Origin of the sequence: Rhodoferax potami, assembly GCF_032193805.1 — a bacterium.
In the GTDB taxonomy this organism is placed as follows: Bacteria; Pseudomonadota; Gammaproteobacteria; order Burkholderiales; family Burkholderiaceae_C; genus Allorhodoferax; species Allorhodoferax potami_A.
On sequence record NZ_JAVBIK010000001.1, the window covers coordinates 2,008,633 to 2,236,719 of the forward strand.

The 228,087-nt window shown below is 59.2% G+C and carries 202 protein-coding genes and 5 pseudogenes (2 of these 207 cut by a window edge); 116 read left to right on the plus strand and 91 right to left on the minus strand.

Features of this window, described 5'->3' with window-relative positions; all coding sequences use genetic code 11:
* Both RAE19_RS09615 and RAE19_RS09620 read left to right on the plus strand, forming a co-directional pair.
* Window positions 1-705, plus strand: partial view of an XRE family transcriptional regulator gene (locus RAE19_RS09615; RefSeq protein ID WP_313874677.1) — the 3' portion only. 417 nt of this gene lie to the left of the window's left edge; the window shows 705 of its 1,122 coding nt (coding positions 418-1,122); its start codon lies off the left edge, out of view; it ends in the stop codon at window positions 703-705.
* Window positions 702-1,295 carry a hypothetical protein gene (locus RAE19_RS09620; RefSeq protein ID WP_313874678.1) on the plus strand — a complete coding sequence of 198 codons (594 nt, stop codon included), beginning with the start codon at window positions 702-704 and terminating at the stop codon, window positions 1,293-1,295. The genes RAE19_RS09615 and RAE19_RS09620 overlap by 4 nt, the downstream gene beginning before the upstream one ends.
* A 26-nt stretch (window positions 1,296-1,321) precedes the next feature.
* On the opposite strand, the gene RAE19_RS09625 is transcribed toward RAE19_RS09620, so the two are convergent.
* The 7 genes from RAE19_RS09625 to dnaA all read right to left on the minus strand — a co-directional run bounded on the left by RAE19_RS09625 (window position 1,322) and on the right by dnaA (window position 10,496).
* Window positions 1,322-1,975, minus strand: a complete 654-nt coding sequence (locus RAE19_RS09625; RefSeq protein WP_313874679.1) for a DUF2894 domain-containing protein — start codon at window positions 1,973-1,975, stop codon at window positions 1,322-1,324.
* Complete coding sequence (locus RAE19_RS09630) at window positions 1,968-2,612, minus strand: OmpA family protein (RefSeq protein WP_313874680.1); 645 nt, start codon at window positions 2,610-2,612, stop codon at window positions 1,968-1,970. Before RAE19_RS09630 ends, RAE19_RS09625 begins: the two co-directional genes overlap by 8 nt.
* A complete protein-coding gene (locus RAE19_RS09635; protein ID WP_313874681.1) occupies window positions 2,609-4,495 on the minus strand; it encodes a hypothetical protein in 1,887 nt (628 codons plus the stop codon). The genes RAE19_RS09630 and RAE19_RS09635 overlap by 4 nt, the downstream gene beginning before the upstream one ends.
* A 6-nt stretch (window positions 4,496-4,501) precedes the next feature.
* Complete coding sequence (locus RAE19_RS09640; RefSeq protein WP_313874682.1) at window positions 4,502-5,185, minus strand: DUF3348 family protein; 684 nt, start codon at window positions 5,183-5,185, stop codon at window positions 4,502-4,504.
* Window positions 5,185-7,788, minus strand: coding sequence for a DNA topoisomerase (ATP-hydrolyzing) subunit B (gene gyrB / locus RAE19_RS09645; RefSeq protein ID WP_313874683.1), 2,604 nt, complete (start codon window positions 7,786-7,788; stop codon window positions 5,185-5,187). Before gyrB ends, RAE19_RS09640 begins: the two co-directional genes overlap by 1 nt.
* Before the next feature lie 95 nt (window positions 7,789-7,883).
* Window positions 7,884-8,990 carry a DNA polymerase III subunit beta gene (gene dnaN, locus RAE19_RS09650; protein WP_087495810.1) on the minus strand — a complete coding sequence of 369 codons (1,107 nt, stop codon included), beginning with the start codon at window positions 8,988-8,990 and terminating at the stop codon, window positions 7,884-7,886.
* A 93-nt stretch (window positions 8,991-9,083) separates the two neighbouring features.
* Entirely contained in the window at window positions 9,084-10,496 is a 1,413-nt protein-coding gene (dnaA, locus tag RAE19_RS09655; protein WP_313874684.1) for a chromosomal replication initiator protein DnaA, read from the minus strand.
* Window positions 10,497-10,770: 274 nt separating this feature from the next.
* Between dnaA and rpmH the strand changes: the two genes are divergently transcribed.
* The 6 genes from rpmH to RAE19_RS09685 all read left to right on the plus strand — a co-directional run bounded on the left by rpmH (window position 10,771) and on the right by RAE19_RS09685 (window position 15,493).
* Window positions 10,771-10,905 carry a 50S ribosomal protein L34 gene (gene rpmH, locus RAE19_RS09660; protein WP_006299042.1) on the plus strand — a complete coding sequence of 45 codons (135 nt, stop codon included), beginning with the start codon at window positions 10,771-10,773 and terminating at the stop codon, window positions 10,903-10,905.
* Between the two features lie 33 nt (window positions 10,906-10,938).
* Entirely contained in the window at window positions 10,939-11,403 is a 465-nt protein-coding gene (locus tag RAE19_RS09665; protein ID WP_313876212.1) for a ribonuclease P protein component, read from the plus strand.
* Window positions 11,400-11,672 (plus strand): membrane protein insertion efficiency factor YidD, encoded by a 273-nt coding sequence (gene yidD / locus RAE19_RS09670; protein WP_313874685.1) that lies wholly within the window; start codon window positions 11,400-11,402, stop codon window positions 11,670-11,672. Before RAE19_RS09665 ends, yidD begins: the two co-directional genes overlap by 4 nt.
* Window positions 11,669-13,366 carry a membrane protein insertase YidC gene (gene yidC, locus RAE19_RS09675; protein ID WP_313874686.1) on the plus strand — a complete coding sequence of 566 codons (1,698 nt, stop codon included), beginning with the start codon at window positions 11,669-11,671 and terminating at the stop codon, window positions 13,364-13,366. Before yidD ends, yidC begins: the two co-directional genes overlap by 4 nt.
* 15 nt (window positions 13,367-13,381) lie before the next feature.
* Window positions 13,382-14,788, plus strand: coding sequence for a tRNA uridine-5-carboxymethylaminomethyl(34) synthesis GTPase MnmE (mnmE, locus tag RAE19_RS09680; protein ID WP_313874687.1), 1,407 nt, complete (start codon window positions 13,382-13,384; stop codon window positions 14,786-14,788).
* A gap of 207 nt (window positions 14,789-14,995) precedes the next feature.
* Window positions 14,996-15,493 (plus strand): hypothetical protein, encoded by a 498-nt coding sequence (locus RAE19_RS09685; protein ID WP_313874688.1) that lies wholly within the window; start codon window positions 14,996-14,998, stop codon window positions 15,491-15,493.
* A 32-nt stretch (window positions 15,494-15,525) separates the two neighbouring features.
* Here RAE19_RS09685 and RAE19_RS09690 read toward each other — a convergent pair whose 3' ends face one another.
* Together RAE19_RS09690 and RAE19_RS09695 are read right to left on the minus strand one after the other, a co-directional pair.
* Window positions 15,526-16,080, minus strand: coding sequence for an adenine phosphoribosyltransferase (locus tag RAE19_RS09690; RefSeq protein ID WP_313874689.1), 555 nt, complete (start codon window positions 16,078-16,080; stop codon window positions 15,526-15,528).
* Between the two features lie 64 nt (window positions 16,081-16,144).
* Window positions 16,145-18,133: a cation:proton antiporter gene (locus RAE19_RS09695; protein ID WP_313874690.1), complete on the minus strand. Its 1,989-nt coding sequence runs from the start codon at window positions 18,131-18,133 to the stop codon at window positions 16,145-16,147.
* A gap of 43 nt (window positions 18,134-18,176) precedes the next feature.
* Here RAE19_RS09695 and RAE19_RS09700 point away from each other — a divergent pair, with 43 nt between their 5' ends.
* Genes RAE19_RS09700 through RAE19_RS09715 form a run of 4 tightly spaced genes read left to right on the plus strand, consistent with a single transcriptional unit; the run spans window position 18,177 to window position 21,141 of the window.
* Entirely contained in the window at window positions 18,177-19,178 is a 1,002-nt protein-coding gene (locus RAE19_RS09700) for a KpsF/GutQ family sugar-phosphate isomerase (protein ID WP_313874691.1), read from the plus strand.
* Complete coding sequence (locus RAE19_RS09705) at window positions 19,178-19,723, plus strand: KdsC family phosphatase (protein ID WP_313874692.1); 546 nt, start codon at window positions 19,178-19,180, stop codon at window positions 19,721-19,723. The genes RAE19_RS09700 and RAE19_RS09705 overlap by 1 nt, the downstream gene beginning before the upstream one ends.
* A gap of 32 nt (window positions 19,724-19,755) precedes the next feature.
* Window positions 19,756-20,337 carry an LPS export ABC transporter periplasmic protein LptC gene (gene lptC / locus RAE19_RS09710; RefSeq protein ID WP_313874693.1) on the plus strand — a complete coding sequence of 194 codons (582 nt, stop codon included), beginning with the start codon at window positions 19,756-19,758 and terminating at the stop codon, window positions 20,335-20,337.
* Between the two features lie 27 nt (window positions 20,338-20,364).
* Window positions 20,365-21,141 carry an SDR family oxidoreductase gene (locus RAE19_RS09715; RefSeq protein WP_313874694.1) on the plus strand — a complete coding sequence of 259 codons (777 nt, stop codon included), beginning with the start codon at window positions 20,365-20,367 and terminating at the stop codon, window positions 21,139-21,141.
* Window positions 21,142-21,209: 68 nt separating this feature from the next.
* On the opposite strand, the gene RAE19_RS09720 is transcribed toward RAE19_RS09715, so the two are convergent.
* From RAE19_RS09720 to RAE19_RS09730, 3 genes are all read right to left on the minus strand, one after another.
* Complete coding sequence (locus RAE19_RS09720; RefSeq protein WP_313874695.1) at window positions 21,210-21,668, minus strand: RNA recognition motif domain-containing protein; 459 nt, start codon at window positions 21,666-21,668, stop codon at window positions 21,210-21,212.
* Between the two features lie 185 nt (window positions 21,669-21,853).
* A complete protein-coding gene (locus RAE19_RS09725) occupies window positions 21,854-22,066 on the minus strand; it encodes a zf-HC2 domain-containing protein (RefSeq protein WP_313874696.1) in 213 nt (70 codons plus the stop codon).
* The gene (locus RAE19_RS09730; protein WP_313874697.1) at window positions 22,063-22,632 is read right to left on the minus strand and encodes a sigma-70 family RNA polymerase sigma factor; all 570 of its coding nucleotides are present in this window, start codon (window positions 22,630-22,632) and stop codon (window positions 22,063-22,065) included. Before RAE19_RS09730 ends, RAE19_RS09725 begins: the two co-directional genes overlap by 4 nt.
* A gap of 180 nt (window positions 22,633-22,812) precedes the next feature.
* Between RAE19_RS09730 and RAE19_RS09735 the strand changes: the two genes are divergently transcribed.
* The 5 genes from RAE19_RS09735 to RAE19_RS09755 are packed head-to-tail and all read left to right on the plus strand — an operon-like array spanning window position 22,813 to window position 27,507.
* The gene (locus tag RAE19_RS09735) at window positions 22,813-23,070 is read left to right on the plus strand and encodes a BufA1 family periplasmic bufferin-type metallophore (protein WP_313874698.1); all 258 of its coding nucleotides are present in this window, start codon (window positions 22,813-22,815) and stop codon (window positions 23,068-23,070) included.
* Between the two features lie 36 nt (window positions 23,071-23,106).
* Window positions 23,107-24,048 (plus strand): MNIO family bufferin maturase, encoded by a 942-nt coding sequence (gene bufB / locus RAE19_RS09740; RefSeq protein ID WP_313874699.1) that lies wholly within the window; start codon window positions 23,107-23,109, stop codon window positions 24,046-24,048.
* On the plus strand, window positions 24,045-24,836 hold the full coding sequence (locus RAE19_RS09745; protein ID WP_313874700.1) for an HvfC/BufC family peptide modification chaperone: 792 nt from the start codon (window positions 24,045-24,047) through the stop codon (window positions 24,834-24,836). The genes bufB and RAE19_RS09745 overlap by 4 nt, the downstream gene beginning before the upstream one ends.
* Before the next feature lie 29 nt (window positions 24,837-24,865).
* On the plus strand, window positions 24,866-25,360 hold the full coding sequence (locus tag RAE19_RS09750) for a DoxX family protein (RefSeq protein ID WP_430962524.1): 495 nt from the start codon (window positions 24,866-24,868) through the stop codon (window positions 25,358-25,360).
* A gap of 8 nt (window positions 25,361-25,368) precedes the next feature.
* Window positions 25,369-27,507 carry a putative bifunctional diguanylate cyclase/phosphodiesterase gene (locus tag RAE19_RS09755; protein WP_313874701.1) on the plus strand — a complete coding sequence of 713 codons (2,139 nt, stop codon included), beginning with the start codon at window positions 25,369-25,371 and terminating at the stop codon, window positions 27,505-27,507.
* A 136-nt stretch (window positions 27,508-27,643) separates the two neighbouring features.
* Here the strand turns inward: RAE19_RS09755 and RAE19_RS09760 are convergent, their stop codons facing one another.
* Window positions 27,644-28,846: an ammonium transporter gene (locus RAE19_RS09760; protein WP_313874702.1), complete on the minus strand. Its 1,203-nt coding sequence runs from the start codon at window positions 28,844-28,846 to the stop codon at window positions 27,644-27,646.
* 134 nt (window positions 28,847-28,980) lie between these two features.
* On the opposite strand from RAE19_RS09760, the gene RAE19_RS09765 reads away from it, so the two are divergent.
* The 5 genes from RAE19_RS09765 to RAE19_RS09785 all read left to right on the plus strand — a co-directional run bounded on the left by RAE19_RS09765 (window position 28,981) and on the right by RAE19_RS09785 (window position 33,824).
* The gene (locus tag RAE19_RS09765) at window positions 28,981-31,086 is read left to right on the plus strand and encodes a type I restriction-modification system subunit M (protein ID WP_313874703.1); all 2,106 of its coding nucleotides are present in this window, start codon (window positions 28,981-28,983) and stop codon (window positions 31,084-31,086) included.
* A complete protein-coding gene (locus RAE19_RS09770; protein WP_313874704.1) occupies window positions 31,083-32,360 on the plus strand; it encodes a restriction endonuclease subunit S in 1,278 nt (425 codons plus the stop codon). Before RAE19_RS09765 ends, RAE19_RS09770 begins: the two co-directional genes overlap by 4 nt.
* 156 nt (window positions 32,361-32,516) lie before the next feature.
* Window positions 32,517-32,939, plus strand: coding sequence for a type II toxin-antitoxin system RelE/ParE family toxin (locus RAE19_RS09775; RefSeq protein WP_313874705.1), 423 nt, complete (start codon window positions 32,517-32,519; stop codon window positions 32,937-32,939).
* Complete coding sequence (locus RAE19_RS09780; RefSeq protein WP_313874706.1) at window positions 32,921-33,352, plus strand: helix-turn-helix domain-containing protein; 432 nt, start codon at window positions 32,921-32,923, stop codon at window positions 33,350-33,352. Before RAE19_RS09775 ends, RAE19_RS09780 begins: the two co-directional genes overlap by 19 nt.
* On the plus strand, window positions 33,327-33,824 hold the full coding sequence (locus tag RAE19_RS09785) for a hypothetical protein (RefSeq protein ID WP_313874707.1): 498 nt from the start codon (window positions 33,327-33,329) through the stop codon (window positions 33,822-33,824). The genes RAE19_RS09780 and RAE19_RS09785 overlap by 26 nt, the downstream gene beginning before the upstream one ends.
* Before the next feature lie 202 nt (window positions 33,825-34,026).
* On the opposite strand, the gene RAE19_RS09790 is transcribed toward RAE19_RS09785, so the two are convergent.
* Window positions 34,027-34,380 carry a hypothetical protein gene (locus RAE19_RS09790; protein WP_313874708.1) on the minus strand — a complete coding sequence of 118 codons (354 nt, stop codon included), beginning with the start codon at window positions 34,378-34,380 and terminating at the stop codon, window positions 34,027-34,029.
* A gap of 335 nt (window positions 34,381-34,715) precedes the next feature.
* Here RAE19_RS09790 and RAE19_RS09795 point away from each other — a divergent pair, with 335 nt between their 5' ends.
* The 9 genes from RAE19_RS09795 (at window position 34,716) to RAE19_RS09835 (ending at window position 45,638) form a co-directional block, all read left to right on the plus strand.
* On the plus strand, window positions 34,716-35,030 hold the full coding sequence (locus tag RAE19_RS09795; RefSeq protein ID WP_430962525.1) for a type II toxin-antitoxin system RelB/DinJ family antitoxin: 315 nt from the start codon (window positions 34,716-34,718) through the stop codon (window positions 35,028-35,030).
* Window positions 34,972-35,295, plus strand: coding sequence for a type II toxin-antitoxin system YafQ family toxin (locus RAE19_RS09800; RefSeq protein WP_313874710.1), 324 nt, complete (start codon window positions 34,972-34,974; stop codon window positions 35,293-35,295). The genes RAE19_RS09795 and RAE19_RS09800 overlap by 59 nt, the downstream gene beginning before the upstream one ends.
* Window positions 35,296-35,343: 48 nt before the next feature.
* Window positions 35,344-38,610, plus strand: a complete 3,267-nt coding sequence (locus RAE19_RS09805) for a type I restriction endonuclease subunit R (RefSeq protein ID WP_313874711.1) — start codon at window positions 35,344-35,346, stop codon at window positions 38,608-38,610.
* A gap of 146 nt (window positions 38,611-38,756) precedes the next feature.
* Window positions 38,757-39,905 (plus strand): homoserine O-succinyltransferase MetX, encoded by a 1,149-nt coding sequence (metX, locus tag RAE19_RS09810; RefSeq protein ID WP_313874712.1) that lies wholly within the window; start codon window positions 38,757-38,759, stop codon window positions 39,903-39,905.
* Window positions 39,902-40,483 carry a methionine biosynthesis protein MetW gene (metW, locus tag RAE19_RS09815; RefSeq protein ID WP_313874713.1) on the plus strand — a complete coding sequence of 194 codons (582 nt, stop codon included), beginning with the start codon at window positions 39,902-39,904 and terminating at the stop codon, window positions 40,481-40,483. The genes metX and metW overlap by 4 nt, the downstream gene beginning before the upstream one ends.
* A gap of 87 nt (window positions 40,484-40,570) precedes the next feature.
* Complete coding sequence (locus RAE19_RS09820) at window positions 40,571-42,049, plus strand: M20/M25/M40 family metallo-hydrolase (RefSeq protein ID WP_313874714.1); 1,479 nt, start codon at window positions 40,571-40,573, stop codon at window positions 42,047-42,049.
* Window positions 42,050-42,063: 14 nt separating this feature from the next.
* Window positions 42,064-42,906, plus strand: coding sequence for an alpha/beta hydrolase (locus RAE19_RS09825; protein ID WP_313874715.1), 843 nt, complete (start codon window positions 42,064-42,066; stop codon window positions 42,904-42,906).
* A gap of 47 nt (window positions 42,907-42,953) precedes the next feature.
* Window positions 42,954-45,011 carry a putative bifunctional diguanylate cyclase/phosphodiesterase gene (locus RAE19_RS09830; protein ID WP_313874716.1) on the plus strand — a complete coding sequence of 686 codons (2,058 nt, stop codon included), beginning with the start codon at window positions 42,954-42,956 and terminating at the stop codon, window positions 45,009-45,011.
* Between the two features lie 21 nt (window positions 45,012-45,032).
* A complete protein-coding gene (locus RAE19_RS09835; RefSeq protein ID WP_313874717.1) occupies window positions 45,033-45,638 on the plus strand; it encodes a chalcone isomerase family protein in 606 nt (201 codons plus the stop codon).
* On the opposite strand, the gene RAE19_RS09840 is transcribed toward RAE19_RS09835, so the two are convergent.
* From RAE19_RS09840 to RAE19_RS09850, 3 genes are all read right to left on the minus strand, one after another.
* Window positions 45,613-46,782: an MFS transporter gene (locus tag RAE19_RS09840; RefSeq protein WP_313874718.1), complete on the minus strand. Its 1,170-nt coding sequence runs from the start codon at window positions 46,780-46,782 to the stop codon at window positions 45,613-45,615. The two genes, RAE19_RS09835 and RAE19_RS09840, sit on opposite strands and share 26 nt — an antisense overlap.
* Window positions 46,779-47,504: a 16S rRNA (uracil(1498)-N(3))-methyltransferase gene (locus RAE19_RS09845; RefSeq protein WP_313874719.1), complete on the minus strand. Its 726-nt coding sequence runs from the start codon at window positions 47,502-47,504 to the stop codon at window positions 46,779-46,781. The genes RAE19_RS09840 and RAE19_RS09845 overlap by 4 nt, the downstream gene beginning before the upstream one ends.
* 61 nt (window positions 47,505-47,565) lie before the next feature.
* Complete coding sequence (locus tag RAE19_RS09850) at window positions 47,566-48,690, minus strand: aminoglycoside phosphotransferase family protein (protein ID WP_313874720.1); 1,125 nt, start codon at window positions 48,688-48,690, stop codon at window positions 47,566-47,568.
* A 102-nt stretch (window positions 48,691-48,792) separates the two neighbouring features.
* Between RAE19_RS09850 and RAE19_RS09855 the strand changes: the two genes are divergently transcribed.
* From RAE19_RS09855 to rsmA, 3 genes are read left to right on the plus strand one after another with little or no spacing between them, the layout of a single operon-like run.
* On the plus strand, window positions 48,793-51,156 hold the full coding sequence (locus RAE19_RS09855; protein WP_313874721.1) for an LPS-assembly protein LptD: 2,364 nt from the start codon (window positions 48,793-48,795) through the stop codon (window positions 51,154-51,156).
* 5 nt (window positions 51,157-51,161) lie between these two features.
* The gene (locus tag RAE19_RS09860; protein WP_313874722.1) at window positions 51,162-52,472 is read left to right on the plus strand and encodes a peptidylprolyl isomerase; all 1,311 of its coding nucleotides are present in this window, start codon (window positions 51,162-51,164) and stop codon (window positions 52,470-52,472) included.
* Window positions 52,469-53,260 carry a 16S rRNA (adenine(1518)-N(6)/adenine(1519)-N(6))-dimethyltransferase RsmA gene (rsmA, locus tag RAE19_RS09865; RefSeq protein WP_313874723.1) on the plus strand — a complete coding sequence of 264 codons (792 nt, stop codon included), beginning with the start codon at window positions 52,469-52,471 and terminating at the stop codon, window positions 53,258-53,260. Before RAE19_RS09860 ends, rsmA begins: the two co-directional genes overlap by 4 nt.
* A gap of 287 nt (window positions 53,261-53,547) precedes the next feature.
* Here rsmA and RAE19_RS09870 read toward each other — a convergent pair whose 3' ends face one another.
* From RAE19_RS09870 to RAE19_RS09900, 7 genes are all read right to left on the minus strand, one after another.
* A complete protein-coding gene (locus tag RAE19_RS09870; protein WP_313874724.1) occupies window positions 53,548-53,949 on the minus strand; it encodes a barstar family protein in 402 nt (133 codons plus the stop codon).
* A gap of 34 nt (window positions 53,950-53,983) precedes the next feature.
* Window positions 53,984-54,304, minus strand: a complete 321-nt coding sequence (locus RAE19_RS09875; protein WP_428984070.1) for a ribonuclease domain-containing protein — start codon at window positions 54,302-54,304, stop codon at window positions 53,984-53,986.
* Between the two features lie 221 nt (window positions 54,305-54,525).
* Window positions 54,526-56,886: an NADP-dependent malic enzyme gene (locus RAE19_RS09880; RefSeq protein WP_313874725.1), complete on the minus strand. Its 2,361-nt coding sequence runs from the start codon at window positions 56,884-56,886 to the stop codon at window positions 54,526-54,528.
* A gap of 143 nt (window positions 56,887-57,029) precedes the next feature.
* Complete coding sequence (locus RAE19_RS09885) at window positions 57,030-58,217, minus strand: FAD-dependent oxidoreductase (RefSeq protein ID WP_313874726.1); 1,188 nt, start codon at window positions 58,215-58,217, stop codon at window positions 57,030-57,032.
* Window positions 58,214-58,453 (minus strand): DUF2061 domain-containing protein, encoded by a 240-nt coding sequence (locus RAE19_RS09890; RefSeq protein WP_313874727.1) that lies wholly within the window; start codon window positions 58,451-58,453, stop codon window positions 58,214-58,216. The genes RAE19_RS09885 and RAE19_RS09890 overlap by 4 nt, the downstream gene beginning before the upstream one ends.
* Window positions 58,454-58,637: 184 nt before the next feature.
* A complete protein-coding gene (locus tag RAE19_RS09895; RefSeq protein ID WP_313874728.1) occupies window positions 58,638-59,990 on the minus strand; it encodes an ATP-binding protein in 1,353 nt (450 codons plus the stop codon).
* A 4-nt stretch (window positions 59,991-59,994) separates the two neighbouring features.
* Window positions 59,995-60,528, minus strand: a complete 534-nt coding sequence (locus tag RAE19_RS09900; RefSeq protein WP_313874729.1) for a heme NO-binding domain-containing protein — start codon at window positions 60,526-60,528, stop codon at window positions 59,995-59,997.
* Window positions 60,529-60,655: 127 nt separating this feature from the next.
* Here RAE19_RS09900 and RAE19_RS09905 point away from each other — a divergent pair, with 127 nt between their 5' ends.
* Together RAE19_RS09905 and ypfH are read left to right on the plus strand one after the other, a co-directional pair.
* Window positions 60,656-61,849, plus strand: coding sequence for a multidrug effflux MFS transporter (locus RAE19_RS09905; protein ID WP_313874730.1), 1,194 nt, complete (start codon window positions 60,656-60,658; stop codon window positions 61,847-61,849).
* A gap of 41 nt (window positions 61,850-61,890) precedes the next feature.
* Complete coding sequence (ypfH, locus tag RAE19_RS09910; protein WP_313874731.1) at window positions 61,891-62,574, plus strand: esterase; 684 nt, start codon at window positions 61,891-61,893, stop codon at window positions 62,572-62,574.
* An 18-nt stretch (window positions 62,575-62,592) separates the two neighbouring features.
* Here the strand turns inward: ypfH and RAE19_RS09915 are convergent, their stop codons facing one another.
* From RAE19_RS09915 to RAE19_RS09925, 3 genes are read right to left on the minus strand one after another with little or no spacing between them, the layout of a single operon-like run.
* Entirely contained in the window at window positions 62,593-63,996 is a 1,404-nt protein-coding gene (locus tag RAE19_RS09915) for an aminopeptidase P N-terminal domain-containing protein (RefSeq protein ID WP_313874732.1), read from the minus strand.
* Window positions 63,993-64,829 (minus strand): nucleotidyltransferase family protein, encoded by an 837-nt coding sequence (locus RAE19_RS09920; RefSeq protein WP_313874733.1) that lies wholly within the window; start codon window positions 64,827-64,829, stop codon window positions 63,993-63,995. Before RAE19_RS09920 ends, RAE19_RS09915 begins: the two co-directional genes overlap by 4 nt.
* A gap of 35 nt (window positions 64,830-64,864) precedes the next feature.
* Window positions 64,865-66,124, minus strand: a complete 1,260-nt coding sequence (locus RAE19_RS09925; RefSeq protein ID WP_313874734.1) for a sensor domain-containing phosphodiesterase — start codon at window positions 66,122-66,124, stop codon at window positions 64,865-64,867.
* A gap of 237 nt (window positions 66,125-66,361) precedes the next feature.
* Here RAE19_RS09925 and RAE19_RS09930 point away from each other — a divergent pair, with 237 nt between their 5' ends.
* From RAE19_RS09930 to RAE19_RS09940, 3 genes are all read left to right on the plus strand, one after another.
* Window positions 66,362-67,156, plus strand: coding sequence for a ParA family protein (locus tag RAE19_RS09930; protein ID WP_313874735.1), 795 nt, complete (start codon window positions 66,362-66,364; stop codon window positions 67,154-67,156).
* A 107-nt stretch (window positions 67,157-67,263) separates the two neighbouring features.
* Window positions 67,264-69,552 (plus strand): penicillin-binding protein 1A, encoded by a 2,289-nt coding sequence (locus tag RAE19_RS09935; RefSeq protein WP_313874736.1) that lies wholly within the window; start codon window positions 67,264-67,266, stop codon window positions 69,550-69,552.
* 115 nt (window positions 69,553-69,667) lie between these two features.
* A complete protein-coding gene (locus tag RAE19_RS09940) occupies window positions 69,668-70,300 on the plus strand; it encodes a PEP-CTERM sorting domain-containing protein (RefSeq protein WP_313874737.1) in 633 nt (210 codons plus the stop codon).
* A gap of 62 nt (window positions 70,301-70,362) precedes the next feature.
* On the opposite strand, the gene RAE19_RS09945 is transcribed toward RAE19_RS09940, so the two are convergent.
* Window positions 70,363-71,484: an NADH:flavin oxidoreductase/NADH oxidase gene (locus tag RAE19_RS09945; RefSeq protein ID WP_313874738.1), complete on the minus strand. Its 1,122-nt coding sequence runs from the start codon at window positions 71,482-71,484 to the stop codon at window positions 70,363-70,365.
* A gap of 132 nt (window positions 71,485-71,616) precedes the next feature.
* On the opposite strand from RAE19_RS09945, the gene tkt reads away from it, so the two are divergent.
* Both tkt and gap read left to right on the plus strand, forming a co-directional pair.
* On the plus strand, window positions 71,617-73,689 hold the full coding sequence (gene tkt / locus RAE19_RS09950) for a transketolase (RefSeq protein ID WP_313874739.1): 2,073 nt from the start codon (window positions 71,617-71,619) through the stop codon (window positions 73,687-73,689).
* Between the two features lie 50 nt (window positions 73,690-73,739).
* Window positions 73,740-74,738: a type I glyceraldehyde-3-phosphate dehydrogenase gene (gene gap, locus RAE19_RS09955; RefSeq protein ID WP_313874740.1), complete on the plus strand. Its 999-nt coding sequence runs from the start codon at window positions 73,740-73,742 to the stop codon at window positions 74,736-74,738.
* A gap of 67 nt (window positions 74,739-74,805) precedes the next feature.
* Here the strand turns inward: gap and RAE19_RS09960 are convergent, their stop codons facing one another.
* Window positions 74,806-75,510 carry a Crp/Fnr family transcriptional regulator gene (locus RAE19_RS09960; RefSeq protein WP_313874741.1) on the minus strand — a complete coding sequence of 235 codons (705 nt, stop codon included), beginning with the start codon at window positions 75,508-75,510 and terminating at the stop codon, window positions 74,806-74,808.
* Window positions 75,511-75,616: 106 nt separating this feature from the next.
* On the opposite strand from RAE19_RS09960, the gene RAE19_RS09965 reads away from it, so the two are divergent.
* The 3 genes from RAE19_RS09965 to rarD are packed head-to-tail and all read left to right on the plus strand — an operon-like array spanning window position 75,617 to window position 77,904.
* Window positions 75,617-76,138 (plus strand): DUF962 domain-containing protein, encoded by a 522-nt coding sequence (locus RAE19_RS09965; protein ID WP_313874742.1) that lies wholly within the window; start codon window positions 75,617-75,619, stop codon window positions 76,136-76,138.
* A complete protein-coding gene (locus RAE19_RS09970) occupies window positions 76,135-76,992 on the plus strand; it encodes a bile acid:sodium symporter family protein (RefSeq protein ID WP_313874743.1) in 858 nt (285 codons plus the stop codon). The genes RAE19_RS09965 and RAE19_RS09970 overlap by 4 nt, the downstream gene beginning before the upstream one ends.
* A gap of 9 nt (window positions 76,993-77,001) precedes the next feature.
* The gene (gene rarD / locus RAE19_RS09975) at window positions 77,002-77,904 is read left to right on the plus strand and encodes an EamA family transporter RarD (RefSeq protein WP_313874744.1); all 903 of its coding nucleotides are present in this window, start codon (window positions 77,002-77,004) and stop codon (window positions 77,902-77,904) included.
* On the opposite strand, the gene RAE19_RS09980 is transcribed toward rarD, so the two are convergent.
* From RAE19_RS09980 to RAE19_RS10000, 5 genes are all read right to left on the minus strand, one after another.
* Window positions 77,889-78,617, minus strand: coding sequence for a PglL family O-oligosaccharyltransferase (locus RAE19_RS09980; RefSeq protein WP_313876215.1), 729 nt, complete (start codon window positions 78,615-78,617; stop codon window positions 77,889-77,891). The two genes, rarD and RAE19_RS09980, sit on opposite strands and share 16 nt — an antisense overlap.
* Window positions 78,599-79,438, minus strand: coding sequence for a pilin glycosylation ligase domain-containing protein (locus tag RAE19_RS09985; protein ID WP_313874745.1), 840 nt, complete (start codon window positions 79,436-79,438; stop codon window positions 78,599-78,601). The genes RAE19_RS09980 and RAE19_RS09985 overlap by 19 nt, the downstream gene beginning before the upstream one ends.
* A gap of 3 nt (window positions 79,439-79,441) precedes the next feature.
* Window positions 79,442-79,846, minus strand: a complete 405-nt coding sequence (locus tag RAE19_RS09990; protein WP_313874746.1) for a 5-carboxymethyl-2-hydroxymuconate isomerase — start codon at window positions 79,844-79,846, stop codon at window positions 79,442-79,444.
* 83 nt (window positions 79,847-79,929) lie between these two features.
* The gene (locus RAE19_RS09995) at window positions 79,930-80,718 is read right to left on the minus strand and encodes a tRNA-uridine aminocarboxypropyltransferase (RefSeq protein ID WP_313874747.1); all 789 of its coding nucleotides are present in this window, start codon (window positions 80,716-80,718) and stop codon (window positions 79,930-79,932) included.
* Window positions 80,711-81,208 carry a MarR family winged helix-turn-helix transcriptional regulator gene (locus RAE19_RS10000; protein WP_313874748.1) on the minus strand — a complete coding sequence of 166 codons (498 nt, stop codon included), beginning with the start codon at window positions 81,206-81,208 and terminating at the stop codon, window positions 80,711-80,713. The genes RAE19_RS09995 and RAE19_RS10000 overlap by 8 nt, the downstream gene beginning before the upstream one ends.
* Window positions 81,209-81,277: 69 nt before the next feature.
* Between RAE19_RS10000 and RAE19_RS10005 the strand changes: the two genes are divergently transcribed.
* From RAE19_RS10005 to RAE19_RS10015, 3 genes are all read left to right on the plus strand, one after another.
* The gene (locus tag RAE19_RS10005) at window positions 81,278-81,727 is read left to right on the plus strand and encodes a DUF2798 domain-containing protein (protein WP_313874749.1); all 450 of its coding nucleotides are present in this window, start codon (window positions 81,278-81,280) and stop codon (window positions 81,725-81,727) included.
* A gap of 50 nt (window positions 81,728-81,777) precedes the next feature.
* Window positions 81,778-83,763: an ATP-binding protein gene (locus RAE19_RS10010; protein WP_313874750.1), complete on the plus strand. Its 1,986-nt coding sequence runs from the start codon at window positions 81,778-81,780 to the stop codon at window positions 83,761-83,763.
* A gap of 70 nt (window positions 83,764-83,833) precedes the next feature.
* Window positions 83,834-84,526, plus strand: coding sequence for a dienelactone hydrolase family protein (locus RAE19_RS10015; protein ID WP_313874751.1), 693 nt, complete (start codon window positions 83,834-83,836; stop codon window positions 84,524-84,526).
* A gap of 25 nt (window positions 84,527-84,551) precedes the next feature.
* On the opposite strand, the gene RAE19_RS10020 is transcribed toward RAE19_RS10015, so the two are convergent.
* The 3 genes from RAE19_RS10020 to RAE19_RS10030 all read right to left on the minus strand — a co-directional run bounded on the left by RAE19_RS10020 (window position 84,552) and on the right by RAE19_RS10030 (window position 86,420).
* Window positions 84,552-85,100, minus strand: coding sequence for a restriction endonuclease (locus RAE19_RS10020; RefSeq protein WP_313874752.1), 549 nt, complete (start codon window positions 85,098-85,100; stop codon window positions 84,552-84,554).
* A 141-nt stretch (window positions 85,101-85,241) separates the two neighbouring features.
* Window positions 85,242-86,081 carry a PA4780 family RIO1-like protein kinase gene (locus RAE19_RS10025; protein ID WP_430962526.1) on the minus strand — a complete coding sequence of 280 codons (840 nt, stop codon included), beginning with the start codon at window positions 86,079-86,081 and terminating at the stop codon, window positions 85,242-85,244.
* Between the two features lie 87 nt (window positions 86,082-86,168).
* Window positions 86,169-86,420, minus strand: a complete 252-nt coding sequence (locus RAE19_RS10030) for a hypothetical protein (protein ID WP_313874753.1) — start codon at window positions 86,418-86,420, stop codon at window positions 86,169-86,171.
* A 137-nt stretch (window positions 86,421-86,557) separates the two neighbouring features.
* Here RAE19_RS10030 and yjjJ point away from each other — a divergent pair, with 137 nt between their 5' ends.
* From yjjJ to RAE19_RS10055, 5 genes are all read left to right on the plus strand, one after another.
* On the plus strand, window positions 86,558-87,946 hold the full coding sequence (gene yjjJ, locus RAE19_RS10035) for a type II toxin-antitoxin system HipA family toxin YjjJ (RefSeq protein WP_313874754.1): 1,389 nt from the start codon (window positions 86,558-86,560) through the stop codon (window positions 87,944-87,946).
* Window positions 87,947-87,990: 44 nt separating this feature from the next.
* Window positions 87,991-89,853 (plus strand): M48 family metallopeptidase, encoded by a 1,863-nt coding sequence (locus RAE19_RS10040; protein ID WP_313874755.1) that lies wholly within the window; start codon window positions 87,991-87,993, stop codon window positions 89,851-89,853.
* Between the two features lie 248 nt (window positions 89,854-90,101).
* Window positions 90,102-91,484, plus strand: coding sequence for a homoserine dehydrogenase (locus RAE19_RS10045; RefSeq protein ID WP_313874756.1), 1,383 nt, complete (start codon window positions 90,102-90,104; stop codon window positions 91,482-91,484).
* 121 nt (window positions 91,485-91,605) lie between these two features.
* Window positions 91,606-92,115 (plus strand): GyrI-like domain-containing protein, encoded by a 510-nt coding sequence (locus RAE19_RS10050; RefSeq protein WP_313874757.1) that lies wholly within the window; start codon window positions 91,606-91,608, stop codon window positions 92,113-92,115.
* Window positions 92,116-92,119: 4 nt separating this feature from the next.
* Window positions 92,120-92,962 carry an AraC family transcriptional regulator gene (locus RAE19_RS10055; protein WP_313874758.1) on the plus strand — a complete coding sequence of 281 codons (843 nt, stop codon included), beginning with the start codon at window positions 92,120-92,122 and terminating at the stop codon, window positions 92,960-92,962.
* Here RAE19_RS10055 and RAE19_RS10060 read toward each other — a convergent pair.
* From RAE19_RS10060 to RAE19_RS10080, 5 genes are all read right to left on the minus strand, one after another.
* Window positions 92,941-93,075, minus strand: coding sequence for a hypothetical protein (locus RAE19_RS10060; RefSeq protein ID WP_313874759.1), 135 nt, complete (start codon window positions 93,073-93,075; stop codon window positions 92,941-92,943). The genes RAE19_RS10055 and RAE19_RS10060 overlap by 22 nt on opposite strands.
* 125 nt (window positions 93,076-93,200) lie before the next feature.
* Window positions 93,201-93,494: a PaeR7I family type II restriction endonuclease gene (locus RAE19_RS10065; RefSeq protein ID WP_313876216.1), complete on the minus strand. Its 294-nt coding sequence runs from the start codon at window positions 93,492-93,494 to the stop codon at window positions 93,201-93,203.
* An 11-nt stretch (window positions 93,495-93,505) separates the two neighbouring features.
* Window positions 93,506-94,735: a Fic family protein gene (locus RAE19_RS10070; protein ID WP_313874760.1), complete on the minus strand. Its 1,230-nt coding sequence runs from the start codon at window positions 94,733-94,735 to the stop codon at window positions 93,506-93,508.
* Between the two features lie 50 nt (window positions 94,736-94,785).
* Entirely contained in the window at window positions 94,786-95,181 is a 396-nt protein-coding gene (locus RAE19_RS10075) for a VOC family protein (protein ID WP_313874761.1), read from the minus strand.
* A 104-nt stretch (window positions 95,182-95,285) separates the two neighbouring features.
* Entirely contained in the window at window positions 95,286-95,579 is a 294-nt protein-coding gene (locus tag RAE19_RS10080; RefSeq protein ID WP_313874762.1) for a DUF2834 domain-containing protein, read from the minus strand.
* A gap of 128 nt (window positions 95,580-95,707) precedes the next feature.
* Between RAE19_RS10080 and RAE19_RS10085 the strand changes: the two genes are divergently transcribed.
* A complete protein-coding gene (locus tag RAE19_RS10085; RefSeq protein ID WP_313874763.1) occupies window positions 95,708-96,547 on the plus strand; it encodes a helix-turn-helix transcriptional regulator in 840 nt (279 codons plus the stop codon).
* A 67-nt stretch (window positions 96,548-96,614) separates the two neighbouring features.
* Here RAE19_RS10085 and RAE19_RS10090 read toward each other — a convergent pair whose 3' ends face one another.
* The gene (locus RAE19_RS10090) at window positions 96,615-96,995 is read right to left on the minus strand and encodes a VOC family protein (protein ID WP_313874764.1); all 381 of its coding nucleotides are present in this window, start codon (window positions 96,993-96,995) and stop codon (window positions 96,615-96,617) included.
* 71 nt (window positions 96,996-97,066) lie between these two features.
* On the opposite strand from RAE19_RS10090, the gene RAE19_RS10095 reads away from it, so the two are divergent.
* The 3 genes and pseudogenes from RAE19_RS10095 to RAE19_RS10105 form a co-directional block, all read left to right on the plus strand.
* A complete protein-coding gene (locus RAE19_RS10095; protein WP_313874765.1) occupies window positions 97,067-97,396 on the plus strand; it encodes a CreA family protein in 330 nt (109 codons plus the stop codon).
* Window positions 97,371-98,458, plus strand: a protein-coding gene (locus tag RAE19_RS10100) for an IS3 family transposase (RefSeq protein ID WP_313873731.1) whose coding sequence is annotated in 2 segments (ribosomal slippage) — window positions 97,371-97,632 and window positions 97,632-98,458 — 1,089 coding nt in all. Because the reading frame shifts where the segments join, the coding sequence is not laid out codon by codon here. The genes RAE19_RS10095 and RAE19_RS10100 overlap by 26 nt, the downstream gene beginning before the upstream one ends.
* 42 nt (window positions 98,459-98,500) lie before the next feature.
* Window positions 98,501-98,728: pseudogene (locus RAE19_RS10105) on the plus strand (CreA family protein); the annotation flags it as partial.
* 379 nt (window positions 98,729-99,107) lie between these two features.
* Here the strand turns inward: RAE19_RS10105 and RAE19_RS10110 are convergent.
* The 4 genes from RAE19_RS10110 to RAE19_RS10125 form a co-directional block, all read right to left on the minus strand.
* A complete protein-coding gene (locus tag RAE19_RS10110) occupies window positions 99,108-100,523 on the minus strand; it encodes a DUF2130 domain-containing protein (RefSeq protein WP_313874766.1) in 1,416 nt (471 codons plus the stop codon).
* Window positions 100,524-100,651: 128 nt separating this feature from the next.
* A complete protein-coding gene (locus RAE19_RS10115) occupies window positions 100,652-101,731 on the minus strand; it encodes a hypothetical protein (protein WP_313874767.1) in 1,080 nt (359 codons plus the stop codon).
* Window positions 101,731-103,149, minus strand: a complete 1,419-nt coding sequence (locus RAE19_RS10120; protein WP_313874768.1) for a DNA methyltransferase — start codon at window positions 103,147-103,149, stop codon at window positions 101,731-101,733. The genes RAE19_RS10115 and RAE19_RS10120 overlap by 1 nt, the downstream gene beginning before the upstream one ends.
* Before the next feature lie 127 nt (window positions 103,150-103,276).
* A complete protein-coding gene (locus RAE19_RS10125) occupies window positions 103,277-105,064 on the minus strand; it encodes a DEAD/DEAH box helicase (protein WP_313874769.1) in 1,788 nt (595 codons plus the stop codon).
* A gap of 239 nt (window positions 105,065-105,303) precedes the next feature.
* Here RAE19_RS10125 and RAE19_RS10130 point away from each other — a divergent pair, with 239 nt between their 5' ends.
* Window positions 105,304-107,106: a sensor domain-containing diguanylate cyclase gene (locus RAE19_RS10130; RefSeq protein WP_313874770.1), complete on the plus strand. Its 1,803-nt coding sequence runs from the start codon at window positions 105,304-105,306 to the stop codon at window positions 107,104-107,106.
* Window positions 107,107-107,150: 44 nt separating this feature from the next.
* Here RAE19_RS10130 and RAE19_RS10135 read toward each other — a convergent pair whose 3' ends face one another.
* Window positions 107,151-107,459, minus strand: coding sequence for a hypothetical protein (locus RAE19_RS10135; protein ID WP_313874771.1), 309 nt, complete (start codon window positions 107,457-107,459; stop codon window positions 107,151-107,153).
* A gap of 31 nt (window positions 107,460-107,490) precedes the next feature.
* The gene (locus RAE19_RS10140) at window positions 107,491-107,682 is read right to left on the minus strand and encodes a CsbD family protein (RefSeq protein WP_428984042.1); all 192 of its coding nucleotides are present in this window, start codon (window positions 107,680-107,682) and stop codon (window positions 107,491-107,493) included.
* Window positions 107,683-108,045: 363 nt separating this feature from the next.
* Between RAE19_RS10140 and RAE19_RS10145 the strand changes: the two genes are divergently transcribed.
* The 6 genes from RAE19_RS10145 to RAE19_RS10170 all read left to right on the plus strand — a co-directional run bounded on the left by RAE19_RS10145 (window position 108,046) and on the right by RAE19_RS10170 (window position 112,742).
* Window positions 108,046-108,285, plus strand: a complete 240-nt coding sequence (locus tag RAE19_RS10145; protein ID WP_313874772.1) for a hypothetical protein — start codon at window positions 108,046-108,048, stop codon at window positions 108,283-108,285.
* A gap of 111 nt (window positions 108,286-108,396) precedes the next feature.
* Entirely contained in the window at window positions 108,397-108,693 is a 297-nt protein-coding gene (locus RAE19_RS10150) for an RNA recognition motif domain-containing protein (protein ID WP_313874773.1), read from the plus strand.
* A 121-nt stretch (window positions 108,694-108,814) separates the two neighbouring features.
* On the plus strand, window positions 108,815-109,609 hold the full coding sequence (locus tag RAE19_RS10155; RefSeq protein WP_313874774.1) for a D-hexose-6-phosphate mutarotase: 795 nt from the start codon (window positions 108,815-108,817) through the stop codon (window positions 109,607-109,609).
* A 66-nt stretch (window positions 109,610-109,675) separates the two neighbouring features.
* Window positions 109,676-110,284: a TIGR00645 family protein gene (locus tag RAE19_RS10160; RefSeq protein ID WP_313874775.1), complete on the plus strand. Its 609-nt coding sequence runs from the start codon at window positions 109,676-109,678 to the stop codon at window positions 110,282-110,284.
* 143 nt (window positions 110,285-110,427) lie between these two features.
* Complete coding sequence (locus tag RAE19_RS10165; protein ID WP_313874776.1) at window positions 110,428-111,375, plus strand: ABC transporter ATP-binding protein; 948 nt, start codon at window positions 110,428-110,430, stop codon at window positions 111,373-111,375.
* Entirely contained in the window at window positions 111,372-112,742 is a 1,371-nt protein-coding gene (locus RAE19_RS10170) for a hypothetical protein (RefSeq protein WP_313874777.1), read from the plus strand. Before RAE19_RS10165 ends, RAE19_RS10170 begins: the two co-directional genes overlap by 4 nt.
* On the opposite strand, the gene RAE19_RS10175 is transcribed toward RAE19_RS10170, so the two are convergent.
* Together RAE19_RS10175 and RAE19_RS10180 are read right to left on the minus strand one after the other, a co-directional pair.
* A complete protein-coding gene (locus tag RAE19_RS10175) occupies window positions 112,739-113,674 on the minus strand; it encodes a cation diffusion facilitator family transporter (RefSeq protein WP_313874778.1) in 936 nt (311 codons plus the stop codon). The genes RAE19_RS10170 and RAE19_RS10175 overlap by 4 nt on opposite strands.
* 35 nt (window positions 113,675-113,709) lie before the next feature.
* Window positions 113,710-116,657 (minus strand): annotated as a pseudogene (locus tag RAE19_RS10180) (DNA topoisomerase III).
* Window positions 116,658-116,774: 117 nt separating this feature from the next.
* Between RAE19_RS10180 and RAE19_RS10185 the strand changes: the two are divergent.
* The 3 genes and pseudogenes from RAE19_RS10185 to RAE19_RS10195 form a co-directional block, all read left to right on the plus strand.
* Window positions 116,775-117,263: pseudogene (locus tag RAE19_RS10185) on the plus strand (SET domain-containing protein); the annotation flags it as partial.
* Window positions 117,263-118,051 (plus strand): biotin--[acetyl-CoA-carboxylase] ligase, encoded by a 789-nt coding sequence (locus tag RAE19_RS10190; protein ID WP_313876218.1) that lies wholly within the window; start codon window positions 117,263-117,265, stop codon window positions 118,049-118,051. The pseudogene RAE19_RS10185 and the gene RAE19_RS10190, both read left to right, overlap by 1 nt.
* Before the next feature lie 5 nt (window positions 118,052-118,056).
* Window positions 118,057-118,716, plus strand: a complete 660-nt coding sequence (locus tag RAE19_RS10195) for an SPOR domain-containing protein (RefSeq protein WP_313874779.1) — start codon at window positions 118,057-118,059, stop codon at window positions 118,714-118,716.
* Here RAE19_RS10195 and RAE19_RS10200 read toward each other — a convergent pair.
* The 3 genes from RAE19_RS10200 to RAE19_RS10210 form a co-directional block, all read right to left on the minus strand.
* Entirely contained in the window at window positions 118,713-120,173 is a 1,461-nt protein-coding gene (locus RAE19_RS10200) for a sensor histidine kinase (protein WP_313874780.1), read from the minus strand. The genes RAE19_RS10195 and RAE19_RS10200 overlap by 4 nt on opposite strands.
* Window positions 120,170-120,844, minus strand: a complete 675-nt coding sequence (locus RAE19_RS10205) for a response regulator (protein WP_029706776.1) — start codon at window positions 120,842-120,844, stop codon at window positions 120,170-120,172. The genes RAE19_RS10200 and RAE19_RS10205 overlap by 4 nt, the downstream gene beginning before the upstream one ends.
* Before the next feature lie 89 nt (window positions 120,845-120,933).
* Entirely contained in the window at window positions 120,934-121,410 is a 477-nt protein-coding gene (locus tag RAE19_RS10210; RefSeq protein WP_313874781.1) for a MarR family winged helix-turn-helix transcriptional regulator, read from the minus strand.
* A 143-nt stretch (window positions 121,411-121,553) separates the two neighbouring features.
* On the opposite strand from RAE19_RS10210, the gene recA reads away from it, so the two are divergent.
* Window positions 121,554-122,639 (plus strand): recombinase RecA, encoded by a 1,086-nt coding sequence (recA, locus tag RAE19_RS10215; RefSeq protein WP_313874782.1) that lies wholly within the window; start codon window positions 121,554-121,556, stop codon window positions 122,637-122,639.
* 80 nt (window positions 122,640-122,719) lie between these two features.
* Window positions 122,720-123,178: a recombination regulator RecX gene (gene recX / locus RAE19_RS10220; protein WP_313874783.1), complete on the plus strand. Its 459-nt coding sequence runs from the start codon at window positions 122,720-122,722 to the stop codon at window positions 123,176-123,178.
* A gap of 3 nt (window positions 123,179-123,181) precedes the next feature.
* On the opposite strand, the gene argC is transcribed toward recX, so the two are convergent.
* Entirely contained in the window at window positions 123,182-124,117 is a 936-nt protein-coding gene (argC, locus tag RAE19_RS10225; RefSeq protein WP_313874784.1) for an N-acetyl-gamma-glutamyl-phosphate reductase, read from the minus strand.
* Between the two features lie 203 nt (window positions 124,118-124,320).
* Here argC and sucC point away from each other — a divergent pair, with 203 nt between their 5' ends.
* From sucC to RAE19_RS10275, 10 genes are all read left to right on the plus strand, one after another.
* The gene (gene sucC / locus RAE19_RS10230) at window positions 124,321-125,487 is read left to right on the plus strand and encodes an ADP-forming succinate--CoA ligase subunit beta (protein WP_313874785.1); all 1,167 of its coding nucleotides are present in this window, start codon (window positions 124,321-124,323) and stop codon (window positions 125,485-125,487) included.
* Window positions 125,488-125,496: 9 nt separating this feature from the next.
* The gene (sucD, locus tag RAE19_RS10235; protein WP_296510162.1) at window positions 125,497-126,390 is read left to right on the plus strand and encodes a succinate--CoA ligase subunit alpha; all 894 of its coding nucleotides are present in this window, start codon (window positions 125,497-125,499) and stop codon (window positions 126,388-126,390) included.
* Window positions 126,391-126,588: 198 nt separating this feature from the next.
* Complete coding sequence (locus tag RAE19_RS10240) at window positions 126,589-129,195, plus strand: CHASE2 domain-containing serine/threonine-protein kinase (protein ID WP_313874786.1); 2,607 nt, start codon at window positions 126,589-126,591, stop codon at window positions 129,193-129,195.
* A gap of 6 nt (window positions 129,196-129,201) precedes the next feature.
* A complete protein-coding gene (locus tag RAE19_RS10245; RefSeq protein WP_313874787.1) occupies window positions 129,202-129,987 on the plus strand; it encodes a Stp1/IreP family PP2C-type Ser/Thr phosphatase in 786 nt (261 codons plus the stop codon).
* 45 nt (window positions 129,988-130,032) lie between these two features.
* Complete coding sequence (locus RAE19_RS10250) at window positions 130,033-130,698, plus strand: FHA domain-containing protein (RefSeq protein ID WP_313874788.1); 666 nt, start codon at window positions 130,033-130,035, stop codon at window positions 130,696-130,698.
* A gap of 45 nt (window positions 130,699-130,743) precedes the next feature.
* Entirely contained in the window at window positions 130,744-132,993 is a 2,250-nt protein-coding gene (locus tag RAE19_RS10255) for a CHASE2 domain-containing protein (RefSeq protein ID WP_313874789.1), read from the plus strand.
* 82 nt (window positions 132,994-133,075) lie between these two features.
* A complete protein-coding gene (locus RAE19_RS10260) occupies window positions 133,076-135,496 on the plus strand; it encodes an ATPase, T2SS/T4P/T4SS family (protein WP_313874790.1) in 2,421 nt (806 codons plus the stop codon).
* A 164-nt stretch (window positions 135,497-135,660) separates the two neighbouring features.
* A complete protein-coding gene (locus RAE19_RS10265) occupies window positions 135,661-136,113 on the plus strand; it encodes a pilin (RefSeq protein ID WP_313874791.1) in 453 nt (150 codons plus the stop codon).
* Window positions 136,114-136,207: 94 nt separating this feature from the next.
* The gene (locus RAE19_RS10270; RefSeq protein WP_313876219.1) at window positions 136,208-137,779 is read left to right on the plus strand and encodes a PglL family O-oligosaccharyltransferase; all 1,572 of its coding nucleotides are present in this window, start codon (window positions 136,208-136,210) and stop codon (window positions 137,777-137,779) included.
* A 20-nt stretch (window positions 137,780-137,799) separates the two neighbouring features.
* Window positions 137,800-139,338, plus strand: a complete 1,539-nt coding sequence (locus RAE19_RS10275; protein WP_313874792.1) for a M48 family metalloprotease — start codon at window positions 137,800-137,802, stop codon at window positions 139,336-139,338.
* Here the strand turns inward: RAE19_RS10275 and RAE19_RS10280 are convergent.
* Both RAE19_RS10280 and RAE19_RS10285 read right to left on the minus strand, forming a co-directional pair.
* Window positions 139,309-139,659, minus strand: coding sequence for a phage holin family protein (locus RAE19_RS10280; protein ID WP_313874793.1), 351 nt, complete (start codon window positions 139,657-139,659; stop codon window positions 139,309-139,311). The genes RAE19_RS10275 and RAE19_RS10280 overlap by 30 nt on opposite strands.
* 36 nt (window positions 139,660-139,695) lie before the next feature.
* Window positions 139,696-140,403 (minus strand): TerC family protein, encoded by a 708-nt coding sequence (locus RAE19_RS10285; RefSeq protein ID WP_313874794.1) that lies wholly within the window; start codon window positions 140,401-140,403, stop codon window positions 139,696-139,698.
* 371 nt (window positions 140,404-140,774) lie between these two features.
* Between RAE19_RS10285 and RAE19_RS10290 the strand changes: the two genes are divergently transcribed.
* A complete protein-coding gene (locus RAE19_RS10290; protein ID WP_313874795.1) occupies window positions 140,775-141,203 on the plus strand; it encodes a DUF3717 domain-containing protein in 429 nt (142 codons plus the stop codon).
* Between the two features lie 61 nt (window positions 141,204-141,264).
* On the opposite strand, the gene RAE19_RS10295 is transcribed toward RAE19_RS10290, so the two are convergent.
* Window positions 141,265-141,825 carry a YaeQ family protein gene (locus tag RAE19_RS10295; protein WP_313874796.1) on the minus strand — a complete coding sequence of 187 codons (561 nt, stop codon included), beginning with the start codon at window positions 141,823-141,825 and terminating at the stop codon, window positions 141,265-141,267.
* Window positions 141,826-141,933: 108 nt separating this feature from the next.
* Window positions 141,934-143,313 carry an adenylosuccinate lyase gene (gene purB / locus RAE19_RS10300; protein ID WP_313874797.1) on the minus strand — a complete coding sequence of 460 codons (1,380 nt, stop codon included), beginning with the start codon at window positions 143,311-143,313 and terminating at the stop codon, window positions 141,934-141,936.
* A 96-nt stretch (window positions 143,314-143,409) separates the two neighbouring features.
* On the opposite strand from purB, the gene RAE19_RS10305 reads away from it, so the two are divergent.
* Together RAE19_RS10305 and RAE19_RS10310 are read left to right on the plus strand one after the other, a co-directional pair.
* Window positions 143,410-144,024 (plus strand): glutathione S-transferase N-terminal domain-containing protein, encoded by a 615-nt coding sequence (locus RAE19_RS10305; RefSeq protein ID WP_313874798.1) that lies wholly within the window; start codon window positions 143,410-143,412, stop codon window positions 144,022-144,024.
* Between the two features lie 108 nt (window positions 144,025-144,132).
* A complete protein-coding gene (locus RAE19_RS10310; protein WP_313874799.1) occupies window positions 144,133-144,354 on the plus strand; it encodes a hypothetical protein in 222 nt (73 codons plus the stop codon).
* 6 nt (window positions 144,355-144,360) lie between these two features.
* Here the strand turns inward: RAE19_RS10310 and RAE19_RS10315 are convergent, their stop codons facing one another.
* The 8 genes and pseudogenes from RAE19_RS10315 to RAE19_RS10350 all read right to left on the minus strand — a co-directional run bounded on the left by RAE19_RS10315 (window position 144,361) and on the right by RAE19_RS10350 (window position 151,437).
* Complete coding sequence (locus RAE19_RS10315) at window positions 144,361-144,819, minus strand: nuclear transport factor 2 family protein (RefSeq protein WP_313874800.1); 459 nt, start codon at window positions 144,817-144,819, stop codon at window positions 144,361-144,363.
* Window positions 144,816-145,566, minus strand: a pseudogene (locus RAE19_RS10320) (SDR family NAD(P)-dependent oxidoreductase). Before RAE19_RS10320 ends, RAE19_RS10315 begins: the two are co-directional and overlap by 4 nt.
* A 105-nt stretch (window positions 145,567-145,671) precedes the next feature.
* Window positions 145,672-146,205: a DUF3833 domain-containing protein gene (locus RAE19_RS10325; protein WP_313874801.1), complete on the minus strand. Its 534-nt coding sequence runs from the start codon at window positions 146,203-146,205 to the stop codon at window positions 145,672-145,674.
* On the minus strand, window positions 146,202-147,476 hold the full coding sequence (locus tag RAE19_RS10330; RefSeq protein WP_313874802.1) for an MFS transporter: 1,275 nt from the start codon (window positions 147,474-147,476) through the stop codon (window positions 146,202-146,204). The genes RAE19_RS10325 and RAE19_RS10330 overlap by 4 nt, the downstream gene beginning before the upstream one ends.
* Complete coding sequence (locus RAE19_RS10335) at window positions 147,473-148,030, minus strand: chalcone isomerase family protein (RefSeq protein ID WP_313874803.1); 558 nt, start codon at window positions 148,028-148,030, stop codon at window positions 147,473-147,475. The genes RAE19_RS10330 and RAE19_RS10335 overlap by 4 nt, the downstream gene beginning before the upstream one ends.
* A 21-nt stretch (window positions 148,031-148,051) precedes the next feature.
* Entirely contained in the window at window positions 148,052-149,302 is a 1,251-nt protein-coding gene (locus RAE19_RS10340) for a cyclopropane-fatty-acyl-phospholipid synthase family protein (RefSeq protein WP_313876220.1), read from the minus strand.
* 41 nt (window positions 149,303-149,343) lie between these two features.
* Window positions 149,344-150,138, minus strand: coding sequence for a DUF1365 domain-containing protein (locus RAE19_RS10345; RefSeq protein ID WP_313874804.1), 795 nt, complete (start codon window positions 150,136-150,138; stop codon window positions 149,344-149,346).
* A 6-nt stretch (window positions 150,139-150,144) separates the two neighbouring features.
* Window positions 150,145-151,437, minus strand: a complete 1,293-nt coding sequence (locus tag RAE19_RS10350) for an NAD(P)/FAD-dependent oxidoreductase (protein WP_313874805.1) — start codon at window positions 151,435-151,437, stop codon at window positions 150,145-150,147.
* A gap of 182 nt (window positions 151,438-151,619) precedes the next feature.
* Here RAE19_RS10350 and RAE19_RS10355 point away from each other — a divergent pair, with 182 nt between their 5' ends.
* Complete coding sequence (locus RAE19_RS10355) at window positions 151,620-152,483, plus strand: ferritin-like domain-containing protein (protein WP_313874806.1); 864 nt, start codon at window positions 151,620-151,622, stop codon at window positions 152,481-152,483.
* Here the strand turns inward: RAE19_RS10355 and RAE19_RS10360 are convergent.
* Window positions 152,466-153,695 (minus strand): HD-GYP domain-containing protein, encoded by a 1,230-nt coding sequence (locus RAE19_RS10360; RefSeq protein WP_313874807.1) that lies wholly within the window; start codon window positions 153,693-153,695, stop codon window positions 152,466-152,468. The two genes, RAE19_RS10355 and RAE19_RS10360, sit on opposite strands and share 18 nt — an antisense overlap.
* Window positions 153,696-153,786: 91 nt before the next feature.
* On the opposite strand from RAE19_RS10360, the gene RAE19_RS10365 reads away from it, so the two are divergent.
* A complete protein-coding gene (locus RAE19_RS10365) occupies window positions 153,787-154,287 on the plus strand; it encodes an adenylyltransferase/cytidyltransferase family protein (RefSeq protein WP_313874808.1) in 501 nt (166 codons plus the stop codon).
* Between the two features lie 20 nt (window positions 154,288-154,307).
* Here RAE19_RS10365 and glnE read toward each other — a convergent pair whose 3' ends face one another.
* Entirely contained in the window at window positions 154,308-157,013 is a 2,706-nt protein-coding gene (glnE, locus tag RAE19_RS10370) for a bifunctional [glutamate--ammonia ligase]-adenylyl-L-tyrosine phosphorylase/[glutamate--ammonia-ligase] adenylyltransferase (RefSeq protein ID WP_313874809.1), read from the minus strand.
* A gap of 26 nt (window positions 157,014-157,039) precedes the next feature.
* Here glnE and RAE19_RS10375 point away from each other — a divergent pair, with 26 nt between their 5' ends.
* Together RAE19_RS10375 and RAE19_RS10380 are read left to right on the plus strand one after the other, a co-directional pair.
* Window positions 157,040-161,092 (plus strand): YhdP family protein, encoded by a 4,053-nt coding sequence (locus RAE19_RS10375; protein ID WP_313874810.1) that lies wholly within the window; start codon window positions 157,040-157,042, stop codon window positions 161,090-161,092.
* 31 nt (window positions 161,093-161,123) lie between these two features.
* Window positions 161,124-161,942 carry a carbon-nitrogen hydrolase family protein gene (locus tag RAE19_RS10380; RefSeq protein ID WP_313874811.1) on the plus strand — a complete coding sequence of 273 codons (819 nt, stop codon included), beginning with the start codon at window positions 161,124-161,126 and terminating at the stop codon, window positions 161,940-161,942.
* A 42-nt stretch (window positions 161,943-161,984) separates the two neighbouring features.
* Here the strand turns inward: RAE19_RS10380 and RAE19_RS10385 are convergent, their stop codons facing one another.
* Window positions 161,985-162,116 carry a hypothetical protein gene (locus tag RAE19_RS10385; RefSeq protein ID WP_313874812.1) on the minus strand — a complete coding sequence of 44 codons (132 nt, stop codon included), beginning with the start codon at window positions 162,114-162,116 and terminating at the stop codon, window positions 161,985-161,987.
* Here RAE19_RS10385 and mltA point away from each other — a divergent pair.
* Both mltA and RAE19_RS10395 read left to right on the plus strand, forming a co-directional pair.
* Entirely contained in the window at window positions 162,061-163,257 is a 1,197-nt protein-coding gene (gene mltA / locus RAE19_RS10390) for a murein transglycosylase A (RefSeq protein WP_430962527.1), read from the plus strand. The genes RAE19_RS10385 and mltA overlap by 56 nt on opposite strands.
* Before the next feature lie 61 nt (window positions 163,258-163,318).
* Window positions 163,319-164,269, plus strand: a complete 951-nt coding sequence (locus tag RAE19_RS10395; protein ID WP_313874814.1) for a chemotaxis protein — start codon at window positions 163,319-163,321, stop codon at window positions 164,267-164,269.
* A 42-nt stretch (window positions 164,270-164,311) separates the two neighbouring features.
* On the opposite strand, the gene RAE19_RS10400 is transcribed toward RAE19_RS10395, so the two are convergent.
* Both RAE19_RS10400 and RAE19_RS10405 read right to left on the minus strand, forming a co-directional pair.
* Window positions 164,312-164,959 carry a hypothetical protein gene (locus tag RAE19_RS10400; RefSeq protein WP_313874815.1) on the minus strand — a complete coding sequence of 216 codons (648 nt, stop codon included), beginning with the start codon at window positions 164,957-164,959 and terminating at the stop codon, window positions 164,312-164,314.
* The gene (locus RAE19_RS10405) at window positions 164,956-165,465 is read right to left on the minus strand and encodes an Lrp/AsnC family transcriptional regulator (protein WP_313874816.1); all 510 of its coding nucleotides are present in this window, start codon (window positions 165,463-165,465) and stop codon (window positions 164,956-164,958) included. Before RAE19_RS10405 ends, RAE19_RS10400 begins: the two co-directional genes overlap by 4 nt.
* A 118-nt stretch (window positions 165,466-165,583) precedes the next feature.
* On the opposite strand from RAE19_RS10405, the gene RAE19_RS10410 reads away from it, so the two are divergent.
* From RAE19_RS10410 to RAE19_RS10430, 5 genes are all read left to right on the plus strand, one after another.
* Window positions 165,584-169,213 (plus strand): indolepyruvate ferredoxin oxidoreductase family protein, encoded by a 3,630-nt coding sequence (locus RAE19_RS10410; RefSeq protein ID WP_313874817.1) that lies wholly within the window; start codon window positions 165,584-165,586, stop codon window positions 169,211-169,213.
* A 139-nt stretch (window positions 169,214-169,352) separates the two neighbouring features.
* On the plus strand, window positions 169,353-169,682 hold the full coding sequence (gene yajC, locus RAE19_RS10415) for a preprotein translocase subunit YajC (protein WP_313874818.1): 330 nt from the start codon (window positions 169,353-169,355) through the stop codon (window positions 169,680-169,682).
* A 32-nt stretch (window positions 169,683-169,714) separates the two neighbouring features.
* A complete protein-coding gene (gene secD, locus RAE19_RS10420; protein ID WP_313874819.1) occupies window positions 169,715-171,595 on the plus strand; it encodes a protein translocase subunit SecD in 1,881 nt (626 codons plus the stop codon).
* Window positions 171,596-171,604: 9 nt separating this feature from the next.
* Window positions 171,605-172,558, plus strand: a complete 954-nt coding sequence (gene secF, locus RAE19_RS10425) for a protein translocase subunit SecF (protein ID WP_313874820.1) — start codon at window positions 171,605-171,607, stop codon at window positions 172,556-172,558.
* Window positions 172,559-172,576: 18 nt separating this feature from the next.
* On the plus strand, window positions 172,577-175,141 hold the full coding sequence (locus RAE19_RS10430; RefSeq protein WP_313874821.1) for a DUF1631 family protein: 2,565 nt from the start codon (window positions 172,577-172,579) through the stop codon (window positions 175,139-175,141).
* A gap of 16 nt (window positions 175,142-175,157) precedes the next feature.
* Here the strand turns inward: RAE19_RS10430 and RAE19_RS10435 are convergent, their stop codons facing one another.
* From RAE19_RS10435 to RAE19_RS10445, 3 genes are all read right to left on the minus strand, one after another.
* Window positions 175,158-175,655 carry a DUF494 family protein gene (locus tag RAE19_RS10435; RefSeq protein WP_313874822.1) on the minus strand — a complete coding sequence of 166 codons (498 nt, stop codon included), beginning with the start codon at window positions 175,653-175,655 and terminating at the stop codon, window positions 175,158-175,160.
* An 89-nt stretch (window positions 175,656-175,744) separates the two neighbouring features.
* Window positions 175,745-176,914, minus strand: a complete 1,170-nt coding sequence (gene dprA / locus RAE19_RS10440; protein ID WP_313874823.1) for a DNA-processing protein DprA — start codon at window positions 176,912-176,914, stop codon at window positions 175,745-175,747.
* Between the two features lie 20 nt (window positions 176,915-176,934).
* Window positions 176,935-178,152, minus strand: coding sequence for a LysM peptidoglycan-binding domain-containing protein (locus RAE19_RS10445; RefSeq protein WP_313874824.1), 1,218 nt, complete (start codon window positions 178,150-178,152; stop codon window positions 176,935-176,937).
* Window positions 178,153-178,293: 141 nt separating this feature from the next.
* On the opposite strand from RAE19_RS10445, the gene def reads away from it, so the two are divergent.
* From def to RAE19_RS10470, 5 genes are all read left to right on the plus strand, one after another.
* A complete protein-coding gene (gene def / locus RAE19_RS10450; RefSeq protein ID WP_313874825.1) occupies window positions 178,294-178,803 on the plus strand; it encodes a peptide deformylase in 510 nt (169 codons plus the stop codon).
* Window positions 178,804-179,817 (plus strand): methionyl-tRNA formyltransferase, encoded by a 1,014-nt coding sequence (fmt, locus tag RAE19_RS10455; RefSeq protein WP_313874826.1) that lies wholly within the window; start codon window positions 178,804-178,806, stop codon window positions 179,815-179,817.
* Between the two features lie 14 nt (window positions 179,818-179,831).
* Entirely contained in the window at window positions 179,832-180,572 is a 741-nt protein-coding gene (locus RAE19_RS10460) for an AzlC family ABC transporter permease (RefSeq protein ID WP_313874827.1), read from the plus strand.
* A complete protein-coding gene (locus tag RAE19_RS10465) occupies window positions 180,569-180,925 on the plus strand; it encodes an AzlD domain-containing protein (protein ID WP_313874828.1) in 357 nt (118 codons plus the stop codon). Before RAE19_RS10460 ends, RAE19_RS10465 begins: the two co-directional genes overlap by 4 nt.
* A 120-nt stretch (window positions 180,926-181,045) precedes the next feature.
* Window positions 181,046-182,239, plus strand: coding sequence for a phosphoglycerate kinase (locus RAE19_RS10470; protein WP_313874829.1), 1,194 nt, complete (start codon window positions 181,046-181,048; stop codon window positions 182,237-182,239).
* A 100-nt stretch (window positions 182,240-182,339) separates the two neighbouring features.
* Here RAE19_RS10470 and RAE19_RS10475 read toward each other — a convergent pair whose 3' ends face one another.
* Window positions 182,340-183,311 (minus strand): diguanylate cyclase domain-containing protein, encoded by a 972-nt coding sequence (locus RAE19_RS10475; protein ID WP_313874830.1) that lies wholly within the window; start codon window positions 183,309-183,311, stop codon window positions 182,340-182,342.
* Window positions 183,312-183,475: 164 nt separating this feature from the next.
* On the opposite strand from RAE19_RS10475, the gene pyk reads away from it, so the two are divergent.
* The 4 genes from pyk (at window position 183,476) to RAE19_RS10495 (ending at window position 187,945) form a co-directional block, all read left to right on the plus strand.
* Window positions 183,476-184,909, plus strand: a complete 1,434-nt coding sequence (pyk, locus tag RAE19_RS10480; protein ID WP_313874831.1) for a pyruvate kinase — start codon at window positions 183,476-183,478, stop codon at window positions 184,907-184,909.
* 166 nt (window positions 184,910-185,075) lie between these two features.
* Window positions 185,076-186,155 (plus strand): class II fructose-bisphosphate aldolase, encoded by a 1,080-nt coding sequence (gene fba / locus RAE19_RS10485; RefSeq protein ID WP_313874832.1) that lies wholly within the window; start codon window positions 185,076-185,078, stop codon window positions 186,153-186,155.
* 22 nt (window positions 186,156-186,177) lie between these two features.
* Complete coding sequence (locus RAE19_RS10490; protein WP_313874833.1) at window positions 186,178-186,951, plus strand: hypothetical protein; 774 nt, start codon at window positions 186,178-186,180, stop codon at window positions 186,949-186,951.
* An 88-nt stretch (window positions 186,952-187,039) separates the two neighbouring features.
* Window positions 187,040-187,945 (plus strand): phosphoribosylaminoimidazolesuccinocarboxamide synthase, encoded by a 906-nt coding sequence (locus RAE19_RS10495; RefSeq protein WP_313874834.1) that lies wholly within the window; start codon window positions 187,040-187,042, stop codon window positions 187,943-187,945.
* Between the two features lie 7 nt (window positions 187,946-187,952).
* Here RAE19_RS10495 and RAE19_RS10500 read toward each other — a convergent pair whose 3' ends face one another.
* The 7 genes from RAE19_RS10500 to trxA all read right to left on the minus strand — a co-directional run bounded on the left by RAE19_RS10500 (window position 187,953) and on the right by trxA (window position 196,218).
* The gene (locus RAE19_RS10500; protein WP_313874835.1) at window positions 187,953-188,999 is read right to left on the minus strand and encodes an ABC transporter ATP-binding protein; all 1,047 of its coding nucleotides are present in this window, start codon (window positions 188,997-188,999) and stop codon (window positions 187,953-187,955) included.
* 23 nt (window positions 189,000-189,022) lie between these two features.
* On the minus strand, window positions 189,023-191,224 hold the full coding sequence (locus RAE19_RS10505; RefSeq protein ID WP_313874836.1) for an ABC transporter permease: 2,202 nt from the start codon (window positions 191,222-191,224) through the stop codon (window positions 189,023-189,025).
* Between the two features lie 72 nt (window positions 191,225-191,296).
* Entirely contained in the window at window positions 191,297-192,268 is a 972-nt protein-coding gene (locus RAE19_RS10510) for an ABC transporter substrate-binding protein (RefSeq protein WP_313874837.1), read from the minus strand.
* Window positions 192,269-192,279: 11 nt separating this feature from the next.
* Window positions 192,280-193,356 (minus strand): ABC transporter ATP-binding protein, encoded by a 1,077-nt coding sequence (locus RAE19_RS10515; RefSeq protein ID WP_313874838.1) that lies wholly within the window; start codon window positions 193,354-193,356, stop codon window positions 192,280-192,282.
* On the minus strand, window positions 193,353-194,420 hold the full coding sequence (locus tag RAE19_RS10520; RefSeq protein WP_313874839.1) for a sensor histidine kinase: 1,068 nt from the start codon (window positions 194,418-194,420) through the stop codon (window positions 193,353-193,355). Before RAE19_RS10520 ends, RAE19_RS10515 begins: the two co-directional genes overlap by 4 nt.
* Window positions 194,417-195,103, minus strand: a complete 687-nt coding sequence (locus RAE19_RS10525) for a response regulator (RefSeq protein ID WP_313874840.1) — start codon at window positions 195,101-195,103, stop codon at window positions 194,417-194,419. The genes RAE19_RS10520 and RAE19_RS10525 overlap by 4 nt, the downstream gene beginning before the upstream one ends.
* Window positions 195,104-195,261: 158 nt before the next feature.
* Window positions 195,262-196,218: a thioredoxin gene (trxA, locus tag RAE19_RS10530; RefSeq protein WP_313874841.1), complete on the minus strand. Its 957-nt coding sequence runs from the start codon at window positions 196,216-196,218 to the stop codon at window positions 195,262-195,264.
* Window positions 196,219-196,255: 37 nt separating this feature from the next.
* Between trxA and purE the strand changes: the two genes are divergently transcribed.
* From purE to RAE19_RS10545, 3 genes are read left to right on the plus strand one after another with little or no spacing between them, the layout of a single operon-like run.
* A complete protein-coding gene (gene purE / locus RAE19_RS10535) occupies window positions 196,256-196,759 on the plus strand; it encodes a 5-(carboxyamino)imidazole ribonucleotide mutase (RefSeq protein ID WP_313874842.1) in 504 nt (167 codons plus the stop codon).
* 8 nt (window positions 196,760-196,767) lie between these two features.
* Complete coding sequence (locus tag RAE19_RS10540) at window positions 196,768-197,973, plus strand: 5-(carboxyamino)imidazole ribonucleotide synthase (RefSeq protein WP_313874843.1); 1,206 nt, start codon at window positions 196,768-196,770, stop codon at window positions 197,971-197,973.
* Window positions 197,974-197,999: 26 nt separating this feature from the next.
* A complete protein-coding gene (locus RAE19_RS10545) occupies window positions 198,000-199,061 on the plus strand; it encodes an L-threonylcarbamoyladenylate synthase (RefSeq protein ID WP_313874844.1) in 1,062 nt (353 codons plus the stop codon).
* Window positions 199,062-199,082: 21 nt separating this feature from the next.
* Here the strand turns inward: RAE19_RS10545 and dacB are convergent, their stop codons facing one another.
* Together dacB and RAE19_RS10555 are read right to left on the minus strand one after the other, a co-directional pair.
* Window positions 199,083-200,564 (minus strand): D-alanyl-D-alanine carboxypeptidase/D-alanyl-D-alanine endopeptidase, encoded by a 1,482-nt coding sequence (gene dacB / locus RAE19_RS10550; RefSeq protein ID WP_313874845.1) that lies wholly within the window; start codon window positions 200,562-200,564, stop codon window positions 199,083-199,085.
* A 19-nt stretch (window positions 200,565-200,583) separates the two neighbouring features.
* Window positions 200,584-204,243 (minus strand): NACHT domain-containing protein, encoded by a 3,660-nt coding sequence (locus tag RAE19_RS10555; protein ID WP_313874846.1) that lies wholly within the window; start codon window positions 204,241-204,243, stop codon window positions 200,584-200,586.
* Between the two features lie 6 nt (window positions 204,244-204,249).
* Between RAE19_RS10555 and RAE19_RS10560 the strand changes: the two genes are divergently transcribed.
* Window positions 204,250-204,531: a hypothetical protein gene (locus tag RAE19_RS10560; protein ID WP_313874847.1), complete on the plus strand. Its 282-nt coding sequence runs from the start codon at window positions 204,250-204,252 to the stop codon at window positions 204,529-204,531.
* 98 nt (window positions 204,532-204,629) lie between these two features.
* Here the strand turns inward: RAE19_RS10560 and RAE19_RS10565 are convergent, their stop codons facing one another.
* On the minus strand, window positions 204,630-205,907 hold the full coding sequence (locus tag RAE19_RS10565) for an ATP-binding protein (protein WP_313874848.1): 1,278 nt from the start codon (window positions 205,905-205,907) through the stop codon (window positions 204,630-204,632).
* 137 nt (window positions 205,908-206,044) lie between these two features.
* On the opposite strand from RAE19_RS10565, the gene tsaB reads away from it, so the two are divergent.
* From tsaB to RAE19_RS10595, 6 genes are all read left to right on the plus strand, one after another.
* On the plus strand, window positions 206,045-206,791 hold the full coding sequence (gene tsaB, locus RAE19_RS10570; RefSeq protein ID WP_313874849.1) for a tRNA (adenosine(37)-N6)-threonylcarbamoyltransferase complex dimerization subunit type 1 TsaB: 747 nt from the start codon (window positions 206,045-206,047) through the stop codon (window positions 206,789-206,791).
* The gene (gene rimI / locus RAE19_RS10575; RefSeq protein WP_430962528.1) at window positions 206,788-207,279 is read left to right on the plus strand and encodes a ribosomal protein S18-alanine N-acetyltransferase; all 492 of its coding nucleotides are present in this window, start codon (window positions 206,788-206,790) and stop codon (window positions 207,277-207,279) included. Before tsaB ends, rimI begins: the two co-directional genes overlap by 4 nt.
* 5 nt (window positions 207,280-207,284) lie before the next feature.
* Window positions 207,285-208,103, plus strand: a complete 819-nt coding sequence (locus RAE19_RS10580; protein WP_313874850.1) for a uracil-DNA glycosylase — start codon at window positions 207,285-207,287, stop codon at window positions 208,101-208,103.
* An 11-nt stretch (window positions 208,104-208,114) separates the two neighbouring features.
* Window positions 208,115-208,957, plus strand: coding sequence for an orotidine-5'-phosphate decarboxylase (pyrF, locus tag RAE19_RS10585; protein ID WP_313874851.1), 843 nt, complete (start codon window positions 208,115-208,117; stop codon window positions 208,955-208,957).
* Between the two features lie 115 nt (window positions 208,958-209,072).
* Window positions 209,073-210,884: a DUF1800 domain-containing protein gene (locus RAE19_RS10590; RefSeq protein WP_313874852.1), complete on the plus strand. Its 1,812-nt coding sequence runs from the start codon at window positions 209,073-209,075 to the stop codon at window positions 210,882-210,884.
* Window positions 210,885-210,895: 11 nt separating this feature from the next.
* Window positions 210,896-212,398, plus strand: a complete 1,503-nt coding sequence (locus RAE19_RS10595; RefSeq protein WP_313874853.1) for a DUF1501 domain-containing protein — start codon at window positions 210,896-210,898, stop codon at window positions 212,396-212,398.
* 64 nt (window positions 212,399-212,462) lie between these two features.
* Here the strand turns inward: RAE19_RS10595 and RAE19_RS10600 are convergent, their stop codons facing one another.
* Both RAE19_RS10600 and exaC read right to left on the minus strand, forming a co-directional pair.
* Entirely contained in the window at window positions 212,463-212,837 is a 375-nt protein-coding gene (locus RAE19_RS10600) for a DUF779 domain-containing protein (RefSeq protein WP_313874854.1), read from the minus strand.
* A 181-nt stretch (window positions 212,838-213,018) separates the two neighbouring features.
* Entirely contained in the window at window positions 213,019-214,542 is a 1,524-nt protein-coding gene (gene exaC / locus RAE19_RS10605) for an acetaldehyde dehydrogenase ExaC (protein WP_313874855.1), read from the minus strand.
* A 304-nt stretch (window positions 214,543-214,846) separates the two neighbouring features.
* Here exaC and RAE19_RS10610 point away from each other — a divergent pair, with 304 nt between their 5' ends.
* Window positions 214,847-216,832: a sigma-54-dependent Fis family transcriptional regulator gene (locus RAE19_RS10610; RefSeq protein ID WP_313874856.1), complete on the plus strand. Its 1,986-nt coding sequence runs from the start codon at window positions 214,847-214,849 to the stop codon at window positions 216,830-216,832.
* A 98-nt stretch (window positions 216,833-216,930) separates the two neighbouring features.
* Here RAE19_RS10610 and uvrA read toward each other — a convergent pair whose 3' ends face one another.
* Window positions 216,931-219,927, minus strand: coding sequence for an excinuclease ABC subunit UvrA (uvrA, locus tag RAE19_RS10615; RefSeq protein ID WP_313874857.1), 2,997 nt, complete (start codon window positions 219,925-219,927; stop codon window positions 216,931-216,933).
* Window positions 219,928-220,058: 131 nt separating this feature from the next.
* Between uvrA and RAE19_RS10620 the strand changes: the two genes are divergently transcribed.
* Window positions 220,059-221,246 carry an MFS transporter gene (locus RAE19_RS10620; protein ID WP_313876222.1) on the plus strand — a complete coding sequence of 396 codons (1,188 nt, stop codon included), beginning with the start codon at window positions 220,059-220,061 and terminating at the stop codon, window positions 221,244-221,246.
* 24 nt (window positions 221,247-221,270) lie between these two features.
* Window positions 221,271-221,770: pseudogene (gene ssb / locus RAE19_RS10625) on the plus strand (single-stranded DNA-binding protein).
* 102 nt (window positions 221,771-221,872) lie between these two features.
* On the opposite strand, the gene RAE19_RS10630 reads toward ssb, so the two are convergent.
* Window positions 221,873-223,714, minus strand: coding sequence for a TolC family outer membrane protein (locus RAE19_RS10630; protein ID WP_313874858.1), 1,842 nt, complete (start codon window positions 223,712-223,714; stop codon window positions 221,873-221,875).
* Window positions 223,715-223,977: 263 nt separating this feature from the next.
* Here RAE19_RS10630 and RAE19_RS10635 point away from each other — a divergent pair, with 263 nt between their 5' ends.
* Window positions 223,978-224,589 carry a transglutaminase-like cysteine peptidase gene (locus RAE19_RS10635; RefSeq protein ID WP_313874859.1) on the plus strand — a complete coding sequence of 204 codons (612 nt, stop codon included), beginning with the start codon at window positions 223,978-223,980 and terminating at the stop codon, window positions 224,587-224,589.
* A gap of 23 nt (window positions 224,590-224,612) precedes the next feature.
* Window positions 224,613-226,538, plus strand: a complete 1,926-nt coding sequence (locus RAE19_RS10640) for a bifunctional diguanylate cyclase/phosphodiesterase (protein ID WP_313874860.1) — start codon at window positions 224,613-224,615, stop codon at window positions 226,536-226,538.
* A gap of 373 nt (window positions 226,539-226,911) precedes the next feature.
* Here the strand turns inward: RAE19_RS10640 and RAE19_RS10645 are convergent, their stop codons facing one another.
* Window positions 226,912-228,087, minus strand: partial view of a type I secretion C-terminal target domain-containing protein gene (locus tag RAE19_RS10645; protein WP_313874861.1) — the 3' portion only. Its footprint extends 147 nt past the window's final position; the window shows 1,176 of its 1,323 coding nt (coding positions 148-1,323); its start codon lies beyond the right edge, outside the window — the gene reads right to left on this strand; it ends in the stop codon at window positions 226,912-226,914.

Here is a 228,087-nt window from a genome sequence, read left to right on the forward strand (position 1 = left end):
TTGGGTGAGGGCGGCGTGCTTCACTACGAGCAGCTGCTGAGCGAGTTTGCCGACAATGGCGCAGTGGTTGTTCCCGTTATGTGGGGGGCTTTGCAAAACCACAAAAACGCGTTGCATATCCTTTTGCCAGAGGAGCGGGTGACCTTCATCTTCCTGAATTTAGACACCTATTTGGAGGATTTCAAATTTTGGATGGCGCATGAACTTGCCCATGTGTTTACGCCGCAGTTAGCAGGTAAAGAGGAAGGCGAAGATTTTGCAGATGCCTTTGCTGGTGCTTTGCTGTTCCCCAGGGAACTGGCTCGCACGGTGTACACCCAGGTGGCTGGGCAGTCCAAGGCGCAAGAGGCCGCTGTATTACAAAAATTTGCGCAGGAGCATGGCATTTCGCTGAATACAGTTTTCCAGCAGGTGAATGGCTTTGCCAAATCACAGGGACTAACACCCCTGAAGCACGCAGAGCTCGATATCCACAAACTGCGAAATATGCAGCGCGGTAAGTTGGTGAGTGAGACTTTGTTTGCGCCATTGCCCCCGTCGCCCTCCGCTTACATCGCATCGGCTGAACGTCAGTTTCATAGCGATTTCTTTCATGCCCTGCGTCGTATGGTGCAAGCAAAGCAAACGGGCGCAGGCTATGTCCAGCAGGTGATGGACATTCCCATGCAAGATGCGTTGGCACTGCATGGGGAACTAACGCGGTGACTACCGAAGTCCTGCTGGACACCAATACCTACCTTCGCTTAGCAAAGCGAATTCGTCCTGCGGTCGGGCGTGAGTTTGGGCAAGTGCCCTATGTTGTAGTCATTTTGAAAGCGGTGGAGGAAGAGGTCCATCGCAGCGCCAAGTTGCTATTCAAAAACCCTTGGTTTGACGAGCCGGAGTTTGCGGAGGAACGAATCGCCAAACAAACCAGGCTAAGTGCAGCAGACAAGCAGGAAATGAAGCTAGTGCAGGACATCCTGATGGGCACCGTTCAGCTTGACATTGACAAGTACACCTCTCACGGGCGTTCACCACCGGGGCCTACCGATTGCTGGTTGCTGGCGTATGGCAAGGTCAAGAATGCAATCGTTGTGACGGATGACTTGGGGATGCACACTTTGGCCGCTGAGGTGGGATTGAAGGTCTGGCACGGGTTTGAGCTGCTTGCCAAACTCAAAACTGCCAAAGTCGTTGACAACGATCTCGTGCGTGAAATCTATGATGCGTTGGATCGAAATGGTGATTTGACGGATACATGGCGTAGAGCACAACATGAGGTGTTTTCCAGAGTCTTTGGCCCGGCACCTTGACTGTTGATTGCTATAGCCCGGTAAAACTAGCTTTTGTCTTTAGTTTTTGATTTACGTGCGGACGCTTTTGCCGACTTGGCTGCTTTAGGTGCTTGCGGCAGCGTCAAGGCATCCAGCTGCAGCAGGGTGTCCAGGTGGCTCATGAAGTGGTGCAAATAGGCCGGCGAGAGGTCTTGCATCAGGCCCAGGGTGCGAAGCACCAGCCGGTGCGAGTTGAGCGGGCCGGCATTGGCAGGGCCTTGGGTGAGGGCGTGTCCGACTTGGTCTTGCACTTTCATGCGGCCCCAGGCTTGCTTGAACTGTTGAACGCTCTTCATTTCTGGCACGCCGCGTGCGGGTGTTGGGGCCGCGCCGTGTGGCGCACCCGCTTGCGGCACACGAAGCTGCGTGTTGAGCGCTTTCAAGCTGTTCAGGCCCGCTCGCCGCAAGGGCGCGCGGCCAGGCGCGGCCGGGCTCGACAGTCGGGCCGGGGCTATCGCCCAGCGGCGCTCAAAATCTGCCAGCGCGTTACCCAAGGCGGTACACAGATGGTGTTGCACTGCGCCTGATTGCGTGGGCAGCCGTTGTGCCAGTGTCTCTAGGTAGCGAAAGCGCACCGGGTCGAGTGCCTGCCGGCCGGCAGAGCGCAACGCGTCCAAGGTGGCCAGCAGTTGATCTGCTGGGGCTGCCGCCTCAGTCATGCGCAGGGGCACCCTTGGGGACGGGCGCCATTTCGACCCGGCGGTTGAGCGCCCGGCCACTGTCGTTTTGGTTGGAGGCCACCGGCTGTTCGGCACCGAAGGCGGCGGCAAATACGCGGGAGGCGGGCATACCCTCTTCGATCAATGCTCGGGTAACAGTGAGGGAGCGCTGGGCCGAGAGCTCGAGGTTGTCCGCAAACCGCCGGTTGCTGCCGGAGACGGGTTGGTCGTCAGTAAAGCCGCTGACCATCAGCATTTCATTGCGCTCACCCAGGTACACCTGCAGCGGTGGCACCAGGCTTTTGAGGAGCTGCCGCCCATCGGGGCGCAGCTGGTCGGAGCTGACGGCAAACAGCACACTGCCGCTGATGCCGATGCGGCCGTTATTGAGGGTGACCCGCCCCGATTGCAGCGGTATGGCCAATGCTTTTTCGAGGGCCATGCGGCGCTGCTCTTCCTGCTGGCGCTTTTTGACTTCGGCTTCCAAGTTCGCCACCAGGTCCATCTGCACCACCAGCACGCCCACCAGGATCAGCACAAACGCGCCGAGCAGCCCTGCCATCAGGTCGCCAAAGACGGCCCATACCGGTGCGGTCTCCAGACCGCCTTCGTCGGCGATGTCGGTATCGCCGGTCATGCCTGGCCTTGGGCGGTGGTTGCGGGCTGGTTGCGCAGTTTGCGCAGGTCTTCGACCACGGATTTTTGCGCGCTCAGGCTCAGGTCAATGACCTCGCGGGCCTGGGTCACGTAGTAGGCCAGTTGCTCGTCGCTGCGCTCGACCGATTGGCTCACAGCGGCTTCAATGCCTTGGAGGCTGCGCACCAAGGCGTCGTTGCTGCCCACAAACAGTTCCACCGCATGTTGGAAGCTGCTGCTCAAACTGGTGAGCTCCACGGCGCTGCCTTGCACATGGGCGGCAAGCTGCTCGGCCTTGTCGCCTTGCAGCGCCAGGGTTTGGGCAAACTGCGCTTGCACCTGGGCCAGTGTGCTGCCGGCGGTGGCAACCAAGGTGTCAATCGCGGCGCGCTGCCCTTGGGTGGTGGCTTCTGCAGATTGCAGCAGCCCGCTGAGTCGCTCCATGAGCTGATGGCGCTCTTGCAGGGTCTGTGTGTCGCGCTCGTCGAGGCGCGTCATTTCAGTGCGCAAGCGGGTGGTGAGTTCACTGAGTCGGGCACTGGCGGCCTCGCCACGGGCGGCTTCTTCAGTGCGCAGTGCGGCCAACTCGGTCCGCCACAGGGCGGCGAGCGCGTCCATGCGACTTTGTTGTTGCGCGGCCCATGCGGCTTCGCTGTGGTGGTGGGCGTCGAACAGCGCTTCCGACCGGGCCAGCACTTGCGTAACCCCGCCCAAAGCGGCGGCTGCCTGCTCGGTGGTGCGGGTAGTGATGGTGGCAGCACTGGTCTCGAGTGCGGCGCACACGGCTTGTTGCTGGGCGAGGGCTTGCGCCCCGGCGTTTTGCCATTCGGTTTGCAGGGTTTGGGTGCTTTGGCCCAGGGCCCGCGCCCAGTCCGAGGTCAGGGCCTGTGTGCTCTCGCGGAAGCCGGCCAGCATGTCTTGCAATTGGGTGTGCAGGGTGTTGCTGGTCCGGTCGTGCTGGGCGCGGGACTCTGCGGCCAGCTGCTGCATGGCGGTTTCCACCACTGGCACGATGGTTTCGCCGGCATGGCGGGCGCCTGCCAACAAGCTGTCTTGCAAGGATTGGCCTACTGCCGCTGCCAGGGTGGTGTACGCGCGGTTAACGTCTTCGTGGAAGGCGTGCTGGCGGCTTTCGAGTTGGGTGCTGAGCGTGTCGTGGCGCTGCTCCATCTGGGTCATCAGGCGTTGCAGTTGCTCGGCCACCGCGGGCAAGGCATGTGACTGTTGTTGCAGGGCCAACAGGCTGGCTTCGCGCTGGTGCGCCAGCGAGAAAGGCCGCAACACACCGGCAATGCGCTGGTCCAGCAAGCGGCCGGTGTGCAAGCGATCGCGCCGGCTGAGCGCCGACACCAGCCCGAGCATGGCCGAACTGGCCACACCAGCCACCGAGGTGCCGAAAGACAGGCCCAGGCCTTTGATGGGGGCCGCCAGTGCAGAGCGGATGGCTTGCAGGTCGGTAGAGCCTTCGAGCGCAAACACCGCGCCCTTGAAGGTCAGCACCATGCCGAGAAAGGTGCCCAACATGCCGAGCATGACCAGCAGGCCGACCAGATACGGCGTGAGTGCCGGGCCGGGCAGCGCCACGCGCTCGCCCTCAATCCGCAAGCGCACGCTGTGCTGCAGTGGGGCTGGCACTTGTTCGAGCCACGGCGCCAGCGTGTCCATCGCGGGCGGAATATTCGAGAGTGCCGCATGCAGCCCCCGGGTGCCGGCGCGGTAGTGGTGGAGCTCGCGCAGGCCTGCTGCGTAGACGGCGGCGATCACCAAGGTCATGACCAGTGCCAAGGGGCTGGTGCTCACAAAACCCGCAGCGATCCAGACCAGCGCCAGGGCACCGAGGGCCGAGGCGGCAGGGATGAAAAACCGGTTCAAATCTTTGTTCATATCGTCTCAAGCACCAGTGCGCCAGGCCTCTACTAGGCCGGTGACTGGTTCCAATCTAAAGTGCAGTTCTGCTACCAGGGCAGCTTGAAAATCCTGCTCAAAATCTGCCATCGGCAGGCTCTCGTCCTGGCGGTAGCGGTGAAAGCGTCGCTCCAACAAGACTGCTAGGGTCGCGAGCAACGCCTGGGTGCGGGGCATCAGCATGGTCTCCAGCGCGGCATCGAGTTGTGCCAACTGACGCAGCCGGGGGCTGGCCTGTGACAGCACCTGCCGGCAGTGTTGGCGCAAAGGGTCTATGCGCAGCTCGAAGCGCCGCTGAATATCGAGGTAGCGTTGCCGGTAGCTGCCGTAATCCTCTTCCACCACCGGCTCTGTCACGGCTTGCGGCATCGGGACCGAGCGCAGACTGGGGCGTTGCGGGGCTGGTATCAGGCGGACAGAGCGGGTCAGGTCGTCTTGCAGCTGTTGCAGCAGCTCGCCGACATCTAACGCCTGCTTTTTGCCGGCCTCCGGGGCAGCCATTCCCGCATTGCGGATCTCGGGCAGCGCCGTACTGAGCGCGATCGCATCCAAGGGGCCCAGCCACGCGCTCCAGTGCTCTGCCCAGTCTTGCCGCGGGGCGCGGGTATCAACCGCGGCCCATGTTTCCAGCAGGCCGACGAGCCCCGAGGGGCTGGAACGGCCCTGCATCAAACGTCGATATTGCCTGCGCGCAGTGCGTTGGTTTCAATAAAGTCGCGGCGCGGCTCCACTTCGTCGCCCATCAGCATGGTGAACACGCGATCGGCTTCGATGGCGTCGTCGATCTGTACGCGCAGCAGGCGGCGCACGGTCGGGTCCATGGTGGTTTCCCACAACTGGGCCGGGTTCATTTCGCCCAGTCCTTTGTAGCGCTGGCGGCTGGTGGTGCGCTCGGCTTCGGTGATCAACCATGCCATGGCTTCGCGGAAGTCAGAGACTTTTTCTTCCTTCTGCTTTTCGCCTTCGCCGCGCATGACACGGGCGCCTTCACTGAGCAGGTTGCGGAAGGTGTTGGCGGCTTCAGCCAGGGCGGCGTAGTCCGCGCCGTGCACAAAGTCCTGGGTGAGCACGCTGCTCTTCACGTTACCGTGGTGGCGGCGGCTGATGCGCAGGATGGGCTTGTCGGTGCGGGCATCGAATTCGCCGGCCACTTCAGCGTCAGGCAACTTGGCTTGCAGGGCGGCGGCAGAGGCTTCCGCATCGGCCACGGTGTCGAGGTTGAGCACCACGCCATCGGCCACGGAACGCAGGGCTTCGGCATCCATGAAGTTTTTCAGGCGGGCTATCACGGCCTGGGCCAGCTGGTGTTTGCGGGCCAGTTCGGCCAGCGTGTCGCCGTTCAGGGTGGTGCCGTTGGGGCCACCGGTGTAGACCGATGCATTCACCAAGGCGATGCGGAGCAAGTAGCCGTCTAGCTCGGCGGGGCCTTGCAGGTACAACTCTTCCTTACCGGACTTCACTTTGTAAAGCGGGGGCTGGGCAATGTAAATGTGACCGCGCTCGACCAGCTCAGGCATCTGGCGGTAGAAGAAGGTCAAGAGCAGCGTGCGGATGTGCGCACCGTCCACGTCCGCGTCGGTCATGATGATGATGCGGTGGTAGCGCAGCTTGGCAACGTTGAAGTCGTCGTTGCCTGTCGTGCCACCGGCCTTGCCGATGCCGGTGCCCAGAGCGGTGATCAGCGTCAAAATTTCGTTGCTGGTGAGCAGCTTCTCGTAGCGGGCTTTTTCCACGTTCAGGATCTTGCCGCGCAGGGGCAGGATGGCCTGGAACTTCCGGTCGCGGCCCTGCTTGGCGGAGCCGCCGGCGGAGTCACCCTCGACGATGTAGATTTCGCAGCCGGCGGGGTCTTTTTCCTGGCAGTCGGCCAGTTTGCCGGGCAGGCCCATGCCGTCCAGCACGCCCTTGCGGCGTGTCATGTCGCGGGCTTTGCGGGCGGCTTCACGGGCACGGGCGGCCTCGATGATTTTGCCGACGATGATCTTGGCATCGTTGGGGCGCTCTTCCAGGTAGTCAGCGAGCAGCTTGCCCACGATGTCTTCCACCGGGCCGCGCACTTCGCTGGAGACCAGCTTGTCTTTGGTCTGGCTGGAGAACTTGGGCTCAGGCACCTTGACCGACAGCACGCAGCACAGGCCTTCGCGCATGTCGTCACCGGTGACTTCGACCTTGGCCTTCTTGGCCATTTCGTTTTGTTCGATGTACTTGCTGATGACGCGGGTCATCGCGGCGCGCAGGCCGGTCAAGTGGGTGCCACCGTCACGCTGGGGGATGTTGTTGGTGAAACACAGCACTTGCTCGTTGAAGCCGCTGTTCCATTGCATGGCCACTTCGACGCCGATGTTGGTGCCCTGGTCGCTCTGGCGGTCGCCCATTGCGTGGAACACGTTGGGGTGCAGAACCGTCTTGCCCTTGTTGACGTAGTTCACAAAACCTTGCACGCCACCGGCGCCGGCAAAGTCGTCTTCCTTGCCGCTGCGCTCGTCCTTGAGGCGGATGCGCACGCCGTTGTTCAGGAAGCTGAGTTCGCGCAGGCGCTTGCTCAAGATTTCGTAGTGGAAATCGTTGTTTTCCTTGAAGATTTCGGTGTCGGGCAGGAAGTGCACTTCGGTGCCACGCTTTTCGGTGTCGCCGATGATCTTCATGGGCGAGACTTCGATGCCGTTTTGCGTCTCGACGATGCGGTTCTGCACAAAGCCTTTGCTGAATTCCAGCGTGTGGACTTTGCCGTCACGGCGGATGGTCAGGCGCAGCATCTTGGACAGCGCGTTCACGCAGGACACACCCACGCCGTGCAGACCGCCGGACACCTTGTAGCTGTTCTGGTTGAACTTGCCGCCGGCGTGCAATTCGGTCAGCGCGATTTCTGCCGCGGAGCGCTTGGGTTCGTGCTTGTCGTCGAGCTTGATGCCGGTCGGAATGCCACGGCCGTTGTCGACCACGCTGATGGAGTTGTCGGAGTGGATGGTGACTAGGATGTCGTCGCAATGGCCGGCCAGCGATTCGTCAATGGAGTTGTCCACCACTTCGAACACCAGATGGTGCAAGCCGGTGCCATCGGACGTGTCGCCGATGTACATGCCGGGGCGTTTGCGCACGGCTTCCAGGCCTTCAAGAATCTGGATCGAGCCTTCGCCATAGGCCTCGGTCGCACCGGCTTGGTTGGTGTCGATGGTGGGCTGGAAGTTGGAACTGTCGGCTCCGCCCTCGCCCGTGTGCACAGCGCCATCGGCGTTTTCAGGGGTGGAAACCGACTTGTTTTCTTCAGTCATGGCTAACTTCTCTTCGAAAAATCTCAAACTCTTGAATGACCAAACCCCCGGTGAGCGGGGGTTTGATTGCGCGGGTAGCTACTATTTTTGTAGCGTCAGATTCTCATGGGCATCACGACGTACTTGAAGGTCGTGTTGTCGGGGATAGTGATCAGGGCTGAACTGTTGCCGTCTGACAGCTCCACTTTCACCATGTCCTGGCTCATATTGCTCAGGGCATCAATCAGGTAGGTGACGTTGAAGCCAATTTCGATGCTGTCACCGCCGTAGTCGATGTCCAACTCGTCCACCGCTTCTTCCTGCTCGGCGTTGTTGGATGCCACACGCAGGCTGCCGGGATCGATGTTCAGGCGAACGCCCTTGAACTTGTCGCTGGTCAGGATGGCGGTGCGTTGCAGCGTTTTGAGCAGCGCTTCGCGGCCCAAAGTGATGCTGTTCTTGTGGTTCTTGGGGATGACGCGGTTGTAGTCAGGGAACTTGCCTTCGACCAGCTTGGTCACGAATTCCATGCCGTCGAAAGTGAACTTGGCCTGGTTGTTGGCGAATTGCATCTCGATGGCGCCTTCGGCGTCAGATAGCAAGCGTTGCAATTCGATGACCGTTTTGCGCGGCAGGATGACTTCCTGCTTGGGCACTTCCACGTCGAGGGTGGCGGAGGCAAAAGCCAGGCGGTGGCCGTCGGTGGCGACCAGGCTGAGTTGCTTGCCTTCGGCTACAAACAGAATGCCGTTGAGGTAGTAGCGGATGTCGTGGACCGCCATGGCGAAGGACACCTGGCTCAGCAGGTCCTTCAGGGTTTTTTGCGGCACGCTGAACACGGGGCCAAAGCTGGCGCTTTCTTGCACCAGAGGAAAGTCTTCCGCCTGCATGGTCTGCAGCGTGAACTTGCTCTTGCCGCCTTTGAGGATGATTTTGCTTTGGCTGGATTCGAGGGACACGGTCTGGTCACCGGGCATGGTGCGCAGAATGTCGATCAGCTTGCGCGCACCGATGGTGGTGGTGAAGTTGCCGGTGTCGCCGCCCAGTTCTGCCGTGGTGCGGATCTGGATTTCGAGGTCGCTGGTGGTGAGTTGCAGGGAGGTGCCGGTCTTGCGCAGCAGTACGTTGGCAAGAATGGGCAAGGTGTGGCGGCGCTCGACAATACCGGCCACCGATTGCAGAACCGATAAGACCTTGTCTTGCGTTGCCTTCAATACGATCATGTCAACCTCTTTGTGAATCTCTGCCAAACAAACAATCCCGCCATTTTCTCTGTTTTTTCAGTGAGTTACGGGGGCTTGCCTCTGTTTTTACCCTTAACCTTTGAGCGTTTGCTCCAGAACGTGTAACTGCTGGTTCAGTTCGGTCAGTTGCTGGCGCTCGCCGCCGATTTTTCGCACGGCGTGCAACACTGTCGTGTGATCGCGCCCACCGAATAGCTCGCCGATTTCCGGCAGGCTCTTTTGGGTCAGTTCTTTCGCCAAATACATCGCAATCTGGCGCGGCCGTGCAATGCTCGCCGGACGCTTCTTGGAATACATGTCCGCGACCTTGATCTTGTAGTAGTCGGCCACGGTTTTTTGGATGTTTTCCACCGAGATCTGCCGGTTCTGGATCGACAGCAAGTCGCGCAGGGCTTCGCGGGCCAGCTGGATGGAGATTTCCTTCTGGTTAAAGCGCGAATACGCCAGGATTTTGCGCAGCGCGCCTTCGAGCTCGCGGACGTTGGAGCGCACGTTTTTCGCTACAAAAAACGCCACTTCTTCGGGCATTTCAGACCCCTCGGCATGCGCTTTGTTGATCAGAATCGCCACCCGCATTTCGAGCTCCGGCGGCTCGATGGCCACCGTCAAGCCGGAGTCAAAACGGGACACCAAACGCTCGTGAATATCGGCCAGACCCTTGGGATAAGTGTCGCTGGTCATCACGATGTGGGATTTCTTGGCCAGCAGGGCTTCGAAGGCGTTGAAAAACTCTTCCTGGGTGCGGTCTTTGTTGGCAAAGAACTGCACATCGTCAATCAAGAGCAGGTCCAGGGAGTGGTAACGCTCCTTGAATTCGTCAAAAGTTTTGCGCTGATAGGCCTTGACGACATCTGACACAAATTGTTCTGCGTGGATGTAAAGCACCTTGGATCCGGGCTTATCCACAAGCAGGCGGTTCCCTACGGCGTGCATCAAGTGGGTTTTGCCCAAGCCTACGCCACCATAGATAAACAGGGGGTTGTACAAGTGCCCAGGCATGGTAGCCACATGCATGGCGGCTGCACGCGCCATGCGGTTTGCAGTGCCTTCCACCAGGCTCTCGAAGGTGAGCATGCTGTTGAGGCGGCTTTTGGGGACGCCGGCGAAGCGGTCTTCGCCTACTTCGACTTCTTCGATGGCTGCAGGCACCTCCGCGGCACGGGGAGCCGCTGTCGGGCGCACCGGTGCTTCTCGCGGAGTGATCACTAACTCAACGGCTACAGCTTGCCCGTAAAGCTTTTCAAGCATTCCTGCAATGCGCTGGCTGTACTGGGCGCGAACCCAGTCGAGTTTGAAGCGATTGGCAACGAACACCGTAATTTTGGACATGTCCTCGTGAACGAGGGCGGTGAGCGGCTTGATCCAGGTGTTGAATTGCTGCTCGGGAAGCTCTTGGGCGAGCTGATCGACGCAACTCTGCCAAAGGCTTTGCCCGAGTTCAAAGTTGGAGCCGTCGTGGGGGGAAGGGAGGGAGCCCTGGGTCATTGTGCGGGTCAGCTTCTGTGGATAGTTGTTGTTTGCTGCGAAGCGCATTCTAATTTATCAATACTTTATCCACATTGTCGACCGGGGCGGCCGCAGTTCGTGCAAAAGAATCTGATTGCCGCCTAAGGTGTTGCCCTGCTTGGGAAAATTTGCGATAATCCGCGGTTCCCCTGATTGTGTTCGGGGCGATAAGACCGAAATCTGCGTTATCGAGTCCCTGGTGAGTAGCACTGGCGGGCTACGCAGATACCACTGAGCCTGTTAGGAAAATTTCATGAAACGCACATACCAACCTTCCAAAATCCGTCGCGCACGTACCCACGGCTTCCTGGTCCGCATGAAGACTCGCGGCGGCCGCGCTGTGATCAATGCACGCCGCGCCAAAGGCCGCAAGCGTCTGGCTGTCTAAGACGGCTTCGCAAACCAGAGCTTTTGGCTTTTGGTGATAGCGGAACCGCACATCGGCAGGCTGCCTGCCGTTAAGCGCCTTCAAACGCGCGCCCAGTTCCAAGCGGTTCTGGGTGGCTCTACGGTTTCAAAAACAGCGCACTTTGCTTTGCATTGCTGCGCTGTTGGTGTTTCTGGCTTAGATACAAATCCTTCCGTTTTTCCTGAGCCGGGCCTATGGCTCGGAGCGATGGCGCCCAAGCGCTGGGCCAAACGGGCGGTGACCCGCAATACGATCAAGCGCCAGGTGTACAGCTTGGGGGCTGAATTCGCTCCATTGCTGAAAGAAAAAGCCCACTTGATCCGCTTGCGGCGCGACTTTGATCGCAAAGTCTTTGTGAGCGCCACGTCGGATGCCCTGAAAGCGGCGGTGCGCAGCGAACTGATGGAGCTTTTCGGTCAAATTGTGGGCCCATTGCCCGGCAAGGTGGGTTCCGATCCGTCACAGGTGAGGCCATGATGAAGTGGATCCTGATGGGTTTGGTGCGTGGCTATCGCTTGATGCTGAGCCCCTGGCTAGGATCCGCTTGCCGCTTTAACCCCACATGTTCTGTGTATGCGCTTGAAGCCCTCGAACGGCACGGTGCGACAATAGGCAGCTATTTGACGGTTGCGCGTCTTGCGCGCTGTCACCCGTGGTGCGCGGGTGGGCACGATCCCGTGCCTGAGAATGCGCCGCGACTGTTCAGTCGCTTGATTCAATCCCCCTCTGAGAAAAAGTCTTCATGAACGATATTCGCCGCACCATTTTGTGGGTGATCTTTGGGTTCTCCATGGTCCTGTTGTGGGATCAGTGGCAGATCCACAACGGAAAGCAAGCCACTTTCTTCCCTAATCCGACACAAAAAGCAGCGTCGGCTCCTGCCCCTGCAGTGAGTGCATCCGCGGGTGTGCCCGTTGCACCAGCGGTCGCAGGGCAAGCACCAGTGGCCGGGTCTGCGGTAGCCGTGGCGTCTGAGCGTTTTGAGGTCAGCACAGATGTGCTCAAAATGACGTTTGACACCCAAGGTGGCGCGTTGGTGCGGACTGAGTTTTTGCAGTATTTGGACTCCAACGACAAGACACGCAATTTCGTTTTGTTGGACGACACCAAGGATCGTTATTACCAAGCCCAGACCGGATTGATCGGCGGCGTGGCGCCGGACAGCTTCCCGACCCACAAGTCGGTGATGGCGGTGAGTGGTGACAAGGCGCTCAAAGACGGACAAGACGAGCTCAAAATTGTTTTCACCTCGCAAGACACGGGCGGTATCAAGCTTGTAAAGACCTACACACTGCGTCGTGGTGCATACGATATTGCTGTTAAGCATGAGGTGATCAACACCGGAGCGACCGCCCTGAACCCCCAGTTGTATCTGCAGTTGGTGCGTGACGGTAACAAACCTGCCGGTGAGTCTTCTTTCTACTCCACTTTCACAGGCCCTGCGGTTTACACCGACCTCAAGAAGTACCAAAAGGTCGAGTTCAGTGACATCAAAAAAGGCAAGGCCGATTTTGAGAAGGAAAGCACCAACGGCTATATCGCCATGGTGCAGCACTACTTCGCCAGCGCGTGGATCTTGCCTGCGGATGTGAAACGCACTTTCTCTCTGGATGCGCGAGATGTGGGTGCAACGGTTGCTGATTGCTGCTACCGAGCCACCATGATTACGCCGCTGGAAACAGTGGCCCCCGGTCAAACCAAGGCGGTGGAAGCCAAACTGTTTGTGGGCCCCCAAGAGGAGAAAAAGCTCGAAGCTTTGGCTCCCGGCATGGAGCTGGTGAAAGACTATGGCTGGCTGACCATTCTCGCCAAGCCTTTGTACTGGCTGCTCGACAAGCTGCACAGCTTCATCCAGAACTGGGGATGGTCTATCGTAGCCTTGGTGCTGTTGCTGAAGATTGCGTTCTACTGGCTCAATGCCAAGGCGTATGCCAGCATGGCCAAGATGAAGGCGGTGAACCCCCGCATCATGGAAATGCGCGAACGTCTCAAGGACAACCCGCAGCAGATGCAACAGGAGATGATGCGTATCTACCGTGAAGAGAAGGTGAACCCCATGGGTGGGTGCTTCCCGATCATGGTGCAGATCCCGGTTTTCATTGCGCTCTACTGGGTGTTGTTGTCCAGCGTAGAAATGCGCAACGCGCCGTGGATTTTGTGGATCCAGGATTTGTCTTCGCCTGATCCATTCTTTATCCTGCCCGTGGTCATGACCTTGACGACCCTGCTGCAAACTGCGCTGAATCCGGCACCTCCGGATCCTTTGCAAGCCAAGATGATGTGGTTCATGCCACTGGCGTTCAGCGTGATGTTCTTTTTCTTCCCGTCCGGTTTGGTGCTGTACTGGATCACCAATAACATTCTGTCGATTGCACAGCAGTGGATCATCAACACCCGCATGGGCGTGCCACCGCAGTTCAATCTGCCGAAGTTCAAGTAATCGGGCCGGGACGAGGTGCTGTCACGGCATACGGACCCGATTGCCGCCATCGCTACGGCCTCTGGCCGTGGCGCAGTCGGTATCGTGAGGGTAAGCGGCAAATCGCTGCTTGCGTTCACCGAAGCGTTCTTCGGGCGCACACTGGTGCCGCGCGAAGCGACTTACCTTCCCTTCCCCGACGCGCAAGGCCAGCCCATTGACCATGGACTGGCTCTGTTTTTTCCGGGACCCCGTTCATTCACCGGCGAAGATGTTCTTGAGCTTCAAGCGCATGGTGGGCCAGTTGTTTTGCAGCTTCTGGTCGCCCGTTGCCTCGAGATTGCTGCGCAGCCCGGGCCCGGCGGTGAAGGTGCGGTTTTGCCTGCCTTGCGCTTGGCGGATCCCGGTGAATTCACCCAACGTGCGTTTCTGAACAACAAGCTCGATCTCGCGCAAGCGGAAGCGATTGCAGACTTGATCGATGCCAGTACCGAAGCCGCTGCACGCAGTGCCAGCCAGTCTCTCTCGGGTGTTTTTTCAAAACAGGTCGCCTCCTTGCGCGATGCCCTGATTCACCTGCGCATGCTGGTCGAGGCGACGCTGGATTTCCCCGAAGAGGAAATTGATTTCCTTGAAAAAGCGGATGCTGTGGGCCAGTTGCAGCGCTTGCAAACCGCGTTGCTCGCGGTGCAAGCCAAAGCTGCACAAGGCGCGCTACTGCGTGAGGGCATGAAGGTGGTGATTGCAGGGCAGCCGAATGCCGGTAAATCATCCTTGCTCAACGCACTGGCGGGCGCCGAACTCGCCATCGTGACGCCGATCGCCGGGACCACCCGCGACAAAGTGCAGGAAACCATCCAGATCGAGGGCGTGCCACTGCACATCATCGACACGGCGGGTCTGCGCGAAAGCGACGATGCCGTGGAGCAAATCGGCATTGCGCGTGCTTGGGAGGCCATCACTGCCGCAGATGCGGTCGTGTTTTTGCACGACCTAACCCGTTGCAGCGCTCCTGATTACATAGCAGCTGACGCAGATATAGCGGCCACGATAGCCCAAAAACTGCCACAAAAGGTGCCGATCATCCATGTCTGGAACAAAGCCGATGCACAACCATTGGCTTCTTCTGACGAGGGGCTTGTGCTTTCTGCGAAGACAGGTGCAGGCCTCGACACCCTGCGCTCACGTCTTTTGGAGGCGGCGGGTTGGCAGCCTGCCCAAGGGGGCACCTTTATCGCACGCCAGCGCCATTTGCAAGCGTTGAAGGAAGTAGCCGACCATTTGGCGCACGCTTCTGATTTGCTGGCGAATGGCAGTGACGCCTTGGACCTGCTCGCCGAAGAGCTGCGTTTGGGTCAAAATGCGCTCAACCGAATCACTGGTGAATTCGGTGCAGATGACTTGCTAGGCGTCATTTTTTCGAAGTTTTGTATTGGCAAATAGTCGGGTGCCGTGCTTTCAAGGGAAGGACTAGTTCTGATGTCTTTTTTCAAATGGTTTAGCCGTTCGGCAGACACCACACATCCTGCAGCGCCTGGCGCACCATCGGGTCGGAGTGCCGGCACACGTTCTCGTACGAAAAGAGCGCTTTCCGCAGACGCGCAAGAGCCGCACGGGCGTAAGGCAGAACGCAATGAGCGCCGAGAGTCTTTGTATGCCGTTGTCCGTGAGTCGATGACCGGTGCAGGGCTCCTCTCCGGCAGCTATAAGTTCAAAGTTTTGTCTCTGGACTCGCGGGGACGCCAGTATTTGATCATGGTGGATTTGGCTGAGCACAATGTGCGCGATGCCAAGTTGCTGCTTGGCATAGAAAGCCGCGTTGGGAAAATTGCGAAGAATCGCCATGACTTGCTGGTGACCGCCATGTACTGGCGCATCAACGAGCAACTCGGCACAGCGGAACAGCCGCCGCCTGTTCATTCAAATACCAGTGCTCGCCAAGCAGAACGATTTGAGCCGCTTCAACCTTCAGAGATTGAGGCCTTCAAGCGTGCACTTTCGTCAGTGCCCGCTGCGCCGGCCTTGTCTGCGCCGGGAGAGATCATCAAGTCCGCAAAGCGCAATCCTGCTCCCGTTCGCTTCAGTGATACAGAGTTGAACGAGCGCTTGTTTCCTTTGAGTACGACGCAGTACGGCGAACTAAACTGAATCGGTTCGGTCCGCCGTTAACGGTGCTGCTTTCAGTGGCCGGAAAAGTCCACCAAGGTGAACAGCGGCAGGCCCGAATCACGCAGCTTCTGAGAGCCACCCAACTCCGGCAGGTCTACGATGGCAGCGCCTTCCATCACATGGGCTCCTTGGCGCTCCAATAGCTTTCTCCCCGCCATCATGGTGCCCCCGGTCGCGATCAGGTCGTCGATCAAAAGGACTCGGTCCCCCGGCTTGACCGCATCGGTATGGAGCTCCACCGTTGCGCTGCCGTATTCCAACTCGTAGGTCTCTTCGACGGTGGTGAAGGGCAGTTTGCCCTTTTTCCGGATCGGCACAAAGCCGATGTTGAGCTCATAGGCCACCACGGCACCCAAAATAAAGCCACGTGCATCCAGCCCTGCGACGACATCAGGTCGCATAGAGGGATCCATATAGCGGTGCACAAAGGCGTCGATCAAGACCCGGAATACCTTGGCATCTTGCAGCAAAGGCGTGATGTCGCGGAACTGCACTCCTGGCGTCGGCCAATCGGGAACTGTCCGGATGTGGTCACGAAGGTACTGATTAATGCTCAGATGTTGCATAGAAAACTCATGAAAAAAGCGCCAATGTGGCGCGGGGCTATTGTGCGCCCAAGTTCGGCAGACCTTATAGGCCTTTCAGCAGTTTTTGTTCAGCGGTCGCCAACTCGACGACTTTGCCACTGAGTACCAGTGTGTCCCCACCTTGGATGCAGACCGACTCATCCACGGTGACCTGTGCACCGTTGGCGCGCCGCAGACTGACCAACCGAACCCCGAGGCGATCGAGTTGAAAAGCCGCGACCGGTTGTCCACTGGACTTGAATGCCGCAGGAAGGCTGACAGTGGCAAGCCGCTCGTTCTGCAACTCATCGACGGAGTTGTCGTCCGCTCCATGAAAGAAGCCTTTGAGCAGGTTGTAACGCGCATCGCGCTGTTCCTGCACGATGCGGATAACGCGTCGCATCGGCACCCCCACCAGCGCCAATGCGTGACTAGCCAGCATCAGGGAGCCTTCGATGGCTTCCGGGACCACTTCGGTCGCACCAGCCTCTTGGAGCTTTTCCAGATTTTGATCATCCTGGGTGCGCACAATCACTGGCACCTGGGGTGCATGGGACCGGGTGTTGGCCAAAACCTTGAGTGCGCCGGGTACATCCAAATAAGTAATTACCACAGCGCTTGCACGCGCCAGGCCAGCTGCCATCAGCGCTTGCAGGCGGGCAGCATCTCCGAATACCACCGAGTCACCGGCTGCGGCCGCGTGCCGCACCCGATCGGGGTCCAGGTCAAGGGCCATATAGGGGATCCCTTCCCGTTCCAACATGCGCGCCAAGTTCTGGCCACAACGCCCATAGCCGCAAATGATCACGTGCCGGTTGGCGTTGATCGATTTGCGTGCAATCGAGGTCATTTGCAGCGATTGTTGCAACCACTCACTGCTCACCAGTTTCATCACAATCCGGTTGGTGTTCATCACGATAAAAGGCGTGATCAACATCGACAGCACCATGGCTGCCAGTATCGGGTTCAGCAGCTCTGGCGGAACCAATGCGTTCTTTTGCGCCAAGGTCAGCAAGACAAAACCGAACTCGCCCGCCTGTGCAAGATAAAGCCCGGTACGGATCGAAACCCCCGCCGTTGAGCCCAGAACTCGGGCAATAGCGGCAACCAAGGCCGCTTTGAACACGGTGGGCACCACCACCAGCAGCAGCAACAGCGGCCATCGTTCCAAGACCAATCTCCAGTCCAGAAGCATTCCGATGCTGATGAAAAACAAGCCAAGGAGCACATCGTGGAAGGGGCGGATATCGGTCTCCACCTGGTGCTTGTACTCTGTCTCGGAAATCAGCATGCCGGCGATAAACGCGCCCAGCGCCAAGCTCAGCCCAGCCAGCTCGGTCAACCAGGCCAGTCCGAGCGTGATGAGCAACAAATTGAGAACAAACAGCTCGTCGCTCTTGCGCCTTACGACGATGGTGAGCCAACGCCGCATCAAATGCTGGCCACCCACCAGCAACACCGTTACCAGCACGGTGGCTTTTACGGCCGCCCACGCCAGTGCTTCAAATAAAGCTTCACCCGAAGCGCTGAGCGCGGGTATTAACACCAGCAGGGGTACCACCGCCAAGTCTTGAAACAGTAAAACGCCCATCACCCGTTTGCCGTGTTCAGACTCCAGCTCTAATCTCTCAATCATGAGCTTCACGACGATTGCTGTGCTGCTCATTGCCAACGCACTTGACAGGGCCAAAGCGGCTTGCCATCCGAGGTTCCATGCACCGGACAGCCAGATGGATAGCCCCAGAGTCAAACCTGTTGCTAGCAAAATGGTGAGCGTCACTTGCAACAGCCCGAGGCCGAAAACATGCTGTCGCATTGCGCGCAGACGCGGCAGGTTGAACTCCAGCCCGATGACGAACATCAAAAAAACGACGCCAAATTCCCCAAGGTGCCTTACCGCTTCCGAGTTCTGCGAGAGTGCCAAAGCGTTTGGTCCAATCACCACGCCGACCGCCAGATATCCCAACATGGGGGGGAGCTTCAGCGAGCGGCACACCACAACGCCGAGCACAGCGGCCAACAGGTAGAGCAGAGTAATTTCTAAACCGGACATGCATGGATACTAGCAAGAGACATGCGCTCTATAAAATGACGGGATGACAGCATCCACTGCAGCGGCTCCCGCTTTCAATGCCCAGCGGGCCATTGACCTCGCCCATGAAACATTTGATATCGAGGCTGCGGCCATACAAGGGCTGAAAGCCCGCGTAGGACAGGGCTTTACCCGGGCAGTTGAAGCCATCTTGCAGATCCCGGGCCGTGTCGTTGTCATGGGCATGGGCAAGAGCGGACATGTCGGTCGCAAGATAGCTGCAACCCTGGCCTCTACCGGTACCCCGGCGATGTTTGTGCATCCGGGTGAAGCCAGTCACGGCGATCTGGGCATGGTCACCACCTCCGATTTGGTGCTCATGATTTCCAATAGCGGAGAGTCCCAAGAGGTGGCTGCGATCCTGCCGGTGCTCAAGCGCCTCGGAATCCCCTTGGTCGCCATGACGGGCAATAGCCAAAGCACGATGGCGCTGCATGCCACCCTCTGGATTGATACCGCAGTCAGCAAAGAGGCATGCCCTTTGAATTTGGCGCCCACTGCAAGCACCACGGCCCAACTCGCGATGGGAGATGCATTGGCGGTGGCGCTGTTGGATGCACGTGGGTTCCGGGCGGAGGACTTTGCCCGTTCGCACCCGGGCGGAGCCTTGGGGCGCAAGTTGCTGACGCATGTGTCGGATGTTATGCGCAGTGGCGATGCCGTGCCCCGCGTTTTGCCCGGTGCAAACTTCAGCGAGCTAATGCGCGAAATGAGCAGCAAAGGCTTGGGCGCTACGGCTGTCGTGTCAGAGGCCGGTGATGTCTTGGGCATTTTTACCGACGGTGACTTGCGTCGCTTGGTGGAGCAAGGCGCCGACTTGCGGGGCAAAACAGCAGCCGAAGTCATGCACGCTGCCCCCTGCACTATTGGTGCGCACGCGTTGGCCGTCGATGCTGCGGATCTCATGGAGGCGCGCCGTATTACCAGCGTCCTGGTGGTCGACGAAGCCGGTCGCTTGTGCGGCGCAGTCAACAGCAACGATTTGATGCGGGCCAAGGTCATTTGATGACACCTCTTCTCAACTTTCCCGCAGAGCTACTGCTCAAAGCGCAAGACATTCGCATTCTGTTTCTCGACGTCGACGGCGTATTGACGGACGGTGGCCTGCATTTCACTGCGGAGGGTGAAACCAGCAAGCGCTTCAATACCTTGGACGGCCACGGACTGAAGCTGCTGCAAAAAGCGGGCATCACGCCTGCCGTGGTGACCGGGCGAGACTCGCCCGCGCTGCGAGTGCGTCTCCAGGCGCTGGGCGTCCACCATGCGCGTTTCGGAACCGAGGACAAACAACCGGCCGCTGAAGAAATTCTGACCGAATTGGGGCTTACTTGGGACCATGCCGCAGCGATGGGTGATGACTGGCCTGATCTGCCCATGATGGAGCGCGCTCGTTTTGCGTGTGCTCCGGTAAATGCCCATCCGGAAGTGAGTGGTCGCGCCCATTACGTAACCCGTGCTGCAGGCGGTCATGGGGCCGTGCGTGAGGTGTGTGACGTCTTGTTGGTTGCCAGTGGTCGCTACGCGGGGCTCCTGAAGCCTTACTTGCGGTGAAAGGCATTTTGTACGCCGCGTGGGAGCGGCTCATGCTGTACCTCCCTGTGTTGGTGATGGGAGTACTGGCTCTGGGCACCTATTGGTTGGTGCGGAGCACGCCTGTATCTGGGCCTCAAGTGCCGGAGCGGGTGCGCGGGCACGAGCCCGACTATTTCATGCATGGTTTCAAGGTGAAAACCTTTGATGCAACAGGCCGCTTGCGATCTGAGGTGGCGGGCGATGTCGCCAAACACTACCCGGACACGAAGTGGATGGAAATTGATGCCATCCGCATCCGATCTTTTGACGCCAGTGGTCGCTTGACGACGGCGACGGCCAACAAAGGCTTGGCCAACGAAGATGGCTCAGAGGTACAGCTCATGGGCAACGCGGTGGTCGTTCGAGAGGCGGTAACTGCGGCAGGTTCGGCGCCCGCACAGCCCCGCGCTGAATACCGCGGAGAATTTTTGCATGCCTTTATGGACACTGAGCAAGTAAAGTCCCACAAGCCTGTGGAGCTGCGTCGCGGTCAAGATGTCTTCACCGCGGACAGCTTGGACTTTGACAATGTGCAGCAAACCATGCTTCTGCAAGGTCGGGTGCGTGGCACGTTGATTCCGAGCAAGCGCTGACTCCAACAGCATTCAAAGAATGACCATATGCCTCTACTGATTTTCATCACAGGCGCCTCCAGCGGCATCGGCCAAGCGCTTGCCAAGCGGTTCTATGACGCGGGCTATTCGCTTGCACTGGCTGCTCGCCGTACGGCGGAGATTCACACATGGGCGCAAGCCGAGAAGCTGGATCCCCAACGTTTCCAAGTTTACAGCGCCGATGTGTCTGATATCGAGAGCATCGTCGCTGCCGGGCAGCAATGTATTCAGGCGCAAGGTCTGCCCGATGTGGTGGTGGCCAATGCGGGCATCAGTATTGGAATGGATACCGGTGTGCGGACTGATCTGGACGTCATGCAGCGCACTTTCGCCACCAACAACCTCGGATTGGCAGCCACTTTCCACCCTTTTGTGCGGGCGATGGAGCAGAGGGGTTCCGGTCGTTTGGTAGGGATTGGCAGCGTGGCCGGTATTCGTGGATTACCCGGGCACGGGGCGTATTGCGCGAGCAAAGCAGCCGTTATTGCCTATTGCGAATCGTTGCGCGGCGAGCTGCGTGCAAGTGGTGTGCAGGTCGTGACGATTTGCCCCGGTTATATCGACACTCCCCTGACTCGACAGAATCGGTACTCCATGCCATTCTTGATGCGGCCGGAGGTTTTTGCAGATAAGGCTTTTGACGCGGTGCAACGCGGTGATCGCTACCGCGTGATTCCATGGCAAATGGGTTGGGTCGCGAAGATGCTGCGGGCCTTGCCTGATGCATGGTTTGACCGTGTTTTGGCGGGGCGTCCGCGTAAACGCAGGGTAGACGAGGCCTGAAAGTAAAGGCCACCATGCAAAAAGGGACCCGAGGGTCCCTTTTCAGTTCTGCAGAAGCAGTTCCTGGCTTAGTAGCTGGAACGGCCACCGCCGTAGCCGCCGCCACCGGAACGGTCACCGCCGCCACCGTAGCCGCCGCCACCGGAACGGCCACCGCCGCCGTAGCCGCCGCCACCGGAGCGGTCACCGCCGCCACCGAAGCCGCCGCCACCGGAGCGTCCGCCACCACCGTAGCCGCCACCACCGCCGCCGAAGCCGCCGGAACGTGGAGGACGTGGCTCCATCGGACGTGCTTCGTTCACCACGAGACCGCGGCCACCGAATTGCTGACCGTTCATTGCGTTGATAGCGGTTTGTGCTTCAGCATCGCTGCCCATTTCCACAAAGCCGAAACCCTTGGAGCGACCTGTGTCGCGTTCCATCATGACTTTGGCGCTGGAAACAGAACCGTGTGCTGCAAACGCTTGTTGCAGGTCTTCGTCACGGAAAGAATAAGGCAGGTTGCCCACGTAAAGTTTGTTGCCCATGGAGGGACTCCTCAAAATAACTCAAAACGCGATGGAGTCCTTAACCGCAATCAACAAACCATTGAAGACTTAGAGCAGACGCGAAACTGACACTTCACCGCAAACTTGCACACCGATATTTCGGCAATGCCAGACCATTATGCGTTACTTTGTTGCTGAAACCTAATTTTTCTTGTTTTTTCAGGCTAGCCGGCAGAATCGATATCGTTTTCGCGGTAATGCCGCCATTGCTGCATGCTGTTTCGCAAAGTCAGAAGCTGTTTTTCAAAGCGCGGGCAGGCTTTGCATGCGAGTAAATGGAAGTACAGCGCGACCCGATCGTTAAGGGGCAAAGCACGGTCTTCTCGTGCGACCAAGAGGGCGGCGGTTTCTTTGCAGGTGCGGCGTAAGAGTTTCATGGAGCCACTGCTTTCTGGAACCAGTTCATTTCAAGGCACTCCCTCAAGCGCAGACGCGCACGGTGAAGTTGGACGTACAAGTTCGTCGGCGTCAGATTTAACTCCTTACAGATTTCTTCGCTGGAGAGCTCCAGCCACTCCCGCATCAAAAACAAACGCCCTTGGGTGGCCGGCAGTTTGTCCGCGCAGGCTTCCAGCACTTCGAAAAACTGGCGGCTCTGTGTTTGTTGCTCCGGATTGCCCCAGTCGGCCGGTGCCTCTGAAAAGTGGCCATCGGTCTTGAAGCTCAAATAATCCAGAGGGTCGGTGTCTTCATCCTCAGTGGCACCGGCGCCGGTGATTTCCCGGCCATGGTGCCGAAGCGCGTCGACGACTTTGTGTTTCAAGATTCCCACCAACCAGGTTTTGAGTTGGCTGCGTTGTTCAAAAGCTTGGGGTTTGGCGAGTGCTGCCAACATGGTTTCAGAGACCGCATCCTCTGCCCATGCATCATTGCGGAGCTGCAGGCGTGCGAATTTGTAGAGGTAGCTCCGGTGGTCGGCGACCTGTTGTTCGTAGCGGGTCATGGGCGTCTCGGTGAGTGGGCGGCCAGTGTACGGGGCGCAAAGGAAATTTTTTTGAAGGGCCGCGTAAGGAACGCGAAGCTCGCCAGACTAAAACACAACCAGCGCCCTGAGGCATGAGGCCACAGATGTCGGCTGGTTGATTTTCTTGCGACCCAACTTGTTTTGTTAAGGAGTTACGACATGAACCAACGCGCTCTGCTCGCCGCCACGGCCGCCACTTTGATGACTATGGCCCTGGCCTCCGCACCGGCTGCTGCCCAGCAAAAAGAAAAGTGCTACGGCATTGCCAAAGCCGGTCAAAACGACTGTGCCAACGCATCCGGCAGCCACTCTTGCGCGGGCCAAGCCAAAGTCGATATGGACAAGGGCGAGTGGAAATATGTGGCCAAAGGCACTTGCGAAAGCATGAAGGGCAGCGTCAAAGCGCCCAAGATGTAATCTGGCGTTTCACGCTGTTTGAAAGCCCGACCACCCATGAAGCGAACCGAGCCAGCACCGCCCTTGCAGCGTGCGCAAGTGCCGGTCGGCATAGGGTGGCGGCATCCTCATTACGCGGAGCTGCTTCAGCAGCAGCCTGCGGTGGACTTTCTGGAGGTCCACTCTGAAAACTTCTTCGCTGCAGGTGGCGCTGCTCTCGCGGTCTTGGAGCAGGGCCGGGCGCTGTACCCCGTGAGTTTGCATGGGGTGGGCTTGTCGCTGGGCTCTGCCGCCGGGCTCGACCCGTGGCATCTGGATCAGCTGGCCCGGCTGGTAGATCGGATCGACCCGGTGCGGGTGAGTGACCACGCCTCCTTTGCCCGCGCGCCTTATGGCCCCGGCGCCGAGGCCTTGATGGTGCATGCTTCGGATTTGTTGCCCCTGCCCTTTACCGACGAAGCGCTCAATGTGTTGTGCACCCACGTGCAGCAAGTGCAAGAGCGCCTGCAACGCCAGTTCATGGTGGAAAACCTGTCGGCCTACCTGAGCTGGCGTGTGCCCGTGGGGATGCGTGAATGGGAGGAACCTGCGTTCCTGGCCGCGCTAGCCGAGCGCACGGGCTGCGCGCTGTTGGTTGACGTCAACAACATCTATGTGAACGCCTTGAATGCGCAGCTCCGGGGTCTGGTGCAAGACCCGATCGCAGCCTGTCGGCAGTGGTTGGACGCTCTACCTGCGCACTGTGTCGATGAGCTGCACCTAGCGGGGCATTGCGAGGTGAACGATGCGCATGGTCACATCGTGATCGACGATCACGGGAGCCGCGTGGCTGAATCCGTGTGGGACTTGTACCGCCATGCGCTGGAGCGTTTCGGCCCTGTGCCGACCTTGATCGAGTGGGATACCGATGTTCCTGCCCTCGATGTACTGTTGCAAGAAGCTGCGCGCGCTCGCGCGATCAGCGGGACCCTGGCTCCACATATACAGGTGGTGACATGAATCCATTGATCGCCCAGCAGCAAGCTCTGATTCGGGCCCTGTTCGACTCGTCATCGCATGATGCTATGAAAATAATAGCTGACTGTGCAATTGATACGGGCGCTAGAGGCCTGAAAGCTTATCAAGCGAACGGGCATGCCCTGGCCCGTCGCGCCTTGCACGCGGCGTATCCGGTGCTGAGCCAGTTGATCGGCCTGGAGGGCATGGACGACCTCGCGCCTGCACTCTGGCACGCGCACCCGCCGCAGGCTGGCGATCTGGCCTTGTGGGGCAGCGATCTGGCTGATTTCGTGGCCGCGAGTCCGCAGCTCCGTGATACCCCGTTTTTGCCGGACGTTGCCCGCTTGGAATGGGCCTTGCACCATGCCGCCGGCGCTTTGGATGCGCCGCCCGATACGGCAACACTCGCCCTGCTCAGCACCGAAGACCCCGACCTGTTGCAACTCGAATTGGCGCCCGGCGCTGCCTTGTTGTGCAGTCCGTGGCCGGTGGTCGCCATCTGGGCGGCTCACCAATCGGAGTCTGCGGGGTTTGATGAGGTGAATCGCCTGCTGCAAGCCGGCACCGGTGAAAACGCGGTGGTCTGGCGTCAAGGGTTCAAGCCGCAAGTGCGAGCAGCGCTCGAGGGTGAGGCCGATGCGCTGGCAGTGCTGCTCCAGCACGGCACCTTGGGCGCTGCCTTGGATGCGGCTCCGGGCCTTGATGTGGCGGTTTGGTTGCCGCTCGCGGTGCAGACCGGCCTGCTATTGGCGGTGCGGGTTGTGGTGCCCGCCGCCCTGTCGCGCTGAGTGACATTTCTTTTTAAACAAGGCTTTGTGTGAAACCTCCTGTCCCCGTGTACTTTCCCCGCACCCGTTTTGCGGGTTGGGCGGCTGGCGAACGTATCGTGAACCTCGCCCATGGTGCGCTGGATGCGCTGCAAGCTCCCGCAGCCTTGCTGGCCCGTCTGTATGTGGCCTATGTGTTTTCTTTCTCGGGGCTCACCAAACTGCGTGACTGGGAGACCACCCTGGCGCTTTTCATGGACGAATACCACGTACCCCTGCTGTCTCCGGAGGTCGCTGCCTGGATGGGCACGGCCGGTGAGTTGGTGTTGCCGGTTCTCCTCGTTTTCGGGCTGGCGGGTCGCTTCGCCGCTTTGGGCTTGAGTGTGGTGAACGTGGTGGCCGTATGGTCCTTGAGTGAGATTGCTGCGGCAGCCTTGCAGCAGCACATCACGTGGGGCGTGTTGTTGGCTGCGCTGGCTTTGTACAGCTGCGGTGCGTGGTCGGTAGATCGTTGGATCTATCGGCGCCGCTTGGCTGGGGTTTAATCCGGTGCATGGCGCACGCTCACCAGACTGACTCTGCCCACTGGCTGGCGTGGCTGCGCCCGCGAAGTATTGCTGCGCGTCTGGCATGGGCTTTGGGCGGGCTGGTTTTGATGCTGCTTTTGGTCCTGGGTCAAGGCGCTTGGCAGCTGCGCATGGTGACCGAGCTGACCCGCCACTTCGCCACCGGCGACATGCAACGCTTGTTGCGGGTGCAAACCCTGTCGCAACAAATCGAGGGCGCAGGCAGTGCCCTGGTGCGGTTGGTACATGCGCCCCGTGCGGACCGGGTCCGGGAATATGCGGTTGTCGACGAACGCAACCGGGTGTTGGATGGCATCGTCGAGTCCCTGTCGGAAGATCTGATGGATGCCACCCAAGAAGCGACGCTCGCACGCCTCGTGGCCTCCCGCAAGCAATACGCAGAGGCCTTCATCAACACGGTAGACGAAGTTGAGGCCGAGAACCTGCCCGCGGCAGTGCAGATGCTCAATGAACAGGTCAATCCGGCTTTGAAGGCCCTGTTGCAAGAGTCCCAAGCACTCTTGCAAAGAGAGCGCCAGCGCGTGGAGGCACAGCTTGACAGTGCCTTGGATTTGCTGGAGCGGGTCATGTGGTGGCTGACAGCGCTCTCGGTGCTCGCCATGGTGTTGGCCATTTACGTGGCCTGGCGCACTGCCCGCCGCGTGGTCGGGCCTTTGCTGCAACTGGAAACCGTGGCGAACACTATTGCCGAGGGAGACTACGCCCACCGCATGGCGCTCACCGGCACGCGCGAGGTCGACCGGGTTGGCAGCGCCCTCAACACCATGGCCGAAGCCGTGGCACAGCGTGAGCAACAAATCGTGCGCCTCGCCTACCAAGACAGCTTGACCGGCCTGCCCAATCGCACTGCACTATTAACGCCACTCCAACCGCCCCCTGCCGGACTGAACACGCTGGTTTTGATGGACTTGGCGCGGCTGAAGGGTGTGAACGAAACTCTGGGTTACACCACCGGTGACACCTTGATCCGGGAAATGGCAGTCCGCGCCCACAAAACGCTGGCAGCTGCCGCTCTGGATGGCTGTATCGGCGCGGAGTTCGTGCTGGCTCGCCTATCGGGCGGCACTATGGCGGCTGCGGTGCAGGTGCCTGACCGCGCCGCAGTGGAGCGGCTGCACGTCTTGTGGGAGCGCGCCATGGCACACGGCGTGTCGTGCAGCGGCCACCAGGTGGATTTGAGCTTGGCCTATGGGTGTGCAGATGCGGGCAGCGATCCCGCTGCACCCGTTCCTCCTGTGGCAACACTGTTGCGCAATGCCGAGGTGGCCTTGCACTCCGCCAAACGCGCTGCCGGTAGCTTTGCCTGGTACAGCGAAGCGCAAGAGGCTGCTCGGCTTGACCACCTCAGCTTGGTGTCTGATCTGCGTGTGGCGGTGGCCCAGTCGCAGCTGCAAATGTGGTTGCAGCCCAAGCTCAGTCTGCGCGATGGCCGCCCGGTCGGTGCGGAGGCCTTGGTACGGTGGGCGCACCCTGAGCGGGGCATGGTGTCTCCGGCCGACTTTGTGCCGTTTGCGGAGCAGACCGGCTACATCACCCTGGTCACCGACTGGATGTTGGCCGAGGCCTTGCGCACCTTGCAAACATGGCAGCGCAGTCACCCCGACTTGAGCATTGCCGTGAACCTGAGCACCCGGGACCTGCAGGACCCCGGTTTTGCCCCGCGGCTCGCACAGCGGGTCGCCGCCAGCGGTGTGGACCCGCAGCGGTTGCGCCTGGAGATCACGGAAAGTGGTCTGATGGATGACCCCGCCAAAAGTGTTGCCTTGCTGCATGCCTTGCGCGCTGCGGGCATGCCCTTGTCGATTGACGATTTCGGTACCGGTTACTCGTCGTTGGCCTACTTGCAAAAGTTACCGGTGAGCGAGCTCAAAATTGATCGCAGCTTTGTAGACGGGTTAGACGCCGCGCCCGCCACCCAACGCCTGGTCAAGGCCATGATTGAGATGGGCCACGGCCTGAACCTAATGGTGACGGCTGAAGGTGTTGAGACACCTGCAGAGCGCGATACCTTGAAGGCGTTGGGTTGCGATGTCATGCAAGGCTACCTTGGTAGCCGTCCCCTGCACGGTGAGAAGCTGGATGCCTGGTTGTTATCGAGCACATAGCGCTGTGTGCAGGTAGTTGGCACTGAACCGGGCTGTTGGTGTCATGCCGCGCATTTCAATAAAAAACGGGCGCTAGCGCCCGTTTTACTTGCGCAAGTAGCTATGATTTTTGTAGCTACCTGTTTCTGCTCTAGAGTTACCAGTTGGCTTCCCGTTCGGGGCTGGCGCTGATTTTGTGGATCGAGAGGTCGGCGCCGTCGTATTCCTCTTCCTGGCTCATGCGCAGGCCCATGGTGGCTTTGAGCAGGCCGTACACCACGAACCCGGCCGCAGCCGCCCATGCCACGCCCATGGCGGTGCCGATGAGTTGCGCTGCGAGGTTCACGCCGCCCAGGCCGCCGAACGTAGTGCTGCCAAAAATGCCGGCAGCAATGCCGCCCCAGGTGCCGCACAGGCCGTGCAGCGGCCAGACGCCCAGCACGTCGTCAATCTTCCATTTGTTTTGGGTCAGGGTGAACATCACCACAAAGATGGCGCCCGCCACACCGCCCACTACCAGTGCACCCAGCGGATGCATCAGGTCAGAGCCGGCGCACACGGCCACCAGACCAGCAAGTGGGCCGTTGTGCACAAAGCCGGGGTCGTTCTTGCCCATGAGCAATGCCACCAGCGTGCCGCCCACCATGGCCATCAGCGAGTTCACCGCTACTAGGCCGGACATTTTGTCGAGCAGCTGTGCGCTCATCACATTGAAGCCGAACCAACCCACGATCAAAATCCAAGCGCCCAATGCGAGGAAAGGGATGCTGCTGGGTGGGTGGGCCGACATGGCGCCATCTTTGCGGTAGCGGTTGCTACGTGCGCCGAGCAAGAGCACGGCACCCAAAGCGATCCAGCCGCCTACGGCGTGGACCACCACGCTGCCTGCAAAGTCGTGAAATTCGTCGCCGGTCAGCGCCTTGATCCAGGCCTGCACGCCAAAGTGCTGGTTCCAGACAATGCCTTCAAAGAAGGGGTAAATCACGCCCACGATGACGGCGGTGGCAATCAACTGCGGCCAGAACTTGGCCCGCTCTGCAATGCCGCCTGAAATGATGGCGGGAATAGCGGCGGCAAAGGTCAGCAAGAAGAAGAACTTCACCAGCGCATAACCGTTTTGCGCGGCCAACTGCTCGGCGCCGATAAAGAAGTGCGTGCCATACGCCACGCTGTAGCCCACGGCGAAATACACCACGGTGGACACCGAGAAGTCCACCAGGATCTTGACCAGCGCGTTCACCTGGTTCTTGCGGCGCACGGTGCCGAGTTCCAGAAAGGCAAAACCGGCGTGCATGGCAAGCACCATGATTGCGCCCAACAAAATGAACAAAGCGTCCGCGCCCTGTTTTAGTGCTTCCATACGAGTCCTTTGGTCGTTAAATGCTTGTGCTTGGTGCAAAAGCAGCTCAAAACCGCTTTGCGCACCAAAATCAAGCAAAAAACACGCCAGGGCGTCCAAAGCGGTGCGTCCAAACTCAGGCAATATCGCAACCCATGAATAAAGACCAGTTCAAAAAGCTTGAATCCGACCTCTGGCGCGCTGCAGACAGCCTGCGCGCCAACTCCGATCTCAAGGCCAGCGAATACTCCACGCCCGTGCTGGGCCTCATCTTCCTCAAGTTCGCCGACAACAAATACCGCCAGCATGAAGCGGCCATATTGGCCGAGTACCAAAAGCTCAAAGGCAGCCGCATAGAGAAGAAGCTTTCAGACATCGCCATCGAGCGCTGCGGTTTCTACTTGCCCGACCATGCCCGCTACAGCCACCTGCTGGCCTTGCCTGAGAGAGAAGACATTGCCAACGCCCTCAAGAAGGCCATGCTGGCTATTGAGGAATACAAGCCCGAGCTGGAAGGCGTGCTGCCGCACGACGAGTACTTTCGCCTCACCCGCTCCGCACAAAACAGCGGCCTAGCCCAGCGCCTGCTCAAAATCTTTGCAGACATCCCGGCCGATGCAGGGGGAGACCTGTTCGGCAAAATTTACGAATACTTCCTGTCCAATTTCGCGCTGAGCGAGGGCCAAGGCGGCGGCGAGTTTTTTACGCCGCGCTCAGTCGTCAAACTCATGGTCGAAATCATTGAGCCGCATGGCGGCAAAGTGTTTGACCCGGCCTGTGGCTCGGGCGGCATGTTTGTGCAAAGTGCAGAGTTCATTGCCGCCCATCGTGCTGACGCCGCTGCCCAAAACAAAGCCGAAGACAGCATCTACGTCTACGGCCAAGAGAAAACGCTAGAGACCGTCAAGCTCGCCAAGATGAACTTAGCCGTTAACGGCCTGCGCGGCACCGTCATCCAGGCCAACACCTACACCGAAGACCCCCACGGCAGCCTGGGCCAGTTTGACTACGTGATGGCCAACCCGCCCTTTAATGTGGACGACGTGTCGGTCGCTGCCGTAGAGGGCGACCCGCGCTTCAATACCTACGGCATACCGCGCAACAAAACCAAGCTCAAAAAGGCGGACGAGGGTAAAGAAACCGTGCCCAACGCCAACTACCTGTGGATCAACCTGTTTGCCACCTCGCTCAAGCCCAACGGCCGCGCCGCCCTGGTCATGGCCAACAGCGCCAGCGACGCCAGGCACTCGGAGGCAGACATCCGCCAAGCGCTGATTGAGGCCAACCTCATCTACGGCATGCTCACCATGCCCAGCAACATGTTCTACACCGTGACGCTACCCGCCACGCTGTGGTTCTTTGACAAGGGCAAGACCGACGAGCGCATCTTGTTCATCGACGCGCGCAATGTCTTTACCCAGATAGACCGCGCCCACCGCGAATTCAGCGACGAGCAGGTGGCCAACATCGCCATCATTAGCCAGCTGCACAAAGGCCAGCGCGCCAACTTTGTGGCGCTGGTAGACCACTACTTTGCGCAAGGCGTGGCCAGCCTGCACGCCCACCAAGCCAGTGTGGACGCCCTGTGCGCCCAGCTCTTCGAAGCGCTGGAAGACACCGCCGCCCGCCAAACCGTGACGGACCTGAAGACACAGTGGACGGGCCTGGCCAAGCTCGAAGACCGCTACGCCACCTACATGGACAGCGTGGCTGCCGTTCAGGCTGAGCCTGTCGAAGCCAAAGCGCTAGACGCCCACAACACCGCCCAGCACAAACTGCACGCCGCCTTTGCGCCCTTCTTTACCGCCCTGCACGCCAGCCTCAAAGCGCTAGACAAAACCCTGCGCCAGCTGGAAAAGCAGCAGGCCGATGCCGCCCAAGCCCAAGGCAAACGCGGCAGCACAGACCGCACCACCAAAGCTCTGAAGACTGCACTGGAAGCCCTGCACACCGAAGTGAAAGAGTCCGAAAGCTGGTTTGCCCACATCGCCTGGCTGCAAGCGCGCTTTCCCAAAGCGCAGTACGGAGACGTCACTGGCCTGTGCAAACTGGCCACCCGCCAAGAGGTGGCAGAGCAAGACTGGTCCCTCAACCCCGGCCGCTACGTGGGCGTGGTGATTGAGGAAGACGGCAAGACCGAAGAAGAATTCATCACCGGCCTGCTGGAGATGAACGCCGAGCTGACCCGCCTGAACGCGGAGGCGCGGGTGCTGGAAGATGTGATTGCGGGGAATGTGGCTTTGTTGGCGGGGGAGGAATGACCGCTAGAGACAAAGTGCCATTTGGCGACTTGCTGCTAGATAGCAAAGATGGCGAGTGGGGTGAGGGCGCTCCTGGCGTTGGCCTTGTTGCCGCAGACATGATTCGTGGTACTGACTTTGCAGAATTGAACAGTCCAGCAAAAGTTTTGCCTCGGCGGTACGTCAATGAGAAACATGCGATGCGAAAGCGTTTGCAAGTTGGTGACATCGTTTTTGAAATGGCTGGCGGTACTGCCAAACAGTCCACTGGCAGAAGTGCACTGATTACAAAAGCCTTTCTCGACCAGCGTGGTGATACGACGGTTTTGTGCGCGAGCTTTTGTCGTCACCTCCGACTTGACCAATCGAAGTACGACCCGCAATACGTTTCATATGTTTTGCAGGCGCTCTACGGTGCGGGCTATATGGCCGTTTTTAACGTCCAGCACACAGGCGTTTCACGTTTCCAATACACGAGCTTCAAAAAGCACACGGTGTTGGTGATGCCGTCGTTGGCAGTGCAGCAAAAAATCGCTGCCATCCTCTCCGCCTACGACGACCTAATCGCCAACAACCAGCGCCGCATCACCCTGCTGGAGCGCATGGCCGAAGATATCTACCGCGAATGGTTCGTCCGCCTGCGCTTTCCCGGTCATGAGAACGTCAAGATTGAAAAGGGTGTGCCGCAGGGGTGGGAGCTTGCATCACTCGCCAGCCTGGGTACCTATCTCAATGGCTACGCATTTGACCCAACAGAGTGGTTTGAAGAGGGGATACCGATTATCAAAATTCGGGAGATGACATCGGGCATCACTGCTGAGACACCAAGAAATCCTGGTCAAGCGATACCTTCACGCTATCACTTTGGCAACGATGAAATCATCTTCTCGTGGTCAGCGACGCTACTCGTCAAAATTTGGGACCAGGGACCAGGCCTGCTGAATCAGCACTTGTTTAAGGTGACGCCCGCAAACGGGGTCTCGAAGAGCTTCTTATTCTTTTCGATCAAATTTAGCTTGCCCATTTTTGAGTCGCTGACGACCGGGTCAACAATGAAGCACATCAAGCGCAAAGAGCTAGAGACAGTCAAAGTCATGAGGCCTGTACCGGACTTGATTGAACGGTTTGATAGCGTCGTTGAACCCATCCTGGCGCAAGTACTTCAGCTAACAAAGGCGAATAGAGAGCTGATCGCTACCCGCGACGCCCTGCTCCCCCGCCTGATCTCCGGCAAGCTGTCCGTGGATGCGCTGGACATCCGCTTTCCGCCGGGAATGGCGAGTGTGAATGCGTAGTTCACTATGGTTTTGATAGCAATTTACGCATATTCCATGGGGGCTAGAGGCTAATTTTATGAAAATAATGGATAAAACATCAGTGATTTAGAACCCACGCCGATAGAATGCCTTTACTCAATTACCCTCAAATTTATTAACCTTTGGGTTAACATCTTGAAAATCCTGTCAATTCAACAAGCCAAGTTCCATGTCGGGGCCGTTGTCCAAGAAAAGGGTGATGGCACGCTGACATGTGATTTGCTGGACGATTTCAACGATATCGAGGCCACCTATGAAGCATCCAGAAACCGCATATTGGAATATTTCAAGCAGGTGGCAGCAGGTGGTCCGCAAGCGCTGAATACAGCGCAGTGCCATCAGGTAGATGCAAACAACAAGATTTACGAATTCATCGCAGGTAAGTTACGCGTATTGTTTTTCCAGAGTGCCAAAGGCAATTTGGTCATATGCACACACATGTTCTTGAAGAAGACACAGAAAACGCCACCTAAAGACGTGAACAAGGCCATCAGGGCCAAGAAAGAATACGAGAAAGCCGAGAATTCGGGCCTCGTTGATTGGAGAAAACAAATATGAGTAAGAGTTTTGGTCAGTTGTATGCAAAAGTGGAGTCCACACCGGCCTATCAAGCAGAAAAACTGGCTGTGTCCTTTCTCGCCGAACTCAATGCATTTATGCAAGCGCACGGGTTGACTAACGCGGACTTGGCGCGACGGGTGGGCGTGTCCCCGGCGTATATCACCAAGGTGTTTCGTGGGCCTTCCAACATGTCAATTGAAACTCTGACCAAGCTGGCAGACGCGGTTGGTTGCAAGGTGCACCTGCACTTGGCCAACCATAGCGCCGATGTGCGCTGGTTCGACGTTTTCCAGCAACGCACTGTGAATCGTGGAATTGATCCACAGGCTGCAGATTTCATGCGTGTCATGAATGAGCTTCAACCGATTAGCGAGGCTGAGAATGATGAGAAATTCGCCTTTGCGGCTTAAGGAGCTGTTTTTCCCAAAGGTGTCGGTTACGGCCCTAGTTCCAAAAAGTCCCGAGTCTGCAAGTCGTGAAATTGATATTGACGATTTGGAGATCAGCTTCGGCCTAGATTTCAAAGCAGATGGGACGCTAGCCAGTGCTGGTTTGAAGGTTGGCAGTAAGAAGGCGAGTGCTGAAGACGTAAGCTTTTATGACATTGAGATTGAAGCGTTTGCCAACTTTGAAGTGAATGGTCCAGAGCATCAAGACGCGATGGCTGTCTATTTGCGCAAGTTTGCGGCAGCTGCGGCGTTAATTGGGGCGGCACGAGAGCAGGTTGCGTTAATGACCGCACGCGGACCCTGGGGTGTCGTGATGTTGCCCATCATCAGCATGGACCGGGTTGTTGGCGCCCCGCCAAAGAAGGCAGCTTTGCCCGAGGTGGAGTCCAAGAAAACCACCAAGGCCAAAAAGTTACCTGCCAAGCCGGCATAGCCTGATTTCCAGCAAGCTGTTCGCAGATGCGCTGAGTATCCGCTTTACGCCGGGGATGACGGACGCGGATGTGCAATTCACTATGAATTTGATAGTTGCTCGCGCACATTTCATAAGGGCTATTGGCATATTTGATCTGTAAATGAAGCCGCAGAAACAAGAAAACCCGCCTAGGCGGGTTTTTTGTTTGGGCATCGCCTACTTATGCGCCCTTCTTCTGCCGATCTCGTGTGGCAGGCGCAGCTGGGGCTTCTTCGGCTTTGGCGCGCTGTAATTGCTCCGCATAGTCGTGCGCAATTATCTTCAGCTCGCTCGCAGCAAAGCTCTGGAGCACTTGGCGCATCAGGGTTTGGTAGCCCATGCCGCCGTTGATGGTGGCAATGTTCTTGAAGTCTTCAATCAGCGAGCCTGGAAGGCGGATGGAGATGAGCTTTAAGCCCAGGGCGTCATCCACAGCTCTATCTGCGTTTGGTTCTGCCGTGGCTACTGATCGCGCATCAGTGCCCAGCAGTCGCTCGTCCCATGCTTCGGAGGTACCCCTAATTTTTTTGGTCATTTTCACTTACTTGTATCAACAGACTGAGTCCAGTCAAAAGTGGTTGAACTTCTCAAAATCGCTCATTTAAGCGTGAGTAGTTGGAAAGAAATTATCGAAAAGACTCAGAATTCTAAAGATTTCCATCAGTTTTTGTATATACAAAATGTAAGGTCTGCTATCTCCAGCGGCCCCTATGAAATTTGCTTTGCTGATGAAATCGCGTTTGTAGCTACAATGTGGCTACGTACTGCAAAAAACTTCAAATCTAAATTCAATCAAACGCAATACTCAAAAACTAAACGACTAAACGACTAAACGACTAAACGACTAAACGACTAAACGACTAAACGACTATGCAAGCAGCAACGTATGGAAAGTCAGCCGAAGTCCGTTCGCGGATTGAGCCTGACTTGAAGAAACAATCTACCGAAGTGCTCGCCGATTTGGGTCTTGACCTGAGCGGTGCTATCCGGTTGTTTCTGCGGCAGGTGGTGGAAGTGGGGGGCTTGCCTTTCGAGGTACGCAAACCCACGCCAGAAACGGTTGCGGCAATGATGGAGGCCCGCGCTATGTCGGCGGCGCGATACGGCTCTTCGAAAGAACTTTTTGATGGTCTCGACAAACAAGCCGGCAAAGGCAAAGCGCGCGCCTCTGCCAAGAAAGGCTGATTACACGCGGCAATTTGGCAAAGATTGGGAGAAGCTGACCCACTCAGGTAAACAGGATATGAGGCGTCTCAAAGACGTCATGCTGCTCTTGATTGCCAATGAAGGGGCGCTACCAGCGGAGTGGTTAGACCACGAGCTGATCGGCGAATGGGCTGACCACCGTGAATGCCATGCCAAGGGTGATTTGCTATTGATATACAAATTGGAGGCAGACAGCGTGATTTTTGTTCGCGCTGGAACGCACTCTGAGTTGTTTGGCCGCTAGTCAGGAGAGCCCGCTTCGGCGGGCTTTTTTGCGTCTTATCATCAATCCATGCCCAACTTCATCACCGAAGATCAGATAGAGCAGGCGCTACTGCAGCGTTTGCAGCATGTGTGTGGCTTTGACGTGCTGGAGTGCTACACGCTCGACCCCGCCGACCTGAACGACGGCTCGGGCCGCCTGGACAAGCGCGATGTGCTGCTGCCGCAGCGGCTGCGCGAGGCAGCCATACGCCTGAACCCCGATGTGCCAGAGGCCACGGTGGACGCAGCATTGGCGCAACTGGCCGACCGGCGCCAGGCCATGAGCCTGGTGGCGGCCAACCGTGAGGTGGACAACCTGCTGCGCAACGGTATATCGGTGCGCTTTGATGATGCGCAAGGCCGCCCGCAACAGCAACAGCTGCGCCTGATCGACTTTGGGCCGGACGGCGCCACAACCAACAAGTTTTTGGCGGTAACGCAGTTGTGGATCAAGTGCACCAGCCCCACCGCATTGGCGGACTACCGCCGCCCCGATGTGCTGCTGTATGTGAATGGCATTCCGCTGGTGTTTGTGGAGCTGAAGAACTCCAACGTGAAGCTGAAAACGGCCTACACCGACAACCTGACCAACTACAAGCACGATATTCCGCAGCTCTTCATCACCAATGCCTTGTGCGTGTTATCCAACGCAGTAGAAACCCGCGTGGGCAGCTTGACGGGCCAGTGGGAGCATTTCTTTGGCTGGCTGCGAGTGAATGACGAAAAAGAGAAGGTAGACCGTGCGGCCATTGCCGAAGGCGGCACCAGCCTGGAGCGGCTGGTGGAGGGCTTGTTTTTGCGGCACCGCCTGCTGGACTATGTGGAAAACTTTGTGCTCTTCCACCGGGAAACCAACAAGATCATTGCGCAGAATCACCAATTCATTGGTGTGAACCATGCGCTGGCACAGTTTGAAGAGCGCAACGCCAAGCCTGCAGGCCAGAAAGGAAAACTGGGCGTGTTTTGGCACACGCAGGGCTCGGGCAAGAGCTTTTCGATGGTGTTTTATGTGCGCAAGATTTTCCGCAAGCTCACGGGCAACTTCACCTTTGTGGTGGTGACGGACCGCGACGACTTGGATGGCCAGATTTACCGTAATTTCTTGAACACCGGCACGGTAAAAGCAGCAGACGCGGCACAACCTACCGACAGCGAAGACCTGCGCAAGTTTTTGGGCAAAAACAAGCGACTGGTGTTCACGCTGATTCAGAAGTTTCGCTACGCCAAGGGGGCCAAGTACCCGGTGTTGTCCGAGCGCGATGACATTGTGGTGATCGTGGACGAAGCGCACCGCACGCAATACAAAAGCCTGGCCGAGAACATGCGCGCCGGTCTGCCTAACGCCAGCTACCTGGCCTTTACCGGCACGCCGCTCTTGGGGCGCGACCGCAAGACCAACGAGTGGTTTGGCGACTATGTGTCGGAGTACACCTTTCAACAGTCCATGGAAGACGGTGCAACGGTGCCGCTTTTCTACCAAAAGCGTGTGCCTGAAATGCTGGTGCAGAACGAAGACCTGAGCGAGGAGTTTTGCCAGATCGTTGAAGAGGAAAACCTGGACGAAGCGCAGCAAGAGAAGCTGGAAAAGCGCTTTGCCACCGAGATGCAGGTCATTACCCGCGATGACCGGCTGGAGACGATTGCCAAGGACATCGTTTTCCACTTTCCTCGCCGGGGCTACCTGGGCAAGGGCATGGTGGTGTCGGTGGATAAGTTCACCGCTGTCAAGATGTATGACAAGTTGCAGCATTACTGGAAGGCAGAAATCAAAGCACTGCTGGGCCGCATTACCCAGACCGCCAATGATGTGGAAAAGCAGCGCCTGAAGAAGACGGTGGAGTGGATGCGCCGCGTGGAGATGGCGGTGGTGGTGAGCGAGGAAGCGGGGGAGGAAGAAAAATTTGCCAACCGCAAGCTCAACATCAAGCCCCACCGGGACCGCATGGCCCGCCTAGACGCGCAGGGCCACGATATTGAATACAACTTCAAGGACGAAGGCGACCCCCTGCAGCTGGTGTTTGTGTGCGCCATGTGGCTTACCGGCTTTGATGCGCCCACTGTCTCTACGCTGTACCTCGACAAGCCAATGAAAGACCACACCCTGATGCAAACCATTGCACGGGCCAACCGGGTGTCGCCGTATGCCATTGGCGGGGTGGAAAAGAAGAACGGCGAAATCGTTGATTACTACAACGTGTTTCGCAATATGAAGAAGGCGCTGAAAGACTACGCGCAAGGCGAAGAGGGGCTGGACGAGCCGCCCGTAAAAGACAAAGACGCTTTGTTTACCTTGCTGGACGACGCTGTGGAGCAAGCACTGGCTTACTGCAGTGCGATTGGTATTGGTCTGCGTGACGTGTTGGCCACCGAAGACGTCTTTTCCAAGGTGGGCATGTTCAATGGGTTTGCGGATGTGTTGCTGCGCAACGATGAGTCACGCCGCAGCTTCTATGTGTATGAAAACACCGTGTCGGCCTTGTACGAGGCTTGCAAGCCGGAGGTACTGGGCCGCAACAAGGCGCGGGTGGTTGCTGCGCTGGCCTATCTCCGTGGGGTGACAGAGGCGCTGGTAGAGCAGCAAGACATAGACAAGGTGGCGCAGCGGGTTGCAGACCTGCTGGACGAAAGCGTGGTGGTTAACAACGCAGACGGATTCAAGGCCAAGGAGTTTGAAGCACAGTACCAAATCATCAAACGTGGGCGGACGTGGGACTTGAGCCGCATTGACTTTGACAAACTGCGTGAAGACTTTGGCGCAGCGATCTACAAGAACATTGAGATTGCGGATTTGCGTGGTTTTATCGCCCACAAGTTGGAACTGATGCTGGCCCAGAACAGCACACGAAGCCCGTTTGCACAGCGGTTTCAGGCCATCATTGACAAGTACAACGCGGGCGGCTCATCGACAGAGCAGTACTTTGAAGACTTGGTGCAATACAGCCAAGATTTGGCGGCTGAGGCAGAGCGACATGTGCGAGAGGGGTTGACCGAAGATGAGTTGGAAATTTTCGACTTGTTGCGCAAAGATGCCATGACGCAAGCGGAGACGCAAAAGGTAAAGCTCGCTGCCAAGGCGCTTCTGCATAGGCTAAAAGACGAACAGCCAAATGTGTTGGTGCAAGACTGGTACAAAACAGACCAAACGCGGCGGCGAGTTCGCTCTGCGGTTGCAGAGGTGTTGAACCGCGAGCTACCAGAAGAGGGTTATGACCGCGCCCAGTTTCAGTCGACCTGCGACAACGTGTTTCACTTGGTATTGGACTACGCGGCACAGGGTAAAAAGTGGGCTGTTTAGCCTCAAATCCCTGTCCGTTGCTATACTTCTGGCACACAGCGCCAATTTGCTCCAGCTTGCGGGCGCTTAATAAATTCAGCTAAACACGGACCCGCCTTCAGGCATTGCAACCCGGCCCGCGTTTAGCGTTGCCGGGTTTTGTTTTTATGCTGATTGCCACACCCCAGACCATGCGCTTTGATGCCCCTTTGCAGTTGCAAAGCGGGGCGTGCATCCACGGCTATTCCTTGAGTTACGAGACTTACGGCACGCTCAATGCCGACAAGTCCAATGCGGTGCTGGTGTGCCACGCCCTGAACGCCTCGCACCATGTGGCGGGTGTTTATGAAGGTCAAGACAAGTCCGAAGGCTGGTGGGACAACATGATCGGCCCGGGCAAGTCGGTCGATACGAATAAGTTCTTTGTCATCGGCATCAACAACCTGGGCTCTTGTTTTGGCTCTACCGGGCCGATGCATACCCACCCTGACACGGGCAAGGTCTATGGCGCGGACTTTCCAGTGGTTACCGTGGAAGACTGGGTGAATGCCCAAGCCCTGCTGCTCGACGCGTTGGGCATCCAGACGCTAGCTGCGGTCTTGGGCGGCAGCTTGGGCGGCATGCAGGCCCTGAGCTGGACGCTGCAATACCCTGAGCGCATGCGCCACGCGGTGGTGGTGGCCAGTGCGCCCAACCTGAATGCCGAAAACATTGCCTTCAATGAAGTAGCGCGCCGCGCCATCGTGACTGATCCCGACTTCCATGGCGGGCACTTTTATGAGCACGGTGTGATCCCCAAGCGTGGCTTGCGCATTGCCCGCATGATCGGCCACATCACCTACCTGAGCGACGATGTGATGAACGCCAAGTTCGGCCGCGAGCTCAAAGACAAAGTGCTGGCCAGTGCCAACGGCTACAAGTACAGCACGCAGGAGGTGGAGTTCCAGATCGAGAGCTACCTGCGCTACCAGGGCGACAAGTTTGCCGAGTACTTTGACGCCAACACCTACCTGCTGATCACCCGCGCGCTCGATTACTTTGACCCGGCCAAAGCCTATGGCGGCGACCTGAGCCAGGCCCTGGCTCGGACGCGCGCGAAGTTCTTGCTGGTGAGCTTCACGACCGATTGGCGCTTCAGCCCTCAACGCAGCCGCGAGGTAGTGAAGGCCCTCTTGGACAACAAGCGTGACGTGAGCTACGCCGAAATCGACGCACCCCACGGTCATGATGCCTTTTTGCTCGATGACGCCCGTTACATGAGCGTGATGCGCTCTTATTTCGATAGCATTTCCACGGGTTTGGAGGTGGCAGCATGACCGACTTGAATACCTTACATGCGATTGCCAGCTTGGTGCCTGAAGGCTCGCGCGTGCTGGACCTCGGTTGCGGCGACGGCGCCCTGCTGGACCACCTGCAGCGCGAGCGCGGCTGCAGCGGTTACGGCGTGGAGCTGGACGATGCCAATGTGCTGGCCTGCGTGAAGCGCGGCGTGAATGTGCTGCAGCTCAACCTTGACCAAGGCCTCACCGTGTTTGAGGACGCCAGCTTCGATGTAGTGCTGCAGATCGACACCCTGCAACACCTGCGCAACGCCGAGACCATGTTGCGTGAAACCGCTCGCGTGGGGCGGGTCGGTATCGTGGCATTTCCCAACTTTGCCCATTGGCCCAACCGCCTGAGCATCTTGCAGGGGCGTATGCCGGTGACCAAGCGCCTGCCTTACCAGTGGTACGACACGCCCAACATTCGCGTGGGCACCCATGCGGACCTCGAGGTATTGGCAGCGCGCAATGGATTGCGCGTGTTGGATAGTTTTGGCTTGCAGGACGGTCGCACGGTGCGTTGGTTGCCGAACTTGCGGGCCGGCACTTCGGTGTACAAATTGGCGCGTTAGTGCGACGTTTTGCGGGTAAGCCAGCGGCTGTAGGGGGCGGCGCGCATGGCATGATGGATGCTTGGCTTAATTTGCAGCAGGAGCTCCATGAACGCCCGCGTTCCCTCGTCCGTTTTCGATACCGCCCAAGCCCTTGACCACGTCAGCGCGGCTTGGGATCAGGACATCGTCCACCGCCTGACCGATTACATCCGCATCCCGGCCAAGTCGCCGATGTTTGACCCCGACTGGGCTTCGGCAGGCTTGCTCGATACCGTAGTGCGCAACACCGCCCAGTGGATCGAAGCCCAGAAAGTACCCGGCCTGACGCTGGAAGTCATCCGCCTCGAGGGCCGCACGCCGGTCCTGTTTTTCGAAGTCGAGGCCAGTGGTGGCGAAGCCGGCGAACAGCCGGCCTCCGGCCAGACAGTGCTGATGTATGGCCATTTGGACAAGCAGCCCGAGTTCTCCGGCTGGCGCAACGACCTCGGACCTTGGACACCCAAATATGAGAACGGTAAGCTCTATGGCCGTGGTGGCGCGGACGATGGCTATGCCGCGTATGCCGCCATTGCCGCCCTGCAAGCGCTCAAGGCCCAAAAACTGCGCCACCCGCGCATCGTGGGTTTGATTGAGACCTGCGAAGAAAGCGGTTCTTACGACCTGCTGCACTATGTGGATGCGCTCAAGCCCCGGTTGGGCGAGGTCGGGCTGGTGGTCTGCCTGGACTCCGGTGCCGGCAATTACGACCAGCTCTGGCTGACCAACAGTCTGCGCGGCATGGCCAGCGGGGTGTTGAAAGTGGAAATACTGACCGAGGGCATTCACTCGGGGGATGCCAGTGGTTTGGTGCCGTCCAGCTTCCGCATCCTGCGCCAGGTGCTGGACCGGTTGGAAGACAGCAAGACCGGTCATCTGCTGCCCTCCAACTTCCATTGCGAGGTGCCTGTGCAGCGGATGCAGCAGGCCCAAGCAACCGCAGCAATATTGGGTGACGAGCTCTTCAAGCGTTTTCCGTGGGCCCACTACGATTGCGGCGGCGCCACCACGTTCGCGCTGCCCACGACCTCCGACCCGTTGGAAGCCCTGCTCAAGCGCACCTGGCAGCCAACTCTGAGCGTGACTGGCGCCGATGGTTTTCCGGATATTCAGAATGCAGGCAATGTGCTGCGGCCCTACACCGCGTTCAAGCTGAGTCTGCGGCTGCCACCCTTGGTGGAAGCTTCTGCTGCGGTCCAAGAACTCAAGGCGCTCTTGGAAGACAACGCGCCCTACCAGGCCAAGGTGACTTTTGAAGGTCTGTCCAGCGCAACTGGCTGGAATGCGCCGGATACCGCTCCCTGGTTTGACGCAGCACTGAACGATGCTTCGAATGCGCATTTCGGTGCGCCTTGCGGCCACATCGGTCAGGGCGGCACGATCCCGTTGATGAACATGCTCTCCAAGGGCTTTCCCAAGGCGCAGATGATGGTCTGCGGCGTACTGGGACCCAAGAGTAACGCCCATGGTCCCAACGAGTTTTTGCATGTACCCTACGCCAAAAAACTCACAGCAGCGGTAGCGCAAGTGATCTCCCGATTCCCTTGAACAGGCAGGAATGCATGGCCTCTGATTCGACTCTCAGCACATTTACCGCCAATGACGGTGACAACCTGGCCGTGCAGGACTGGCCGCTGGAGCCCGGTGTTCCAGTGCGCGGTGTGGTCCTCATCGTGCATGGCTTGGGCGAACATGCGGGCCGCTACCAGCATGTAGCGGAGCAGCTGAATCAATGGGGCTTTGCGGTTCGCGGCTATGACCAATGCGGCCATGGTGAAAGCTCCGGCCTTCCTGGTAGCTTGCGGTCGGATACACGGCTTCTGGATGATTTGGCCGATCTCGTGGACTCCACGAGGGCACGCTTCAAACCCGGCACGCCTTTGATTGTGCTGGGACACAGCATGGGCGGCTTGGTCGCAGGCCGCTTTGTCTCGCTGGGGCTGCGCAAGATCGATGCCTTGGTGCTGTCTTCGCCGGCCTTCAATCCCGGCATGAATGCCTTCCAAAAATTTCTGGTCTCGGTATTGCCCAAGATCGTGCCCAACTTGCGTGTGGGCAATGGCCTGAATGCGGCGCACATCTCGCACGACCCTGCTGTGGTCCGCGCGTACCTCGAAGACCGGCTGGTGCATGACCGGATTTCGGCGCGTCTGGCGCAATTCATTGCGACGCAGGGCGAGGCGACCTTGCAGGCAGCCCCTTCATGGACCGTGCCCACGCTCTTGATGTATGCCGGGGATGATCGTTTGGTCAACCCCCAAGGTAGCCGCGACTTTGCCGCTGCAGCCCCCGCCTCGTTGGTGAAGTCAGTCTGTTTTGACGGTTTTTTCCATGAGATTTTCAATGAGCCCGATGCCACGCCGGTTTTTAATACCTTGCGTGATTGGCTGGACAAGCGCTTTTGACGTGCAGGGACCGTGTTGATCGCGTGGCTTTTTAACCCCTCCGTCGGATGAACTTTTTTCTCACACGGTGGCGGCGTTTGCGTTTGCGCGTGCGCAAAGGCATGCCTTTGCGCTACACCATGATGGTCGTGGTGGTGGTGGGTGTCTTGCTGCCAGCGCTCTTGCTCTTGGCGTTAGAGCAGCGGATTTCAGAAAAGTCCCAGCAGGCGCTTTTGACCCAGAGCGAAACAGCGCTGATGAAAATCGGCAGCGTGTCTATCGCGGAACCGATGTGGGTCGTTGACCGGGTGGCACTAGATGCTGCGGCCGTGCGCTTGCTGGAGAGTCCGCAGATCGTGGCGGTCCGCATTGAAGACGGCCTTGCCAACACTCCGGTTCTGGAGCGGGTGCGTGCCGACTTCACCGGTGACCTGGATCGCGATACCGCCGGTGCCCGGTTAAGCCGCCGTGCGCAAGCAGTGATGCGCAACGGCGAGTCCCTGGGGACGCTGGTGCTGTGGTTTGACGCCGATTACGGGCGAGGTCTGCTGCAGGCGCGGCGCGACCAGATGTTGGTTTTGGTGTTGCTCCAGACCCTAGCGATTTTGGCGGTGCTGATGCCGATTCTGGTCACCCGGGTGTTGCGTCCTATCGAGCGCTTGAAAGAGCATGCCAGTGCCTTGCTGGAGCACAACCTCGACGCTCCGGCCGCTCAACTTTTTGTTTGGCGTAGGCACGATGAGCTCGGTTTGCTGGGCCGGCATTTGGGTCGGGTGCAAGAGGAGTTGCGCGAGCTGTTCATGCAGTTGGGCAAGAAAAATGCGCAGCTGCAGCAAATGGCGTTTTACGACCAGCTGACGGGTCTGCCCAACCGCTCGCTGTTTATTGACTTGGTGCAGCGCGAAATGCTGGCGGCAGAGCGCAATGGCCAGCACTTCGGCATTTTCTTTATCGACCTGGATCGCTTCAAGGCGGTCAACGATTCCATGGGGCATGCCGCGGGCGATGCCTTGCTGATCGAAGTCGCGCGCCGGTTGCGCGAGGTGCTGCGCGAAGTCGATGTGGTATGCCGCCAGAGCGGAGACGAATTCCTGGTGCTGGTGCGGGATATCGACCACTGGGAGTCGCTGGGAGAGCTGGCACAGCGCATCTTGCGTGTGGTGGAAGCGCCGGTGGTTTTGGCACAGATACCGGTCAAGGTGTCGGCCAGTATGGGGATTGCCCTGTTTCCTGAGGATGGCCGGGATTTTGAAACGCTAGTCAAAAATGCGGATATCGCGGTCTACCAAGCCAAGACACTGGGCCGGGCCCGCTACAGCTTTTATCACTCGGAGTTGAACTCGCGATTGCTCGCCAATCTGGAACTCGAGCAAGAGCTTGCCTATGCGATCGACCATAACCAGCTGGTGCTGCACTACCAACCGCAAGTAGATGCTTCCGGCGGTCAACTGGTTGCGGTGGAAGCCCTGGTCCGTTGGCAGCACCCTACCCGCGGCCTCTTGTATCCGGCCCAATTTATCGGTTTGGCCGAGGAGTCCGGACAGATTGCGGAAATGGGTGTTTGGACCTTGCGCGAGGCCTGCCGCCAACTCGCAGACTGGACCGCGCGTGGAATCATGGTCGGCAACATGGCGGTGAACGTGTCGGCGCTGGAGTTCCGCGATCACCGTTTGCTGGACAGTTTGCAAGCCGCTTTGGAAGCCAGCGGCGTGCCGCCGCAGCGCCTGGAGATCGAGATCACCGAAAGCGTCTTGATGGCGGAGACGGAAACCAGCCAACGCATCATTGAGCGTTTGCGGCAGATCGGTGTCGGCATTGCGATTGATGACTTCGGCACGGGTTACTCGTCGTTGGCTTACCTCAAGCGTTTGCGCCCCCACCAACTCAAAATTGACCGTTCATTCGTGAATGACACCGAAACCGACAGCGACTCGCGTGCCATCGTGAAGGGCGTCATAGGGCTTGCGAACGCCTTGGGGCTGAATGTAGTGGCCGAAGGGGTGGAAACCGCCGAGCAGCAGCAGTTCTTGATCGAGGCGGGCTGCCACACCTTACAGGGGTATTTCATTGCCAAGCCTTTGAGTGTGGACGCTTTGGAGGACTGGCTTCGCAAGCGCACAGCATAAATTTACACAGGGAGAAACAGGATGAATACATTAACCAAAACATCCGCAGACACATCGTTTGTTTTTACAGCACTCGTGCTGGCCGCACTCAGTGCGTCGCCATCGGCATTGCATGCGGCGGGTACGGTGAACAGTACGTTTGAAGCCCGACCCGTGGTGCAAGGGGTGCCCTTGCAGCTCAACGGTGCGGGTACTCGCTACCGTGCGATTTTCAAGGTCTATGACATGGCTTTGTACACCCCCGCCAAGGTGAACACGCCGGAGTCCTTGATTGCCATGCAGGGCCCCAAGCGCTTGAGTTTTGTTGCCTTGCGCGATTTGCCGGGGACTGATTTGGGCTTGGCCTTCATCAAAGGCTTGACCAATAACTCACCGGCAGAACTGGTTCAAAAACACACCGCTTCGAGCACCCGGTTGATTGAGATTTTCTCGGGCAAGGCGAAGCTGTCGGCGGGTGACACCTTTGCGATGGAGTTCGTACCGGGCAAAGGAACGACCTTTTATATTCAAGGACAAGCGCAGGGTGCACCGATCGGCGATGCCGAGTTCTTCAGCATGGTGCTCAGAATCTGGATCGGCCCGGTGCCAGCGGACTTCAAACTCAAGGACGCCCTGCTCGGCCTTTGAGCTGTAGCCAGAGCAAACCGGCTGCCGTGAGCAGCAGCGGGGGGATGGATCCGATGTTGAGCCAGGCCCACCCCTGCGTGATCACCAGTGCGCCGGACGTGAGCGAGCTCAGGGCCATGACTGCAAAAACGCAGAAGTTGATCGCGGCTTGCGCACGGTCTTTCTCTTCCGGCCGGTAGGCGCTGAGTGCCAAGGTGGTGCTGCCGGTGAACAGGAAGTTCCAACCCACACCCAGCAAAAACAGCGACACGACAAACTGCTGCAGCTCCAAGCCGCTCAGCGCAATTGCCACACACAGCAGGTTCAGGGCCAGTCCGACGGCCATCACTGGCAACGTGCCAAAACGCTTGATCAGGTGGCCGGTGAAGAAGCCGGGCGCAAACATGCCGATCACGTGCCACTCCAGCACCAGCGCGGCATCGTCAAAGCTGAGGCCGCATTGCTGCATCGCCAGTGGGGTTGCCGCCATTAGCAGGTTCATCACGCCATAGCCCATGGATGCGCTCAGGCAGGCCACCAGAAATGCCGGTTGCCGTGCAATCTCTGCCAGGGAGCGACCGGTGTGCACCTGGCTCGTGGGAGGCTGGTGGGGTGGAAACTGCACCCAGGCCATGAGCACCATCGCCAGCAATGCGACGCCAGCCAACACGATATAGGCCCCGGTAAATGGCACCTCCATCAGAGTGCGGGTTTGGGCGGCAAGGTTAGGTCCGGCAATGGCGCCCAGGAGACCGCCCGCCAGCACCAGCGAGACCGCCTTTTCACGAAAGGCCGGCAGTGCCAACTCGGCAGCTGCAAACCGGTACAACTGCCCGTTCGCGCTGTAATAGCCGGCCACCACTGTCGCCGCGACCAGGCCCCAAAACTGGTGGTGTGCCACGCACCAGGCGCCCGCCAGCGCCGATACCACGGCGACTGCCAAGCCAATCTGGAACGAGGTCCGGCGCCCGAAGCGCGCTTGTGTAGCAGCCACCAGCGGGGTGGCCAAAGCGCCGCCCACGACGTAGCCCATGACGGGTAGCGTCGCCATCCAGCCATAGGGGGCCAAGCTCAAGCCCACCAGCCCATTGATAGCAATGAAGGTGACGTTGTTGGTGAGAAACAGCCCCTGGCATAGAGCGAGCAGCCAAAGGCTCCGGTTCATGCTTGGGTCAGCAAAGTGAGTGCTGCAAGCGCTGCGGTTTCGGCCCGCAGCACGCGCGGCCCCAGAGACGCGGGTGCAAAGCCGGCCACGATGGCTAACTCCTCTTCTGCTTGGCTCAGGCCGCCCTCAGGGCCTGAAAGAAACCAGGCGGGCCCGGCTTGTACCGGCAAGCGCGCAACCGGCGTGCTGCCAGCGCGCAAGGACAGTAGCAAACGCTGGTGGTCGGCTTGCCCGGCGGCCGGTGTTTTCAGCCACTGGCTCAGGCTTTGCATCGGGTGGATGACGGGCACCAGGTTGCCGCCACATTGCTCGCACGCCGAGATGGCCACGCTTTGCCAATGGGCGATTTTCTTATCAGCACGCTCGCCGCTGAGTTTGAGCACACTGCGTTCGGTCATCAGTGGCTGAACGCTGGCAACTCCGAGCTCGGTGGCTTTTTCAATCAGCCAGTCCATGCGGTCGTTAGCCGGCATGCCGACGGCGAGGTGGATCTGTCGTGCGGGTTCACGGGCCATGCTGCGGGCTGCGCCCACACGCACTTGAACATCGCTGCGGCCCATGCGGGTGACGGTGGCATCGTATTCGTCCTGGCTGCGCCCATCGAACAGGGTGATGGCATCCCCCGGTTGCAGCCGCAGCACCTGGACGTGCCGGGCGGCCCCCGCAGGCAAGTCGAGTTCCGTGTCGCTCACCAGAGGGGCAGCGCAGTAAAAGCGTGGCATATATTGCTATGAATTCAGTAGCGCTAGGCGCAAGTAATAAGAGCGCTAGCGTTGTTTTTGACTATGAACGGCCGAACGCGAAGACATTCGGCACTTCAATGCCATCCACCTTTTCCACCAAGCGCAACAATGGCTTGAGCTGGATATAGCGGCTGCAGGTGCTGCGGATGTAGTCAATAAAGCGGGGCGTGTCCGCAAGGTACTTGGGCTTGCCATCACGCAAGGTCAGGCGCGCAAAGATACCGGCGATTTTGAGATGGCGCTGCAGCCCCATCCACTCCACGCCGCGGTAGAACTCACCGAAATCATCCCCCACGGGCAGGCCCGCCTTGCGGGCTTTTTCCCAGTAGCGGATCGTCACGTCGAGGCAGAAGTCTTCTTCCCACGTCAAGAACGCGTCACGCATCAGGCTGGCAATGTCATAGGTGATGGGGCCGTACACCGCATCTTGAAAGTCGAGCACGCCCAGGTACCGTGGGTCGGTCTGGCCGGGCACCGCGAGGTCATCGGGCACCATCAGGTTGCGGGGCATGAAATCGCGGTGGACATAGACGCTGGGCCACGACAGGTTGTTTTGTATCAGCAGCGCGAAGGTGTCATCCAGCGTTTTGCGCATGGCCGGGTCGATGGTGACCTGGCGGTGTGCGCCGATGTACCACTCGGGAAACAACTCCAGCTCGCGGCGCAGCAGCGCCTCGTCGTAAGGCGGTAGCACTTGGGGGGCTGACGAGAGTTGCCACTGGACCAGGGTATCCACCGCATTCAGGTACAAATTCAAAGGGGGCTGCGCCGGGTCTATGGTTTGCATCATGGTCCGGGTGCCCAGGTCCGTGAGCAGCATGAAGCCATTGCCTTCGTCCCACGCCAGGATCCTCGGGGCGCGCAAGCCCGCATGGTTAAGCAAGGCGGCAATGTCCACAAAGGGCTTGCAGTTCTCTTTTTCCGGGGGGGCATCCATGATCACCAGGCTTCCGCGGTTGCTTTGCACCCGGAAGTAACGGCGAAAACTGGCGTCGGCAGAGGCCAGCCCCAGGGTGTCGGGCACAAAGCCGAAACCCGCTTGTTGGCTATCAAACCAGGCTTGAAAACGCTGTTGTCGTTCCGTATCAGCCCATGGAATGGGTTGCAAGGACGAGGTGGGGGGAGTGGATGTGGCGGACGGCACAGGGTGAGAGCTTGGGGTCATGGATAATCCATTCTACAAAGCCATGCCGCCGCGCCCTGTGGGCAGTGTGCTGGTGCCTTTCTCCCATAACGTGGTTTCTGCCTTCCGCCCATGCGTTTTTCTATGTGCGCTCTGCCCGTCGGGGCGCCTGATTGCCGGCCGCCGTTGATCCGCCTTGTGGCTTTGGTGGCGTTGGCTTGTGTCCAGATGTCTGCACAAGCGCAACAGGAAGCCGATCAAAGCCCGTTAAAGCTGATCGCCACTCCCAAGTTGCAAGAGGGGCTCGAGGCGACCCAGCTGGAGTCTGCGCCGACCTTCTTGTTTGGTGACACTCTGACCGGCCGTACCGATCTTGAAACCATCGTGCAAGGGAACGCTGAAATGCGCAAACCCGGCACAGTGATCAAAGCAGACCGCCTCGAGTACTACGCCCCTGATGATCTGGCGCGTGCGACCGGCAATGTGCGGATCAATCGCAATGGCAATGTATTTGAAGGGCCTGCGCTGGAGCTCAAGGTCGAGGCCTTTGAAGGCACTTTTGAGTCGCCCCAATACCGCTTTCTCCAAAACGGCGCGCACGGGGATGCCTCGAAAGCGGTTTTCCTGGATGAAAGCCGTACTGTGGTGTACGGCGCAACCTACACCACCTGCCGCCGCAAACCCGGGCCTGATTGGGTCCCCGAATGGGTGCTCCGCGCAGCAGACATTGAGTTCGACAGTGGCGAGGACGTTGGCATTGCGCATGGCGCGTATCTGCATTTCATGGATGTGCCCATCCTGCCGGTTCCGGCTATCAGCTTTCCGCTGAGCGATGCCCGCAAATCCGGGGTCATGCCGCCCACCATTGGCTTAGGGGATGTGAACGGTACCGAAGTCAGTGTTCCCTACTACTGGAATATCGCGCCCAACCGGGATGCCACGGTCACCCCGACCGTGATGACCGCGCGTGGCGTGACCGTGGCGGGCGAGTTCCGCTACCTCGAGCCCACCTACTCCGGCGTTGTGCGGGGCAATTACATGCCCGCTGACAAACTGCGCAGCGCAGACCGCTGGGGCGCCACACTGAACCAAACGGGCACTCTCGGCGCGGACTTGGGAAATGCAGCGTACGCGCTCAATCTGAACCGGGTCAGCGATGACAACTACTGGAGCGATTTCGCCAGTATTGGTGCCCTGACCTCGCGAACATTGGCCAACGATGCGGTGACGACCTGGTCCCGCTCTGGCTATACGGTGACGGGTCGGGCGTTGCGGTGGCAGACCTTGCAGTCTTCCACATCGGTGATCACCCCTCCCTATGACCTGACCCAGCTCAATGTGCTGCGCAGCCAGCTCAATGATCGTGGCTTCGATTGGTCTGTGCAGGGCGATCTGTCGCAGTTTGAGTCGGATCGTGCACTCACGCTTCAGCCGAATGCCCAGCGGATGTACGGCTTGGCCCAGGTGAGCCGGCCTTTTATTGCGCCTGAGGGCTTTGTGACCCCCAAGCTTCAGCTGCACACATCGGTCTATCAGTTCGATTCTGCTATTTCTACCGGCAACCGGTCGGCCGACAGTACCGTGCCCACGTTCAGCCTTGATAGTGGCTTGGTGTTTGAGCGCGACACCGGGTGGAATGGGCGTGCAATGACCCAAACCTTGGAGCCGCGGCTGTTTTATGTCCGGACCCCTTACCGCAACCAGAGCTACCTCCCTAACTACGATACCGCTGCGAGCGACTTCAACTTTGCCAGCATCTTTACCGAAAATGCCTACGTCGGGCACGACAAGATTTCAGACAACAATCTGGCGACCTTCGGTCTGACGACCCGCTTTTTGGATGCGCAAACCGGTGAGCAATTGGCGCGTTTCGGCGTTGCGCAACGTTACCGTTTTGAAGACCAACGGGTGACCTTGAGCCCCGCGGCCGAACCCGCGTTGGCCGGTTGGAGCGACATTCTGCTCGGGGCCGGGGTCAACGTGTCGCGTCAATGGGGATTTGATTCGACGGTGCAATACAACCCCTTGACCTCGCAGTCGAGCCGTGCAACCGTCGGCGCCCGCTATACGCCTTCGCCCTATCGTGTGCTGAATGCGGCTTATCGGTTCCAGCGGAGTGTGAGCGAGCAAATTGACGTGAGTTGGCAGTGGCCCCTGAATGATCTCTGGGGCGATGCAGGCAGCGCAGCAGTTCCCGGCGGTGGCTTGGGTGAGGGCCGCTACTACGGAGTGGGGCGCTTGAACTACAGCTTGAATGAGAACCGTATGGTCGATACCCTGTTGGGTGTCGAGTACGATGCCGGCTGTTGGCTTGCCCGTGTCGTGATCGGGCGGGTGCAGACGAGCGCCAGTTCGTCGACTAGCAGCATCAAATTTGAACTGGAGTTTGTGGGATTTACCCGTGTCGGGGTAAGCCCGCTCCAGGCCTTGAAATCGAATATTTCGCGTTACCAGAACTTGCGGGAACCAGGCGGCTCCAAGAACAGCCGCTTTAGTAACTACGAATGAAAACCATGAATTTTTGTGTAAGGGCGTTGGCCCTGGCCTGCATGCTGACCGTGTCGGTACCTGCATCGATGGCGCAGACCAGTCAAGCCGCAGACTACATCGTGGCAGTCGTGAACTCTGAGCCGATCACCTTTCAAGAGATGAACCTTGAAGTCCGTCGTGTCGGGCAGCGACTGGCGCAGCAGGGGCGCCCTGTGCCCGGGGCTGACGAATTGCGTCGTTTGGTCTTGGACAGGCTGATCAATGACCGGGCCCAGCTGCAACTGGCGCGGGAGCAGGGTATCCGGATTGATTCGGTTGCCATCGACCGGGCCGAGCAAAACATCGCGAGCCAGAATGGCTTGGACGTGGATGCGCTTCGCCAAAAGGCCGCCAATGACGGGTTTTCGGTCACCAGCTTCCGTAACAATTTGCGGGATCAGCTGATTTTGAACCGGCTCCACGAACGGGAAGTGGAGTCGTCTATCCGTATTTCGGATGTGGATGTCGATCGGGCGATCCAAGAACAGCAAGCGACGAATACGGACCCGTTTGCCCAGGAAATCAACCTCGCCCAGATTTTGTTGGTGCTGCCCGAGAAGGCCAGCGGCGAAGAAGCAGCGGCCTTGCTATTGAAAGCCCAAAAACTGATGCAGCGTGCCCGCAACGGTGAAGACTTCAATGCTCTGGTCCAGGAATTTTCGGCGGCGGATCGCCGAAATGGTGGGCAAATCGGCTTGCGTCGTGGGGACCGTTTGCCCCCCGCTTTTGTGACCGCGACCCAGGGCCTGCAGCCGGGTCAGGTTTCTGACGTGGTGCGCACCGGCGCAGGCTTTCACATTTTGAAACTGATAGAACGCAAAGCGCCGGAACGCTTGGTGGTGACGATGGTGCAGACCCGTGCACGGCATATTTTGTTGCGCGCTAATGCTCAAATGACGCAAGCACAGGCGATCGCGAGATTGACCGATGCACGCAAACAGATTGTCAGTGGCCAAGCGGACTTCGCCAGCATGGCGCGCAAGATGTCGCAAGACACTTCTGCCGAGCAGGGTGGCGATTTGGGCTGGGCCTCCCCGGGGATGTTCGTGCCCGAGTTTGAGGAAGCCATGGGCCGTTTGCAAGAAGAGGGTGCGGTCAGCCCACCCGTGGTGTCGCGGTTTGGTGTGCACTTGATTCAACTGAATGATCGTCGCCGTGTGGAACTGAGTCCCCAACAGGTTCGCGAGTCGGTGCGTGCTCAATTGCGACAAAGCCGCTACGAAGAGGCGTACACCGCCTGGGCGCGTGATGTCCGCGCCCGGGCTTTTGTTGAGCTGCGCGAGGCACCGCTATGAAACATTTGGCGCGTAAACGCTTTGGGCAGCATTTTCTGTCGGATGCCGGCATCATTGACGCCATCGTGCAGGCGATTAATCCCCAACCCGGTCAACCCGTGGTGGAAATCGGGCCCGGCCTTGCCGCTTTGACCCAGCCTCTGGTGGAGCGTTTGGGGCACTTGACGGTGATCGAACTGGACCGCGACCTCGCCAAGCGGCTACGCAGTCACCCGCAACTCACGGTGATTGAGTCAGACGTCTTGAATGTGGATTTCAGTGCCATTGAGATCGCTCCGGCGGTCCTGGAGTCCGGTGCCAAGACCGGATCTGGCAAGCTCCGTGTGGTGGGTAACTTACCCTACAACATCTCGACACCGATTCTTTTTCACCTGTTGGATCACGTAGACCGCATCGAAGACCAGCACTTTATGCTGCAAAAAGAGGTGATCGACAGGATGGTGGCGGCACCCGATAGCTCCGATTTCAGTCGCTTGAGCGTGATGCTGCAGTGGCGCTACGCCATGGAAGATGTCTTGTTTGTTCCGCCCGAGTGCTTTGACCCGCCTCCGCGTGTCAATAGCGCGGTCGTGCGGATGGTGCCCTTGGAGCAGCCGCCGGTGCTCGATATCGCCTTGTTTTCAGAAATGGTGCAAGTCGCCTTCAGCCAGCGCCGCAAACTGCTGCGCCACACCTTGGGTGCATGGTTGGAGCAAAAAGGCTTTACCGGGCAGTTTGATGCCCAGCGCCGCGCGCAAGAGGTGCCTGTGGAGGAATACGTCGCATTGGTGCAGGCTATCAAAACTTGATCAGACCCTGTCTGAAGTCCCTGAACAGAAAACTCAGGGGCCAAAAAAAGGCCTGTCATCGACAGGCCTTTTTTATCGCTCTATGCGTGGTCTTTAAGCGGCTGCCAGCCAATAACCTGCATTGAAAGGGCTGCTCATGCGCAGCGCCAAAGGTGATACGTCCAATAACTTGTCAGTGGGCATTTTTTCACCACTCTCGGTTATGGGCTCTGCGATGGCCAATTCGGCCACTGCATCGCTGCTTGCCTCGTTCGCCCGTTCTGCTTGGCTGGTTTGTGCAGAACGGGCTACAGAAAAGAATAGAAGCATCGGAATGGAATTTTCCGGTCTCCCCAGTAATCTGCAGTGTCACGGAAGATGTCGAGCAATTGCTCGCGAGCTTCCTTGTCGAATTTCACGTTGGCCGGAATGTGCTCCAGCACAGCCACAAAACCGGGCTGTGGGCCTGATTTGTGGACGGGATCCGTCAGGTTGTCGTACAGCGCATCAAAGTTCTTGCTGACAGTCGTAGGCAACATGAATTGCTGTCCGATCATGTCCAAAACATCTTGTTTGGTTTGCGCGTCCGCCAAATTGGCGTACAAAAAGTGGTGGCCCAGACCCTGAGCGGCTTCTTGTAAGTCCGACACGCGAAAAGCGCGAATCGACTGAACGATATTCGTTCTAACAGTTCGAAGTGGCATATCCATCCCCGATTCTCTTTCTCAAAGTACAAAATTCGATTCAGGGCACGATCTTGCGAAAGCTCGCATAGTGATCGGCCGTGTAGTAACAAGCTTGTGGCGCTGTGATCTGGCGCCCACCACACACAATTCTTCGAGCACCACGGTTGGAGGCGCCAGGGGTTTTGACGGTGTATTCACGGTAGAAGCCGCGTGTTTGCAGGGGGAGTAATCGCTCCCGGTTACCGAAAACACTGCCGTCTTTGTCGTAGGGAAATGGGCCCCCTTGCAGTACCAGTTGGTAGGTCGTGCGCGCTTGGGGCGGCAGGCTGTTGAGTGAGACGACGCTGTCTGTTGCGAAGCCCGGTGTCTCTTTGGCAATTACATGCCCAGAGGTCAGCGCTACCGATAAAAACAAGCCAGTGAGTACTAACTTGATGACTCCCTTGTGCACCCAGAATCCTTTGCGACTACTGCGGGTTAACCCGAAAAACTAAGCCACTAGTGTCGCGGAAACAGCACAAAAAAGCAAGGGCTTGCTCAATAAATAAGCAAGCCCTTACACAAGATTTACAGATTTTGAGGGGTTAGCCCCCTCCGTTTTCAGCGCGTTGCGTTGGCGTCAGCCACTGTCAACGCTGTCATATTCACAATGCGCCGGACCGTGGTGCTGGCAGTCAACACGTGCACCGGTTTGGCAGCGCCTAACAACACTGGCCCGATAGCAATGTTGCCGCCCGCCGCTGTTTTGAGCAGGTTGTAGGCAATATTGGCAGCATCGATGTTGGGCAGAACTAAGAGGTTTGCATCGCCATGCAAGGTGCTGTTGGGCATCAGGGCTTTGCGGGCAGCGCTGTCCAGCGCGACATCGCCGTGCATTTCCCCGTCGACTTCCAGCCACGGCGCTTGTTCACGCAATAACTCCAAGGCGCGACGCATCTTGATAGCGCTGGGTTCGTTGCTGCTGCCGAAGTTGGAGTGGCTCAGCAACGCTGCCTTTGGCTTGAAGCCGAAACGCATCATTTCTTCCGCAGCCATGACCGTGATTTCGCAAAGCTCTTCTGCGCTTGGGTCGTAATTCACATGCGTGTCGACCAAAAACACTTGGCGGTTAGGCAGCATCAGGCCGTTCATGCACGCATAAATCTGGACATCTTGGGGGGTGCTGGGGCTGCCGCCCTGGCGTTTACCGATCACCTGGTCGATGTACTGCAAGTGGGTTGCGGTGGTGCCCCAGGTACCGCAGATCAAGCCATCGACATCACCCTTGTGGAGCAACATCGAGCCGATCAGGGTCAAGCGGCGGCGCATTTCGATCTTGGCCATCTGCACCGTCACGCCCTTGCGTTCGGTCATCTGGTGGTAGGTCTGCCAGAAGTCCCGGTAGCGGTGGTCCTGCTCGACGTTGACTACGTTGTAATCCACGTTCTCTTTCAAGCGGAGCCCGAATTTTTCAATCCGCTCAGCAATCACTGCAGGGCGACCAATCAGGGTCGGGAGCGCCAAACGCTCGTCCACCACAATTTGCGCAGCGCGCAGCACACGCTCGTCTTCGCCTTCCGCGTAGGCCACGCGCTTCTTCAGTGCCTTTTTGGCGGCATTGAATATCGGCTTCATCGTGGTGCCGGATGCGTAGACAAAGCTTTGCAGCTTGTCGCGGTAGGCATCCATGTCTTGGATTGGGCGCAAAGCTACGCCGCTGTCTGCCGCAGCTTGGGCAACTGCGGGAGCAATCTTCATCATCAATCGCGGGTCAAACGGCTTGGGAATCAGATACTCAGGTCCGAACGCCAGTTGCTCGCCCACATAGGCGGCAGCCACCACTTCGCTTTGCTCCGCTTGGGCAAGCTCTGCAATGGCGTGTACCGCAGCGATTTCCATTTCCAGGGTGATAGTGGAAGCACCTGCATCCAGCGCTCCTCGGAAGATGTAGGGGAAACACAGGACGTTGTTGACCTGGTTGGGGTAGTCGGTACGTCCGGTGGCCATGATGGCGTCGTCACGTACCGCTTTGACTTCTTCAGGCAGGATTTCCGGGGTGGGGTTGGCCAGAGCGAAAATCAAAGGGCGCGCCGCCATCAATTTCACCATGTCCGCCTTTAGCACGCCGCCCGCGGACAAGCCTAAGAAAATATCGGCACCGGCAATGACTTCACGCAAAGTGCGTGCGTCGGTTTTTTGGGCGAACTGGATCTTGTCTTCGTCCATCAGTTCGGTGCGACCTTCATAGACCACGCCTGCCAGGTCAGTCACGAAAATGTTTTCGCGTGGAATGCCCAGCTTCACCAACAAGCCCAAGCAGGCCAATGCAGCGGCACCCGCGCCGGACGTCACCAGTTTGACCGATTTGGGGTCTTTACCTGCAACTTTCAGGCCGTTCAAAATGGCGGCGCCCACGCAAATGGCCGTGCCATGCTGGTCATCGTGGAACACCGGGATCTTCATCCGCTCGCGCAGCTTGCGCTCCACGTAGAAGCAGTCAGGCGCCTTGATGTCTTCAAGGTTGATGCCACCAAAGGTGGGCTCCAGCGAGGCGATGATGTCAACCAGCTTGTCGAGGTCGTTCTTTTCATCGATTTCGATGTCGAACACATCGATGCCGGCGAACTTCTTGAACAAGACGCCTTTGCCTTCCATGACCGGCTTGGAGGCCAAGGGGCCGATGTCACCCAGGCCCAGCACTGCGGTTCCGTTGGTGATCACTGCAACCAGGTTACCCCGGCTGGTGTATTTGAAAGCGTTGTTGGGGTCTTTAACGATTTCTTCGCAGGGAGCCGCCACGCCTGGCGAATACGCCAGCGCCAGATCGTGTTGGTTGATCAGCTGTTTGGTCGGCGCAATTGCCACTTTGCCCGGGGTCGGGAACTCGTGGTACTCCAGCGCTGCTTGACGCAACTGGGCTTTTTTCTCAGCGGAATTTGAAACAGGGGGACGTGGCGTAAGCGGCTGGATCAGATCTGTCATTCGGCTTCCTCTGCGGCTGGGGCTCTAGCAAAGGCGCGTGACCCGCAGCACGTTAATGGGCTTTGCATTGTAGACCTCGCTTACTAAAGGCTTACCTGTAAGGAGGTCAACTTTATGCGAATGGGGTATGGGTTTATGTCCAATTACTGCGTGGTGAGTTTGGACATTTCCATGCGGCGCGCGGTGCTCTTTCCGGCAAGCACAAAGCCGCGTTGTACGCCTGCTTTGTCTACAAAGCGCCAAGCACCCTCTCCACCTTCGGCCTCCCATTCACCCGCTACTGCTGGGTGGGCGGCGGCAACCACCAAGGGTAAAGCGGGTGTTTTGACACTGACAGGCATCAGCGGAAATACCACCTCAGTGGGTGTACCCGCCAGCGTAGCCGCCAAGGCGCGCGCGGCTGTCATCACCGGCATCACATAGGGCAGGGTGCGCTGTCCTGCGCTCTCGTACTGCACACAATCCCCCAAGGCATATACGCCCGGTGCCGAAGTCTCCAGCAGCGCGTTGACCACAACACCCCGTTCACACACCAAGCCCGCGGACCGGGCAATCTCGGTGTCGGCCCGGAGCCCGATGGCGCTGAGCACGCTATCGGCCACGAGGCTGCGACCGTCTGACAAAGTGACAGACAAGCGCTTGTCTTCCCCATGCTCTACCTTGGCCACAGAGGTGCCAAAGTGCCACTCTATGCCCAGGCCTGCAAGAGCGCTTTCCAACTGCTGGCTGGCGGCATCGGGCAGCAAGGCCGCCAAAGGGCGTGGTGCCAGATCGCTCACATGGACGTGCACACCCGCTTGGGCCAGGTCGTTGGCAAATTCGCATCCGATTAAGCCGGCGCCCATGACCACCACGGTCTTGCTCTTGCCACTGTCCGGAAGGCTCGCGTCCACCCCCAGCGCGTGATGAAAAGCGGCAAAGTCGTCCAAGGTGTTGATGGATTGCACCGCGTCAGCCGCATCGCCAGCCAAAGGCACGCGAATCGGGTGAGCACCGGTGGCCAGAACCAGTTGACTGAAGGCCAAGGTTTGGACACCTGCTGAACTTTGCAGAGTGACCGTGCGGGCCGCTGTGTCAAAGCTGAGCACCTGCGTGTGGGCCATCAATGTGATGGCGAGTGTCTCGACCATTTTTGCGGCTGGCGTGGTGACCAACTGGGCTGGCGTACGCTTCTGTGCATAGGCGTTGGAAAGCGTCGGCTTGGCATAGAAGTCGCCGCTGTCGGTCGTGATCATCACGACAGGGGTGGCGGTATCCAGCTTGCGGAACTCGCGCACCGTGGACCAACCGGCTACGCCAGCACCGACAACGATAAGGGGTGCTTGGCTCATGCGGGTGCTCCTTCTGCAGCGCGCAATGCCCTGCGCTGGTTGATGCGCTCCCAGCCTTTTTCATGAAAAAAGAAGGCAACGGCTTGCACGGTTGGCTCCAGCAAGCTGAGCGTCAAAGACATCAGCACGTCTCCAGTGACTGCGTAGGCGACCATGGCGGCTACGCTGATGTGCACCACGTAATAACTGGCGGTCTTTTTCAGCGTGGATAAGTTTTGTCGGACAAAGCGGGTCATGCGAGTGGTTCCTTGAAAAGCTTCACCGGGAGGGCTGTGGTTGATGGTGTCCATGCTCCGGAGACTGGAGTGAATGGTATCGGAAGCGGATTCCTGCATCCAATCGATATTTACTAACTAATTCATAAAAACTATGATGGGGTCGACACCTCTGTCATTGCGACGATGCGCCGGGAACGCAGTATCAGCGGGGAACCGTGATGCTGCTCAGCGCTTCGCGCAGGGTGTCCAGTTGAACCGGTTTACTCAAGAAGAAATCCATGCCCGCCGCACTGCAAGCGGCCCGGTCTTCTGCGTAGGCATTGGCAGTCATCGCAATCACAAAAGGTTGAATGTCCAGCGGCATGGTGCGCAACGCCCTGGTCGCGCTCAAGCCATCCAGCTCGGGCATTTGCATGTCCATCAACACCACATCGAAGGGCTGCTCGCTCAACTTCTGCAAAGCGACCAATCCGTTTTCTGCTTCCCCTACGGGTGGACAGCCGAGTTGCCGCAATTGGCTGCGCGCGAGAAGCCGGTTGATCGGTTGATCGTCTACCAACAAAATACGCAGGCCACTCAAGTCTGTAGTGGGCGCCTCAGGGATTGATGCGGGCAGCGCGGGCGGCGTGATCCAAGTGTCGGAGGCTTCCAGTCCCAACGAAGCTGCCGACAAAGTAAAGCTGAACTCCGAACCTTCGTCAGGACGGCTCTCTACCTTCAGATCGGCGCCCATCTGCGTGATGATGGCTTTGCAAATCACCAAGCCCAGGCCGGTTCCGCCGAATTTTCGGGCAATCGAACTGTCTCCTTGTTTAAAGGGGGAGAACAGCTGTTGCATGACCTCTTCGGTCATGCCGATGCCCGTGTCTTTGACGGAGCAGTGCAGCCCTTCCGGCGTGCACCGCAGGCTGATGGTGATGCTCCCCTGGTGGGTGAACTTGAGTGCGTTGCCCACCAGATTCATCCACACCTGGCGCAAGCGGCTGGGGTCTCCCGTGGCGGCGTAGGGCACATGGCTATCGATCTCAAGTGACAGTGCCACTTGCTTGGCGTTGGCTTGCGGGCGGAACATGTCCAAGGTCTCGGTGACCAAACTCCGGGGATTGAACCCGATGCGCTCCAGCTCCATCTGGTTGGCCTCAATCTTGGAAAAGTCCAAGATGTCGTTGATCAGGTTCAGCAGCGCATTGCCTGCCAGCAAGATGTTGTCCACAAAATGCGATTGCTCCGCGCTCAGTGGTGTGCTCTTGAGCAACTCCGTGAGCCCCAGCGCCCCATTCAGCGGCGTGCGAATCTCGTGACTCATCATGGCCAGAAAGCGGCTCTTGGCAACATTGGCCGCTTCTGCTTGCGCCAAGGCGGCTTGTAGGGCCGCCGTCCGTTCGTTTACCCGTTGCTCCAAGGCCTGGTTGACCTCAAACAGCGCCAAGCTTTTTTCTTCCAGCAGTTGCTCGGCCTGTTTGCGGGCCGATTTCTCGCGCTCCACCCGGTTAAGCAAACGGCGCAGCGTTTCTGCGTGGGCGTCGGAAGCGGGTGGGTTCACCGGGTCAGACATGCGCTTAAGATTTGTGACGCAATTCAAACCGGATGGAGCCATCCGGCAAGTTCACCCTCGTCAGCCCGAGAGGGTCGCCGAAATGCGCAATCGCGCCAGTGATAAGGCCCTCCGCCAAATCGCCGAAGTGCCGCGGAGATGCGTACACCATATCAAGCCCGTCGTCCCGGCGCACACAGTCAAAGCTGGGGAGCTGCGCATCGGGGTAGAGCTTGCGCACTTCGGTGTGGATGACGGATTCGATGCCAAACAAAAAATCCACGGCCGACGGAATGCCATCGAAAAAGCGGGGGTACAGCGCATGAAACCGGCCGAACAGGTGGGTACCGAACCCATGGATCAGCGCTGGCACCGGCAAGCCCGAGCGGGCGGACAAAGCCGTCACCATGCCGACGAGTTCCTGGTGGTCATAGGTGCCCACCGAGGTGTAAGCCCCTCCACTGGGCGGTGCGCTGTCGTCAATGATGTCGTCCACCATGTCCGCGGAAAAGGTGCTTTCCACCATTTCCAGAAATTCGGTAAAGACCATGCCTTTCATGCGCTATCTCCTTGAAGGTACTGGGGTTATACCTGAGCAGGGGGGCGCTGTCTCGCCCATTTTGCCGACCGGGGCGAACGCCCGGTGCCATACGGAGGTGAGCGCGCGGGGGTATGCTCGCGCCCCTATGAAAACTTCCTTCTTCGGCACCGCCCTGGTGCTCGGCTTGCTGTCAGCCATCGGCCCTTTCGCCATCGACATGTACCTTCCCGCCCTTCCCTCCATCGGCCAAAGCCTCGGTGCCTCCATGGGAGCCGTGCAGGCCAGCTTGATGGCTTTCTTCATCTCGCTGGGTGTGGGCCAGATTATTTATGGTCCGGTCTCTGACATGCTGGGTCGCAAGAAGCCGCTCTACTTCGGTCTGGTGCTGTTTGCCTTGGGCAGCGTGGGCTGCGCACTGGCACCGGACATTGAAACCCTGGTGGTGTTGCGCTTCATCCAGGGGCTGGGCGCCTGCGCGGGTATGGTGATCCCGCGCGCTGTGGTGCGCGACTTGCACACAGGTCACGACGCCGCGCGGCTGATGTCGCTGCTGATGTTAGTGTTCAGCGTGTCCCCCATCCTGGCCCCTTTGGCTGGCAGTGTCTTGATCGAGGCATCCGGCTGGCGCGCGGTGTTTTGGGCGGTGACAGTGGCCGCTATCTTGGGCTTGGTGTTGTTGGCCACCAGCCTGCCGGAAACCCGGCCCGCGAAGGACCGTGTCAATAGCAGCGTCGGCAGTGCAGTGGCCGCCTATGGTGTGTTGCTGCGCGACCGGCATTTTCTGGGGCTGGTGTTCATCGGTGCTTTTGGCATCTCCAGCTTTTTTGCCTACCTTGCTAATTCGTCGTTCGTGCTGATCGACCACTACGGTCTCACGCCCCGGCAGTACAGCATCGCGTTCGCGGCCAACGCGGCGTCCTTCATCGGCATTTCGCAGTTCACCGGCAAACTGAGCGCGCGCTTCGGGTTGGTCAAACTGGTGAAGTTCGCGGTGGTGGGCTACGCGCTCATGATGAGCCTGCTGCTGGCGGTGAACCTCAGCGGCATCGAGCGGCTCGATGTCATGCTGGGCATGCTGTTTGTGGGCTATGGCTTTTTGGGCCTCGTGGTGCCCACGACGGCCGTGTTGGCTTTGGATGAGCACGGCGAAATTGCCGGCACCGCCTCTGCCTTGATGGGCACCTTGCAGTTTGTGACCGGTGCCGTGGTCATGGGCATTACCGGCGCGCTGGCCGATGGCACCGCCCGGCCGATGGTGGCTGGCATTGCCGGATCCGCTATCGTGGCGTTGTTGTTGACCCGTATCACGCTGCGCAAAACTGCCGCAGCGGCGGACTAACCCCTCCATCTTCAGATACCCGTTTTCGCAGGAGTGACCCCATGACCGATATCGTTGTGCAACAGCCCGCGGGCGCAGCCAAACAACTTTTTTTACTGCACCATGGCGTGGGTGCCACGCCCCAAGGTTTGTTGCCTTTGGGGCGGCGTTTGGCGGCCGAATTTCCGGAGGCTTTGGTGGTGAGTGTGCAGGGGCCAGAAGCCTCTGACTTGGGTCAGGGCTACCAATGGTTTTCGGTCATCGGCATCACCGAAGAAACCCGCCCCGAGCGCGTGGCCGCCGCCATGCCCGCGTTTGTGAAAGCCGTGCAAGACTGGCAAGCCCGCGCTGGCGTCAGCCCTGAGGCCACGGCGTTGGTGGGCTTTTCCCAGGGCGCCATCATGTGCCTAGAGTCCACCCAGCAAAACGAGTTTTTGGCCGGCCGCGTGGTCGGCTTGTCAGGCCGCTTTGCCCAGCTGCCACTGGCGCCCCACGCCCACACCACCCTGCACATGGTGCACGGCAAGGCGGACACGGTGATGCACTATGGCTACACCGTGACGGCTGCGGAACACTTGGTAAGCCTAGGTGCGGATGTGACGGCGGATGTCATTCCCTTCCTCGCCCACGAGGTGAACGATGCGGTGGTGGATACCGTGATCGAGCGCCTGTTCGGCCACCTGCCCAAGCGCCATTGGGCGGCTGCCCAGCAGGCCGCCGAACAGGACGACTCCGCCGAAGACTGATCAGCCCCGTATCCGCGCTTAACGCATCAAGGCTTCGATGGCATCCGCGTCCACCGGCACGCCGCGGCTGATGAGCTCGCAGCCGGTGTCGGTGACGATGGCATCGTCTTCAATGCGGATGCCGATGTGGTGGAACTGCTCCGGCACCCCCGGTGCCGGACGCACATAAATACCGGGCTCGATGGTCAGCACCATGCCGCTGCGCAGAAGGCGTGCGGGCCGGTTCACGATCTCGTTGCCGGTGAGTGCGTCTTTGCGCACATGCTTGGTGCCCAGCTCGGAAGGCTCGGTGTACGAGCCGCAGTCATGCACATCCATGCCCAGCCAGTGACCGGTGCGGTGCATGTAGAACTGGAAGTAGGCGCGCTTCTCGATCACATCGTCCAGGCTACCCACGGTGTTCTTGTTCAAGAGCCCCAGGTCCAGCATGCCTTGCGCCAGCACGCGCACGGTGGCGTCATGCGGGTCGGTAAAGCGCGCACCGGCCTTGGTGGCCTCTACAGCGGCCACTTGCGAGGCCAGCACCAGGTCATACAGCGCGCGTTGCGGGCCGGTGAAGGTGCCGTTGGCGGGGAAGGTGCGTGTGATGTCGCTGGCGTAGCCGTCCAGTTCGCAACCTGCGTCAATCAGTACCAGCTCACCATGGCGCACCGGGGCGGCGTCAGCACGGTAGTGCAGCACACAGGCGTTGGCACCGGCCGCCACGATGGAGCTGTAAGCCGGGTACTGCGAGCCCTGCAGGCGGAACTCATGCAGCAGCTCAGCGTCCAGGTGGTATTCGCGCACGTCTTTGCCTTCGCGCAGCATGCGGGCCGACAGATGCATGGCGCGGATGTGGGCTTGCGCGCTGATCTGCGCAGCGCGGCGCATCACGTCCTGCTCGTAGGCGTCTTTGATCAGGCGCATCTCGTCCAGCGGGCCGCAGAGGTCGCGCACCTGCTCGGGCACCAGGGTGCCGAAGCGCACGCGGGCGCGCAGGCTGCTGAGCCAGCCGTCGATGCGGGTCTCCAGACCTTTGTGGGTGGCAAAGGGGTACCAGACGGCATCGGCGCCATCCAGCAGTGCGGGCAGGCGCTGGTCCAGCTCGTCTACCGAATAGGCGGCGTCCACGCCAAGGGCGCCCGGCGCTGCATCTGGCCCGAGGCGAAAGCCGTCCCAGATTTCGCGCTCGAGGTCTTTGGGTTGGCAAAACAGGGTGGTGGTGCCATCACCCTGGATGACGAGCCAAGCCCGCGGCTCGGCAAAGCCGCTCAGGTAATGGAAGTAGCTGTCATGGCGGAACAAAAAGTCCGCATCCCGGTTGCGCTGCTGCTCCGGGGCCGTGGGCAGCACCGCCACGCCATGCGGGCCGATGTGGGCTGCCACGCGCGCGCGGCGGCCTGCGTAGTCTGCGGTGAGTGCGGAGGTGGAGGGCTGGGTCATGGTGTCTGTGCGTTGAGTTCTGCCAGGCGCTCGGGGGTGCCGACGTCGGTCCAGCGGCCAGTGTAAATCTCGGCGCTGACCCGTGCACCCTGCATGGCTTTGCGCAGGAGTGGGGCCAGTGGCGCTTTGATGCCGTGCGGGTTGCCGGCGGGAATGTCGCACCAGGGCTGGGCAAACAGGTCGCGGTGAAACAGGGCAAAGGTGCTGTAGGTGTAGCGGGGCGCGGTGCTGCCCGGGGTGGGGTCTACACAGCGGCCTATGCCGTCGGCTCCCACATCTTCCAGCCCGAAGTCCCCCTTCGTGTTGTGCGCCGGGTTGGGCACCAGCCACAGGTGGGCCAGCATGCCGCTGCGCGCAAAGCGCTCCAAGGCTGATGGGGTGAACACCATGTCAGGCGCAAACACGTCGCCGGCCATGGACCAGAACACCGCGCCCAGTTGCGGCATGGCACGGGCAATGCCGCCAGCCGTCTCCAGCGCGCCGCCAAAATCGCGGCCTTCATGGGAGTAGTGCAGGCGGATGCCGACAGTGGATTGCTCTGAATTTGATAGCTGCTCGCGCATATTCCATGAGGGCTGGATGCTTAAAACATCATGAAATGTGGCCTCAATCTGTTCACCCAGCCAGGCGGTGTTCACCACCGCGGACGCAAAGCCTCCCCCGGCCAGGGCCTCCAGGTGGTACTGCATAAGCGGCTTGCCGTGCACTTGCAGCAGGGGTTTGGGCGTGGTGTCGGTGAGCGGGCGCATGCGCTCGCCGCGCCCGGCGGCCAGCACGATGGCGGGGCTGGAAATTGCCGGCTTGACCGGCTGAAAAGGGAGTGCGTCAGGCATGGGCAGCGAGCATAGCCCAAGCATGGGGGCGGGCGTCAGGTTTGCTGGCTGGGCGTCCGTGTGAGGTGCAACGCTTGCTCCAGCGGCATGGGCTTGCCCAAGGCATAGCCTTGCGCCAGGCCAACGCCGAGTTGGCGCAGGGTGTCTATTTCCGCGTCGGTTTCCACGCCTTCGGCAACTAAGCGCCCATGGGTGGATTCGGCAAAGCGCACCAAAGCGGCGGCAAGGGCTTGGCGGCTGAGGTCGCGGTCGATGCCCCGCGTCATGCTTACGTCGAGCTTGATGATGTCGGGTGCCAGGTGCAGGATGTGCTTGAAGCTGGCGTAACCGGCCCCTGCATCGTCTACCGCCACCCGCAGGCCCGCGTCCCGCAACGAGCGGGTGATGTGGGCAATGCGGGAGTACATCGTGGCATCCACCACTTCATGTTCCGTGATCTCCAGCACCAGCCGGTCCAGCGGAAGGCCTGCCAGCAATTGCGAGAGTTCGGGGCTCACCACCGTGCGTGGGGACGCGTTGATAGCGAGGTAGATGCCTTCGGGCAGATGATGGAGTGCCTGCACGGCGCACTCGATGGCGTGAATCTCCATCACAGTGCCCAGGTCGGCTTGGGTGGCCTCCATGAACCACTGTTCTGGCGATTGCGCAGGTCCGCACTGGAAGCGGGTCAGCGCTTCAAAGCCCACCAATCGCTGCTGCGTCAGGTCCCAGATGGGTTGGTAGACGCTGCGCATATGGTCCGGCTCCATGGCCAGTGCGATACGGCTTTCGATGTCGGTTTGCGCACGTTGCTCTAGCAGGCGGGCCTCGATGTGGCCTGCCAACATGTCGGACACCACTTGCAGCATGGCGATGTCACGCCCGTTCAGGCTGTGGTCCGCCCGCGCACTGAAGCAACACAAAGTCCCGAAGACCCGGCCATTGCTGAGCCGGATGGGCGCGCTCAGGTGTGCACCCACGGGCAACGCCCGGGTCACTGGCAGGGTCAGTGCTTCCGGATGGAGGCAAGCGTCTGTAAGCAGGCCGGGCAGGCGCCCGTCGACCACGCGTTGGCAGAAGCTGTCTTCCAGCGCGTCAGACTGACCCACGCAAATGACCGCATCCCGGTTGTCCGCATCGACATAGCGAAAGTAACGGCGGTCGTTGACAAACTCGGAGATGAAGCCCACCTCCATATTCAGGTGGGTGCGGATGGCGTGCAGGCTCCGCGACAGCGTTTCCGTGAAATCCTCGTGTGGCGAGGCAGATTGCTTGCGCGCCAGCCGCAGCAAAGCGCTTTCCAGTGTGCTGGTCATGGTGTCAACCCCCATAGAAAACCGGTTCTGTGACCGCTTTGCGAATGGTGCCACGCCAGTCGGATGGTGTCCATGTGGAGCCGTCGGGCGATCGGTCTTTCTTGACGCAAGTTAAGCGACTGTCTTGGCGTAGTTTTTGCCTGCATGGCGTGTGCGCAGGGGTGTTCAGGGTCGTGTCATGCAGCCCCGCTAGACTGCCTGCACGCCTGTGGTCCGCTTTGAGCAAAGGAAATCGTTATGCAGCACGTTGTTTTCAACCAGAAAGGTGGCGTCGGCAAGTCCACCATCACCTGCAACCTGGCGGCCATCAGCGCCTCGCAGGGGCTGCGAACCCTGGTGATTGACTTGGACTCGCAGGGCAACTCCAGCCGCTATTTGCTGGGGGCCGATATGACGGACGAGCTGCCGAATGTGGCGGAGTTTTTTGAGCAGAGCCTCAAATTCACTGTGCGCGACAAGCCCGCCAGTGACTACATCAGCGAGACTCAGTGGCCCAACCTGGATGTGCTGCCCTCGAGCCCGCTGCTTGACGAGCTGCACAGCAAGCTGGAGAGCCGCCACAAGATCTACAAGTTGCGCGATGCGCTGGAGCTCTTGGCCGCCGACTACGACCAGATTTACATCGACACCCCGCCGGCACTCAACTTCTACACCCGTAGCGCGCTGATTGCAGCGCAGGGATGCCTGATCCCGTTTGACTGCGATGACTTTTCCCGCCGTGCGCTTTACACCCTCCTGGAAAACGTGCAGGAAATCAAGGCCGACCACAACAAGACCCTGGAGGTGGAAGGTATTGTGGTCAACCAGTTCCAGCCGCGCGCCAACCTGCCGCAGCGCATGGTGCAGGAGCTGATCGATGAAGGCCTGCCGGTCTTGCAGCCCTACCTCGGTGCTTCGGTGAAGATCCGCGAGTCGCACGAGCAATCCAAACCCATGATCTACCTGGAACCCGGCCACAAGCTGACCCAGGAGTTTGTAGCGCTGCATGACGCTCTGCTGCCCAAGAAGAAAAACAGTAAAAAAAGCCGCTAGCCGGCACAAATAGTTCCGGATTAGCTCCTTATTTCATAGCGTTTACAAAGCGGGTCACCAGCCGGCGCCCGGGCTGCCCATAATGCGCGGTCCAATTGTGAATCGCCATGCAAACCATTTCCCGGGGCTCTTGGCCCCTGCGCCTCTTGAAAATCAGTCTGGTGTTGGCCGGCTTGGGCCTCGTCGCCCTGCTGGCGCTCACCGCGTTTTTCTCGACCCAGCTGCCCGACACCTCCTCCCTCTCCAACTACCAGCCCAAGCAGCCCCTGCGCGTGCTGACCGCGGATGGGGTGGAAGTGGCAGGTTTCGGCACCGAGCGCCGGGTCTACAAGCCGATCGACCAGATTCCTCAGTTGATGAAAGACAGTCTGCTGGCGGTGGAAGACGCGCGGTTTTATGAACACGGCGGGCTGGACCCGATTGGCGTGGCCCGGGCTATCGTGGCTAACCTCACTGGCGGGCGCACCCAAGGGGCATCCACCATCACGCAGCAGGTGGCGCGCACTTTCTTTTTGAGCCGCTCCCGCACTCTAGAGCGCAAGATCAAAGAAGCACTGCTGGCGTTCAAAATCGAGTCCCAGCTCAGCAAAGACCAGATTCTGGAGCTCTACATGAACCAGATCTATCTGGGTTCGCGGGCCTATGGTTTTGAAGCGGCGGCCCAGGCGTATTTCGGCAAGCCTCTCACTGCGCTGAGTGCCGCTGAGTCCGCGATGCTGGCCGGGCTGCCCCAGAATCCGCACTTTGCCAACCCGATTCAAAACTTTGAGCGCGCCCGGGCCCGCCAGCTGTTGGTCTTGGGCCGCATGCGGGCGCAAGACGTGATCACCGACGCCCAGTTCCAAGCAGCCAAGGCAGAGAAGCTGGTGGTGCGCAAGCGCAACGAAGTCGATGTGCACGCCGAACACGTGGCCGAAATGGTGCGCCAGCAGGTTTATGCCCAGTTCGGCGAAATGAGCTACACCACCGGCCTGAATGTCACCACTACCCTGCGCGCCGCTGAGCAGCAGGCCGCTTACAAGGCACTGCGCCGTACGCTGGTGGAGCACTCCTTGCGCCAGGTCTGGCGTGGCCCAGAAGGGCAGGAAACGCTTGCCACCGACCTGAAAGACGACGACCCTGCGGTGGCCCAGGCACTCGCCGATTACGACGATGACGAAGACCTGCGTATTGCCATCGTGACCCGCGCCAGCACCAAATCGGTGACCGTGGTGTTGGGTACTGGCGAGGTCGTGACCATTGAGGGCACTGGCTTGCGACCCGCCCAGTCAGGCCTGGCCGAATCTGCTGCCGCCAAGTTACGGGTGCGGCGCGGTGCGGTGGTGCGGGTGGTGCAGCAGGCCAAGGCCTGGAGCTTTGTGCAGTGGCCGGAGGCTGAAGGCGCGCTGGTCGCCATGGACCCCCTGAATGGCGAGATCCGCGCCCTGGTGGGTGGGTTCGACTTTCACCGCAACCAGTTCAACCACGTAACCCAAGGCTGGCGCCAGCCCGGCTCCAGCTACAAGCCGTTCATTTACTCTGGCGCGATGGAGAGCGGCATGCAGCCTGAATCGCTGGTGAACGATGCGCCCATGGAAAACGTAGGCGACTGGGCCCCCGAGAACGACGACGGCAGCACCGATGGCCCCATCACTCTGCGCCGCGCCTTGGCGCGCTCCAAAAACCTGGTGTCCATCCGCCTGATGCAGTTGCTCTCGCCGCAAGGCGCGCGGGAGTGGGTTAGCCGTTTTGGGTTTGACCCGGAACGCCAACCGGACAACCTCACCCAGGCTCTCGGCTCGGGCTCCACCAACCCCCTGCAAATGGCGGGTGCTTATTCGGTGTTGGCCAACGGTGGCTACCGGGTGAATCCGGTACTTATCCAGAAGATTGCCCGCGCCAGTGGCGAGGTAGTGTTCGAAGCCAAGCCTCAGGTGTTGGACGAGACACTGCGTACCGTGCCGGCCCGCAACACCTTCATGGTGTCAAGTCTGTTGCAGGAAGTGACGCGAAGCGGCACGGCAGCTAAAGCACAGGCCGCGCTCAAGCGCCCCGATCTGTACGGCAAAACCGGCACCACCAATGACGTGGTGGATGCCTGGTTTGCCGGCTACCAGCCCGGTGTGGTGGCGGTCGTGTGGGTGGGCTACGACACGCCCCGCAGCTTGGGCACCCGGGCCTCCGGGTCCGCGCTGGCCCTTCCCGCCTGGATTGATTACATGGCGGTGGCTCTTAACGGCGTGCCGGTGCAAGAGGTGCAGCCCCCTGAGGGTGTAGTGCGCGCCGGCGATGATTGGCGCTATTCCGAATGGGCCGAAGGCGGTTTCATCGACAGCCTCGGGGTAGACGGGCAAGCGATTTCACCGGCCCTTGCTGTGCGACCCGTTACACCGCTAGTGAGCCCGGATAGTCAGTAACTGTGACTTTTTCCACAATTTCAGGGCTTGGTTAGTCCATATGGACTAGTCCTTGTGGAGGCCGGCTTTTCTAAAATCGAAGTTGTTACTAGACATTACATACATGTGGGGATTTATGAAAAAATTTGCGATGGCAGCCATCTTGGCCACCAGCTCGTTCCTGTCGGCACACGCTGCTTCGATCACCGGTTTGGTGAACACCGGTAGCTTCGCTAGTGGTGCACACGACACCAACTACTCGCTCAATGGCACCGGCTTTGGCTACGTGACCAAAGACAACGTTTGGCCGATTGGCCCCTGGATTGCCAACACTGCCACTTCCAAGTGGATTACGCCTTCCGCGAACCAAGCAGCGAGCTTTGATCCCTATGCCAACGGTACTTACACTTGGTCTTTGAGCTTTAACCTGACCGGTTTTGATGCGGCTACCGCGAGCTTCAGTGGCAAATTTGCGGCTGACAATTCCGCAGTGGTCAAGCTCAATGGCGTGGCCATCGGTTCCGCCAACAGCTTCACTAGCTTCTCCAACTTCAGCGCCGCCTCTGGTTTCAACAGCGGTCTCAACACCTTGGACTTCGTGGTCACCAACGTTGCCCAAAACGGTGGCAACCCCACAGGCCTGCGCGTGGAGTTCACCGCATCCAATGTCACTCCCGTGCCAGAGCCAGAAACCTACGCCATGTTGTTGGCTGGTTTGGGCTTGATGGGTGTGATCAGCCGTCGCCGTGCAAAGCGGAACGCTGCATAAGCACTGATTCGGTCGTGACCATGAAATGGGGAGCTCAGGCTCCCCATTTTTTTTTGCCTCATTCAGCGTGTGCCCACTGCCACTTTTCCGAACACGGCTTGTGCTTCGCGTGGCAGGCAGCGCCAATAGACGGGGTTGCCCTCCACCTGGCCGCCCAGCGCGGCCGCGGCATGCCAACCCCAACGCGGGTTGTACAAAAAAGCGCGCGCCAAGGCGATCAGATCCGCATCGCCGGCTTGCAGAATATCTTCCGCCTGTTGCGGCTCAGTGATCAGTCCGACCGCGGTGGTGGCCATGCCGCTGGCAGCGCGGATATCACGCGCAAAAGGCACTTGGTAGTTGGCACTCAGCACAATTTTTTGCTGGGGTGACACCCCTCCGCTGGAGACGTGGATGAAGTTGCAGCCCAGCGCATTGAGTTGCTGAGCGAAGACGGCACTTTGCGTGACATCCCACGCACCCTCGACCCAATCGCTGGCGGAGATACGAACACCCAGCACGCCGTCAAATGCAGCCCGCATGGCGGCGAACAGCTCCAGTGGAAAGCGCATGCGGTTCTCAAGGCTACCGCCATAGGCATCGGTGCGCTGGTTCGCAATCGGCGACAAAAATTCATGCACCAGATAGCCGTGGGCGCCATGCAGTTCAATAGCGTCCACGCCCATGCGTGCGCTGCGAATCGCCGCCTGCACAAACGCAGCTTTGACGCGCTCCATGCCTTCCAGGGTCAGCTCGGCAGGTGGTGGTTCTTGGGGCAACTGTGGTAGTGCTGAGGGGCCCACGGGCTCCCACCCCCCGTCTTCGCGTGCCAGCAGCTGCCCGCCTTGCCAAGGCAACTTGCTCGACGCTTTACGCCCTGCGTGTGCCAGCTGGATGCATACCGCCGTGTGTGGCGCGAGCTTTCGCGCGCGGTGCAGTTTGTCTGTCAAGGCCGCTTCGGTGCGGTCGTCCCACAACCCGAGGCAAGCGGGCGTGATACGCCCCTCGGGCAACACACCGGTCGCCTCAATCGTGAATAGGCCCGCACCACTGTTGAGCAAATTGCCCCAGTGCATCAAATGCCAGTCCGTCGCTTCGCCGTCCACCGCTTGGTATTGGCACATCGGAGCGACGACGATGCGGTTCGGTAAAACAAGGCCGCCGCGGGGCGAAGGCAGGGTGTAAGGGGTGAAGAGTTGGCTCATGCACAAAAGCATAGCCCATGGGTCAAATTCGGTGCAGTACGGCTCTGTAACGGCCCCAAAGCGCGCACCGGTAAAATCAGTGGAGTTTTGCCTTTCACCTGTTTCTTAACCTTACCCTTGGAGCTGCCCTCAATGGCCCCCACCCCCAATACCAAAGACATGGCAAATGCCATTCGCGCACTGTCCATGGACGCTGTGCAGCAAGCCAATTCCGGCCACCCCGGCGCCCCCATGGGCATGGCCGACATGGCAGTGGCTTTGTGGGGTGAGCACCTCCGTCACAACCCCACCAACCCGAACTGGGCCAACCGCGACCGCTTCATCCTGTCCAACGGTCACGGTTCCATGCTGATCTATGCGCTGCTGCACCTGACCGGCTACAAGCTGCCCATCAACGAACTCAAGAACTTCCGCCAGCTGCACAGCAAGACTGCGGGTCACCCTGAGTTCGGCATCACCCCCGGCGTGGAAACCACCACCGGCCCCTTGGGCCAGGGCATCACCAACGCCGTGGGCTTTGCCTTGGCCGAAAAGCTGCTGGCTAAAGAATTCAACCGTGAAGGCCACGCCATCGTGGACCACCACACCTACGTGTTCATGGGCGACGGCTGCCTGATGGAAGGCATCAGCCACGAAGCCGCTGCACTGGCCGGCGCCTGGAAGCTGGGCAAGCTGATCGCCCTGTATGACGACAACGGTATCTCCATCGACGGCCAAGTCGCTCCTTGGTTCATTGACAACACCGCCCAACGTTTTGTGGCCTACGGCTGGAACGTGATCGGCCCCGTGGATGGTCACGATGCAGCTGCTGTCTCTGCTGCGATTGCACAAGCCAAGGCCGGCACCGACAACCGCCCCACCCTGATCATCAGCAAGACCCACATCGGCAAGGGCAGCCCCAACCGCGCCAACACCTCCAAGGCCCACGGCGAGCCTTTGGGCGCTGAAGAAATCAAGCTCACCCGCGAGTCCATCGGCTGGAGCCATGCACCCTTCGTGATCCCCAAAGAAGTCTATGCAGACTGGGACGCCAAGGAAAAAGGCAAGGCTGCAGAAGCTGCTTGGAACGAGAAGTTTGCTGCCTACAAAGCCGCTTTCCCCGATCTGGCCAAAGAGTTCGTGCGCCGCATGAAGGGCGACTTGCCCAAGAACTTTGTGCAGACTGCGGTGGACACCGTGATCGCTGCCCACCAAAAGGGTGAAACCGTGGCCAGCCGCAAGGCCAGCCAGTTGGCGCTTGAGTCTTTCACTGCCGCCTTGCCCGAAATGCTGGGTGGCTCTGCCGACTTGACCGGCTCCAACCTGACCAACACCAAAAGCACGCCCAACCTGCGTTTTGACGCACTGACCGGTGACGTGGTGACCAACGAAGCCGGCCAGGGCGGCCGCCACATCAACTACGGTGTGCGCGAGTTCGGCATGGCCGCCATCATGAACGGCGTGGCCTTGCACGGTGGCTACATCCCTTACGGTGGCACCTTCCTGACCTTCAGCGATTACAGCCGCAACGCCATTCGCATGGCTGCCCTGATGAAGCTGCGCGTGGTGCACGTGTTCACCCACGACTCCATCGGTCTGGGCGAAGACGGCCCGACCCACCAGTCCATCGAGCACGCTGCTAGCCTGCGCCTGATCCCTAACCTGGACGTCTGGCGTCCCGCTGACACGGCCGAAACCGCCGTGGCATGGACTGTTGCTTTGCAAAACAAGGCCAAGCCCACAGCGCTGCTCTTGAGCCGTCAGAACATTGCGTACGCTGCTAAGTGCGACTCCGCTGCCGCCCCTGATGCCTCCGGCATCGACTCCATCAGCAAGGGCGCCTACGTGTTGTCAGAGCCATCGGACGCGGGTATCAAGAAGAAGGCCCAAGCGGTGATCATCGCCACCGGTTCCGAAGTGCAACTGGCGATTGCTGCGCAAAAGGTGTTGGCCGAGCGCAAGATTGCCGTGCGCGTGGTCTCCATGCCTTCCACCACCACCTTCGACCTGCAAAGCACTGAGTACAAGACCAGCGTGTTGCCGGCCGGCGTGCCCCGCATCGCGGTGGAAATGGGTTCCACCGGTGGCTGGTGGAAGTACGGTACGGCCGCGGTTGTCGGTCTGGATACGTACGGTGAATCCGCTCCCGCACCGGTATTGTTCAAGCACTTCGGTTTCACGCCTGAAAACGTGGCTGACACCGTCGAAAAAGTTTTGCGCAAGTAAGTAGCTCTGGTTTTTGAGTCCGACAATTTTTTAATTGAAGAGAGAAGCAAATGGCAATCAAAGTAGGTATCAATGGTTTCGGCCGTATCGGCCGTATGGTGTTCCGCGCAGCGGTGCAAAACTTCAACGACATCGAAATCGTCGGCATCAACGACTTGTTGGAGCCTGACTACCTGGCTTACATGCTGCAGTACGACAGCGTGCACGGCCGCTTCAAGGGCGAAGTGTCGGTCGACAACGGTGTGTTGATCGTCAACGGCAAGAAGATCCGCCTGACCCAGGAGCGCGATCCTGCGAACCTGAAGTGGGCCGACGTCGGTGCCGACATCGTGGTCGAATCCACCGGCCTGTTCCTGACCAAGGAAACTGCCCAGAAGCACATTGATGCTGGCGCCAAGAAGGTCATCCTGTCTGCTCCTTCCAAAGACGACACCCCTATGTTCGTGTATGGCGTGAACGACAAGACCTACGCTGGTCAAGCCATCATCTCCAACGCGTCCTGCACCACCAACTGCCTGGCTCCTTTGGCCAAGGTGATCAACGACAAATTCGGCATCAAGCGTGGTCTGATGACCACCGTGCACGCTGCCACTGCTACCCAGAAGACCGTGGACGGCCCGTCCAACAAAGACTGGCGCGGCGGCCGCGGCATTCTGGAAAATATCATTCCTTCCAGCACTGGCGCAGCCAAGGCCGTGGGCGTGGTGATTCCTGAGCTGAACAAGAAGCTCACCGGCATGGCTTTCCGCGTGCCTACCAGCGATGTGTCCGTGGTCGACTTGACCGTCGAGCTGAACACTTCTGCCACGATTGCTGAAATCAACGCCGAGTTGAAGGCGCAATCCGAAGGCGCTTTGAAGGGCGTGTTAGGTTACACCGAAGACAAGGTGGTTGCCACCGACTTCCGTGGTGACAGCCGCACCTCCATCTACGACGCAGAAGCCTCCATCGCTTTGGACGGCACCTTCGTCAAGTTGGTGAGCTGGTACGACAACGAATGGGGCTACTCCAACAAGGTGTTGGAAATGGCTCGTGTCGTTTCGAAGTAAGGCATCTCTTTCGCCCAAGCAAAACGCGCCCTCGGGCGCGTTTTTTTATGGGAGTGCGAGTAGTGTCTCACTCGCACTCTGCGCGCAGCGCCTGCAGATCCAACAGCTCAATACAGCCGCGCTGCACGTGCAACACGCCGCGGGCTTTGAAATCGCGCAGGATCTGGTTGGTGGTCTGGCGTGACACACCGATCATCAAGGCCAGTTGTTCCTGGGTGACGGCCAGCACGCGCAAGGTACGGTCGCTTTCTGTGGCCTGGCCGTAACTCAGGGCCATGGTCAGCAGGCGCCGCGCCAGGCGTTGGGGCGCGGGCAGCACGGTTTGTTCTTCCATACTCACAAAGGCTAGGCGCAGTTTGTCGGCCATCAGCACCGCTAAGTCGCGCCAATGGGCAGGGTGCCGGGCGAGCCATGCGAGCAGTTCTTCATGAGGAATGTGCAGCAGGGTGCAGGCTTCGGCCGCATGGGCGTCGTGGGTGCGGGTAGATCCGTCAAACACCGAGATTTCGCCGAACCATTGCGGGGGTGACAGCAGCACCAGTACGGCTTCGCGGGCCGCATCGCCTTCTCCGCTGTGGCCGGAAATGCGGATGGTGCCACGCACCACCGCATAGAGCCCGCAAGGCGCAGCCTCTCGCAAGAACAGCTTTTCACCGGCTTGCAGGGTGCGTACCCGGGCCATGGCCAACAGGCCTTGCGCAAAGTCCGGTGGCAACTGGGCAAACCAGCGGCCGCTACGCAGCATGGGCAAATGACTCGAGATATCAGGCATGGCGTCGGGGCTAGGGCTTTCACTAGGTGGGTGGTGTTGTGTCGGCTACTTGACAGACGCCAAGCATACCTGCGCCCATGATCCGCCCAAAGCCAAGGAGACACCTATGAAAACCCTCACCGACCATCTAACCCAATACGCTGCCTACCACCAGGACAGCCGAAACGTGGTCACCCACTTTGTGGGCATCCCGATGATTGTTCTGGCCGTCACGATTTTGTTGTCGCGCCCCCAGTGGTCTGCCGCCGGGCTGCACCTCAGCCCTGCTGTGTTGGTGGCCTTGGGGTCCACCTGGTTTTACACACGCTTGGATGCACGTTTTGGTGTCGCCATGGCGGTGCTGTTGGCCGCAGCGCTGGCAGCCAGCCAATGGTTTGCGGCGCAGAGCACCAGTGTCTGGTTGGGCTGGGGCATTGGCTTGTTTGTGGTGGGTTGGGCGTTCCAATTTGTGGGCCATTACTACGAGGGCAAGAAACCGGCCTTTGTGGATGACCTGATCGGCCTGCTGGTTGGCCCTTTGTTTCTGGTGGCCGAGGTGGCCTTCCACTGGAACATGCGCACCGAAGTGCGCGATGAAATCCGCCGTCGCTTGAGCGCGGCCCCCGCTGCAACCGGCCTGGCAGCATGAGCTTTACCGCTGCGCTGCCCACCTTGTTGTTGCTGGCGCTTGCGCTGGTGATGTTCGGTCTGGGTCTGTCATTGACCGTTCAGGACTTTGCCCGCCTGCGCGAACATCCACGCGCCGTGTTGCTGGCCCTCGTGCTGCAGATGGTGGCGCTGCCTGCAGTGGCCGTTGGGCTGATTGTGCTGTTGGGCGTGCAGCCCATTTACGCCGTGGGCCTGATGCTGCTGGCCGCCTCTCCGGGCGGGGTGTCGGCGAACCTGTTCAGCCACTTGTTTGGCGGCAATGTGGCGATGAACATTTCGCTAACCGCCATCAACACGGTGCTTTCCATCGTCAGCCTGCCCCTTATTGCCAACTGGGCCATTGCCACCTACCTGCAGACGGGCCAGGTGGTTCCACTGCAGTTCGGCAAGGTGCTGGAGGTGGTGGGTGTTGTGATGGTACCCGTGCTCATCGGCATGGTGGTGCGGCACCGCCAGCCCGGTTTCAGCGAACGCATGGGTTCGCCCATGAAGGCGTTCAGCGCGGTGGTGTTGGCTGCGTTCTCGTTGATTGCCATCGTCAAAGAGTGGAGCGCACTCACCGCATCCATCAACAGCCTAGGCCCTGTGGTGTTGGCTTTCAATCTTGCCAGCTTGCTGGTCGGTTACTACCTGTCACGGGCAGCAGGGCTTGCCAAGCCGCTGGCCACGGCGGTGAGTTTTGAGATCGGTATCCACAACTCCACCTTGGCGATTTTTGTGGCGCTATCGGTCTTGGGCAATCTGCAGTTGGGTCTGCCAGCCGCTATCTACTCGGTGAGCATGTATCTCACCGCGACTACTTTTGGCTTTTTGGTGTTGCGCCGGGGCGGGTAAGCTCGCCGCATGCAACCTGGTGTTCTTTATGCAGCCCTAGCCTATCTGGCCTGGGGGCTCTTTCCCCTTTATTTCAAGCAACTCTCCGCCATCCCCGCCCTGGAGGTGGTGATGCACCGCACCGTCTGGTGCATGGTGCTGTTGCTTGCGGTGTTAGCCATGCGCCGCCAGTGGGCCTGGTTGGGTGCGGTGTGGCGCACCCCTAAAGTGATGGGCGCGTTTGCCCTCTCGGCCGTGCTGCTGGGGGTGAACTGGCTGGTATACGTGTGGGCGGTTCAAAACGGCCATGTGCTTGATGCCAGCCTGGGCTATTTCATCCTACCGCTGGTCAACGTGGGGCTGGGCTTTGTGTTTTTGCACGAGCGCCCGCGGCCTGGTCAATGGATCGCGGTGGCTGTGGCGGCCGCCGGCGTGCTCTGGCTGGCCCTGCTCTCGGGCCATGTGCCGTGGGTGGCGCTGGTGTTGGCGGTCACTTTCGGGTTCTACGGTTTGCTGCGCAAAGTGGGTGCCTTGGGTGCATTAGAAGGTCTCACGTTGGAGACGCTGGTGCTCGCACCGATAGCGGGCGGCCTCCTGCTGTGGTGGGGCCTGCAGGGGCAGGGCGCCTTGGTTCAGGGCAGTGCGTCGGATATCGGCTGGCTGCTGCTGGCGGGCCCGTTTACCGCGGTGCCCTTGCTCTTGTTTGCCGCCGGTGCGCGCCGGGTGTCCATGGCCACCATGGGCATCCTGCAATACATCTCCCCCAGCCTGCAACTGCTGATTGGTGTGTGGCTCTATGGTGAACCCTTCGAGGCAGCCCGGGCCATCGGCTTTTGCCTGATCTGGGCCGCCTTGGGGGTGTACAGCCTCGAGGGCTGGTGGTTCAGCCGCCGCGCAGCGGCAGACACAAAGGGCGGTCAGCGCGGCGGGTAGACCACTTGGCCCCGCTCGCGGATGTGGGCGGTCAGCGGGCTCTCCAAGCCCAGCAGGGCCGCACTTTCCAGCAGCACCTCAATCACCCTCGGTTCGGGCGAGTAGTGCATGGTTTGCATCGCAGCGGTGTACAGCGCGTGAGCCGTCTCCGGCGTTACCGGTGTGGTGGTCACATACGCAAACTGCACTGCGCTGCGAAACAGCACCGCGTCTTTGACTTTTTCATAGGTGTTGTCTTTCAGCTCAGGGCTGCGCGCCTGGGGATGCATATAGAGCTGACTCACCCGCGAATACTCCCAACCGGTGAAGGCGGTGATGGCAATCAATGCGCCCGCCAGACCACAGGCCACCAAACGAAGGCCGTTTCTTTGCATGCAGCTCCCTTGCAGGCGCTGCGGAGTGCACAACATGCCTACCGCCAACAGGGTCGCAACCTGAAACGGCCCGTACCACAGGGGGTACTCCAGCAGGCTGTGCAGCCCGATGACCAGCAGCACACCCCAGGCCAACTGGGTGGTAGGGTGCTGTGCGCGCCACGGCTTGGCGCGGGCCGCCAACACCAGCGCGCCACCACACAGCAGGGTCGCAGCCGGCAGCCCCAGTTCCACCGCCAATTGCAAGGGCAGGTTGTGCGCGTTGTCCAGAATTTCACTGAACCGCGCACCGGCATACGGGTGCATGAAGTGGGCAAACTTCAGCTCCCCCAGCCCCATCCAGTCCACGGGTGCACCGTGATCAACTCCATCACATTGGCCCACAGAATCATGCGGCTTTGGGAGCCTGCGTCCTCTGAAAAACGCGCGAATGCATTGGCGGGGACTTGCCCTGTCAGTGACTGCAAGGCGGAGGGCAGCGCCACGTTGGCAGCAAGGTAGGCCGCCAGCGCCCACAGGCTCCAGCGCCAAGCGGTGCCCTTGCCTGCGACTGTGCTGTTCCGGCTCCAGCACCACGCCACTGCAGCAATCAATATCCACTGCAAAGCTCCCGTGCGGGAGCTGCTGGCTGCGTTGCCCCCGGCCAGCAACAACACCGCAGCCCCTAGCGCTGCCGTGCGCAAGGCCGGTATGGCAAGTAGAGCCGCATCCGCCGGCCTATGTGCCAACCACAGCAGGCTGAGCAAGCCGATCGAGGTAAGTGTTGCAAACTGGTTGCGCTGGCGCAGGTTGGCGAATGCCGTGCCTTGGGTTGTCTGCATGATCCAATCCGACCAGTCTAGATCTACGGCCCCGAAATACTGCAGCCAAGCCATGCAGGCGCTGAGCAGTGCAGCGAGCAGCCAACCCCAGGCCACCGTCGCCACCAAGCTGGCGCGGGGCATGCGGTGTCCGCCCACGGCCCACACCAGCAAAAACAACGCGCAGCTGCCCGCTGTGGCCAAGCGCTGCAGCATGTCCGGGTTGGGCCCCCAGGACAGCGGGCTGACCCAGGGGAAGGCAATCGCCGCCAGCAGCAAGCCGGTGGTGAGTTGCACCTTCACGATGTGTGTGAGGTCGGGGGCAGAGGGTGACAGTGCGGGTTGTTGTGGCAGCGCCATGTCTCAGGCCTTGTTAAATAAGGGGTGCAGGGTGCTGTGCTTGCCGTCAAACACCTCGTGGCCTTCATCGATCTGCACCGTAATGCCCAAGGGTTTGCTGGTTAACACCGCCGCCAGATAAGTGCCGGCGGTGGCCTTGAGGGCCTCGCCCATTTGTTGGTGCACCACCGGGCTGCGGCCCTTGGCCATGCGCAGGTTCATGTACACAAAACCGTAGTCGCCCTTGCCGTCGGCCACAGCACTGTGCGCAGCCGGGTAGGCCAGCACCCGGGTGCCTCCGGTGGGGAAGACTTGTTTGCCGCTCTCGTCGCGCTGGGCGAGCATGGTGTCGCACAAACTGCGGCACAAGCCTGACATATCGGCCTCACGGTCGAGATTCGCGGTGTACAAAACAACCAAGTGCGGCATGGCAGGGTTTTCCAAAATTTAGAGTCAAATCGGCCTCTGGCCCAAGTTCTAAGTGCGCGAGTAGCTATCAAAACAGGAGCGAATTATCCACCGGCCGGCGCAGCCTCTTCCGCCAAATGTTGTAACGCGAGGTGCGCTGGTGTGTCCAGGTGCGGGGGGAGCTGGTGCTTGGCCTGCAGGTAGTGGTGGGTGTAGACCTCCAGCCAGGCCTCCAGCGCCTGGGCGGCACGGGTCTCGCCGGCCAGCTCTAGGCACAGGGCCCCCACTTCACTGGTGCAAAAGTGGTCTTCTCTGCGGCTGCGGCGCAACTTGTAGCGTGAGATCTGCTCGGGCTGCAAGCTGAGCACCGGGAAGCGGTCGAGGTAAGGGCTCTTGCGGAACATCTTGCGCGCTTCCGGCCAGGTGGCATCGAGCAAGATGAACAGGGGCCGCTTGGCAGACCCGGCGTCTGCCCCCTCCGGCACCAAGGCCGGCGGTGGCAAGGTGTTCATCACCCGCCCCGGCGTCACAAACTCGCCGGGGAACACCACCACCGGCAGCCACTGCGGGTCGGCCAGCAGGGCTAGCAAGGCGGGGTCGACCTCGGTGCGCGCCCAGCCGAAGGCATAGGTGTCGGTCACCACATCAGCAATCAGCCAACCCGTGTTGCTGGGTTTGAGGGGCTCAATATCCGCCATGATCAAGCACACGCCGGCGCGTGCCTGCACTTGGGGCTGCAGTGCGCAAATGCAGTGCGCCGGGTTGATGCGGCAGCCCGGGCACCTTTCACCTTTCATGCCGCCGCGCGCCAGAAACGGCTTGCTGCTGCGGGCCAGGCGTGCAGCGCGCAGGCGCGATACCGCGTGGGGCTCTGCGGGAACCGGCTTATGCATGGGGTTCCCATCCGTTCATGCGAGTTTGCACCGTCTGCAAGACCGCATACAAAGACGCGGCCTCCGTCTCGCCCAGCCCGCCAAACAGGTCTTCGGCCAGTGTGGCCTCGAGGGCCAGAAACCAGGCACTTTTTTGTGTACCTTCCGGCGTCAGGCTCAGGCGCCACACCCGGCGGTCCCGCTCATCGGGGGTGCGCACCAGCAGTTGCCGGTCTTCCAGCTCACGGATCAGGCGGGCCATCTGGCCCTTGTCCCGCCCCATGGACTGCACCAACTGTTGCTGCGTAGCCCCGGGGCTACGCTGGCACAGGCACAGCGCGTGCAAATGCAGCGGGCCCAGGCCCTGCTCAACGTCGGCTGCGAGCATGCGGGCCTTGAGGATTTGCTGGGCATGGCCCGAGGCCGTCATGAAGGCCACAAACGTGGCGACTGTCAGCGAGGTCTCGGCGGGGGCAGGCGTTGGTGGCGTGGAAGTTGGTGTGGTCGGCATGGCGCTATATGGTTGACTTTATCAACCAATATTTCTACAATGTTGATATTGTCAACTATTAACGTCCCCATGACTACTTCTGCTTTCCGCAAAATTCCACCGCCCGTTTTCATCTTGCCCACCATCGCCTTGCTGCTCAGCGCCTTCATGACCTGGGCCAATGCCGCAGCCGGTGCCCCGTTTGCAGCGCTGTGGGCGCGCAACTTTGCCACCTGCCTGGTGATGCTTCCGCTGATTTTGCTGGGCATCGCCCAGCTCGAGAAATTGGTCGCCGTGGTGGCACCCACGCTGGGTCCGTTCTGGGGCAAGGTGGTGGTGTCGCTGCTGAGCTCATTGGCCATCGAAAGCCTGTTGGCGCTGGTCATCTCGCTGATCAACAGCCCGTGGGACGCCACCTTGCCGCTCTACTGGTGGAAGGCTTTCAGCCGCTCGCTGCCTATCGGGTTGCTGATCGGGTTTTTCATGGGTTTCTATATGAAACCCAAGCTCGACGCCATGCGCCGCGCACGCCAGACTTGAGTCGCCAGCGTCCGCCATGTTTTGCATGCCTCTCCGACATAATGTGTCCGATGGCAAATTCGCGACCTTGGCGTATCTCGAGTGGCTACTTGTTTCTGGTAGCGCTACTTTTATTGGCCTTTGCGCTGGGCTATCTGGTGGTGCGCAACACGGTGCAAAAAACCGTAGACCACCAGGCGCTGTCGATAGCGCAAGTGGTTGCCAGCCAGGCCGCTACCGCCCGCACGGTGTACTCCCGCGAAATTGCCGAAAAGCTGCGCCGTGATGGCTCGGGCCCCAGTGAAAACTTTCTCACCATGCCGGGCCATGTGCCCATTCCGGCGCAGTTCTTGAAGCAAATGGCGCAAGCCGCCAGCCAGAACACCGACAACCTGTTTGCCTACCGCCCCGTCAGCAAATGGAACCTGGACCCCGGCCAAGGCCTTAACGACGACTTTCTGCGCTGGGCCTGGCCACAGCTCGAAACCCAAGAAAAATCGGCCCCGCCTGATTTGGTGCAATGGCGTGTCATCAGCCGTATCGACGAGCAAGACGGTATCCGGGTGCTGCGCTACCTCAAGGCCGACCCCGCCTCCGACATGTCGTGCGTGGCATGCCACAACGCCTACGAAAAGCGCCCCGACATCCTGGCCCGCCGTACTGCGGAAGGCATCACCCCCGGCAAGCAATGGAAGCAAAACGAGCTCTTGGGCGCGCTCTACGTCACGGTGCCGCTGGACAAGGCAGAGCGGGTCGCCAAAAGCTACGTCACTGACGCCACCTTCTTTTTCGGCCTGATTCTGGTCGCTTCGGTGATCGCCATGATGGCCTACAAAACCCGCACCGAGCGGGAGCTGCGCCACGCCAAGCGCGCCGCCGAGCAGGCCAACAATGCCAAAAGCGAGTTCCTGGCCAACATGAGCCACGAGATCCGCACCCCGATGATCGGGGTCATCGGCATGACCGAGCTCGCGCTCGACACCGACCTCTCCCCCCAGCAGCGCGACTACCTGACCACTGTCAAAGGCTCGGCGCAGACCCTGATGGTCATCCTGAACGACCTGCTCGATTTCTCCAAGATCGAAGCCGGCAAACTGCACATCGAGCACATCGATTTCTCAGTGCTGGAGACCCTCAACGACATCTTGCGACCCCTCATCCCGCGGGCTGAAGCCAAGAACATCGCGCTCGAATACCTCTGGCCCACCAACTTGCCCACCGTCCTGCGTGGCGACCCCGGCCGTATCCGCCAAGTGTTGAGCAATCTGGTGGACAACGCCATCAAGTTCACCTCGGAGGGGCAGGTCCGCGTCACGCTCCGCTCCACCCGTTTGCCCAATGGCACGGTTGAGCTGCAGTTTGCGGTGAGCGACACCGGCATCGGCATGTCGGCAGCCACCCAGAAACACATTTTTGAGTCCTTCAGCCAGGCCGATGCGTCTACCACCCGTGGCTTTGGCGGCACCGGACTGGGCTTGAGCATCTGCAAAAACCTGGTCGAGCTCATGGGCGGCGGCATCTGGGTCGAGAGCGCGCCTTCCATGGGCAGCACCTTCTATTTCACGGTGCCGCTGCAGCCGGCCCAGCAGGGCCCGGCGGTGGTTTACACCCCTGAAGTGTCTGCACCACCCCTGCCAAGCACCCCCGCAAACACAGAGCCTGCACTTCCGGGGGCACCCTGCCGCATCCTGCTGGTAGAAGACCACCCGATCAACCAAAAACTGGCCATCACCCTCTTGAGCAAGTGGGGCTACGAGGTGGTGCTTGCCGAGAACGGGCAAGAGGGGTTGGACCTGTTCAAGGGGGGCCACTGGGATCTGGTCTTGATGGACGTCCAAATGCCCGTCATGGGCGGCCTCGAGGCGACCCGCGCCATGCGCGCGTGGGAGCGCCAGGAGCAGCGGCCCCGCACCCCCATCATCGCCATGACCGCCAACGCGATGGACCGCGACCGCGCCGACTGCCTCGAAGCCGGCATGGACGAGCACCTCGCCAAGCCCTACAAGGTCGAAATGCTGCGCATCCTGCTTGCGCGTTTCTTACTCCGCTCCGAATAACCTGCACCCGCGCTCGGCTACGGTGCCGCGGTAAAAATGCTGCATCGTTTTTTACACAGCAGGAGCAGCAATGGGAACCATGGTTGAATTTCAGCGGCCCGACGGCAAAGCCGTGCAGGGCTATCTGGCCGTACCGGCCCACGCATCCAATGCCCCGGCCATCGTGGTCATCCAGGAGTGGTGGGGCCTGAACGACCAGATCCGCGGTGTGGCCGACCGGCTGGCCCTAGCGGGTTTTCAGGCGCTGGTGCCGGACCTGTACCGTGGCAAATCCACCGTTGAGGCCGAAGAAGCCCACCACCTCATGACCGCGCTCGATTTTGGCGATGCCGCCGGCCAAGACATCACCGGTGCGGTGCAGTTCATGAAAACCCGAGCCCCCAAAGTCGGTCTCACCGGCTTCTGCATGGGCGGTGCGCTCACGCTCCTGGGCGTGACCCAGTCACCGGATATTGATGCGGCTGTGGTCTGGTACGGCTGCCCGCCGCTCGACTACATCGACGCCAGCAAAATCAAAGCGCCATTGCAAGGCCACTGGGCCACCCAAGACCAGTTCTTTGCTATCGACACCGTAGACGGGCTCGAGGCCAAGCTCACCGCAGCGAGTGTGGGCTTTGACTTTCACCGCTATCTCGCCCACCACGCTTTTGCCAACGAAACCGCTGTGGGTCCTAGTCGCACACCCGCCACCCAGTTCGACCCGGTCTGGGCCCAGCAGGCGTGGGACCGCACATTGCACTTCTTCGGCAAACACTTGGGCTAAATCCTCAGCCGAAGCGCTGTATGCGTCAGAGCCCCAGTTGGATGGCCTTGTCCTTGGCGAACTTGGCCGCTTGCGGGCTCACAGAGCCCAAGCACACATAGACCGCAAAGTCTGCACCCAGCGCTTCTTTCTGGGCCACCAAGGCTTCGAGCGGCTCCACCCCGTGGGTGGCCGCTTTGTAGCGTTTGGCAGCGACCAAGGTGACCTGTCCTGCCTTTTCCAAACGGAAGTCGGCCGCACTCCCCGAGGCGTTGGCCCCTAAACGCGTCACGCTATATCCCTGCTTAACGAATTTGGCGTTTAACTCTGCAGAAAACTCTCGCCACGACAAGCCTGCCAAGCGCGCTGTCTCGGCCTCTACGGCTGCCGCAGACGGGGTGTTCCATTGCCGCTTGAGTGCCATTGCCGCAATCACCAGGAACGGGAACGTGCCGATGATGCCGAACACGACCAAGTCCTTGGGCATCAGAGCGGCGCACATCGCGCTGATGACGCCTGCAATCAAAACGCTGTACCACCACGGGTTGCGCAGCAAGATCGCAAACAGTGAGTTGGGAGCCATTTTGTATTTCATCGGGGCATTCTTCGGAAATGGAAACCCGCGATTAAACCGCATCGCGTAGAGACATCATGCGGGCTGCAGTCTCTGTGGGCTTCTGGACTGCTTGGTATCGGCTATCGCGGCCCCCAGCGCGGGGAGACTGCTGCGCTGCCCTTAGCCGCCGGCCATGCGCAGCCGGCGTGCGGCGTCTTCGGCGCGGGCGTCATCAATCTCGCGCAGCACCGCCAGCATGTCCACATCGGCATATTGGCGCTCGTAGCGGCCGGTGAGCGGGGTGTCGTTGGTCAACATGCCGGCCTGGTACAGGCTCCAGATCTCGGGGCCGTATTCGGTGGATAGCAGCTCGGGCGCAAACTGCCCGAAAAAATCCCGCAGGTTGCCCACATCGCGCATCAGCATGCGCTGGGCGTGGTTGTTGCCCGCCGCGTCCACCGCCTGTGGCAGATCAATGATGACCGGCACATCCACCCCGCCCGCTTCCACTCCGGTGTTCGCCAGCAAGATGTTGAACTCCGACAAATCCCCGTGCACCACCCCTGCGCACAACATGCGTACCACCTCGCCGATCAGCGTGGCGTGGTGGGTGAGGGCTTGTTCGGGGGTAAATGCCACGTCGCTCAGGCGTGGCGCGGCGTCGCCATGGGCGTCGGTCACCAGCTCCATGAGGAGCACACCATCGTGAAAGTTATAGGGTTGCGGCACCCGCACACCCGCTGCAGCCAGGCGGTAGAGCGCGTCTACCTCGGCGCTTTGCCAAGCGGCTTCTTGTTCCTGGCGGCCAAACTTGCTGCCCTTGGCCATGGCCCGGGCAGAGCGTGAGTTTTTGACCCTGCGGTTCTCGGTGTAGTCCACCGCTTGGCGGAAGCTGCGGTGGGTGGCCTCTTTGTAAATCTTGGCGCACAAGGTGTGCTCACCATTGCGCACCACAAACACCATGGCCTCTTTGCCGCTCATGAGCTGGCGTACCACCGTGTCGATGAGGCCTTCTTCCATGAGGGACTGGAGGCGGGGGGAGCTTTCATCTACCGATTGTGACCGCCCCCGCCAAGCCCGCCTGAACCGTGCGGGCTGAAAGGCGCTTTAGCGCGAGGGCAGCGACCAGCCGGCCTGCTGGTTGTTCTTGTCGTTTTCGTAATCCCAGGTGCTGGCGCAGCGGTCGCAGCGCCAGCGGGTGATGGTCACCGGCTTGCCGCCGCGCTCTTCTTTCCAGTTTTGGGTTTGCACCAGCTCGGCGTGGCCGGGCGCACGGCGCCAGTTGCGTTGGATGCCGCGGCAGGGTTCGCAGAGTGCGGCTTCGCGGGCTTCGGCCGCGGCTTTGTATTTGTCAGTCATGCGCCCGATTGTCGCTGGCCTTGCGCCGGGTGCCAATGACAGCGGACTGCACTGCGTGAGAAATCTATGCAGTTAAACGCCTAAGCACATGATTTAAATAGGTTTTATGGTAAATAAATCTATTCATATAATCATTCATGCCTGTCGCCAGCGACCTTTCCCACACCATCGTGCAAGCCTTGCGTCGCCAAGGCGGGGCGCTCAGCAGCGCCGAGCTGCAAGCGGTGTTGCGGGTGAGCCAGCCCACGGTGTCGCGCGCACTCGCGCCGCTGATCCAGTCGGGCGAGGTGCAAAAAGTGGGTGCCGCCCGCAAGCAACGCTATGTGCTGCCCCGCACCGTGCGCGATGTCGGCCGCAGTGTGCCGGTCATGCGCATCAACGCCCACGGCCAGCCCAGCCCCTTTGGCCGCATGGTGCCGCTCGCCAGTGGCGCCGTGTGGGTGGATGAAAAAGACGGCCTCAGTGCCCGCTTTGATGGCCTGCCCTGGTTTCTGGACGACATGCGACCCCAAGGCTTTATCGGCCGCAATTTCTCGGGCATGTTGGCCAGCACCCACCCCGAGCTGCAACTCGGCAACGACCCCCGCTTTTGGAGCGATGACGACGTCTTGCGCGCCCTCGCCCTGTGTGGCGACGACCTGCCCGGCAACCTCGTGGTGGGTGAAGTGGCGTTTGCCCGCTTCCACACCCTGCCGCAACGCGCCAGCCGAGTGGCATCGCCTGCGGACTACCCGGCCTTGGCCGAAGCCGCCATGCAAGGCAGCATCGGCGGCTCATCTGCTGGCGGTGAGCAGCCCAAGTTCTGCACGATCGTGCAGGGCGATGCAGGCCAATCCGGTGGTACACCGGGCGACGGTGCCCGCCATGTGCTGGTCAAGTTTTCACCCGCAGGCGATGCCCCTACCGACCAGCGCACCCGCGATCTGCTGGTGTGCGAGCACCTGGCTTTGCAAACCCTGGCCAGCGCAGGCATTGCTGCTGCGGCCAGCCGCATCAGCACTGCGGCGGGCCGGGTGTTTCTCGAGGTCGAGCGCTTTGACCGCACGCCCCTCGGCCCCGCCAACCCGCTGGGGCTGGGCCGCATCGGCATGGTGTCGCTGATGGTGTACGACGCCGAATACGTCGGCGCCATGGACAACTGGGGCGCCACGGCCAACCGCATGCAAGAGCGCCAGCTGCTGCGCCCCGCCGACGCGCGCACCCTGCGCCTGCTCGAGGCCTTTGGCGTCTTGATTGCCAACACCGATCGGCACTACGGCAACATCTCTTTGCTGCTCGAAGACGACGACTGGGTCTTGGCCCCCGCCTACGACATGCTCCCCATGCTCTACGCCCCGGTGGGTGGTGAGCTGGTGCCCCGCAATCTGGCCGACCGCCCCTTGCAGCCCACCGCCGCCATCCTGGCCGAATGGCCGCAAGCCCTGGCGCTGGCCCGCAGCTTTTGGAGTGCTGCCGCGCAAGACGCCCGCATCTCGGGCGGCTTCAGGGCCATTTGCGCCGGCAATCTGGAGAACATCAGCCGCTAGAGGGGCTCGCCGCCGCGCTAGCATCTACCAAAAAAGGGAGCGCGATGGACAAAGCCGACTTCATACATCTGGTGCGCCTGAACGAGCACGCGAGCGCAGAAAACAGTGGCGCCTACCGCCGCAGCTTGGCCCGGTTTGCGGCGCTGGGCTACTTGTGGGTGGTGGTGTGCTTTGTCTTGGCCATCGTGCTGCTGGTCATGTCGGGCAAAGCGCTGTTGCAGGGGCCGGTCAAAGGATATTGGGTCATGCTGCTGCTCTCCGGGGTGGGCTTGCTTTGGAGCAGCGTGCGCGCACTGTGGCTGCGCCTAGAGGCGCCCGAAGGCAGTCCGCTCGCCCCGGCCGACGCCCCCTTGCTATTCGAGGCTCTGGAGTGTATCCGCAAAAAAACCCAGGGCCCACCCATCCACCATGTGCTGCTCGATTCCAGCTTCAACGCCAGCATCAGCCAGCTGCCCCGCTTCGGTTTGCTGGGCGGCGCCACCAACTACCTGACCATCGGCCTGCCCCTGCTGCTCGCGCTGGACCGGCCGCGGTTTCTGGCGGTCATGGCGCACGAATACGGCCACCTGCGCGGCGGCCACGGGCAGTTTGCTGCCTGGATTTACCGCACCCGCATGAGCTGGACCAAGCTTTACGAGAGCATGGAAGAAGACGCAGGCCTCATGGCCCACGCCACCCAGACCTTTCTGCACTGGTACTTTCCGCGGTTCATGGCCAAAACCTTTGCGCTGGCCCGGCAAGACGAGTACGAGGCCGATCGCATCGCCTGCAAGCTGTTAGGGCGCGATGTGGCCGGCGCCGCCCTGGCCGAAATCGCCGTCAAAGGCGCGTGGCTCGGCCGCGAGTTCTGGCCTTTGCACTGGGCATCGGCAGGGCGCAGCCTCCAGCCCATGGGGCCGTTTTCGGCCATGCGGGTGCTGCTCACCCAACCGGTGCGCGACGACTTTGCCCGCGACGCGCTGCGCCAATCCCTCAAGGAAATGAGCAACCTCGACGACACCCACCCCGTGCTGCGCGACCGGCTCGAGGCCATGGGCGCGCGCAAAGAGCTGCCCCAGTGGTCGGCCAAACCGGCTATCGACCTGCTGGGCGCAAGCGCCAACACTTGGCTCCAGCGCATGGACCAGCAATGGTGCCGCGACAACGCCTCCGACTGGAAGCTCCACCACGCCTATTTGCGCCGGGTCGAAGAGCGGGTGCAAACCCTGCAAGCCAGCCTCTTGCGCAACAACGCTGATGAGCTCACCCAGCTCGGCGACCTGAAGCGCCGGCTCGATGCCTCCGCCGATGTGCGCGACTGCTATGTCCGTGCCCTGCAGTTGGCACCCAACCACCCGGGGGCCCTGCGCGGCATGGTGCGCACGCTGCCCGACACCGATGTGGCCGGCCGCCTCGACGGGCTCAACCGCTTGGTCGAGGTCCACGCCGCCAGCACCTGGTGGGCGGCCAGCACCGCGGTGCAGATGCTGGAGCCGCTGGTAGCCGCAGGCCAGCCCTATGACCCGCTGCTCAAGCAATGGCGCGCCCGCCTCAAACAAGCCGACGAGGCCGAGCGGCGCGCCTGGAACGAGATGGTCGACACCCGGTATTTCCAGTCCATCACCCGCCACGACCTCAACGACTTTGAGACCGGCGAACTGCAGGCCGATCTGGCGCGCTGCAAGCCCCTGCGCCGCGCTTGGCTGGTGCGCAAAAACCTCCAAGAGTTTGCCTACCGCCGCTGCTACATCCTGTTTGTGGAGCTGCCCGGCCTGCCCGATGGCGAGCGCTATGCGCTGTGCCGCAGCCTCGAGCGCTCGCTGGACTTGCCCGGCCCGGTGCTGGTGCTGTGGGCCGGCACCGACCCGACGCTGCAAGACATCCAGAAAAACACCTTCGATGTCACGTTTGCACGCTCGGTGGCATAGTTTTAATTTGCTCCGCGCGGAGCACTTTGCCTGTGCTATGCTCCGGTCCATGTTGTGCACTTTTTGCCTGAACCCCCACCGCGCTTTGGCGCGTGCCCTGCCGGGCGAGGCCGTGCGCAGCATTACCACCATTACCACCACGGCCACCTGAGTCGTGCAGGTGGCCGTTCCGGCTGCCACCTGGTGTACCTCCCGCAGAGCGAACCGGCCCCGGCAGCCGGGCCCGCAACTGTTCCGGAAGACACCTTATGTACCAAGACCACTTCTCCCTCTCAGCCAGCAGCCCGGCCGGCACCGCACCGCCTGCTGCGCCCGCCCCCTTGCGCGTAGGCCTGCTCGGGTTGGGCACCGTGGGCAGCGGCACCTATGCGGTGCTCGAGCGTAACGCGGCCTTGATTGCCGCCCGCGCCGGCCGCCGGATCGAGGTGCGCATGGTGGCAGTGCGCAACTTGGCGCGGGCCCGCACCGTGCTGGGCGAGCAGCCGGGCACCCCGCTGCTGACCGACGACCCGCAGGCCCTGGTCTGCAGCCCCGAGGTCGATGTGGTGGTCGAGGTCATGGGCGGCACCGGGCTGGCCCGCAGCTTGGTGCTGCAAGCCATTGCCCATGGCAAACACGTGGTCACCGCCAACAAGGCTTTGCTCGCCGAGCACGGCGCCGAGATTTTTGCCGCTGCCCAAGCCCGTGGCGTGGTGGTGGCCTACGAGGGTGCGGTGGCGGTCAGCATCCCGATCATCAAGGCGCTGCGCGAGGGCCTGACCGCCAACCGCATCGAGTGGGTGGCCGGCATCATCAACGGCACCACCAACTTCATCCTCTCCGCCATGCGCGAGCGCGGCCTGAGCTTCGCCACGGCACTGGCCGAGGCCCAAGCCCTGGGCTACGCCGAGGCCGACCCCGCCTTTGATGTGCAGGGCACCGATGCCGCGCACAAGCTCAGCCTGCTGGCGGCCAACGCCTTCGGCACGTTGCCGCAATACCCGCAAGTGCAGGTGCAAGGCATTACCGCGGTAGACGCAGCTGATGTCGCCTTTGCCGAGCAACTGGGCTACCGCCTCAAGCTGCTGGGCATTGCCAAGCGTCATGGCACTGGGCTGGAGCTGCGGGTGCACCCCACCTTGCTGCCTGAGAGCCATTTGCTCGCGCAGGTGCATGGCAGCATGAATGCCGTCATGGTCAAGAGCGATGCGGCGGGCATTACCTTGTATTACGGCGCCGGCGCTGGGGCCGAGCAAACCGGCTCGGCGGTGATTGCCGACCTCGTAGACCTGGCCCGCAGTGCCAGCCTGTCGCCGGCGCAGCGGGTGCCTGCACTCGGCTTTGCCAGCGGAGTGCAGCCCGGCCTGCCGGTCGTGGGCGCAGACGATGTGGAGAGCGCCTTTTATGTCCGCCTGGACCTGAGCCGCCCGGACGCTACCGTGCCCCGTGTGTTGCAGCAGCTGGCCGCTGACGGCGTGCAGGTGCAGCGCATGGCACAGCACCCCCACCCCAGTGACCCCGAGTTGCGCTGCCTGGTGCTGCTAACCGCCCCGCTGGCCTTGCGCACCTTGCGCCCCGCCTTGCAAGCGGTAGAGGCCTGGCCCACCGTGCTGGGCTATGCCAGTGTGCTGCGAGTGGAGAGCTTGGTCTGAGTGAGTGTTTAAGTGTCAAACAGGCCGCTAAAGCAGGTAATGATTGGGCCAGCAACTATTAAAAAAATAGCATGATCAACACCGCAAGAAATGTCTGCTCGGCGCTTTTAGACTGCCGCTTATGTTTAACCTCCAAGGCCAGCGCTCCATGTCCAATACGTCAACCCCGCCCGCAATCGCGCATCACTTTGTGGTGCAGCCCGATGCCATCACCGTCGTTGGCATAGAGCTGCGCACTTCCAATCTGGAGGCTATGCAAACCATTCCACCGCATTGGCAGCGCTTCGGGCAAGAAGGCGTGTTGGATCGCATCTCCGGCCGGGTGGATCGTGATGTACTGGCGGTGTACACCCACTTTGCCCACGCCGGGCGCGACAACACCGGCTTGTATTCGTTGGTGATCGGCGCGCAGGTAGCGCCTGATGCGCCGGTGCCTGCGGGCATGGTGCGGGTGGTGGTGCCCGCGTCTCGGCGTGCGGTATTTCCGGTACTGCCCGCGCACTTGGACAGGGTGGGCCCGGTCTGGGGCGCTGTGTGGGCGCAGACCACGCTGCCCAAGACCTTTGTAGCCGAATACGAGCGCTATGGTGCGCAAGGCGATATCAGTATCTCCATCGGTTTGGCACATTAAGGCAATGACCGACTACCGGGAGCGCCTGAGCCGGGTCCAAGCTTATATCCACGACCACCTCGATCAGCCGCTGGACCTCGCACGCCTTGCCGAGGTGGCGCACCTTTCGCCTTACCACTGGCACCGCGTGTACCACGCGCTATATGGCGAGACCATTGCCGCCACCGTGCGCCGCCTGCGCTTGCACCGGGCGACGGGCTTTCTGGCGCACACCGCCCTGCCGGTGGAGCACATCGCACGCAAGTGCGGCTACCCCAATGTGCAGTCATTCACACGGGCCTTTGGTGCGGTGTATGGCACCAGCCCATCTCGCTATCGCGCCGAGGGCAGTCACACCGTGTTCAGCCAAGGGCTGGCAGAACCGGTGGCCGCGGGCTACACCGTAGAGCTCCGGCTTGTACCTGAAATACGACTAGGCGGCGTGGCCCACCGTGGCTCCTACATGCGCATGGGGAAAGCCTTTGCACAGACCCACGCCGCCATGGCCGCGCAAGGGCTGATGCAGCCTGACACCCGCTGGATGGCCGTGTATTACGACGACCCCTACGCCGTGCCCGAAGCACAGCTGCACAGCTGTGCAGGCCTTAGTCTGCCACCGGGCTATGTCGGGGAACTGGCGGCACCGCTAGAGCCCCTGACCCTGGGCGGCAGCCTGTGCGCCGTCATGCGCTATCGCGGTCCCTACGCCAGCATTCGCGTGGCCTATCGCTGGCTGTATGGGCAATGGCTGGTGCAAGCCGGCCACGAGGCCGCCGATCTGCCCGTGTTTGAGGACTACCTCAACAACCCGCGCGACACAGCACCTGCCGACCTGCTCACCGACATCTACTTGCCGCTGCGCGGCTGAGGGCGTGCGCCCACCACCTTAGCCAGCTGCCCAACGAGCTTGGGCAGCTGCTCCACCGGCACCTGCGCGTAGCCCAGCAAAAAGCCGCGCCAGGGCTGCACGCGCTGGCTCACGGCTTGAGGCTGAGGGCAGTAGCTACTATTCGCTGCTGGCGCAGTTGTTGCGGAGTGAGTCCTTTTTTCGCCTTCTTAAATCCTCGGGCGCGAGGCTGATGCGACCAAGGCCACAAATCTGGCTGCTATCTCGCCGCTTCCGCAGCAATGTGTCCAGCAAGGGACGCTACGAATGGGCGCAGCCCTGTCATGGTTGAAAGCTCGACATAGGCACCATCTGCCACGGCCGCGCGTGGCGTGGCGATGACTGAAGCAGACGAGTAGAGCTGTTCCTTGGCAAGCTTCTGGCAAAGAAGGTCGTAGCGTTTTAGATAGGACGCACCGACGAAATCAGGAAATACCGGGAAGTGAGGCGACTTGTCCTTGATCGGCTTACGCGACGCCGGGGCAGCTGCGAGCCCTTGCCAAGTTATGGACAGAACTGGGGTAACTACCCCTTAATCGGGGGCTGCTCCCAACCGGGCACATTCACCGCGTAGCGTGTGGCCTTGCCCACGCCCTCAACCCGCAGCAGACCACGGATCAGTAAGTCGGCCAGGTCGCGCGTGGCGGTGGCTTTGGAGGTGCCGGTGATCTTGGCGTATTTGTCGGTGGTCATGCCGCCCAAAAAGCCGCCACCAGAGCCCACATGTCCGGCTTCCAGCAGTCGCTCCAGTACCTTGCGTTGGCGTTCATTGGTTTGGCACTGCGCCGCCCTTTGCCGGAACTGGGCTTTGTTGGTCGCATCCCGCACCACTGCCTGGCTGGCTATGCACGCTTGGCCGAAAGACTCCACGAACCACAGCACCCACGCTGTCACGTCCAAGGTGCGGGCCTCGGGTGCAATGCCTCGTAAGCGTTGTGCACGATTGAGCGCGTCGTAATACCCCGCACGGGTCTTGAGCATCTGGTGCGCCATGCCATACACCTGCACCAGCGCCGGGTTGGCTTGGGTGTCTCGCGCGTGCATGTCTTGCGCGAGCGCCATGTCTGCCAAAGCGCGGCCCAGCCGGCCATTGCCATCTTCAAACGGGTGGATGGACTCAAACCACAAATGCACCAGCGCCGCTCGCACAATGCCATTCATCGCAGCGGCACCTGCAGCAGGGCGCGTGTGTTCAAACCATGCCAACAGCCGGTCCATTTCTGATGCAACTTGCACTGAGGCGGGCGCCTCGTAGTGCACCACCTCACGCCCCAACGCCCCGCTGACGATTTGCATGGCGTCTAGGTGCTCGCGCAGGCGGCCCACGGCAATCCGCGTAATGCCCGACGTACCCCCCGGAAACAGCGCCGACTGCCAGCGGCACAGCCGGTCCAGGTCCAGCGCCGCGTGGTGGTTGGCGAGTGCGTCGCCCATCACTTGCACCAATCCTTCCACCGACCTGTCCGCACCTGGCGCATCTGCCAGACTGAGCCGGTGCGCGACCGACGAGCGCAGGGATTCGAGGTTGAGCTGCTCACCTTCAATGGCAGCCGTGGCCAGTGCCTCTTGCACCCACAGCTCTCGCTGGACCGCGTTGGCCTCATCCAGCCCAATGGCGCCCAGTAGCCCCAACAAGCGACCCTGTTCCAGCCGCGCCTGGTCTAGCGCAGACGCAAGCGCCGTTGAATCAAAGGTGAGCTGCGGCCACGCAGGGTGCTGCCAGATGTAGCGGGGGCGAGGTGTTTGGGCAGTCATGAGGCGTATTTTGATAGATACGGCTCATAAAGTGATGCGTATTTTTGCAATTACACCTTAGGCGGGCGAAACAGTGCGCAGATTTTGTTGCCGTCCGGGTCGCGCAGGTAGGCCAGATACAGCTGGCCCGAGGCTGCGGTGCGCCAGCCGGGTGGGTCTTCGCAAGTGGTGCCGCCGTTGGCTACACCGGCTGCGTGAAACGCATCGGCCTGCTCGGTGCTGCTCATGGCAAAGCCGATGGTGCTGCCGTTGCCGGCAGTCGCCGGCTCGCCATTGATGGGGGTGGTAATGCCAAACAGGCCCGTGGCCGTGCGGTAAAAGTAGCGCCCGGCCTCGCCGTTGTGGTTGTGCACACCGGGCTTGATGCCTAGGGTGCCCAAGAGCGCGTCGTAAAACTTGCGCGAGGCTTCAAGATCGTTAACACCGAGGATTACGTGACTGAACATGGGAGTCTCCTTTGTTGTGTGCCATGGCCGAGCAGAGTTCTACCAGAAAGCCCCGCACCCGACCGCACCTGCGGGACTGCCCCCCGGCACCAGCCCGGAATGGTTCAGCCCGCAGAGCGCTTTTTTGCGGCAATGAAATACAGCAGCGGCCCGAACGAACCCACCAGCAGGCAGAACACCGCCCACGGCAAAAACGGTCGGCCGTTGGCTTGCGCATCGCGCCTGATAAACACCAGCAGCAAACACATGGCGATCACCAAGTCGGCATAAATCTGCCAGCTCGCCGGGTCGCGTGTGTAAAACGCCAGCCACGCCAACAGCCCGCCGTAGTGCAGCAGCGTGTAGCCGGTCAGGGCACCAAAAACAATGAGTACGAAGATCAACACAGCCTTGTTCATGAGATTTCCTTGTGAGAAGTGGCGCCAGCAAACAGCGCTGACGGGGCCAAAGTTTGCGCAGCGCCATGCATCCGCGCAATTACGTCGCAGGTAATTGCGAAAGCGCAGCGCTGTGATTCAATGCCCGCATGGAAACCAGCACCATCCACCCGCACAACGCCCAGCCCGACAGCCTGCAAACCACCCTGCAAACCGCGCGCAAATCCAAGCGCCTGAGCCAGTTGGAACTGGCCCTGCGCATGGGCGTGAGCCAGCGGCATGTGAGCTTTGTGGAAAGCGGCCGCGCCCAGCCCAGCCGCGAGCTGCTGCTGAGCTGGCTGCACGAGCTGCAAGCCCCGCTTGCCCTGCGCAACGTGGCTCTGCAGCAGGCCGGCTTTGCCCCGGTCTACCGCGGCAGCGAGCTGGCCGACGCGGTGCTTGCCCCGGTGCGCGACGCGCTGGCCCAGCTGCTACAAGCGCACGACCCCATGCCCGCCATGGTGATGGACGCCGCCTGGAACGTGCTGCACATGAACCGCGGTGCCCAGTGGCTGGCCACCACCCTCATGCCCTGGGTGGCCGACCTGCCCCCCGGCGCGCCTGTGAACATGATCGACGCCATGCTTCACCCCGAGGGCATGACCAAGCACATCACCAACCTCGAAGAAGTGGCCCCCGCCCTGCTGGCCCACATGCGCGACGACGCCAGCGTGGTGCCCGACATCCTGCCCCGTGTGGAGCAGCTGGCGCAGCAGATGCAGCAGCGCCTGGGCAAACGGGTGCTGGCAGCGTGGCCGCGCCAGATGGCGCCGGTGCTCACCACCCGCTTTGCCACGCGGCATGGCGAGCTGGCTTTTTTCAGCATGTTTTCTACCTTCGGCACCCCGCAAGACATCACACTGGCATCCCTGCGGGTGGAGCATGTGTTTCCGGCGGACGAGGCTACGCGGGCGGTGTTGACTAAACATTTAAGCCAAATTGGCACCTAGCCCAGGTAAATCCTGCGCGGGCAGCTATTAAAATCGTAGCAAAGCGCGTGGCACGCTTGCGCCGTGCTCAGCCCATGGGCGTGCACAACTCCACCAAAAAGCCATTGATGTCGGCCACATAAGCAATCGTCTGGCCCCATGGCATCACCTCCAGGGGGCGCATGGGCGTGGCGCCGGCGGCTATGGCGCGCTCCAACGCGGCGCCTACATCGGGCGTGCACAGCGCAATCTCAAAGCAGGGCGCCGTGGGGCTGGCGGCCTGCGGGTTCTTGCCCAGCTGCTGCATCAGGCGGTGGGCTGAAAACGCGAGCGCGGTGCTGCCCGTCTCCAGCTCGCCGTAGTCGCCGCCTTCATGCAAAAAGCGGGTGGTCAGGCCAAAGGCCGCCTCGTAGAACTTGAGCGTGGCAGGCACGTCGGGGACGTAGAGGATGGTGTAGCCGAGCTGCATGGCAAGTCTCCCTGGGGTTGGTAATGGGCACACAATGAAGCACCGCCTCATTTTTACCAAGGGAGTTTGTCATGAAAAAAACACTAGCCGCCTTGCTGCTCAGCAGCCTTGCGCTGGCCGCCAGCGCCGAAACCGTGGGCACCGTCAGCACCACCTTCAAACTGCTCAGCCCCAACGACAAAGTGGTGGTCGATGTGTTTGACGACCCGGTCGTCAACGGCGTGGCCTGCTACCTGTCGCACGCCAAAACCGGCGGCTACGCCGGCGCGCTGGGCTTGGCAGAAGACACGTCTGATGCCTCAGTCGCCTGCCGCGGTAATCCCCCCGATAAACCAAAGGACCGAGAAGTAGAATTTTCTAAGAAGGAAGTTCTACGTGAAGAAGTCGAGATTTACGGATAGCCAGATCATGGCTGCATTGAAGCGTGTTGAAGCCGGTTTGCCGGTTCCTGATATCTGTCGTGAGTTGGGGATCAGCACCGCCACGTTCTACAAGTGGCGTGCCAAGTTTGGTGGCATGGACACATCCATGATGGCCCGCATGAAGGAACTCGAAGACGAGAACCGGCGGCTTAAGAAGATGTATCTGGAAGAGAAACTCAAGGCCGAGATCGCCAACGAGTACCTCGCAAAAAAGTAAGCCGGCCGTCTCGCCGGCGCGAGATGGCCAAAGAAGTCGTGCAGCAGCGTGGGCTTGCCATACGGGTCGCCTGTTCCGTGTTCTCAATCAGCGAATCCTGCTACCGCTACGAGTCCAAGCAAAACGCTGAGAATGAACTCATCGCTGATTGGTTGATGCGGCTGACGGACAACCACCGCAACTGGGGCTTTGGCCTGTGCTACCTGTATCTGCGCAATGTGAAGAGTTTCGGGTGGAACCATAAACGCGTGTACCGCATCTATCGTGAGCTGGAGTTGAACCTACGTATCAAGCCTAGGAAGCGCTTGGTGCGTGAGAAGCCCGAGCCTTTGGCTGTGCCAGAGGCCATCAATCAGGTCTGGTCGATGGACTTCATGCACGACAAGCTGGAGGACGGCCGTAACCTGCGCTTGTTCAATGTCATCGACGACTTCAACCGTGAGGCGCTGGGCATTGAGGTGGACTTCTCGCTGCCGTCGGAGCGGGTGATCCGAGCATTGAAGCAGATCATTTCCTGGCGTGGCAAGCCGCAAGTGATTCGATGTGACAACGGGCCCGAGAACATCAGTGGCACCATCCAGAACTGGGCCGAGGAATGGGGCATCCGGTTTGAATATATCCAGCCGGGCAAGCCACAGCAGAATGCCTATGTCGAACGGTTTAACAGGACTGTTCGATACGAATGGCTATCCCAGTATTACTGGTCCAGTATTGAAGAAGTTCAGGACTTCGCCACGCAGTGGATGTGGTCCTACAATCACGACCGCCCGAATATGGCCCTGGGCGGTTTCACCCCAATGCAGCACTTGGCCATGGCTGCATAACCGTTCTACTTTTAGGTCCGGTGGAAATTGGGGGGATTACCCCGCCAGGTGGGCCCCATCAGCTTCAAAGAAAAGGTCGACAAGCAAGACGAAGTCTTCAAGGCCAGCGCCTCTTTCTTGTTCAAACACGTGCGCGTGGTGCGCATGGTGGACGCGAAGCGCAACACCCTGGTCTACCTGTCGTACTCCGACAAGATCATCGAAGGCAGCCCCAAAAACAGCGTAACCGCAGTGCCGGTGCCGGCGGAGCTGCCTATTCCGGTGAAGTGACAAGCATCAACCTGCACGGCCGTGCAGGTCTTGCCACGCGGCAAGCTCCAAGGGTCTGATGCCGAAACGCACCGCATTGCCAGCCTCGTACTACTTGCATGAATGTTCATAGGCCGACTGCGGCACGTCGATGAACGACATCGGGAACAGGTCATGGCTCTTGGTGGAATCGCGCCAGTATCGCGCCACTTGAAGTGGCGCGATACTGGCGTCAAGGCAACTGACGTCACCCCGCAAATAGAAGCCAATTCGGCACCTAGCCCATATGGAATAGGCGCAAGATGCTATCAATACCGGAGCAAATTCCAAGGGCGTCGATCTGGCAAGCAGGGCCCGTGTCATTGGCCCCACTCGAAATCCCAGCGTGCCCTACTCAGTTTCAGGCGAGGTCATGGGGCCCCTGCAGCTCCGCAAACTTGGCCGCCATCGTGGGGTTGCCGCGGGTGAGCTTTTTGATCGTCAGGTCGTCGGCCTTGTCGTTGGCCAGGCGCAGGTTGTTGGCGGACTTGTGCAGCGCTTCCTTGGTTTTTTCCAGGTCCTTGATGGCTTCGTCAATGCGCTTCACGGCTTCTTCAAAGCCTTCAGAGGCCAGGCGCCAGTTGCGGCCAAACGCGGTCTTGAACTCGTCAAGTTGGGTCTCAAACTTGGTGATGTCCACATTCTGCGAGCGCACCAGCGCCAGCTCGGATTTGTATTTCATCGAGTTCAACGCCGCATTGCGCAGCAGCGTGATCAGCGGCACAAAAAACTGCGGCCGCACCACATACATCTTGGGGTAGCGGTGCGACACATCCACAATGCCGCTGTTGTACAGCTCGCTTTCGGGCTCCAGCAAAGACACCAGCACCGCGTATTCGCACGCCTTCTCGGTGCGGTCTTTGTCCAGCTCTTTCAGAAAGTCTTCGTTTCGCTTTTTGGTGGCGGTTTCGTCGCTCTCGTTCTTCATCTCAAACATGATGGAAACGATCTCGTTGCCCGACTCATCCATGTCGCGAAAAATGTAGTCGCCCTTGCTGCCGGAGCGGGCGTCGTTGTCTTTTTCAAAATGCGCCCGCTGAAACGCCGCCGCACGAATGCGGTTGAACTCAATCTCGCAGTGCTGCTCCAGCGTCTCGCCCACCATCTTGGTGGATAGCCGCGCCTTCATGTCCCGCAGGCGCTCAATCTCGCCCTCGCGGTCGCGCAGCTGCAAGGCGAATTGCTCTTTGATGGCTTTCTCTTCGAGCTGGTTTTTGACGGTGATGAGGCTCAGGTCATTTTTGAGCCCATCGCGCTCGCGGGCAACCACGCTCACAGCCTCATTCACGGCCAGCTGGCGCGCGGTGTCGCTGGCCGCCAGCTTGGCTTGCATGGCCTGAATTTCGGCGTCCTTTTTGGCGGCAGCCGCCTGCAGCTCATGGGCCAGCTTGGCCTCGGCCAACTGGGCTGCGGCCTGCTGCGCGCTGCGAGCCTTTTCTAATTCGTTCTTCAGCTCGTTCGCCAGCGCATCGCGCTCTTGGCTCACTTTGCTCAAGGCCTCGGTGACCGCCAGCTTGCGCTCCACCTCGCCCGCGTCCAGCTGGGCCTTCAGCGCCTGAATCTCGGTGTCTTTGGCAGACGCAGCTTTTTGCAGCGCATTGGTCACCTCGGCCTTGGCCAGGGCAATGGCGTTGTGCTTTTCGCGCTCAGCCAATTCGAGGCGCTCGTGCAAAGCCTGCTCAAATTCGCCATCGCGCACCTGCTTGAGGATGTCGGCATACCCCGCCTCGTCGATCTTGAAGGCTTTGCTGCAGTGGGGGCAGATGATTTCGTGCATATCTGTGCCTCATTTGTCGGTTGGGGAGTCACTAGAACAGCTAACAAAAAAAATATCGAAGCTACCGTAAGCCATTACTTAAGAAAGGTTCGATTTACCGTACCTAATACAGCCAATGGGTGCTTCCCTTAGTTTTTAATTACGAGAACATCACCTTTTACTTGATAGGTCTGTCCTTCCCACTCAAAAGAAACATCTTTTCCGACATCTTTTTTCGCATCGAGATATTCACTAGTCGCTTTTTTCAACAGTGGAAGAGCTCGCTTCAATTTCCAACCTTCGAAAAAATTTCCTGTATTGACCAAGACGATAAAAAATCGATTAGAAGCATCAAATCTCCGTATGCCTTGATTTTCGTAAAGCCACTTTATCAATTTCGTAGAGTTATTTTCAATAGACGAAATTAGCTCAAACCTAAAGTTCTCAAGTTCTTTTACAACGGTATTGGAACCAGAAGCCTGAAACTCTGTGTGCTTCATCCATAAATTTTCAAGCTGCTCCGAAGCTGTCAGCTCGGAATCAATTGGAATACCAAGACTTCTAGCTGATTGTTTCAACAGCGTCAGCTCTGGCTTGAGACCAGCCGATCGTCTACTCTCCGCTATGTATCCTTCAGGAAGATACGTAACCTTCAAGTCAAATGGGGTTTCATCGATGAAGAAATCAATTTTAGGAATCAAACCTAGGGCTGGTAAGACTCTTTTATGATCCTTAAAAACATCTTCGATCAAAATAGAAGTCCAATGGTTATACCAAGAACAAAGGACATATCCTCTCAGACTACTTTGTAAATCAGTTTCGATCTTTTTCTCTATTTGATCGTATGATGAAATCTTTTTGATGTAGTTATCTACTATCGTCTTCTCCAAACTATTCTGGTGAAGACCACCCCAATCAAATACCTTGAGTTTATAGAGTTCATTGAACAACTCTTCTTCTTGTTCACGACGAAGTTTTCTTTCCTCTTCGTAGTTTTGTTTAATGAACGAATCAATCACAGTCTGATCAACATCAAGACTAAAGGCTGTTGGTAGCTGTTCCTTAACCTTCAGGTTTTCAGCATCCACACCGTGCTGTCCCAAAAAATCAAGAAGGTATTTTGATCGGCTTAAGGAGCGAAGCCTAAGAAATTTTGCCCCCTCCTTTGTGGAAGCAAGCTCATTGAGTTTCTCACTCTTGAAAAGATTTTCAGCTGTTTTGAAATCCATTAGATCCACTCCTTAGTCCAAGAAGGTAAGCGATTTGTAGAAAATTTTGAGTTCGGCTTCCCTTTCGAAACGACCAAACACCAATCATTAACCAAAGCCCCTTCTCTGTTGTCTTGAACCACTGAGCCAGCACTGTAATCCGCTGAGAACCTTCCGAGATACTGCAACCCTTCTTTGCTCTCTTGAATGCTCTTCTTGATTGCTTCCCAAACTTCAGTTTCAGTCGTGTTGAAGATCAACACAAAATAGCCACCAGGTATTAATACACGTCCCACCTGCTTGATTACATCATCGAGTTTTTCTAGGTATTTCTGTAGAGATTTCTCACGTTTCGATGAATTTGAGTAAATAAATTCACTCTTCATATCAGACTTGAATCCCAAAAATGTATTCCACATTTCAGACAATTCAAGGTATGGGATACGATCACTATGAGGAGGATCTGTCACTAACAAGTGAACCGATTCCTTTTTCATTTTTTTCAAATGCTCGACAGCATCTTCACAATCTAATTTGATAGTGACTTTGGGTAAGGTATCTTTCCCAAATACATAATTGTCTAAAGAATTGATCAATCTGACTGAACGTCCTTCGAATACGTTCCATACGTTAATCTCGAAGTATGTTTTAGGTCTCCAGTATCCAATAACCCAACTTCCCACCTCATATTTTTTCTGTGGTTCAGCGGACTTCTTGGCTCGACGATTTCCAATCGTAAAAACCATTCTTGACATCTGTCCCAGTGAAGATGTCAATATGAATTTAGCAATCCTTTGCTGTCTTTCGTTAAGGGTAGATATTGCCCCAAGTAAATAGTCGATATTTTGTAATGCTCGAGGCGTGAACAGATCAGAAACCATCTGCCCTTCCTCAACATTTATACGACTGTTCTTATGAAGCTCTCTATCATTGAAAAAGTTGAGTTTGATTTCATTTGTGAACTGTACTTGCTTCTTAATACTCTTATTGAGCGGAACTAGCTTGGTTGCTCTCCCAACTTTTGTCCAAACCTCATCTACACCAGCTTCATTCCATACGATGTGAGAAATTAGGGTCCCGTCTTTCAGTGTGTAGCTCTCATTTATATTTTTCTCACACGTTGTCTTAATTAGTTCAAGAATTTCCCTAACTTCACTCTTTGATGGAGGTTGAATAAAAATCTTGGCTACTTCAATAGCTGCTGGATTGAGATCACATCCATCAAAATTAATCCCCCTCGAAAAACAGACGCTAGGAAGTACTCCCGAACCGACGAAGGGATCACAAACAAGGGATTCCATTTCTGTAAACTCATCAAGGATGAGTTCATACAGCTCTACAGGCTTTTTACCCCAGTACTTGTGACAGTTATAGACTCCTGAGTAGCCTTTCACATTCAATCTTTTAGCACTGTTTTCTTTGATTTTGGATTCAACCACTTTTTTACCGTTTCTCTCTGTTAGTCCGCCCAGTTTAATCGTCCCGGGTTTCGTGTAGGCCCGTTAGGTTAAGTCAGACCTAGATGGCGGCCTGACTGGCTAATTGCCGATAGTAATTTTCTTCAGCTTAGGTAGGAGGAATGTAGCCGATAGGCTCCAACAGTCTGTGGTGGTTAGCCGCCACATAAAACACCCTTGCCGCTTCCTTCTCATCCGCCCCCGCCGCAGGCATATGCCCCACGCCGGGTAGCGCCACCACGGGGAACTCCAAGCCTTTGCTGACCTTCATGGTCATGACCTTGATCTTGTTGCTGGTGGGGTCAAAGTCGCCAGAGCCCAAGCGGTTCTCTACCGGCAACTTTCGCTGCGCCAAAGTGCGGGCGCACAGGTCGCGCGTCTTGGTGTCTGCGCACAGCACGGCCATGTCGCCCCAGGCAAAACCCTCTTTGTGCGCGGCGGCAAAGTGGTCGGCAATAGCTTCCATCTCGGCTTGCAGGGTGGGCAGTTTGATGATGAGGGGCTCTTGCCCCTCGCGCCCGCAGCTCACGGGTTTGAGCAGGGGGATGCCGTCGTCGTCTTTGTCGTCTGCGGTCAGCAGGTCCGCGGCCACCAGGCTGGCGGTGTGCAATATCTGGCGGGTGTTGCGGTAGTTGATCTTCAGGATGGTGGTGCGCCCCTGCGCCTGGATGCCCACGCTCTTGAAGCTGAACTGCTTGTTGCGGGCACGCTCGTAAATGCTCTGCGCATCGTCGTACAGCACCAGCAGGCTGTTGGTGGTGGGGTCCACCATTTGGGTAACGAGCTTGAGCCATTCGGGCGCGAAGTCGTGGCCCTCGTCGATCATCACCGCTTGGTATTGGCCGCTGGGGATTTGTTTGCGGTCCACACCGCGGATGACGTTCTCCACCATCTCGTCAAACATGCGCGGGCCTTGATTGGGTATGGCCTGCCCATAAGCCACCAGTTGTTCGCGGCACCATTTATGAAAATGCCGCACATGCACTTTGCCGCCCAAGCCTTTGGCCTGCATGACGCTACGCAGCTTCACGCCCAACGGTTCGTTAAAGCAGAGGATCAAGATGGGTTTGCTACTCGCCGTGCTGGCTTGGGCCAGATACTCCGCGCGGTAGCCCAAGATCATGGTTTTGCCGGAGCCCGCCACGCCGTGGATCACGCGGTGCCCGTCGCCCAGGCTGCGGGCCAGCTGCTCTTGCTGCAGGTCCATCACCCGCATGATGTCGGGCAGCTCGGCCTCAGCGTCGTTGTCGTCAAACAAGTTGCCGCTGGTTTGCACCCGCACTTGCGGGAACATGATCCAGCGCACCCGGTCGATCTGGGGCAGGCTGAGCGTGCCGCGCATGCCGTAGGGGAACATGTCCCACAAGCGGCTTTGCAGGTCTTCGGCGTCCACGCTCTCCAGCATTTCGTCTTTGCAGAGCACGCGGTGGGGTTCGATGGCGTGGTGCAGTTCGGCGGCTTCGAACTGCTTGCGGGTGATTTCGGTCAACACCACGCCATAGCTCCACGGAAAAGCCACTTTGCCCGCGTGTGCGCCTTCGGTTTGAATGAGTTGCTTGTCGCGTTGCAGGGCGGTCACCACCGTTTGGGCGTATTGCCGGGCTTGCTCCAGCGGGTTGGCCACGGTTTTGGGGATGCCGTCGGGGATGATTTCCCAGGTCTGTTTGTCGGCCTGTTGGATGGTGCTGAGCTTCCAGTCTTTCACCTCCAGCACCAAGATGCCGCGCCGCGGGTGCAGCACGCAAAAGTCGGGGTGGGTGTTGCGCGGGCCCATGGGCACGTCGTACCAGAGCAGGTAGTCGTCATCGAGCTTTTGCTCCAGCCGCTCGGCCACTCTGCGTTCACCACTGGTCATGCGCGAAACGCACGCACTAATTGCCGGAATCAATGTCGCCATGAACTACCTGCCACCCTGAATGCATTTTTTTAGATGGCTGCCATCGTGCCCGCATAAAAGCACAATTTCCAGTTTTGGCGCTTGCGAATTTCACTGATTTTGCGCGGGCAATAGTTGGCTACCTCTCCGGGCCTGATTCCGCTACCATGCTGGTAACGCCATCAAACTTCGAGCCAAATATGCCTCTGGCGCTCATTTCTTTTGCGCGGGTAGCTATCAAATTTATAGCTTGTTGCCTGATGCTGCTGCCACTCTGGGTGTCGGCAGCTGCAGTGGATGTGCGAGCGCCGGGTTCCGGCAGCGTGGACCCGGGCCCGGTGGTGGCGGTGCTCGAAGACGTGTCGGGCGCGTTCACCCTGGCCGAGGTGTTGGCCGCAGATCGCGCGGGTGGTTTTGAGAAAGGGGCCGAGGTTGCCAAAGGCCTCTCGCTCGGCTACAGCCGCTCGGCGTTTTGGTTGCGCTTGGCAATCCGCAACCCCGAGCTGCGGCCCATAGAGCAGTTGCTGGAGGTGAGCAATGCGCGCATTTCCAGCGTGTCGCTGTATGTGCCTGATGCCTCGGGCAACTACAAGGCCATGGTGACCGGGGGTGACGCCCCCTTTGCCAACCGGCCGTACCCGCACCGCCACTTTGTGTTCCCGCTCACCTTGAGCCCGCAGTCCGAGCAGGTCGTGTACATGCGGGTGCAAAACAGCTCCTCGCTGATCGTGCCCTTGCGCCTGTGGGAGCCCCACGATTTCGACATTGCCAGCCGCCCGGAGTACATGGTGCAGGGCTGGTATTTCGGCATGGCCAGCGCCATGGTGCTGTTCAACCTGTTGCTGTGGCTCGCTATCCGGGACCGCATCTACATCTACTACGTGATCTTTGTGTTGGCCATGGCGGTGACCGTGGCCTCCAAGACCGGCTTGGGCGCGCAATATCTGTGGCCGGCGAGCTTGGTGTGGGGCAATTTCTCGTTTTTTACGGCGATCTCTTTCACGCTGGCGGCGTTTTACCCGTTCACCCGGCGCATGTTGGATACCCCGCGGACCATGCCCCGGGTCGACAGCGTCATGCAGCTGATGACGTGGGTGCATGTGCTGGCGCCCGTGGCTTATTGGTTTGCATTGCCGGTGGTGGCGCCGTATGGCACTGCGTTTTTCGGGTTCACCATTTTGTTTTACGGCGGGGTGGCGGTGTGGGGCTCCATCCGGCGGATGCGGGCGGCGTATTTCCAGCTGGGGGCGTTTAGTTTGCTGCTGGCCGGCACCCTGATGGCCGTGTTGCGCGCCTATGGCTGGATGCCCACCAATATCTTTACCGTAGACGGTTTGCAGCTGGGCTCGGTGTTTGAAATGCTGGTGCTGGCCTTGGCCCTTGCAGACCGCTTTAACGAAATGCGTCGCGAAAAAATGAGCGCCCAGAGCGAGCTGGTAGCCATTCAAGACCAGCTGGTCGACACCCTGCAGGCCTCTGAAAAAGAGCTGGCCTACCGCGTCGAAAAGCGCACCCGCCAGCTGCAAGCGGCCAATGCCCGCCTAGAGGCCCTGAGCATGGTGGATGGCCTGACCGGCATTGCCAACCGCCGCCACTTTGACCAGGTGCTGCACAAAGAGTGGGCGCGGCTGGAGCGGGTGAGCCAGCCCTTGGCGCTGGTGATGCTGGATGTGGACTGGTTCAAGCGCTACAACGACCACTTTGGCCACCAGGCCGGCGATGAGTGCCTGCGCGAGGTGGCCCTGGCGATCAGCGGTGTGAGCCGCGCCAGCGATTTGGTGGCCCGCTATGGCGGCGAGGAGTTTGTGATCATTGCCCCCGGCAACGATGGCCCGCAGGCCCTGCAAATGGCCCAGCGCGCCTGCGACGCGGTGCGCGAGCTGGCCATGCTGCACCCACTGTCTGAAGAGGGCTTTGTGACCCTGAGCTGCGGGGTGGCATATACGGTGCCCGGCCCCGAGAGCAGCCCCGAGAACCTGCTGGGCAATGCAGACAACGCCCTCTACGAGGCCAAGGCCCAGGGCCGCAACCGGGTGGTTCTGGCCCAGCCCTCGGGTTGGTAGCTGGTATTGAGGGGTGTTGTGTACAAGGCCCCCTCCACCAAGTGCTATGTAGTGCGAAACACGTGATCCCACAGGCTGGTGCTCAAGCCGTAGTGGTGGGTGTGCCCGCGCTGGCGGTGCAGCTCGTGCATAGCCTGAAACGGGGGCAACCGGTGCAGCACAAAGCGGTGCAGGCCATACTCAATCAGGGTCCAGCCACCTAGCCCGCCCAGCGCCCAGGCCACGAGCTGCCACTGCAATGCGTGGGGCGCCGCAAGGCCCAAAAACGCCGCCAGCGCTGCCACGCACACGCCATACACCCCGAAGTCTGCAAAGTACGCGAAACGGCTCTGTTGGATCGAGAGGAGTGGCATAGGTGATTCTGGGGGTCTCCTGCCGCAGGCTTTATGAGCGCTTGATGGCTTTAGCGACACTTTCTTTGGCGTCGCCCACCGACGCACGCACCGCGCCTAGGTTCTTTTGCACGTTGCCTTTGACCTCGAGCGACTTGTTGCCCAAGGCTTTGCCCACGACCTCTTTGACCTTGCCCTTGGCTTCTTGTGTGCGCCCTTTAATTTGGTCTTTGTTGATACCCATGACTCGCTCCTGAAAAGGTGGTCCGGCTCATCACCGGCATGCAACAAAGGTTGCACAAGCTGCACCATAGGCGGGGCGTTGGGGACCGTCGGTGCGCTGTCGTACCCGGGGCGAAAGCGCTGTTTATAACCATTGAGAATAAATGAGTTGACTTTTATTCCTGCGTGCATATAATTCGAGGTAGGAATGCGGTGTACCTCCCAACACACCCCTGTTCCACGAGAACCACCACGAGATGTCTCCTGCCGTTGGTTCCCGGTTTATTCGACACCTGTCGACCGCGTTGATCTGCAGAGCAGCAGCCAACCGAATCTCTTTTTGCTCAAGCCGGCCTTACAACGTGGCCCGCACCTCTCCCTTTAAATGAATCAGAATTTCGAATCCGCTATCCCGATGGGCAACTACATTGTTTCGCCCGCAACGCAAGAAACCAGCGCCGGTCTGTTCCGTGCCTCCATCGCTGTCCAACGCAGCCAGAGCAAAGGCGCTTACTGCCGGGTCTTCAACTTCGACTGCGAGTTTGTCTCTCGCGAAGCCGCCCGCGTGTACGCCATTACCCAAGGCTGGCTTGAAACCGGCATTGCCAGCCCGCAAACCTGCTGAAGCAGGCCGGACGCACTCGACACACATCACCCTATTCCGCCGCCCGCAAAGGCTGCAAACCCGCGCACCCCGGCCACCCGGGCTGACAGCGCACTCACTGAAAGGCTCACCATGAGCAGCAAAATTTACGTGGGCAACCTGCCCTACTCCGTCACCGATGACAGCTTGCAGAGCAATTTCGCCGAATTCGGCGAAGTGACCTCCGCCAAGGTCATGATGGACCGCGACACCGGCCGTTCCAAGGGCTTTGCCTTTGTGGAAATGAGCACTCCCGCATTTGCCCAAGCCGCCATTGACGGTTTGAACGGTCAATCCGTGGATGGCCGCTCCATTGTGGTCAACCTGGCTCGTCCGCGTGAAGACCGTGGTAGCTCTGACGGCTACCGCGGCGGCCGTAGCAGCTACTAAGCGCTCATCGCCCACAAAAAAGCCGGCTCTGGTAGCCGGCTTTTTGCGTCTGGCGGGGGGTGTATTGATAGTTGAGCCGCCCCATTACTTGATGGTCACAAGCACCCGATAAACTGGGGGAATGACATTTGAAACTTTGACGATAGACGGCGCGCCTGCAGTCCGGCTGCAGGGCCCGCACGGGGACTCGGTCACTGCGCTGCTGCGGGGTGGCCAGGTGATCTCGTGGATCGATGCAAGCGGCACCGAGCGCTTGTATTGCAGCCCGCTCTCGCCACTGGCCGGCCCGCAAGCCGTGCGGGGCGGGGTGCCGGTGATTTTTCCGCAATTCAGTGGGCGCGGCCCCCTGATGCGCCATGGCTTTGCCCGCACCCGCGACTGGGCTTTGGCCGACACACCGGCCGGCGCTGCGCACCCCACGCTGGTCATGCGCATGGAGCATTCCGCCGCAGAAACCGCGCTGTGGGCCCATGACTGTGTGTGCACCCTGGCTGTGGCTTTGGAGGCGGCTGGCCTGCGCATCACGCTGGCCGTGCATAACACCGGCAGCAGTGCGTTGAGCTTTCATGCGGCACTCCACACCTACCTCGAGGTGGGTGACGTCACCCAAGCCACGCTAACCGGCGTATTGCCGCAAGGCGAGGTCTTGTCGCTGGCCGAGCCGATTGACCATTTGTTTGAATCTGTGCCCGGCCCCTTTGCCCTGCGCAGCCCTGCCAGTGCCTTGGACATGGCCCACGAAGGCTTTACCGACGCTGTGGTCTGGAACCCCGGGCCGCAAGCCGTGATTGCCGATTTGCCCGCCGGAGGCTATGCCCGCTTTCTGTGTGTGGAGGCGGCCTCGGTGGGCGTGCCGGTGCAGCTGGCACCGGGCGCGCACTGGCAGGGTTGCCAGTACTTGGTCACCGCCGCGTAGGGCTAAGCCCCGCTTTTTTACAATGCCGGCGCACACGGTGCCCGGCACCCTCTAACGGAAACCTCCATGACCTCTCCAGAATCCACTACCAAGCGCGCCAAGTTGCGCCCCATTCCCAGTTTCATTTTTGCCAGCCGCTGGCTGCAGCTGCCGCTCTACATCGGGCTGATTGCGGCACAAGGCGTGTACGTCTTCCATTTCTGGCTGGAGTTGGTGCACTTGCTGGAGGCCGCTTTCGGCAGCCAGACCGCGCTGCAGGCGCTGGTGACCAGCATCGGCTACAAGTCAGATGTGCCGGTGCCCGCGCTGAACGAAACCATCATCATGCTGGTGGTGCTCGCGCTGATTGACGTGGTGATGATCTCCAACCTGCTGATCATGGTGATCGTGGGCGGCTACGAGACCTTTGTGAGCCGTATGGACCTCGACGGTCACCCCGACCAACCTGAGTGGTTGAGCCATGTGAACGCGTCGGTGCTCAAGGTGAAGTTGGCTACCGCCATCATCGGTATCAGCTCTATCCACCTGCTCAAGACCTTTATCAACGCTGCCAACTACGACGAAAAAGTGCTGATCGCCCAGACGGCGATTCACATCACTTTCTTGTTCTCGGCCATTGCGATTGCCTACACCGACAAGCTGCTCAACAGCAGCCACCAGAACACCAGCCACTAAGGCGGGTTTGCCGCAGGCCACTAGGCTGTGGCCTGCCCTCAAGGCGCAGAATTTTTGGTCAAATAGGCCTCTAGCCCAAGTAATTTCTGCGCACCTAGCTACTAAAAATATAGCAAAAGTAGCATCACAAGGGACGGTTTCTCATGATTCAAGTTCGCGATCTGGTGTTCGACTACCTTGGCCACCGGGCGCTGCACGGCGTGTCGGTCGATATTCCCAAGGGCACGGTGATTGCCTTGGTGGGCCCCAACGGGGCCGGCAAATCGACCCTGATGCGCTGCATGGCGGGGCTGGATACGCCGCTCTCGGGCAGCATCACCGTGGGCGGGGTCGATGTGCAAGAGCACCCGCGCGAGGTGCACACCAAGCTGGGCTATCTCTCAGACTTTTTCGGGCTCTATCAGGAGCTCACGGTGCAGCAGTGCCTGAGCTACGCCGCGGCCGCCCAGGGGATTGCAGACAAGCACATTGCCAAGCGGGTGCAGGACGTGGCCCGCTTTTTGAACCTTACCGACAAGCTGCAAAGCCTAGCCAGCAACCTCTCGCGCGGGCAGCGCCAGCGGGTAGCGATCGGCCAGGCCATTGTGCACATGCCGCAGGTGCTGTTGCTCGACGAGCCCGCCAGCGGCCTGGACCCCGAAGCCCGGGCCGATTTGTCGGCCTTATTCCGCACCCTGCAGGCCAAGGGCATGACGCTGGTGGTGTCGAGCCACATCTTGAGTGAGCTCGACGAGTACTGCACCCATATCCTCTCGATCCGCGATGGTCGGGTCAGCCGCTTTGCCAGCCTGGCCGCTACCGCGACCGGCGCCGAAGGGGTGATCAAGACGCTGGTGCAGATTCAGTTGGCTGCGCCTGCACCGCAATTGGCGGGGCTGTTAGGCGATTACGAGGTGGCCCATCTGGATGTGCAAGGCCTGGCCCCCAGCACGGTGTACCTGCCCGCGGGCGACTTGGCCGCACGCGCCGTGCTGCTGGCGCGCCTGACCGCTGCCGGTGTAGCGGTGTGTGGCTTTCAGGAGGTGCGCACCACGCTGCAAGCCAGTTATGACCAGACCGGTGCAACCGGCCGCCCAGGAGAGTCCGCATGAACCCCGAATTCAAACGCAATCTCTGGCTGGAAATGTCGCCCAGCCGCTTGGCCATCATGCCCGGGGTGCTGGCCTTGATCGGTCTGTTGGTCTATGTGTTGAACCCAGACGACCCGCAGCGCAGCTTGTTTGTGGCGTTCTCGGTGCTATTTGTCGGTTTGACCGTGGGTTGGGGCAGCCTGCTGGTGGTGTCGAGCATCAACAACGAGGTGAGCGAGCGCACCTGGGACCAGCAGCGCTTGAGTGCCCTGAGCCCGTGGAGCATGGCCTGGGGCAAGCTGTTTGGCAGCGCTGCCTACGCCTGGTATGGCGGCTTGCTGTGCGCGTTTGTAGCGGTGGTGGCGGCCTTGTCGGGGCCGGCGTTTTGGAGCCGTTGTGTCTGGCTGCTGGTGGGTGCCGTGGGCACGGTGGCGTTGCATGCGTGGTTGATGGCGAGTCGCTTGCACACCCTGGATATCCGCTCGGAAAAAGCCAGTGGCATGGCCGGCCGCCTGTTTGGTGTGTTTCTGGTGCTGCAAACCTTGCCGGTGATTTTCATGGTGCTGCGCGACCCGAGCTCGCCGGATCGCGAGGGTCTGGGCAGTTGGTGGGGTTGGGGCTTGCCCCTGTCCATTCAGTCGTTGTTGGTGGCCTTGCTGCTGTTGGCGCTGGGCTTGCTGGCGCTGTGGCGCAGCATGGGCAAGCAGCTGATGGTGCGCGGTGTGCCCTGGGCCTGGGCACTGGGGGTGTTGGGCCTGGGCTGGGTGATCGCCGGCTTCATGCCGACCCCCGGCTGGGGCGCGCCGCTGTGGATGACGCTGGCGTGTACCGCGCTGGCATCCACCTACGGGGCGCTGTTCACCGAGTCCAACAACCGGCTCGTCTGGCAGGCGGTGCTCTACCACCGCGCGCACAGCCCGGCACGCCGGGTCTGGCAGGCCCTGCCCCTGTGGCCGGTGAGTTGGGCGCTGGCCGCCGTGTGCCTGGTGGCCTATTCGCTCACCGGGGGTGCTGCCAGTGAGGCTGCCCGCGATGTGCCCGCGCTCGAGGGGTTGATGTGGATGGCCCTGCTGCACACCCTGCGGGACTGCGGCATCTACCACTTCTTTGCCTTGCGCAACACCAGCCGCAAGCCCACCGCTATGACGCTGCTCACGCTGTTTGTGCTGGGGGTGGTGCTGCCGGCCCTGGTGGCCAGCGCAGCGCCCGGCTTAGCGCCTTGGCTGGAGCCGTTTTTCGGTGCCAAAGCGCTGGCGATGGGAGAAGAGTCGCTCGGTGCGAGCGCCTGGCTCGGCATGGCCTTGCATCTCGTGGTGGTGGCAGGGCTGGTGGCTTGGCGCTGGTCGGCTGGCGCACCCGCTGCCCTGCGCAGCGCCCGGGCAGATTAAGGGCGAGCGTGGTCCGCGTCGGGCCGGTGCGCCGGATCGACGTGGGTCATTAAATTCAAGACCCGGTGGCGCTGGAGCACCGCTTGGCGGGCGGCTACGGCGATGTTGTGACCCTCTTCCACGGTGAGCTGTGCGTCCACCTCGATGTGGGCATCGGCCACCACCATGTCGCCCATCTTGCGGGTGCGCACATCGTGCACGCCTGATACGCCGGGCGTGGTCAGCAAGGTGGCGCGAATGGCTTGTACTTCGGCTTCATCAAGGCCGCGATCCATCAGGTCGTGCAGCGCGTCCCACGCAAAGCTCCAGCCCATTTTGCCGACCATGAAGCCCACTATCAGGGCGGCAATCGGGTCCAGTAACGGGTAGCCGGCCATGCTGCCAAGAATGCCCAGGCTCACCACCAATGACGAGGCGGCGTCCGACCGCGCGTGCCAGGCGTTCGCCACCAGCAGGCTGGATTTGACGGCCTTGGCGACGCGCAGCATGTAGCGGAACAAGAGCTCTTTGGTGGCGATGGCCCCCAACGCCACCCACAAGGCCGTGGTGTGGGCCGGGGCAATGGTATCGGGCGACTCCAGCTTGCCCAGGGCCGACCAGACCATTCCGCCGCCTACTGCGAGCAGGATCAGGCCCAGGGCCAGTGACGCTGCGGTCTCAAACCGCTGGTGCCCGTAAGGGTGGTCGTCATCCGCGTCTTTTTTGGCATGGTGGCCGGCGAACAGCACCACAAAGTCTGACACGAGGTCAGACAAGGAGTGAATGCCGTCCGCGATCAGCGCCTGCGATTTGGTGAGCGTGCCCACGATGATCTGGGCACTGGCCAGCACCACGTTCACCACCACGCTCACCCAGGTGCTACGGCTCGCAGCTGCCGCGCGTTCCGCGGCACTGTGGGGGGCGTGTTCGTCTTCTTGTTCGGTAAATTGCATGGTGCGCAGTGTGACCGGCCAAGATGACGGTGGCCTTAACTGAGGTGCTTGCCGGCGATGCCGGCCAACTCAAACATGGTGACTTGCGGCTTGCCGAACACCGCGAGCAGCTTGGCATCGGCGTTGATGCTGCGCTTGTCTTTGGCGTCTTGCAGGCCGTTGGCCTTGATGTAGTCCCACAGTTTTTTCATGACCTGAGGCCGCGCAACCGGTTCGGCACCGATCACCGCGGCCAACTCAGCGCTGGGCTGTTTGCCGCTGGCGGCTGTGGTCTTGCGCGGAGCCTTGGGCTTGGATTCTTTGACGGCAGCAGCCTTCTTTGCAGGTGCTTTTTTGGCTGCAGCGCCCGTGGTTCCTGCGCGAGCAGCTCCTGTTTTGGTAGCGGCACCGGTCTTGGCAGCTGCTTTGAAGGCGGTCTTGCGGGGCGGGAACTTGCTGGGCGCGAACTCGAAGTTCACCTTGCCCTCAGCCGCGTCCCACGCCAGCATGGCCTTGAAGTTGCGGCGGGTGCGCATCGAGACAAATTTCTCCAGCAAGTCGGTCTTGCCGGTGGCCAGCAGTTTTTGCATTTGCTCGCGCTCGATAGGCTGCTGCAGGATGATCTGGCCGCTCTTGAAGTCGCAGCTCGGGGTGGCCTGCGCATCGGTGGGCACCGACTTTTCGCAGACGTAGTTCTTGCCGTGTTCAAACACGTTGCCGCCGCACTTGGGGCAGGCGCCCAGCGCGGTTTGGCTGCTGAAGTCGATGATCTCGCCGTCTTCTTCGCCGGCCTTGTCGTCGCCGAAGTCGAACTCCAGTTTGTAGTTCTTGGCCTCCTCGTCAAACTTGATGACCATCTCGGCCACAAAGGGCCAGCCGGCCTTGGAGCGGAAACCGTCCAAGGGGCCGATGTGCTTGTCACGCAGGAACTGCTCCACCTCTGCGGGCTCGAAGGTGCGCCCCGCCGGGGATTTACCGAACGAGAAGCCGCAGCCTTCGCTGTGGCCATCTGCACCGGTACAGGTATAGCGGCGGTAGTTTTCTTTGACGATGCCACCGCAGTTGGGGCAAGGGGCCGCCAGGGTGGCGTAGTCACCGGGGATGGTGTCACGGTCGTATTCCTTGGCCTTTTTGACCATGTGCTCGGTCATGGCGGCGATCTCGGCCATGAACTTTTCGCGGCTGAGCTTGCCCTGCTCCATCTGGGCAAGCTTGTATTCCCACTCACCGGTGAGCTCGGCCTTGGTCAGTTCTTGCACGTCGAGGCCGCGCAAGAGCGTCATGAGCTGGAAGGACTTGGCGGTGGGGATCAGCTCGCGGCCTTCGCGCAGCATGTATTTCTCGGCAATCAGGCCTTCGATGATGCTGGAGCGGGTGGCTGGGGTGCCCAGGCCTTTTTCCTGCATGGCTTCGCGCAGCTCGTCGTCCTCCACGGTCTTGCCGGCACCTTCCATGGCGCCCAGCAGCGTGGCTTCGGAGTAGCGTGCAGGCGGTTTGGTCTTGAGGCCCTTGGGGTCTACCGGGTCGCCCTTGACCTTTTCGCCGGGCGCCACGGGCACCAGGTTCTGGCCCTTGTCGCCTTCCTTGGCATCTTCCACTTCGGCGGCGGCTTCTTTGCCGTAGATGGCCAGCCATCCCGGCTTGACCAGCACCTTGCCTTCGGTTTTGAAGGCGTGTTGGGCAGCGGTGGTGATGCGGGTGGTGACCTGGTATTCGGCACTCGGGAAGAACACCGCCATGAAGCGGCGTACCACCAGGTCGTACAGCTTTTGCTCTGCCTCGCTCAGGCCGTTGGGCGCTTGCAGGGTGGGGATGATGGCAAAGTGATCCGAGACCTTGGCGTTGTCGAACACGCGCTTGGTGGGGCGGATGTAGTTGTTGTTCAGTGCGACCAGTGCGTGCGGCGCCAGATGGCGCATGTCGCTGTCGGCCAGCATCTCGAAGGTCTTTTTGACGACCGGCACATAGTCTTCAGGCAGGGCGCGCGAATCGGTACGCGGGTAGGTCAGGGCCTTGTGGCGCTCGTACAGGCTCTGGGCAATCTGCAAGGTGGTCTTGGCCGAGAAACCAAACTTGCCGTTGGCCTCGCGCTGCAGGCTGGTCAGGTCGAACAGCAGGGAGAAGCCTGGGTGGTGGGCTTGCTCTCTTCGGTCACGGTGGCGGGCTGGCCGCGCACCGCGTCTGCAATCGCCTTGGCCTCGGCTTGGGTCCAGACCCGGTCGGCCTTTTTCTCAGCGTCGTCGGCATCTTTTTTGTGGGCGGGGTTGAACCACTTGCCAGCGTACTCGCCCGCTTGCGCGGCAAAGGTGGCGTGGATCTCCCAGTAATCGCGGCTGACAAACTTGCGGATCAGCTCTTCGCGCTCCACCACTACTGAGAGCGTGGGGGTCTGCACACGGCCCACGGTGGTCAGGAAGAAACCGCCGTCGCGGCTGTTGAAGGCGGTCATCGCACGGGTGCCGTTGATACCCACCAACCAGTCGGCTTCAGACCGGCAGCGGGCGGCGTCGGCCAGGGGCTGCATTTGCGCGTTGGTGCGCAGGTTGTCAAAGCCCTCGCGGATGGCCTGGGGCGTCATGGACTGTAGCCACAGGCGGCTGACCGGCTTGCCCAGCGGCTTGGCGCCACCGGCGTATTGCTCAATCAGGCGGAAGATCAGCTCTCCTTCGCGGCCCGCGTCGCAAGCGTTCACGATCTTGTCGACATCTTTGCGCTTGGCCAGCTTGACCACCGCGTTCAGGCGGGTCTTGGTTTTGTCGACGGGCTTGAGGTCAAAGTGGGGCGGGATGACGGGCAGCTGCGCAAAGCTCCATTTGCCGCGTTTGACGTCGTAGGCCTCGGGCGCCTGGATCTCGACCAGGTGACCGACGGCGCTGGAAACCACGTAGCTGTCGCTCTCGAAATATTCGTCGTGTTTTTCAAACTTGCCCGCCACCGGAGTGAGTGCACGCACGATGTCTTGTGCGACCGACGGCTTTTCAGCAATAACCAATGTTTTGTTCAAAACGGTGTTTTTCATCTGACTACAATCCAATTCTCGCGTGCGCGCAGGCGCGCACTTGCACACGCAGGCACGCACACATGCGCGCCCATACGATTCACCATACCAAACTTTCCGGCCGTGGCAAAAACCCCAGTGAAATCCTCCACCAGTGTGCCCGCCTCGCCGGCACGGCGCATCCAGACACGGCGCTCCGGGGTACATGGCAAAGGGGTGTTCGCGCTGCAGGATATCGCCGAAGGCGAAACCATCATTGAATATGTGGGTGAGATCATCAGCTGGCAGGAAGCCCAGGACCGCCACCCCCACGACCCCAAAGACCCGAACCACACGTTTTACTTCTCGCTCGAAGATGGCAACGTGATCGACGCCTTGTTCGGCGGCAACTCCTCGCGCTGGATCAATCACTCCTGCGACGGCAACTGCATTGCTGACGAGGAAGGCGGCCGGGTCTTTATCAAGGCGCTGCGCAACATCCGCGCCGGCGAAGAGCTGAACTACGACTACGGCCTGATTCTCGAAGAGCGTTACACCAAAAAGCTCAAGGCGGAATACCCTTGCTGGTGTGGCAGCAGCAACTGCCGCGGCACCTTGTTGGCCCCGAAGCGATGAACGTGACCCGCTGGCCTGCGGAAGCCATTTGGGAAGCGGTGTTTGCGGTCCTTCCCGGTTTCAGTGTCGAGGTGTTGCCGGAAATTGATTCCACCAACTCGGAACTGATGCGGCGCGCACGGGCTGGCCAATGTGAGCCGGTGCTGCTGGTCGCAGAGCGGCAGACCGCCGGCCGTGGCCGCCTGGGTCGCGACTGGCAAAGCGACACGCAGGGCGATGGGGGCACGTTGACCTTCTCGTTGGGCCTGCCTTTGCAGCCTGCGGACTGGTCGGGGTTGTCGCTGGCGGTGGGGCTCTCCGTGGTGCAGAGCTTGCACCCGGAGTTGCAGCTGAAATGGCCCAATGACATCTGGTGGCAGGGCCGCAAGCTGGCTGGCATTCTGATTGAAACCGCGAGCGCTGGCACGCAACGCTATGCCGTCATTGGTGTGGGCATCAACATCACGCCGCGCAAGGGGGGTGGTTTGCGCACGCCGCCTGCGGCCTTGCAAGAATTGCTGCCGGAGGTGGATGCGCCTGAGGTCTTGCACCGGGTGATCGCGCCTTTGGTGCAAGCGGTGCTGACGTTTACTACCGAAGGTTTTGCACCCTTGCGCAGTGCCTACCAGGCGCGTGATCTGTTGGCGGGTCAGGCGGTGGTGTGTACCGATGGCACCCAAGGCACCGCACTGGGTGTAGACGCCAGCGGGGTGCTGCTGGTCGACACCGGGGCGGGAACTGTCAGAATCAACAGCGCGGAAGTGAGCGTGCGTCCGGTATCTGCACCCCCCCTCAACCCCTCCTGACTTCTATGTTGCGACTGATTGTCCTGCTACTCCTTTTGGCAAACGGCCTGTACTTTGCGTGGAGTCACCGTTATTTGCAGATGTACGGCTTTGCCCCGCACACCAGCAGTGAGCCGCAGCGTGTGCAGCAGCAGATCAAGCCGGATGCGGTGCAGCTGTTGACGGCTGCAGAGCTGAAAAAGGTGGAAGCCCAGTTGCTCGCCGATGCGGGCCCGAAGGAGTGTCTGCAAGCCGGCCCTTTCAGTGACGAGGAAGCCGCGGCCCTGCGCCGGGTGCTGAATGAAGCACTGCCCGCAGGCGGCTGGCAGGTGGACCCTGTCAAAGTGAGTGCGCGTTGGGTGGTTTACGTGGGCAAGCTGGCCAAAGGCGAGACGCTGGCCAAAAAGACCGCCGATCTGGCGGCTTTGGGCATCAAGGCGATACCGGTGGCGAACCCGGATCTACAACCCGGTTTGGTACTGGCAGGCTTTGAAACGGAAGCGGCTGCCAAGGCGGAGCTCGCCCGTTTGGCGCCCAGAGGCATCCGTGGCATCAAAGTGCTGCAAGAGCGCCAGGCGGCGACTGTGCAGCAGTTGCGTGTGCCGGCGGCGACCGAGGCCATCAAACTCCGGCTTCAGGATGTGAAGGCCGCCTTGCAAGGGCACGGGCTCAAGAGCTGCAGTTAAGCGCCCTCGGAGGGTGGGTTGACCGCGGAGGGCGAAAACCGCAAGGTGAACGTGGTGCCCGGCGGCGAGTAACCGGGCCGGCTGTCTTCCACCGCAATCTCCGCGTGGTGCTGGCGCGCAATTTCTTGAACGATGGGCAAACCCAAGCCTGAGCCATCGGCTTCGTTGCCGAGTGCCCGGTAGAACGGTTGAAAAACCAGTTCCCGCTCGGCCGCCGGGATGCCGGGGCCGTTGTCTTCCACCTGCAGTACCAAGGCGCCGCTGAACGGATCCAGCAAGACCCGGGCTGTGATCACGCCCGCGCGGTCTGCTGTGGATGGCGTGTAGTTGATGGCGTTGTCGACCAGATTGCGCACCATTTCTTTGAGGAGGGTGACGTTGCCCGGAATCGCGACGCCGGGTGTCCCGGGTTCGACGCCTTCGTAGCCCAGATCAATGGACTTTTCCAAGGCTTTGGGCACACAGTCCCGCACCACTTCCATGGTGAGTTTTGCCAGATCGCAGGGCTGGTGTGCAAGCACGGTGCCGCTGCTTTCGGCGCGTGCAAGGGCCAGCAGTTGATTGACGGTGTGGGTCGCGCGGATGCTGGAGCGGCCGATCTGGCGCAGCGACTGTTTCAAATCGTCTGCACTCGCGCCTTGCCGTTGCGCAAGATCGGCTTGCATACGCAAACCTGCCAGCGGGGTTTTGAGCTGGTGCGCTGCGTCGGCCAGGAAGCGCTTCTGGGTCGAGATGGAGTCTTTGAGTCGCATCAGCAGGTCGTTGACCGAGGAGACGAGCGGCACGACCTCCAGGGGCACTGCTTCTACATCCAGCGGGCTCAAATCGTCCGGGCTGCGGGCACGGATGCGCTCTTCCAAGCGGTTCAGGGGCTTGATCGCTTGTACCAGCGCCAACCAGACCAGCAGCACCGCCAGAGGCAGGATGACAAACTGGGGCAGCATAACCCCTTTGACAATTTCGGTCGCCAGGACCGAGCGTTTGTCCATGGTCTCTGCGACTTGAACCAGCGCTGGCCGGCCGCCGGGGATGTTTGTGCGCACCCACATGGAGGCGACCCGCAGGTCGACCCCTTTGTAGTCCAGCTCCCGCATCCGGACTTCGCCCTGCGGTACCCGGTCGTCGTCGGGCGGCGCCGGCAGGTCTTTTTCGCCGCTGAGGTACTCACCCTGGCTGCCGAGGACTTGGTAGTAGACGGTGTCCGCATCGTCTGCCCTGAGTAGCTCGCGGGCAGGCAGAGGGAGCACAAACTGCACCCGGTCTTTGCTGACGGTAATCAGCTGGGCCAGGGCTCCGGCGTTGTATTCGAGGGCGCGGTCAAACGGCTTGCCGGCAATGCCCTGCGCAACGAGCCAGGTCAGTACCAAGCTCACCGGCCACAGCAGCAACAGCGGGGTTAGCATCCAGTCGAGGATTTCCCCGAACAGGCTGCGTTGCTCCCGCTGGAATATTTTCATCCTGGTATTTTTTCCAAGCAGTAGCCCAGCCCGCGTACGGTGGCGATGCGGATGGGACCCTTTTCGATCTTCTTGCGCAGGCGGTGGATATAGACCTCGATGGCGTTGTTGCTCACCTCTTCGCCCCATTCGCACAGGCGCTCCACCAGCTGGTCTTTGCTAACCAGGCGGCCTGCGCGCTGCAGCAGCACCTCCAAGAGGCCGAGTTCGCGGGCAGAGAGTTCGACCATCTTGCCGTCGATGGTGGCGACCCGGCCGGCCTGGTCGTAGGTGAGCGGGCCGTGTTTGATGCTGCTGCTCGTCGCACCCATGCCGCGGCGGACCAAGGCGCGCACCCGGGCTTCCAGCTCTTGCAGGCTGAAGGGTTTGGCCATGTAGTCGTCCGCGCCGTAATCCAGGCCTTTGACCCGCTCATCCACGCTGTCCGCAGCAGTGAGGATCAGCACGGGCAATGAGGATCCCCTGCCCCGCAGTTTCTTGAGGACTTCCAGGCCGTGCATCTTTGGTAGGCCCAAATCCAGAATCAACAAGTCGAATTCGGTATTGGTCATGAGCGCGGCGTCGGCTTCGGTGCCGCTGGCCACATGGTCTACCGCTGCACCCGCGCCGCGCAGTGCGCGTAACAGGCCATCGGCCAGAACTTGATCGTCTTCAGCTATCAGTATGCGCATGCGTGTCTCCTGGCAGGGTGCGGCACTGTGTCCGCTTGACGCCATTCTAGGCGTGCAGCTGCTGTGCAAGGCGGCCGCCTGCGGCGGGCTCAATGGCCGCAGTAGGCCTCCAATCCCAGATGGATCACCGTGGCGACCTCGGGGCCGACTGCTTGTTGCAGCTCATCCTGGGCTTGGGCCACGGCATCTTGATACGCCTGCAGCCATGCCATCCCGGTGGCAGTGAAGCGGATGTGCTTGGCACGGGCATCGCTCGTGTCGTCGGTGCGCTCCACCATGCCCCAGGCCTCACATTGGTTTACCAGGGTGGTCATGGCCTGTTTGGTCATGCCGGCGCGGGTGGCAAGGTCGGTGAGGCGGCTGCCCTGGATTTCGAGGTGCCGGGTGATGTGAATATGGGCTGCCCCGACCTGCCCGCGGGCAGCGAGGTTGGCCAAACCCAAGGGTGCTGCGGTGTGACGAGCCATGAGCTCGAGGACTCTGGCATCAAAGCGCTCCAGCGCCAGTCGCAACCAATGACCGACGTGGTTGCTGCGCCAGGGTTCGAGAGAGGCGGGAATCGACATGGGGTAAATGGTAATGCAAACTGACTAAATATCGGCTTGTTTGAATTTAATAGGGCGCTTAGACTACTGTTCAAGCATCCAGCCTGTTGTTAATGACAGATGGATAAACAGTCACCCCACCCTTGATTTTTCAGGAGATTCCCATGGACGCAGTGAAGAACCCCGCCGCCAACGCAGAAAAGGCCAAAGCCCTTCAAGTGGCGCTTGCGCAGATTGAAAAGCAATTCGGCAAGGGCACCATCATGCGCTTGGGCGAGGGCGAGGTGATTGAAGACATTCAGGTCGTGTCCACCGGCTCTTTGGGGTTGGACATCGCTTTGGGCGTGGGCGGCCTGCCGCGTGGCCGTGTGGTGGAAATCTATGGCCCAGAGTCTTCCGGTAAAACCACCTTGACGCTGCAAGTCGTGGCCGAAATGCAAAAGCAAGGCGGCCAGTGCGCCTTCGTGGATGCCGAGCACGCGTTGGACATCCAATACGCCCAGAAGCTGGGTGTGAACCTGCAAGACCTGCTGATCAGCCAGCCTGACACCGGTGAGCAGGCTCTTGAAATTGTGGACAGCCTGGTGCGCTCCGGCGCGGTGGACCTGATCATTGTGGACTCGGTGGCCGCCCTGACCCCGAAGGCCGAACTCGAAGGTGAAATGGGCGACAGCCTGCCCGGCCTGCAAGCCCGCCTGATGAGCCAAGCGTTGCGCAAGCTCACTGCCCACATCAAGAAGACCAACTGCATGGTCATCTTTATCAACCAGATCCGCATGAAGATTGGCGTGATGTTCGGCTCGCCCGAAACCACCACCGGTGGCAATGCGCTGAAGTTTTACGCCTCTGTGCGCCTTGACATCCGCCGTACCGGCACGATCAAGAAGGGCGAAGAGGCCATCGGTAACGAGACCAAAGTCAAAGTGGTCAAGAACAAGGTCAGCCCCCCGTTCAAGACGGCGGAGTTCGACATCCTGTTTGGGGAAGGCATCAGCCGACACGGCGAAATCATCGACATGGGCGTGACCGCCGGCATTCTGGAAAAGTCCGGTGCCTGGTATGCCTACCAAGGTGAAAAAATCGGCCAAGGCCGTGACAACGCCCGCGAGTTTTTGCGTGAGAACCCTGACTTGTCGGTGGAGATTGAGAATAAGGTGCGCTTGTCCTTGGGTATTCCTTTGCTGCCAGTCGCAGAGCCTGATGCCAAGCCCAAAGGCAAAAAGGCAGACAAAGCGGACAAGCCGGAATAAGTGTCAAATCGGCCGCTAGCCCTCATTAAATATGCGCTAGCAGCTATTAATTTAGTAGCAAAATAAGAAGAAGTCAGGCTGTGGCAGTTCAAGCACTCTCACTCACCGGCAGGGCCTTGCGGCTGCTCAGTACCCGGGAGCACTCGCGCGCAGAGCTGGAGCGCAAGCTCCAGCGCTACGAGGAGGAGCCCGGCGCCTTGGCCCGGGTGCTGGACGCGCTCACCGCTAAAGACTTCATCAATGAAGACCGTGTGATCGGCTCGGTGGTCTACCGGAGGGCGGGCAAGATGGGGGCGTCTCGCATCAAGCAGGAGCTTCAATCGAAAGGGCTCGCTCCCGACGCGGTGGCCGAGGCGGTGGCTGCCTTGCGCAGCACCGAGCTGGAGCGGGCCCGCGAAGTCTGGCGCAAAAAGTTTGGTGCTCAACCGCAAGATGCGGCTGAGCGGGCCAAGCAGATGCGCTTTCTGGCCAGCCGGGGCTTTGGCGGTGACACCATCCACCGTGTGGTGTCCGGTGGCGGGGACGACGAGGGGCTGTAAGCCTTACAAGCCCAGCATCAGCTGCAGGTTTTGCACCGCAGCGCCGCTGGCACCCTTGCCCAGGTTGTCCAACCGGGCTACCAGCACCGCATGGGCAAAGCCATCGGCGGCAGCGTCGTTGGCGAACACCCGGAGTTCGAGCTTGTTGGTGTCTGCGAGGGCCACGGCATCCAATTTCAAATCCGCGGTGGCTGGCTCCACGCTCACCCATTGACTGCCGGCGTAATGGTGCGCCAATGCGTCGTGCAGGGCTTGTGCGGTTGGCTTGCCGGGCAATGTGTCGAGATGCAGTGGGAGCTGTACCAGCATGCCCTGAATGAAATTCCCGACCGAGGGCACAAACAGGGGCCTGCGGGTCAGGCCGGTGTATTGCATGATTTCAGGAATGTGCTTGTGCTTCAGGCCCAGTGCGTAGAGCTCAAAAGGTGCTGCGCTCCCTTGTTCGTAAGCCTCGATCATCGCGCGACCGCCGCCGGAATAGCCACTGACCGAAGGCAGGCAAACCGGGTGGTCGGCCGGCAACAATCCGGCATCGATCAAGGGGCGCAGCAGTGCGATGGCACCAGTGGCGTAGCAGCCTGGGTTGCTCACGCGGCGGGCCTGGATCACGGCATCGCGCTGGGTTGCGGCAAGCTCCGGAAAACCATAGACCCAGGTCGGGTCGACCCGGTGTGCAGTAGAGGCATCGATGATGCGCGGGCCCGGTTGACCTGTCTCGCGCTCCATGGCGTCGATCATGGCAACCGTGTCCTTGGCGGCATCGTCGTGCAGGCACAAAATCACCAGATCTGCCTCGGCAATCAGCGCACGTTTGGCCTGCGGATCTTTGCGCAGCGCGGGGTCGATGCTGATGAGTGCGACCTGCGGCATGGTCTGCAAACGTTCGCGGATCTGGAGGCCGGTAGTGCCGGCTTCGCCGTCGATAAAGATTTTTTTCATGGTGTAAGCAAGGGGCAAATAATGTGCTTCAAACTGCGCGCTGCATGGAGCATGACCGACCCGGAATGCACCAGCTGTAAGCCTCGCACCAGTATTGTGCGTCGCAGCATGATACATTCGCGGGTTGATGTGTCCAGTGCCGCGTGGTGATTACATCCTCGTTACCACACGGTGAACATAGTCCTGTCCCAAAGAGAGACGTCATGAAGATTCACGAGTACCAAGGCAAGGAAATCTTGCGTCAATTCGGTGTGCCCGTTCCCCGCGGCATTCCGGCTTTCACAGTGCAAGAAGCGGTGGAAGCCGCTCAAAAACTCGGTGGCCCAGTTTGGGTTGTCAAGGCACAAATCCATGCAGGTGGTCGCGGCAAGGGCGGCGGCGTGAAGGTTGCCAAGTCGATTGACGATGTCAAGCGCCTCGCCACCGAAATCCTGGGCATGCAGCTCAAGACACACCAGACCGGCCCAGAAGGCCAAAAGGTCCGCCGCTTGTACATCGAAGACGGCGCTGACATCAAGAACGAACTCTATGTGTCGCTGGTGACAGACCGCGCTACACAAAAAGTCGCCCTGATCGCATCCAGCGAAGGCGGCATGGACATCGAGGAAGTGGCCCACTCCACCCCCGAGAAAATCATCACTGAGATGATTGACCCCCTGACCGGCATTACCACCGAGCAGAGCAAGAAGGTGGCTGCAGCCATCGGCTTGACTGGTGCTTCCGTGGACCAAGCCGTGGACATTTTCGCCAAGCTCTACAAGTGCTACATGGACACCGATGCGTCCCTGGTGGAAATCAACCCCCTGAACTGCGACAGCAAGGGCAATGTGATGGCCCTGGACGCGAAGTTCAACTTCGATCCGAACGCCCTGTTCCGTCACCCTGAAATCGTGGCTTACCGCGATTTGGACGAAGAAGACGCGGCCGAAGTGGAAGCTTCTAAGTTCGATCTCGCCTACATCAGCTTGGATGGCAACATCGGCTGCCTGGTGAACGGCGCTGGTTTGGCCATGGCCACCATGGACACCATCAAGTTGTACGGCGCTGAGCCTGCCAACTTCTTGGACGTGGGCGGCGGTGCAACCCCCGAGAAGGTGACAGAAGCCTTCAAGATCATGTTGAAGAACCCCAAGGTCGAGGCCATCATGGTCAACATCTTCGGCGGCATCATGAAGTGCGACACCATTGCCACCGGCGTGATTACTGCTTGCAAGGCAGTGAACCTGTCTGTGCCTTTGGTGGTGCGTATGAAGGGTACCAACGAAGACCTCGGCAAGAAGATGTTGGCCGAGTCCGGTTTGCCCATCATCAGCGCCGACAGCATGGCCGAAGCGGCCGAAAAAGTTGTCGCAGCCGTCAAAGCCCGCTAAGGAATCACCATGTCGATTTTTATCAACAAAGACACCAAAGTCATTACCCAAGGCATTACCGGCAAGACCGGCCAGTTCCACACTGAAAAATGCCAGGAATACGCAAACGGCAAGAACTGCTTCGTAGCGGGTGTGAACCCCAAGAAGGCTGGCGAGTCGATTTTCAACATTCCAATCTACTCCTCCGTCAAGGAAGCTGCCGGTCAAACCGGTGCAACCGTGTCGGTGATCTACGTGCCGCCAGCGGGCGCTGCTGCTGCCATCTGGGAAGCTGTTGAAGCCGATTTGGACCTCGCGATTTGCATTACTGAAGGCATTCCGGTCAAGGACATGTTGGAAGTGCGCAACCGCATGAAGGCCAAAGAAGCTGCCGGCGGCAAGAAGACGCTGCTGTTGGGACCCAACTGCCCCGGTTTGATCACTCCCGATGAAATCAAGATCGGCATCATGCCCGGTCACATTCACCGCAAAGGCCGTATCGGCGTGGTGTCCCGTTCCGGTACATTGACTTACGAAGCTGTGGCTCAGTTGACCGAAATCGGTCTGGGTCAGTCTTCTGCTGTCGGCATCGGCGGTGACCCGATCAACGGCCTGAAGCACATCGATGTGATGCAAGCTTTCAACGATGATCCTGATACCGATGCGGTCATCATGATCGGCGAAATCGGTGGACCTGACGAAGCTGAAGCTGCACGTTGGTGCAAGCTGAACATGAAGAAGCCAGTTGTTGGCTTTATTGCTGGTGTGACAGCGCCTCCCGGAAAGCGCATGGGCCACGCGGGTGCTTTGATCTCCGGTGGTGCAGATACTGCAGACGCGAAGCTGGCGGTGATGGAAGAGTGCGGTTTCAAAGTGACTCGTAACCCTTCTGAGATGGCAAAACTGTTGAAGGCCTTGCTGTAATCAGCACGCCAACCCTGCTGCCCTCCATTTGCAGGGAATGGACAGGAGCCCGGTCTAAGCACCGGGCTTTTTTACGTCTGTCGGTTTGTGTGTGTTGCCGCGAGAAAGCGCCTCTGGTAAGGTGCGTTGAGCTGTCACGAAAGTAAATACAAAGCACTCAACCAAGTATGCACAGGGACAATCGGGGAGTCAGTGAGGGTGGCTAGCGCACCCAAAAACAGAGCGTTCTGGCGAACTGATTGGTTTGTCGGATTGCTTGTTTCCGCAGTCGCGACCGTTGCATTGCTGACAACGGGCTTGGCGGCTTCTTTGGAGCTACGTTTTTACGATATTGCCAGTGCTTCCAAGGCGCGTCTGCCCTCTGACCAAATTGCCATCATTGCGATTGACGACCTCAGCGTTTCGAAGCTGGGGCGGTGGCCTTGGCCGCGGAACTACCACGCTGAATTGATCGATCTACTGGCGCAGGCCCAGCCCGCGGCGATTGTTCAAACCATCTTCTTTTTTGAGCCGCAACTGGATACCGGCTTGGTGCATATCCAAAAGTTAAAAGCGCTGATGGCCGAAGCAGGGGAGATGGCCAACCAAGAAGCTATCGACAAAGCTTTTGCCGAGGCTGAGATTGCCCTCAACCATGACGCGGCGCTCGCGCAGAGCATTCGTGGTGCGGGAAATGTCTTGCTGCCTGTGGTCTTCAAGTGGGGTGTGGCCCGATCTGCACCCGACAGATCACTCCCCGAATTTTGGATGAGAGCAGGCGTTTCTGTATCTGCCACTGATTTTTTTCCTGCAGAACAGGGCCAGTTTCCGATGGACGAATTGTCACAAGCCTCGGCCGGTGGCGGACACCTGAACCAGATGCTTGATCCTGATGGCGTGGTTCGCACCGAGCCACTCTGGATTAATGCGGGTGGGAAGGCGGTACCTTCACTCGCACTATCCGCCGTTGTCCAGGCATTGGACCTGTCTGCGACCGATGTTCGGTTTGTGCCCGGCAAAGGTCTCCAGCTCGGAAATCTGCACATTGCAACGGACGAGCACGCCTCAATGCTCCCCCAGTTTTACGCGACGCGCAATGGCAAGCCTGCCTTCCCGGTCACTTCGTTTTATGACGTCCTGACTCAGAAAGTGCCCGCTGCCAAGTACCAGGGCAAGATTGTCATTATTGGAGCGACTGCGGCAGGTATTGGCGTTCAGTTTCCCGTTGCAGGGCAGATGGCCTTGTCTCCAGCAGAGACAACGGCGCATGTGACGTCCAGTCTTCTGGAGCAACACGCCACCTCTCAACCGGCGTGGGCTGATTGGGTAGGCGTCATTGCCCTGCTGCTCGTCAGTGCCTATTTAATGGGAGTGCTGGGCACACTTTCAGCGCCTGTCGCTGCGATGCTGACAGCCCTTGCTTTAGTCGGTTTGGTCGGAGGTGAATACCTGTTGCTGGTCAACTCTGCAGTTTGGGTGAAGTTGCTGCTACCTGCGATGGTTTTGGCCATCGGCCACATCGGGTTGACGACCAAGCGCTTCTGGATGGTGGAGTTAGGGAAAACGCAGTCTGATGCAGAGTCCGCTGAGGCCAACCGCATGATGGGCTTGGCTTTGCAGGGCCAAGGACAGCTGGACATGGCTTTTGACCGCTTCCGACGGGTGCCTGCCAGTGATGCGGTTCGTGAGAATTTGTACCAATTGGCACTTGATTTTGAACGTAAACGTCAGTTCAACAAGGCTCTTGCCGTCTATGAATACATTGCTGCGCAGGACCCCGAATTCAAAGATGTGAAACTGAAGCGAGTGCAAGCGCAACGACTTTCCAACTCCATCGTGATGAGGCGCGATGAGAAGTTAATTACCGCAGCTGTTTTCGAAAATGAAACGATAGAAAAGCCGACACTTGGACGGTACACCTTGGATGCCGAACTCGGCAAAGGCGCGATGGGAGTTGTTTACCGCGGCCTGGATCCGAAAATTGGTCGCGTGGTGGCGCTGAAAACCATGGCCCTCGCCGAGGAGTTTTCTGGCGATGAGTTGGTCGATGCTCGTGCGCGTTTTTTTCGTGAGGCAGAAACTGCCGGGCGTTTGCAGCATCCAAACATCGTGACTATTTTTGACGCTGGCGAAGAGAGCGATTTGGCCTACATTGCCATGGAGTTCGTCGGTGGAACCGACCTCGTCAAACACACCAAGCCTGAAAATCTGCTCCCTGTTGTCACTGTTTTGAGTATTGTGAGTCGTGTCTCCTTGGCTTTGGACTATGCCCACCGGCAGCAGGTAGTGCACCGCGATATAAAGCCAGCGAATATCATGTTTGAGCCCGATACCAATGCGGTGAAGGTGACAGACTTCGGCATCGCAAGAATCTCTGACAGCTATAAAACCAAAACGGGCCTGGTGCTGGGTACGCCCAGTTTTATGTCACCAGAGCAATTGGCAGGGGCATCTGCTGACGGGCGCTCTGACCTGTACTCCTTGGGTGTGACGCTGTACCAGTTGTTGACAGGAGTACTTCCATTTCGTGGGGACTCTATGGCGGAGTTGATGTACAAAATTACCCATGAAGAGGCTGTGGATGTGCGCCTTCGTCGGCCGGATTTAACAGAGGAGCTCGCGAGACTGGTACAGCGCGCCGTGATGAAAGCCCCTGAGGCTCGGTTTCAAACCGGGGCTGAGTTTGCGCTGTGCCTTGAGAAGTACATCACAAATCAAGGCAACATATCGCCGGAAGCTGTTCAAGCCGTCACTGTAGACATTACGATGCAAAACACGATTCCACTGAAACGGCCAGCTCGACCGGCGCCGGATATCGAAATCTAAATAACCATGATGTACCAATTCCACGCCAAAACGGATCCGGGTCGATGCCGCGAAAACAATGAAGACTCCGTGGCTTTTGATGATCAGGCCTTGGTTGCTGTCCTCGCAGATGGAATGGGCGGCTACAACGCAGGCGAAATTGCCAGCGGGATGGCGACTGCTTTTATCAAGGCGGAGCTGAGTCGTTGGTTGTCAGAGGCTGGTGCGAATGCACAAATGAGGGATATTCGCCGGGCCATGGAGATATGCGTGGACAACGCCAATATCGCCATCTACAACTCAGCCAACGCCAACCCTTCGTTTGCCGGGATGGGGACCACTTTGGTTCTCGGAGTGATTAAAGATGGCAGACTGTTGGTCGGGCATATCGGTGATTCCCGCTGCTATCGGCTCCGGCAGGGTCGTATGGAGCAGATCACCAAAGACCATTCTTTGTTGCAGGAGCAAATGGATGCAGGATTGATTACGCCAGAGCAAGCGGCTGGCTCCCCCATCAAGAATCTGGTCACAAGAGCGCTCGGTGTTGAGCAAGGGGTGATGTTGGAGGTCAACGAGTTCAGTATCGAACCTGGCGATGTGTATCTAATGTGCTCAGATGGGCTTTCAGATATGGTGTCTGATGAAGTAATCGTTAGAATTGCTTTCGAGGACCTGCGTCTGGAGCCCCTTGCAGAGCATTTAATCTTGGCTGCCAATGAGAGTGGTGGCCGTGACAATATTTCTGTTCTGTTGGTTGCCGCAGGGGAAGCAGTTGAAAAAAAAGGCTTTATTGCCAAGCTGCTCGGGAAATAAAGTCGAAACGCTTTCAAAAAGCAACTACAGGAAAAGGAGTCGATCATGCCGAAAATGATCGTATCGATCGATGAGGTCGTGATCAAAGAAGTTCAAATTACTAAAGATCGCACAACTTTGGGGCGCAGGCCTTACAACGACATCGTGATTGATAACCTGGCTGTAAGTGGCGAACACGCTGTTATTTTGATGGCGGGACAAGACATTTTTCTTGAAGACCTCAACAGTACCAATGGCACTTATGTGAACGGTAAGGCTGTCAAAAAACAGCAACTCCGCCACGGCGACGGTATCGAAATCGGCAAATACAAGATCAAGTACATGGCTGACGGTATGGTCGATAGTTTTGACAAAACGATGGTGGTGCCTGCCCGTCCGTCTGCGATCACTACACAACCTTTGAATTCAGGGTTTGCTACGGTCGCCGGGGATTCCCAAGGGCTGGGAGCGTTTCACGCTGCAATCAAGGTGCTTTCTGGCGCCGCATCCGGGCGGGAAGTACCGCTTACGAAAGTAGTCACCACCATTGGAAAGCCGGGTGTTGCGGTTGCCGCGATTACCCGCCGCCAACAAGGTTTTGTGGTGCACCATGTGGAAGGTGCGGGTAATCCAACTTTGAACGGTGCTCCTATCGGGGCTGCGCCACTTCCCTTGAAAAATGGGGATTTGGTGGAGTTGGCAGGGACCCAGATGCAATTCATATTGCATTGAATAGCCTCGCACACAAAATCCCTTGCGCGCACTAACGCCTGAGAGGTGAATTCCATCTATCGGCATCGAGCCCGTATCGCGGTCACTCTGGTGCCGTTTGTTTTTGCAGTGCTTCACCTTTTAGGGGCACTGGAAATCGGCGCACTTCACCGGTTAGATAACCTCATTTACGATGCGCGTCTTCGGTCCACGATGCCACGGACGATCGACGACCGTATCGTCATCGTCGATGTAGATGAAAAGAGTCTGGCTGAAATAGGACGCTGGCCATGGAGTCGTGCTGTACTCGCCGACTTGGTCGATAAGCTATTTGACAAGCACGACGTAGGCCTACTTGGAGTCGATGTTGTTCTCGCTGAGCCAGACACTAGTTCAGGGCTTCAGCATCTGCGCTCGCTGGCTGCGAATGAGCTCAAAGACAATCCGGCTTTTGCCGAGCAGGTGGATCGGCTCGCACCAAGTCTTGATTTCGATGCGAGGCTTGCAACCGCTTTAACAAACAGGCCGGTAGTTCTGGGCTATTTCTTCTCTGACGCGCCGGCGTTTCGCTCGGGAGGCGCGCTGCCTGCCGCAGTTTTTACAGGGGCGGACCTTGATGGTCATTCCGTGATGGCGCCTGAGTGGTCAGCGTTCGGGGCAAACCTTGCCGTGTTCTCAAGTGCGACTCCACTGGCGGGTCATACCAATTCTTTTACCGATGCGGACGGCGTTGTCAGGTCCTTGCCGCTCGTTGCACGCTATGGTGATGCGTACTATGAGTCTCTCTCTCTCGCCATGTTCCGTGCGCTGACAGGGGCGCCGCAGGTTAAGCCTTCATTCTCTAAAGAAAGTGTTTTGCCCAAGGCATATCGCGGCCTTGAAAGCTTGGAGCTCACTAAAGAGGGAAAGAGTCTTGTGCTGCCCGTTGACAATCGTGGCGGAGCGCTCATTTCATTCCGAGGCCCCGGCGGACCGGCTGGTGGGTCTTTTCGCTACGTGTCTGCGGTAGACGTACTTAACAACACGCTCCCCCCTGGAATGCTTCAAAACAAAATTGTGCTGCTTGGTACAACTGCGCTGGGTTTGTTTGATATGCGGGTGACGCCGGCCGGAGAAACCTACCCTGGGGTTGAAACACATGCGAGTGTTTTGTCCTCCATGCTGGATGGGCGCTTGAAAGTAAAGCCTGATTATGCGTTCGGGTACGAGTTCATCATGCTGTTGAGCGCCGGCTTGATGCTTGCTTTTTGTTTGCCTCTGCTTTCGGCGTTCAAAGCAGTGCTGCTGAGTTTTGCAATGCTCGTTGTATTGGTCGCCTCCAACTTCTGGCTCTACGATGAGTTTGGCTTGGCATTGCCGCTGGCGACGTCGCTGGCGATGACCGTGACTGCTTTCGCGCTGAACATGAGCTATGGATATTTTGTCGAAAGCCGTTCAAAGAGAGAGTTGGCGAACCTGTTTGGTACCTATGTACCTCCAGAGTTGGTAGATGAAATGGTTCGGGATCCAGACAGTTACACCATGCAGGCCACCAGCCGTGAGTTGACGGTCATGTTTTGCGATATGCGTGGTTTCACACGGATGTCAGAGTCTATGGAGCCGATCCAATTGCAGTCCATGTTGACTGACATATTCAGTCGTATCACTACTGTCATCCGGGCCAACAAAGGCACAATTGACAAGTACATGGGCGACTGCGTCATGGCCTTTTGGGGGGCACCAGTCGAGGCGGTGGATCACGCCGTCTTGGCAGTTAAGTGCGCCGTGGAAATTGAGCATATGCTTCAAACACTAAATACGGAACACCGAGCGCGAGGCGTCCCTGAGATCGGCGTCGGGATCGGCATCAATACGGGGCTCATGTGTGTCGGTGATATGGGGTCCGAGATGCGGCGCAGTTACACCGTGATTGGCGATGCAGTAAACCTTGGTTCCCGTTTGGAAGGACTGACCAAGATTTACGGCGAGAGCATCATCGTGAGTGAAACCACAAAAGCGCTCATTCCTGAGCTCGCTTGGCAAGAGCTAGACAAGGTTAGGGTGAAGGGCAAAGAGCAGTCCGTAACGATTTGGACCCCTTGGACCCAATCCTCTGTGTCGGATGCCGCTTTAAGCGGGGAGTTGGCGTTGTGGCATGAATTCTTGGCCCACTATCGTGTGCAATCGTGGGCGGCCGCTGAGAGGGTGCTGTTGAACTTGTTGGACGTTGCCGGTACCAAACCTTTATATAGCTATTACGCTGCCCGGATCGCAAGTTTAAAACTGTTACCGTTTGATCCGGAATGGGACGGAAGCACGCAGTTCGGGTCCACTTAAAGGGATATCTGTTCCTTTTGCCGTTTAGCCGTCGTTGGCTGTTCATGCTATTTGACTATCCGAAAAAGAAAGAAGCACTTCCATGAATCATTCGCAGCCGGGAGAGGGGAGTTCCTCGTTGAGTGAGCAGGCTTTTTACGACTCACAAAAGCAGCCCGTTAAAAAACGCGGAATGACGTTCGAGGCACTGTTCTATCGGCAATTGCATCAGGTAACGGCGCGTATTCACGACACGGTCCAACTCGAGCAAATCATGCTCGAAACCAGCCAAGAGATATGCAAACTGCTCAATGCGGATCGACTCACCTTGTACGCAGTAGCGGATGATGGTGTTTCTATAGTCTCAAAGATAAAGACAGGCCTCAATACAAGCAAGGAATTGAAGCTACCAATCTCTCCGCAAAGCCTTGCTGGTTACGCGGCCTATAGCAGGACCATCCTCAATCTGCCGGATGTATACAACGAAGAGGCGCTGCGCAAGATACACCCGTCCCTCAACTTCTTAAAAGAAGTGGACAAGCGCTCCGGCTACCGAACCAAGCAGATGATGGTTGCGCCAATTCTCGACGGTAACGTTTTGCATGGCGTTCTGCAGGTCATCAATAGCAAGAGCGACGAACCCTTCGGAGAGTTAGAACTTGATGGAGTGACAGAGCTCTGCAAAACGCTTGCCACCGCCATCCGACAACGGGTGGCCACCCAAGAGAGTCGACCAAGACGTGAGCGCACTCGCTATGACAGTCTAGTGAATGCCGGTTTGTTGTCGGATATCGATCTTCAACAACTTGCACAAGAAGCACGCGACGAAGGTGAACCGCTTGAGCAGCTCATCATCAGCCGCACGGGTTTGTTGCCGAGTCAGGTTGGCGCCGGTTTGGCGCAGTTTTTCGGAGTGGTCTATGAGCCGCGTAGCAGCGCTCGCATTCGTTCGGAGGCATTGCATGGGCCTCTAAAACGCGAGTTTCTCGAGGAGCAGGGCTGGGTTCCTCTTGAGGAGTCGCCTGAAGGTTTGGTGATCATGTGTCTTGACCCCGAAGCGGTAAAAGGCTCGAGAGTGGTGCCACAAGTTTTTCCGCGGATTAGCAAGTTTGCGTACCGGGTGACAACACAAATAGAGTTTATCGAGACGCTTTCGCAACTATTTGGGGCGACTGCGGACTCCAGCACAATTGATCAATTACTCGCCGATATGGACGGTGGGCCTATTGAAGATTCCGGTAATGATGAGTCACTAGAGTCTGCCGCTGCAGACAATGAACTGGTGAAGTTCGTTAACAAAGTCATTATTGATGCCTATCATCAGAAGGTCTCGGATATACACATTGAGCCCATGCCGGGCAAATTTAAAACCGGTATCCGCTTTCGGATCGACGGAAGCCTCGTCCCTTACGTCGAGGTACCCGCCCACTTTCGCCAGGCGATGGTCACGCGCCTCAAAATTATGTGTGACCTCGATATTTCGGAGCGTCGAAAACCTCAAGATGGGAAAATAAAATTTAAAAAGTATGGCCCGCTAGATATTGAACTTCGTGTCGCAACTATTCCCTCTGCAGGCGGGGTCGAGGATGTGGTGATGCGGATATTGGCTGCAGGTGAACCAATACCGTTAGAAAAACTGGGTTTGACTGCGCACAATAAGACCAGACTAGAGGCAACAGTCAGCAAACCGTATGGTTTGTTTTACGTATGTGGGCCAACGGGCTCGGGAAAGACTACTACGTTGCACTCCATATTGAAGTTTCTTAACACGCCAGATACCAAGATATGGACCGCAGAGGATCCTGTAGAAATTACGCAAAAAGGTTTGCGCCAAGTCCAAATCAACAAGAAAGCCGGAATCGACTTTGCGCTGGTGATGCGGGCCTTTCTCCGTGCGGACCCGGACATCATCATGGTCGGCGAATCGCGAGATAAAGAAACCGTGTCCATGGGCGTAGAAGCCTCGTTGACCGGCCACATGGTGTTCTCCACCCTGCACACTAACTCTGCGCCCGAATCCATTACCCGCCTTTTAGATATGGGCATGGACCCCTTCAATTTTGCAGATGCCTTGCTGGGCATCTTGGCTCAACGCCTTGCCAAGAGGCTGTGCGATTGCAAGGTGGCGTATGTGCCGACTGACGATGAATTGCGGTTGTTCTGTAAAGAGTACGCCGAAGAGTTGCGGAATACGGATGCATGGAAAAGCGATTACGAGTCGGAGACCCAAAAACTGATTCGGCAATGGATGGATGCTTATAGCGATGGCGGACCCTTAAAGCTCTACAAAGCTGTCGGCTGTGAGAAGTGCAATAAAACCGGCTACAAAGGCCGGGTGGGTCTGCATGAACTGATGGTCGCAGACGACCATCTCAAGAAGCTCATCCAAGAGCGTGCGCGAGTGGCCGAACTATTCGCTAGCGCAGTCCAAGGGGGGATGCGCACTTTAAAGATGGATGGAATGGAAAAAATCTTGATGGGCCTCACGGATCTCAAGATGGTGAGGCAAGTCTGCATCAAGTGACGGAAGTGACAATCTTGTCACTCGATGCACCCAGTCTCTATCGGCGCGAGCAAAAATGTCACCTTGGCAATATGTTTTGGGTATTTGTTCACAGAATTAGACCCTTAGCGGCTTGGCATGAAAGCTGCACCTACTCAAGCCTCTTTTCTTAAACCGGAGTTTTTATGAAGCGTTCCATTCAAAAAGGTTTTACCTTGATCGAACTGATGATCGTCGTGGCGATTATTGGTATTTTGGCTGCGGTGGCTTTGCCTGCTTATCAAGATTACACTGTGCGCGCTAAAATTACAGAGGCCACTTCTATGGCGTCTACTGCCAAAACCGCCATTGGACTTGCCTTCAATGAAGGCACTATGTATGCGTCTTCTACCGCAGACACCAACGAATCTTTTGGTTTGGCTTCGGCAACGGCCATTACCAGCAAGTATGTAACTTCAGTTACTGCTGCTTCCTCATCTACGACATCTGCGACAGTGAGTGTAGTGATGAAGGGTACAGGGAACACTTCCGTTGATGGCGGAACTATCGTATACACAGCAACTTGCGTCCAGGGTGCCCAATGTTCTTGGGCTGTCTCTAGTACATCTATTCCTGCCAAGTTTTTGCCAAAAACTTGATTGATCATTAATTTGTCCTATATAAAGGCCGCATTGCGGCCTTTATTTTTATATGCTTAGATTGCTAACTCATGTATTGGTAATACTTTTGGCGATGGCTAGCTTTATGCAGCCATTTCATAGTATTCCTTGGCCCAGTGCGTTGAATGAAGGTGCTGCATTAGTCCTAGGATTGTTTGTATCAAGTGTTGCATTACTTCGAAATATTTCAGCAAAGATCGAAGTAACTAAATTTGAACTAGTACTGCTGCTAGTGCTTGTTGTGCACAGTGCCATTCTCTCTACTAGTGAATTTCAAAGAAGTATGCTTCCAGTGATGTTGGTCGCTGGTATTGTATTGTGCTGCCTTAAAATGCCTGCGCCGGATAATGGGGTTATCCACAGTTTGTTTGTGAGCATTTTCGTGGCGGGTGTTGCTTCCTGTCTTTTTGGGATAGGTCTTTGGCTTGGTATTTTTCAAGATTATGAGAGCTATCAAGTCTGGATGAGTCACGCTGATCCTGGTAATCCATTGATCGGCAATTTGTCCCAGCCAAATCAGATCGGAACACTTATCTTGTGGTCGATCGTTGTCTCGCTTTATTATTTTGAACAAACCAATAAATCTGAAAGTGCGAAGAAGGTGAAGTGGGTATTGGGTGGTGGGGTGGTGTTTGCTGTCTTGTTAATGGCGATTGGTGTAGCCTTAACGCAATCCCGAACCGCATTGCTTAATATGGTTCTTATTACTTTAATTGTTTTAACATTTCGAGCCCACTTTGATTTCCGTACGCGCGTCTTGATTGGTCTTGCTTTGGTTGTGGTTGTGGTTGTTTCAGCCAGCTTGCCATATTTAAAAAGTGCCATACTAGGGATTGAAAATACAGCCATCATGGGAGGAAAAGCGTTTACTGACCGCCCTAGACTAATCGCATACAGCATTTTTTTGGATGCAATCTCGAATGAATGGGCTCTGGGTTATGGTGTGGGTGGAGTTGTGTTTGCAAATATCGAAAACATCCTCCCCGAGAATCCGTTGAATATGTATTTTGGTCATTCACACAATATATTCATTGATATATTTGTATGGTTTGGTATTCCTATTGGATTGCTTGTCAGTGCTTTTGTAATATGGAGATTGTGGAGGTTGGTGATACAGGTTAAGACTAAAGAGCAGATGGCTATCCTCGGGATGTTTTCGGTTGTTCTTGTACATGCACTCCTTGAGTATCCCCTGCACTATGCTTATTTCTTGGTTCCTTGTGCTATTTTTTATAGATTCTGTAAAGTTCCTTCATCATCTTCAGGATATCTGATCTCGACCAGTTGGATATTTTCTTGTTGGGTTTTGTCGCTGACTGTTTTTTATGTCGTGGCGAAAAATTATCTAGATGTTGAGCAGGATATTCGTCAGGCTAAACTGCAAATGGCCATTATGGGTGCTCCAGTTCCAGCGCCTCCGGATTATGAAAATAAGATTGTTGAGTTGAAGTATCTGAATGTAGCTATGCGGGCTGATGTGAAAAAGCCACTCTCGCCACACGAGAGAGCTGCGTACGACTACATAGTTGGGGTTTATCCTACGAAGTCATTTTTAAATAACTATATAAATTTACTTGTTCAGGATGGTGATCTCGCGGGAGCCCAGCTTTGGACCTTCAGGCGGGATTCGCTGTATACGAAATAGGCCTATGATGGCTCCATCGCATGTCTGGTTTGAAGTACCATCTTTCGCATCTCTCTATGAGGCTAAATTTTTGGCTCCAGTTTAAATCGCTTTGGGCTTTATATTTTTTAGGTTGTTCTGCTTTGGCAGGACAAGATATGAGCCTTCGCGAGGATTTGACTTCCTTGTCGGTAGTGCATGAGCGACTTCTGGGCGACCGTATAGCGCGCGATCTATATCGCGACCCTGATTTTTTGGATGATGCTGCCATTGCAGACTATCTCCACTCTATCTGGCAGCACTTGATGAATGCTGCACGGCAGCGCGGAGACATTCCGGCGGAGGTGGATGCGGGCTTCGCCTGGAAGCTGCTGCAGGGCAAAGACCGCACTGTGAATGCATTCGCTTTACCTGGCGGTTACTTTGGTATTCATCTGGGGCTTGTGGGTGTCGTTTCGTCAAAAGACGAACTTGCATCGGTCTTAGCTCATGAGCTCAGCCATGTCACGCAACGACATATCGCGCGCCTCATCAGACGGCAAAGTGAGCAAACGCCTTTGTTGGTAGGCGCGATGATCTTGGGAGCGTTAGCCGCGAGCACTAACCCAGCGGGTGCCAACGCGGTCATCGTGGGTGGGCAGGCCGTGGCTGCACAGTCGCAACTGAATTTTTCTCGCGACATGGAGCGTGAGGCTGATCGGGCAGGGTTTGAGGTGGCCACCAAGGCAGGTTTTTCGCCCGTTGCATTTGTCAGCATGTTTGAAAAGCTGCAGCTGACCAATCGAAATAACGATGCCGGGAGTTTTCCGTATCTGCGCAGTCACCCTCTGACTACCGAGCGCATTGCCGACATGAAGTCACGAATTCCTGATGGCGTGGACAAAGTGCCTTCTGGCTCTCTTGAGCACAGCATGGTGTCGGCCAGGGCGCGTTTACTATCGAATGCGTCAGTGGATGGGCTTCGTTACTGGTATTCCGAGGCAGAGTCCGCCGCATTGTCAAAGCTCACGCCTTATCAGCGTGTCGGAGCCCTCTACGGTTCGATGCTAGCGTCCATCAAGTTACGTGATTTTGGCCGCGCTGTAGGTTATCGGGACGCTCTGCGGTTGTTGGTTGCCAATGACGATGCTGGAATGCGGCAATGGCGCTATGTGAGTGCAGAGCTGGCATTGGCTGAAGGGCGACCCGCAGCAGCTTTGGAGGCGTTAGCTCAAAAAGCGTCTCCTAAAACGCGTGCTGAGCTCTTGATGTGGGTCGGCATTCAAATACAGCTGGGCTCGGCAGATGCTGCTGCGGACGCGGCCCAGCTTTGGGTCCTCGAGCATCCGCTGGATGCGTCAATGTGGCAAGCGTTGGCGAGTGCACGGGCAGCACAGGGGCGAACAGTAGCAGCTGTGCGAGCAGAGGCCGAGGTGAATTTCGCCCAGCTTGACTACGCTGGCGCCATTGCGCGGCTAAAAGCTGCACAGGAGCTATCGAAGTCTAAGCTTGCTCCGGTCGATCACATCGAGGCGTCGATCGTCGATGTGCGTTTGCGGCAAGTTGAGCAGCTACTTCGGGAACAAGCGATCGAGCGCTGAGTTGATCACTATGCCGGCCACGGTGTATATCAATGAACCCAACAATGCAGCGCTGAAATCCCTTACTGCAAATCCATCCAATAGGCTTGCGGCCCACCAGAACAGCGTGGCATTGATAACAAAGAGAAAAAGTCCCAATGTCAGCAAGGTAACCGGCAAGGTGAGGATTACCAAAATGGGCCGGAGGAGCGCATTGAACAGGCCTACAACCAGTGCCGCGATCAGTGCTGAGCCGAAACTCTGCACCTGTACGCCACTGTAAAAATGCGCTACCGCCAGTAAGGCGGCAGCGCATAGCAGCCATTTAAAGATAAGTTTCATGTAGCTCAGCATAGCACTGAGCCCGCATCAGCAAGCTCAGGCGGCGGTATCGCCTGCCGAGTTGCGTTTCTGAGTCAGCCAACCTGCACCCAAAACGGCCACAATGGCCAGCACATAGACCGCCCAGCGGGTCATGCTTTGTGTGCTTGTCAAGTCAGCATCTGTGCCAAAGAAGGACACCAGCCAAGGCTCGTGAACCACCATCTTTGCTGCGGTAAACGCAAGCACAGCCGCGCCGATCATGATGATGGAGGGGAAACGCTCCACCAGCTTAAGAACCACGTTGCTACCGAAAACCACGATCGGAACGCTGATCAGCAGGCCGATGATGACCAAGTCCATGGCGCCGTGCGCTGCACCTGCTACGCCCAATACGTTGTCAACGCCCATCAGTGCATCTGCCACGATGATGGTCTTCATGGCACCCCAAAATGTGCTCGCCGAGGGGCCATCGTGATCGCCATCGCCTTGGTCAGCGAGGAGCTGATAAGCAATCCACAGCAAGCCCAAGCCGCCGACCAACATCAAACCAGGGATCTTCAAGAGCCAGACGACACCAACCGTCATTACGGAGCGAACGACGATGGCGCCTACGGTGCCCCAAATAATCGCTTTTTGTTTCAGTGCGGGGGGCAGGTTGCGTGCGGCTAACGCGATAACGATAGCGTTATCGCCAGCTAACACCAGATCGATCAAAATGATGGTCAGTAGGGCAGACCACCAAGGCGCTGACATGAATTCCATGAAATATCCTAACAACGAGAAAGAGGAGCCGCTGTAGGCGAAGAGGTTAAAGAAGCTAGAAAGCCACGCCAACGACCCCGCCCGCAAGGGACGTGAATCGAAGGTCTTGCTCAGGCCCCCATGGATGGGAACCCCGACAGACCGGAAGCGTTGGCTTCGTATTGACGATCAGTCGAAGCGTTTTGCGACGCTTGGAGCTACTCCCCTTCGGAGTAGGCCGAACTATAACAACAAAACTTGTAGGCGTATAGATTTCAGGGGCAAGAGATTCCTAGTCCCCACCGCGCTTCAAGCAAGACCCCTCGCTACGCCGGAAGGGGCCCTCGGTATATCATGCGCCTCCGTTCAGGCACCAGAGGCAATCGACAAGCGTGGCAGGCATACACATCACCGATATCGAGTCGGCCATCAATTTCTGGCGTGCGCGCGAGCCTTCTCTCGATGGTGTGTCGCTACCGAGCTCCACACGCGCCCTCGCTGAGGTTTACGCACTACTCATCTATTACCACGAGACAGAGGCTGACGAGTTCAGCATGCCAGCAAAAGCGCTCGCGGCTTGGCAGACTTGGTATGAAACGACGCCCGATACGCCGTGTATTGCGATTTGCTCCACCAGCCAAGGCGATGAGCTATGCAAAGGCTGCGGGCGTACCTTTGAGGAGGTGCAGCTTTGGCCGCAAATGGGTCCCGCCGAAAAGCGTGCAACCTGGCGGCGCATCACATTAGATGCCACGTCGTGGCGCTTTAACCGTTATGCTGAGCGTGCAGCAGAATCGCGTTCTAAGGGGAATCTGCTATAAAACTAATAGCTGTTTCCGTAGTAAATATGGCGGTTAGGGCGGATTTGGCTATAAGCCTGAATTACTTCCAGCGGATGGGCTCGATATCCACGGTGCTGCTTCCATCTCCCAGCATGAGGACGCCCTCTTGAACCGTCGCTTGCAACTGCATGCTGCGCGCTGCCAGTTTCGCCAAAGCTTGGGAGGTTGCAGAAGGAATACGCCAAACCTGCAGTTTGTCCAAGCGGCTCAATTTCGACTCGATACCTTTCCACCAGATGTCCGCAGAGTGTGCAAATGGATATAGCAATACCGCGTCGGACTTGTTGCAAGCCTTGGAGATGGGCTTGTCTTCCGGTTGACCCACCTCAATCCACAGGCGCTTCTGCCCTGTGAAATCGGTGAGCGAAACATCCGGGTCCTCGGGGTCGGACAAGCCGGCGCCGAAGGCCAGAGTGCCATCGCCGTTGCAAACACTTTGAAGTTTGTGGGCGTTATAAGCCATCGCGACCAAGCGAACCATCATCCGCTCATCTGTCTCGCTCGGGTGCCGAGCTAGCGTGAGCGCGTGGTCCGCGTAGTAGCTGTTCTCAATGTCTGCGATCTGCAGATTGGCTTTGTAGATGGTGGATTTGAGTGCCATGGAGAAGGGAAGAGGGGGAGTTTTATAAGAGACGCCGCGGAACCGGCTCCGCCGGGCCGCTGGCGTCGTCCCCCTTCCAGGGGGAAGCGGCGAATGCCGCTCAGGGGGTCACACGCGTCTCGCGAGTTCAGACGCCTTGCCGGTATAGCTAGCGGGCGTCATAGCCAGCAAGCGCTCTTTTTCAGCCTCTGGGATGTCCAAACCTGCAATAAAACCCTGCATCAACTCACGGGTCATGGCTGCACCCCGGGTGAACTTCTTGAGTTGCTCATAGGGCTGGGGCAGTCCGAAGCGGCGCATCACGGTCTGAATGGGCTCAGCCAACACTTCCCATGAGGAATCCAAGTCTTCGGCGATGGCAGCTTCGTTGATCTCCAGCTTGTTCAAGCCGGTCATCAGCGAGCTGTAGGCCAGCACGGCATAGCCCAAGGCCACGCCCATGTTGCGCAGCACGGTCGAATCGGTCAGGTCACGCTGCCAGCGGGAAATCGGCAGCTTTTCGCTCAAATGGCGTAGCAATGCATTGGCCAAGCCCAGATTGCCCTCGGCGTTTTCAAAGTCAATCGGATTGACCTTATGCGGCATGGTGGACGAACCCACTTCGCCATCCTTGAGCTTTTGCTTGAAATAACCCAGCGACACATAGCCCCAAATATCGCGGCTCAGGTCAATGAGGATGGTGTTGGTGCGCGCGACGGCATCAAAAAGCTCCGCCATGTAGTCATGGGGCTCAATCTGGATGCTGTAAGGCTGGAAAGTCAGGCCCAAGCCCAGCGGTTCGGGGGTCTCCACCACTTTCTTGCTGAAAGCTTCCCAATCAAAGTCGGGCCAGGCACTCAGGTGGGCGTTGTAGTTGCCCACGGCGCCGTTCATCTTCGCCAGAATCTTCACGTTGGCAATGCGGTCGCAGGCAGCTTGCAGGCGGACGACAACGTTGGCCATTTCCTTGCCCACGGTGGTAGGGCTGGCGGTCTGGCCGTGGGTGCGGCTCAGCATGGGCACATCGGCGTAGGCGTGGGCCATGTCCCGCAGCTTCAGCACAATTTTGTCCAGAGCGGGCAGGACGACAACATCCCGCGAAGCGCGCAACTGCAAGGCATGGCTGGTGTTATTGATGTCTTCGCTGGTGCAGGCAAAGTGCACAAACTCGCCAGCTTTTTCCAGCTCGGGCCGGGCTTCGAACTTGGACTTGATCCAGTACTCAACGGCTTTTACATCGTGATTGGTGGTCTTTTCAATAGCCTTAATGGCCTCGCCGTCGGCTTCCGAGAAGTTTTTCACCAAGCCCAGCAGGTAGGTGCGGGCGCCAGGGGTCAGGGGTTTGAACTCTTCAAAGCCAGCGTCGCTCAAGGCGATAAACCAGGCCACTTCCACCTGTACACGGCGGTGCATATAGCCCAGCTCACTGGTCAGCGGGCGCAGGGTGGCGAGTTTGGCGGCGTAGCGGCCGTCCAGCGGAGAGAGGGCGGAAATGGCGGAGAAGGTCATTCCCCGATTGTAGGTTGTGCGCCACTGCAATGACCGCAGGGTGTAGGGGCAGGCCCCGCTGGATAGAATCAAGCGCTAGTTAACTGCAAAGCGCTCATGAAACTCATCGGATCCACCTCAAGCCCCTTCGTTCGTAAAGTTCGTGTTGTGATGGCGGAGAAGAAACTTGATTACGTCTTGATTCACGAAGACGTTTGGGCTGCTGACACACGCATTGCCGAATCCAACCCACTGGGCAAAGTCCCCTGCCTGATCATGGAGGGTGCCGAGGCGCTGTTTGATTCCCGCGTGATCGTGGAGTACTTGGATACCCTGTCCCCTGTCGGCAAATTGATTCCCACCGTGGGTCGCGAGCGCGCGGAGATCAAGACTTGGGAGGCCTTGGCTGATGGACTCATGGAAGCCGCAGTCCTCGCCCGCCTAGAGGCTGCATGGGCGGGCCGTGCGCCCGCCGAGCGTAGCCAAGCCTGGATTGACCGGCAGCTGCTCAAGATCCACGAAGCACTCAAGGCCATGGAACGTGGCCTGTCCGATAAGCCGTTCTGCGCTGGCATTCACCTTACCCTGGCGGATTTGGCCGTGGGTTGTGCCCTTGGTTACCTTGATTTCCGCTTCCCCGAAATCGCTTGGCGCAATGAACACGCCAGCTTGGCCAAATTGTTTGACAAGCTTTCGCAGCGGCCAAGCTTCGCTGACACCTTGCCTGCCTAAGCCCTGCGCGGCTTTCTGGCCGAAAACGGCCCGGAAGCCGCATGTTTACAACGAATTACAACAATACACTCGCCAAAAAGCGCATGATTCTTTACAGTTGCGCACATCATGAAGACGTACAACACTGTCTATAGATGCCGCGAGTGTGGTGCCACAAGCTACCAGAGAGTGCTGGAGCGCTCAGCCAATGGTTCGCTGCAAGCCACCGGCGAATACAAGTGCACCGGTTGCCGCAATGTTTTTGCTTCGCTGCGGGATTGGTGGCAGCCACGTCCCCCTATGGATTTTCAAAGCAGCAAGATTTCGGCGCTTGAAGCCGGGATGCGCTAACTATGCTCAGCTGTTGGCTCTCTTTTTGAGCCAACGCATCAGGCCTCCTACGAGCGGCAGCTTCTCGTACAGCTCTTCAGCCGCATCCCAATAGTCGCGGTGCAGGCAGACAAGGCCTGTGTCATCAAACACCAGGTGGCTGGCGCCGAGAATGACCTGTTCGGAGTCTGTGTCAAACCGCCGGAATATGAACCGGAACTCCCAGGTCAAGAAGCATTGACTCCCTTGCAGGACTCGCTCGGTGACGACGAACCGGGGCCTCTCCAGCGCCACAAACATGTGCTGAAAGATGCGCTCAATGGGGGCCAAGCCGGTGACGTCGTTAAACGGATCCTTGAAGCGGGCGTTTGTCGAATAGATGGCCCGCAAGTCCACAACCGTTTCAGGCGTCAGTCCTTCAAAAAACTCCACCACCCGCGTAACGGCGGGCGAGTTGTCTGCTGGAGGCTTCTGAGGCGAGTTCATACGGTGATCCGTCGCACCAAGGCAAAAAACACACGATCTGGCAGCAGTCGCAAGAGCTGCATCCAGAGCGTGAATCGCTTCGGAAAGTGAATGTCAAACTGGCCGCGTGCCCAGCCCCGCAACATGGCCTGGGCTGCTTCTGCCGGCGTAATGAGGGCTGGCATGGAGAACTGGTTATTGGCGGTCAGTGGCGTTTGCACAAAGCCCGGACTGATAAGTGACACCCCAATGCCCCGGTTGCGCAAATCAAGGTACAGCGTTTCGGCCAGGTTGATCATTGCGGCCTTGGTGGGGCCGTAGGCAAGGCTGTTGGGCAAGCCACGGTAGCCGGCTGACGCTACCGACCAGGCTGATGTGGCCATGGCCTTGGGCCAGGAGGGCTGGAATCACGGCATCTAACAACTGCAGCGCACCCATATAGTTCACTTGCAGGTGTCGCTCCATATCAACAACGTCCATGGCAAAAGCGCGCATGGCGTTGTAGTGACCTGCGCAATAGACCACGCAGTCCAAGGGGCCCATCGCCAGCACATCGCGTGCGGCGGCCTCCACCCCTGCTGCATCCGACACATCAAGGGGGAGTGCGAGGCTGCCCGGGTGACGATCTACAAAGGCTTGTAGCGCATCTCGCTTGCGGGCCGATACGGTTACGATCGCGCCTTGTGCATGCAGGGCCGAGGCAGTGGCCTCACCTATTCCTGTTGAGGCCCCCACCAGCCACACCCGTTTACCGGCCCAGTCGGTCATGCGGGGGTTGAGCGACTCCCATAAAGACGGCCAGGCTGTAGTGGCTGCTTGCGGGGGGGCTTTGTTGCCGTTCCCAGCGCTTGCAAAGTGATTGTTGGACATAGATCAGCGCCGCGTGAATGAGAGAGTGACCTCTCCCAACTTCACGCCAAATTTGCTCATGGTGGCTTTATTGAGCATGACTTTGTCCGTCATCAGGTACATCCAGTCATCAAATCGCACTTCGTAGACGCTTCCGTCCACCGGCAAACTCAGCGTGTAGGTCCAGTAAAACGCGTTGCCACGTGCCTGCCCCTGCGCAACGCCAATAACGTCGTCGGCCGTCCCCGTGTAGCGGCCGTCTGCCAGGCGGGTCAGGCGCCAGATCCGTTTCTGCTTGCTGCCGTCCGAGTAAGTGAAGTCTTCGTCGAGCACCCCTTGATCCCCCTGCCAGCTGCAGTTCATCACGACGGTGAAGCGCTTGACGACGCTGCCTGAACGGTCAGTGAAAACGCCATAAGCGTCTAGGGTGCCGTTGAAGTAGTCTTTGAGGTCCAGCGTGGGTTTGTCGTTGCGGTATTGGTCAATGGATTGGGAGGCACACCCCCCCAAGGCCAACAAGCTGCCGGTGGCAGCCGTAAGAAGTAAGCGTCGTTTCATGGCGTCCTCCGCAAAATGAGGGTGTAGAGCAGTCCTGCGGCAATTGCTTTGAGGCCACAGGGCAAGAGACAGTAGGCCACAGTCAGGGCGTTGAGGGCGACCGGGTCCCTGGCGCCGGGCGCGTAGCCCCACCACGCAAGTGCGGGCAGCGCCACACCTGCGGCCAGTGCCAGGTTGAGCTTGGTGACAAAGTTCCACCAACCAAAGTAGGCCCCTTCAGATTGCCCCTGATCCCCTTGCCGTGCGATGAGTCCAGCGAGCAGCGCGCCGGGGATCGTGAGGTCAGTTCCCAGTGCAATGCCCGAGAGGGCACACACCAGCACAAAAGGCACGGTATCGCCTGCGCCGAGTTGGGAGGCAAAGATGAAGACTGCAATCGATAGCAACATTCCACACAGCCAGGTGCGCGCCAGCCCGATTCGGGCGACCGCTTTGAGCCACAGTGGAATGGTGACAGCAGCAGAAATAAAGTAGCTGCCTAGAAACAGGGGTTCGTGTGCAGGTGCGGCTTGCAAGCGGTCTTGCACAAAAAACAAAATCAGGGTGGCGGGTATTGCGCTGGCGATACCGTTCACCACAAACACGGCGAGCAGTGCCCGGAAGTCCGCACGGGCCAAGGGGCGCCATACGGACTGCTTGGATTCCGTGCCTGTTGCATGGCTCGCCGCAGAGGTAATCGGCGGCTTGGGAGCACGAGTCCACAGCCACCATCCCATGCTAATTGCTATAAAAAATATAGCGGTAGTCGCAGGTAAACCAAGGGCTGTGGGCGCAATTGCCGCAGTAATCACGCCAGCCAGGCCCAGGCCTTCCCTCCATGCCACGACTTGGCTGCGATAGTGCTCGCTTCCTCCCAGCATCGCTCCCCAGCTTTGGTGGCTGATACTCAAAAAGCTGTAAGCGAGATAGGTCACCAGTAGAGTGCCCGCCGCCCAGACGAGCAAAAGCTGGGGATCGCTCACCATGGGAAAAAACAGTCCATAAAACCCGGCGCCCAGCAGCGCGCACGCCACCGCTGCCCGTTGCAGGAGCGTGCTGGCGCCCCTTTGGTAGAGGGCATCACTCCAGCGTCCCAGCAGAGGGTCAAAAAACGCATCGAGCAGCCGGGCGAAAAGGAGGACTCCGCCGAGCGCCGCCATCGAGACGCCGAACGTCTTCGCATAGTGATTGGGCAGCACCACATACAGGGGGAGTGCTACAAAAGCCAATGGCAAACCCATCATCCCGTAGCGCAAGCCCTGCCGGATGCTTAAGGCGTCGGAATGGCTCACGACTTCAAACCTGCCAACAGCTCAGCGCGCAAGCGAGGTTCGCTCGTGCGGTCTGACAACCAGATGCCAAAAAAGAGCCTGCTGAACTCGGCATCTGCCACAGTGGCACGCGTTTGCCCGTTGTACCAAAAGCGAGTGCCTGCGTTCACCATTTGCAAGCCTGTGATGCGATCGCCGGTGCTGACATTCGGAAAAATGCCCGTCATGGCGGTGAGCCACGTCGCAGCGGTGTCATCTGCAATCGGGCCGTTTCGCTTCATTTCCTCCAGCGAGCGCTGGGCAATCGCGGCTCCCTTCAGGTCTCGCTGGTAGGTCAGCTCCAGTGCCAGCGGATGCTGCCAGTAAGTGGCGAGTTGAAAGCGCGGGTGAACCCACAAGCGGGCATCACACACCGAGAAGCCGAAATACCGCATGCGTGCGCTGCCCGCAAGCACCGCATCGGGCAGTTCGCGGCTGATTTCGGTGGGGGTGGGCGCACCGTTGGCCAAGGCTTGGTGCGTGAGGCTTTCCCACCCAGTGATCGCTCCTACCGCGAGAATGTGACGGCGTTGCATGGCGCTGGTTCCGTGGGCTGCTTACGCCGGCTTGCGCAGTGTGTACTGCACCACGTCGATATTGTTTTCCAGGAAGGCGGCCTCGCAGTAGCAGAGGTAGAACTCCCAGATCCGCATAAAGCGCTCGTCAAATCCCTTGGACAACACATCCGTGCGCTTGCTCAGGAAGGCGTCGCGCCAGCGCTTAAGTGTTTCCGCGTAGTCATGTCCGAACGAGAGTTCATTCACCACCTCCAAGCCTGCGGCACGCGCTTGGGCACGGAATTCACGCGGACAAGGCAGGCAACCGCCAGGGAAGATGTATTGCTGGATGAAGTCCGTCGAGTTGATGTAGCGCTCAAACAAGCCATCATCGATCACGATGCTTTGGATACAAGCGCGCCCGCCGGCCTTTAGCTTGCCAGCTACGGTTGCAAAATAGGTAGGCCAGAACTCACGACCCACTGCTTCCACCATTTCAATGGAGCACACCGCATCGAATGGTGCATCCGGGATGTCACGGTAATCCTGTAATCGCAAGTCGGCTTGGGCACCCATGCCAAGCCGCTGCAGGCGTTCCTGGGCAAAGGCCAGTTGTTCGGTGCTCAGGGTTACGCCCGTGATGTGGGCCTGGAACTCGGTAGTACTCATTTCCGCCAAGGCGCCCCAGCCGCACCCGATTTCCAGTACCCGGTCGCCGGCTTTTACGCCCGCCTCTTCCAGGGCTCGGCGGACTTTGGCTTTTTGGGCCTGCGCCATCGGTTGGTCCAGGTCAGAGCTGAACAATGCCGACGAGTAGTTCATGGTGTCATCCAGCCACAGGCTGTAGAAGGCGTTGCCCAAATCGTAGTGGGCGTGAATGTTCTTCTGGCTGTTGGTCTTTGTGTTGCGGTTGAGCAAGTGCTTAATGCGGTACAGCAATCGGCCCATCCAGCTGCCGTAAATCACCGTTTCAACTTCCGCGCGGTTTTTGACCAGCACGCGCAGCAATTCCGTCAGGTTAGGGGTGGTCCAGTCGCCTGCAATAAAGCTCTCGGCAAATCCGATATCGCCAGACTTGAGCGCTGCGCTGAAAGGCTTCCAGTTGTGCAGAACCAGGCTGGCGTGCGGGGCACTATCGCCACCGAAGCGATGAACGCTGCCATCGGGCAGTTGTACGCTGAGGCTGCCGTGCCGCAGCTTTTGCAACAGCTTGAACACGGTGCGAGTGGCAGCAGGAGTGCCCGCCGGAAGCGCTGCCGCGCCAGATGCCTGGCCCGTGATCGGTGAGGGTTTCAGGGTGTTGGTGTTCATGACGGTATCTCCGGACTGGTCCATGAAAAGTGGATGGGTTTCTACCGGCTGACCAAGGTGTCAGGCGGTACGGGTTTGTGGAAAAAGGGCACTTTTTTCAGCCACAGCTTCAGGGCTTGCCAATGAATCTTGACGACTACCCCCCAGGTCATGACGGGGTAGCGCCATAGTGCGCGGCGGATGCTTTCAGAACTCAGTGTCTCGAGTTGACCGCTCACGCTGGTGTCGATCAGCGCACCGCTGGCGTCGTGGTAGTCGATGCGTGCCACGGTGCGGCGCATGTCAGGGGTCACCATGAAACGGAAGCGGTAACCGCCCTCTACCGGACAAAATGGTGACACATGGAAAACTTTGGCGGCTTGCAGTTCGCGGCCGAATTGCGGGGCATCCAGCAAGTAGCAATGCCTCTCGCCAAAGGTGTTGTTCACTTCCACCACAATCGCCCGCAGGCTTCCATCCGCGCGGTGGCAGTACCAAAAGCTCACGGGTTTGAAGGTGAAACCCCATACCCGTGGGTAGCAGTGGAGCCAGACTTCTCCAGTGGCGTCTGCAATGCCTTCCTTTGCCAGCAGCGCGTCGAGCCAACCCAAGGCGCCGCCGGCGGCCACATCCCGGCCGTCTCCATGGTCGGAGTCGTAAAAGCTGATGGGTGCAAAGCGATTCCGCGGGAGTGCACCATTGCCTTGAGTCTGCAGGCTGCGCATCGGCAGCATTAAGAAATACGTGCCATAGGCGAATGCGTTGCGCACAGGGCGATGCCGTGTGTGGCGGACTTCCCCGAATCCGATCAGCGCGGAGTGCGCTGGCACATTGAGCGGAGTGGTCGACGCATTCATACGGGTTTAAGCGGCAAGGCCTGCATGCTGCTTCAGCAGTCGCGCTGCTTCCAGGCCCGACTTCAAACCATCTTCGTGAAATCCGTAGCCTGTCCATGCACCACTGTAATAAGTGTGTTGCTGCCCTTGCAAGGCAGGTACCTCGGCCTGTGCCCGGATGGCGCCAAGGTCAAAAACAGGATGCGCGTAGTCAAAGCTGCCGTGGACATGCTCGGCCTTGATTTCTGACACCGGATTCAACGACACCACCACGCTTTGTTCAAACGGCAGAGGTTGCAGCATGTTCAGCAGATAGTGCAAGCAGACGCGCGCGTTGTTTTGCCCCTCGTCTTGGCTGCGCTCGTAATTCCATGCTGCCCACGCTTTGCGGCGTTGTGGCAATACCGAGGTGTCGGTGTGCAACACCGCGCGGTTGGCTTGGTACCGAATGGCTCCGAGAGTCGCTTGCTCCGCAGGGCTGGGGTCCGCCAGCATGGCCAGGCTTTGGTCCGAATGGCAGGCCAGCACGACTTTATCAAAGCGTTCGGTGCTGCCGTTCGTCGTAACTAGTACACCTTGATCATCCCGCGCAATGCGCTGGACCGGCGTGTTGAGACGCTTATCCGGGATGCCCGCGATAATTTTTTCCACATAGTGGCGAGCTCCGCCGGTTACCGTCCACCATTGGGGGCGATTACTCACTTGAATCAACCCATGGTTGTGGCAAAAGCGGATCATGGTCGCCACTGGGAATTGCAGCATTTGGTCTGTCGGGCAGCTCCAGATGCAACCGAGCATGGGCAGGAAATACCAATCGCGGAACTCTGTAGACAGCCGGTGTTGGTCTAGAAAAGCCGACAGCGGTTGCATGAGCTCTGTTTCTGCATTTCGGATCGCAATGTCAGTCGCGAGTTGGTTAAACCTCAGCACATCGCGAAGCATACGTAAGAACCGCGGGTTGACCAGGTTGCTGCGTTGGGCGAATACCGTGTCCAGCGATGAACCGCTCCATTCGAGCGCGTGGCTTCCTTTGGCGCCCGGGACCTGCACAGAAAAAGACATGTCTGACTTAGAGGTCGCGACATCCAATTCAGCCAGCAATGCAATCAGATTTGGGTAGGTGCGCTCGTTGAACACCAAAAATCCGGTGTCTACACCGTGCGTTACTGCGCCGCGCGGGCTGGGTAAGGTGACGTCCACCGTATGTGTGTGGCCCCCAAAGTAGGCGCCTGCCTCAAACAAAGTGACATCCGCCTGGCCACGCAAGCGGTGAGCCGCAGCAAGGCCGGAAATGCCGGAACCGATGATCGCGAGTCTCATGAGCGTAATTGTTAAACGTGTTGGTAATTTTGTGACTGATTGGTAATATATCGCAAGAGAAGTTTTGTGTGTCTATTTTTTTGTGTTGTTTGCACGATGCCGCCCGGGGTGCTTAATCGGTAAACATGTCAAGCGATTGACACAGCTTCGGTCTAGAATTTGTTCAGTTTTGAAAGGTAGTCATGCTGTACCCCGAACTTTTTAAGCAACTCGAATCGGTGCGCTGGGATATGGAGAAAGATATTCCATGGGATAGTTTTGATCCCGCCCAGTTGTCGGATGAGCAGGCTGCGACGATCAAAATGAACGCGATCACGGAATGGGCTGCGCTACCTGCCACAGAAATGTTCTTGCGCGACAACCGCGGCGACAGTGACTTTTCCGCGTTCATGTCCATCTGGTTTTTCGAGGAGCAAAAGCACTCTCTGGTACTGATGGAATATCTCCGCCGGTTCCGCCCGGACCTCGTGCCTACGGAAGAAGAGCTGCATGCCATCCGTTTTGAATTCGATCCGGCACCGGCATTGGAAACGCTCATGCTGCATTTCTGCGGTGAGATCCGACTCAACCACTGGTACCGCCGCGCGAGCGATTGGCACACAGAGCCGGTAATCAAGGCGATCTACACCAAACTCAGCCAGGACGAGGCCCGCCACGGCGGTGCGTACCTCAAGTACATGAAGCGTGCCATCGGCAAGTTCGGGATCGAGGCAAAGTCGGCGTTTGCGAAAGTGGGCGTGCTGATGGCGAGTGCGCGCCGCACAGCGCAGGCGCTCCACCCCACGAATTTGCATGTGAACAAAGCGTTGTTTCCGCGGGATACGATTCAGAGCCGTTTGCCAAACCCGGAGTGGTTGGAGCACTGGCTGGACCGCCAGATCAATTTTGATGCGGTCTGGGAGACCAAAGTGGTCGAACGCATTCTTCACAACCTGAGTTTGCTGATGGAGCGCAGCTTCACCACCGTTCAAGAGCTCAACAAGTACCGCAAGGAGCTTTCCAAGGACTTGGCTGCGGCGCCTGAAGTTTCACCAGGGACGGTCTGATTTCGGGAGGGCGGTAAGCGGAAGTAGCCGCTCCAAATTCAACTGAACTTTGACATCCTTGTGTGCCACGCTGGCCACGATGCGGTGGTCACGCACCGTGGTGTCACGAATGGTGGGCTCAATCGTGGGCACGCCGCTGCGGTTCAACAAAACAGCAACTTTCGGTGTGGTGGTGTTCAGTCCGCGCTGGATCACAACAGCCACCTCATTCGTCGCAAGGCGCACGAATGAGCCCGGCTGATAAATGCCCACGGCTTTGATGATGGCCGCACCGGTTTCGTCGATCGCCTGGTTTTCGTCGAAATAGCAAGCTTGCATGGCTGCTGCGGGGGAAATGGGCATGCGCGAGGCCCTCGGGGCCAAGCGTGCTGCGAACATATCGGCCCGCCGGATCAGGCGGGCAAGCCGCTCACCGCGGGAGCGCGGCGCCAAAGGGCCGGGGGGAGCGGTGTGGTGCAGCTGGATGGCTTGCAGCCAATCCGGATCGGTGATGCCCATTTTTTTCATCAGCGCCACGGTATGTTCCGCGTGTTGATCAATCTCCGCGCGTTGAGCCATGGACGGCGGCTCCACTTGTGTCGTCAACCGGTCTTGCAGGACCGTCATGCTCACATTCATGGTGAGGGCTGCGGCCCCTACCAATTGTTGATCCTCATTCGACCAATTCAACACCTCTTTGGCGGCCATCATGCACATGACGCTCACCAGCATCGCATGGGTTGCGCTGTACATGCGCAGCTCGGCTGCAGACAGGTAAATCAGGGCGAACAGCGTTCCATCCGGGTTGCGCCGGCTGTGGCGTTGCAATTGACGCAGCAGGCGATCCAGCCGGCTGCGAAAGCTTGCCGGTTGTGTGTCACGCAAAAGGGCGTTGGAAATGGCTTGCAGATCCAGCCAGTCCATGCGGTCGTCTTGCGCAGCTTGACGTTCTATCAGTGCATCGCCTGAGAGCTTGGTGTCGGCAATCTCACCCAGCGACTTGTCGTCACGCACCAGTTCATACAGTTGCTCCACATACGCACGATGCAGGGCCTCCGAGTCCGCCACATTGATAAACAAGCCGCCGCCTCGCTGCGAGAACTCTTCCAAATCCCGGCGCGAGGGAATCACATACGATTTTCGAGCCAGCAGTACGCCGTCCTTGTCCATCAATGGAAAAGGAAGCGGCGATCCGATGCGGATGGTTTCTATATTGATGGGGACAAGGTGCATAAGGCCGGGTGATTATGCAGTTTCCATCGGCTGCAACGGACCGTACTTGAGCCACGGCCTCCCGGCAAATGGGGCTGCTAGGATGCCGCTCATGACTTCATCTGCTCCACTACCTGCGTTCCTCGACAAAATCCAGCCTGCAGACAGCTTGTCTGCTGCGTTGGCCGTGCTGCCTCGCCCTTGGGTGTTCACCAATGGTGTTTTCGATGTCTTGCACCGTGGGCATGTGCTGTACCTCGCACAGGCCCGCGCCTTAGGCGGTAGCTTGATTGTGGCGCTCAACACGGACGCATCGGTACGCAGATTGGGCAAGGGCGATGACCGCCCTTTAAACGCGGAGGCGGATCGCGCGGTCGTCATGGCGAGTCAAGGCGCTGTGGACTTGGTCACCTGGTTCACCGAGGACACGCCAGAGGCTCTGATCGCCCGCATCCGCCCGGATATTCTGGTGAAGGGCGGCGATTACGACATGTCGGTTCTGCCCGAAACCCGCTTGGTGGAGTCGTGGGGCGGGCGGGCACAGGCTTTGCCGTTTGTGAGTGGTTACTCCACCACCGGTCTGGTAAAAAAAATACGGGCAAGCGCTTCGTAAGACGCTGGTGCCATTGCGCATCAAGTCCCGAACACGTGTGCCCACAGTGCAAGGCCCGCAGCCTGCTCGGCCGGTAGCGCTGTGCTCACGATTGTGGTCGGGCTTTCGTTGAGTCGGGCAGTGTGCTGGACATGCCGCAGTTCCCGGTAGCTTTGCGCCGCATCGGAGCCTATCGAGCCGGGCAGTAGCCCCGCGGCTTGCGCACGCTGCAACAGCGCAATGTTTCCGACGTTATCCAACAACGAGGCATGAATGCGCCCATAGCTAAGCACCAAAAACTGGACCGCAAATTCGATATCCACCATGCCGCCGGGGCTGTGTTTGACGTCGAAAAAGTCAGGCTGCACCGTGTGTGCCTGTCGCACACGGTCTCGCATGTGGTGTATCTCAGCCCGTAGTGAGGGCACATCCCGTGGGCTGCAGATCACGGCATGGCGCACGGATTCAAAGCGTTGTGCCAAAGCGGCGCTACCAAATACGCAGCGGGCCCGGGTGATGGCCTGGTGCTCCCAAGTCCACGCCGTGTTGCTGCCGCGCTGTTGCTGGTAGTTGGAGTACGCCTCAAAACTGGTAACCAGAAGGCCGGAGTTGCCATTCGGTCGCAGGGCCGTGTCGATTTCATACAAGTCGCCCTCACCGGTTTTGACGGTCAACCAGTTGATGAGCTTGCGCACCAGTGCCGAGTACACCTCGGCGGCCCGTTCGTCAGCATCGTCGTACACGAACACGATATCGAGGTCGCTGCCGTAACCCAGTTCTTTCCCGCCTAGTTTTCCGTAGGCGATGATGCCGAACTGCGGAATCTCTGCATGTCGATTTTTCAACCGCATCCAGCACCAGCGCGTCGTCACCGATAGCACGGATTGCGCCAGCGCGCTCAAGTCATCAGCGACTTGCTCGACCGTCAAGCGACCTTCGATATCGCGAGTCAGCGTACGGAAAACCTCAGCGTGGTGAGCCCGGCGCAAAAGGTTGAGCAGGCTTTCGTCGTCATCTTCGCCACTGACCTGGAGTGCGGATCTGCGGCGCTCCAAGTCCGCTTCGAAGAGCGGGGCGTCGAATCGATCGTCCAGTGTCCGGCTATCTGCCAGTTCGTCGATCACCCCGGGATGTTTGAGCAAATAACGCGCCGGCCAACGGGCCGCGCCCAACATGCGAAGTAATCGTTCATGCACCTGCGGGCGCTCCAAGAGCATGGCGAGATAGCTCTCTCTGCGCAGCAAAGGCTCGATCCAGTCAGCGAGCCGGACGGCCGCGTCTTCTGTGGTCCGGCCTTCTGCTATCCATTGGCCGGTACGCACAATCAATCGCATCAGCCGGTGCCGCGATTCATCTTTGAGCGCTTGCACCCGGGGGTGGCTTTGCCAATCCTTGATCCGGGCTTGGAAGCCGCCTTCCAACCCTGGCAGCACGGACTCCAGGTCCATCAAGCTGGCATTGGGCTTTCCTGTGCAACCTTTGCAAGAAGGCTCGCTGCCCCCGAGCAACGAGTCGAACTCTTGGGCCACCACCTCGCGGTGCCGGTCCAGCTCCTGCAAAAGTTCGCCGCTGTCGCGGAGGTCCAGCGTCGATGCGATCCAGCACAAATCCTCTTCGTTGGTGGGCAGCACATGGGTTTGTTGGTCGTCAAGGTATTGGATGCGGTGCTCCACCTTGCGCAAGAAGAGGTAGGCCTCGGTCAGAGCCGTCGCGCTGTCCTGGGGCATCAAGCCTGCGCGCACCAGCCGGCTGAGCGCACTCGTCGTGGGCCGGGTGCGCAGGTCCGGGAATTGGCCACCCCGCACCACTTGCAATAGCTGGACCGTGAACTCAATCTCCCGGATGCCGCCGCGTGATAGTTTGACGTCGTTGCTTCTCTCCGGCCGGCCCGCGCTGCGCTTGGCCGCATGGTCGCGGATTTGCCGGTGCAATACCCGCAGGGCATCGAACACGTTGTAGTCCAGATAGCGCCGGAACACGAACGGAACCACTACGGCGCGCAGTTGCAATGCGAATCCACTGCCCACCGCTGCCGCGGGCGCCACCACACGACTCTTGAGCCAAGCGAACCTCTCCCACTCGCGGCCCTGCACGTGCAAATACTCTTCAAGTGCGCTCAGCGACACCGCTGCAGGCCCCGAATTACCGTTCGGTCGAAGGGCGAGGTCTACTCGGAACACAAAGCCGTGGTCAGTGCTGTCTCCGATAAGTGCGTAGATCGCGCGCACCATCTTGGCAAAAAACTCTTGGTTGGAGATCCTGCCGCGCCCCACACTGTCGCCGGTGGTCTCGCCATCTTGGTCATAGACATAGATGAGGTCAATGTCGCTTGAAACATTGAGTTCGCGGGCACCCAACTTCCCCATGCCCACGACCAATAGCTGCGCAGCGGTGCCGGATGTGGATAGGGGCGTGCCGTACTGGGCGGTCAAAGCCGAGTAGCTGAGTGCAAAGGCGCGATCCAGCGAAAACTCGGCCAGGGCCGTCATCGACGCTGTCACATCTTCTACCGTTGACTGCTCTTCGCAGTCCAAAGTGGCCAATCTCTCCAGAATCAGCTGTCGTGTGATCCGCAGCACATGGCCCGGCTCATGGCCTGCAGACTCCAAGGACGAAGCGAGAGATGCGATCGCCGCTTTGCCCGGAAGGCCTGGGGGCAACAAAGCGGATTCTGCGGCGTACCGGCGTCTGACACGTTGGACAAAACGGGCGTGTGCCACGGTGGCCTGGTTTGCAAGGCGGGTCATAATTCCTGAATAGTCCCCATAGCACGATGAACGATTTAATCTCCGCTCCCTCACTCCGTTTTCGGGTGTTCGCTGCCGTGGCTAAGTGGGCGCTGCGGGTGCTGGCTATGGGCTGGCTGGCTCTCGGGTTGCTTTGGTGCGGATTGCATTTTCTCATTGTGCCGCGAATCGCGGAACTTCGCCCGTGGGTAGAAACGCAGGCCACGCAAGCCCTAGGGTTGCCCGTGCGCATCGGGGATATGCAGGCCCGCTCCAATGGCGTGATCCCATCTATTGAGTTACTGCGGGTCAGTGTGTTGGATCAAGAGGGGCGTGAGGCTCTCGTGCTGCCCAGTGTGCTGGCCGCACTGTCGCCCCGCTCACTGCTGGTCGGTGGGTTGGAGCAGTTGCACATCGACAGCCCATCGTTAGACATCCGGCGCTCCGCCGACGGAAGCTGGTGGATTGCCGGGCTGCCGGTAAATGGCTCGAACAACACAGACGGGCGCGTGGCCGACTGGTTGTTCTCACAGCCTGAGATTGCTTTGCTTCGTGGTCGGGTCACCTGGACGGATGAGACCCGCCCGGTGGAGTCTGTGGTGTTTGACGATGTTGACTTGGTGATTCGCAACAGTTTGCGTGGCCATGCATTGCGCCTCGATGCGACGCCGCCCGCATCCTGGGGGCAGCGCCTGAGTGCGCGCGGCATATTCAAGCAACCCTTGCTGTCACGCCACGAGGGCCAATGGCAGGACTGGGACGGCGAGGCCTTCGTCGACTTGCCCCAAGTGCATTTGGCAGAGCTGGGGCGCTATGTGGATTTGGGGGTGGCACTGACACGCGGAGAGGGCGCGATGCGGGCGTGGGTCGATGTCGTGGACGGTACACCCACAGGTGCCGTGGCCGACGTCAGCCTCCAGCAAGTGCAATTGACCACGCGCCAAGGTTTGGAGCCGCTCGAGTTGAGCGCGGTGTCGGGCCGGTTGGGTGCGAAGACGCTGGCCGGTGGCAATCAGTTCAGCACAGAGGCACTCCAGTTCGTTACCCAGGACGGCTTGCATTGGCCCGGAGGCAATGTGCAACTGCAACTGTTTGCGCAAACCCCGAGCCAAAAAGAGCGGGGTACTCTGAGTGCAGATCGCCTGGATCTTGCTGCGTTGACCCAAATCGCTGCGCGCTTACCGCTTGATGCGAGTGTTCACGACAGCTTGCTCCGCTTGAGCCCCAAGGGCGTGATGGAGACTCTCAACGCCAGTTGGAGTGGCCCGTCCACCAGCCCGACGGAGTACGCTGTCAAAGGGCGGGTCAGCCAGCTGGGTGTGCCTGCATGCCGTTGCGGCGCTGAGAGCCGCCCCGGCTTTGAGGGGCTGAATGCCACCTTCGAGTTAGACCAGTCCGGCGGCAAGGCGACCTTGGCGATGCAGCGCGGCACTGCGGATATGGTGGATTTCCTGGCAGAGCCGCTGATGACGTTTGACCAACTCGCTGGTGACCTGCAGTGGAAGCTTAACGGCAAGCGCCTGCAGCTGAGCGGCAGCGGCGTGCGCTTTTCTAATGCAGATGCCGCTGGCGAGTTGAAGTTCACTTGGAGCAGCCCGGAGGTGGGAGCTGTGACTGCACTGAACCCGGGCATTCTGGATTTGCAGGGTAGCGTAAGCCGGGCTGACGCAGCCCGCTTGCCCCGCTATTTGCCCTTGGCGATGGAGAGTGATGGACGCGACTATTTGCAAGCGGCCCTGCTGGGTGGTGCGCTGACCAGCGGAACCTTCAAGGTGAAAGGGGACTTGGCCCGCTTCCCGTTCCGCACCGCCAACCAGGGCGAGTTCAAAATTGCGGCGGCTTTTCAAAATGGCAGCTTTGCATTCGCGCCGGCGGTAGTCATGCCCAAAGATAGTTTGCCTTGGCCTGCCTTGAACCAGCTGCAGGGCGACATGGTGTTGGACAAAGATCAGCTCCAAGTCAAACTCACCCGCGGCACTCTGGGGGGCGGTGGTGTGCAGTTTTCAAAGGCGGATGTTCAGGTCAGCCGCTTGTTTGATGCATCTACCGTAGCGGTGACAGCCGAGGCCAAGGGGCCGGTCATGGATGTGGTGAGTGTGGTGAATAGCTCTCCGCTGACCGAAGCTTTGGACAAAGCACTGGCGCAAACTTCTGCCACGGGGGTGGCGGATTACAAATTCAAACTGGGCTTTCCCTTGGCGGATACCAACAAAATGGCCGTACAAGGCACCGTGGTGTTGCCGGGCAATGACCTGCAGATTCGCCCCGATACCCCCAAACTCTCCCGCCTCCGGGGCACTATTAACTTCAACCAATCAGGCTTCAGTTTGAGCGGTGCGCAAGCCCGCGCTCTGGGAGGGGATGTGCGTATTGAAGGGGGCTTGTCGGTGGCCCCGGTGTCTGGCAGCGCGGGTGCCGCCAAGCCTGTAGCGTCGCAGTTGCGCTTCAGTGGTAGCGCTACTTCAGAAGGCTTGCGTCAGGTCAAGGAACTCGGCCCCGCTGCACGCGCAGCCCAGTTCGCCAGCGGCAGCGCCAGTTACACCGCGACCCTGGGTTTTCGCTCGGGAGTGCCGGAGCTGCAAATCAACTCCAATCTGGTTGGCATGGCATTGAACCTGCCCGCACCCTTGACCAAAACTGCCGAGGCTGCGCTACCCGTACGGTTCGAATCGGCGGTGCTGCGCCCGGCCGGGCCGGCGGTGGCCACACGCCTGAAAGACCGTTTGCAACTGGATGTCGGCCGGCTGGCATCGGTCATTTTTGTGCGCGATATCTCGGGCCCGGAGCCCCATGTGCAAAGTGGAGCGATTGCCGTCGGTCTGGGCCCTGATGAGGCGGCTCCGTTGCCCGATGCCGGTGTCGTCGCCAACCTGAACATCCCGCGGTTGGACGTGGATGCGTGGACCGCAGTTGCGGACAAGCTCGGTACCGATGGAGTGGCTGACACTGCAAAAAGCCCCTCGCCGGGTGCGATGTCCGCCTCCGAGTACCTGCCCAATGTGTTGGTGCTCCGCTCCAAGGAGCTTTTGGCCTCCGGACGCCAACTCAACAACGTTGTAGTGGGTGGCGGGCGCGAAGGCCCTTTGTGGCGCGCCAACGTGGACGCGACAGAGCTGTCCGGCTATGTCGAATACCGCCAGCCCTCGGGTAGCAATGCCGGGCGTTTGTACGCGCGCTTGGCCCGGCTCTCTATTGCCCAGAGTGGTGCGCAAGATGTGGAGTCGCTTTTGGACGAGCAGCCTGCCGCGATTCCAGCGCTGGATATCGAGGTTGAAGATTTTGTGCTGCGTGGCAAAAAATTAGGCCGGATCGATGTCGAGGCGGTGAACCTCGGGAGTGCGGGTGCCCGCGAATGGCGTCTCAACCGTTTCAATATCCGTACCCCGGAAGCCGAGCTGACGGCCAGTGGCAACTGGGCCGCTATCAATGCGTCTGCCGCATCACCGGGGAGCAGTGTGCGGGATCGCCGCCGCACCGTTCTGAACTTCAAGCTCGATATCCGCGACTCGGGTGAACTGCTCAGCCGCTTGGGCATGCCCGGGGTGGTGCGCAAGGGCGAAGGCAAAGTGGAGGGCCAAGTTGCGTGGGCCGGCTCCCCGATCACGGTGGATTACCCCAGCATGAGCGGCAAATTCAATGTGAACGTGGAAACAGGCCAGTTTCTCAAAGCCGAGCCCGGTATTGCCAAACTGCTGGGCGTGCTGAGCTTGCAAAGCCTGCCGCGCCGGCTGATGCTCGATTTCCGCGATGTGTTCAGCGAAGGCTTTGCCTTTGATTATTTCCGGGGCGACATTGCGATTGAGCAAGGCGTCGCCAAGACCAATAATCTGCAGATGAAAGGCGTCAATGCCGCAGTCTTGATGGATGGCCAGGCCGACATCAGCAAAGAAACGCAAAACCTGCGGGTGGTGGTGGTGCCAGAAATCAATGCGGGCAGCGCCTCTCTGATTGCCTCGGCCATTAACCCGGTGGTCGGCTTGAGCACCTTTCTGGCCCAGCTGTTATTGCGTGGCCCATTGGTGAATGCGGCCACCCAGGAGTTTGTGGTGGATGGCACTTGGCTGGACCCCAAAGTAACCCAGGTGCCGCGCAAGCCCTGACGCACTGATACGTTTGATACGGAGTTGATCTATGAAAGTCGCAGCCATCCAGATGGTGTCTACCGGCCATGTGCAGGACAACTTGCAGATCGCCCAAGCCTTGCTGACAGAGGCCGCACGCCAAGGTGCCGAGCTGGCCGTGTTGCCGGAGTATTTTTGTTTGATCGGGCTGCGTGATTCCGACAAACTGGCGATTCAAGAGCCCTTCGGGCGCGGCCCCATCCAGGACTTTGTGGCCGGGGTAGCACGCTCGCTGGGGCTTTGGATCGTGGCCGGTACCTTGCCCTTGACGGCCAGCCAGCCCGACCATGTGTTCAACAGTTCGCTGGCCTTCAATCCGCAGGGAGAGTGTGTGGCCCGGTACGACAAGATCCACCTGTTTCGCTTCAACAACGGTGCCGAGAGTTACGACGAATCCCGGGTGCTCGAGCGGGGCAGTACGCCCACCGTCTTCAGCCTGCCGTCTCGGGATGGACACACCTGGTCGGTGGGCATGAGCGTTTGCTACGACATGCGCTTTGCCGAGCTCTACCGGGAATACGCCGCACGCGGTGTCGATTTGCTATTGGCCCCGAGTGCCTTTACCCACACCACGGGAGAGGCCCACTGGGAGGTGCTCTTGCGTGCCCGGGCGATTGAAAATTTGTCGTTCGTGGCTGCGGCCGCGCAAGGGGGTGTGCATCCGAGCGGGCGGCGCACATGGGGCCAAAGCCTGCTGATCGATCCGTGGGGCAAGGTGCTCGCAGAGCAAGCCGAAGGCCCGGGCGTTGTGCTCGCGGAACTGGACTATCGTCAGCTCCAGCATTGCCGTGCCCAGTTGCCGGCACTGCAGCACCGGATTTTGGGATGATTGCTATTAAATTAGTAGCAAGCTGCGCAATCGGTATCTGGGCTAGTCCTCTTTTTTGTCATTATTCTCTTCGGGCGGCAATTCACCGTTCTTGCGCCCGTGAAACATGGTCCACCAGATGATGCCTATGAATATCAGGCCAGCGCCTAGCGCTTCGAGGAGTAGCAAAGTCATGCGTCGTTGTTTGGGGTGGTCTGTATCAGCTCTGATTGTAGGAATTCTGGCCGCGTGCGGTAGCGCGCCGCCGGTGGTGCGCGCACCGGTCGAGCCAGTACGCACCGTGGTGCCGGCAGCGCCGGGCCCTGCGCCTGCGGTCGGCCCGGTAGTGACCCAATCGCGCAGCCGTTGGGTGCCGGTTCCGTGGGACAGCCTTCCCGGTTGGGGTGCTGACAACCTGTTTGAGGCGTGGAACGCGTGGTTAAAGAGCTGCGAGAGGCCTCAGCCGCCCATGTCTGCCTTGTGTGCAGAAGTGCGCCGCTTGAGTATTGGAAGTCCTCAAGAGCAAATGGAGTGGATGCAAACCCGCCTCCAGCCGCACCGTGTGGAGACATTGCAAGGTGAGCCCACAGGGCTGTTGACCGGCTATTACGAGCCGATATTGGATGCCAGTCGTCAACCAGCACCCGGCTTTTCAGTGCCGCTGTACCAGCTGCCCGCCGGAATGACGCCCCGCAAACCGTGGTTCACCCGCCAGGAAATGGAGACCTTGCCGGAAGCGCAGGCAGCCCTGCGTGGCAAGGCGATCGCGTACCTGGCGGATCCGGTGGATGCGTTGGTGCTCCAGATTCAGGGTTCCGGGCGGGTACGGATTACCCAGCCTGACGGCAGCATGCGCTGGGTTCGCCTGGCCTACGCGGGTACCAATGAGCAGCCCTACCGCAGCGTAGGCCGTTGGCTCTTGGATCAAGGCTTGATCAAAGACGCCTCATGGCCCGGCATCAAAGCCTGGCTGGCGCAAAACCCGCAGCGGCAGCAGGAGCTCTTGTGGTCGAACCCGCGGGTGGTTTTTTTCAAGGAAGAGCCACTCGGTGAGCTGGACGCCGCCTTCGGGCCCAAAGGCGCCCAAGGCGTTGCTTTGACGCCCGGGCGCTCCATCGCCGTGGACCCCGGCAGCATCCCTTATGGCGCTCCGGTCTGGTTGACTTCGACGGGAAATCAAACAAATTTGCAAAAATTGGTACTTGCACAAGATACCGGGAGCGCGATTGTCGGTGCGGTGCGTGCCGACTACTTTGCCGGCTGGGGGCCGGACGCGGCAGAGCTAGCTGGTCGCATGCGACAACCATTGCAAATGTGGATTTTGTGGCCCAAATAGCGTAGAAACCGTTAGTATGGATACATTCAATCTGTGAGATTTGGAAATTAAGGACGGACTTATGAGCAAAGAGATGCGCGACATTGATGAGCGGACCAATCTGGCCGCCAACAGCATGTTCGAACTGCTGCTGTTCCGATTGGGCGAGGCCCCCGGCACCCAGCGCCGCGAATTGTTCGGCATCAATGTGTTCAAGGTTCGAGAAATTCTGGTGATGCCCGAAATCACCGCCATGGTGAATTCACCGCCCGCCGTGATGGGCGTGGCCAACATCCGGGGCCAAATGATCACCGTGATCAACTTGCCGCAAGTGGTGGGTTGTACGCCGACCAAGGGGCTGGGCATTTTGCTGGTGACAGAGTTCGCCCGCACGACACAAGCCTTTGCGGTCGAAGAGGTCAACGAAATCGTGCGCTTGGAGTGGAAGCAAGTCCTGTCTGCCGAAAACACCGGCGGTGGCTTGGTGACCAGTATTGCGCGCCTGGATGGCAATGCCGAAAACACCCGCTTGGCCCAAGTGCTGGATGTCGAGCAGATCCTCCGTGACGTGATGCCTCAGGAAGTCAAGGAAGAAGTGCCAAGCACAGCCCCTAAGCTGCGCTTGGAGCCGGGTCAGATCATCTTGGCCGCTGACGATTCTGCTGTGGCACGCATGATGATCGAGAAGGGCCTCAAAGGCATGGATGTCCCTTACATCATGACCAAAACCGGCAAAGAAGCGTGGGAAAAACTGCAATCGCTCAACGCCCAAGCTACGGATGAAGGCAAGTCCATCAAAGACAAAGTGGCCTTGGTGTTAACCGATCTCGAAATGCCCGAAATGGACGGCTTCACTTTGACCCGCAATATCAAGCAAGATGGCCGGTTCAGCAGCCTCCCGGTGATCATTCACTCTTCGCTAACCGGCGCTACTAACGAGAGCCATGTGAAGAGCGTGGGGGCGGATGCCTACATCGCCAAGTTCGTGGAAGAAGAACTGGCCGCCACTATCCGCGAAGTGCTGCACCGCTAAGGGCAGCGCCACCCGGCGGCCGGAGGTGGCCGCCGCGGGCTATCAGCGCAAGCTCACCCTGAGCTGAACCTCTGTCCGGGCCACGCCACTTTGCATCTGCGTGCCACGCAGGCTCTGCTGATTGTTCTGCAGGTTTTGCTCGGTCTCTGCCACTGTCATCCACTCGCCCAAGGGCAGCAGCATGCTGCTGCCGGTGCTGGACTGTGCCGGTGGGGCATTTACTGCCCCGGCTTGGGGAAACAGGGGGCGCAGTGCTTGCTGGGTATCGAGTTCCACCTCGACCACCTCGCCGCCCTCCCAGCGCGGTAGCGCGCTAAAGCCCGTGCCCGCCTCGATCAGCACGGTCCCTTGGGTGGTCACGATTTGCCCGTTGCGCACAAAGCTTTGCAGCAAGCGCAATGGCGTTTGTGTTTGCACTGCGATGCGTGCAGGCCGGCCATTCAGAATGAGGATTTGTTGCACCACCGTGCCGCTGCTCCGGCCTTGCGCAAGGCCGCCTGTGACCCTGCCGCCTTGTACGTCTAAGCCCGCCTGCTGGCCATCTTCGGATTGCACCTGCCGCACTTCGATGAGCAGATTGCGCAAGGGCAGTGGAGTTACGTTTGCTCCTGAATTGATAGCTGCTTGCGCATGCGCAGCGGGCGCCAGGTGCCAAAACAGTGCCAAAGTCAGCCAATCTCTGCGGTTCATGGGCGTCCTTTCATGGTGGCGCCTGTGGGCGGCGCTTGCAACTGACTCAAGGGCAGCGCACTGCTGGCCTTGACCTCGCCCAGCGAGAAGCTGGTATGCAGGTCCTTCACGTTAGGCAGGTTGATCAGCACTTCGCGTGCGAACTGGCTGAAGCTGTTCAGGTCACGGCTGACCACCTGCAGCTCAAAGGTACCGGTGCCGCTGATGTAGTGGCAGCTGATGACCTCCGGGATCCGCCGTATCGCCTCTTCGAGCTCTTGCAGCACATCACCGCTGTTGCGGTTGGCGTCCAGGCGCACAAAGGCCAGTACCCCCAGCCCGATTTTTTGGCGGTTGATTTCCGCCCGGTAGCCGGTGATGAAGCCGCTGTCCTCCAGCGCCTTCACCCGCCGCCAGCACGGCGCCGCGCTCAGGCCCACGCGGGTGGCGAGTTCGGCGTTGCTGAGACGCCCATCGTTTTGCAGCTCGCTCAGGATGGCCAGGTCATAACGGTCAAGTGTTTCCATAAAGCGCATTATGGAGAAAGAATCGTTCTTTAAGAGGTGGTTTTTAGGCAAAGAACGCAAACACCTATCTGAGTTGCGGGCATACACTTTGCCGAACAAAAACACGGAGACAAGCACCATGAATGCACCCCTCAACCGGGACCTGCCCGCGCACATCCGCACGGCGCTGGATTCGGTCACTCTCGACGACAAATACGCCCTCGACCACGGCCGCGCTTTCATGAGCGGCGTGCAGGCGCTGGTCAAGCTGCCGATGCTGCAGCGCGTGCGCGACCAGCGCGCCGGCAAGAACACGGCGGGCTTTATCAGTGGTTACCGCGGCTCGCCCTTGGGCACCTATGACCAGTCGCTGGTCAAGGCAGAAAAATACTTGGAGGCCCACCACATCAAGTTCCAGCCGGGGGTGAATGAGGAGCTGGCCGCCACCGCCCTGTGGGGCACGCAGCAACTGGGCTTTGCACCACCCGGCACTAACAAATACGACGGCGTGTTCGGCATCTGGTACGGCAAGGGCCCCGGTGTGGACCGCTGCTCCGACGTGTTCAAGCACGCCAACATGGCCGGCACCACGCCCTGGGGCGGTGTGATCGCCGTGGCGGGGGATGACCACATTTCCAAAAGCTCGACCGCCGCCCACCAGAGTGACCACATCTTCAAGGCCTGCGGATTCCCGGTGTTCTTCCCGGCCAATGTGCAGGAGATTCTGGACCTCGGTTTGCATGCGTTTGCCATGAGCCGTTTTTCCGGCGTGTGGGCGGGCATGAAGACGATCCAGGAAATTGTGGAGTCTAGCGCCACCGTCACCATCGACCCCGAGCGCGTCCTCACCCGCATGCCGGCCGACTTTGAGTTGCCACCCGGCGGCCTGCATATCCGCTGGCCCGACCATGCGCTGGACCAGGAAGCCCGCCTGTTTGATTACAAGTGGTATGCCGCGCTGGCCTACATCCGCGCCAACCGGCTGAACCACAACGTGATTGAAGGTCCGCACGACCGCTTCGGCATCATCTCCAGCGGCAAGGCCTACAACGACACCCGCCAGGCGCTGCTCGACCTGGGGCTGGACGACGACACCTGCCGCCGCATCGGCATCCGCTTGCACAAAGTGGGTGTGGTGTGGCCGCTAGAGGCGCAACTGACCCGCGAATTCGCCACCGGCTTGCAAGAGATTCTGGTGGTGGAAGAAAAGCGCCAGGTCATCGAATACCAACTCAAGGAAGAGCTGTACAACTGGCGCGCTGACGTGCGCCCCACGGTGCTGGGCAAGTTCAACGAGGTGGAAACGCCCGACCACTACGGCGCCGGCGGCGAGTGGTCCATGCCCAACCCGAGTGCCAATACTTTGCTGCGCGCGAATGCGGATTTGTCGCCAGCCATCATCGCCCGCGCGATCGCCCAGCGCATCAAGAAGCTGGGGCTGGATGCCGACACCAGCGCCCGCATCGATGCCCAGATGGCGATTCTGGAAGCCAAAGAGCGGGCTATGCACGTCATTGAACTGGGTAACTCCGGTGCAGCGGCTGCGGTTCGCCAGCCCTGGTTCTGCTCAGGCTGCCCGCACAACACCAGTACACGAGTGCCAGAGGGTTCACGCGCCATGGCCGGCATTGGCTGCCACTTCATGACCATCTGGATGGACCGCAGCACCGATGGCTTTACCCAAATGGGCGGCGAGGGCGTGCCATGGGTCGGGCAGCAACCGTTCACTAACGACAAACACATCTTCGCCAACTTGGGCGACGGAACATACTTCCACAGCGGCTTGCTGGCGATTCGCCAGAGCATTGCGGCGGGCGTCAACATCACCTACAAAATCCTCTACAACGATGCGGTGGCCATGACCGGCGGCCAGCAGGTGGGTGAGCGGCCGGAAGGGCACTCGGTGGTGCAGATAGCCCAGAGCATGCGTGCGGAAGGCGCTATCAAAATCATAGTGGTGACAGACGAGCCTGAAAAATACGATGCGGTCGAGGGGCTGCCCGAGGGTATTGCCATCGAGCACCGCGACGAGCTGGACCGCATTCAGCGCGAGTTCCGCGAAATCAAAGGTACCACCGTCATCATTTACGACCAGACCTGCGCTACCGAAAAGCGCCGCCGCCGCAAGCGCGGCACCATGGTGGACCCCGCCAAGCGCGTGGTCATCAACGAGTTGGTGTGCGAAGGCTGTGGCGATTGCGGTGTGCAAAGCAACTGCATGAGCGTGGAGCCGCTGGAGACCCCCTTCGGGCGTAAACGCCAGATCAACCAGAGCACCTGCAACAAAGACATCTCTTGCGTCAAAGGCTTTTGCCCCAGCTTTGTGACGGTGGAAGGTGGAAGCCTGAAAAAACCAGTGAAGTTGCAAACCGATGCCAGCGGCTGGCCGGCGCTGCCGGACCCTCAGCTTCCCGACCTCGCAAGGGTGCAAGGCGGCGTGTGGGGAACCATCGTGGCCGGCGTGGGCGGCACAGGCGTGATCACCATCGGGCAACTGCTCGGCGTGGCAGCCCACCTGGAGGGCAAAGGTATCGTCACCCAGGACGCCGGTGGCTTGGCGCAAAAGGGCGGCGCGACTTGGAGCCATGTGTTGATTGGCGCGTCCCAGGACGCGATCCGCACCACACGGGTCGGTACGGCGTCAGCAGATTTGGTGCTTGGTTGTGACCCGGTCGTGGTGGCGGGCAAAGAAACGCTCATCCGCATGCGCCCCGGCCGCACCCATGTGGCGCTCAACGCCAACACGGTGCCGACCGCCGGCTTTGTGCGCAACGCCGATTGGGCCAACCCCGGCGACCAGTGCGTCGCCGACATCACCCGCACGGTGGGTGAGGCGCATGTGGGCTTGTTCGATGCGGATGCCGCCTCTACCAAATTGTTGGGAGACAGCATTTACACCAACCCCATGATGCTGGGCTATGCGTGGCAAAAGGGCTGGATTCCCTTGGGGCTGGCATCGCTGATGCGCGCCATCGAGCTGAATGCAGTGGCGGTGGGCAACAACAAGGCTGCTTTTGAGTGGGGCCGCCGTGCTGCGGTGGATTGGCCTGCTGTGCAGCGGGCCATGTCGCCGGGGCAGGTACTGGCATTTGTTCCCCGCAGCAAAGAAACGTTGGATGAACTCATCCAGCGGCGCAGCGAGTTTTTAACGGCTTATCAAAATGCAGCGTACGCAGGTCGTTATGTCGACTTTGTTACCCGGGTGCGCGCAGCAGAGTCCGGCATCGAGGGGGGCAAGCTGGCCTTGACGGAAGCGGTTGCGCGCTATTTGTTCAAGCTGATGGCCTACAAAGACGAGTACGAGGTCGCCCGGCTGCACACCGATACCGCATTTCACCGCAAGATCAGCGGGATGTTTGAGGGAGATTTCAAGCTCGCCTACCACTTGGCACCCCCGATCTGGTCGCGTAAAAACGAGCAGGGCGAGGCCTTGAAGTCCCGGTTTGGCGCCTGGATGGGCTGGGGCTTCCGTCTTTTGGCACCCATGAAAGTGCTCCGGGGTACCGCACTGGATGTCTTCGGATACACCGATGAACGCCGTGAGGAGCGGGCGCTGATTGGCGAATACCGCGCAGCCATCGAAGGAATGTTGCCTGCCTTGAGCGCGTCCAACCGGGACGCCGCGCTGGCGTTCGCCCGTGTGCCCGAGCACATCCGCGGCTATGGCCATGTCAAGGCCCGTCACTTGAAGGCTGCCCGGACCCAATGGGTTGATTTGTTGGCCCGCTACCACGCAAGCCCCGCGACCCAACAGGCCCGAGCCGCCTAGGGCCTTGCCCACCCATCATGGGCGGGCCTTTTCCCCCGCTTACAATGATCGGTTGACTGGTTATCAGCCGGTCGGTTCGCGTGCGGCTGTGCCGCGGGTGGAAAACTATTTGTTCTGATCCCTTTTGTGGAGTTTGCCTGTGTTCATTTCTTCTGCTTTTGCCCAAACTGCTCCTGCTGCCGCTGGCGGTGACATGCAATCCTCTTTGATGAGCATGCTGCCTTTGGTGCTGATGTTTGTGGTGCTGTACTTCGTAATGATCCGCCCCCAAATGAAAAAGCAGAAAGAGCACCGCGCCATGATCGACGCCTTGGCCAAGGGCGATGAAGTGGTAACTGCTGGTGGCGTACTGGGCAAGGTTAGCAAGATGGGTGACAGCTATGTCGGCCTCGAAGTGGCCAGCGGCGTGGAAATCCAAGTGCAGCGCAGCGCGGTAGTGCAAGTGTTGCCCAAAGGCTCCATCAAGTAAGCGGCCGTTTTAACTGTTAGCGAAGCGCGATCATGAACCGTTATCCGGTGTGGAAGTACGCGATCATTCTGGTCGCGCTAGTGGTCAGTGGCTTGTATGCCCTGCCCAATCTGTTTGGCGAAGCACCGGCAGTGCAGGTTTCAACGGCCAAGTCGTCGGTGAAGGTCGATGCCGCCACACTGGCCAAGGTAGAGCAGGCGCTGAAGAGCGCCGGCTTGACCCCCGATGCGGTGGCCTTGGATGGTGCGTCCGTCAAGGCGCGCTTTGCTGACACGGACACGCAGCTCAAGGCCAAAGATGCGGTTCAAAAAGCGATCAACCCTGACAGTGCGGACCCCTCCTACATCGTTGCGCTGAATTTACTGTCACGTTCGCCGGCCTGGCTGACGTCCTTGCGCGCATCGCCGATGTACTTGGGATTGGATTTGCGCGGTGGTGTGCACTTCATGTTGCAGGTCGACATGCAGGCAGCGCTCACCAAACGGGCAGAGTCGCTGTCCGGCGACATTCGTACCATCTTGCGTGAAAAGAACGTGCGCCACAGCGGTATTGCCCGTAACGGCCAAGCCATTGAGATTCGGTTCCGGGGCGCGGCTACCGCTCAGGCAGCCCAGCGCATCATTCAGGATCAGTTCACCGATCTGGATGCGGTGTCTGCCGCTGATGGGCAGGACGTCAAACTGGTCGCCACAATTAAACAGGTCTCCGGAAAAACCATCCAAGACCAAGCGCTCAAGCAAAACATCACCACCTTGCACAACCGGATCAATGAGCTGGGTGTTGCAGAACCGGTGATTCAGCAGCAAGGCCTGGACCGTATCGTGGTGCAGTTGCCTGGCGTGCAGGACACGGCCAAGGCCAAAGACATCCTCGGACGCACCGCAACACTGGAAGTGCGCCTGGTCGATGAAGGTTCCGAAGCCCGTGCGGCAGAAACCGGAACCGGTCCTGTTCCCTTTGGCTCCGAACGTTACCTGGATCGCGAAGGCATCCCGGTCATCGTAAAGAAGCAAGTGATTCTGACGGGCGAGAACCTGACAGACGCGCAACCCGGATTTGATGGCCAGACCCAAGAGCCCACCGTGAATTTGTCACTGGATGCCAAGGGCGCCCGCATCTTCCGTGATGTGACCCGCGAGAACATCAACAAGCGCATGGCGATTTTGCTGTTTGAAAAAGGCAAAGGCGAAGTCGTGACCGCACCGGTGATTCGCGCCGAAATCGGTGGCGGGCGTGTTCAGATTTCCGGCCGAATGACCACCGTCGAAGCGGCAGACACTGCGCTGCTGTTGCGTGCCGGATCTTTAGCGGCTCCGATGGAGATCATCGAGGAGCGCACGATCGGGCCGAGCTTGGGTGCCGAGAATATTGCCAAGGGTTTCCTGAGCGTGACCTGGGGCTTTGTGGCGGTTGCCATTTTCATGTGCGGCTACTACATGCTGTTCGGCGTGATTTCCAGCCTGGCGCTGGCCTTCAACCTTTTGTTGTTAGTGGCGGTGCTCTCCATGCTGCAAGCGACTTTGACATTGCCAGGCATGGCCGCGATGGCGCTGGTTCTGGGTATGGCGATCGATGCTAACGTGTTGATCAATGAACGTGTTCGGGAAGAGCTGCGCAATGGTGCATCTCCCCAAGCCGCGATTCACGCCGGTTATGACCGCGCATGGGCAACCATCATCGACTCGAACGTAACCACTCTGATTGCAGGTTTGGCATTGTTGGCGTTCGGCTCCGGCCCTGTGCGAGGTTTCGCGGTCGTGCACTGCTTGGGGATTTTGACCAGCATGTTCTCCGGCGTGTTCTTCTCGCGTGGTTTGGTGAACTTGTGGTACGGTCGTCAGAAGAAGCTGAAAACGGTTTCTATTGGGACCGTGTGGCGTCCGGATAGCGGCACCGAAGTCACAACCCCTTAAGGAAAAGTCATGGAATTTTTTAAAATCCGCCGTGACATTCCGTTCATGCGGAATGCTTTGGTTTTCAACGTCATTTCGTTCGTCACTTTTTTGGCGGCCGTATTTTTTCTGTTTTCCCGTGGTCTGCACCTGTCAGTAGAGTTCACCGGCGGGACCTTGATGGAGGTGAGCTACTCCCAGCCCGCCGACCTTAACAAGATCCGTAGCACGGTGGATGGACTTGGTATCAGCGATGTCCAGGTGCAGAACTTCGGCACTGCGCAAGATGTTTTGATCCGCATGCCGGTTCAAAAAGGGACCACTTCCAGTCAGCAAAGTGAGAAGGTTTTAACGGCCCTCAAGGCGGCCGACGCTAGCGCCACCATGCGCCGCACGGAGTTTGTGGGACCTCAGGTCGGCGATGAACTGGCCGCAGATGGCTTGAAAGCGCTTGCGTTCGTGGTGGTCGGCATCATGATTTACTTGGCCATCCGCTTTGAGTGGAAGTTTGCCGTCGCAGCCATCATCGCCAACTTGCATGATGTGATCATCATTCTCGGTTTCTTCGCCTTTTTCCAGTGGGAGTTCTCACTCCCGGTACTGGCAGCGGTTTTGGCCGTCTTGGGTTATTCGGTAAACGAGTCGGTTGTGATTTTTGACCGGATTCGTGAGAATTTCAGGCGCTACCGCAAGATGAACACGGAGCAAATCATTGACAATGCGATTACCTCCACAATCAGTCGAACCATCATCACCCATGGCTCGACCCAGTTGATGGTGTTGTCGATGTTGATTTTCGGCGGTGCCACGCTTCATTACTTTGCGTTGGCGCTCACGATCGGCATTTTGTTTGGTATTTATTCGTCTGTGTTTGTGGCTGCTTCCATCTCTATGTGGTTAGGTATCCAGCGGGAAGATTTGGTAAAGGGCGGGCCCAAAAAGGATCTCGATCCAAACGACCCGAACGCAGGGGCGGCAGTTTAGTAAAAGGACTCTCCCAACATGGCTACCGGCCAGGCGCTTTCGCCTCGATTGCAACTCGCTCGCGCACTGCGGGAGCGGTTTTTCGCGGAATCTTGCAAAGCCTTGTTGGAAATCGGCGCAGCAGTTCAGGACCGGCTCACAGAGCTCGTCGACGAGCCTAGCAACGCCCGTGATTCGCAAACTCGTCGTGACATCTGGATGGCTTACAAGCAAAGCCGTCCCTTGTGGGTCGAGGGCACACAAAAGTCTTGGCGAGAATGTCTGTCTCCTTCTGAAGTAAAGAAGACGACGGAAGTCCGTTCCGTCAACCTGGAGCTTGTGGGCACCGAGGTCGTCGAAAACAAAATCCTCGCGTCGCGGATGGTGTTGTCCGTGAACGAAAAGGTCTTGCCGCAGCTTGAGGACTTGCGCGTGCGGATCAAATACCTTGAGGGCCTGGACGATCTGGACGGGAAAGACCTTTTCCGCCCGGAGGTGCTGGTCCTCTTGTTGGTGGAGCAATGGTCTGTTTCAGGAATGCCGGGTGACTCTTGGCCGATGGTGACAGAAGTTGTCCAGCGCTTATTGATTGAGCGACTGATTACTGCCTACAAAAATGCGAACGATGTCCTGATCAGCAAGGGCGTATTGCCCACGATCGAGTTGAAAGACCGGGTCAAGTCACCTGTCAAAGGACCCAACCAACGCCCGCCCAATTCAGGCGCACCTGTATCTGGTGGTGCTGAGTTAAGCGGAGCAGGGTATGAAAATGGTGACCCCTACCAAGCGGGACTTGGTGGTCCGCGCGGCGCTCAAGGCACGGGTGCACCCGCATCGGCTGGAGATAGAGCCTCTTATGGCGGGGGGTATGCCGGTGGCGCTACTGCTTCGGGCTCTGAGACCCGGGATGCCCGCCTTTTCAGTGGCCGTTTGGGTTGGGGCGGGGCTGCAGCCGACTCATCAAGCGCAGGTGCAGCGTTAGCTTCGGGTGCGCAAGGCGTAGGCACTTCGACACCTACGCCGTTCTGGCGACAGTCCACCACCATCAGCGCATCGGGCAACGCATACGCCGCGACTGAAGAGACACGCATGCTGACAGCAACCACGCCGCTCGCGCGGGCGCGGAGTCGTGCACAAGGGGTCATCGGACAAATTCGCAGACTGTTTGTGAGTCATGCGGGTGGCGATTTTGGTGGCGCTGAGCACCAGCCACCATCGCCCGCCTTGGCTGCTGCCATGGCCTATCGTCCTGGCGTGGCGGGAGACTATGCGCCTGGTGGCACGCAATTTGAAGACTACAGCCCTGCAGGGGTTGCACGTGTCGCAGGTGATTTGCGTCAGAAAACCCAGGAGCTCAAAAAGAAAGCGGAAACCAAAGGGGAAAAAGCCACGATTGAAATCGTCGCCCTCATGTTTCAGGCGATTCTGGCCGAAGAGCGCATCCCCACGGGCATACGCGTTTGGTTTGCGCGTCTGCAAATGCCTGTGTTGCGGGTCGCTTTGGAGGATGCGGATTTTTTCGGCACCGCTACGCATCCCGCCCGGATGTTGATAGACCGGATGGGTTCCTGTGTCATGGGTTTTGACGCGGTGGGAGTACATGGCAGCGCGATGGAAGCGGAGATCAAGCGGATCGTGCAAGTCATTGAGCAGTATCCCGAAACCGGCAAGAAGGTTTATCAGATCGTTTTTGACGAGTTCCAAAAATTCCTTGCCAAGTTTTTGACTGAAAAGGGACCTGCCCAAAAGGTCGTGGGAGTCGCACAGCAGGTCGAGCAAAAAGAGACGCTCGCGATTCAATACACCATTGAAATGCGCAACATGTTGAAAGACATGCCGGTGCGGGATGAGATCCGTGAGTTTTTGTTCAAAGTCTGGTCAGAGGTGTTGGCCGTTGCGGCCGTTCGCAAAGGCCCACAGCATGCAGACACGCTGATTTTGAAAAAAACTGCGACGGATTTGGTGTGGGCTGCGAGTGCTAAGCCGGACCGCAACGACAGGGCTCGTGTCATCCAGGACTTGCCGAATCTTTTGCTGCGTATGCGCTCCGGTATGACCTTGCTAGCCATGGCTCCGTCTGAGCAAGAGGCGAATGTGAAGCGAATCAGCGATACGCTCGCCGACGCCTTTTTGTCGAAAACCCAGGCGATCCCGCAGGCTCAAATTGATGCGATGGCGCAGCGCCTTGGGCATCTTGAGGACTTTGTCTCCGAGGATGGCATGGGCGATTTGCCGCTGGATGCCGAAAGCATCGAGATGATGCTTGGCATCGATGCCTCAGCGATTGAGGTGGTGGTGAATGGAGGCTCCAAGCCTACCGCTGCCATGCTGGCTTGGGCACATGAGCTGCAGATCGGTAGCTGGTACACCCTGGACCACAACCATCAGATCATCCAGGTTCAGTTCGCTTGGCGCAGCGACAAAAAGCACCTCAATTTGTTCGCCTCCACCGCCGGTAAGAGCTTCTTGATCCAAGGCGGACGGTTGGCTGCTTACTTGCAGGCAGGTCTTTTGTTGCCTCAAGAAGAGGAGGCGCTGACGGTCCGCGCCACCCGTGATGCATTAGCGAAACTGGAAGCCAATCCGGAGCGATTACTCGCCTGATTTTTCAGTAGGCCGCTCAGTGAATCGTGCGTGTCTCGTGCGTCTCGCACAGCTCATCGAGTGCGAGGGCATCCGGCTCCTGGCCGAAGCTCCAAAATACCATCAGGATGATGATCTTCAATTCATCCAATGATACGGGGCCATCTTGCACCGCCATTGCGCGTTCCAACACCACTTCGCGGATATGGGCGGGTGTGATCCCCGCATGATCCAAAAAGTGAAGGTAGCCAATGCATTCGGACCTTAAATGGTTCTGCTCTCGTGGAGAGTAGATCCGCATGCTGTCGGTCGTCGGTAAATGAAAGCCCGCGGCAGGCAAGACGGTCGGAATCGCGGCTACTGCCGGTTTGGCAAAACGAGCGGCGTTGCCAAGACCCGTGAGCCAATCCAGTGCGTCAGCGATTTCTTCGGGGTCGAACCCCACACCGCTGAGTTTGCGTTGCAGATGCGCCGGTTCCGGGCAGCTGTCTTCCGCATAAAAGTTTTCGTACACAAAGGCGAGGACTTCAAACATGGAAGCCAATATATCGCACAAAAAACCGACTTCCCAAGGCGGCCAGAACTGCCCCCTATTTCCTCGGATTGAACCGTTAGAAGTGTTTTTCAGGCCCGTCCGAGCTGCTGGAACTTGCCGCCCGGCAAGCGGGCAACCCAGCCGGCGAGCTCGAGACCCATCAGCAGCGCTTGTAAAGTGGGGGTGTCTATCCCGCTGCGTTGCTGCAGGCTATCGAGCGTGGTCGGCTCAAAGCCCAGGGCGTTGAGTAAACCTGTCTCCAGCGACGAAAGTCCATCCAATGCAGCGTCACTTTGCCCGCTATTGGAAGTCCCGGCAGGTGTGGAGAAATCGCGGAAGCCGGAGGCGATTGGGAGTTCATCCAGAATGTCTTGAGCAGACTCAACCAATTTGGCGCCTTGCTTGATCAGCGCATGGCAACCCCGTGCTTGTGTGGAATGGATAGAGCCAGGAATCGCGAACACGTCTTTGCCCTGTTCCACGGCTAAGCGGGCCGTGATCAGGGAGCCCGACTTTAAAGCGGCTTCCACAACCAAAGTGGCCTTGCACAAGCCCGAGATAATGCGGTTGCGCTTGGGAAAGTTTGCTGAGAGCGGTGCGGACCCCAGGGGGTACTCGCTGAGGAGAACCCCGTTTTCTGCGATACGGTGGGCAAGCTCAAAATGTGCTCTGGGGTATACACGGTCTAACCCGGTCCCCACAACGGCCACGGTACCCCAGGCTGGCCCTGCATAGCCTTCAAGCGCGCCCTCGTGGGCAGCGCCATCAATCCCCAGCGCAAGTCCGGAAACGACGGTGATGCCCGATTGCCCCAGTGACTCCGAAAACTGCCGCGCATTCTGTACGCCCTGGGGCGTTGGGTTCCGGCTACCCACCACGGCCACGCCAGTCCGGGCGCATTCCTGAAAGCCTTCTACGAGCTTGTCTACACGCCCCAACGCGTAAAGCATGAGCGGAGGATCCTCGGTGTCCAACAAGGCCTGCGGGTAGGCGCTATCACCCAGTGTGATGATGCGCCGCTGGTTCGGGGCTTGGCTCAGCCACTCTTCCGTGCGCAAGACAAGGGCCTCCAAGCCTTCCGGCACGAGGCACAGCGAACCCGCTTGGCGAACCGTGACGCAAGCACGCAGCTCTGACTCACTGGCTTCAAAGATTGCTTGCGGCAGACCGAAGTGTTGCAAGAGACTTCGCGCGGTGACATCACCCACGCCATCCGTGAGCCCCAAGCGCAGCCATGCGCGCAGTTCAATCGACTCCACAGTCCCTGCCTTGCCGCGGATCAGCGGGGGTTGATCAGGCGGTCGCCGATCCGAACGGAGTCACTGATCTCCAGAATCAGCGCATACGACACCCGTTCGTAAGAACTGAACACCATCAAGATGCCATTGCGTTCATCGGGCAACTTCATCAGAGGACGGGACGGGTCGGATCGATCCACCACCCGCGCGCCATCCTTTTGGATGGCCAACACATGGCCGGACTCAATGCCATCACGTTTGCCCAAGCTGATCGCAACCACTTGATTCTGGGACGCGTTCACAATCGACGTGCTTCCATAGACCGACACAATGCGGCCGTTGACGCGCGCTTCCGGGGCCCGCGGCGTGTAGCTGGCGAACTGCTTGGGTGGTTCGGGAATCAGCCGATCACCCACCCGCATCTCTTCTTTGGCAGACACGATATCGATGGTGGCTGGTACTACCGCGCTCTGCACCTTTCCATCGGAGCCGTTGATCTCGGACGTGCTTTCACTCCGCGCGAGGACCGCCTTCCCGACGTACTGCGCCTCATACGCCAGCACCTCGCCAGTGCCGGGATCTTTGAGAGGCTTGGCATTGCGGAACACGCGGAACAGTTGTTCCTTGTTTTGGTTGTCCAGCAGGGGCGTCTCGGTGCCGCGGGCGTAGGCCCGGTCGCCACGTCCCAGCAGCACCCGCTCTTCTTGCGTCGCCACAATACGGGCTGCGCCCTCCAGGCCTGCCTCATCAACGATCATCGGCTCTGCCAAAAACGCCTCAATCACACTGGTGCGGAGTGTGGGGAGCGCAAAGTCGGGCAAATTCTCAGAGCGGGTGCGTGGGCTGAGCCGCACAGTGTCCGGTGCACTGTTCGCTGTGCCGACGGCATTGGCGAGCCTCAATGTGGCAACGCCGTTGTTCCGCTCCAGCAGCAAAATCTGGCCCGGGTAGATGCGATGAGGGTTCTTGATGTCCTCAAGGTTCATACCCCAGAGCTCCGGCCAACGCCAAGGGCTCTTCAAAAAGAGGGTCGAGATGCCCCATAGCGTGTCGCCGCTTTTGATGGTGTAACGATCCGGCGCGTTGGCGGCCAATTCGCTCAAGGGAACACCCTTTTGCGCGACTGCAGCGGCGGTCTGGCGCTGTTCGCTGGTAATCGGGAAACTTTGCGCCCCTACGCTTGCGCTTGTCAGCGCCCCAGCCAGAGCAGCTACAGCGGCCAAGGCCAAGCGGGATTTCGCCATCAGGTGTGTCGTCATAGGGTGCAAATCAGGGTCTAAACTTGATAATTTACGCGCGATTTTGCGCTCAAGCCCTTGATTCAGCAACGATTTTGGGCTGCCCGTAATGCAAGCAAGCGTAAAAGTGGCGAAAATACCCACATCTCCAAGGCAGCATTCATGGCTCTACTTCCCATCCTTTGTTTTCCCGATCCCCGTTTGCACACGGTGGCCCAACCCGTAAGCGCCGTCGATGACCGCATCCGCGCACTGACCCGCGACATGCTCGAAACCATGTACGACGCCAGTGGCATCGGCCTGGCTGCCAGCCAGATCGATGTCCATGAACGTGTCATCGTGATTGATGTGTCGGAAGACCGCGACCAACCCATGGTGTTGATCAACCCCGAATTGGTCTGGACCAGCCCGGAAACCCACCTGAATGAAGAGGGCTGCCTCTCCGTGCCGGGTATTTACGATGGCGTGACGCGGTTTAACGCGGTCCACTGCAAGGCCTTGGACGCGGACGGCAAAAGCCGGGTGATCGAAGCAGACGGTTTGCTGGCAGTTTGCATCCAGCACGAAATGGATCACCTGATGGGCAAAGTGTTCGTAGAGTATCTGTCGCCGCTCAAGCGCAACCGGATCAAAACCAAGATGCTCAAGGCCAAGCGCGAGGAAGCGCGCTAAGTGCCGGCAGCGTTCACGCCGCTTCGGGTCATATTTGCAGGCACCCCTGAATTCGCCCGGCTCGCTTTGGCAGAGCTCCATACGGCCGGCCACACCATCGCGCTGGTGTTGAGCCAGCCTGACCGGCCTGCGGGTCGGGGCATGAAGTTGCAGGCCTCGGCGGTCAAGCAATATGCGGTGGAACACCAAATCCCTGTAGTCCAACCACGCAGCTTGCGCTTGGACGGTAAGTATCCGGACGATGCCGGTTTGGCCCGCACGGCGATTGCCGACGCGCAAGCGGATGTCATGGTGGTGGCTGCCTATGGGCTGATATTGCCCCAGTGGGTGCTTGACGACATGGCCGCCCCCCATGCCGATGGACGGCCCCGCTATGGCTGCCTGAATATCCACGGCTCCTTGCTCCCGCGTTGGCGAGGGGCTGCGCCTATCCACCGGGCGATCGAGTCCGGCGATAGCCAAACAGGCGTCACCATCATGCAAATGGATGTGGGCTTGGACACCGGCGACATGTTGCTCAAAGAATCGCTCCCGATTGCCGATAGCGACACCACCTCGACCTTGCACGACAAGGTCGCCACGCTAGGCGCGCGCATGGTGGTGCAAGCCTTGGCCGATGTTGCGCAGGGCGTTTTGCAGCCAGTGGTTCAGCCTGCTGAAGGTGTGACTTACGCCCACAAAATCGACAAAGACGAAGCGCCTATCCGGTGGGCCGACGACGCTGCTGCCATCGTGCGGCGCATTCGGGCCTTCAACCCATTTCCCGGTGCGAGCACCGTGTTGGAGGGTGAGGTGATCAAGGTTTGGGCTGCGCAAGCCCATGCGACGGAAACAGCGGCGCCTTCTGGGCAAATTGTCGCTGTAGCGCCCGAGGGTATTGCGGTGGCTGCTATGAATTCTGTAGTGCTGTTGACGGAGTTGCAGCGCCCCGGGGGCAAGCGCCTTCCGGTGGCTGACTTTTTGCGCGGCATGCCCTTGCAGGTCGGCCAGCGCTTCGATGTGCCACCGCTGTAAGGGCTGGCTTATCCATGTTTTTTCTGCGGGAAAACTACCGCCACCCTGAGTTTCGCAAAGGCTTTCGCGACATGGCCGGTGTGGCACCCGGCATTGCCGCGTGGGGCCTGATGACGGGCGTGGCCATGGTGAAGTCTGGATTGAGCGTCAGCGAAGCCTTGTTGATGGCGCTCACCGTGTTTGCCGGCAGCTCGCAACTCGCGGCCATGCCGCTCATTCAAGCCGGTGCGCCGGTCTGGGTGATTTTGGCGACCGGCTTCTGTGTGAATTTGCGTTTCGTAGTGTTCAGTGCGCATTTGCGGCCGTACCTGATGCACCTGCCGCGTTGGCAACGACTCGTCACCGGCTACTTGTCTGCCGATTTGACCTATGTGCTGTTCACCCAGCGCTACCCGACGCCTGGCGAGGGGGAGGCAGCCCGGCGCGCCCAAATGGCGTATCTCGCGGGCAACGGCGGTATCAATTGGGCCAGCTGGGTGAGCAGCAGCGTGGTCGGGGTGGTGCTGGCTAATTTTGTTCCCACGGCGTGGGGCTTGGGGTTTGCGGGCATCTTGGCACTGGTCGGCATGTTGGCCTCGTTGGCCAGCAGCCGCATGCGTTGGGTGTCGGCCGGCGTTGCCGGTTCGGCTGCGGTGGCGGCTTTCGCTTTGCCCCTCAAACTCAATATTCTGGTGGCGATTGCTGCTGCGGTGGCGGTTTGCCTGTTGCTGGAGTCACGGCTCGCACCCCTTAAGCCGGAGGAGGCTGCGGGATGAGTCTCTTTGAAAGCACCGATGTGTGGACCCTGCTGACCATCGTCGGGCTGGCCTGCGTGACCGTGGTTGCGCGGTCTTTCTTTTTCATCTTCGACAGGCACTGGGAGATGCCGACATGGGCGCAGCGCGGCTTGCAATATGCGCCCATCGCCGCATTGGCAGCCGTTATCGTGCCGGAGATCGTGATGGTTCAGGGCCAGATAATTCACACGCTCAAAGACGCGCGCCTGTATGCGGTCGCCGCGGGTTTGGCGTATTTTTTCTGGCGGCGTGGTCGGGGGCAGGCCGTGCTGGGCACCATCATGTCCGGCATGGCGGTGTATCTGCCACTGCATATCGGCTGGGGCTGGTAAGCGCTGCACCGTACCGGGTAGGGAACCCGCACACCGGTAGTGCGCTTCTACAATGCGCGCAGCGACAGCGCTGCGCGGCTGCCGAACCGGTTTTTCAATTAACTATCCCGAGGTTTTTTCATGCAAGTGATCCGCTTTTCTGATCTGGTCGCCCAAGGCCAGGTGGCCGGCAAACGTGTTTTCATCCGTGCCGATTTGAATGTGCCTCAAGACGATGCCGGTCACATCACCGAAGACACCCGCATCCGCGCCAGCATTCCGTGCATCGAGATGGCGCTGAATGCCGGAGCCGCCGTGATGGTGACCAGCCACTTGGGGCGCCCCACTGAGGGCGAGTTCAAGCCCGAAGACTCTTTGGCGCCTGTGGCCAAGCGCATGGGCGAGCTGATGGGCCGCGAGATTCTGGTGTTGGCCAATTGGACCGACGGCGTGACGGTTGCGCCCGGTCAGCTGGTGATGCTGGAAAACTGCCGCGTCAACAAAGGTGAGAAAAAGAACAACGAAGAACTCGCCAAGAAAATGGCCGCTCTGTGCGACATCTTTGTGCACGACGCGTTTGGTACAGCCCACCGCGCGGAAGCTTCTACTTACGGTATCGCCCAATTCGCGCCGGTGGCGTGTGCAGGCCCCTTGCTGGCCGCGGAAATGGATGCAATCAGCAAAGCCCTGCTGGCGCCCAAGCGCCCGCTGGTGGCCATCGTGGCCGGTTCCAAAGTGTCCACCAAGCTCACCATTTTGAAGAGCTTGGCCGACAACGTGGATCAGTTGATTGTGGGCGGCGGTATTGCGAATACCTTCATGCTGGCGGCCGGCTTGAAAATCGGCAAGAGCTTGGCTGAGCCCGATTTGTTGGCAGAGGCCACAGCAGTGATCGAGGCCATGAAAGCGCGCGGTGCCGCAGTGCCTATCCCGACGGACGTGGTCACTGCCAAAACCTTTGCGGCTGATGCGCCTGCCACCATCAAGGCGGCGACCGACGTGGCGGATGACGACCTGATTCTGGATATCGGCCCGCAGACGGCCCAGGCGTTGGCAGAGCAACTCAAGAAGGCCGGCACCATTGTGTGGAACGGCCCGGTGGGTGTGTTTGAATTCCCAGCTTTTGAGAACGGCACCAAGGTGATTGCCCACGCCATTGCGGAGAGTAGTGCCTTCAGCATTGCCGGCGGTGGCGACACGCTGGCAGCAATTGCCAAATACGGCATCGAAAAACAAGTGGGTTACATCTCTACCGGTGGCGGTGCGTTCCTCGAAGTGCTGGAAGGCAAAACCCTGCCGGCATTCGAGATTTTGGGCAAGCGCGCAGCGGGTTGATTTGCTATTATTTTAATAGCTAGGGGCGCACGCTCTATGTGCGCTAAGGGCACTTCCGGCATTCAGCTGGCAGTGCCTTTTTTTATGGGCGTGTTCGCGCTCAGGTTGCCGGCTGGGTTGCGCCGTCGAGCTGCAGGGCACGGATCTGCCCGGTCCCCGCTTTTTTGGCGTGTTGGAGTTGCTCGCTGGCGGCCTGCAAAAACGCTTCCCAAGTCACAGGCGCGGCCTGCAAGCGGGTCACCAGTCCCAGGCTGATCGTGACCTGTCGCCCTGCGGACTGATCCGGCTTGAGCCCCACGAGCTCGCGCACACGTTGCTCCATATGGTTCGCAAGCTTGCGCGCGTGTGCTGGCGAGGTGTCTGGCAAGAGGCAGGCGAATTCTTCTCCCGCAAAACGGGCTACTACGTCGGCCGGGCGGCGCAATACCTCTTTGAGCGCTAACGCAATCGTGCGCAAACAGTCATCGCCGGCTTGATGCCCGTAGCGGGTGTTGTAGGCCTCGAAGTGGTCCACGTCCACCAGAATCAAGGAGAGTGATCGGCCGCTGCGGGTCGAGCGCGCCCACTCCGAGGCGAGCTGTTGATCAAAATAGCGGCGATTGAACACCCCTGACAAGCCGTCGAGCAGTACCAGTTTCTTCAGCATGTCTGCCTGGAACTTGAGTGTGAGCTGGGTGTGCACCCGGGCCTTGACCACTGCCGGGTTGATCGGCTTGGCAATAAAGTCCACTGCGCCCAAGCTCAGGCCGTGGGTTTCCTGGCCGGGGTCTGAGCGGGCGGTCACAAAAATGATGGGGAGCGCAGCCGTCTGCGGGTCGGCTTTCAGGGCTTTACACACGGTGAAGCCATCCATGCCCGGCATCAACACATCCAGCAGCACCAGGTCGGGCGGGTCGCTGCGGCACAGCGCCAAGGCCTGCTCACCGCTGGTCGCCATATAGACCTGGTAATCCGCAGAAAGTGTGTGCATCAGCAACTGCAGGTGTACGGGCTGGTCATCGACCACCAGAAGCTTGGGCTTGCCGTGGGTGCTGTCCAGCAAGGCGGCAGTGTGTGAGGCAGCGGCATTCATGGTGCGGGCGATGAACTAATAAGCGGAAAAGCTGGTAATTCCACCATGACCCGTAACTCGCCAGCCCCCGTAGATACCCGCCACTGCGCGATCTTGTCCCTTGCATGTAACCAAGGTACATACAAGCGTGTAAAAATAGGTAACTACCTCTAGGAGACAGACATATGCCGCGCCGCGCCACCAAAATTGTTGCCACCCTCGGACCCGCCTCCAGCGATGCCGCCATTCTGGAGCAGATGATCCGGGCCGGTGTGAACGTGGTCCGGCTGAATTTCAGCCACGGCAAGGCGCAAGACCATATCGATCGCGCCCGTCTGGTGCGCGAAGCGGCGCAGCGTGCAGGGCGTGAAGTGGCCATCATGGCCGACCTGCAAGGCCCCAAAATTCGCGTCGGCAAATTTGCCGAAGGCAAGGTGTTTCTGGAGCAAGGCCAGAAATTTGTGCTGGATGCAGGCCGCACCGAGCTGGGCGATATCGACGCCGTGGGCCTCGATTACAAATCACTGCCCAGCGAAGTCAAAGCCGGCGACGTGCTCTTGCTCAATGACGGTTTGATCGTGATCGTGGTGGACTCTGTGGTCGGCGACAAGGTGCACACTACCGTCAAGCTGGGCGGCGAGCTGTCCAATAACAAGGGCATCAACAAACAAGGCGGCGGCTTGACTGCGCCTGCCTTGACCGGTAAAGACATGGAAGACATCCGCACTGCGATGAGCTTCCAGGCGGACTACGTGGCCGTGAGTTTCCCGAAAAACGCCACCGACATGGAAATGGCACGCCAGCTCTGCAACGTGGCCGCCGCTGAGTACAACCACAAGCCCGGTTTGATCGCCAAGATCGAGCGCGCTGAAGCCATTCCCAAGCTCGAAGAAATTCTGCTCGCATCGGACGGCATCATGGTGGCCCGTGGTGACTTGGCCGTGGAGGTGGGTAACGCTGCAGTCCCCGCACTGCAAAAGCGCATGATCAAGATGGCCCGCGAGCACGACAAAGTGGTGATCACTGCCACCCAGATGATGGAATCCATGATCACCAACCCCGTGCCTACCCGCGCGGAAGTGAGCGACGTGGCCAACGCCGTGCTGGACGGCACCGACGCTGTGATGTTGTCTGCTGAAACCGCAGCCGGCAAGTTTCCGCTGGAAACCGTGATCGAAATGGCCAAGATTTGCTTGGCAGCCGAGAGCAGCGAAATGGTCAAGCTGGATGCAGACTTCACCGGCAAGACCTTCACCCGTATCGACCAGTCCATCGCCATGGGTGCGCTGTTCACTGCTCACCACCTGGGTGCCAAAGCCATCGTGGCCATGACCGACAGCGGCAGTACCGCCCTGTGGATGAGTCGCCACCTGATCCATGTGCCGATTTACGCTTTGACCCCCAAGGTCAGCACCCAGCGCAAGATGACGCTGTACCGCAACGTGCGTCCATTGTTGATGGGCACCAGCGCTGACCGCGATACCGCGTTGATGGATGCTGAAAAGCACCTCAAGACCCGCGGAATTGTGCAAAAGGGCGACATCTACGCCATCACTTGCGGCGAGCCGATGGGCGCGCCGGGCGGCACCAACATGTTGAAGATTTGCGCGGTTAGCTAAGCGGCAGCTGCAGAGGAAAAAGGGAGCTGAGGCTCCCTTTTTTATGCCGCCAAGTCGAAGTGGCGGGGGTTAACCCTTGGCGAGTAGAATCCGGCAACGGTAAAAGTTACCAAGCGGTTACCAAGTCGGGCCGTTGACGGATTTTTAACTTCCTGGGGATAGAAAAATGGCACTCGTTTCGATGCGCGAGCTTCTGGACCACGCGGCAACGCACAACTATGCGATTCCAGCGTTTAACGTCAACAATCTGGAGCAAGTCCAGGCCATCATGGAGGCCGCCAAGGAAACCGGCGCCCCCGTGATCATGCAGGCTAGCGCCGGCGCCCGCAAATATGCCGGCGAGCACTTTCTCAAGCACCTGATCCAGGCGGCTGTAGAGAGCTACCCCACCATTCCCGTTGTGATGCACCAAGACCATGGCCAAAGCCCTGCGGTATGCCAAGGCGCGATCGACCTGGGCTTCAGCTCGGTGATGATGGACGGCTCTTTGGAAGCCGACGGTAAAACCATCGCCAGCTTTGAATACAACGTCGAAGTCACCCGCAAGGTGGTGGACATGGCTCACAAGTTGGGTGTGACAGTGGAAGGCGAGTTGGGCTGCCTCGGCTCCCTGGAAACCATGAAGGGGGACAAGGAAGACGGCCACGGCACGGACGCTGTCATGACCCGTGAGCAGCTTCTGACAGACCCTGAAGAAGCCGCTGAATTTGTCAAACGCACCCAGCTGGACGCTTTGGCCATTGCTATCGGCACCAGCCATGGTGCTTACAAATTCACCCGCCAGCCCACGGGCGACATCTTGGCGATTGAGCGCATCAAGGAAATCCACGCCCGCATTCCCAACACCCATTTGGTGATGCACGGCTCCAGTGCAGTGCCCCAAGAGTTGCTGGCCGCCATCAACCAATACGGCGGCAAGATGGCCCAGACCTGGGGCGTGCCAGTAGAAGAGGTGCAGCGTGCTATTCCTTTCGGCGTGCGCAAAGTCAACATCGACACCGACATTCGCATGGCCATGACGGCTGCCGTGCGCAAGTTCATGTTCGAGAACCCTGAAAAGTTCGATGCCCGCGAGTGGCTCAAGCCCGCCCGTGAAGCTGCCAAACAGCTTTGCAAACAGCGTTACATCGAGTTCGGCTGCGAAGGTCGGGCGGCCAGCATCAAAGGCCACAGCCTGCAAGTGGTGGCTGGCCAGTACGCGCGTGGCGAGTTGTCTCAAGTGGTGCAGGACATGGCTCCCGCTTGAGTGGAGTTTCCAAGCTAGTTGAATGGCCGCTGATGCGGCCATTTTTCATGGGGTCGCAGGGTTAGACTTGGTGCTCTTTTCAAGAACGCAGGGGAGCATGATGCAGCGCAGATTTCTAGGAATGTGGTTTTTTTCATTTCTGCTTTTGGCAGGGTGTGAAACGACCCAGCCTCGCCAATTTGCGTCGCCGGCTGACTACGTGCCGCTTGAAGGGCTGCGCATAGAAAGTCACTTGCCGGTAGTGGAAGTTACGTCGAGTAACCTTGCCGAAGAGGCGCTCAAATGCGTCCCCACTCTCCACATTACGAGCAAGAGCATTCAGCAGTTGGCTGGCAAGTTGCCCTTGGCAGCCGGGACTACAACGGTGCTCGGGCATGCGAGTTCTGCCAACCAGTTTATGGTCCGTGGAACCTCGTCAGCATGTCTACGCCGCAGCGAAGCGCGGCATGTGATTCTTGCAGCCGATGCGTTGTTGGATACGGTCAATCCAGTCGGTGTGTCCCCTGATGTGCAGGACGATTGGTACAAACAGATCGCCCTCAAATTGGCCCAATCCGGGACTGTGAAGGTCGCCTATGCTTATTCATCCGGAGCTGCGAGCGCGGCCACTTACTGGTTAGGTATGGGGCAGCACGATGGAGGCACGCTGTACTACACCTACGAATTCAAGAAAGCCGGGGCGTGGGAGCCCAGTGCTTACGGTTTGGTCTTCCGGGATCGCAATCTGGCATCTATCTCTGAGACAAAGCGTGGTGGCGTTGGGCGGAAAAGTGACTTCTTTCCCTTTCGTCGATGAGTACCGCTCTATCCAATATTTGAACTTGCGATAATCCAAGGCTTCGCCTTTCATTCCGGGGCGAAGCCTTTTTAATTTGTTGGACGCCATGACTTCAGCTTTGCACACCTCCGCCCTGTCCCTTCCATTGCTTGCCCGCGGCAAGGTGCGCGACAACTATGCGGTGGGCGACGACCGTATCCTCATGGTGGCCAGCGACCGTTTGAGCGCGTTTGACGTGATCATGGGTGAGCCGATTCCGGGCAAAGGCGCGCTGCTGACGCAGATGGCGCTGTTCTGGTTCGAGAAGCTGGGTAAAAACGGCGCCGATGTGTGCCCCAACCATTTGACGGGTGACGCCCCCGAGAGCGTGGTGACTGCCGCAGAGGTGGCCCAAGTGACCGGGCGCTCGATGTTGGTGAAGCGCCTCAAGCCCCTACCGGTCGAAGCCGTCGTGCGCGGCTATCTCGCGGGCAGCGGTTGGAAAGAGTACCAGCAGAACAGCGCAGTCTGCGGCGTGCCCTTGCCGGCTGGTTTGCAAAATGCCAGCAAGCTGCCGGAGCCGATTTACACCCCTGCCGCGAAGGCAGCGGTCGGTGACCATGATGAGAACATCACGTTCGAAAAAACTGTCGAGATGATCGGTCTCGATCTGGCGACCCAAATCCGCGACATCAGTATCCAGATTTACAAAGTGGCAGCCGAGTTTGCGCTCACCAAAGGCATCATCATTGCCGACACCAAGTTCGAGTTCGGTTTGGACAAAGACGGTACCCTGACCCTGATGGATGAAGTGCTGACACCGGACTCCAGTCGCTACTGGCCAGTGGAAAGTTACCAAGTCGGTACCAACCCGCCCAGCTACGACAAGCAGTTTGTGCGCGACTGGTTGGAGCAGGCCTTGGTGGACGGCAAGCCCTGGGACAAAACGCCCCCCGCACCTCGCGTGCCCCGCGAAGTGATCGAGAAGACGGCCGATAAGTACCGCGAAGCTCTGCAGCGTCTGACGGCCTGATCGCCGCTCAAGCCGCGACGATGGATACGCCTCTCTGGCTGATGTTCAAGGTGACATCGTCCTGAGGGGACCAATGGCCTTGCGCATCCGAGGCCACGACGAAGATAGGCCCCAGCACGGTCTCTACAGTTAACTCCTGAAAGCTACCGAGATACGCCGCTTTGCTTACGGTGCCTTGCAGGCCTGCACTGTGTCCGGGATGAACGGACCATGCTTCGGGGCGAATCGCCACTTTCACCGGTCCTGCGTTCAAGCGGCGAGGTGTTGAGAGCGTCAAGGGGCCTAATTCCACGGAGCCATTCACTAAGCACTGGCCATTGAGCAATACCGCTTCGCCCATGAAGCCGGCAACAAATTCAGTGTGAGGGTTTTCGTAAAGTTCGCGCGGACTTCCAGCCTGAGCTATTTGCCCTCCGTTCATCACAATGATCTGGTCACTGACGGCTAGCGCTTCACTCTGGTCATGGGTCACATAGGCCACTGTTAGTTTCAGTCGCTGCTGCAGGGCCCTGATTTCTTCACGCATCGATCGGCGCAAGCGTGCGTCCAGGTTGGACAGAGGCTCATCAAATAAGAGTACCGACGGTTCCAGTACTAGTGCACGAGCCAAGGCTACGCGTTGCTGTTGCCCCCCTGATAGTTCTGCTGGGTAGCGACTCTCGTACCCTTCCAAACCTACGATAGCCATCGCCGCACGCGAGCGCTCACTCACCTCTGGCTTAGGTACGCCACTCACGTTCAGCCCATAGGACACGTTCTCTAGCACCGACATGTGAGGGAACAAGGCATAGCTCTGAAAGACCATGCTCACGTTGCGCTCAGCGGGTCCTAGGTTGGTGACATCGCGACCGTCAATGAATATCTGCCCACTGGTGGGCGACTCCAGTCCCGCGATCATGCGAAGGGTGGTGGTCTTGCCACAGCCAGACGGGCCGAGGATGGTAGTCAGCGTTCCTTTAGGAACATGAAAGTCGATCGCGTTGACCACCAAAGGGCTGTGGGCGCCGCCGTAGCGCTTGGAGACTTGGCGGAAAGAAATGCCTGTGTTGTTCATGGAAGTCGTCATCCGTAATTATTTCAATGGGCTGTCGCAGTATTGCGGCGGCCGAGTTTGCGTTCACCCACTAGGGCTTGGACCAAGAGGGTGCTGCAGGACATGAGTAGGATTAGCACCGTGCAATACGCCAACGCCACACCGTAGTCACCATTGCCGACGCGGCCGATGATGTAAGTGGTGGACAGCTCGTACTGCGCCGTAACCAGAAAAATCACGGCAGACACGGTGGTGATGGAGCGTACAAACGAATACACCAGTGCTGCTACCAGCGCCGATTTGATGAGGGGCAATACCACCAGGCGTAAGGTAGTGAGGGTGTTGGCGCGCAGCATCAGAGACGCTTCGTCCAGGGAGCGATCCAATTGCTTGAAGGCGGCAGTCCCTGCACGTACCCCTACCGGCAGGTTGCGAAACACAAAGCACAAGACGATGATCAGCCCGGTACCGGTCAACTCCACCGGAGGTACGTTGAACGCCAAGATGTAGCTGACACCAAGCACCGTACCCGGAACTGCAAAGGTCAAGAGTGCAGAGAACTCGAAACTCGCTTTGCCCCGGAATTCCGCGCGCGCCAGCAACCAGGCAATCAGCAGGCCGAGGCCCGCGCACAAAGGTGCCGCCATAGCCGCCAACGACACGGTGGTGAATAGCGAGTTCCAGGCAGTACCAGCCCAGACGACACCGTACTCTCCCCATTGCACATCAAAGGCAGTTCGGAAGTGATTCAGAGTGAGCGTGTAGTCACGCCCCCACGTCTGGACGAAACCACCGGCGAAGGCAAAGAGGTACACAACCAGTGTGAACACCAGCCAGGGACCTGCCACACCCAGGCATAGCTTGCGGATACCTGCGGGGAGGGGCATGGGCAAACCGGCATCGCCCTTGCCGGCAACCGTGGTGAAACTGCCTTTGCCAAGAACCCTGCGTTGGATGAAGAAGACTGCAAGCGCAAACACCGTCAGGATCAGCGACAAGGCCGCGGCCATTCCCGGGTCTAGGGACGCTCCCACAATGGCAAAGAAGATCTCTGTCGACAGCACGGCGAACTGCCCGCCGACTACGATCGGGTTCCCGAAGTCCGCCATGCTCTCGATGAATCCCACCAGAAATGCATTGGCCAAGCCCGGCTTGAGCAAAGGCAAGGTTACTGTCCAAAAAGTCTGCATGCGACTGGCGCGTAGGGTCTGGGAGGCTTCCTCCATGGAAGGGCTCACGCCCTGCACCACACCGCGCATGATCATGAAAGCGATAGGGGTGAAGGCAAACAACTGCGCCAGCCAAACACCAAAAAAACCATAAAACCAGCGGGTTGGCTCAATGCCAAAAGCCCACTCTAGGAATTGATTGAATAGTCCGGCACGCCCGAACAGCAGAATCAGCCCTAAGCCCACCACAAACGGCGGAGTGATGATGGGCAACATGGCCAGAATGTTGAGCGGTTTGGCGAGTGCTTTTGCTTCCCGCTCCGCCCAGAGTGCGATTAAGGTGCCCAGGAACGTGGTCCCCATGGCGGTGAGCAGTGCGAGGCCCAGTGTGTTCCAAGCCACACCGCAGCGGCCTTGGCCACTGATGCATCCAAGCCCCCAGATGCGCGCAGTGCCTATCCGGTCCCAAAGGGCGCCCATGGAGAAAAGTCCCTCGTCGTTGAGCACGCTGCCTATCAAGGACTTGAGAACCGGGTACACAACAAACAGCGCCAGCAAGGCGGTACAACACAACACGGCTCCTGCTACGAATGCGTCACCCTTGAATCCTCCTAGACGTGCTACGCCGATGGAGAGCAGTGCCAGCAGGCTCACTATCAACACCATGGCGCCCCACCCCATGCCTGGCTGGGTATAGTCCGTGGCGCCTGCCAATGCAGTGAGCCAATCCCAAGTCCACCCCACCATACCGATGGCAAATCCGCTGATGACCAGCCCTGCCAGACCCAGGCCAGCGCCGCTGCACAACAACAGACCTTGGTGGCGCGGTGTGCTGGCAAATATGGCGGAGGCTGACAGTAGCAGTCCCACGATGCCGATCCCTAGCCAAGGGTGGGCATGACTTGTCATGTGAGTCCAGCCGTTGGCACTGGCAGCGGCACCCCAAAGGCCGGGCAGGGCCTCCCACAGGCCCCCGCGTTGAAGAAAATACCAAGGGAGCAGCACAAAGGCCGCAGCGCCCAGAGCGGCCCAAAGGGCAATGACGCGGCGTGTTCGCCACGGGTGAAAAGTGTTCATATCATCCAGCGTGAGGCAGGGCCCAGCCTGCTGCAGAACGCAGCGGCGGGCGAGTTGGCAGGGAATGCGGGATTAGCGGGACTGGCCGTATTTGGCATAGTCGTAGTCGATCATCTTGATCTTGCGGAAGTCCGGTACGCGCGGATCCACCTTGGTTTCCCGGTTGGAGGGCAGCTGGAACTGCAGCGTGGCAGCGCCCAGAGCCTGTGCCCCCGGCGTCAAAGCCCAGTCATAAAACTTCTTGGCCGCTTCCAGGTTGCGCGCACCGCGCACGATGGACATCGAGCCGATCTCCGCTCCTGTGCCGTCGGACGGTGTGATGGTCTCCAAGGGGAAGCCTTGGGCTTTTTCACCGGGACCATCGTGCACAAAGCTGATGGAGATCGCAGCTTCGCCACGTGCCACGGCCTTGATGGGCCCTACGCCAGATCGTTGGTAGGCGGCAATGTTTTTGTGAAGCTTGGCCAAATAGTCAAAGGCCTTGTCTTCGCCCATCAGCTGCACGAGAGTGGCAATCATGGTGTACGCAGTGCCACTGGAGGAAGGGTTGGCGGACTGGATCTCGCCTTTGTACTCAGGCTTGATCAGATCAGCCCACGTCTTCGGGATGGGTAGCTTCTTTTTGGCCATCAGCTCGGTGTTGTATCCAAAACCCAAAGGGCCGGAATAAATGCCCACCGTCTTGTAGCCGGACTGTGCCGCTTGCTTTTGCGCCCAGTCGTACAACTTTGGAAGCAGGGGTGACTTGTATTCCTGAGTCAGGTTTTGTTCGGCAGCCACCAAGTGCGGGTCGCCCGTGCCTCCAAAAAAGATGTCAGTCTTGGGGTTTGCTTTTTCGGCCATGAGTTGGGCGACGGCTTCACCTGAGCCCTTGAGCGTCATGTTGACCTTGATGCCCTGGCTCTTCTCGAAGGTCACGGCGATCATGTTGCACCAGGGCGCTTGGCCCGAGCAGATGATGTTGACCTCGCTGCCGGATTGGGCATAAACGCTGGCTTGAGAGAGCGCGATACATGCAGCGGCGATCAGGTGGGTTTTCTTCATGAAAGTCTCCTTTAGTGTTGAACCAGGGGTTCGAGTGAGTTGGAAAAAATGGAGGGCAACAGCACGCTGACCCCCTGTGCTGACAAAAACAAACTGACCGGAGCACCGGTGATATAAGCTGCACCTTGCGACGGAATCAATACCAATATCTCGCCCAGGGCGGTGTGCACGCACACCTCAGTGGTGGAGCCTAAAAACGCGCTTCGCAAGACTTTGCCCGGCAAGCCGGCCGAACTGGCCGGTGCGATACGCCAGGCGTGCGGACGCACGACGATACGCACAGCGCCACGACGAAGTCCTGGGTGGGGACCGATCTGCAAAGGGCCCAGATGCACGAGGCCCCCGGTGTCCACTTCTGCGTCAAAAGTGGCGGCGTCACCCATGAAGGCAGCAACGAACTCTGACAAGGGGCGTTCATACAGATCCCGCGGAGATCCGATTTGCACAATCCGGCCCTCTTGCATGACGACAATGCGGTCACTGACAGACATGGCTTCTGCATGGTCGTGGGTGACATATAGCACCGTCAGTTCCAGCCTCTGTTGCAAGGCACGGATGTCTTCACGGATATGGCGTCGCAAGTTGCTATCGAGGTTGGAGAGGGGCTCATCCAGCAACAAGATGCGGGGCTGCAATGCGAGTGCGCGGGCCAATGCCGTGCGCTGTTGCTGGCCACCGGACAACTCATGCGGCATGCGATCTTCCAAGCCTTGCAGACCGACCAGCGCGAGGGCATGGGCACTACGCTCGCGTTGGCTCGCCGCTGACAGGCCTTGCATGCGCAAGCCATAGCAGACGTTTTCTTCCACGCTCTGATAGGGAAACAGGGCATAGCTCTGAAACACCAAGCTGAGGTCCCGTTGTTCGGCGCTCTTGGAAGTGACGTCTTCCCCGTGAAAGATCAGCTGCCCTTCGTCGGGTGTTTCCAGTCCGGCCACCAGGCGCAACAGCGTGGTTTTGCCACATCCGGAGGGGCCTAGAAGAGTCGTCAACCGGCGATCCGGGATATGCACATCCACTCCGTGCAGCGCCCGGTAACCATTGGCATAGGTCTTCGTCACCCCGCGGATTTCCAGGCCAGACCTCATGCCGGCATCCTCAAGGTGGCTTCCGACAGGGCTACATGTGGCATGGAGCGAGCTGGTATTGCAGATCCCTGCGGACTGGCATGTTCAGGCAGGGGCCAGCGGACTACAGCATCGACGCCCACTACCGCGCCTTGTTGGATACGGTTGTAGAGGTCCAGCGTGGCGTGCATGGACACAGCGATTTGCTTGCAGATCGACAGACCCAAGCCCACTCCGGTGCCTCCGCTGGCCGATTCGAATGGTTGGAACAAACGCTCCCGAACTGCTTCGTCCAACCCTCCTGCGTTGTCCCAAACAAGGAGCTCCATCTCGTCCGGCAGTTGGCGTATGACCACGCCCAGACTGGCCCCGGCTGCAGACTGGCGAATGGCATTGGCCAAAAGGTTGCGTAGTAATTCACCGATCAGCCAGCTGTCGCTCTTCAGTCGCACGGGTTCGGCGTCCAAAGACACTTCCAGCCGTTTGCGGGCAATCAAGGGAGCAAACTCCACCAGCACTTCGCTGGCAAGTTGATGCATATCCACCAAGCTCCACTGAGCGTGCCGGACTTTTTGCTCTACTTTGGCCTGCGACAGCAATTGGTTCGCAAGATCTGTCGCGCGGTCCAGCGTGCGCAGCATTTTGGGCAGGGTGTCAGTGGCCGGCAGTTCACCGGACGTTACACCCTGCACTTGGGTTTTCAGTACCGCCAATGGCGTACGCAACTGGTGCGAGGCTTCCGCAATGAAGCGCTGCTGTTGCTCCAAGGCATCCCGTTGTTGTTGCCATTGCACATTCAGGGCGCGCACGATGGGTTCCAACTCTACGGCCGGCGTATGTCTCAAGGGCGTTGTTTCCTGGGGTTGACGGCTAGCTACGGTGGTCGTTAGTTCTTGTAGTGGCCGCAGACAATGCCCCGCCAGCCACCACAGGGCTGGTGCGCCAGCCAGTGCCACGCAGACAGCAAGCCACGGTGTCGTGGATCCGATGGCGCCGATCGCTCCCCCCATTCCGGTGCAGATCACGAACATCAGCCATAACTGCTTCCGCATGGACTGGGCGGCCTTGCCGTTGGTCTGGGTCATGCCGGATCCTTGCTGCCGTGGCCCAGTTCGTCCACCAGAAGGTAGCCGATACCGCGCATCGTCAATAAGGCGGCACCACTGCCCGCCAAGCGCTTGCGCAAACGGTGCGCAAGCAGGTCGATGGCGTCGCTCTGATGGCTGGCATCGTCACCGAAGATGGCCTGATACAAGTCATCTTTGGATACCGGGCGGCCAGGCTTGGTGATCAAGGCGCGCAACATCGCGCTTTCCCGAGGGGCAATGTCCAAAGGGCGCCCAGATCGCAAGAACAGTCCCTGGTTCATGTCGAGCTGCAAGTGCCCGCAACGGAAGTCTTCGATGCCCTGGCTACGCCGCATCAGGGCACGCAGGCGAGCCACCAGTTCCTCGGTGTCGAAGGGTTTGGTCAGGTAGTCATCGGCGCCGAGTGTCAGTCCGGTGACCCGCTCGCCGATGGAGGCGCGGGCCGTGACTACCAGCACCGGCAGGCGCAATCCAAGGTCGCGCATGCGTTGCAATACATCCAGACCATCCAGCCCCGGTAGGCTCAGGTCCAAGATGACCGCGTCGAAGTTGCGTTTGCGCATCCATGCCAGCGCTTCATGCCCGTCGGCACAGCACACCGGCTTGAACCCGCGCGATGCGAGTACACGCCCCAAGGCATCCACCAGATCCAGATCGTTTTCAACCAACAACACATTCATTCCGGTATCGTGCTGTCAGGGGGCTAGCTCCGCAATGGGGTTAGCGCGCAGGTTGAATGAAAGAAACTTGAAATGTGGGTCGCACCATCTGAGCGTCAACCGGCCCGGAAAAGAAGAAACCGCCAGCTGGCGGTTTCTTCATTGGTGTCGGACGTTTTTTAGTTCAGCGCCATACTGAGCTTGCGGCGGTAGCTGGCGACCAGCTGCGCTTGCGGGTCTTGTTCCGTGACCACTTTGCCCAGCACCTCGATACCGCCTGTGGCCTTGCCGGCAGCTGCCGGGTCGACTTTGGGCTTGGGTGGGGTGAGCAATTCGAGGATGGCCACAAAGGTCTTGCGCGGTACCTCGTTGTTCCAAGCTTTGTCACGCATGATGATTTCCAGCAGCTCGTCCATGGAGCCGGTCCAGTCACCACCCACCATCAGCACACGGGCTTTGGCCAAGCGGGTGTCGAAGTCGCGCTTGTTGGTGGCGATCACTTCGTCAAACTGGGCCGGGGTCCACAGGCCTTTGTCGTCGGTCAGTACGAACTTGATGGCATCCAGAAACTGCGCCAGTGCCTCAAAGCGCTGCTGCTTGGGGATATAGGCCAAGGTCGGGGCCAAGGCGGCCTCGGCGTCTTCGATCATGTCGCTTTCGATCAGCAGCTTGACGTAGTCGTAGCGTGCGTCATCGTTGCCGGGGTTCAGGGTCAGGGCTTCGTGCAGCTTTTGCAAAGCGGCACGGGGGTCACCCGCTTCTGCCAGAGACTGGGCATCTTCCACATCGGCTTCGGCTTCCAGCACGTCTTCTGTGGGCACGTGCTTGTCCAGAAACTCCTTGAGCTTGCTCTCGGGCACCGCGCCCATGAAGCCATCGGCGGGCTTGCCGTTGATCATCAACACGCAGGTGGGAATGCTGCGGATGCCGAAAGCCTGGGCGAGCTGTTGCTCCTGGTCGGAGTCGATTTTCACCAGCTTGAAGCGGCCGCCGTAGTCGGCTTCTACCTTCTCCAATAGCGGTCCCAGGGTCTTGCAAGGGCCGCACCAAGGCGCCCAAAAATCGACCAGAACGGGCACCTGGTGGGAGGCGGCGATGACTTCGGTTTCGAAGTTTTCTAGGGTGACGTCGATCATGGGAAGTTAGCTCGGGGTGAAAAAGTAAAATTCAACTATGAAAACAATTCAAATCGGCGTCGTCATGGGTTCCAACTCGGATTGGGACACCATGCAACACGCAGTCCAGATTCTCCAACAGTTTGGTATCGGCTTTGAGGCGCGCGTCATTTCCGCCCATCGCATGCCCGACGACATGTTCCGCTACGCCGAGGCCGCTGCGGGCCGGGGCTTGAAGGCCATCATCGCCGGAGCGGGCGGTGCGGCCCACCTGCCGGGCATGTTGGCGGCCAAAACCACGGTGCCGGTGCTGGGTGTGCCGGTGCAGAGCAAAGCGCTCTCCGGGGTCGATTCCTTGCACAGCATCGTGCAAATGCCCAAGGGCATTCCTGTGGCGACCTTTGCCATCGGCAGTGCTGGTGCTGCCAACGCAGCCCTGTTTGCAGTAGCCCTGCTGGCCAACGAGAACCCTGACCTGCGTATGGAGCTGGATGCGTTCCGCATCGACCAGACGCAAACCGCCCGCAACATGACCCTGCCGGTGACCGGTAGCGCGACCTAATGGCCGCAATGAACACCGCACCGGCCGCTGCCGCGTTAGGCGGCAGCAAAGAGACCACCTTGGGCGTGATGGGTGGCGGCCAGCTAGGCCGCATGTTTGCGCATGCTGCGCAGCAAATGGGCTTTTTCACCGCCGTGCTGGACCCGGATGCCACCAGCCCGGCCGGCCGCATCAGCCACCACCATGTGCAGACTGCGTACACCGACCCTGAAGGCTTGACCCGATTGGCTGCGGTGTCTGCCGCCATCACTACCGAGTTTGAGAATGTGCCGGCTGCGGCGCTGAACCAACTGGCGCAAAGCCGCCCGGTGGCGCCCAGCGGGGATGCGGTTGCCATCGCACAAGACCGCGCGGCGGAAAAGGCGCACTTTGTGCAATGCGGCGTGCCTTGCGCGCCCTATGCGGTGATTGAAGCATCCGAGCAATTGGCAGCCATCGACGCCAACCTGTTGCCTGGGATTCTGAAGACCGCCCGCATGGGCTACGACGGCAAAGGCCAGGTGCGGGTCAAAACCTCCGCCGAGTTGGCTGCCGCGTGGACCGACTTGGGGCAAGTGCCCTGTGTGCTGGAGAAGATGTTGCCCCTGCAGTGGGAGTGCAGCGTCATCGTGGCGCGCGGTGCCGATGGCACTTGCGTGAACCTGCCGGTGCAGCGTAACCTGCACCGCGACGGCATTCTGGCGGTTACCGAGGTTTATGAAGGAAATGTGCCTCCAGCCCTCGCAGAGCGTGCGGTGGCTGCTGCGAAATCGATAGCGCAGGGTGTGGGCTACGTCGGTGTGCTGTGTGTGGAGTTCTTTGTGCTCGATGAGTCAAACCCTGCCGCTGCTGGCTTGGGCGGCTTGGTGGTCAACGAAATGGCGCCGCGCCCCCACAACAGCGGCCACTACAGCATGGACGCCTGCGATGTGTCGCAGTTCCACCTGCAGGTGCGCACCTTGGCTGGTTTGCCCTTGGTGCAACCGCGCCAGCACAGCCCGTCCATCATGCTTAACCTGTTGGGCGATGTGTGGCCTGAGGATGGTCGTAATGGCGGTGTGCCCGATTGGTCTGCCGTGCTGGCCTTGCCCGGCACCCACCTGCACCTGTATGGCAAGCTCGACGCCAAAAAGGGCCGCAAGATGGGGCACCTCAATATCACCGGCGCCACCATCGAGCAGGTGCGCGCCACCGCGCTGGAAGCGGCCCGCATTCTCGGCATTGCCGCTTTTTGACCGGTCCTTACCCGAGCGCAACCTGCATGATTGTTTCTGCCTACAAGCAAGCTGACGGTATTGAGCTTGCTCCTGATTCCATAGCTGCTGCCGCAGATGCCGTGCGCGCTGGAGGCCTGATAGGCTTGCCTACCGAGACGGTGTACGGCTTGGGGGCCGACGCCTCCGACGCGGCGGCCGTGGGGCAGATATTTGCCGCTAAGGGGCGTCCGGCGGACCACCCCCTGATCGTGCATGTGGCGGCCTTTGATGGCGGCATGGGCGGTGTGGCGCACTATTGCGCCCGGGTGCCGGCGTTTGCCCAGCAGCTGATGTCGGCCTTCTGGCCCGGGCCCCTGACCCTGATCCTGCCGCGCAAAGACGGCGTGGGTGCGGCGGCTGCCGGCGGGCAAAACAGCATCGGACTGCGCTGCCCGTCACACCCGGTGGCCCAAGCAGTGCTGTCGGTGCTGCGCAAGCCCTCCGATGGCGGGCGCGTGGTCTGGGGGATTGCGGCCCCTAGCGCCAACAAATTCGGCCGGGTCAGCCCCACCACCGCGGCCCATGTGCACAGCGAATTCGGGGACGACTTGCTGATCCTCGATGGCGGCCCCTGCGAGGTGGGCATCGAGTCCACCATCATCGACTGCACCCGCGGTGCGCCGGTGCTCTTGCGCCCGGGTTCCATCACCGCCCAGCAGGTTGAAGATGCGTGCGGGCGTAAATTGCTATCAAAAGAAGAGCTGGAGGCGCAGATGCAGCAAGCGCCCCGGGCCTCCGGGACCCTGGAGTCTCACTATGCGCCCAGCGCCACCGTACGCCTGATGGATGCCAAAGCCTTGCAAGCGGCCTTGGACTTGCTCAGCGGTGCCACCCCGCCCGACAAGCGCCCCACGATTGCGCTGTACCACCGCAGCCCGCTGCAGGTGCGTTCGCCGCTGGTGTCGCCCCACCGCATGCCGGGGCATGCCCAGCCGGCTGCGCACGAGCTGTTCTCCAAGCTGCGGGAGATGGATGCGCTGGGCGTGAAGCTGATCTGGGTCGAAACACCGCCCGACACCCCCGAGTGGGATGGCGTGCGCGACCGGCTCACCCGTGCAGCGGCCTGAAGCCGCCCGCTGCCCCGGGGCTTACTGATCCCGCCCGGCCCAGTCCACCAAGGCGTCCAGCGCAGGGCGGGCCTCATTGGCGTTGGGGTGGTTGATAAAGGCAACCAGCACATAGCGCTTGCCACTCACCGCATGCACATAGCCCGCCAAGGTGACCACGCCGTTGAGGGTGCCGGTTTTCAGGTGAGCGGTGCCGCTGGTGCGGGTCTTGATGCGCTTGAGCGTGCCATCGACCCCCGTGATCGGCAGGGATGACATCAACTCCGGCATAAAGGGGGCGGTGAACGTGGCTTGCAACAGCCGACCCATCGCTTGCGCGCTGATGCGCTCCTGGCGGGAGAGGCCGGAGCCGTTGTCCAGCACCGGGGCGTCGTCGGTGCCGATCCGGTCTTTCCACCAGCGTTGCACCAGTGTGCGGCTGGCTGCAAAGCTGCCAGGTGGCAGGTTGACTTCTGCCACCGTGTCGACCGGCAAGCCTTGGGCGGAGCCTGCCACGCGGCCCAGCGTCAAAAACACTTGCTGGGCCATCACGTTGTTGCTGTATTTGTTGATGTCCCGAATCACCTCCGCCAGCGACGCGGATTGGGTCACCAGCGCCGGTTTGCCGGCCAACAGGGCGGCCGGCACGCTGCCAGTGCGCACGCTGCCCAGCACCCGGCCTCCCATGCTCTCCCACAGGCCTTGCACGGTGCGTGCGGCATAGGCTTTGGGGTCGGCGTAGGCGACAGGCCAGACTTTTTCCCCACACGCCGCGGGGTAGTTGCCGCCAAAGCGGATGCGCAAGGGGTCTGAAAAATCGGCCTTGAGGGCGCCGCGGTAGTCCCCGCATTCGGCGGCGGTGGTGTTGAGCGTTACGGTGGCGGGCAGGCTCACTCCGGCCAGGGGCGGGTCGTACTGCACATAGGCGAGGTTGGCGCTGCGGTCCGGGGTGAAGGTCATCACCACCGACTTGAAGTTGAGCAGCATCGCATCGGGGGCCACGTTGTAGGGGCGCAGGGGCTCGCCATCGAACTTGGCCGGGTCGGGCTCGGGCACTTCGAGTGCGCTGCGGTCGAGCACGATGTCGCCAGCAATGGTCTTGATGCCCATGCCCTGCACCCGGCGCATCAGCAGCCACAGGCGCTCCATGACCAGCTTGGGGTCGCCCTGGCCCTTGAGGTAGAGGCTGCCATTGAGCACGCCGTTTTGCAACGTGCCATCTAGGTACACCGGCGTGGTCCAGGTGTAAGCGGGCCCCAGCAGGTCGAGGGCGGCAATGGTGGTCACCAGTTTCATGGTGGACGCCGGGTTCATGGGGCTGGTGCTGCGGTGGGCCAAACGCGGTGCTGCGCCGCCTTGGGCATCGGTCACGAGGAAAGACACTGCATCGCGCGGTACTTTGGCGCGGGTCAGCGCGGCATCGACTTCAGGGGGGAGGGCTTGGGCGGTCGCAGTGCTGGCGATGAGTGCAACAGCAAGCAGCGCGATACCAAGGGAAGCAAATCTGAGAAGGGAAAGGCGCATAAGGGAATAGCTGAAGATGTCAGGATTTGGCGCAGTCGATGACCAGCACCGTGATCTTGTGCTGCAACTCGCGGGGGATTGTGGCGGTAAGGCGCTGCTGGAGCTCTAGTGGAGTTTTGAGCTTGTTGCCTCCGTCACCGGCGACATGTAGGTTTTGGGGGGTGAACCAAAAGACCAAGTAAACGCCGTAGCCGTCACTGCCTTGTTCGCGGCTGTATTTGGCGATGAGCTGATCGTGAATGGCTTTCCATACATCTTTATGTGAGTCTCGTTTGATCTCTATGGGGATGTGAAGCGTGGAGCCGAAGAACACTTCGATATCCGCACGTTTGTGATCCGCGTGCGTGCGTTCAGGTTCGGCAATGACGTTCAGTGGGGTTAAGAGCTTCTTGAGGTCCGACAGCAATGCGTCTCTGCAGTCGTTTTCAACCCGTGGCTTGTCGCCATTCCAATATTGCGTGTAGTCGTTGGTGTTTCCGTGGCGGATTTCTTTGGCCAGCTTGTTCAACTGATCCACCACCAAGGCATGCAAATCCGCTGCGTTGGCAGGTTGCAGGTTGGCTAGGGTGTGGCATACCTCTTTGACAGATGCTGGACGGAATAGAGCCTTTCTGCGTAAGAGTTTTTGTTCATAGAGGGCATGGTCGAGTCGGCTCTTCCAAGGGGCGAGGGCCTGTATGTTTAGCAGCTGGTCCAGACCAGCTCCCGCTTCTTCAGAGAGATCGGCAGCCATGGACGAAATCAATTGCTCGACATAGCGCATGGACTCCATGGTGGGAGTTACCCAGTAGGCTTCTCCGGATTTCGGTTCTTCTTTGGGGATGAAGCGTGTTCCAAGCAACGGAATCAAAAACATCTTGGCTTCCAAACCCAATAGCTCGGCGTAGTCACGTTCTTGTCGCTGCTCACGTAGCAGTTCATAAACATGATTTGCCCGCGATGGCTTTCCAGCGAGATACCTTTTTAGGGGCTCCACATACTGAGTCGGCGCAACCTGCAAACCTGCTGTCAGCCAGTACACCCGTTGCGCCACGTCCATGTTGGACGCGGCTAGGCGCTTGGAAATCAAAGAAAGTTGTTCTGATTCAGGCTGTGTGCGTAGCAAGCAGGCGATCAGCTCGCGCACACAGCGAAGCTGAGTCTTTGTGACCCTTGCAGGCAATTCCGCAATGAGCAGAGGGGCAATGTCCTGGGCGATGGCTGTGTACTGCACATCATGTGCCAAGGCATACAAGCCATTCACATGCTCAACCTTCGCTGCGATTTGCATCCGCATCAGCCGCAGCATGACTTTTCCGACGAGGTGACCGCGTTCTTGGGAAAGTTGCTTAAACCATGCAGGGGAATCACCTTGTGGATGGGTGATTTCAAAGGCGACGAGACGTTCTAACGTGGGTTCAGGGAGATCCAAGGCCGAAGTGGGTGACTCTGAAAAAAGCAAGTGCATCGCTGCCAACAACGCATGCGAAATGGGGAAGTATTTGCTCTTCAGGTAAGAGTTCAGAATAGTTTGAGCTTCCGGCAAGTCCTTTCGGTAAAGACAATGCCGAAGCCCATCGAGCGCCATCGCAATCCAATGGGGGTCTTCGTTCAAGAGCTTGCGTAACTCCTCTTCTGGCGAGCTTTTAGAGTTGTTGCGAACTCCCTGTAAGTACCGTTGGCCGATATGAATGAGCAGTCCTTGGTGCGCCTCATTGCTCTGGAGCTTGGGCAACTCTTTGCGGAAGAATTGGAGGTCGTCGGCGTGCTTTTGGGCATCTTTTTTCTTGCGTTCCCCTGAACGCAGCCTACGACTTTGTGTCTCCTCATCTGGCGGATACGGGCAAGACAGGCAGCCGTTGACTATCCATTCAGCATCCTGCGGGTGCTGCGCTGTCCATCGCTCTATGCGCGCGATGGCGGAGTTTGCACCTTCTCGAAGTTCCGCCAATCGGAATGCTTCGCCAATCAACTGTTGGCGAAAAGCATCTGTTCTAGGTTCTGCTAATGCCAAGTACCAGTCCACGGCATCACTGGGTCGTGGGGCTTCGCAAAGCATCTGTTGCATTTCATAGAGCCATAGATGCACTGGTTGTTCGGATGCAAGTCTTTGCGCTATGCCGTATTCAATGAGTCTCTTGTATGTAGATGGGTTGGTTCCAAACCAGCGGGCAAGTGCTTCACGCGTCTCACGTTGCAAGGCGTTGTCGTGATACTCACCAACCGCCAGGGTCAGCCATGCGTACAGTCGAGGTACGGCTTGCTCTTGTCCAAAATAAGTAATGCCTGCCAAGAGCAAGTTCCCGATGACTTGTGACAGGTCATACTCTTCACCCAGTGATCGAAGTCGGTACTCGCTGGCAAGTAGGGCATCCAGCAGCACTGGAATGTCTTGGCGGGGAGCGTGGTACTTTGCCAAATCATTCCAGAACATCCAATACTGGTTAATGGATGTTTGCGAATGAGGTCGGTAGTACGACCATAAATCCTTGGGCTCAATGAAGCCAGGGTATAGCTTGTTGAGGAGCACGCCCAAAAGATCGTTGTCTTCGTCTTGGATGTTGCGTTGATGTACGCCTCCCAAAATTCGTAGAGGTACTGACCAATCTTTGACATGTTTTGCGTAGGCGCACAAGGTATGGAGTGCGCTGCGTCGCAAACCAGACCAGCAGTTTTTGTCGCTCACGATCCGCTCTAGATCGTCAGTCAAAGCCGGCATGGCTTGTCCATGTTCCATCGCGTCCAACACACAGTCCAGCACCGCTTGGTGTGCAGGGCTGCGTTCGGGGGATTCGAGCCATTCCCGGAAGGTGGCTTCCATGTCGGGTGTCGCCAGTGCTCCAAACGGCCTGCTGGCCCAGTTCTGGCTGCGAAAGTGCGCGTAGCGTTGTGCTTCCCGCTGCAAGGCTTGGAGGACCTGTTTCTTTTCCTGGACGCTGAATCGCAGCACATCGCCATGCAGCACAAGCCCGAGAGCGTCATGGTCTATCAAGGTGCGCCGCACGCTTTCGTCCGTCACGACAGCCAGCCATGCGTGCACCCCCCGCAGTTCGGGCACTACGCCACCGTCTTGGCCCTGGATGAGTGCGAGCACGCGGTTGGCAGGCAAGTGATTGCGGATGCGATCGGCCAGATATTTGGCGCCCAAATACTCCGCCACGGTGCGGTGTACGGGGGTGAAGTTCCCTTTGCCGTCGCTCGAAAAGAGGTGGGTTTCCAGTACCTTGTTGCAGGCATCCGTGCTCGGTGTGGTCGCACTGCTGGTAAGCAGCGTGGTCAGCACCATCGCATGTGCGGCGGGTGTCTTCTGGCGTTGCAATGCTATGACCGAGCTACCCGATAGCAGCATTACCGCGCACAGGTAGCCTGCAGCGTTCAATAGTTGTGCATCAGGGATGGTGCTGCGGCGTTGTGCGTCGAGGTGTACCTCGTTCTGTTCCTGGACCAGTTTGGCGCAGGCCTTTTCGTACACCTCCATCTTGCTGCGGGGCCAGTCCTCTGCGGAGTTGCCTACTGCCTCCACCAACATGCGCAGGGTTTGTGGGTTTGTGAGCAGGCCGTCCATTTCGTGCTGATGGGCTTGGTCCACAAAGGCCTGTGCTTGCTCTTCATTGGTTTCGAGCCAGAGGGCTGCGAATCGCAGAATTTGTTGGGTATTGAGTTCTGTCAGATGCAGCTCTGCGAACTCGCCATCGGCCACTAGCCGTTGCAAGGCTTCGCTGTCGGTGCTGCCGCGCCAGTCGGCTTCGCGGCACGAGAGGCGAAAGGGCGGGGTGCCCAAAGCATTGAGTTTGATGCGGATGCGCCCCAGGGGAGATTGGCCTTCGAGAGCGGCCGCTTCGTCCAGGCCGTCAATGAAGATGGGGTGCCTGTAGCCGTCGTGGGGCGTGAGTTCCAGAAAGTCGCTCGCTTTGAGGTACGCGCCCCCCTCTTGTTCGGCCAATGTTTTGAAGGTCGTGGTCTTGCCCGCACCAGGGTCGCCCAATAGCACCCAAGCGCGCAGGCTTTGGTAGTCCGCCAACGGCCGGGGCTCGGTGAGCAAGCCATCCGGTTTTCTTGCGCACACTGTCCGCTCGATGGCTAGCCTCATGCTGCCTCCAACCAGTGCGTGAGCGGATAGGACAAAAACTCTGTCAGGTTCACCCCGCCCGTGCCCACCAGCAGCGTGTTGCTGCCGGTGTGCTGTTTGGCGAATTCGTCCATGCCGCCGAGTGCGCCCACGCTGGGGCCGCTCTTCACTTCAATGGCGGTGCGGCGCAATGCGTCGTTGATGACAAAGTCCACCTCATGCGGACTTTCGCGCCAATAGCTGATGTCTTCTTGGGAGCGGGCGCTGTTGCACAGGTGGGCGCCCACACAGCTTTCCACCAAGCGGCCCCAGTAGCTGCGGTCGGCCTGCGCTTGGGCAAAGGTGTAGGGGGTGGCGCTGGACATGAGCGCGGTGTTGAGCACCTGGAACTTGGGCGCCGAGGCGCGTTTGCGGGCAGCCCCTACGTGGTACTTTTGCAAGCCCATGAGCAGGCCGGCATTGCCCAGCAGATCCAGATAACCGGCCAATGTGGTTTCGTTACCTGCGTCTTGCAGCTGCCCTTTCACCTTGCCCAGCGCCAGAATCTGCCCCGAGTAAATGGCACCCAGAGTGAACAATTGCTTGAGCAGCGCAGGCTTGTCCACGCGCGCCATTTGCAGAATGTCGGTTTCAATGCTGGGCTGCACCAGGCTCGCCAGCACATAGTTGCGCCAACGCTCTTCGTCCCGGATGAGGGGCGCGCTGCCGGGATAGCCGCCAAAGTAGATGTACTCATTGAGAGTGAAGTCAAAGGCGTGGTGCATTTCCACAAAAGACCAGTGCGTGGCGCGAATCAATTCATAGCGCCCTGTCAAGCTTTCTGTCAGGCCCTTTTGAATGAGTAGGGGCGAGCTGCCCAGCAGCACTACGTGCATGGGCAGACCGCGGGCGCGGTCAGCGTCCCATAGGCCCTTGACGGTGTCCGGCCAGCGGGGAATTTTTTGAATTTCATCCAACACGAAGATGAATGGTTGGTCTGAGTTCCTTTCCATGTGCGCCTCGCACTCGGCACGGGCGGCTTGCCAGGTGCGAATGAGCCAAGCGGCATTGCGGGGCGCGCCATCGATGTCGGCCGTTTCATAGTCAAGAATGCCCCGGGCGCTGGATGCGATGCTACGTGTCCACGGTTCTCCGGCGGGGTCTACCGACACAAAGCGGTGGGCCCTATCTTCTATGGTTTGGCGGACCAGTGTGGTCTTACCCACTTGCCGAGGTCCCGCCACAATGGTGATGAAGCGTGGCACCTCTCGTAGGCGGTTTTTTAGAGTCTGGACGTGTGATCGTTGGAAGCTCATAAAATACTGAGTAAATTTACTCACAATCTTTGCATTTTTTCCGATCCTCGTCAATTTAGAGTTTTTGCTATGAAAAGCATAGCGTCACGCGCTCGTTGAACATGCGCGACTGGCTATATCCCTTCTAAAATCGAATCATGAACCTGCTGGCCCTGGATACCGGAACCGAATTTCTCTCGATCGCCCTGCGCACCGAAGGGCCCCATGGCTCGCGCGTTGTGGAGCATCAGAGCGCCGGGGGGGCCAAGGCATCGACCGATTTGATTGCGGCCGTATTGCAGATGCTGGCCGATGCCGGGGTGCGCTTGGCAGACCTGGACGCCATTTGCTTTGGCAGCGGCCCGGGCTCCTTTACCGGTTTGCGCACCGCTTGCTCGGTGGTGCAGGGCTTGGCCTTCGGGGCAGGTGTGCCGGTGTTGCCGGTGGACTCGCTGTTGGCGGTTGCCGAAGACGCGCGGTTTCGTGCCCTGCCCGACGTGCCGGTGCTGCAAGTCACCGCCCTGTTGGATGCCCGCATGGATGAGATATATGCCGCCCGCTATCGTTTTGAAAACGGCCAGTGGCAGACCTTGAGCGCCAGTGCCCTGCTGCGGCCCGAGGACTGGGTGGCAAGCCCGGCGGGCGACGCGCCCCATGTCGTCGCGGGCAATGTTTTTACGGTGTATGCCGATCGTCTGTCTCCTGCATCGCTGCAGGCTGCTCAGGTCGTGCCGGCCTTGCCTTTGGCGGCCGCCATGTTGCGTGTGGCACCAGCCTTGCTCGCGCAGGGCCTGGCCGTGGATGCCGCTTTGGCCATGCCCAGCTACATTCGCGACAAAGTCGCCAAAACCACTGCCGAGCGGGAGGCTGAAAAAGCCGCTGCCCTTGCGGCCGCTGTGCCATGAGCCCCTATCGCGCGGTGCCTGCAGCAGACATAGTCCACGAGGCCACGTTCGAGCCCATGCTCGCGGATTCGCTGGACCGGGTGCTTCAGGTGGAGCAACGCACCTACGCTCACCCTTGGAGTCGAGCCAACTTTATCGACGCCCTGCACAGTGGCTACCAGGCCCAGATGATCACTGGCCGCGGCGAGTTGTTGGGTTACTTTGTGGCCATGAAGGGGGTGGACGAAGTGCACCTGCTCAACATCACGGTCGCCCCCGAATACCAAGGCCAGGGCTGGGCTCGCGTCATGCTTGATGCCTTGGGCATCTGGGCCCGCGGCCAAGGCGCACAGTGGCTCTGGCTGGAGGTGCGGGTGCATAACGCACGCGCCATCCAGGTCTACGAGGCGCATGGCTTTCGCCGCGTGGGCATGCGCAAAGCCTATTACCCCGCAGACCGCGGGCAGCGCGAAGACGCCATCGTCATGAGCCTGGCACTAGAGCACTGAACACCATGGCATTGCAACTCGACGAGCGCCAACGCGCCATGCTGCTGGAGATGGGCGTTCGCGTCTGGTTGCCCGGCACCGCTTTCGCTGTCATGGCAGATAACGACCCGGCACCCGTAGCGCCCACCCGTGCGGCGGTGGCCAGCCCGGTGGCCCGTGCGCCGCAGCCCGCACCGGTAGTGCCCAAGGCTCCTGCAGCCGCCCCGGAGGCGGTGCCGGTGCAACCTTCAGACCTGGCCGCGCTGGACTGGAATGGCTTGGCAGACACTGCCGCAGCCTGTACCGCCTGCGGCTTGTGCGCTGGCCGCAAATTCGGCACCCTGCAACCCGCCGCCCAAACCCAGGCTGATTGGATGGTGGTGGGGGATCCGCCGGAAGAGGAGGAAGACGCCGCCGCCCAAGCCTTCACCGGTGCACCCGGGCAACTGCTCGACAACATGCTGCAAGCCGTGGGGGCAAGCCGCACCGGCAGCGGGCCGCAAGGCGCCTATGCCACCAATGTGGTGAAGTGCCGCCCGCCGCATGGCCGCAACCCCGCGCCTGCCGACCTGGCGGAGTGCGCGCAGTTCCTGCAGCGCGAGGTGGAGCTGGTCCGGCCGAAAGTGATTTTTGCGGTGGGCCGCTTCGCTATTCAGACGCTGCTGTCCGAGCATGGCGCGCTGGCCACCCAACCCTTGGGCAAGCTGCGTGGCATGGTGTACCGCTACCGCGGCATTCCGGTGGTGGTGAGTTACCACCCCAAGCTGCTGCTGCGCAATAGCGCGGACAAGGCCAAAGCCTGGGCTGATTTGTGCCTGGCCATGGACAGCATCACCCCTTCTTAAAATAGGTTCCCATGACATTTATTGAACAATTGCGCACTGCCGAGCGCGAAAACGGCTCGTTGTTGTGCGTGGGGCTGGACCCGGAGCCGGCCAAGTTTCCGACCCATTGGCGCGGAGACGCCAGCAAGATTTACGACTTTTGCGCGGCCATCGTCGACGCCACGGCGGATCTGGTGAACTCGTTCAAGCCGCAGATTGCTTACTTTGCCGCCCATGGCGCCGAGGTCCAGCTCGAAAAGCTGATGGAGCACATGCGCCGCTCCGCGCCGGGCGTGCCGGTGATTCTGGATGCCAAGCGTGGCGACATAGGCAGCACCGCAGAACAGTACGCCAAAGAGGCGTTTGAGCGCTACGGCGCCGATGCGGTCACCCTTTCGCCCTTTATGGGTTTTGACTCGGTTGCTCCGTATTTGACGTACCACGGCAAAGGCGCGTTCCTGTTGTGCCGCACCTCCAACCCCGGGGGCGACGATTTCCAGCCGCAGCGTTTGCTGGATGTGCCCGGGCAGCCTCGGCTGTATGAACACATCGCAGCCTTGGCACAAGGACCTTGGAACCTCAACGGCCAGTTAGGGCTGGTGGTTGGCGCGACCTATCCTGCGGAGATCGAGCGGGTGCGGGCATTGGCGCCCACGGTGCCCCTGCTGATTCCCGGGGTCGGCGCCCAGGGCGGCGATGCGGTCGCCACGGTCAAGGCCGGTTGGAAGTCGGTGAACGGCGAGACGATCGCGCCGATAGCGGTGAACTCTTCCCGCGCGATTTTGTATGCGTCTGCGGATATGGACTTTGCGTCTGCCGCCCGGGCAGAAGCGATCCGGACCCGCGCAACCTTGCAGCAGGCGGCGGCTGCGTAATCACCGTTGGTAAGTGTTTGTAACGCAGATGATGGAATAGGGGTACCACACCGTAATCTTCATTGAAGGGCTTGTTAGCAAGGGTGCGCAAGTCAATCCGCCAATGAAAGACGGTATGGAAACAGATACATCTCCTATTACACAGCAGCCGCGCGCCAGTGCAACTCAGCGGAGTGCCGGCATCTCCATGGTGGGGCTCTCAGCAGTTGCGCTTGCCGCTTGCGGCGGAGGAGAGGGTGGTAGCACTGCCGTCACGACGACGACTTACACACCGGTAGACACAGGCAGGAGCGTGGCCTTGACCAGCTCTGCCGCGCCTGCCAATGATGCGCAGGCAGCCCGGTTTCTCTTGCAGGCGGGTTTGTCTGCGAGCAGCGCCGAGATTGCCTCGGTGCGCAGCTTGGGCTACGCAGGTTGGATGAAGGCCGAGATCGCCAAACCGTCAGGCATCAGTGGATGGGACTGGCTCGATTCGCAGGGTTACGGCAATGCCCTGAACCCCGGCAACTTTTACGACTCCGAGTCTCCTGGGGATCACATGATCTGGAGCCAATTGGCGACCGCTTCAGATCCCATGCGCAAGCGCGCAGCCCTGGCACTCTCAGAGGTATTGGTGGTGTCGCTCAGTGGTTTGGAAATTACTTGGCGCAGCCATGCGATCGCACGGTACTGGGACATTCTGGTGCAGCACGCGTTTGGCAACTTCAGGGACCTGCTGGAAGCCGTGACCCTGAATGCTGCGATGGGGGTCTACCTCAATACCAAAGGCAACCTGAAGGAAAACGTCAGCACCGGGCGCCTGCCCGATGAAAACTATGCCCGCGAGGTCATGCAGCTATTCACCATCGGGCTCTACAAGCTGAACCCGGATGGCACTCAGCAGTTGGACGGCAATGGCAAACCGCAAGAAACCTACACCCCCAGTGATGTTGCTAATCTGGCCCGCGTATTCACTGGCTATGACTTCGATCGCAGCCAGAACGTGGATACCGTGATCCCCCAAACCGGTGGCGGCACCCGTACCATTTCGAACACCAGTTATGTCCGCTTGCCGATGAAACTCACGGCGTCCAATCACTCCACATTGGCCGCCACATTTCTCAATGTGACCATTCAGGCTAACACACCGGGTACTCAAGCTTTGAAGGTGGCGCTGGACACCTTGTTCAACCACCCGAACACGGCTCCGTTCATTTGCAAGCAGCTGATCCAGCGCTTGGTGACCAGCAACCCCACTCCCGCCTACGTGGCCCGTGTGGCGGCCGTTTTTGCCAATAACGGGGCGGGTGTACGTGGCGACATGGCCTATGTGTTTGCCGCCATTTTGAATGACGACGAGGCACGCAACGCCACCGGGCTGACTGCCCCGGAGTTCGGCAAGCTGCGTGAGCCCATGTTGCGCTTGGTGCAGTGGTTGCGTACCTTCAATGTGACCTCCGCCGCGGGCACTTGGAAGATTTGGAATACGAGCAACGCGGCTGATTCCTTGGGCCAAAGCCCCTTGCGGTCTCCGTCGGTATTTAACTTTTTCCGCCCTGGCTATGTGCCGCCGTCTACCGTGGCGCCACCTGCTACCGGTTTGAGTGCTGGGAAAGTGGCCCCCGAATTCCAGATCGTGAATGAGAGCAGCGTCGGAGGCTACCTGAACCTCATGATGAATGTGATCGACACGGGTTTTAACTCCGGCGACATCAAGGCCGCGTACACCACCGAGCTGACTCTGGTGCTCGACCCGACAGCATTGGTGCAGCGTCTGAACCTGCTGATGGCTGCAGGGCAGTTGTCCGCCAGCACGGTGAGTACCATTGTTACCGCCCTGTCTGGTGTGAACGTGACCGCAAGCAGCAGTGCCTCCATCAAGCGCAACCGGGTGTGCGCGGCGGTTCTCATGGTGATGGCGAGTGTGGAATATCTGGTTCAAAAATAAGGCGCAAACCGATGACAAGCTCAACCCCTCCTGATCTGCAGCGCCGTGCGTTTTTGCGCCGCTCCGGCCAACTCGCCCTGACCGGTACTGCTCTGCCCTTTGCGATGAACCTAGCCGCCTTGGGTGAGGCAGCAGCATTCAATGCCCCCTCAGGGGACTACAAGGCGCTGGTGTGCGTGTTTTTGTATGGTGGCAATGACTACGCCAACACCTTGATCCCTTACGACGACACCCACTACAACCTCTACAGCGCGATTCGTGGTGGCGGCAGTGGCCAGACGGCCGGTGGTATCGCACTCGCCAAGTCGGCCTTGACGTCAACACTGTTGAACCCAATTGCTGCCCCGGTCGATAGCCAAGGCCAAACCGGGCGGCAGTTTGCCCTGAACCCCACCATGACCGGACTTGCCGGTCTGTTCAATACCGGCAAGATGGCGGTGCAGCTCAATGTTGGGCCGCTGGTGAAGCCGCTGACGCGCGCTCAGTACAACAGCAATGACAAGGTCAGCTTTCCGCGGCCCCCGCAGTTGTTTTCGCATAACGACCAGCAAAGCATCTGGCAATCGTCCTCGCCCGAGGGGTCGACGGTGGGCTGGGGCGGCAACCTAGGCGATCTGACGTTGGAGAACAGCTTGAACAGCAAATTAGTGTTCACCGGGATTTCGGTCTCAGGGAACGCGGTGTTTTTGTCCGGCGATACAGCGCTCCAGTACCAAGTCAGCACGAGTGGAGCGATCAAGATCAGGCCAGCGACAAATACCTGGGTTTATGGAAACCCGTCCGTCGCAGCAGCGATCACCAGTCTGATGCGGGAAAACCGGGTCCACAAACTGGAGAACGAATACAACGCCGTCACCAAGCGCGCTTTGGATGCCGAGTCTGCAGTCACCACCGCCTTGTCAGAGACCGTGCCCTCCACCGTGTTCCCTACGGATTCGCTGGGCAACCAGCTCAAGATGGTGGCGCGCTTGATCAAAGGGCGGGTCGCCTTGGGCGTGCGTCGGCAGGTGTTTTTTGTGTCGATCGGCGGATTTGATTTGCACGACAACCTGATCCGTGACCATGGCACTTTGTTGGGCCGGGTCAGTGCCGCCATGACCGCGTTTTACAACGCGACCGTGGAAATGGGCGTGGAGAACCAAGTCACCTCGTTCACCGCCTCTGACTTTGGCCGCACTTTGTCGTCTAACGGTGATGGCTCTGACCACGGGTGGGGTAGCCACCACTTTGTCGTGGGCGGTGCCGTGGATGGCCAGCGCTATTTTGGTGAAGCCCCGCCTATCAATGTGACCGATGGCACCGGCTGGCCCCGGGTATACACCGCGGCGGAGCAATGGCATGTCGGGCAAGGCCGCTTGTTACCCCGCACCTCGGTCGATCAGTACGCTGCCACGCTGGCCAAATGGTTCGGTGTGACCGACACCGAAATGCCCCAAGTGCTGGGCAATATCAACAACTTCGGGACGCCCGCCGGCCGGGCAGACTACCCGTGGGATCTGGGTTTTATGACGTGATGCTATGAAATCAGGAGCTGTTGGCGCATGTTTTACGTGCGCTGCAGCCTGATTTCATGTATTTTTAGTGCTGAGGTTTTTCAATGCCCAGCTCGGCGAGTTCTGCATCCGTGAACACCCGGGAGCGGGTGTGAAACGCTTTGCCCTCCGGCCCTTCGAGTGAGAAGGTGCCGCCGTGGCCTTCGATCACGTCGATGATGAGCTGGGTGTGTTTCCAGTACTCGTATTGCCCGATGCCGATGTAGAAGGGGCTGCCGCCAATGTCGCCCAAATACACATCGCCTGCACCCATGGTGATTTCGCCGGGCAGGTAGCAGTTGGCTGCGCTGTTGTCGCAGCAACCGCCACTTTGGTGGAACATCAAATCGGGGCCATGCTTGGTTTTGAGGAAGGCCACCAGCTCCAGGGCAGCGGGGGTGGCTACTACTTTGTCGACCATGGTTTTGTCTCCTGTTCGCAATATCACTTGAATCTACGTTCTAGATGCTCGCAGCCAAACGGCTTTTGTTGGTTCTCGCAACGCAATAACCCAACGGGGCGTCCACCTCATGCTGGAGTACCAGAAATCGGTGGCAGCCCCGTCGGGTTACCGCGTTGGGTGTCAGTTGACGTGATTCGCTTTAAAAGAAGCCCAACTTGTTCTCAGAGTACGACACCAACAAGTTCTTGGTCTGCTGGTAGTGGTCCAGCATCATCTTGTGGGTTTCGCGGCCGATGCCTGATTCCTTGTAGCCACCGAATGCAGCGTGTGCAGGGTAGGCGTGGTAGCAGTTGGTCCACACGCGGCCCGCTTTGATGGCGCGGCCCATGCGGTAGGCCACGTTGCCGTTGCGGCTCCACACGCCGGCGCCCAAACCGTAGAGGGTGTCGTTGGCAATCGCCAAGGCTTCAGCTTCGTCCTTGAAAGTGGTCACAGCCAGCACGGGGCCGAAGATTTCTTCCTGGAAGATGCGCATCTTGTTGTGGCCCTTGAACAGGGTGGGCTGCACGTAGTAGCCGCCTTCCAAGTCGCCACCGAGGTGGGCTTGGCCGCCACCGATGAGCACTTCAGCACCCTCTTGCTTGCCCAGGTCCAAGTAGCTCAGGATCTTGGTCAGCTGCTCTTTGGAGGCTTGCGCGCCCATCATGCTATCGGTATCCAGCGGGTTGGCGTGCTTGATGGCCGCCACGCGCTTCAACACGCGCTCCATGAACTTGTCGTAAATGCTTTCTTGGATCAGTGCGCGGCTTGGGCAGGTGCAGACTTCACCTTGGTTGAAGGCAAACAGCACCAAGCCTTCGATGGCTTTGTCCAAGAAAGCGTCGTCCTTGTCCATGATGTCGGCAAAGAACACGTTGGGGCTCTTGCCGCCCAGTTCCAGCGTGGCGGGAATCAGGTTGTTGGCAGCGGCTTGTGCAATCACGCGGCCGGTGGTGGTGGAGCCGGTGAACGCGATCTTGGCGATGCGCTTGCTGGTGGCCAGAGGCATGCCGGCTTCACGGCCGTAGCCGTTCACGATGTTGAGCACACCGGGTGGCAGCAGGTCGGCGATCAGCTCCGCCAAGATCAAGATGGAGATGGGGGTGCTTTCTGCGGGCTTGAGCACCACGCAGTTGCCGGCGCCCAAGGCAGGGGCCAGCTTCCAGGCTGCCATCAGGATAGGGAAGTTCCAGGGAATGATCTGGCCGACCACGCCCAGGGGTTCCTGGATGTGATACGCCACGGTGTTCTCGTCGATGTTGGACAAGGCGCCTTCTTGCGCACGCACGCAGCCCGCAAAGTAGCGGAAGTGGTCCACCGTCAAGGGGATGTCGGCGTTCAGCGTTTCGCGGATGGCTTTGCCGTTGTCCACGGTTTCGGCATAGGCCAGCAGTTCCAGGTTTTGCTCGATGCGGTCAGCAATCTTGAGCAAGATGTTGCTGCGGGTGGCCGCATCGGTCTTGCCCCAGGCGTCGCTGGCGGCGTGGGCAGCGTCGAGTGCCAGTTCAATGTCTTCTGCGGTGGAGCGTGCAGCTTGGGTGTAAACCTTGCCGCTGACCGGGGTGATGACGTCAAAGTACTGGCCCTTGACCGGTGGCACAAACTTGCCGCCAATGAAGTTGTTGTACTGGGATTTGTACGAGATCTTGGCGCCTGCTGCGCCGGGTGCTGCGTAAATAGCCATGGTTGTCGTCCTCTTGTGCTTGGTTTGATTTCCTGCGGAGTGGCTTCCGGCAGGTGCTCTTCTGACTCAAGAGGCGTGCCACCTGCAGGTGCGCATGACCAGCGTTGATTTCATTGGGTTTTTTCTGTCTGCAGGTTCGTCCGCCAGTGTCCGCTAACCTGTGCTGTCACGCTTTGCCACAGTGACAGGTGTCACAAAATGGAACAGTCGGACAGTTTTGAGGGTCTGTGCCATTGCTCCCTGCGCACACAACCCCCATACTGAAACGCAGAGCGGGGCGACATGACTCCGCGCAGGAGACAACGTGCGATCACCTTCCCCTTTGCTGGCCTTACGTCAGGCCCGACAGCAGCTTTTGGAAACCGGGCAGTGCCCGGCCGGTATCGTGGATGAGCGGCTGGCGCGCTCGTGGCACCGCAGCATGGCGGCCGGTTTGGCGCCCACTGCCCGGGTCTCGCCCGAACATGCCAGCACCCACCATTTGCGCCATGTGCTGGCGAGTAACCATGCGCTGTTGGCCCACTCGCGCCCGGTCATGGAATATGTTTTTGACCAGGTGCGCCAAAGCCAGAGCGTGGTGGTGCTGGCCGATTCCGCCGGCATGTTGATGCACACCCTGGGCGACCCGCATTTTGTAGACAAGGCCGAACGGGTGGCACTGACCAGCGGTGCATCTTGGAACGAAAGCCACCGGGGTACCAACGCCATCGGTACCGCGCTGGCGGAGCGCGGTGCGGTAGAGATCCATGGCTCGGAGCATTTCCTGGAGCGCAATGGTTTCTTGACTTGCGCGGCCTCGCCGATTTTGTCGGCGACTGGCGAGTTGAGCGGCATTCTGGATATCTCCGGCGACCACCGCAATGGCCACGCCCACACCTTGGGGTTGGTCAGCACCGCCGCCCGCATGATTGAAAACCGCCTCATGGTGGCCACCTGTAAGCGCAATATCCGGCTGCATTTGCACGCGCACCCGGAGGGCATCGGCAGTGTGGCCGAAGGCATCATCGCTCTCTCCGACGACGGCTGGATTGTGGGCGCCAACCGCGTGGGCCTGGCGCTGCTGCGGCTCAACACCGGCGACATCGGTGCCACCTTGCTGGAGCGTGTGCTGGATGTGCGGCTGGACGACCTGCTCTCCCGCCACAAGCGCCGGCCTCTGCAAGCCCAGCAACTGCGACTGCACAACGGCGCCATCGTGTTCGCGCAGATTCAGGTCGATCCTGCGGTGCTACCCGCTATCAGCCACGCCGCACCAGCGGCTGCCGCCACGCCTGCATCCAAGCCTGGCGTCGACGCTCTGAGCGCACTGGACACGGGCGATGCCCGCTGGCGCAGCGCCGCCGACAAGGCGCGCCGCATCGTGGCCAAGCCGATCCCGTTGCTGGTGCAGGGCGAGTCCGGCGTGGGCAAAGAGATGTTTGCCCGCGCCCTGCACGCCAGTGGCCCGCGCCGTGACGGTCCCTTTGTGGCCATTAACTGCGGCGCCATCCCTGAGAGCTTGATCGAGTCCGAGCTGTTTGGTTATGTGGCGGGCGCGTTCACCGGTGCGCGCAAAGAGGGCAGCCCCGGCCGCTTGCGCGAGGCCCACGGCGGCACCTTGTTTCTGGACGAAATCGGCGATATGCCACTGACCATGCAAACCCGTTTGCTGCGCGTGCTGCAAGAGCGCACCGTGACCCCGGTGGGCGCAGGCAAAGCCGTGGCGGTGGACTTTGCGCTGGTGTGCGCCACCCATTGCAAGCTGGCTGAAGCGGCGGCCAATGGCAAGTTCCGCCACGACCTGTACTACCGCATCAACGGCCTGACGGTTACCTTGCCTGCCCTGCGCGATCGCAGTGACTTCGCAGCCCTCACCGAGCGGCTGTTGAGTGACCTGAGCCCCGCTCTGGGAGTGCAGGTCGCCCCGGAGCTACTCAGCCGTCTGGCGGCCTATCCGTGGCCGGGCAACCTGCGGCAATACGCCAGCGTGCTGCGCACTGCCTGCGCGATGTTGCAAGACAGCGAAGACACCCTGGACTGGGCGCACATGCCCGACGACCTGCTGGAGGCGCTACAAGCCGTAGCGCCGGTGGCGGCGGCGAGCTCCCCGGGCCCGGCAGTGGTTGCAGGGGCTGCACCACTCGGGCTTCAGCCCGCGGCAGTACAGGTGCCCCAGAGCTTGCAAGCACTCTCGCAAGTGGCCATCCAGCAGACCTTGGAGGCCACGCGCGGCAATGTGTCGCTGGCCGCCCGCCAGCTGGGCATCAGCCGGCAGACGCTGTATCGCAAGCTGGCTGCTGCCAGCGTTTGATTTTTCACCCAATACTTGCTACTGAATTTGTAGCTACTTGCGCATGTTTTATAAGGGCTAGAGCCTTTTTCTGTTAAAAAAGGCGCCTGCATTCTCTTTCAGAGCAGCGCCTTCAAATAGCGCCCCGTGTGGCTGGCCGGGTTGGCGGCAATGTCTTCCGGCGTGCCCACACCGACCACGGTGCCACCACCTGCGCCGCCTTCGGGGCCAATGTCGATCAGCCAGTCAGCGGTTTTGATGACATCGAGGTTGTGTTCAATGATGACGATGGTGTTGCCCGCATCGCGCAACTGGTGCAGCACTTTGAGCAACAGCGCAATGTCGGCAAAGTGCAGGCCGGTGGTGGGCTCGTCCAAGATATAGAGCGTGCGGCCGGTGTCTTTTTTGGACAGCTCCAAGGCCAGCTTCACACGCTGTGCCTCGCCACCGGACAGCGTAGTGGCCGCTTGCCCGAGGCGGATGTAGGACAGGCCCACATCCAGCAGCGTTTGCAGTTTGCGGGCGATGGTGGGCACCGCGTGCAAAAACTCGTAGGCAGCTTCCACCGTCATATCCAGAATCTGGGCGATGTTCTTGCCTTTGTAGAGCACTTCCAGCGTTTCGCGGTTATAGCGCTGGCCGGCGCATACGTCGCAGGGCACATACACATCAGGCAAAAAGTGCATCTCCACCTTCACCATGCCGTCGCCCTGGCAAGCCTCGCAGCGGCCACCGGCCACGTTGAAGCTGAAGCGGCCCGGGCCGTAGCCCCGTTCGCGCGCCGTGGGCACCTCCGCCATCAGCTCGCGAATGGGCGTGAACAGGCCGGTGTAGGTGGCCGGGTTGCTGCGCGGCGTGCGGCCAATGGGCGACTGGTCGACGTTGATGACCTTGTCGAAGTACTGAATGCCATCGATGCTCTCGTGGGCCGCTGGCTCGTCGTGTGCACGATAAAGCTGGCGCGCCACCGCGGCGTACAAGGTGTCGTTCACCAGCGTGGATTTGCCTGAGCCGGACACGCCGGTCACGCAGGTCAGCAAGCCGACCGGGAAGTCCACACTCACGTGTTTGAGGTTGTGCCCCGTGGCCCCGGTGATGTGGATGGCTTGCAGTTCGCCTTGGGTGGCAATGTGCTGCGCTTGCCGCTCCGCCCAGGCCAATGCTGCCTTGCTGGGGGCGCTTTCGCCGGCACCTTTGGCAACCGGCTTGGCCTCTTCCACTACCGGTAGCCAAGGGGTGCGGCGCTTAGGCACTTCAATTTGCAGGGTCTTGGCCAGGTACTGGCCGGTGAGCGACGCTGGGGTGGCCTTGACCTCGTCAAACGTGCCCTGGGCAATCACCCGCCCGCCGTGCACGCCCGCGCCCAGGCCCATGTCGATCACATGGTCGGCCGCGCGCATCATGTCCTCGTCATGCTCGACCACCAGCACGCTGTTGCCGATGTCGCGCAGGTGCTGCAGGGTGCCGATCAGGCGGTCGTTGTCGCGTTGGTGCAGGCCGATGCTGGGCTCATCAAGCACATACATCACGCCGGTCAGGCCTGAGCCGATCTGACTCGCCAAGCGGATGCGCTGGCTCTCCCCGCCAGACAGGGTTTCGGCACTGCGGTCCAGGCTCAGGTAGTTCAGGCCCACGTCGTTCAGGAACTTCAGGCGCAGGCCGATTTCGCGGATCACCTTGGCTGCAATTTCGCCGCGTGCGCCTGGCATCTGCAGGCTGTTGAAGTACTCAAAGCTTTCGCGCAGCGTGACGTGGCTGATCTCGTAGATCGCGCGCGCCTCGGTGCCTTCGCCAATCTTCACATGGCGGGCTTCTTTGCGTAGGCGGGAGCCGCCGCAGTCCGGGCAGGGCTGGGTGCTGCGCAAGCGGCCCAGGTCTTCCCGGACGACGGCAGAGTCGGTCTCCCGGTAGCGGCGCTGCATGTTGGGGATGATGCCCTCGAAGGGGTGCTTTTTCGTGACCTTCTTGCCCTGCGAAGCGCCGGAATCCATGATGTAGCTGAACTTGATCTCGTCAGCGCCGGAGCCCTGCAGGATGGCGTGCTGCACCGTGTGCGGCAGGCTTTCAAACGAGGCGTCAATGTCGAACCCGTAGTGCTTGGCCAGGCTCTCCAGCATGCTGAAGTAGTAGCCGTTGCGCCGGTCCCAGCCTTTGATGGCGCCACTGGCCAGGCTCAAAGTGGGGAAGGCCACCACGCGGGCCGGATCAAAAAACTCATGTTGGCCCAAACCGTCACAGGTCGTGCAGGCACCGACCGGTGAGTTGAACGAAAACAGCCGCGGCTCCAGCTCCGCAATCGAATAGTTGCACACCGGGCATGCGAACTTGGCGTTGAACAGGTGCTCCACGCCCGTGTCCATTTCGAGCGCAATCGCGCGGCCGCTGGCAATGCGCAGGGCGGCCTCAAAGCTCTCGGCCAGCCGTTGCTTGAGGTCCTGCCGCACCTTGATGCGGTCGACCACTACGTCAATGTCGTGTTTCTCGGTTTTTTTGAGTTCAGGCAGGTCTTCCGCTTCATAGGGCTTGCCATTGAGCCGGAATCGCACATAGCCCTGTGCTTGCATCTGGGCAAACAGGTCCTGGAATTCCCCTTTCTTCTCCCGCGCCACGGGCGCCAGAATCATCAGCTTGGTGTCTTCGGGTAGCGCTAGCACGGCGTCCACCATCTGGCTGACGGTCTGACTTTGCAGGGGCAGGTCGTGGTCAGGGCAGTAAGGGGTGCCGGCGCGTGCGAACAGCAGGCGCAGGTAGTCGTGAATTTCGGTGACCGTGCCCACGGTGGAGCGCGGGTTGTGGCTGGTGGCTTTTTGCTCGATGCTGATGGCGGGCGAGAGCCCTTCGATCATGTCTACATCGGGCTTGTCCATCAGTTGCAGGAACTGGCGTGCGTAGGTCGAGAGGCTCTCCACATAGCGGCGCTGGCCCTCCGCATAGAGGGTGTCAAACGCGAGGCTGGACTTGCCCGAGCCCGACAGGCCGGTGATGACCACCAACTGGTTTCGCGGAATATCGATGTCGATATTCTTCAGGTTGTGGGTGCGCGCACCCCGCACACTGATGTTTTGCTGCTGCAAAGCGCGGGCGAGATATTTACCGTCGTCAGAAGAGGAGTTCAAGAGAGTGGCCGCCGGAAGAGTAACCCGCCATGATAGACAATGTCGGGCTGTGGCGTCACCCTCCGGTTTCTGCCACCCTTTAACGCTTGAGAGTGACCGATTTGTCCGTCCCCACTGATTCCGATACCACCATGACCCCGCTGGAGCGGCGCTCCAGTGCATCGCTGGCACTGATTTTTGCGTTGCGGATGCTGGGGCTTTTTCTGGTGCTTCCGGTATTCGCGTTGGAAGCCCGCAAATACCCCGGTGGGGACGATGCGGCGCTGGTGGGGATTGCGATGGGCGTCTATGGCCTGACGCAGGGCTTGTTGCAGATTCCCTTCGGCATGGCTTCCGACCGGTTCGGGCGCAAGCCGGTGATGGTGGTTGGATTGCTGGTGTTTGCGCTCGGTAGTGCTGTGGCCGCGTGGGCGCCTACCCTGGAGTGGCTGGTAGCCGGCCGAGCAGTTCAAGGCGCAGGGGCTATCTCCGCAGCGGTGACTGCCTTGTTGGCAGACCAGACCCGGGACATCGTGCGTACCAAAGCCATGGCTTTGGTGGGGGCGAGTATCGCGTTGATGTTTGCCGTGTCTCTGGTGCTGTCTCCCTTGCTCGCGGCCCATATCGGCTTGCACGGCTTGTTTGCCCTGACCTCCGCGTTGGCGCTGGGCGGAGTCGCGGTGGTGATCTGGTGGGTTCCGCCAGCGCCACTGCAGCAGGTTGACCAAGCCAGAAGCGGTGTGCTCGCCGTGCTGCGCCACCCGGCTTTGCTGAGATTGGATTTTGGTGTTTTTGTGCTCCATGCGGTGCAACTGGCCATGTGGGTGGCGTTGCCCGCCATGTTGGTGCAAGCGGGATTGGCGCGCGATCAACATTGGCAGGTGTACCTGCCGGCGGTATTGGCCTCGTTCTTCGTCATGGGGTCCACCCTCTTTCCGCTCGAGAAAAAAGGCTATCTGCGTGCGGTGTTTTTGTCCGCCATTGGGCTGATTGCGGTGGTGCAAGTGGCGCTGTGGCTGCTCACCCAGGCCGGGCCCAGTATCTGGACTATGGGTCTGGTGTTGTTTGTGTTTTTTTGTGGCTTCAATGTGCTGGAGGCCAGTCAGCCCAGCCTAGCCTCGAAGGCGGCGCCAGCCTCGGCCCGTGGTGCGGCACTGGGGGTTTACAACACCTTGCAGTCCCTGGGTTTCTTTGCTGGGGGCGCTTTGGGCGGTTGGTTGGTCAAGTCTGCCGGAGCTCAGGCCTTGTTTGTGGCCAGTGGTGGCGCCATGGTGGCATGGTTGCTCGTCGCGTGGCGAATGGAGGCGCCTGCCGCTAAACCTGCGGCAAAGGCGGGATAATCTGCGACTAATCTGGAGAAAACCATGGCATCCGTCAATAAAGTCATTCTGGTCGGCAATTGCGGCCGCGATCCTGAAATCCGCTACTTGCCCTCCGGTCAGGCGGTGGCGAACGTCAGTGTGGCCACCAGTAGCCGTCGCAAAGACCGCAATACGGGCGAAACCGTAGAAGATACCCAGTGGCACCGTGTGACGTTTTACGACCGCTTGGCAGAGATCGCCGGTGAGTACGTTAAAAAAGGCCGCCCTATCTACGTCGAAGGGCGTTTGAAATACGGCAAATACACCGATCAGTCCGGTATTGAAAAGAATACGGTCGATATCGTGGCTACCGAGCTGCAATTGCTGGGTGGTCGTGAAGGCATGGGCGGCCCTTCGGATGCGGGCGATGAGGGGGGGCGCCACCACCCCGCCGCATGGCACCGCCCCCGCGCGCTGCTGCTCCGGCCCCTGCGCCTCGCCAGGCGCCGGCCCCTCGCCCGGCCAGCGGCTTTGACGACATGGACGACGACATTCCGTTCTAAGACTCGGGCACCAGAGTTTGGCTTGCAACAGCGGCTCTGCCGCTTGGTAAAGCCCATAAAAAAAGCGACCCGAGGGTCGCTTTTTTCGTGGAGGCCTGCCGCTTAGAAGGTGCGGCCTTTGGTCACGGTTTCTTTCAAGATTTTCCAGGCGCCGTTCACGTATTCCATCGAGAGTGTTTTCTCGACGGTATCGCGGTAATCATCGGACCCGTATTCCTGGGTGAAAGAGACTTCGGTTGTCTTGCCATCGCAGCGCGCGGGGGTGATATTTTTCAGCACGGTAGAGATTCCACCTTGCTTGCCCACCCGCTTCTTACGCAAGCTTTCCCACTGCGAACGGCTCAGGCCTTGTGCAGGTACAAAGCTGTCGGAGTACGCGCTGAAATAGCCATTGATGTCTTTGCTATTCCACGATGCGATCCATTTTTCAACGGAAGGCGCCACCGCATCACACAAAGCCTTGTTAGGCGCAACAGGAACCACAGGCACAGGCAGGGGAGCCGGTGCGGGTACTACCGCAGCTTCTGGCGTTGCCAAGGTGGGCTTGGGTAAGGTGCTCTTGTCTAGAACGATGTCGGGGCCCAAGTCACTGGCGCACAGCATCGCGTCATCGTTGGCATCGGTGCCACCGTTTTCGATAGGTGCACTTACTTCCAAGGGGCGGAGTTTGAGTGCACTCAGTAAAGTGCCGTTCACACCCAGAACGCGCGCTTTGGCGAGCGACAGGTCGTATTCGGCATTGACGAGCGCACGGCGTGCTTGGAAATACTCGTTTTCGGTGTCCAGCAAATCGAGCAAGGAGCGTTGGCCGATATCAAATTGCTGGCGGTAGGCTTCACGCGCCTTGGACGTGGAGAGTTCGTGCTGGCTCAGGAAGCCGATTTGGGACTCGAGCTTTGCCACATCATTCAGAGCGATTCGGGCAGTTTGGCGCACATCCCGGCAGACTTTATCGCGGAGATCGTAAGTGGCGTTGAGCTTGTCTACATATTGGCGAATGCGCGCTTGGTCAGAGCCGCCGCGGTACAAGTTGTAGTTCAGCACCAGCTGAACCGCAGAGTCGCGGTAGTCGCCGGTCACTGCGGAGCGGTTTGTCTCAAAACTCTGCGACGCGCGGAACTCCAAGGTTGGGTAGTTTGCAGCCTTGCGCAATTCAGCATCGGCACGGAATGCCCGAATGTTGGATACCGCACCCAGAAACTCGGGGTTACCGCGCACAGCGTTACCCACATAGTTCTCGCGCGCTGGAAGCGACGGTGTCAAGTTAGGGATGGGGCTGAGGTTCGCGGCGGGTTGTTCACCAACCAAACGCTGGTAGCGCGAAGAAACATCATGCAGGTTGGATGCCTCGGTCAGCCAGTTGGACTCGGCCAGGGCCAAGCGCCCGGAGGCTTGCTCCAAGTCCACCCGACGACCGACACCCGCCTTAACCCGCGTTTCCAGGCGGGTGTACACATCGAAGTGGTTCGCGTAATTTTCTTTGGCGAGCTCGACCAGTTCACGGAAGCGCTGCACATCCAAGTAGGCGCGTGCTGCTTCTAGGCCAATGTTGTCGCTGCTAGCCAAGAGGTCGTAGTAAGCCGCCATGCGGCTGTAGCCCAGGCGCCGCACATCGCTTGCGGTGGCAAAGCCGTCAAACAGGGTTTGCCGCAACTGCAAGCTAGCGGTCGAGTTGGAGTACGCGCGATCTCCAGACAAACCGGGGGAGAACGTGGATTTCTCACCCACGGTAGCCTCCAAGTCGATACGCGGCTTGAATCCGCCTTCCGCCACGGCGCGCTCGTTGGAGCTGGCCATCAGGTTCTTGTGCTTGAGTTTTACTTCCGGGTTTTCAAGGATTGCCTTCTCGACCGCAGTAGATAGCTGCGTCGCAGGCTGTGCATTGGAAAAACCGGTGAAGAAAATACTGGCGATTGCAAGAGCCAACGGAGTGCGATGTGTCATTTTTTTTCGGCTTTCTGGCCTAGGCATCAGGTGACTAGGGTGGTCGTAATCAAAAACAAGGTGTTGTTACAAATGCTAACGAAGTCTGGTCCTGCTTGCAATTTTAACCCTTTGGGCCAAAATGTGACCAGCCATTCTGTGATAAACGCCCGTTTTTTTATTTTTTCTTAATGCGCATCGTCTTTAACAAATTAACGGTTTCTTGTGCCGGCGGTCCGCTGCCTGCGCAACGGCTGTTACTTTGGGTGCTTTTGAGCGCTGCGATGCTGAGCATTCAGGTGGGGGCTGGCATTGATGCGGTGCAGGCTTCGTTTTTGCAACGTTGGGGTGCGGCTGCTCAACCCCGATTCGATGCATGGCGCAAATTGCTCCCCACGTTGAACGATCTGGGGGACACAGAGCGTCTGAAGCGCGTCAACAGTTTCGTGAATCAACAGGTGCAGTTCGGCGAAGACACGGCCGTGTGGGGGCAAACAGATTATTGGGCGACGCCTGTCGAAACGCTGGGGCGTGGTGCCGGAGATTGCGAAGATTTCGCGATTGCCAAGTACTTCTCACTCCTTCAGATCGGGGTGGCGCCCGATAAGCTTCGCTTTATCTACGTGCGCGCCAAGACGGGAACGTCGGATGCCACACAAGCGCACATGGTGTTGGCGTTTTATGCCTCGCCAGACGCAGAACCTTTGGTGATGGATAACTTGGTCGGTGAGATCAAGCCGGCTTCGCGTCGCCCGGATTTGGTGCCGGTGTTTAGTTTTAACAGTACGGGCGTTTTTACCGGGGCTGCGGGCGCGAGCCCTGCTGCGGGGGGCACCGGGCGTTTGTCGCGTTGGGAAGATTTGTTACGCCGGGCTAAGGCCGAAGGCTTTGAGTAATTTAGTAGGAAGAGGAAATACCCATGTCTATGTACCGACAACTGTGGCTGGCGATCATTGCCAGCATGTTGCTGGCCCTTGTTGGGGGCCTGTTGGCATCACTGCTATCGGCACGGGGCTATCTGGAGTCGCAACTGGCGATCAAGAATACTGACAATGCCACGGCGCTGGCGCTCGCGTTAAGCCAGAGTGATCCGGATCCTGTGAGTGTAGATTTGGTGTCTGCTTCGTTGTTTGATAGCGGTCACTACCAACTTGTGCGTGTGCTGGATCCGACGGGCAATGTGATTTCGGAGCGGATTGCTCCACAGGGAGAGTTCGATGCACCCGCATGGTTTGCGGCATTGCTTCCGATTCAATCAGCTCCGGGGCAGGCGCAGATATCCAATGGCTGGAAGCAGTTCGGCACGGTTACGCTGATCAGCCATAGCCGATTTGCGTATGGTGCTTTGTGGAAGAGTGCGTGTGACATGACACTGGCACTCGCTTTAGCGGGCTTGGTGGGCGGCTGGCTGGGGAGCTCGGTATTGGGGCGCTTGCGGCGACCCTTGGATACGGTGATCGAACAAGCGACGGCCATTACGCAGCGACGCTTCGTGACGGTGGAAGAGCCCAAGGTACCAGAGCTGAAGCAGCTGGCCAGCGCCATGAATGCAACGGTCGGGCGCCTAAAGTCGATGTTTGATGATGAAGCCCTTCGCCTTGAGCAAGTCAGGCAGGAGGCAAATTTTGATAACTTGACTGGATTGGCCAATCGCGCTTATTTCATGGCGCGATTGCGTCAAAGCATGGATTCGGAAGACTCCTCAGGTGGCTTGCTGTTAATGGTGCGTTTGGCGGATCTGGCAGGTATCAACCGGCGCTTGGGGCGTGCAGCAACGGACGACTTCCTGAAGTTGACTGGGAGTGTCCTCAAGCGGGTAGCCGAAGCCCATTCAGAGAGCGTGCCTGCCCGACTGAACGGTGCTGATTTTGCGCTTTTGGTGCCAGCCAACGTGGAAGGGCAAGAGCTCGCAAGCCGACTCATCCAGGTACTAATTAAAGAGGCTGCTCCCTTTGTGGAGGGTGGTAATACAGCAGCAGTGGGCTATGGACGGTTCAGCCAAGGCGAAAACATTGGTGAGCTTCTGGCTCGGATTGACAGTGCGCTGGCGACTGCCGAGGCCTCCCAGGCGAACAGTGTGCAAGAGGCTCGCGTATCTACAGATGATGATTTACCTCGCACCGCAGACCAGTGGGCCATCATGATCCGACGTGCTTTGGAGCATGGCTGGGTGCGCCTCATTTCTTTCCCTGTTATGACTATGTCTGGCGGTCTATCGCACCGCGAGTGCCCTTTGCGTTTGATGTTTGACGAGCGCGGAGAGTGGTTGCCGGCCGGGCGTTTTTTACCGATTGCAGAGCGACTGAAGTTGACCGCCGATTTGGACCTCAAGGCGGTGGAACTTGGGTTGCAAGATCTTGCGCGGACGCCTGCGCTGCCGGGCTTGGCCATTAATCTCTCCGCGAGCTCCCTGGATGACCGTTCTTTCATCCCGAAGCTGATTACTTTGGTTCGCCAAAGTGCGGGAGCCGCTGATCGACTTTGGCTTGAAGTGGCAGAGGAAGGTGCCTTCAAGCATTTGGAGGCATTCCGGGCGCTATGCCCGCAGCTGAAGTTGTACGGCTGCCACGTGGGTTTAGAGCACTTTGGTCACCGCTTCAGTCAAATCGGGCAGTTGCATGACTTAGGTCTCGACTATTTGAAGGTGGACTCCAGTTTCGTGCGGGGCGTTGATGCCAATGCGGGTAACGCAGCCTTCTTGAAAGGTCTTTGCGGTATTGCTCACAACATTGGACTCGTGGTCTTGGCTGAGGGGGGTTCGACCGATGCTGAGATCAGTGCTTTGAAGTCATTGGGTTTTGATGGCGTAACTGGGCCTGCAGTGAAGGATATTCCCTCTGCTTGATTGTCATCCGCAGTGGGGCAAGTCTCTTTAGGGCGCAGCACTTCTCTTGATTAAGAGAAGTGTGTTGCAGCAGCAGCCGAGAGACATTTGGAAGCATGCCGCGTATGCAGTCTCTGCGATCTCACCACTTTCCTGATGGCGCTTAATCCTAAGGGGCTTGCCTCCCTTTCCACAGGGCATGTGCTAGGAAAAGTGGCCAATTCTGTACGAACAAAGGATTAATAAGGCTTTTAGCGCACGGATCGGACGAACATATTGCCATCAGTGATCGTTGGCGAGCGATTACGCTCACTATCACCGAATGGGCGGTGTGGTTTGGGGAAAACCGAAGAGCCTTAGAGGGACTCTCTCCGGTTTTCTGGTGCGGACCGTATTAGTCAGTAATCAACTTTCCTTTTGAAATCAAGTCGTTGATCAATTGCTGGTCAGTGGTGAACCCAGCCGTAAGGTTTACACCGGAGAACACGATTCGCTGGACTGTATTGTTCGTGACATCCGCAAATGTTCCTCCAATCGAATGCCCTGCAGTGAAGGCGCCCGATGTACTGATTTGGAGCACAGTCTCAGTACCGTTTGTACTGAAATGCAAGTACTTGTCCAAAGTCGCGCTGTTTTCACCCGATAACAGATCACGCAAGTCAATACGATCGCCGCCGGATGCAAAGGTTGCAGCGCTGAAGTCGGTAATAGTGTCTACGGCCTGAGTAGCGTTGGTTCCTTGGTCATTGAGAGACCACTTAAAAGTATCTGACCCTGTTCCGCCTGTGAGCGAATCGTTCCCTGCTCCGCCAATTAAGACATCATTACCGGCTCTGCCGTTTATCGTGTCATTACCCGCAAAGCCATAAATAATATCGCTCACGGAATCGCTGCCGGTCAAAGTATTCGCGGCGGCAGTCCCTTCTAAGTTTTGATGACCGCTCAGATTCAATGTCAAGACATTCGTGGATGTATCTCCATCTTTATCTGTAATGGTGTAGTTGTAGGTGGCGGTTAATTGATCACCCGTCCTGATGGCACCACGTGTCGCTTCATTCATTGTGAAGGTGTAAGTCCCGTCACTATTACCAACGAATGAACCGAAGCTGCTTGTGCCGCTCCAGACGACACCGGAGTTCGCCAACCCGTCTGCCCCACCTTGAGCAAAGACGTTTCCGGTTGCGGTGGGCAATGGTTCAACGGTAGTGATCGAAGCGAAGATTCCAAAACTGGACGCCTGTTGTTCCCGTGTAAAGATTTGCGTGACCAAATTGCCGTCTGCATCTCTGAAACCATTGAAATTGACGACGTAATTTTGTCCTGCAATATTGATTGTGGAGCTAGAGGTAGGTAGGGTGATGATGTCACGGGAAGCATCATCCGTTGGAGTACTGGTGTTTGGAGTTTCCGTATGGTCTAGGCGAATGGTGAAAGGCACATTCGTGGTTACTCCGTTTATCACTACATTGAATGACAATGTCAGGTCAGTGAAGTTAAGTGGGCTTCCACCAACTGGGAAGTTGTTATGGGTAAAAGTGCCAACTTGGAATAACTGATTCAACGCAACAGC

Excerpts from the sequence above, each read along its gene's own strand:
- RAE19_RS09625 (WP_313874679.1), bottom strand. The coding sequence starts at position 1,975 with ATGACTGAGGCGGCAGCCCCAGCAGATCAACTGCTGGCCACCTTGGAC.
- RAE19_RS09630 (WP_313874680.1), bottom strand. The coding sequence starts at position 2,612 with ATGACCGGCGATACCGACATCGCCGACGAAGGCGGTCTGGAGACCGCA.
- RAE19_RS09635 (WP_313874681.1), bottom strand. The coding sequence starts at position 4,495 with ATGAACAAAGATTTGAACCGGTTTTTCATCCCTGCCGCCTCGGCCCTC.
- RAE19_RS09640 (WP_313874682.1), bottom strand. The coding sequence starts at position 5,185 with ATGCAGGGCCGTTCCAGCCCCTCGGGGCTCGTCGGCCTGCTGGAAACA.
- gyrB (WP_313874683.1), bottom strand. The coding sequence starts at position 7,788 with ATGACTGAAGAAAACAAGTCGGTTTCCACCCCTGAAAACGCCGATGGC.
- dnaN (WP_087495810.1), bottom strand. The coding sequence starts at position 8,990 with ATGATCGTATTGAAGGCAACGCAAGACAAGGTCTTATCGGTTCTGCAA.
- dnaA (WP_313874684.1), bottom strand. The coding sequence starts at position 10,496 with ATGACCCAGGGCTCCCTCCCTTCCCCCCACGACGGCTCCAACTTTGAA.
- rpmH (WP_006299042.1), top strand. The coding sequence starts at position 10,771 with ATGAAACGCACATACCAACCTTCCAAAATCCGTCGCGCACGTACCCAC.
- yidD (WP_313874685.1), top strand. The coding sequence starts at position 11,400 with ATGATGAAGTGGATCCTGATGGGTTTGGTGCGTGGCTATCGCTTGATG.
- yidC (WP_313874686.1), top strand. The coding sequence starts at position 11,669 with ATGAACGATATTCGCCGCACCATTTTGTGGGTGATCTTTGGGTTCTCC.
- RAE19_RS09690 (WP_313874689.1), bottom strand. The coding sequence starts at position 16,080 with ATGCAACATCTGAGCATTAATCAGTACCTTCGTGACCACATCCGGACA.
- RAE19_RS09695 (WP_313874690.1), bottom strand. The coding sequence starts at position 18,133 with ATGTCCGGTTTAGAAATTACTCTGCTCTACCTGTTGGCCGCTGTGCTC.
- RAE19_RS09700 (WP_313874691.1), top strand. The coding sequence starts at position 18,177 with ATGACAGCATCCACTGCAGCGGCTCCCGCTTTCAATGCCCAGCGGGCC.
- RAE19_RS09705 (WP_313874692.1), top strand. The coding sequence starts at position 19,178 with ATGACACCTCTTCTCAACTTTCCCGCAGAGCTACTGCTCAAAGCGCAA.
- lptC (WP_313874693.1), top strand. The coding sequence starts at position 19,756 with ATGCTGTACCTCCCTGTGTTGGTGATGGGAGTACTGGCTCTGGGCACC.
- RAE19_RS09715 (WP_313874694.1), top strand. The coding sequence starts at position 20,365 with ATGCCTCTACTGATTTTCATCACAGGCGCCTCCAGCGGCATCGGCCAA.
- RAE19_RS09720 (WP_313874695.1), bottom strand. The coding sequence starts at position 21,668 with ATGGGCAACAAACTTTACGTGGGCAACCTGCCTTATTCTTTCCGTGAC.
- RAE19_RS09725 (WP_313874696.1), bottom strand. The coding sequence starts at position 22,066 with ATGAAACTCTTACGCCGCACCTGCAAAGAAACCGCCGCCCTCTTGGTC.
- RAE19_RS09730 (WP_313874697.1), bottom strand. The coding sequence starts at position 22,632 with ATGACCCGCTACGAACAACAGGTCGCCGACCACCGGAGCTACCTCTAC.
- RAE19_RS09735 (WP_313874698.1), top strand. The coding sequence starts at position 22,813 with ATGAACCAACGCGCTCTGCTCGCCGCCACGGCCGCCACTTTGATGACT.
- bufB (WP_313874699.1), top strand. The coding sequence starts at position 23,107 with ATGAAGCGAACCGAGCCAGCACCGCCCTTGCAGCGTGCGCAAGTGCCG.
- RAE19_RS09745 (WP_313874700.1), top strand. The coding sequence starts at position 24,045 with ATGAATCCATTGATCGCCCAGCAGCAAGCTCTGATTCGGGCCCTGTTC.
- RAE19_RS09755 (WP_313874701.1), top strand. The coding sequence starts at position 25,369 with ATGGCGCACGCTCACCAGACTGACTCTGCCCACTGGCTGGCGTGGCTG.
- RAE19_RS09760 (WP_313874702.1), bottom strand. The coding sequence starts at position 28,846 with ATGGAAGCACTAAAACAGGGCGCGGACGCTTTGTTCATTTTGTTGGGC.
- RAE19_RS09765 (WP_313874703.1), top strand. The coding sequence starts at position 28,981 with ATGAATAAAGACCAGTTCAAAAAGCTTGAATCCGACCTCTGGCGCGCT.
- RAE19_RS09770 (WP_313874704.1), top strand. The coding sequence starts at position 31,083 with ATGACCGCTAGAGACAAAGTGCCATTTGGCGACTTGCTGCTAGATAGC.
- RAE19_RS09785 (WP_313874707.1), top strand. The coding sequence starts at position 33,327 with ATGAGAAATTCGCCTTTGCGGCTTAAGGAGCTGTTTTTCCCAAAGGTG.
- RAE19_RS09790 (WP_313874708.1), bottom strand. The coding sequence starts at position 34,380 with ATGACCAAAAAAATTAGGGGTACCTCCGAAGCATGGGACGAGCGACTG.
- RAE19_RS09795 (WP_430962525.1), top strand. The coding sequence starts at position 34,716 with ATGCAAGCAGCAACGTATGGAAAGTCAGCCGAAGTCCGTTCGCGGATT.
- RAE19_RS09800 (WP_313874710.1), top strand. The coding sequence starts at position 34,972 with ATGGTCTCGACAAACAAGCCGGCAAAGGCAAAGCGCGCGCCTCTGCCA.
- RAE19_RS09805 (WP_313874711.1), top strand. The coding sequence starts at position 35,344 with ATGCCCAACTTCATCACCGAAGATCAGATAGAGCAGGCGCTACTGCAG.
- metX (WP_313874712.1), top strand. The coding sequence starts at position 38,757 with ATGCTGATTGCCACACCCCAGACCATGCGCTTTGATGCCCCTTTGCAG.
- metW (WP_313874713.1), top strand. The coding sequence starts at position 39,902 with ATGACCGACTTGAATACCTTACATGCGATTGCCAGCTTGGTGCCTGAA.
- RAE19_RS09820 (WP_313874714.1), top strand. The coding sequence starts at position 40,571 with ATGAACGCCCGCGTTCCCTCGTCCGTTTTCGATACCGCCCAAGCCCTT.
- RAE19_RS09825 (WP_313874715.1), top strand. The coding sequence starts at position 42,064 with ATGGCCTCTGATTCGACTCTCAGCACATTTACCGCCAATGACGGTGAC.
- RAE19_RS09830 (WP_313874716.1), top strand. The coding sequence starts at position 42,954 with ATGAACTTTTTTCTCACACGGTGGCGGCGTTTGCGTTTGCGCGTGCGC.
- RAE19_RS09835 (WP_313874717.1), top strand. The coding sequence starts at position 45,033 with ATGAATACATTAACCAAAACATCCGCAGACACATCGTTTGTTTTTACA.
- RAE19_RS09840 (WP_313874718.1), bottom strand. The coding sequence starts at position 46,782 with ATGAACCGGAGCCTTTGGCTGCTCGCTCTATGCCAGGGGCTGTTTCTC.
- RAE19_RS09845 (WP_313874719.1), bottom strand. The coding sequence starts at position 47,504 with ATGCCACGCTTTTACTGCGCTGCCCCTCTGGTGAGCGACACGGAACTC.
- RAE19_RS09850 (WP_313874720.1), bottom strand. The coding sequence starts at position 48,690 with ATGACCCCAAGCTCTCACCCTGTGCCGTCCGCCACATCCACTCCCCCC.
- RAE19_RS09855 (WP_313874721.1), top strand. The coding sequence starts at position 48,793 with ATGTGCGCTCTGCCCGTCGGGGCGCCTGATTGCCGGCCGCCGTTGATC.
- RAE19_RS09860 (WP_313874722.1), top strand. The coding sequence starts at position 51,162 with ATGAATTTTTGTGTAAGGGCGTTGGCCCTGGCCTGCATGCTGACCGTG.
- rsmA (WP_313874723.1), top strand. The coding sequence starts at position 52,469 with ATGAAACATTTGGCGCGTAAACGCTTTGGGCAGCATTTTCTGTCGGAT.
- RAE19_RS09870 (WP_313874724.1), bottom strand. The coding sequence starts at position 53,949 with ATGGATATGCCACTTCGAACTGTTAGAACGAATATCGTTCAGTCGATT.
- RAE19_RS09880 (WP_313874725.1), bottom strand. The coding sequence starts at position 56,886 with ATGACAGATCTGATCCAGCCGCTTACGCCACGTCCCCCTGTTTCAAAT.
- RAE19_RS09885 (WP_313874726.1), bottom strand. The coding sequence starts at position 58,217 with ATGAGCCAAGCACCCCTTATCGTTGTCGGTGCTGGCGTAGCCGGTTGG.
- RAE19_RS09890 (WP_313874727.1), bottom strand. The coding sequence starts at position 58,453 with ATGACCCGCTTTGTCCGACAAAACTTATCCACGCTGAAAAAGACCGCC.
- RAE19_RS09895 (WP_313874728.1), bottom strand. The coding sequence starts at position 59,990 with ATGTCTGACCCGGTGAACCCACCCGCTTCCGACGCCCACGCAGAAACG.
- RAE19_RS09900 (WP_313874729.1), bottom strand. The coding sequence starts at position 60,528 with ATGAAAGGCATGGTCTTTACCGAATTTCTGGAAATGGTGGAAAGCACC.
- RAE19_RS09905 (WP_313874730.1), top strand. The coding sequence starts at position 60,656 with ATGAAAACTTCCTTCTTCGGCACCGCCCTGGTGCTCGGCTTGCTGTCA.
- ypfH (WP_313874731.1), top strand. The coding sequence starts at position 61,891 with ATGACCGATATCGTTGTGCAACAGCCCGCGGGCGCAGCCAAACAACTT.
- RAE19_RS09915 (WP_313874732.1), bottom strand. The coding sequence starts at position 63,996 with ATGACCCAGCCCTCCACCTCCGCACTCACCGCAGACTACGCAGGCCGC.
- RAE19_RS09920 (WP_313874733.1), bottom strand. The coding sequence starts at position 64,829 with ATGCCTGACGCACTCCCTTTTCAGCCGGTCAAGCCGGCAATTTCCAGC.
- RAE19_RS09925 (WP_313874734.1), bottom strand. The coding sequence starts at position 66,124 with ATGACCAGCACACTGGAAAGCGCTTTGCTGCGGCTGGCGCGCAAGCAA.
- RAE19_RS09930 (WP_313874735.1), top strand. The coding sequence starts at position 66,362 with ATGCAGCACGTTGTTTTCAACCAGAAAGGTGGCGTCGGCAAGTCCACC.
- RAE19_RS09935 (WP_313874736.1), top strand. The coding sequence starts at position 67,264 with ATGCAAACCATTTCCCGGGGCTCTTGGCCCCTGCGCCTCTTGAAAATC.
- RAE19_RS09940 (WP_313874737.1), top strand. The coding sequence starts at position 69,668 with ATGAAAAAATTTGCGATGGCAGCCATCTTGGCCACCAGCTCGTTCCTG.
- RAE19_RS09945 (WP_313874738.1), bottom strand. The coding sequence starts at position 71,484 with ATGAGCCAACTCTTCACCCCTTACACCCTGCCTTCGCCCCGCGGCGGC.
- tkt (WP_313874739.1), top strand. The coding sequence starts at position 71,617 with ATGGCCCCCACCCCCAATACCAAAGACATGGCAAATGCCATTCGCGCA.
- gap (WP_313874740.1), top strand. The coding sequence starts at position 73,740 with ATGGCAATCAAAGTAGGTATCAATGGTTTCGGCCGTATCGGCCGTATG.
- RAE19_RS09960 (WP_313874741.1), bottom strand. The coding sequence starts at position 75,510 with ATGCCTGATATCTCGAGTCATTTGCCCATGCTGCGTAGCGGCCGCTGG.
- RAE19_RS09965 (WP_313874742.1), top strand. The coding sequence starts at position 75,617 with ATGAAAACCCTCACCGACCATCTAACCCAATACGCTGCCTACCACCAG.
- RAE19_RS09970 (WP_313874743.1), top strand. The coding sequence starts at position 76,135 with ATGAGCTTTACCGCTGCGCTGCCCACCTTGTTGTTGCTGGCGCTTGCG.
- rarD (WP_313874744.1), top strand. The coding sequence starts at position 77,002 with ATGCAACCTGGTGTTCTTTATGCAGCCCTAGCCTATCTGGCCTGGGGG.
- RAE19_RS09980 (WP_313876215.1), bottom strand. The coding sequence starts at position 78,617 with ATGGGGCTGGGGGAGCTGAAGTTTGCCCACTTCATGCACCCGTATGCC.
- RAE19_RS09985 (WP_313874745.1), bottom strand. The coding sequence starts at position 79,438 with ATGGCGCTGCCACAACAACCCGCACTGTCACCCTCTGCCCCCGACCTC.
- RAE19_RS09990 (WP_313874746.1), bottom strand. The coding sequence starts at position 79,846 with ATGCCGCACTTGGTTGTTTTGTACACCGCGAATCTCGACCGTGAGGCC.
- RAE19_RS09995 (WP_313874747.1), bottom strand. The coding sequence starts at position 80,718 with ATGCATAAGCCGGTTCCCGCAGAGCCCCACGCGGTATCGCGCCTGCGC.
- RAE19_RS10000 (WP_313874748.1), bottom strand. The coding sequence starts at position 81,208 with ATGCCGACCACACCAACTTCCACGCCACCAACGCCTGCCCCCGCCGAG.
- RAE19_RS10005 (WP_313874749.1), top strand. The coding sequence starts at position 81,278 with ATGACTACTTCTGCTTTCCGCAAAATTCCACCGCCCGTTTTCATCTTG.
- RAE19_RS10010 (WP_313874750.1), top strand. The coding sequence starts at position 81,778 with ATGGCAAATTCGCGACCTTGGCGTATCTCGAGTGGCTACTTGTTTCTG.
- RAE19_RS10015 (WP_313874751.1), top strand. The coding sequence starts at position 83,834 with ATGGGAACCATGGTTGAATTTCAGCGGCCCGACGGCAAAGCCGTGCAG.
- RAE19_RS10020 (WP_313874752.1), bottom strand. The coding sequence starts at position 85,100 with ATGAAATACAAAATGGCTCCCAACTCACTGTTTGCGATCTTGCTGCGC.
- RAE19_RS10025 (WP_430962526.1), bottom strand. The coding sequence starts at position 86,081 with ATGGAAGAAGGCCTCATCGACACGGTGGTACGCCAGCTCATGAGCGGC.
- RAE19_RS10030 (WP_313874753.1), bottom strand. The coding sequence starts at position 86,420 with ATGACTGACAAATACAAAGCCGCGGCCGAAGCCCGCGAAGCCGCACTC.
- yjjJ (WP_313874754.1), top strand. The coding sequence starts at position 86,558 with ATGCCTGTCGCCAGCGACCTTTCCCACACCATCGTGCAAGCCTTGCGT.
- RAE19_RS10040 (WP_313874755.1), top strand. The coding sequence starts at position 87,991 with ATGGACAAAGCCGACTTCATACATCTGGTGCGCCTGAACGAGCACGCG.
- RAE19_RS10045 (WP_313874756.1), top strand. The coding sequence starts at position 90,102 with ATGTACCAAGACCACTTCTCCCTCTCAGCCAGCAGCCCGGCCGGCACC.
- RAE19_RS10050 (WP_313874757.1), top strand. The coding sequence starts at position 91,606 with ATGTTTAACCTCCAAGGCCAGCGCTCCATGTCCAATACGTCAACCCCG.
- RAE19_RS10055 (WP_313874758.1), top strand. The coding sequence starts at position 92,120 with ATGACCGACTACCGGGAGCGCCTGAGCCGGGTCCAAGCTTATATCCAC.
- RAE19_RS10070 (WP_313874760.1), bottom strand. The coding sequence starts at position 94,735 with ATGACTGCCCAAACACCTCGCCCCCGCTACATCTGGCAGCACCCTGCG.
- RAE19_RS10075 (WP_313874761.1), bottom strand. The coding sequence starts at position 95,181 with ATGTTCAGTCACGTAATCCTCGGTGTTAACGATCTTGAAGCCTCGCGC.
- RAE19_RS10080 (WP_313874762.1), bottom strand. The coding sequence starts at position 95,579 with ATGAACAAGGCTGTGTTGATCTTCGTACTCATTGTTTTTGGTGCCCTG.
- RAE19_RS10085 (WP_313874763.1), top strand. The coding sequence starts at position 95,708 with ATGGAAACCAGCACCATCCACCCGCACAACGCCCAGCCCGACAGCCTG.
- RAE19_RS10090 (WP_313874764.1), bottom strand. The coding sequence starts at position 96,995 with ATGCAGCTCGGCTACACCATCCTCTACGTCCCCGACGTGCCTGCCACG.
- RAE19_RS10095 (WP_313874765.1), top strand. The coding sequence starts at position 97,067 with ATGAAAAAAACACTAGCCGCCTTGCTGCTCAGCAGCCTTGCGCTGGCC.
- RAE19_RS10110 (WP_313874766.1), bottom strand. The coding sequence starts at position 100,523 with ATGCACGAAATCATCTGCCCCCACTGCAGCAAAGCCTTCAAGATCGAC.
- RAE19_RS10115 (WP_313874767.1), bottom strand. The coding sequence starts at position 101,731 with ATGGATTTCAAAACAGCTGAAAATCTTTTCAAGAGTGAGAAACTCAAT.
- RAE19_RS10125 (WP_313874769.1), bottom strand. The coding sequence starts at position 105,064 with ATGGCGACATTGATTCCGGCAATTAGTGCGTGCGTTTCGCGCATGACC.
- RAE19_RS10130 (WP_313874770.1), top strand. The coding sequence starts at position 105,304 with ATGCTGCTGCCACTCTGGGTGTCGGCAGCTGCAGTGGATGTGCGAGCG.
- RAE19_RS10135 (WP_313874771.1), bottom strand. The coding sequence starts at position 107,459 with ATGCCACTCCTCTCGATCCAACAGAGCCGTTTCGCGTACTTTGCAGAC.
- RAE19_RS10140 (WP_428984042.1), bottom strand. The coding sequence starts at position 107,682 with ATGGGTATCAACAAAGACCAAATTAAAGGGCGCACACAAGAAGCCAAG.
- RAE19_RS10145 (WP_313874772.1), top strand. The coding sequence starts at position 108,046 with ATGAATCAGAATTTCGAATCCGCTATCCCGATGGGCAACTACATTGTT.
- RAE19_RS10150 (WP_313874773.1), top strand. The coding sequence starts at position 108,397 with ATGAGCAGCAAAATTTACGTGGGCAACCTGCCCTACTCCGTCACCGAT.
- RAE19_RS10155 (WP_313874774.1), top strand. The coding sequence starts at position 108,815 with ATGACATTTGAAACTTTGACGATAGACGGCGCGCCTGCAGTCCGGCTG.
- RAE19_RS10160 (WP_313874775.1), top strand. The coding sequence starts at position 109,676 with ATGACCTCTCCAGAATCCACTACCAAGCGCGCCAAGTTGCGCCCCATT.
- RAE19_RS10165 (WP_313874776.1), top strand. The coding sequence starts at position 110,428 with ATGATTCAAGTTCGCGATCTGGTGTTCGACTACCTTGGCCACCGGGCG.
- RAE19_RS10170 (WP_313874777.1), top strand. The coding sequence starts at position 111,372 with ATGAACCCCGAATTCAAACGCAATCTCTGGCTGGAAATGTCGCCCAGC.
- RAE19_RS10175 (WP_313874778.1), bottom strand. The coding sequence starts at position 113,674 with ATGCAATTTACCGAACAAGAAGACGAACACGCCCCCCACAGTGCCGCG.
- RAE19_RS10190 (WP_313876218.1), top strand. The coding sequence starts at position 117,263 with ATGAACGTGACCCGCTGGCCTGCGGAAGCCATTTGGGAAGCGGTGTTT.
- RAE19_RS10195 (WP_313874779.1), top strand. The coding sequence starts at position 118,057 with ATGTTGCGACTGATTGTCCTGCTACTCCTTTTGGCAAACGGCCTGTAC.
- RAE19_RS10200 (WP_313874780.1), bottom strand. The coding sequence starts at position 120,173 with ATGAAAATATTCCAGCGGGAGCAACGCAGCCTGTTCGGGGAAATCCTC.
- RAE19_RS10205 (WP_029706776.1), bottom strand. The coding sequence starts at position 120,844 with ATGCGCATACTGATAGCTGAAGACGATCAAGTTCTGGCCGATGGCCTG.
- RAE19_RS10210 (WP_313874781.1), bottom strand. The coding sequence starts at position 121,410 with ATGTCGATTCCCGCCTCTCTCGAACCCTGGCGCAGCAACCACGTCGGT.
- recA (WP_313874782.1), top strand. The coding sequence starts at position 121,554 with ATGGACGCAGTGAAGAACCCCGCCGCCAACGCAGAAAAGGCCAAAGCC.
- argC (WP_313874784.1), bottom strand. The coding sequence starts at position 124,117 with ATGAAAAAAATCTTTATCGACGGCGAAGCCGGCACTACCGGCCTCCAG.
- sucC (WP_313874785.1), top strand. The coding sequence starts at position 124,321 with ATGAAGATTCACGAGTACCAAGGCAAGGAAATCTTGCGTCAATTCGGT.
- sucD (WP_296510162.1), top strand. The coding sequence starts at position 125,497 with ATGTCGATTTTTATCAACAAAGACACCAAAGTCATTACCCAAGGCATT.
- RAE19_RS10245 (WP_313874787.1), top strand. The coding sequence starts at position 129,202 with ATGATGTACCAATTCCACGCCAAAACGGATCCGGGTCGATGCCGCGAA.
- RAE19_RS10250 (WP_313874788.1), top strand. The coding sequence starts at position 130,033 with ATGCCGAAAATGATCGTATCGATCGATGAGGTCGTGATCAAAGAAGTT.
- RAE19_RS10260 (WP_313874790.1), top strand. The coding sequence starts at position 133,076 with ATGAATCATTCGCAGCCGGGAGAGGGGAGTTCCTCGTTGAGTGAGCAG.
- RAE19_RS10265 (WP_313874791.1), top strand. The coding sequence starts at position 135,661 with ATGAAGCGTTCCATTCAAAAAGGTTTTACCTTGATCGAACTGATGATC.
- RAE19_RS10270 (WP_313876219.1), top strand. The coding sequence starts at position 136,208 with ATGGCTAGCTTTATGCAGCCATTTCATAGTATTCCTTGGCCCAGTGCG.
- RAE19_RS10275 (WP_313874792.1), top strand. The coding sequence starts at position 137,800 with ATGTCTGGTTTGAAGTACCATCTTTCGCATCTCTCTATGAGGCTAAAT.
- RAE19_RS10280 (WP_313874793.1), bottom strand. The coding sequence starts at position 139,659 with ATGAAACTTATCTTTAAATGGCTGCTATGCGCTGCCGCCTTACTGGCG.
- RAE19_RS10285 (WP_313874794.1), bottom strand. The coding sequence starts at position 140,403 with ATGGAATTCATGTCAGCGCCTTGGTGGTCTGCCCTACTGACCATCATT.
- RAE19_RS10295 (WP_313874796.1), bottom strand. The coding sequence starts at position 141,825 with ATGGCACTCAAATCCACCATCTACAAAGCCAATCTGCAGATCGCAGAC.
- purB (WP_313874797.1), bottom strand. The coding sequence starts at position 143,313 with ATGACCTTCTCCGCCATTTCCGCCCTCTCTCCGCTGGACGGCCGCTAC.
- RAE19_RS10305 (WP_313874798.1), top strand. The coding sequence starts at position 143,410 with ATGAAACTCATCGGATCCACCTCAAGCCCCTTCGTTCGTAAAGTTCGT.
- RAE19_RS10310 (WP_313874799.1), top strand. The coding sequence starts at position 144,133 with ATGAAGACGTACAACACTGTCTATAGATGCCGCGAGTGTGGTGCCACA.
- RAE19_RS10315 (WP_313874800.1), bottom strand. The coding sequence starts at position 144,819 with ATGAACTCGCCTCAGAAGCCTCCAGCAGACAACTCGCCCGCCGTTACG.
- RAE19_RS10325 (WP_313874801.1), bottom strand. The coding sequence starts at position 146,205 with ATGAAACGACGCTTACTTCTTACGGCTGCCACCGGCAGCTTGTTGGCC.
- RAE19_RS10335 (WP_313874803.1), bottom strand. The coding sequence starts at position 148,030 with ATGCAACGCCGTCACATTCTCGCGGTAGGAGCGATCACTGGGTGGGAA.
- RAE19_RS10340 (WP_313876220.1), bottom strand. The coding sequence starts at position 149,302 with ATGAACACCAACACCCTGAAACCCTCACCGATCACGGGCCAGGCATCT.
- RAE19_RS10345 (WP_313874804.1), bottom strand. The coding sequence starts at position 150,138 with ATGAATGCGTCGACCACTCCGCTCAATGTGCCAGCGCACTCCGCGCTG.
- RAE19_RS10350 (WP_313874805.1), bottom strand. The coding sequence starts at position 151,437 with ATGAGACTCGCGATCATCGGTTCCGGCATTTCCGGCCTTGCTGCGGCT.
- RAE19_RS10355 (WP_313874806.1), top strand. The coding sequence starts at position 151,620 with ATGCTGTACCCCGAACTTTTTAAGCAACTCGAATCGGTGCGCTGGGAT.
- RAE19_RS10360 (WP_313874807.1), bottom strand. The coding sequence starts at position 153,695 with ATGCACCTTGTCCCCATCAATATAGAAACCATCCGCATCGGATCGCCG.
- RAE19_RS10365 (WP_313874808.1), top strand. The coding sequence starts at position 153,787 with ATGACTTCATCTGCTCCACTACCTGCGTTCCTCGACAAAATCCAGCCT.
- glnE (WP_313874809.1), bottom strand. The coding sequence starts at position 157,013 with ATGACCCGCCTTGCAAACCAGGCCACCGTGGCACACGCCCGTTTTGTC.
- RAE19_RS10375 (WP_313874810.1), top strand. The coding sequence starts at position 157,040 with ATGAACGATTTAATCTCCGCTCCCTCACTCCGTTTTCGGGTGTTCGCT.
- RAE19_RS10380 (WP_313874811.1), top strand. The coding sequence starts at position 161,124 with ATGAAAGTCGCAGCCATCCAGATGGTGTCTACCGGCCATGTGCAGGAC.
- mltA (WP_430962527.1), top strand. The coding sequence starts at position 162,061 with ATGATGCCTATGAATATCAGGCCAGCGCCTAGCGCTTCGAGGAGTAGC.
- RAE19_RS10385 (WP_313874812.1), bottom strand. The coding sequence starts at position 162,116 with ATGACTTTGCTACTCCTCGAAGCGCTAGGCGCTGGCCTGATATTCATA.
- RAE19_RS10395 (WP_313874814.1), top strand. The coding sequence starts at position 163,319 with ATGAGCAAAGAGATGCGCGACATTGATGAGCGGACCAATCTGGCCGCC.
- RAE19_RS10400 (WP_313874815.1), bottom strand. The coding sequence starts at position 164,959 with ATGAACCGCAGAGATTGGCTGACTTTGGCACTGTTTTGGCACCTGGCG.
- RAE19_RS10405 (WP_313874816.1), bottom strand. The coding sequence starts at position 165,465 with ATGGAAACACTTGACCGTTATGACCTGGCCATCCTGAGCGAGCTGCAA.
- RAE19_RS10410 (WP_313874817.1), top strand. The coding sequence starts at position 165,584 with ATGAATGCACCCCTCAACCGGGACCTGCCCGCGCACATCCGCACGGCG.
- secD (WP_313874819.1), top strand. The coding sequence starts at position 169,715 with ATGAACCGTTATCCGGTGTGGAAGTACGCGATCATTCTGGTCGCGCTA.
- secF (WP_313874820.1), top strand. The coding sequence starts at position 171,605 with ATGGAATTTTTTAAAATCCGCCGTGACATTCCGTTCATGCGGAATGCT.
- RAE19_RS10430 (WP_313874821.1), top strand. The coding sequence starts at position 172,577 with ATGGCTACCGGCCAGGCGCTTTCGCCTCGATTGCAACTCGCTCGCGCA.
- RAE19_RS10435 (WP_313874822.1), bottom strand. The coding sequence starts at position 175,655 with ATGTTTGAAGTCCTCGCCTTTGTGTACGAAAACTTTTATGCGGAAGAC.
- RAE19_RS10445 (WP_313874824.1), bottom strand. The coding sequence starts at position 178,152 with ATGACGACACACCTGATGGCGAAATCCCGCTTGGCCTTGGCCGCTGTA.
- def (WP_313874825.1), top strand. The coding sequence starts at position 178,294 with ATGGCTCTACTTCCCATCCTTTGTTTTCCCGATCCCCGTTTGCACACG.
- RAE19_RS10460 (WP_313874827.1), top strand. The coding sequence starts at position 179,832 with ATGTTTTTTCTGCGGGAAAACTACCGCCACCCTGAGTTTCGCAAAGGC.
- RAE19_RS10465 (WP_313874828.1), top strand. The coding sequence starts at position 180,569 with ATGAGTCTCTTTGAAAGCACCGATGTGTGGACCCTGCTGACCATCGTC.
- RAE19_RS10470 (WP_313874829.1), top strand. The coding sequence starts at position 181,046 with ATGCAAGTGATCCGCTTTTCTGATCTGGTCGCCCAAGGCCAGGTGGCC.
- RAE19_RS10475 (WP_313874830.1), bottom strand. The coding sequence starts at position 183,311 with ATGAATGCCGCTGCCTCACACACTGCCGCCTTGCTGGACAGCACCCAC.
- pyk (WP_313874831.1), top strand. The coding sequence starts at position 183,476 with ATGCCGCGCCGCGCCACCAAAATTGTTGCCACCCTCGGACCCGCCTCC.
- fba (WP_313874832.1), top strand. The coding sequence starts at position 185,076 with ATGGCACTCGTTTCGATGCGCGAGCTTCTGGACCACGCGGCAACGCAC.
- RAE19_RS10490 (WP_313874833.1), top strand. The coding sequence starts at position 186,178 with ATGGCCGCTGATGCGGCCATTTTTCATGGGGTCGCAGGGTTAGACTTG.
- RAE19_RS10495 (WP_313874834.1), top strand. The coding sequence starts at position 187,040 with ATGACTTCAGCTTTGCACACCTCCGCCCTGTCCCTTCCATTGCTTGCC.
- RAE19_RS10500 (WP_313874835.1), bottom strand. The coding sequence starts at position 188,999 with ATGAACAACACAGGCATTTCTTTCCGCCAAGTCTCCAAGCGCTACGGC.
- RAE19_RS10505 (WP_313874836.1), bottom strand. The coding sequence starts at position 191,224 with ATGAACACTTTTCACCCGTGGCGAACACGCCGCGTCATTGCCCTTTGG.
- RAE19_RS10510 (WP_313874837.1), bottom strand. The coding sequence starts at position 192,268 with ATGAAGAAAACCCACCTGATCGCCGCTGCATGTATCGCGCTCTCTCAA.
- RAE19_RS10515 (WP_313874838.1), bottom strand. The coding sequence starts at position 193,356 with ATGAGGTCTGGCCTGGAAATCCGCGGGGTGACGAAGACCTATGCCAAT.
- RAE19_RS10520 (WP_313874839.1), bottom strand. The coding sequence starts at position 194,420 with ATGACCCAGACCAACGGCAAGGCCGCCCAGTCCATGCGGAAGCAGTTA.
- RAE19_RS10525 (WP_313874840.1), bottom strand. The coding sequence starts at position 195,103 with ATGAATGTGTTGTTGGTTGAAAACGATCTGGATCTGGTGGATGCCTTG.
- trxA (WP_313874841.1), bottom strand. The coding sequence starts at position 196,218 with ATGATCGACGTCACCCTAGAAAACTTCGAAACCGAAGTCATCGCCGCC.
- purE (WP_313874842.1), top strand. The coding sequence starts at position 196,256 with ATGAAAACAATTCAAATCGGCGTCGTCATGGGTTCCAACTCGGATTGG.
- RAE19_RS10540 (WP_313874843.1), top strand. The coding sequence starts at position 196,768 with ATGAACACCGCACCGGCCGCTGCCGCGTTAGGCGGCAGCAAAGAGACC.
- RAE19_RS10545 (WP_313874844.1), top strand. The coding sequence starts at position 198,000 with ATGATTGTTTCTGCCTACAAGCAAGCTGACGGTATTGAGCTTGCTCCT.
- dacB (WP_313874845.1), bottom strand. The coding sequence starts at position 200,564 with ATGCGCCTTTCCCTTCTCAGATTTGCTTCCCTTGGTATCGCGCTGCTT.
- RAE19_RS10565 (WP_313874848.1), bottom strand. The coding sequence starts at position 205,907 with ATGAGCTTCCAACGATCACACGTCCAGACTCTAAAAAACCGCCTACGA.
- tsaB (WP_313874849.1), top strand. The coding sequence starts at position 206,045 with ATGAACCTGCTGGCCCTGGATACCGGAACCGAATTTCTCTCGATCGCC.
- rimI (WP_430962528.1), top strand. The coding sequence starts at position 206,788 with ATGAGCCCCTATCGCGCGGTGCCTGCAGCAGACATAGTCCACGAGGCC.
- RAE19_RS10580 (WP_313874850.1), top strand. The coding sequence starts at position 207,285 with ATGGCATTGCAACTCGACGAGCGCCAACGCGCCATGCTGCTGGAGATG.
- pyrF (WP_313874851.1), top strand. The coding sequence starts at position 208,115 with ATGACATTTATTGAACAATTGCGCACTGCCGAGCGCGAAAACGGCTCG.
- RAE19_RS10590 (WP_313874852.1), top strand. The coding sequence starts at position 209,073 with ATGGAAACAGATACATCTCCTATTACACAGCAGCCGCGCGCCAGTGCA.
- RAE19_RS10595 (WP_313874853.1), top strand. The coding sequence starts at position 210,896 with ATGACAAGCTCAACCCCTCCTGATCTGCAGCGCCGTGCGTTTTTGCGC.
- RAE19_RS10600 (WP_313874854.1), bottom strand. The coding sequence starts at position 212,837 with ATGGTCGACAAAGTAGTAGCCACCCCCGCTGCCCTGGAGCTGGTGGCC.
- exaC (WP_313874855.1), bottom strand. The coding sequence starts at position 214,542 with ATGGCTATTTACGCAGCACCCGGCGCAGCAGGCGCCAAGATCTCGTAC.
- RAE19_RS10620 (WP_313876222.1), top strand. The coding sequence starts at position 220,059 with ATGACCCCGCTGGAGCGGCGCTCCAGTGCATCGCTGGCACTGATTTTT.
- RAE19_RS10630 (WP_313874858.1), bottom strand. The coding sequence starts at position 223,714 with ATGACACATCGCACTCCGTTGGCTCTTGCAATCGCCAGTATTTTCTTC.
- RAE19_RS10635 (WP_313874859.1), top strand. The coding sequence starts at position 223,978 with ATGCTGAGCATTCAGGTGGGGGCTGGCATTGATGCGGTGCAGGCTTCG.
- RAE19_RS10640 (WP_313874860.1), top strand. The coding sequence starts at position 224,613 with ATGTCTATGTACCGACAACTGTGGCTGGCGATCATTGCCAGCATGTTG.